The organism is Streptomyces sp. RLB3-17 (assembly GCF_007113425.2).
Taxonomy (GTDB): Bacteria; Actinomycetota; Actinomycetes; order Streptomycetales; family Streptomycetaceae; genus Streptomyces; species Streptomyces mirabilis_D.
The window spans coordinates 11,826,214-12,022,941 of sequence record NZ_CP041610.2 but is presented as its reverse complement, the minus strand read 5'-3'; the positions used below and the strand labels follow the sequence as shown (position 1 = coordinate 12,022,941).

General features: G+C 68.8%; 167 protein-coding genes, 14 pseudogenes and 1 riboswitch (1 of these 182 only partly in view). Of the genes and pseudogenes, 104 read left to right on the top strand and 77 right to left on the bottom strand.

Annotated features, from left to right (window positions below):
• Positions 1-911 precede the first annotated feature (911 nt).
• The 10 genes from FNV62_RS54385 (at position 912) to FNV62_RS54995 (ending at position 6,111) form a co-directional block, all read left to right on the top strand.
• On the top strand, positions 912-1,259 hold the full coding sequence (locus tag FNV62_RS54385) for a hypothetical protein (protein WP_060897833.1): 348 nt from the start codon (positions 912-914) through the stop codon (positions 1,257-1,259).
• 78 nt (positions 1,260-1,337) lie between these two features.
• A complete protein-coding gene (locus tag FNV62_RS54380) occupies positions 1,338-1,835 on the top strand; it encodes a hypothetical protein (protein ID WP_144316374.1) in 498 nt (165 codons plus the stop codon).
• Between the two features lie 61 nt (positions 1,836-1,896).
• On the top strand, positions 1,897-2,049 hold the full coding sequence (locus FNV62_RS54375; RefSeq protein WP_164657690.1) for a hypothetical protein: 153 nt from the start codon (positions 1,897-1,899) through the stop codon (positions 2,047-2,049).
• 171 nt (positions 2,050-2,220) lie between these two features.
• Complete coding sequence (locus FNV62_RS54370) at positions 2,221-3,225, top strand: DUF932 domain-containing protein (protein WP_144316373.1); 1,005 nt, start codon at positions 2,221-2,223, stop codon at positions 3,223-3,225.
• Between the two features lie 261 nt (positions 3,226-3,486).
• A complete protein-coding gene (locus FNV62_RS54365) occupies positions 3,487-3,735 on the top strand; it encodes a hypothetical protein (protein WP_144316372.1) in 249 nt (82 codons plus the stop codon).
• A gap of 67 nt (positions 3,736-3,802) precedes the next feature.
• Positions 3,803-4,276 carry a hypothetical protein gene (locus tag FNV62_RS54360; protein ID WP_225900778.1) on the top strand — a complete coding sequence of 158 codons (474 nt, stop codon included), beginning with the start codon at positions 3,803-3,805 and terminating at the stop codon, positions 4,274-4,276.
• The gene (locus FNV62_RS54355; RefSeq protein ID WP_144316371.1) at positions 4,273-4,479 is read left to right on the top strand and encodes a hypothetical protein; all 207 of its coding nucleotides are present in this window, start codon (positions 4,273-4,275) and stop codon (positions 4,477-4,479) included. Before FNV62_RS54360 ends, FNV62_RS54355 begins: the two co-directional genes overlap by 4 nt.
• A 98-nt stretch (positions 4,480-4,577) precedes the next feature.
• Complete coding sequence (locus FNV62_RS54350) at positions 4,578-5,411, top strand: hypothetical protein (protein ID WP_144316370.1); 834 nt, start codon at positions 4,578-4,580, stop codon at positions 5,409-5,411.
• 233 nt (positions 5,412-5,644) lie between these two features.
• A complete protein-coding gene (locus FNV62_RS54345; protein ID WP_144316369.1) occupies positions 5,645-5,938 on the top strand; it encodes a hypothetical protein in 294 nt (97 codons plus the stop codon).
• Positions 5,935-6,111 (top strand): hypothetical protein, encoded by a 177-nt coding sequence (locus tag FNV62_RS54995; RefSeq protein ID WP_205523222.1) that lies wholly within the window; start codon positions 5,935-5,937, stop codon positions 6,109-6,111. The genes FNV62_RS54345 and FNV62_RS54995 overlap by 4 nt, the downstream gene beginning before the upstream one ends.
• Before the next feature lie 776 nt (positions 6,112-6,887).
• Here FNV62_RS54995 and FNV62_RS54340 read toward each other — a convergent pair.
• The 4 genes from FNV62_RS54340 to FNV62_RS54325 form a co-directional block, all read right to left on the bottom strand.
• Complete coding sequence (locus FNV62_RS54340; RefSeq protein WP_144316368.1) at positions 6,888-9,110, bottom strand: caspase, EACC1-associated type; 2,223 nt, start codon at positions 9,108-9,110, stop codon at positions 6,888-6,890.
• Between the two features lies 1 nt (position 9,111).
• The gene (locus tag FNV62_RS54335) at positions 9,112-9,525 is read right to left on the bottom strand and encodes a hypothetical protein (protein ID WP_144316367.1); all 414 of its coding nucleotides are present in this window, start codon (positions 9,523-9,525) and stop codon (positions 9,112-9,114) included.
• A 376-nt stretch (positions 9,526-9,901) separates the two neighbouring features.
• On the bottom strand, positions 9,902-10,900 hold the full coding sequence (locus FNV62_RS54330; protein ID WP_144316366.1) for a peptidoglycan-binding protein: 999 nt from the start codon (positions 10,898-10,900) through the stop codon (positions 9,902-9,904).
• 1 nt (position 10,901) lies between these two features.
• Complete coding sequence (locus FNV62_RS54325) at positions 10,902-11,048, bottom strand: hypothetical protein (RefSeq protein WP_164657689.1); 147 nt, start codon at positions 11,046-11,048, stop codon at positions 10,902-10,904.
• Positions 11,049-11,402: 354 nt separating this feature from the next.
• On the opposite strand from FNV62_RS54325, the gene FNV62_RS54320 reads away from it, so the two are divergent.
• Positions 11,403-15,119 (top strand): eIF2A-related protein, encoded by a 3,717-nt coding sequence (locus FNV62_RS54320; protein WP_225900777.1) that lies wholly within the window; start codon positions 11,403-11,405, stop codon positions 15,117-15,119.
• Positions 15,120-15,339: 220 nt separating this feature from the next.
• On the opposite strand, the gene FNV62_RS54315 is transcribed toward FNV62_RS54320, so the two are convergent.
• The gene (locus FNV62_RS54315; RefSeq protein ID WP_144316365.1) at positions 15,340-15,612 is read right to left on the bottom strand and encodes a glutaredoxin domain-containing protein; all 273 of its coding nucleotides are present in this window, start codon (positions 15,610-15,612) and stop codon (positions 15,340-15,342) included.
• A gap of 221 nt (positions 15,613-15,833) precedes the next feature.
• Entirely contained in the window at positions 15,834-16,250 is a 417-nt protein-coding gene (locus FNV62_RS54310) for a hypothetical protein (protein ID WP_164657688.1), read from the bottom strand.
• Between FNV62_RS54310 and FNV62_RS54305 the strand changes: the two genes are divergently transcribed.
• The 3 genes from FNV62_RS54305 to FNV62_RS54295 all read left to right on the top strand — a co-directional run bounded on the left by FNV62_RS54305 (position 16,216) and on the right by FNV62_RS54295 (position 18,496).
• Positions 16,216-16,737: a DNA-processing protein DprA gene (locus FNV62_RS54305; protein ID WP_164657687.1), complete on the top strand. Its 522-nt coding sequence runs from the start codon at positions 16,216-16,218 to the stop codon at positions 16,735-16,737. The genes FNV62_RS54310 and FNV62_RS54305 overlap by 35 nt on opposite strands.
• A 73-nt stretch (positions 16,738-16,810) precedes the next feature.
• Positions 16,811-17,311: a hypothetical protein gene (locus FNV62_RS54300; RefSeq protein ID WP_225900776.1), complete on the top strand. Its 501-nt coding sequence runs from the start codon at positions 16,811-16,813 to the stop codon at positions 17,309-17,311.
• Complete coding sequence (locus tag FNV62_RS54295; RefSeq protein WP_144316362.1) at positions 17,312-18,496, top strand: hypothetical protein; 1,185 nt, start codon at positions 17,312-17,314, stop codon at positions 18,494-18,496.
• A 144-nt stretch (positions 18,497-18,640) separates the two neighbouring features.
• Here the strand turns inward: FNV62_RS54295 and FNV62_RS54290 are convergent, their stop codons facing one another.
• The 3 genes from FNV62_RS54290 to FNV62_RS54280 form a co-directional block, all read right to left on the bottom strand.
• A complete protein-coding gene (locus FNV62_RS54290) occupies positions 18,641-19,696 on the bottom strand; it encodes an IS630 family transposase (RefSeq protein WP_205523221.1) in 1,056 nt (351 codons plus the stop codon).
• 907 nt (positions 19,697-20,603) lie between these two features.
• Positions 20,604-21,842, bottom strand: a complete 1,239-nt coding sequence (locus tag FNV62_RS54285; RefSeq protein WP_375336837.1) for an IS701 family transposase — start codon at positions 21,840-21,842, stop codon at positions 20,604-20,606.
• 183 nt (positions 21,843-22,025) lie between these two features.
• Complete coding sequence (locus tag FNV62_RS54280) at positions 22,026-23,264, bottom strand: IS701 family transposase (protein WP_144316376.1); 1,239 nt, start codon at positions 23,262-23,264, stop codon at positions 22,026-22,028.
• Positions 23,265-23,474: 210 nt separating this feature from the next.
• On the opposite strand from FNV62_RS54280, the gene FNV62_RS54275 reads away from it, so the two are divergent.
• Together FNV62_RS54275 and FNV62_RS54270 are read left to right on the top strand one after the other, a co-directional pair.
• Positions 23,475-23,807: a type II toxin-antitoxin system PemK/MazF family toxin gene (locus FNV62_RS54275; RefSeq protein WP_144314455.1), complete on the top strand. Its 333-nt coding sequence runs from the start codon at positions 23,475-23,477 to the stop codon at positions 23,805-23,807.
• 357 nt (positions 23,808-24,164) lie between these two features.
• Positions 24,165-24,281, bottom strand: a riboswitch (SAM riboswitch).
• 435 nt (positions 24,282-24,716) lie between these two features.
• Positions 24,717-25,321: pseudogene (locus FNV62_RS54270) on the top strand (cadmium resistance transporter).
• Between the two features lie 630 nt (positions 25,322-25,951).
• Here the strand turns inward: FNV62_RS54270 and FNV62_RS54265 are convergent.
• From FNV62_RS54265 to FNV62_RS56835, 4 genes are all read right to left on the bottom strand, one after another.
• Positions 25,952-27,262, bottom strand: a complete 1,311-nt coding sequence (locus tag FNV62_RS54265) for a discoidin domain-containing protein (RefSeq protein WP_144316361.1) — start codon at positions 27,260-27,262, stop codon at positions 25,952-25,954.
• A gap of 25 nt (positions 27,263-27,287) precedes the next feature.
• Positions 27,288-30,740 (bottom strand): hypothetical protein, encoded by a 3,453-nt coding sequence (locus FNV62_RS56840; RefSeq protein WP_225900774.1) that lies wholly within the window; start codon positions 30,738-30,740, stop codon positions 27,288-27,290.
• A gap of 36 nt (positions 30,741-30,776) precedes the next feature.
• A complete protein-coding gene (locus FNV62_RS54255) occupies positions 30,777-32,987 on the bottom strand; it encodes a hypothetical protein (protein WP_205523220.1) in 2,211 nt (736 codons plus the stop codon).
• A gap of 84 nt (positions 32,988-33,071) precedes the next feature.
• Positions 33,072-36,005: a DUF6603 domain-containing protein gene (locus FNV62_RS56835; protein ID WP_144316360.1), complete on the bottom strand. Its 2,934-nt coding sequence runs from the start codon at positions 36,003-36,005 to the stop codon at positions 33,072-33,074.
• 392 nt (positions 36,006-36,397) lie between these two features.
• Here FNV62_RS56835 and FNV62_RS54245 point away from each other — a divergent pair.
• Positions 36,398-37,043, top strand: a pseudogene (locus FNV62_RS54245) (Tn3 family transposase); the annotation flags it as partial.
• 139 nt (positions 37,044-37,182) lie between these two features.
• Here FNV62_RS54245 and FNV62_RS54240 read toward each other — a convergent pair.
• From FNV62_RS54240 to FNV62_RS54220, 5 genes are all read right to left on the bottom strand, one after another.
• Complete coding sequence (locus FNV62_RS54240; RefSeq protein WP_144316358.1) at positions 37,183-37,395, bottom strand: cold-shock protein; 213 nt, start codon at positions 37,393-37,395, stop codon at positions 37,183-37,185.
• Positions 37,396-37,998: 603 nt separating this feature from the next.
• Positions 37,999-38,529 carry a hypothetical protein gene (locus FNV62_RS54980; protein WP_205523217.1) on the bottom strand — a complete coding sequence of 177 codons (531 nt, stop codon included), beginning with the start codon at positions 38,527-38,529 and terminating at the stop codon, positions 37,999-38,001.
• Positions 38,526-40,694: a hypothetical protein gene (locus FNV62_RS54230; RefSeq protein WP_144316357.1), complete on the bottom strand. Its 2,169-nt coding sequence runs from the start codon at positions 40,692-40,694 to the stop codon at positions 38,526-38,528. The genes FNV62_RS54980 and FNV62_RS54230 overlap by 4 nt, the downstream gene beginning before the upstream one ends.
• Entirely contained in the window at positions 40,691-42,490 is a 1,800-nt protein-coding gene (locus FNV62_RS54225; RefSeq protein WP_144316356.1) for a hypothetical protein, read from the bottom strand. The genes FNV62_RS54230 and FNV62_RS54225 overlap by 4 nt, the downstream gene beginning before the upstream one ends.
• Complete coding sequence (locus tag FNV62_RS54220) at positions 42,487-43,899, bottom strand: site-specific integrase (RefSeq protein ID WP_144316355.1); 1,413 nt, start codon at positions 43,897-43,899, stop codon at positions 42,487-42,489. Before FNV62_RS54220 ends, FNV62_RS54225 begins: the two co-directional genes overlap by 4 nt.
• A 42-nt stretch (positions 43,900-43,941) precedes the next feature.
• Here FNV62_RS54220 and FNV62_RS57425 point away from each other — a divergent pair, with 42 nt between their 5' ends.
• The 3 genes from FNV62_RS57425 (at position 43,942) to FNV62_RS54215 (ending at position 44,739) form a co-directional block, all read left to right on the top strand.
• Positions 43,942-44,070 (top strand): hypothetical protein, encoded by a 129-nt coding sequence (locus FNV62_RS57425; protein WP_263986816.1) that lies wholly within the window; start codon positions 43,942-43,944, stop codon positions 44,068-44,070.
• An 84-nt stretch (positions 44,071-44,154) separates the two neighbouring features.
• Positions 44,155-44,340, top strand: a complete 186-nt coding sequence (locus FNV62_RS54975) for a hypothetical protein (protein WP_205523215.1) — start codon at positions 44,155-44,157, stop codon at positions 44,338-44,340.
• A 9-nt stretch (positions 44,341-44,349) separates the two neighbouring features.
• Complete coding sequence (locus FNV62_RS54215; protein WP_205523213.1) at positions 44,350-44,739, top strand: hypothetical protein; 390 nt, start codon at positions 44,350-44,352, stop codon at positions 44,737-44,739.
• A gap of 13 nt (positions 44,740-44,752) precedes the next feature.
• On the opposite strand, the gene FNV62_RS54210 is transcribed toward FNV62_RS54215, so the two are convergent.
• Complete coding sequence (locus FNV62_RS54210) at positions 44,753-45,331, bottom strand: hypothetical protein (protein ID WP_144316354.1); 579 nt, start codon at positions 45,329-45,331, stop codon at positions 44,753-44,755.
• A gap of 395 nt (positions 45,332-45,726) precedes the next feature.
• On the opposite strand from FNV62_RS54210, the gene FNV62_RS54205 reads away from it, so the two are divergent.
• From FNV62_RS54205 to FNV62_RS54195, 3 genes are all read left to right on the top strand, one after another.
• Entirely contained in the window at positions 45,727-46,134 is a 408-nt protein-coding gene (locus FNV62_RS54205; protein WP_205523211.1) for a hypothetical protein, read from the top strand.
• Between the two features lie 77 nt (positions 46,135-46,211).
• Positions 46,212-46,565 carry a hypothetical protein gene (locus tag FNV62_RS54200; RefSeq protein WP_144316353.1) on the top strand — a complete coding sequence of 118 codons (354 nt, stop codon included), beginning with the start codon at positions 46,212-46,214 and terminating at the stop codon, positions 46,563-46,565.
• A gap of 109 nt (positions 46,566-46,674) precedes the next feature.
• Complete coding sequence (locus tag FNV62_RS54195; protein WP_144316352.1) at positions 46,675-47,580, top strand: hypothetical protein; 906 nt, start codon at positions 46,675-46,677, stop codon at positions 47,578-47,580.
• A gap of 491 nt (positions 47,581-48,071) precedes the next feature.
• On the opposite strand, the gene FNV62_RS56830 is transcribed toward FNV62_RS54195, so the two are convergent.
• Both FNV62_RS56830 and FNV62_RS54185 read right to left on the bottom strand, forming a co-directional pair.
• Positions 48,072-49,526, bottom strand: coding sequence for a hypothetical protein (locus tag FNV62_RS56830; protein WP_225900773.1), 1,455 nt, complete (start codon positions 49,524-49,526; stop codon positions 48,072-48,074).
• Positions 49,527-49,555: 29 nt separating this feature from the next.
• Positions 49,556-50,980, bottom strand: a complete 1,425-nt coding sequence (locus tag FNV62_RS54185; RefSeq protein ID WP_144316351.1) for a hypothetical protein — start codon at positions 50,978-50,980, stop codon at positions 49,556-49,558.
• Between the two features lie 708 nt (positions 50,981-51,688).
• Here FNV62_RS54185 and FNV62_RS54180 point away from each other — a divergent pair.
• The 20 genes from FNV62_RS54180 (at position 51,689) to FNV62_RS54090 (ending at position 72,610) form a co-directional block, all read left to right on the top strand.
• The gene (locus FNV62_RS54180) at positions 51,689-52,624 is read left to right on the top strand and encodes a conjugal transfer protein (protein WP_144316350.1); all 936 of its coding nucleotides are present in this window, start codon (positions 51,689-51,691) and stop codon (positions 52,622-52,624) included.
• The gene (locus FNV62_RS54175; protein ID WP_144316349.1) at positions 52,621-52,962 is read left to right on the top strand and encodes a hypothetical protein; all 342 of its coding nucleotides are present in this window, start codon (positions 52,621-52,623) and stop codon (positions 52,960-52,962) included. Before FNV62_RS54180 ends, FNV62_RS54175 begins: the two co-directional genes overlap by 4 nt.
• Positions 52,963-52,982: 20 nt before the next feature.
• Positions 52,983-53,522, top strand: a complete 540-nt coding sequence (locus FNV62_RS54170) for a hypothetical protein (protein ID WP_144316348.1) — start codon at positions 52,983-52,985, stop codon at positions 53,520-53,522.
• The gene (locus FNV62_RS54165) at positions 53,519-56,203 is read left to right on the top strand and encodes an ATP-binding protein (protein WP_144316347.1); all 2,685 of its coding nucleotides are present in this window, start codon (positions 53,519-53,521) and stop codon (positions 56,201-56,203) included. The genes FNV62_RS54170 and FNV62_RS54165 overlap by 4 nt, the downstream gene beginning before the upstream one ends.
• Positions 56,200-56,556, top strand: a complete 357-nt coding sequence (locus FNV62_RS54160) for a hypothetical protein (RefSeq protein ID WP_144316346.1) — start codon at positions 56,200-56,202, stop codon at positions 56,554-56,556. Before FNV62_RS54165 ends, FNV62_RS54160 begins: the two co-directional genes overlap by 4 nt.
• 3 nt (positions 56,557-56,559) lie before the next feature.
• Positions 56,560-59,376 (top strand): hypothetical protein, encoded by a 2,817-nt coding sequence (locus FNV62_RS54155; protein WP_225900772.1) that lies wholly within the window; start codon positions 56,560-56,562, stop codon positions 59,374-59,376.
• Positions 59,373-60,524, top strand: coding sequence for an NlpC/P60 family protein (locus tag FNV62_RS54150; RefSeq protein ID WP_225900771.1), 1,152 nt, complete (start codon positions 59,373-59,375; stop codon positions 60,522-60,524). The genes FNV62_RS54155 and FNV62_RS54150 overlap by 4 nt, the downstream gene beginning before the upstream one ends.
• Positions 60,521-61,168: a hypothetical protein gene (locus FNV62_RS54970; protein WP_205523209.1), complete on the top strand. Its 648-nt coding sequence runs from the start codon at positions 60,521-60,523 to the stop codon at positions 61,166-61,168. The genes FNV62_RS54150 and FNV62_RS54970 overlap by 4 nt, the downstream gene beginning before the upstream one ends.
• Positions 61,144-63,768 carry an ATP/GTP-binding protein gene (locus FNV62_RS54140; RefSeq protein WP_144316344.1) on the top strand — a complete coding sequence of 875 codons (2,625 nt, stop codon included), beginning with the start codon at positions 61,144-61,146 and terminating at the stop codon, positions 63,766-63,768. The genes FNV62_RS54970 and FNV62_RS54140 overlap by 25 nt, the downstream gene beginning before the upstream one ends.
• Positions 63,765-64,679, top strand: a complete 915-nt coding sequence (locus tag FNV62_RS54135) for a replication-relaxation family protein (RefSeq protein WP_144316343.1) — start codon at positions 63,765-63,767, stop codon at positions 64,677-64,679. Before FNV62_RS54140 ends, FNV62_RS54135 begins: the two co-directional genes overlap by 4 nt.
• Before the next feature lie 249 nt (positions 64,680-64,928).
• The gene (locus tag FNV62_RS57420) at positions 64,929-65,057 is read left to right on the top strand and encodes a hypothetical protein (RefSeq protein WP_263986815.1); all 129 of its coding nucleotides are present in this window, start codon (positions 64,929-64,931) and stop codon (positions 65,055-65,057) included.
• 369 nt (positions 65,058-65,426) lie between these two features.
• Complete coding sequence (locus FNV62_RS54130; protein WP_144316342.1) at positions 65,427-66,017, top strand: hypothetical protein; 591 nt, start codon at positions 65,427-65,429, stop codon at positions 66,015-66,017.
• Positions 66,018-66,262: 245 nt separating this feature from the next.
• A complete protein-coding gene (locus FNV62_RS56825) occupies positions 66,263-66,943 on the top strand; it encodes an ATP/GTP-binding protein (protein WP_225900770.1) in 681 nt (226 codons plus the stop codon).
• 172 nt (positions 66,944-67,115) lie between these two features.
• A complete protein-coding gene (locus tag FNV62_RS54120) occupies positions 67,116-67,682 on the top strand; it encodes an SAF domain-containing protein (protein ID WP_225900769.1) in 567 nt (188 codons plus the stop codon).
• 2 nt (positions 67,683-67,684) lie between these two features.
• Complete coding sequence (locus FNV62_RS54115) at positions 67,685-68,557, top strand: hypothetical protein (RefSeq protein WP_144316340.1); 873 nt, start codon at positions 67,685-67,687, stop codon at positions 68,555-68,557.
• Complete coding sequence (locus tag FNV62_RS54110; RefSeq protein ID WP_144316339.1) at positions 68,550-70,115, top strand: CpaF family protein; 1,566 nt, start codon at positions 68,550-68,552, stop codon at positions 70,113-70,115. The genes FNV62_RS54115 and FNV62_RS54110 overlap by 8 nt, the downstream gene beginning before the upstream one ends.
• Positions 70,112-71,029, top strand: a complete 918-nt coding sequence (locus FNV62_RS54105) for a type II secretion system F family protein (protein ID WP_144316338.1) — start codon at positions 70,112-70,114, stop codon at positions 71,027-71,029. The genes FNV62_RS54110 and FNV62_RS54105 overlap by 4 nt, the downstream gene beginning before the upstream one ends.
• Positions 71,026-71,919, top strand: a complete 894-nt coding sequence (locus FNV62_RS54100) for a type II secretion system F family protein (RefSeq protein ID WP_144316337.1) — start codon at positions 71,026-71,028, stop codon at positions 71,917-71,919. Before FNV62_RS54105 ends, FNV62_RS54100 begins: the two co-directional genes overlap by 4 nt.
• A 27-nt stretch (positions 71,920-71,946) precedes the next feature.
• Positions 71,947-72,135 carry a hypothetical protein gene (locus FNV62_RS54095; RefSeq protein WP_060898280.1) on the top strand — a complete coding sequence of 63 codons (189 nt, stop codon included), beginning with the start codon at positions 71,947-71,949 and terminating at the stop codon, positions 72,133-72,135.
• A gap of 52 nt (positions 72,136-72,187) precedes the next feature.
• On the top strand, positions 72,188-72,610 hold the full coding sequence (locus FNV62_RS54090; protein WP_225900768.1) for a TadE family protein: 423 nt from the start codon (positions 72,188-72,190) through the stop codon (positions 72,608-72,610).
• Positions 72,611-72,677: 67 nt separating this feature from the next.
• Here the strand turns inward: FNV62_RS54090 and FNV62_RS54085 are convergent, their stop codons facing one another.
• Genes FNV62_RS54085 through FNV62_RS54075 form a run of 3 tightly spaced genes read right to left on the bottom strand, consistent with a single transcriptional unit; the run spans position 72,678 to position 75,827 of the window.
• Positions 72,678-74,426 carry a hypothetical protein gene (locus tag FNV62_RS54085; protein ID WP_143612429.1) on the bottom strand — a complete coding sequence of 583 codons (1,749 nt, stop codon included), beginning with the start codon at positions 74,424-74,426 and terminating at the stop codon, positions 72,678-72,680.
• Positions 74,423-74,737: a helix-turn-helix domain-containing protein gene (locus tag FNV62_RS54080; protein ID WP_143612431.1), complete on the bottom strand. Its 315-nt coding sequence runs from the start codon at positions 74,735-74,737 to the stop codon at positions 74,423-74,425. The genes FNV62_RS54085 and FNV62_RS54080 overlap by 4 nt, the downstream gene beginning before the upstream one ends.
• Before the next feature lie 4 nt (positions 74,738-74,741).
• Positions 74,742-75,827, bottom strand: a complete 1,086-nt coding sequence (locus tag FNV62_RS54075) for a tyrosine-type recombinase/integrase (protein ID WP_144316336.1) — start codon at positions 75,825-75,827, stop codon at positions 74,742-74,744.
• A 170-nt stretch (positions 75,828-75,997) separates the two neighbouring features.
• Between FNV62_RS54075 and FNV62_RS54070 the strand changes: the two genes are divergently transcribed.
• The 5 genes from FNV62_RS54070 (at position 75,998) to FNV62_RS54050 (ending at position 83,105) form a co-directional block, all read left to right on the top strand.
• Positions 75,998-76,441, top strand: a complete 444-nt coding sequence (locus FNV62_RS54070) for a TadE/TadG family type IV pilus assembly protein (RefSeq protein ID WP_225900767.1) — start codon at positions 75,998-76,000, stop codon at positions 76,439-76,441.
• The gene (locus tag FNV62_RS54065) at positions 76,441-76,893 is read left to right on the top strand and encodes a TadE/TadG family type IV pilus assembly protein (RefSeq protein WP_144316335.1); all 453 of its coding nucleotides are present in this window, start codon (positions 76,441-76,443) and stop codon (positions 76,891-76,893) included. The genes FNV62_RS54070 and FNV62_RS54065 overlap by 1 nt, the downstream gene beginning before the upstream one ends.
• Before the next feature lie 8 nt (positions 76,894-76,901).
• On the top strand, positions 76,902-80,309 hold the full coding sequence (locus FNV62_RS54060; protein WP_144316334.1) for a LysM peptidoglycan-binding domain-containing protein: 3,408 nt from the start codon (positions 76,902-76,904) through the stop codon (positions 80,307-80,309).
• Between the two features lie 133 nt (positions 80,310-80,442).
• Entirely contained in the window at positions 80,443-82,329 is a 1,887-nt protein-coding gene (locus FNV62_RS58360) for a DUF2637 domain-containing protein (RefSeq protein ID WP_225900766.1), read from the top strand.
• Between the two features lie 113 nt (positions 82,330-82,442).
• A complete protein-coding gene (locus FNV62_RS54050; protein ID WP_144316333.1) occupies positions 82,443-83,105 on the top strand; it encodes an HAD family hydrolase in 663 nt (220 codons plus the stop codon).
• On the opposite strand, the gene FNV62_RS54045 is transcribed toward FNV62_RS54050, so the two are convergent.
• Positions 83,086-84,315, bottom strand: a complete 1,230-nt coding sequence (locus FNV62_RS54045; RefSeq protein WP_144316332.1) for a helix-turn-helix transcriptional regulator — start codon at positions 84,313-84,315, stop codon at positions 83,086-83,088. The two genes, FNV62_RS54050 and FNV62_RS54045, sit on opposite strands and share 20 nt — an antisense overlap.
• Positions 84,316-84,635: 320 nt before the next feature.
• On the opposite strand from FNV62_RS54045, the gene FNV62_RS58355 reads away from it, so the two are divergent.
• From FNV62_RS58355 to FNV62_RS54000, 10 genes are all read left to right on the top strand, one after another.
• Positions 84,636-85,130: an ATP-binding protein gene (locus FNV62_RS58355; protein ID WP_413083908.1), complete on the top strand. Its 495-nt coding sequence runs from the start codon at positions 84,636-84,638 to the stop codon at positions 85,128-85,130.
• Between the two features lie 147 nt (positions 85,131-85,277).
• Positions 85,278-85,901, top strand: a complete 624-nt coding sequence (locus FNV62_RS54040) for a DUF6302 family protein (RefSeq protein WP_144316331.1) — start codon at positions 85,278-85,280, stop codon at positions 85,899-85,901.
• A gap of 431 nt (positions 85,902-86,332) precedes the next feature.
• Entirely contained in the window at positions 86,333-87,319 is a 987-nt protein-coding gene (locus tag FNV62_RS54035) for a hypothetical protein (protein ID WP_144316330.1), read from the top strand.
• Between the two features lie 26 nt (positions 87,320-87,345).
• Positions 87,346-88,911 (top strand): amino acid permease, encoded by a 1,566-nt coding sequence (locus tag FNV62_RS54030; RefSeq protein WP_144316329.1) that lies wholly within the window; start codon positions 87,346-87,348, stop codon positions 88,909-88,911.
• The gene (locus FNV62_RS54025) at positions 88,908-90,305 is read left to right on the top strand and encodes a glutamine synthetase family protein (protein ID WP_225900765.1); all 1,398 of its coding nucleotides are present in this window, start codon (positions 88,908-88,910) and stop codon (positions 90,303-90,305) included. The genes FNV62_RS54030 and FNV62_RS54025 overlap by 4 nt, the downstream gene beginning before the upstream one ends.
• A 575-nt stretch (positions 90,306-90,880) precedes the next feature.
• On the top strand, positions 90,881-91,174 hold the full coding sequence (gene tgmA / locus FNV62_RS54020; protein WP_144316328.1) for a putative ATP-grasp-modified RiPP: 294 nt from the start codon (positions 90,881-90,883) through the stop codon (positions 91,172-91,174).
• Positions 91,171-92,118 (top strand): ATP-grasp ribosomal peptide maturase, encoded by a 948-nt coding sequence (gene tgmB / locus FNV62_RS54015; protein WP_144316327.1) that lies wholly within the window; start codon positions 91,171-91,173, stop codon positions 92,116-92,118. Before tgmA ends, tgmB begins: the two co-directional genes overlap by 4 nt.
• A gap of 38 nt (positions 92,119-92,156) precedes the next feature.
• Positions 92,157-93,233, top strand: a complete 1,077-nt coding sequence (gene tgmC / locus FNV62_RS54010; protein ID WP_144316326.1) for an ATP-grasp peptide maturase system methyltransferase — start codon at positions 92,157-92,159, stop codon at positions 93,231-93,233.
• Positions 93,234-93,689: 456 nt separating this feature from the next.
• Positions 93,690-95,726, top strand: coding sequence for an ABC transporter ATP-binding protein (locus tag FNV62_RS54005; RefSeq protein ID WP_144316325.1), 2,037 nt, complete (start codon positions 93,690-93,692; stop codon positions 95,724-95,726).
• 211 nt (positions 95,727-95,937) lie between these two features.
• The gene (locus FNV62_RS54000; RefSeq protein ID WP_413083907.1) at positions 95,938-96,696 is read left to right on the top strand and encodes an IS6 family transposase; all 759 of its coding nucleotides are present in this window, start codon (positions 95,938-95,940) and stop codon (positions 96,694-96,696) included.
• Between the two features lie 149 nt (positions 96,697-96,845).
• Here the strand turns inward: FNV62_RS54000 and FNV62_RS53995 are convergent, their stop codons facing one another.
• Together FNV62_RS53995 and FNV62_RS53990 are read right to left on the bottom strand one after the other, a co-directional pair.
• A complete protein-coding gene (locus tag FNV62_RS53995; protein ID WP_144316324.1) occupies positions 96,846-98,057 on the bottom strand; it encodes an McrC family protein in 1,212 nt (403 codons plus the stop codon).
• Positions 98,054-99,859, bottom strand: a complete 1,806-nt coding sequence (locus tag FNV62_RS53990) for an AAA family ATPase (protein WP_144316323.1) — start codon at positions 99,857-99,859, stop codon at positions 98,054-98,056. The genes FNV62_RS53995 and FNV62_RS53990 overlap by 4 nt, the downstream gene beginning before the upstream one ends.
• A 216-nt stretch (positions 99,860-100,075) precedes the next feature.
• Here FNV62_RS53990 and FNV62_RS53985 point away from each other — a divergent pair.
• Positions 100,076-100,543: pseudogene (locus FNV62_RS53985) on the top strand (IS30 family transposase); the annotation flags it as partial.
• Between the two features lie 98 nt (positions 100,544-100,641).
• Complete coding sequence (locus FNV62_RS53980) at positions 100,642-100,908, top strand: IS3 family transposase (RefSeq protein WP_164657685.1); 267 nt, start codon at positions 100,642-100,644, stop codon at positions 100,906-100,908.
• 190 nt (positions 100,909-101,098) lie between these two features.
• Here the strand turns inward: FNV62_RS53980 and FNV62_RS53975 are convergent, their stop codons facing one another.
• From FNV62_RS53975 to FNV62_RS53960, 4 genes are read right to left on the bottom strand one after another with little or no spacing between them, the layout of a single operon-like run.
• Positions 101,099-103,231, bottom strand: coding sequence for a DEAD/DEAH box helicase (locus FNV62_RS53975; RefSeq protein ID WP_144316321.1), 2,133 nt, complete (start codon positions 103,229-103,231; stop codon positions 101,099-101,101).
• Entirely contained in the window at positions 103,228-104,559 is a 1,332-nt protein-coding gene (gene brxD / locus FNV62_RS53970; RefSeq protein ID WP_143606188.1) for a BREX system ATP-binding protein BrxD, read from the bottom strand. The genes FNV62_RS53975 and brxD overlap by 4 nt, the downstream gene beginning before the upstream one ends.
• Positions 104,556-107,321: a BREX-2 system phosphatase PglZ gene (gene pglZ, locus FNV62_RS53965; protein WP_144316320.1), complete on the bottom strand. Its 2,766-nt coding sequence runs from the start codon at positions 107,319-107,321 to the stop codon at positions 104,556-104,558. Before pglZ ends, brxD begins: the two co-directional genes overlap by 4 nt.
• Complete coding sequence (locus FNV62_RS53960) at positions 107,321-111,223, bottom strand: PglY protein (protein WP_144316319.1); 3,903 nt, start codon at positions 111,221-111,223, stop codon at positions 107,321-107,323. The genes pglZ and FNV62_RS53960 overlap by 1 nt, the downstream gene beginning before the upstream one ends.
• A gap of 324 nt (positions 111,224-111,547) precedes the next feature.
• On the opposite strand from FNV62_RS53960, the gene FNV62_RS53955 reads away from it, so the two are divergent.
• Positions 111,548-112,654, top strand: a complete 1,107-nt coding sequence (locus FNV62_RS53955) for a hypothetical protein (protein ID WP_144316318.1) — start codon at positions 111,548-111,550, stop codon at positions 112,652-112,654.
• 16 nt (positions 112,655-112,670) lie between these two features.
• On the opposite strand, the gene FNV62_RS53950 is transcribed toward FNV62_RS53955, so the two are convergent.
• Positions 112,671-113,105: an ATP-binding protein gene (locus FNV62_RS53950; RefSeq protein ID WP_225900764.1), complete on the bottom strand. Its 435-nt coding sequence runs from the start codon at positions 113,103-113,105 to the stop codon at positions 112,671-112,673.
• Between the two features lie 126 nt (positions 113,106-113,231).
• On the opposite strand from FNV62_RS53950, the gene FNV62_RS53945 reads away from it, so the two are divergent.
• Both FNV62_RS53945 and FNV62_RS53940 read left to right on the top strand, forming a co-directional pair.
• Complete coding sequence (locus FNV62_RS53945; RefSeq protein ID WP_144316317.1) at positions 113,232-114,029, top strand: helix-turn-helix domain-containing protein; 798 nt, start codon at positions 113,232-113,234, stop codon at positions 114,027-114,029.
• Positions 114,026-114,217, top strand: a complete 192-nt coding sequence (locus FNV62_RS53940; RefSeq protein ID WP_144316316.1) for a DUF397 domain-containing protein — start codon at positions 114,026-114,028, stop codon at positions 114,215-114,217. Before FNV62_RS53945 ends, FNV62_RS53940 begins: the two co-directional genes overlap by 4 nt.
• Positions 114,218-114,283: 66 nt before the next feature.
• Here FNV62_RS53940 and pglX read toward each other — a convergent pair whose 3' ends face one another.
• Positions 114,284-118,024: a BREX-2 system adenine-specific DNA-methyltransferase PglX gene (gene pglX, locus FNV62_RS53935; RefSeq protein ID WP_144316588.1), complete on the bottom strand. Its 3,741-nt coding sequence runs from the start codon at positions 118,022-118,024 to the stop codon at positions 114,284-114,286.
• A 303-nt stretch (positions 118,025-118,327) separates the two neighbouring features.
• On the opposite strand from pglX, the gene FNV62_RS53930 reads away from it, so the two are divergent.
• From FNV62_RS53930 to FNV62_RS53920, 3 genes are read left to right on the top strand one after another with little or no spacing between them, the layout of a single operon-like run.
• Positions 118,328-118,789 carry a hypothetical protein gene (locus FNV62_RS53930; RefSeq protein WP_144316587.1) on the top strand — a complete coding sequence of 154 codons (462 nt, stop codon included), beginning with the start codon at positions 118,328-118,330 and terminating at the stop codon, positions 118,787-118,789.
• A 52-nt stretch (positions 118,790-118,841) separates the two neighbouring features.
• Positions 118,842-120,194, top strand: coding sequence for a ParA family protein (locus FNV62_RS53925; RefSeq protein WP_144316315.1), 1,353 nt, complete (start codon positions 118,842-118,844; stop codon positions 120,192-120,194).
• Positions 120,191-121,663 carry a hypothetical protein gene (locus tag FNV62_RS53920; RefSeq protein WP_144316314.1) on the top strand — a complete coding sequence of 491 codons (1,473 nt, stop codon included), beginning with the start codon at positions 120,191-120,193 and terminating at the stop codon, positions 121,661-121,663. The genes FNV62_RS53925 and FNV62_RS53920 overlap by 4 nt, the downstream gene beginning before the upstream one ends.
• Positions 121,664-121,706: 43 nt before the next feature.
• Here FNV62_RS53920 and pglW read toward each other — a convergent pair whose 3' ends face one another.
• A complete protein-coding gene (pglW, locus tag FNV62_RS53915) occupies positions 121,707-126,092 on the bottom strand; it encodes a BREX system serine/threonine kinase PglW (protein ID WP_144316313.1) in 4,386 nt (1,461 codons plus the stop codon).
• Between the two features lie 543 nt (positions 126,093-126,635).
• Positions 126,636-128,411 (bottom strand): P-loop NTPase fold protein, encoded by a 1,776-nt coding sequence (locus tag FNV62_RS53910; RefSeq protein ID WP_143606197.1) that lies wholly within the window; start codon positions 128,409-128,411, stop codon positions 126,636-126,638.
• 1,339 nt (positions 128,412-129,750) lie between these two features.
• Here FNV62_RS53910 and FNV62_RS53905 point away from each other — a divergent pair.
• A complete protein-coding gene (locus FNV62_RS53905) occupies positions 129,751-130,878 on the top strand; it encodes a hypothetical protein (RefSeq protein ID WP_144316312.1) in 1,128 nt (375 codons plus the stop codon).
• A gap of 310 nt (positions 130,879-131,188) precedes the next feature.
• Here the strand turns inward: FNV62_RS53905 and FNV62_RS53900 are convergent, their stop codons facing one another.
• The 4 genes from FNV62_RS53900 to FNV62_RS57415 form a co-directional block, all read right to left on the bottom strand.
• Entirely contained in the window at positions 131,189-131,500 is a 312-nt protein-coding gene (locus tag FNV62_RS53900) for a calcium-binding protein (protein WP_144316311.1), read from the bottom strand.
• Between the two features lie 154 nt (positions 131,501-131,654).
• On the bottom strand, positions 131,655-131,891 hold the full coding sequence (locus FNV62_RS53895) for a trypco2 family protein (RefSeq protein WP_263986814.1): 237 nt from the start codon (positions 131,889-131,891) through the stop codon (positions 131,655-131,657).
• 295 nt (positions 131,892-132,186) lie between these two features.
• Positions 132,187-134,187 carry a DUF2075 domain-containing protein gene (locus FNV62_RS53890; protein ID WP_225900762.1) on the bottom strand — a complete coding sequence of 667 codons (2,001 nt, stop codon included), beginning with the start codon at positions 134,185-134,187 and terminating at the stop codon, positions 132,187-132,189.
• Positions 134,188-134,425: 238 nt separating this feature from the next.
• Positions 134,426-134,548 (bottom strand): hypothetical protein, encoded by a 123-nt coding sequence (locus FNV62_RS57415; RefSeq protein WP_257040156.1) that lies wholly within the window; start codon positions 134,546-134,548, stop codon positions 134,426-134,428.
• A 351-nt stretch (positions 134,549-134,899) separates the two neighbouring features.
• Here FNV62_RS57415 and FNV62_RS53885 point away from each other — a divergent pair, with 351 nt between their 5' ends.
• Positions 134,900-135,394, top strand: a complete 495-nt coding sequence (locus tag FNV62_RS53885) for an effector-associated domain 2-containing protein (protein ID WP_144316310.1) — start codon at positions 134,900-134,902, stop codon at positions 135,392-135,394.
• Here the strand turns inward: FNV62_RS53885 and FNV62_RS53880 are convergent.
• Positions 135,315-136,100 (bottom strand): hypothetical protein, encoded by a 786-nt coding sequence (locus FNV62_RS53880; RefSeq protein WP_144316309.1) that lies wholly within the window; start codon positions 136,098-136,100, stop codon positions 135,315-135,317. The two genes, FNV62_RS53885 and FNV62_RS53880, sit on opposite strands and share 80 nt — an antisense overlap.
• A 408-nt stretch (positions 136,101-136,508) precedes the next feature.
• Here FNV62_RS53880 and FNV62_RS53875 point away from each other — a divergent pair, with 408 nt between their 5' ends.
• Positions 136,509-136,904, top strand: coding sequence for a hypothetical protein (locus tag FNV62_RS53875; RefSeq protein ID WP_097282962.1), 396 nt, complete (start codon positions 136,509-136,511; stop codon positions 136,902-136,904).
• A 105-nt stretch (positions 136,905-137,009) separates the two neighbouring features.
• Here FNV62_RS53875 and FNV62_RS53870 read toward each other — a convergent pair whose 3' ends face one another.
• Both FNV62_RS53870 and FNV62_RS53865 read right to left on the bottom strand, forming a co-directional pair.
• On the bottom strand, positions 137,010-137,198 hold the full coding sequence (locus tag FNV62_RS53870) for a hypothetical protein (RefSeq protein ID WP_144316308.1): 189 nt from the start codon (positions 137,196-137,198) through the stop codon (positions 137,010-137,012).
• Positions 137,191-137,403 (bottom strand): hypothetical protein, encoded by a 213-nt coding sequence (locus tag FNV62_RS53865; protein WP_225900761.1) that lies wholly within the window; start codon positions 137,401-137,403, stop codon positions 137,191-137,193. The genes FNV62_RS53870 and FNV62_RS53865 overlap by 8 nt, the downstream gene beginning before the upstream one ends.
• Before the next feature lie 19 nt (positions 137,404-137,422).
• Here FNV62_RS53865 and FNV62_RS53860 point away from each other — a divergent pair.
• A pseudogene (locus tag FNV62_RS53860) lies at positions 137,423-137,824 on the top strand (VOC family protein); the annotation flags it as partial.
• Between the two features lie 121 nt (positions 137,825-137,945).
• Here FNV62_RS53860 and FNV62_RS53855 read toward each other — a convergent pair.
• From FNV62_RS53855 to FNV62_RS53845, 3 genes are all read right to left on the bottom strand, one after another.
• A complete protein-coding gene (locus FNV62_RS53855) occupies positions 137,946-138,371 on the bottom strand; it encodes a hypothetical protein (protein WP_205523203.1) in 426 nt (141 codons plus the stop codon).
• Between the two features lie 205 nt (positions 138,372-138,576).
• Positions 138,577-139,803, bottom strand: a complete 1,227-nt coding sequence (locus tag FNV62_RS53850) for a hypothetical protein (RefSeq protein ID WP_144316307.1) — start codon at positions 139,801-139,803, stop codon at positions 138,577-138,579.
• Positions 139,804-139,853: 50 nt separating this feature from the next.
• The gene (locus tag FNV62_RS53845) at positions 139,854-140,165 is read right to left on the bottom strand and encodes a calcium-binding protein (protein WP_144316306.1); all 312 of its coding nucleotides are present in this window, start codon (positions 140,163-140,165) and stop codon (positions 139,854-139,856) included.
• Positions 140,166-140,262: 97 nt separating this feature from the next.
• Here FNV62_RS53845 and FNV62_RS56810 point away from each other — a divergent pair.
• Positions 140,263-140,829 (top strand): annotated as a pseudogene (locus FNV62_RS56810) (integrase); the annotation flags it as partial.
• 1 nt (position 140,830) lies between these two features.
• Here FNV62_RS56810 and FNV62_RS53840 read toward each other — a convergent pair.
• Positions 140,831-141,151, bottom strand: coding sequence for a DUF6417 family protein (locus FNV62_RS53840; RefSeq protein WP_144316305.1), 321 nt, complete (start codon positions 141,149-141,151; stop codon positions 140,831-140,833).
• 219 nt (positions 141,152-141,370) lie between these two features.
• Between FNV62_RS53840 and FNV62_RS53835 the strand changes: the two genes are divergently transcribed.
• Positions 141,371-141,841 (top strand): hypothetical protein, encoded by a 471-nt coding sequence (locus FNV62_RS53835; RefSeq protein WP_144316304.1) that lies wholly within the window; start codon positions 141,371-141,373, stop codon positions 141,839-141,841.
• A 31-nt stretch (positions 141,842-141,872) separates the two neighbouring features.
• On the opposite strand, the pseudogene FNV62_RS53830 reads toward FNV62_RS53835, so the two are convergent.
• Positions 141,873-142,553: pseudogene (locus tag FNV62_RS53830) on the bottom strand (transcriptional regulator); the annotation flags it as partial.
• A gap of 362 nt (positions 142,554-142,915) precedes the next feature.
• On the opposite strand from FNV62_RS53830, the gene FNV62_RS53825 reads away from it, so the two are divergent.
• Positions 142,916-143,074 carry a hypothetical protein gene (locus tag FNV62_RS53825; RefSeq protein WP_225900175.1) on the top strand — a complete coding sequence of 53 codons (159 nt, stop codon included), beginning with the start codon at positions 142,916-142,918 and terminating at the stop codon, positions 143,072-143,074.
• Positions 143,075-143,413: 339 nt separating this feature from the next.
• Here the strand turns inward: FNV62_RS53825 and FNV62_RS53820 are convergent, their stop codons facing one another.
• Together FNV62_RS53820 and FNV62_RS53815 are read right to left on the bottom strand one after the other, a co-directional pair.
• The gene (locus tag FNV62_RS53820) at positions 143,414-144,412 is read right to left on the bottom strand and encodes a YdcF family protein (RefSeq protein WP_144316303.1); all 999 of its coding nucleotides are present in this window, start codon (positions 144,410-144,412) and stop codon (positions 143,414-143,416) included.
• Positions 144,413-144,653: 241 nt separating this feature from the next.
• Positions 144,654-145,478 (bottom strand): annotated as a pseudogene (locus tag FNV62_RS53815) (IS481 family transposase); the annotation flags it as partial.
• Between FNV62_RS53815 and FNV62_RS56805 the strand changes: the two are divergent.
• Positions 145,411-145,740, top strand: coding sequence for a DUF6083 domain-containing protein (locus FNV62_RS56805; protein WP_144316302.1), 330 nt, complete (start codon positions 145,411-145,413; stop codon positions 145,738-145,740). The pseudogene FNV62_RS53815 and the gene FNV62_RS56805 sit on opposite strands and share 68 nt — an antisense overlap.
• Before the next feature lie 181 nt (positions 145,741-145,921).
• Here the strand turns inward: FNV62_RS56805 and FNV62_RS53810 are convergent, their stop codons facing one another.
• Both FNV62_RS53810 and FNV62_RS53805 read right to left on the bottom strand, forming a co-directional pair.
• The gene (locus FNV62_RS53810; RefSeq protein ID WP_225900760.1) at positions 145,922-146,668 is read right to left on the bottom strand and encodes a hypothetical protein; all 747 of its coding nucleotides are present in this window, start codon (positions 146,666-146,668) and stop codon (positions 145,922-145,924) included.
• Positions 146,669-146,846: 178 nt separating this feature from the next.
• A complete protein-coding gene (locus tag FNV62_RS53805; protein WP_164657684.1) occupies positions 146,847-150,098 on the bottom strand; it encodes a hypothetical protein in 3,252 nt (1,083 codons plus the stop codon).
• Positions 150,099-150,105: 7 nt separating this feature from the next.
• On the opposite strand from FNV62_RS53805, the pseudogene FNV62_RS53800 reads away from it, so the two are divergent.
• Positions 150,106-150,429, top strand: a pseudogene (locus FNV62_RS53800) (transposase); the annotation flags it as partial.
• Between the two features lie 48 nt (positions 150,430-150,477).
• Here the strand turns inward: FNV62_RS53800 and FNV62_RS53795 are convergent.
• Positions 150,478-151,554, bottom strand: a pseudogene (locus FNV62_RS53795) (replication-relaxation family protein); the annotation flags it as partial.
• A 1,673-nt stretch (positions 151,555-153,227) separates the two neighbouring features.
• Positions 153,228-154,196 (bottom strand): hypothetical protein, encoded by a 969-nt coding sequence (locus FNV62_RS53790; RefSeq protein WP_143605174.1) that lies wholly within the window; start codon positions 154,194-154,196, stop codon positions 153,228-153,230.
• Between the two features lie 130 nt (positions 154,197-154,326).
• On the opposite strand from FNV62_RS53790, the gene FNV62_RS56800 reads away from it, so the two are divergent.
• On the top strand, positions 154,327-154,485 hold the full coding sequence (locus FNV62_RS56800; protein ID WP_225900759.1) for a hypothetical protein: 159 nt from the start codon (positions 154,327-154,329) through the stop codon (positions 154,483-154,485).
• Positions 154,486-154,665 carry a DUF6233 domain-containing protein gene (locus tag FNV62_RS56795; protein WP_225900951.1) on the top strand — a complete coding sequence of 60 codons (180 nt, stop codon included), beginning with the start codon at positions 154,486-154,488 and terminating at the stop codon, positions 154,663-154,665.
• Positions 154,666-154,873: 208 nt separating this feature from the next.
• Here the strand turns inward: FNV62_RS56795 and FNV62_RS53780 are convergent, their stop codons facing one another.
• On the bottom strand, positions 154,874-155,302 hold the full coding sequence (locus tag FNV62_RS53780) for a helix-turn-helix transcriptional regulator (RefSeq protein WP_143600123.1): 429 nt from the start codon (positions 155,300-155,302) through the stop codon (positions 154,874-154,876).
• Between the two features lie 134 nt (positions 155,303-155,436).
• Between FNV62_RS53780 and FNV62_RS53775 the strand changes: the two genes are divergently transcribed.
• From FNV62_RS53775 to FNV62_RS53765, 4 genes are all read left to right on the top strand, one after another.
• The gene (locus tag FNV62_RS53775; RefSeq protein ID WP_143600124.1) at positions 155,437-156,300 is read left to right on the top strand and encodes an ANTAR domain-containing protein; all 864 of its coding nucleotides are present in this window, start codon (positions 155,437-155,439) and stop codon (positions 156,298-156,300) included.
• A gap of 95 nt (positions 156,301-156,395) precedes the next feature.
• A complete protein-coding gene (locus tag FNV62_RS53770) occupies positions 156,396-156,719 on the top strand; it encodes a plasmid stabilization protein (RefSeq protein ID WP_143614868.1) in 324 nt (107 codons plus the stop codon).
• Positions 156,720-156,728: 9 nt separating this feature from the next.
• Complete coding sequence (locus FNV62_RS58350) at positions 156,729-156,881, top strand: DUF6233 domain-containing protein (protein ID WP_392709269.1); 153 nt, start codon at positions 156,729-156,731, stop codon at positions 156,879-156,881.
• Positions 156,882-157,026: 145 nt separating this feature from the next.
• Positions 157,027-158,160, top strand: a complete 1,134-nt coding sequence (locus tag FNV62_RS53765) for an IS630 family transposase (RefSeq protein WP_143611949.1) — start codon at positions 157,027-157,029, stop codon at positions 158,158-158,160.
• A 412-nt stretch (positions 158,161-158,572) separates the two neighbouring features.
• On the opposite strand, the gene FNV62_RS53760 is transcribed toward FNV62_RS53765, so the two are convergent.
• The 5 genes from FNV62_RS53760 to FNV62_RS53740 form a co-directional block, all read right to left on the bottom strand.
• Entirely contained in the window at positions 158,573-159,358 is a 786-nt protein-coding gene (locus tag FNV62_RS53760; protein ID WP_143651841.1) for an enoyl-CoA hydratase-related protein, read from the bottom strand.
• Positions 159,355-160,533 carry a CaiB/BaiF CoA transferase family protein gene (locus tag FNV62_RS53755; protein WP_143651840.1) on the bottom strand — a complete coding sequence of 393 codons (1,179 nt, stop codon included), beginning with the start codon at positions 160,531-160,533 and terminating at the stop codon, positions 159,355-159,357. The genes FNV62_RS53760 and FNV62_RS53755 overlap by 4 nt, the downstream gene beginning before the upstream one ends.
• Positions 160,530-161,894, bottom strand: coding sequence for an FAD-dependent oxidoreductase (locus FNV62_RS53750; protein WP_275902511.1), 1,365 nt, complete (start codon positions 161,892-161,894; stop codon positions 160,530-160,532). Before FNV62_RS53750 ends, FNV62_RS53755 begins: the two co-directional genes overlap by 4 nt.
• Complete coding sequence (locus FNV62_RS53745) at positions 161,887-163,218, bottom strand: MFS transporter (protein ID WP_143614998.1); 1,332 nt, start codon at positions 163,216-163,218, stop codon at positions 161,887-161,889. The genes FNV62_RS53750 and FNV62_RS53745 overlap by 8 nt, the downstream gene beginning before the upstream one ends.
• A 70-nt stretch (positions 163,219-163,288) precedes the next feature.
• Positions 163,289-163,846: a helix-turn-helix domain-containing protein gene (locus FNV62_RS53740; protein WP_164331933.1), complete on the bottom strand. Its 558-nt coding sequence runs from the start codon at positions 163,844-163,846 to the stop codon at positions 163,289-163,291.
• A 119-nt stretch (positions 163,847-163,965) separates the two neighbouring features.
• Here FNV62_RS53740 and FNV62_RS53735 point away from each other — a divergent pair, with 119 nt between their 5' ends.
• The 5 genes from FNV62_RS53735 (at position 163,966) to add (ending at position 168,502) form a co-directional block, all read left to right on the top strand.
• On the top strand, positions 163,966-164,136 hold the full coding sequence (locus FNV62_RS53735) for a hypothetical protein (RefSeq protein ID WP_164331932.1): 171 nt from the start codon (positions 163,966-163,968) through the stop codon (positions 164,134-164,136).
• 12 nt (positions 164,137-164,148) lie between these two features.
• On the top strand, positions 164,149-165,582 hold the full coding sequence (locus FNV62_RS53730) for an aldehyde dehydrogenase (NADP(+)) (protein ID WP_221939465.1): 1,434 nt from the start codon (positions 164,149-164,151) through the stop codon (positions 165,580-165,582).
• Positions 165,583-165,693: 111 nt separating this feature from the next.
• Positions 165,694-166,596 carry a dihydrodipicolinate synthase family protein gene (locus FNV62_RS53725; protein WP_143651837.1) on the top strand — a complete coding sequence of 301 codons (903 nt, stop codon included), beginning with the start codon at positions 165,694-165,696 and terminating at the stop codon, positions 166,594-166,596.
• Positions 166,596-167,369: an SDR family oxidoreductase gene (locus tag FNV62_RS53720; RefSeq protein WP_143651836.1), complete on the top strand. Its 774-nt coding sequence runs from the start codon at positions 166,596-166,598 to the stop codon at positions 167,367-167,369. Before FNV62_RS53725 ends, FNV62_RS53720 begins: the two co-directional genes overlap by 1 nt.
• 98 nt (positions 167,370-167,467) lie before the next feature.
• The gene (gene add, locus FNV62_RS53715; RefSeq protein ID WP_164331931.1) at positions 167,468-168,502 is read left to right on the top strand and encodes an adenosine deaminase; all 1,035 of its coding nucleotides are present in this window, start codon (positions 167,468-167,470) and stop codon (positions 168,500-168,502) included.
• A 237-nt stretch (positions 168,503-168,739) separates the two neighbouring features.
• On the opposite strand, the gene FNV62_RS53710 is transcribed toward add, so the two are convergent.
• Positions 168,740-169,468 (bottom strand): SDR family NAD(P)-dependent oxidoreductase, encoded by a 729-nt coding sequence (locus FNV62_RS53710; protein WP_143651835.1) that lies wholly within the window; start codon positions 169,466-169,468, stop codon positions 168,740-168,742.
• Positions 169,469-169,629: 161 nt separating this feature from the next.
• Here FNV62_RS53710 and FNV62_RS53705 point away from each other — a divergent pair, with 161 nt between their 5' ends.
• The 4 genes and pseudogenes from FNV62_RS53705 to FNV62_RS53690 all read left to right on the top strand — a co-directional run.
• Positions 169,630-170,256: a hypothetical protein gene (locus FNV62_RS53705; RefSeq protein ID WP_143651834.1), complete on the top strand. Its 627-nt coding sequence runs from the start codon at positions 169,630-169,632 to the stop codon at positions 170,254-170,256.
• Between the two features lie 57 nt (positions 170,257-170,313).
• Positions 170,314-170,556: a hypothetical protein gene (locus FNV62_RS53700; protein ID WP_143614993.1), complete on the top strand. Its 243-nt coding sequence runs from the start codon at positions 170,314-170,316 to the stop codon at positions 170,554-170,556.
• Positions 170,532-170,871 (top strand): annotated as a pseudogene (locus tag FNV62_RS53695) (transposase); the annotation flags it as partial. The gene FNV62_RS53700 and the pseudogene FNV62_RS53695, both read left to right, overlap by 25 nt.
• 238 nt (positions 170,872-171,109) lie before the next feature.
• A pseudogene (locus FNV62_RS53690) lies at positions 171,110-171,466 on the top strand (transposase); the annotation flags it as partial.
• 63 nt (positions 171,467-171,529) lie between these two features.
• Here the strand turns inward: FNV62_RS53690 and FNV62_RS53685 are convergent.
• The gene (locus FNV62_RS53685; protein ID WP_164331930.1) at positions 171,530-175,453 is read right to left on the bottom strand and encodes a S8 family serine peptidase; all 3,924 of its coding nucleotides are present in this window, start codon (positions 175,451-175,453) and stop codon (positions 171,530-171,532) included.
• A 458-nt stretch (positions 175,454-175,911) separates the two neighbouring features.
• On the opposite strand from FNV62_RS53685, the gene FNV62_RS53680 reads away from it, so the two are divergent.
• On the top strand, positions 175,912-176,910 hold the full coding sequence (locus tag FNV62_RS53680) for a TrmB family transcriptional regulator (RefSeq protein ID WP_143605879.1): 999 nt from the start codon (positions 175,912-175,914) through the stop codon (positions 176,908-176,910).
• Positions 176,911-176,974: 64 nt separating this feature from the next.
• Here the strand turns inward: FNV62_RS53680 and FNV62_RS56785 are convergent, their stop codons facing one another.
• The 4 genes and pseudogenes from FNV62_RS56785 to FNV62_RS53665 form a co-directional block, all read right to left on the bottom strand.
• Complete coding sequence (locus FNV62_RS56785) at positions 176,975-177,898, bottom strand: IS3 family transposase (protein ID WP_346014297.1); 924 nt, start codon at positions 177,896-177,898, stop codon at positions 176,975-176,977.
• A gap of 5 nt (positions 177,899-177,903) precedes the next feature.
• Positions 177,904-178,125: a transposase gene (locus FNV62_RS58345; protein WP_375336857.1), complete on the bottom strand. Its 222-nt coding sequence runs from the start codon at positions 178,123-178,125 to the stop codon at positions 177,904-177,906.
• Positions 178,126-178,128: 3 nt separating this feature from the next.
• Positions 178,129-179,073 (bottom strand): annotated as a pseudogene (locus FNV62_RS53670) (ISKra4 family transposase); the annotation flags it as partial.
• 71 nt (positions 179,074-179,144) lie between these two features.
• On the bottom strand, positions 179,145-179,684 hold the full coding sequence (locus FNV62_RS53665) for a hypothetical protein (RefSeq protein ID WP_143605041.1): 540 nt from the start codon (positions 179,682-179,684) through the stop codon (positions 179,145-179,147).
• A 92-nt stretch (positions 179,685-179,776) separates the two neighbouring features.
• On the opposite strand from FNV62_RS53665, the gene FNV62_RS53660 reads away from it, so the two are divergent.
• Complete coding sequence (locus FNV62_RS53660) at positions 179,777-180,478, top strand: SMI1/KNR4 family protein (protein WP_164331929.1); 702 nt, start codon at positions 179,777-179,779, stop codon at positions 180,476-180,478.
• A 72-nt stretch (positions 180,479-180,550) separates the two neighbouring features.
• A pseudogene (locus tag FNV62_RS53655) lies at positions 180,551-180,634 on the top strand (transposase); the annotation flags it as partial.
• A 131-nt stretch (positions 180,635-180,765) separates the two neighbouring features.
• Here FNV62_RS53655 and FNV62_RS53650 read toward each other — a convergent pair.
• The 3 genes from FNV62_RS53650 to FNV62_RS53640 form a co-directional block, all read right to left on the bottom strand.
• On the bottom strand, positions 180,766-181,557 hold the full coding sequence (locus tag FNV62_RS53650) for an alpha/beta hydrolase family protein (RefSeq protein WP_143605039.1): 792 nt from the start codon (positions 181,555-181,557) through the stop codon (positions 180,766-180,768).
• A gap of 7 nt (positions 181,558-181,564) precedes the next feature.
• Entirely contained in the window at positions 181,565-183,109 is a 1,545-nt protein-coding gene (locus tag FNV62_RS53645; RefSeq protein ID WP_143605038.1) for an FMN-binding glutamate synthase family protein, read from the bottom strand.
• Positions 183,110-183,519: 410 nt separating this feature from the next.
• The gene (locus tag FNV62_RS53640) at positions 183,520-185,034 is read right to left on the bottom strand and encodes an ISL3 family transposase (protein ID WP_143651897.1); all 1,515 of its coding nucleotides are present in this window, start codon (positions 185,032-185,034) and stop codon (positions 183,520-183,522) included.
• A 134-nt stretch (positions 185,035-185,168) separates the two neighbouring features.
• On the opposite strand from FNV62_RS53640, the gene FNV62_RS57410 reads away from it, so the two are divergent.
• Together FNV62_RS57410 and FNV62_RS57405 are read left to right on the top strand one after the other, a co-directional pair.
• Positions 185,169-185,687 carry a transposase gene (locus tag FNV62_RS57410; RefSeq protein WP_143605037.1) on the top strand — a complete coding sequence of 173 codons (519 nt, stop codon included), beginning with the start codon at positions 185,169-185,171 and terminating at the stop codon, positions 185,685-185,687.
• 9 nt (positions 185,688-185,696) lie between these two features.
• Positions 185,697-185,849: a transposase gene (locus tag FNV62_RS57405; protein WP_143605036.1), complete on the top strand. Its 153-nt coding sequence runs from the start codon at positions 185,697-185,699 to the stop codon at positions 185,847-185,849.
• Positions 185,850-186,053: 204 nt separating this feature from the next.
• Here the strand turns inward: FNV62_RS57405 and FNV62_RS53625 are convergent, their stop codons facing one another.
• The gene (locus tag FNV62_RS53625; RefSeq protein ID WP_143605035.1) at positions 186,054-187,211 is read right to left on the bottom strand and encodes an RNA-guided endonuclease InsQ/TnpB family protein; all 1,158 of its coding nucleotides are present in this window, start codon (positions 187,209-187,211) and stop codon (positions 186,054-186,056) included.
• A gap of 23 nt (positions 187,212-187,234) precedes the next feature.
• On the opposite strand from FNV62_RS53625, the gene tnpA reads away from it, so the two are divergent.
• Positions 187,235-187,663 carry an IS200/IS605 family transposase gene (gene tnpA / locus FNV62_RS53620; RefSeq protein WP_143605034.1) on the top strand — a complete coding sequence of 143 codons (429 nt, stop codon included), beginning with the start codon at positions 187,235-187,237 and terminating at the stop codon, positions 187,661-187,663.
• A 93-nt stretch (positions 187,664-187,756) separates the two neighbouring features.
• On the opposite strand, the gene FNV62_RS53615 is transcribed toward tnpA, so the two are convergent.
• The 3 genes from FNV62_RS53615 to FNV62_RS53605 form a co-directional block, all read right to left on the bottom strand.
• A complete protein-coding gene (locus FNV62_RS53615; protein ID WP_205522505.1) occupies positions 187,757-188,020 on the bottom strand; it encodes a hypothetical protein in 264 nt (87 codons plus the stop codon).
• Positions 188,021-188,655: 635 nt separating this feature from the next.
• Positions 188,656-189,072 carry an SsgA family sporulation/cell division regulator gene (locus FNV62_RS53610; protein WP_143605033.1) on the bottom strand — a complete coding sequence of 139 codons (417 nt, stop codon included), beginning with the start codon at positions 189,070-189,072 and terminating at the stop codon, positions 188,656-188,658.
• A 118-nt stretch (positions 189,073-189,190) separates the two neighbouring features.
• Positions 189,191-189,643 carry a hypothetical protein gene (locus FNV62_RS53605; RefSeq protein ID WP_143605032.1) on the bottom strand — a complete coding sequence of 151 codons (453 nt, stop codon included), beginning with the start codon at positions 189,641-189,643 and terminating at the stop codon, positions 189,191-189,193.
• 443 nt (positions 189,644-190,086) lie between these two features.
• On the opposite strand from FNV62_RS53605, the gene FNV62_RS53600 reads away from it, so the two are divergent.
• Positions 190,087-190,530, top strand: coding sequence for a MarR family winged helix-turn-helix transcriptional regulator (locus FNV62_RS53600; RefSeq protein WP_225900757.1), 444 nt, complete (start codon positions 190,087-190,089; stop codon positions 190,528-190,530).
• A 129-nt stretch (positions 190,531-190,659) separates the two neighbouring features.
• Here the strand turns inward: FNV62_RS53600 and FNV62_RS53595 are convergent, their stop codons facing one another.
• Complete coding sequence (locus tag FNV62_RS53595; protein ID WP_143652508.1) at positions 190,660-191,379, bottom strand: IS6 family transposase; 720 nt, start codon at positions 191,377-191,379, stop codon at positions 190,660-190,662.
• A 432-nt stretch (positions 191,380-191,811) separates the two neighbouring features.
• Between FNV62_RS53595 and FNV62_RS53585 the strand changes: the two genes are divergently transcribed.
• The 3 genes from FNV62_RS53585 to FNV62_RS53575 all read left to right on the top strand — a co-directional run bounded on the left by FNV62_RS53585 (position 191,812) and on the right by FNV62_RS53575 (position 193,230).
• The gene (locus FNV62_RS53585) at positions 191,812-191,964 is read left to right on the top strand and encodes a hypothetical protein (RefSeq protein ID WP_164331928.1); all 153 of its coding nucleotides are present in this window, start codon (positions 191,812-191,814) and stop codon (positions 191,962-191,964) included.
• Positions 191,965-192,137: 173 nt separating this feature from the next.
• Positions 192,138-192,527, top strand: coding sequence for a hypothetical protein (locus FNV62_RS53580; protein ID WP_144316298.1), 390 nt, complete (start codon positions 192,138-192,140; stop codon positions 192,525-192,527).
• Between the two features lie 328 nt (positions 192,528-192,855).
• On the top strand, positions 192,856-193,230 hold the full coding sequence (locus FNV62_RS53575) for an SsgA family sporulation/cell division regulator (RefSeq protein ID WP_375336824.1): 375 nt from the start codon (positions 192,856-192,858) through the stop codon (positions 193,228-193,230).
• A gap of 119 nt (positions 193,231-193,349) precedes the next feature.
• Here the strand turns inward: FNV62_RS53575 and FNV62_RS53570 are convergent, their stop codons facing one another.
• Positions 193,350-194,054 (bottom strand): TetR/AcrR family transcriptional regulator, encoded by a 705-nt coding sequence (locus tag FNV62_RS53570; protein ID WP_143605028.1) that lies wholly within the window; start codon positions 194,052-194,054, stop codon positions 193,350-193,352.
• A 119-nt stretch (positions 194,055-194,173) separates the two neighbouring features.
• Here FNV62_RS53570 and FNV62_RS53565 point away from each other — a divergent pair, with 119 nt between their 5' ends.
• From FNV62_RS53565 to FNV62_RS53550, 4 genes and pseudogenes are all read left to right on the top strand, one after another.
• Entirely contained in the window at positions 194,174-194,362 is a 189-nt protein-coding gene (locus tag FNV62_RS53565) for a hypothetical protein (protein ID WP_164331424.1), read from the top strand.
• A pseudogene (locus FNV62_RS53560) lies at positions 194,338-194,550 on the top strand (helix-turn-helix domain-containing protein); the annotation flags it as partial. The gene FNV62_RS53565 and the pseudogene FNV62_RS53560, both read left to right, overlap by 25 nt.
• Positions 194,547-195,095 carry a transposase gene (locus tag FNV62_RS53555; RefSeq protein WP_240361553.1) on the top strand — a complete coding sequence of 183 codons (549 nt, stop codon included), beginning with the start codon at positions 194,547-194,549 and terminating at the stop codon, positions 195,093-195,095. The pseudogene FNV62_RS53560 and the gene FNV62_RS53555, both read left to right, overlap by 4 nt.
• A 43-nt stretch (positions 195,096-195,138) precedes the next feature.
• Entirely contained in the window at positions 195,139-195,558 is a 420-nt protein-coding gene (locus FNV62_RS53550) for a hypothetical protein (RefSeq protein WP_143605026.1), read from the top strand.
• 287 nt (positions 195,559-195,845) lie between these two features.
• On the opposite strand, the gene FNV62_RS53545 is transcribed toward FNV62_RS53550, so the two are convergent.
• The 3 genes in view from FNV62_RS53545 to FNV62_RS53535 are tightly spaced (at most 17 nt apart) and all read right to left on the bottom strand, a layout consistent with a single transcriptional unit that may run on beyond the window.
• Entirely contained in the window at positions 195,846-196,352 is a 507-nt protein-coding gene (locus FNV62_RS53545; protein ID WP_143605025.1) for an ester cyclase, read from the bottom strand.
• Positions 196,349-196,669, bottom strand: coding sequence for a Dabb family protein (locus tag FNV62_RS53540; protein WP_143605024.1), 321 nt, complete (start codon positions 196,667-196,669; stop codon positions 196,349-196,351). The genes FNV62_RS53545 and FNV62_RS53540 overlap by 4 nt, the downstream gene beginning before the upstream one ends.
• Before the next feature lie 17 nt (positions 196,670-196,686).
• A protein-coding gene (locus tag FNV62_RS53535; RefSeq protein ID WP_143605023.1) for an SDR family NAD(P)-dependent oxidoreductase crosses the window boundary here: on the bottom strand, positions 196,687-196,728 show its final stretch. 765 nt of this gene lie beyond the right edge of the window; 42 of the gene's 807 nt are visible here — the last part of the coding sequence; its start codon lies beyond the right edge, outside the window; the stop codon is at positions 196,687-196,689.

The following is a 196,728-nucleotide window of genomic DNA, read 5'->3' as shown; positions in this document are numbered from 1 at the left end:
CTCTGCCTCCGGCAGCCGAATACTCGCTCCGCTCGTTTCGCGCGTCCCCGCGCGAATTGCCCACCTCCGGTGGGGCGTTATGGAATTGGCCTCCGGCCATTCCATAACGTGCGTTCCTCCGGAACGAAAAGCGGGTGTGCCTCCGGCACGGAAAAGCGTAAAGCGCTGGTTTTGTTTTGTGGGTGGGGGGTTGAGGTTTGAGTTGGGGGATGAGTTGAGGGGTTGTCATGTGTGTTGTCCAGGAAGAGATTTGGGGGAATCTCCGATTCCCTTAAAAGCGGAGGGAATTGGATTGGTATTCCGTGTGAGATAAGTAAATCACGGAATACCCAGGAAAGGAAAGGGCCCCTCCGGGGCCCAACTCCTTTCGGGGCAAGGGATGTTGGGTCAGTTCCTGGGGGGTGTGCCTGCCTCCGGCAGGACCGACACCTTCCAGGAGACAGACAGACCGAGGAGAAGACAGGAGCAGACACACCCCCGGAAGACCGACCAACCAGGAACCGGCCCAACAACAGACAGGCTGGACCACCAGACCACTCACACCGTCCCAGTGCCCGCCAGGGCCCCACGACAGCGCGCGGAGGCCCCGCCGACGCGCAACACAACCACCCGCCCCGATCCCCGACGCCGCCGCGCCACCCACGCCCGCACCCACCCTTTTTCTCTCATTCGGGCAGGGAGAGCGGCAGCAGAGGGGATGTCAGCTCCCCGACCACGGCGGAAAGGCCGGCTGACCAGGTATGCCCGGAGGCCGGCCGCCAGTCAGGGTCAGGAGATGGCGCAAGAGATAGCGCAGGAGTTTTGCGCGTGAGGTGGTGCAACAGATCAAGACTGCTGTATTATGGAACATGTCGGAAGGGGTGGCCCCCTAACCGGCACCGCCGAACGTTCGTCAACAGAAAGGCGTCAGCGTGGAAATCGTCATCAGCGGAGGCAAGGTCGCTCCCAGCACGGACGAGATCACGACCCCTCAGGCCGCGAAGGCCCGCCGGATCGCCAATTATCTCCCGCGCCCGGAACTCCTCCGAGACGCCGTCATCGAGCACAACCAGGACGACAACACCACGTCTATCCGGTTCGAGACAACAGCCGGTCCCATCCGAATTCTTCTGCCGGTCGCTCAGGGATTCGAGTTCCACATCATCCACGACAGCGACACCGGGCCCCGCATTCTCGGAACCTTCCGGGGTGCATCCCTTTCGGTGCGCGCCGTCGCATTCCGCATCAGTGAATTTCTGCGGACGCGCGGCCTGAAGTAGGAGGAAATTCCGGGGGGTCCGGTCCACCGGGCCCCCCGGGCATCCCCACCACCTACACCAACCGGAGGGAAAGTCACTGTGAGCCTGACGAGCATTGAGCCCGCACACCGCGCCATTCCGGCGACCGAGGGCGAGCGCGAGCAGATGGAGGCCGCATTCCGGGCCGCCCTGGAGCAGCTCCCCGCGAACACGGGTTTCGCGCACGCCGTGCGCGAGTTGGCCCGGCCCCTGTTCGAGTCGGGTTGGATCTCTGGCGTACGGACCGGGCACACCGGGCCCGCGCTGGCCGACGTGCCGTTGCCGCCCTACACGTTCGGTACGGCCCTGGCCAACCTGTCCGCCGCCCTGCACGCGGACAGCGGCCCCAGCATCGGGCAGTTGGTCAGCTACCACGGGTCGCAGGAGTGCTGCCACGGCCGCTATTGGGTGACGCGCATTGAGCGCGAACTGGACCGCCGAGGACGAGAGTCTGTTCTCTACCGCCTCAGCGAGTACAGGAACGGCGCGTTCGTCACCGCACTGACCGGAGTCCACGCGGAGAGCGTCACCGCATTGCCGCAGCACTGGCAGATGTAGGCCTGGCCGTTCGCGCCCAGGAGCCCAAACCACAACACCTCAGACGGGAACAGGAGCCCCCATGGCCTGTGTAAACGCCTGCTCATGCGACCGGGGTTACATCCGTGACGCTGTCTACGACGAGGACACCGACAAGTCGGTCCCCCGTGACTACGTCTGCGGGAACTGCGGCGGCAACCAGTGCATGGACTGCACTTACGGCGACGGCTGCTGACATCAAGTTCGCCACGCTGTAGCCGCAGGTCAGAGCGTCGCTCCAGGGGTGGGGCGTGCCGGAGATTTAATCGGTTGCCCCACCCCCGGAGTTAGGTATTATGGAACCAGTTCGGAAGGGTTGGCCCCCTACCGGACACGCCGAAAGTTCGTCACCAGAAGGGAAGCCCCAGTGGCTCACGAAATCGAGCAGTTCACCGACGGCACCGCCGCTTTCGCCTCCGCCAACACGAGCGCCTGGCACAAGCTCGGCACCGTCACCGACGGCGCGATGACCGCCGAGGAGGCCATGCGCATCGCGTCTCTGTCCGGCTGGAACGTGCGACTTCTCCCCCTGACCGCGACCGAGATCACGCCCGACGGGGTCGCGCCGCTGGAGGTCGCGCAGCACTTCGCGACCGCGCGCACGCACCCGAAGACCGGCCGCACGCAGACGCTCGGAGTGGTCGGCAGCGACTACCACCCCGTGCAGAACGAGGAGCACGCCGAGTTCCTCAACCTGCTGGCCGACGAGTCCGGAGCGCACTTCGAGACCGCCGGATCGCTCAGGGACGGCCGTCAGGTGTTCCTGACCATGAAGATGCCGCAGTCCCTCACGATCGGCGGGAACGACGACGTGGATCTGTACATCGCGGCGTTCAACAGCCACGACGGAGGCAGCGCGTTCCGCATCGTGGTGACGCCGGTCCGGGTCGTGTGCGCGAACACCATGCGCGCGGCCATCCACGGGGCCCGTTCCTCGTTCGTGGTGCGGCACACCGCCGGAGCCAAGGCCCGTATCGCGCAGGCCCGTTCCGCCCTCGGTCTGACGTTCAAGTACGCCGAGGAGTTCGAGCAGGCCGCCCAGCGCATGATCGAAGCCGAGATGACGCTCAGTGAGCTCAAGTCGGTGGTGGACGAGCTGTGGCCGGTCAAGGACAGCGACCACGCCCGCACCAAGACCAACCAGCGCCAGCGGTGGGGGGCGATCTCGAACCTGTTCGAGCACGCCGACACCCAGGCCGGTATCCGGGGCACGCGGTGGGCCGGATACAACGCGCTCACCGAGTACGCCAACCACGTCGCCCCGACCCGGGGCAAGACCGACGCAGAGAAGGCCGAGGCCCGCGCCGAGCGGGTCATCAGCGGCGCAGCGAACGACCTGATGGAGAAGGCATTCGCCCTCACCACGGTCTGACCCCCTGAACGCCGGGCGGGCGCCCCAACTCCCCCACGGGTGCCCGCCCGGCCCCCACAGGCCCGCAGAGGCCGCCCCGCCCGAGCGCGGAGCGCTCACCCCGCCTCAGGAGCGCGGAGCGCTCCCCGGCCCGCCCCTGCCGCGTAGCGGCAGCGCGTCGCGTCTGCGGAGCAGACCGCGCGCCAAGAAGACCCTGCCGCGCCACAGCACGCGCGCGCCGGCCCCCGGTACTCACCGCCCGTCACGCACGGAGGAAAACCCATGCCCCAGTTCGCGGAAGGCCAGTACGTCTCCTGGGACCACCACCGGGACGGTGCGACAACCGTGCAGATCACGGCCGTTGACCGGTTCCACATCACCTACCGGAGTGCGGACGACCACCGGGAACACGTCGAGTCGACCGTGTTCCGCTCCCTCGCGGAGCAGACGGCCGACTGGCGCCCCGCCACCGAGGAGGAGGCCGCGGCCTTCAAGGCCCGGTGCCGCCCCGCCCCCGAGAACTGGAACTGATCACCACCGCTGCGCTGCGCCCCGGTCGGGGCGCAACCCCACGTCACGCCAGCCGCAGGGAGCCCTCATGCCCGCACGCCCGGAGCTGATCCGTCCCGATGACGCCGCCACGGCGGCCGCCATGAGCCGCGCCATGAACGCGCTCACCGCCCTACTCGTCGCACTCGGCGAGGGCAGCCACCAGTTCAACATCGTGGCCGAGCGCACCAACGACACGGTCGTCACCGCCGACCTGTCTCTGTCCGCCGGGGCGTCGCCGCTGCGGGTAGAGCACACCGAGGAGGGCTACCTCCGGTTCTTCGCGCTGCTGACGTTCGCCCTGGAGTACAGCACCATCCGGCGCGCCGTCCTGGTGGCCACGACCGCCGACGAGCCGTTCCCGCGCGCCTGCGGCTGGACCGTACGGGACGGATGGCTGCACCCCATGGACCGCCGTGAACTGCAGGAAGCGCTCACGCCCTGCCCCGACGTCACCGCGCCTGGCCTACCCCGCGCCCGCCCTGTACCACCCCGACGAGCCCACCGAGGAGAACGCCCATGAGTGACAAGCCCGCCAAGACACCGGACGGCTACTGCACGAACAAGGAGCCGGTCCCCGGCACCGTCCGCACCATCAACGCCAGCGCGACGGGCCCGAAGTTCTCCCATCTGCACGGCCGCCGCATGGCCCAGTGCGCGTGCGGCAAGGAGACCTCCCTCACCGACCCGGGCAACCTCCGCCGTCACAAGCAGCCGCAGGAGTGACCCGCCGACGCCGTCCGCTCCACGGGGCGGACGGCCGATCCGGCCACCACCGCGACTTCCCGCACTTGCCGTCCGCCCTACCGCGAGAGGAACCGCCCATGTCCAGCACCGACGCCCTCACCATCGAGACGCCCACCGGCATCGTGCGCGCCACCGCCGGCCCCCGGCGCACGGACGCCGTCGTGTTCGAGCTGCACGGGGCGATGCGCGGCAGCGTGCACGTCACCGGAACCCACCACCCCCGCCACTGGGACCAGTTCACCGCCGTCCGCGCCTGTCTCGGCCCGGTCAACGCCTACGCGACGACCGCCCCCGACGACGCCCTGCCGCGGCTCGCCCACGGCCACAGCGGCTACCACGGCAGCCTGACCCGCTACCCCGGTGACTACGGCGACTACCCCGAAGTATCCGTGTATCCGCTGTCGACCGCCGCCGGGAACGAGCCGTCACCGAAGACGGCCGCCACGCTCACCGCCGTTCTGCGCGCGTGCGCCGAAGACGTCGCCCAGCGCGACGACCTACCCCTGATCCTGGATGCGTCCAGGCTGCGCGAGACGCCCGGACTGCTGCGGTTCCTCAACTGGGCCGCCGCCCACGCCGACGCCGAAGCGGTCCGCTGCGCGGCAGAGTCGCAGTCCGCCCACCCCGCGCGCAAAGCGGCCGTGGCCGCCTGGTGGACCGCGCTGCGCTGGTTCATCGCCCAACCGCACCCTGTACTGCCGCTGATGCTGGCCGACTACCCGGGTTCGCAGGCCCGCGACATCCACGTGCTGGAGTGGAAGGCCCCTTACTACTTCGAGCGCGCCGCCGAGGAGAGGGTCCGCGCAGACAAGTACCGGGCCGAGGTCACGTCTCTGCGCACCCAGCAGCAGCGCGGCCGCACCGGCCGCAGGGGAACCCAGGCGCACCCAGAGACCAAGGAGATGGTGTGATCGTGCGCTGGCTGATGACCCCGGGCGAGCGCACACGCCCCGACGTTCCCACCTTCACCGCCGGCTCGCGCTAGGCCCGCACGGTCGCCCTGCCGCCCAGGAACAACATGCTCACGCGCCCCTAGTGGCACCGGTGCCGGAGGGGTGGGGCAGCCCCGGGAAACCAGTTGCCCCACCCGCCGTAAACGGTATTATGGAACGCGTCAGTTCGAGTGTGAGCGAGGAGACATCCCGTGGCATCGTTCGAGCACGCCACCCCGGAACGCTGCGCCCAGCTCGGCCGCGCCCTCACCGCCGCTGGCCTTGACTGGAGCGACAACGGCCGCCAGGACGACCCGCAGTTCCTCACCTACGCCGTGACCGACCCGCACGGCCGCATGTGGCAGGTCAGCCCGGCCACCAACTTCCAGATATCCCCGTCCAGTCCGGGGCAGATCTGGCAGGCCAGCTGCGCGGCACTGATGACGAGGGCCCCGGTCCTGTCCGCCCGCCTGGTGGCGGAGCACATCAAGGACGTCCCGGCATGAGCAGCCCACCGCCGTTTAGGCCCGAGGACTTCGAAGAACGGTGCGAGACCTGCAACGCCCCGCCCGGACAGCTCTGCCACGCCTGGTGCGACACCGGATACACCGCCGGGGACGCCCGCGCCGACGCCGAGCGCCACGACGCCCAGCGCGACGCCAAGCCCCCTGCGCCGTAGGCGCACCACCCCGAGTCCCCTGTCCACTTCCTCGAAGGAGACCCCCTCATGGAACTGTCCACCCCCGCCGGCCTTGAGTCCCTCACGCGCTCGGTTGCCGAGCAGCTCGGCGTCGACCGCACCGAGAAGGACGGCGACACCGGCCGGGTGCGTGTCGTCTACGCCGACGGCCGCGCCCTGGAACTCACCCCCAACCGCCCCCGGACCCGGATCACCGTCACCGCGGTTCTGCCCGAGCAGGCCGCCGCGCACGGTATCGAGGTCAAGGCGATCACGGTCACGGCCCTGCGCCGCCCGCGCCCCAGCGAGAGCCAGGCCAAGGCCACCGCCCGGCACACGGCCGACCACATCCGTCAGCGGCTGCTGCCCGCGCACACCGCCGCCCTGGCCGAGCTGCGCGAGCGCATCGCCCCCCCAGGTGGCCACGCTCCAGCGTGCCGACGCCGCCCTGGCCGGATTCCTCGACCGCCCCCGGGGCGGGGTGGCGATCTCCGAGCAGCCGGTACGCCGCACGCTCGGGTGGACCGCCCGGTGCGCCGTCGCCTGGTGGCACGTCCCACCTCGTCGCCGACGTATGCAAGCGGGCCGGAGCGGGCCTGTCGCGGGCCGACTGGAAGACATACCTGCCCAGCGTCCCGTACCGGAAGACCTGTTGAGACCGGGCCCCACCCGGAGAGCGTGCTGGAGCCGCTGCCACCGTCGTACGTTGGTGCCGTGCCGCTGACGGCGCTTGGCTACGCCACAGCGCGGCAGCAGGGGCAGTGGTCGCCGCGTCCCTACTCGCGGCTTCGTGCGCGGAGAGAGATCTGCAGGGCGAGGAGGACGCCGATCGCGACTGTGATCAGCAGAATGTGGAAACCGTCGCCGAGCAGGGTTGCTACCCAGGGGGGTGCACTTGCGTCGGAGGGTTCGGGACCATCCGTCAATTTCTCGGTTTTCCAGATATTGGCGTTATCTGTCCAGGCGGAGGTGATGACGCAGAGCGTCCAGAGGAACGAAACGAGTGCGCCGGCGACCCCTGTGCCTTCAGCCGTCGTGCTGCCTGCCAGCGACTGCAGCAGCGCGACGAGCAGCAGCCCGAAACCGAAACTGCTGAGTGCCGCGCGCCATCCCAGATCGGCCACTGTGACAGATGCGGCAGCGGTGGACAGCAGGAGCAGTCCGGCGCAGCAGACTGCGAAGCCGCCCAGTATGACGGCGGTGTGCGAGAGCCTGGCCAGCAGTCCACGTGCCAGCACTGGGGCGACGGCCAGCCCGGTCAGTGCGGCGGCGAAGACGGTGCCGCCATGACCGTGGGCGGGGTCTAAAGTGTACTGAGGACCGATTGATCCAGCGGTAGTCCCACGGATATACGACCCGAACCAGGACTCCAGTGCCGCTGCTCCGGATGTGGTGGCCGTCGCCGCCATTGCCACAAGTAGCGCGCCCGCTGACCGGATGGAGATGAAGCTCTGCCGGCCGCGCAGCGTGAGTACGACCGCCAGAGCGACAGCCAGCAGTACTGTGCAGGGAACCAGGGCATAGGTGCTGCCGAGCTTGACAGTACGGCTGGCCATTGCCACACCCGTGAACGCTGCCCCGAAGAACACCGCCCCGATGGCCGCCAAGTGCGGGCGGGGCGTGCGGACAGCGGAGCGTGCAGCTGCCGGTGCGGGTGCGGGTGATAAGAACCCCAGGAACCAACTGCCGGCGAGGGGCAGTGTGCCGAGCAGCGCGGTGAGTAGGTAAGGCCAGCGCCCGTCCAGCAGGTTCGGCAAGGCGTCGACCTCCGGCGTCATCGGGGCGAGTGCACCGACCGGGCCGAGGATGGCGACCCAGGGCAGTGTGTATCGGCGTTCTCCCGTTTGTGCCAGTGCGATCGCACTGGCGACGGAGAATGCCGCCATCACGCCTCCCGCCGTGCCCTGTACGGCTCGTGCGGTGGGTAGCACGGCCGTGCCCGGTATGAGGCCGGCGATCAGTCCGGCCGCCACAAAACAGGCGGATGCTGCGAGAATCACTCTGCGGCGGGCGACGCGCCCGGCCCACCATGCGACGCTGAGCGAAGCGAGCAGCATCGGAACGAGGTACCACCAGAGTGCTGGCGGGGAACCAAGAGGGATGAGATATCCCCCGTAGCCGTCGTCGGCCAGCAGCGGGGCGGTAGCGGCCGAAGTCGCTGTGAGGGCGGCGACGCCGAGGGCGGCGGACTCAACTGCGGGGACCCATGGCCGTTCGCGTGCACGTTTGCCAGGGACATCGTTCCAGTCGAGATCGCTTCTCGGCGCCCGGGCAAGCCGGATCTCGCCCTGGACTCCGTGGGCGAAGTAGGTGGGAGTCTGCTGGGTACGGGCCCGCACAGTGGAGTACACGTGCGCGTGGAGGTCACTCACCGATATCCATCCGTCGCCGTCCCGGTCGGTTTCGGGGCTGGTGAGAGCTGATACGACTGCGCCGCTGAAGACCGACGGGCGCGGTGAGTCCAGGGAGAGTACTTCGCCTTCGAAGGCGTACTCCAGAGCGCTGGAGGCGGTGAGTACCACGTAGCCACGTGCCGCGAACTGGCCTGACAGCACATCGGTTCCTCCTGCGCGGGGACGGAGGCCTGCCGCGAAGGAGCCGCTGTAGCAGCAATCCAGTAGCAGGACTTTGGCGTGCGCCCGGGAGTGCTCGAGTAGGCGGTTGAGGTCATCGGCTGCCAACGAGGATGCTGTCAGCCGACCTCGCCGGGTGTCCGTTGTGGCGAGGTGGAGTCGGCCCCAAGGATCCTGCACACCATGACAGGAGAAGTGCAGCAGGACGAGATCGCCGGGCTGCCGGTCGGCCAGGACCGCTTCTACCGCGTCGGCCACATCCTGACGACAGGCATCTTCCAACACGGTGACCTGGTCGAAGCCACCGACCTCAGGATGTTCCAGCACGGCCTTCAGTTCGCGGACGTCCTGGGCCGGCGAGCGGAGTCGGCTCAGTTCTGGGTCGTCGTATCTGCCCGTTGCCACCAGCAGCGCATAGCGGCCCATCTCAGCCACCGTCCTGGCTTGGATCGCGGCCGGTGCCGTTCATCGCGTCGCGCACCCACGCCTCACTCAATGCGTGCAAGTCGTCCCGGGAGAGTCCGTGGAGAGTGAGTCTGCTGTCGCCGTGCTCCAGTTCGGCAGACCGTTCGCAGTCGCGGCGGATCCACGCGATCACTGTGCGCGCCATGGCGCTCATGGCGGCTGCCGACGTCACCCCGCTGATCACCAGCGTGCCCATGGTCTCGGCGCACGGACCTCGACTGCCCTCCGGACGTTCGGCCGCGGCCGGCCGGTCCACGCTGGGGACGTCAACAGACCGCAGTTCCTCCCAGAGATTCCGGGTCAAAGCGTCCAGTTCATTCGCGTCCGCGGCGTGCGACTGAATTTTGATCACTAGTTGAGCCTGCATAACCAGCATCTCTCTCGTTATTTCGCGTGCGCTATGCGGAAAATTCCATTCGACGTTTGCCGCTGAAGTAGGTCTTATTGCCCCTGTACGCGGTGACCGGTGAACCACCGCCGGAACGGTGGGCGCAACTGATGGGCTGATGGATGTGACTCACCTGGTTTACCTTTTTGTAAAAAATCTCTGGTGTCGGAGAGGACGGCCACGCCGCCGGAAGTGGGTGGCGGGACCTTGGGGTTTGAGTGCTGCGGTCCTTGTCCGTCCCGTCACAGACGGACAAGGACCGCAGCGCCCTGTTCAGTTAGGGTTCGGCGGTTGGGTTGAGGGGGGCCGGTGCGGTGTGTCAGGATCCGTCCGGCCCCTGTGGGTGGTGCCTGTCGTGGGTTGGTCAGAACGTGTCGGCGTTGAGGGCCTTTTGCAGGTGGCGGGTGGTATCCGCGTCCCATACGCCGTTGGCGGTCGCACCGAGGTGGTGCTGCAGTGCCTTGACGGTGACCGGGCCGACGACGCCGTCCTGGGCGACCTTGAGGTAGTGCTGGAGAGCCTTGGTTGTCAGCGGTCCGAAGGCACCGTCGACCACGAGCTTGGCCGCGCCGCGGGCGTTCAGTGCTCGCTGCAGGGCAGCGCAGGTGGCGGGCCCGAACTCGCCGTCGACGGTCAGCTTTCCGGTCGGCGGCTTCGGTACGGGCTTGCTGGGCGTGCTGCGTCCGGCCAGGGCGGCTTTCATCACCGCTGCCGCCTGCGGGCCGTAGGCGCCGTCCACCGCCAGGTGGTACTTGGACTGGAAGGCGCGCACGGCTGCTTCGGTGCCAGCACCGAACTGGCCGTCGACGGTGAGCTTCGTGTGCAGGACGGTGTTGAGGTTCTTCTGCAGTGTCTTGACCGCATTGCCGGTCGAGCCGCGGCGCAGGATGCCGTCGTGGCCGGGCATGGGCGCGGCGTTGCCGTAGGCCGGGCGGCCGTATCCGACGATGCAGGCACTGTTGCGGAGCCTGCGGCGGAAGGCGTCGGAAGTGTTGCCTTCCAGAGTGGTGATGGTGGCGTTGGAGTGGACGGCCTCGACGAGTCCGACGTGGTCGATGTTGCCTATGGAGCGGGTGCCGGACCAGTCGAAGAAGACGATGTCCCCGGGGCGGATGCCGCCGATGCCGTAGTGCCAGCGGCCGTGATTCTGGAAGGCCCGTGCGTGGGCGGTGGTGAGGGCGTACTTGCCCATCACGGCGCTGAGGTTGTCCGAGTGCGCCGCCTCGTAGCTGATGGACATGTCGCACCACGGGCCGGTGAATCCGTACCAGGCGGTGACGGCGTTGTGGTTGGAGCCCGGCGGGTGTTCGCCGGTGCCCAGGAGCTTGCGGGCGGCGGAGATCATTCCTTGTACGGTTCCCATGTCACGGCTCCAAGTCTTCGGGAAGGGCGTCGACGTCTCCGGTCACTGCCTGTGCGGGGTCCTGGCTGATGCCGTCCTGGGCGGGATCGACGTCGAAGATTCCCGCGCCGCCCGCCGGGTACGGCGGTGCCTGATTGCTGTCGGTCATGCTCGGTTCTCCTGTTCCGCTTGGTTTCCTGGCCGATCGGTGATCGCCCGCAGAGCGCCCGCCGTCTGCGGGCGCCCGGTGTCGAGGTATGTCATTGCGCTTGCAGATCGAGCCCCGTGTCCGGGGGCCGCTCTGCTAGCTCGTCCGCCTCGTCTTTCACCGAGTTTTCGCGGTCTGGTGGTTGTTGCGCAGCCCCCTCCTGCCGTACGCAACAAAGGCCACGCTGCTGGTCACGGGGTGGGCGCGGAGGAAGACCGGCGGATGAGGCAGCATTGCGGCCACCTGTCGGGATGCGTAGGTTGACGCGGGCCGACCGCGCAATCGACTCGGCGCTGAGGCGGAGGAGGGTGCTGGGTGGGACGCCAGGAGGGAGAGTTGGATCCGGGTGCCGGGCCGGTGCAGCGGTTCGCGTTCGAGCTGCGCAAGCTGCGCCAGGAGGCGGGCGGGATCACCTACCGAGCCATGGCCCGCGGTACCGGCTACTCCCTCACGACGCTGTCGCGGGCGGCCGCCGGTGAGCAACTGCCGTCGTTACCGGTCACCTTGGCCTATGTAGCCGCGTGCGGCGGCGACGGCGAGGAGTGGGAGCGGCGCTGGCTGGCGGCGGACGCGGAGACAACCGCCGCGGCAGTGGCTGCCGACGACAGTGATCCGCCCTACCAGGGGTTGGCCCGATTCGAGCCGGGGGACCGCGAACGGTACTTCGGCCGGGAGCGGCTGGTCGGCGAGGTCCTGATGCTGGTGCGGGGGCGCCGGTTCAGCGCGGTGTTCGGGCCCTCCGGCAGCGGGAAGTCCTCCCTCCTCCGTGCCGGGCTGATCCCCGCCCTGCAGACCGAACCCTCCCCTCAGCTGCGTCCGGCCGCCATCCGCATCCTCACCCCCGGCCCGCACCCGGCACGCGCCCACACCGCCCTGTTCACGCCGAAGGACGGTCCGGGTGAGACGGTGGTCGTGATCGACCAGTTCGAGGAAGTCTTCACCCTGTGCACCGACCCCGCCGAACGAAAAGCGTTCATCGACCTCGCGCTCACCGCCCTCCAACCCGGCAGCCGGTTACGGGTGGTCCTGGCGGTACGGGCCGACTTCTACGGGCGCTGCGCCGAACACGACGCCCTGGCCCAGGCCCTGGGCACCACCAGCCTGCTCGTCGGCCCGATGAACCCTGCGGAACTACGCGAAGCGATCGTGAAACCGGCCATGGCGAGCGGCCTGATCGTCGAGCAGGCACTGACCGCCAGAATCGTGGAGGAGGTCACCGGCGAGCCCGGAGGACTGCCGCTGATGTCCCACGCACTGCTGGAGACCTGGCACCGCCGCAAGGGCCGGACCCTGGGCAAAGCCGCCTACGACGCCGTCGGCGGCATCCACGGCGCCATCGCTCGCACCGCCGAAGACGTCCACACCCAGCTCACCCCGGCCCAGGCTGACCTCGTGCGCCGCATCATGCTGCGCCTGATCACCCCGGGCGAGGGAACTCCCGACACCCGACGGCCCGCTCCTCGCACGGAGCTCGACTTCGGTGACCCCAACGGCACGGCCAAGGTCCTCGAACACCTCGCCCTCGCCCGCCTGCTTACCCTGGAGCAGGACACCGTCGACCTGGCCCACGAAGCTCTGATCGCCGCGTGGCCCCGGCTACAGGCATGGATCAACGAGGCACGCGACCGCCTGCGTCTTCACCGTCAGCTCACCGAAGCCGCACGGACGTGGGACAACCTCGACCGTGACCCGGGCGCGTTGTATCGCGGTACCCGGCTCACCGCAGCCGAAGACACCTTCCTCCGCACAGACGTCGAGAGCGACCTCACGGCTCTGGAACGGGAGTTCCTCGTCTTCAGCACCACGGCCCGCCGCCGCGAAGAAGAAGCAGCCGGCCGCACTACCCGGCGCCTGCGCCAGTTCACTCTGGCCTTGTCGATCCTGCTCGTGCTCGCCCTCACCGCGGGACTGATCGCGTGGCAGCAATACCGGGTCAGCGAGCAGCAGCGGCACCAGGCGCTCACCGCACAGCGGATGGCCGTTTCCCGCCAACTCGCCGCAGAGTCCGACGGTCTCATCGGGGCCAACCCTGACCTGGCGTCTCTCCTGGCGGTCCAGGCGTACCGGACCAGTCCGACGAAGGAGGCCATCGCCAGCCTCTTCGCTGCCGCGGCTCTCCCACTCCAGCACCGCCTGACCGTGCACACCGATGGTGTGACGTCGGTGGCGTTCAGCCCGGACGGCCACACCCTGGCCACCGGCGGAGACGACGAGGTCCGGCTGTGGGATGTGGCGACGGGCAAGCTGCGTACCACCATGAAGACCCTCGGCAGCGTGGAGTCGGTGGCGTTCAGCCCGGACGGCCACACCCTGGCCAGCAGCGAGTCCGAGGGAAAGGACCAGCCGTTCGATGGGGAGGTCCGGCTGTGGGATGCGGCGACGGGCAAGCTGCGCACCACCATGAAGACCCTCAGCAGCGTGGAGTCGGTGGCGTTCAGCCCGGACGGCCACACCCTGGCCAGCGGCAGGGTCGATGGGAAGATCCTGCTGTGGGATGTGGCGACGGGCAAGCTGCGCACCACCCTGAACGGACAGACCGACGGCGTCGCGTCGGTGGCGTTCAGCCCGGACGGCCACACCCTGGCCAGCAGCGAGTCCGGTGGAAAGGACCAGATGTCCGATGGGAAGATCCTGCTGTGGGATGCGGCGACGGGCAAGCTGCGCACCACCCTGAAGACCCTCAGCAGCGTGGAGTCGGTGGCGTTCAGCCCGGACGGCCACACCCTGGCCAGCGGCAGGGTCGATGGGAAGATCCTGCTGTGGGATGTGGCGACGGGCAAGCTGCGCACCACCCTGAACGGACAGACCGACGGCGTCGCGTCGGTGGCGTTCAGCCCGGACGGCCACACCCTGGCCAGCGCCGGAGCCGATGAAAAGGTCCGGCTGTGGGATGCGGCGACGGGCAAGCTGCACAGCACCCTGAACGGACACACCGGCATCGTCGCGTCGGTGGCGTTCAGCCCGGACGGCCACACCCTGGCCAGCGCCGGAGCCGACAACACGGTGCGACTGTGGGACACGGCAGCTGGTAGTCCGCAAGCCACCTTGAACGCCCCCGGTGGCGTGGCGCAGGTGGCGTTCAGCCCGGACGGCCGCACCCTGGCCGGCGGCGGAGTCGATGAAAAGGTCCGGCTGTGGGATGCGGCGACGGGCAAGCTGCGCGCCACCCTGAACGCCACCGACGGCGTCGCGTCGGTGGCGTTCAGTCCGGACGGCCGCATCCTGGCGGCCAGCGGCGTAGCCGACTACGACGGTGCGGTCTGGCTGTGGGATACGGCGACGGGCAAGCTGCGCACCACCCTGAACGCCACCGACACCGCGGAGGACACTGTGGAGTCGGTGGCGTTCAGTCCGGATGGCCGCACCCTGGCCAGCAGCGGAGATGATGGCTCGGTCCTGCTGTGGGATGTGGTGACGGGCAAGCTGCGCAGCACCCTGAGCGGGCACAGGGACAACTGGTTCACCAAGTCGGTGGCGTTCAGCCCGGACAGTCACACCCTGGCCGGCGCCGGGGACGATGGGAAGTTCCGGCTGTGGGACACCACGACCGGCAAACTGCGCGCCAGCTTCAAAGCGCACGTTGGCGGCGCGGAGTCGGTGGCGTTCAGCCCGGGCGGCCGCACCCTGGCCAGCGGCGGAGTCGATGAAAAGGTCCGGCTGTGGGATGTGGCGACGGGCAAGCTGCGCGCCACCCTGAACGGACACACCGACGGCGTCGCGTCGGTGGCGTTCAGCCCGGACGGCCGCACCCTGGCCAGCGGCGGGGACGACAGAACAGTCCGGCTGTGGAACATAGCCACCAGCGGGCTGCTCAACACCCTGAACGGACACACCGACACCGTCGACTCGGTGGCGTTCAGCCCGGACGGCCGCACCCTGGCCAGCGGCGGAGTCGATGAAAAGGTCCGGCTGTGGGATGTCTCTCTGTCTGATCCTCTCTCTGCCATGAGGAAGATCGACCAGGCAGTCCACAGGTCCCTGACTCAGAGTGAGCGCTCGGCGTACCTGGCTGACCAGCCTGAGATTGCCTGATACAGCGCCTCGATCAGAGCCCGACGGGCTGGTCAGGCCTGTCTCGGTCGCGCCGCCCCCGCCCGGGTTCGACCCCGCAGCCGCTGCGGACGCCTTCGGTACGAACAACGACGCGGATGCCGGTTTCGTCGAGACCGAGGAGTACTGGAGGCTGCGCTGCGCGCATGGCTCCGGGCCGTCCAGAGGCCGTCGGCCCCGGCCCTCTGCTCGCAGTACCAGGTCAGGACGCCAGCAAGTGCGGCGCGTACGCGCGGACCGCGTCCAGCAGTTGTCGCTTCGACGGGTTGACCATGGCGTGCCCGGCAATGGTGACGGTGGGCACCGTCTCGTTCCCGTCCGCGACGGAGCGGACGAACGCCGCTGCGTCCTCGTCCCGCCAGATGTTCCGCTTGGTGTAGCGCAGGCGTGTGAAGAGCAGGTTCAGCCGCAAGTTCATACAGAACACGCAGCCGGGACGCCAGTACATCACGACGCCGTCGCTTTCCTCGGTCATGGCCTTCCCCCGTACGGTGTTGCTGTCCCTGGCGGCCGGAACTTCCAGGCTACTGGACGCCGGGTCCCGTGCCTCGGGGCGTGGCCAGGATCTCGCGGCCGCGGTCCGATGTGATCAGCTGGGCCAGGACCGGGTCGGTGAACAGAGATATCGGGGCAATATGGTCCTCGCACACCGGGCGCCACAGCCGCAGCGCCGCACGGAGTTCGGGCCAGGCTTCGTCACACAGGCCCGCGCGGGCCGTGCGGACCTTGGCGGGGTCGGACAGCGGGTCGGGTTCGGGGCCGCGGGCCGCCGCCCGCGTACAGGGTGACGACGATCGGCCCTGTACGGATCGGCGGCTCGTCGGGAGCCTGGAAGGCCGGCTGCCCGGCGAGGCGGTCGGCGACGGCGTGCACGGCCGCGTCGTATTCGGGTCCGCCGAAGGTGAGCCGGAAGCCCGGCTCGGCCGTCCGGGCCTCGTAGTCGGCGACGAGCGCCCGCACAGGTGCGGGCGCGTACTCCTTGAGCCGCGGCAGGGGTCGTAGGTCGTGGGGGTGTGCGAGTTGGTCCTGCCGGACCAGGAGCGACCGACTGCCGCAGCTCACCGCCAGCGCCGTCGCGGTGACCGGCAACCGCAACGCGACCGAGCTGGCCATCACCCGTGCGCGGGCCTTCGCTACCGCCGTCGCCGAGGCCGGTCACACGGTCACCGCGACACTCGCGTACGGCGTCGACTCGGCCGCCCACCGGGCCGCCGCCCTGGCCGGACGGGCGACGCTCGCCGTCCTGCCGCGCGGCCTGGACCACGCCCACCCGCACGACCACGCCCAGCTGCTGAGCTCCGTCCCCGCGACCGGCGGCGCGGTGGTCAGCCTCTACCGGCCCGGCACCGAGGCCAGCGGAGCGACGCTCAGGGCCAGTGCCAGCCTGCTCGCCGCGCTCGTGCGCGCGGTGATCCTCATCGAGGCCCTGGACCACGCCGAGGCGGCGATGCACACCGCCGAGGTCGCCGCCGACCTGAGCCGGCCCCTGCTCGCACCGCCCGCCACCGAGGACGTGCGCGCGGACGGCAGCGCCAGGCTGCTCGCCGAGCAGCGCGCCCTCCTGGTCCCGGACCCCGCGCAAACTCTCGCCCTGCTCTGACATCCCCAACCGCCCCGTGCCCGGCCGTTCACCGCCGGGCACGGGCCAGTCCCAGAAGGAGTGACGGGCCGCCATGCCCCGTACCACGTATACGCCGTCGCTGCCCGGCCTCAGCACCACCGACGATCTGGACACCGTCATCAACTGGGGTCTCGGCGCCGACTCCACCGCCTACCTCGCGCGGATGCTCACCGACCCCGCCACGCACGGGATCGACCTGGAGCGCACCGCCGTCCTCTACATGGCCACCGGCAGCGAGTGGCCCGAGACCCGGCTGCTGGTCGAGGAGTTCATGCTGCCGCTGCTGCGCGAGCACGGCGTGCGCTTCGTCCAGCTGGCTCGCAACGGGCAGCTGAAGGCCGACGGCTTCACGGTCCTGGACGACTCGCGCCACCCCGAGCGTCTCTTCGCCCGCGGGCCGTGGACGCTGTGGGACGACCTGGAGTCCGTCGGCACGGTGCCCCAGCAGGCCAGCACCCGCAAATGGTCTGTTAACTGCACCAACTTGGGGACCCGCTCGATCCGGGGGCCGCGATTCCTATTGATCAGAAACTCAAAGAGTTCTTGTGACTGAGTGCCTCAGTTAGCCATTGAATGCTTCAGCTTGCCGCTCCGTGCTCAGCCCCGAACCCAGGACGTGCCTGCCGGGCCGTGCGGCATGATTGCGACCATGCGTAGAGGGGTGGGCGGGGGGCTCCGCCGATTGTGGCCATGGCGCGGACGCGACGAGTCGGCGCTCTCCGAGATCGAGGCCGAGATCACAGCCTTCGGTGAGGCTCTGGACGTCCATTCCTTCAGCCCCGGCCAGTCCGGCGCCACCGATGAGATGCGGGCCGAGCTGGCGCGTGCTCTCGACGCATACGACCAGGCAAAGCGGGACATCGCCAGCGATCGGATGCGGGCGGACACACTCGATGTCCTGCGCACGCTGGACGAGGGCAGGCACGCGCTGGCTTGTCTGGATGCCCTGATCGCCGGCCGACCTCTGCCGGATCACATGCCGCTGTGCTTTTTCGACGCCCGGCACGGTCGGGCCGCCCGGAAGGTCAGTTGGGCGCCTCCCGAGGGTGCCGCCCGCCACATTGCCGTATGCGCAGCGGACGCGGTCCGCCTGGCCAAGAACCCGAGCCCCAGTACTCCGAGACAGCCGGGACCAGGCAGCAGAGTCCGCACACAGCCACGCGAGGCCAAGCCTCGCCCAACGACGCCGACGCGTGTCCCCCAGCCGCAGGTCAGCGGGAAGGGAAGCAGCGGCGAGCAGACCCATCAGCTGAAAATGCCGTCGTACCGCCCGGCCGTGATGGTCTTCTCGACCAATGGGCATGCACGGGTCCACCTACGGTTCGAGGGCGGCAGGAAGGGGCGTTCCTCACGCCTGTACCGGCTGTCCGGCGACGGCACTCCCATCACCGCCCGGATTCCGCTGCCGGAAGGGAACAAGGCAATCGCCTTCCGCGTGTTTGCCGCCGGCGAGCGGGAGGCGTGGACGGCAACTGCGGCCCCGCTGCGAGAAGTCCCGCGCTTCCACGACGAGATCAACGGGACCGGATCGGATGTCGTGCACTACCGCGGGGAACCGGGCCCGGGCGTCCTGCACTACGCGGGGCCGAGCCTGATCCAGTTGGAGGCGCTGGACGACCGCCTCGCCTACTGGGTGACGGTGACCGAGGGTCGCGCCGGGGAGCATACGTTCAAGTGGCCGGGCCGCGGCTACTACCAGGTGCGCTCGGCCGGAGCATGGAGCCTGTCCGCTACGTGACGAAGCGCAGACCGCTGGGGTTGAACCGGGACCGGTCAGGCTCCCGAGCCCTGCGGCAGACCGAATCGAACCACCATCAGCTACCCGAATCGGTCGCTGTTCCCCCCGGCCAACTGTGACGCTCACAGTGGCCAACTGAAGCGCTCAGTCACAGTTCTCTTCGAGGATGTAGCGGACGTGCGGGCCGCCGAAGTAGCCGCGGACGATGTGTGGCTGGCGTTGGCGGCGGTGGAAGAACCTGCGGGTCTCGGCGGCGAGTTGGGCCTGGTCGCGGGCCCGGCTGTGCATCGGAAGGCTCCGTTTGAGGTCGGCGTTGACCAGCTCGTCAGGGTTCAGCTCCGGCGAGTACGACGGCAGGAGGTGCAGTTCGATGCGGTCCGGGTGATCGGCCAGCCAGGCGCGGACCTTGCGGGAACGGTGCGCGGAGTGGCCGTCCACGACGAGGTGCACCTTACGGTCAAAGTGGCCCGCGATCCGGTCCAGGAAGCGGCACATAACATCGGCGTCGAAGGTCTCGGGGAACACCATGAAGTGCATCCGGCCCTTCGTGCTGATCGCGGACATCGCATTGACTGAGAACCGGTTGCCCGTGCGGCGGACGAACGGGGTGCACCCTTTGGCACCCCAGGTGCGGCCGGTGACCTGGCCAGAGCGGATGCCGACCTGGTCGGCGAAGAGCACCTCACCTCCCTCGGCCTTCGCTCTGGCCCGGATCGCCGGCCAGGTCTCCTCTTGCCAGACGCCGACCGCTTCCTCGTCCTGCTCCACGGCCCGCTTATCCGGACGCCGGAACGACAGCCCCCACCGGCGCAGGTAATTGCCCACGCCCTGCTCGGTCAGCCGCACCCGGTACAGCTTCGCGATCAGATTCCCAACCCCGGCGCGGGTCCACAGCTGCCCAGCCAGCCCCAGATCGCAGGGACGATGATCCAGCACGGCCTGCCGGATCGCCTGCTGCTCGACCGCATCGAGAACCTGATGTTCGCCGACCCGGCGTCCGCGCGGCCGGGCCACCAACGCCTCGCGCCCGCCCGCCAGCCACTTCCCCCACCAGTTGTCCACCGCCTTGAGCGAGACCTGGAACACCACTGCGACGTCCTCGCGGGTTCGGCCCGCCACCAAGGCGGCCACCGCCCGCAGCCGAAGGGCCTCCTGCGCCGACGGCGACAACTGCCGTGCATCCTCCACCAGTTCACTCACGCAGGGGTCAACGCCCCGGAACCCCTACCGTTTCGGATCAATAGTCATGCGAGCATGCAGGATTCTCCTTCCCTTCATCGAGATTTGATCGACGGACAGGTACGGCTGCCAGGGATCGGGACGGTGGTCACGGAGACCGCACCGTCGTTGCCATGGCTGGTGCTGGACGCGGCCGGCCGGCTTGACCCTGACCTTCCTCCGCAGCAAACGGGAGCCGACCCGCCGCTTCCGGCGGGCCGGCACCGTTAACCTGGGACTTCCTCATCCACGGTCCCCACTCACGCCACAGTGATCAGCAGAGCGGAGACCAGCGACGTGGTCCAACGAAGGAGCCCTGGACCACGTCGACCAGTTGCCAAACTGGAGAACCCGATGGCGTCTATCGCCCCGCTTCCGATGCGGCAGGCCGCGGGACTTCGTCAGTTGACTTCGATCCGTCCCCCATCCCAAAGAGAAAGCTCAGAATCAGGACGGTGACCGCCACAGCTGCGATTGCTGTTGCCAAATCACCCTTGGGTGACCCGCCGGCATGACTATCACGGCTATGCCGGTACACGAGGATCCCAGCAAGGCAGCTGAGAAGGACAACGACAGCATTTTCGGCAGAGAAGTGCAGGTAAATCACTTAAGGAGGCCCTTTTGGGGTCAGGGCCCGCCCCACCACAAGAGTGCCGGGCTTCGTCCTACTACACGTGTGATGCAGGAGAAGGGTGCCGGGTCTGCCTGCATCTAGTACTCCAGCAGCACTTTGACGTTTTCCCTGTTCAGGGTCGGTCTGGGTGAGTGTAGAGGGCTGATGGCCGGCCTGTGTTCTCTTTCCCGGGCCGCCCCTCGATCGTGTGCAGCCGCCGCTGATAGTGACAGCGGCGGGCGACGGCTTGGCGTCGTCTGCGCCAGTGTGACCACCTCAACGCGCGTGCGCTGATGAGGGGCTGGTGAACGGCGATGGATGAGTGGCCAGTTGCCAGGAGCCGCCGAATTTCTGCCACGGTGAGGGGCGCGAGGCAGGAACCGTTTCTGCTGCCCCTTTTGCCGCGGCGTCGACGGCCATGACGGCCAGGAAGGCATGCGCCAGCATGGCCAGGGTGATGTGCCGCATCCAGCCGGTGTAGCGGCGGACTTCGTACTGGTCGAGGCCGCATTCGTTCTTCGCGGCCTGGAAGGCTTCCTCGATGGCCCAGCGCGTCCCGGCGACGCGGACCAAGTGCTCGATGGTGGTGCCGAGCGGTGCGTAGGCGAGGTAGTAGGCGATCTCTTCGGGCTTGTTGATGCTGCGGCGGGCCAGTGCCCACCGCTGGTGGGTGGGCATCTCGTCGTCGAAGTCCTCGATGGGCGTGATCTGCAGGGCGGCCCAGTGGTAGACGCGCGGGCCCTTGGCCCCGTCACCGCACGAACGTCTCTCCCACGCTTCGTCGGGTGCTTGGGAGAAGAGGTGGTCGATGCGTCCGAAGTGGGGCACCTGCTGGGACTTGGGAACCGCGAGTACATACCCCAGGCTGGTCTCCTCCAGCATGTGGCGCAGCCGCCATTCCTGGCCGTAGGCGGCGTCCGCGGTCACCCAGGCGATCGGCAGCGGTGAGGCGATCGCCCGCAGCACCATGGCCTTGGCCAGGTCGGGTTTGGTGGCGAAAGTCCGCTCGTTGGGGATGTGAGCGGCGCGGCAGCGGTCGCGGTCGTCGGTCCAGGTCTTGGGCAGGTACAACTCCCGGTCCACCAGGGCGCGTCCGTGTGTGGTGGCGTAGGCGGCGAACACGCCGATCTGGCAGTTTTCGGTGCGGCCGGCGGTGCCGGAGTACTGGCGCTGGACGCCGGCCGAGGTGGTGCCTTTCTTGAGGAAGCCGGTGTCGTCGAGGATGAGGATCCCGTCGGGCTCGCCGAGCCGCTCGGCTACGTAGTGCTGGAGGTCGTCGCGGAGCTCATCGGCGTCCCAGCGGGCGCCGTTGAGGAGCCGCTGGAGGCGGTCGGGTGTGCGGTGTCCGGCGTATTCGGCCAGCTGCCAGCCGTTTTTGCGGCCGACCGGGCCCAGTAGTCCACGGATGTAGTCACGCATCCGGCGACGCGGCTCGACACGCCTGAAGCGGTGGCCGGTACGCAGGAACAGTTCCTCGAGTTCGTCGTTCCAGATCTCAACTGCACGCTCGTCGATCACGCCGGGAGGCTGCCCGGACCGCTGTCACTATCAGCGGCGGCTGCACACGATCGAGGGGCGGCCCGGGAAAGAGAACACAGGCCGGCCATCAGCCCTCTACACTCACCCAGACCGACCCTGAACAGGGAAAACGTCAAAGTGCTGCTGGAGTACTAGTACTCCAGCCGTAGATCGTGATCTTCATGTCTGATTCGCGGCTTGTCGGCGGTAATGGCTGACCTGGGCTCGGGCCTGGTGGCGGCGGCGCCAGGCGGACCAGCGGAGCCGGTGGGCTGCATCGTGCACGAGCCGGACGATCAGCGTCGTGAACAGTCGCTGGATCTCGTTGCAGGTGAGCGGGATCAGCTCGTCCGGGGCGGGATGGCGGGCGTGTTCGTCGGCGCGGACGACGGCGAGGAAGGCGTGAGCGAGCATGGCGAGGGTGACCCAGCGGGACCAGGAGGTATAGCGGCGAACCTGGTGCTCGTCGAGTGCGGCCAGGCCCTTTCCGGATTGGAAGAACTCCTCCACCCGCCATCTTGATCCAGCGACTCTGACCAGCACGGCCAACGGCACGGACGCGGGCGAGTAGCAGCGGTAGTAGGCGAGTTCACCGGTGCTGCGGTTACGGCGGATCAGCAGCTGACGACTCCCGGGGCGGGGGTCGGCGAGGTCGATGACTGCCCAGTTGTAGAAGCGGTGCCCCTTGGCCCCGGCCCCTGCCGATAGCTTCTGCCAGGCCCGCTTGGGCACCTTCTTGGACAAGATGTCCGCACGGAACTTCCCCGCACCGGTGGTGACTTCGTGCGAGCAGGCCACCGCAAGGACGTAGCCGGTGCCGCGTTCCTCCAGTGCGGTTCGCAGCTTCGGGTTGCCGCCGTAGACCTCGTCCCCCGCCACCCAGGCAGCCTGATGGCCGGCGTCCAGGAACCGGGCGACCATACGAGTGGCCAGCTCCGGCTTGGTCGCGAAGACGATGTCCTCGTCCAGGCCCGCAGCCCGGCAGCGGTCGGGGTCCAAGGTCCAGGAGCGCGGAACGTAGAGTTCCCGGTCCACGGCGGTGTGGCCGCGCTGACCTGCGTAGACCAGATAGACAGCGACTTGGGAGTTCTCAATCCTGCCAGCGGTGCCGGTGTACTGGCGCTGTACCCCGACCGTGCTGGTGCCCTTCTTCACGTCCCCGGTCTCGTCGACCACCAGTACCGCCCGGTCGTCGTGCAGATGCTCCACCACGTACTCCCGTACGTCATCGCGTACCGCATCGGCATCCCACTTGGCCCGGCCCAACAGGTGCTGCATACCGTCCGGAGTGGTCTCGCCGGCCCACTCCGCGATTGTCCAGCAGTTCTTGCGTGGCAGGTCGGCCAATAGACCGAGCACCAACCGCGCCGCCCTGCGCCGGGGTTCGACCCGCGCGAAGCGCCCCGCGATCCGGCCCATCAGACCCTCGAACGCGTCCCGCCAACGGGCGGGTTCTATGCTGTGACCTGCGGCCACCGTCTCTTCGTCAGTCCACACAACTCACGATGATCAACGGTGGCCGCAGCCGTCTTATCGTCGGCCCTGACCAGCCAACATTACGATCTGTGCCTGGAGTAGGCGGCGGTCGAAGGGGCGACGCAGGCGCACCGTCCCGTATCAGGAGGACATATGCGACGTGGCGAAGTCTGGTGGGCAGATTTCAACGAGCAGCGGGCAGTCGTACTGCTGTCGGGAGAAGAGGCGTCCGGTTTCTTGGCGATGCAGGTCGTCGCTCCCGCGGGCACCGATCTCAGCGGCGTGGCCGTTGAGGTGGCAGTAGGTGCCCCCGAAGGACTGCCTCTCGAAGGCGTCCTGAGAGTCGCACTTCCACGTCCCGACCTCATCCCTTGCACTTGGCTGGTCACCCTGGCCAGGGAAGACCTGACCGGGCAGGCGGGCGTCCTGCCGTCCGCGAAGCTCAGCGAGATCGAGGATGCCCTTCGTCTCGGTGGACTCAAGTAGGCAGAGAGGGATGGACGCCGCCGATGGCGCGGCCGGTCTCGTCGAGATGGTCAATGGTGGCCGCGCCATATCAGCGGCGCCCCCACTCACAAGATCACGATCTACGGCTGGAGTACTAGGCTTGAGACGCCGCGCACTCCCGTTGCTTCAGCCTGTGATGGGCCCTGCTTCGGTCTGGACGGCGACAGCGGTCGAGACAGGCATGGAGAACTCTCGTGACAGGCAGGCGAGATCATGCGCGCGCCGCAGCAAGGCGGAACCGCGCCTGACAGCGTGAAAGGGTGCGCTTGGCGCCCTATCGCGCTCGCTTGCTTACGAGAAACACTCCTTGAAAGACCAGGACCCCAGACTGGCAGGGGCCCGCGCTTGCCACAGACCTCGCTGCCTGCGGCCTGGTCTTCACCCGGGGCACCCCGCCACGGACGGAGGGTTGCCGGACAGCGGGCCGGGGCCGATTCGCTGTCGCTCGTGACCTGTTGCGAACTATGCCAGACGATCGCAGAGTTGCGACACCTGTCCGCATGCCGGACATTCCCGTCACCGCGCCCACGCGTCGTCCAACCCCCACCTCCTAGTCAGCCAGAAGAGCGCGGTCGACCCCGACCACCCGGCCGTCAGCATCGGCACCCTGAGCGGAGCCCTTCCCCGCGGGCTGACACTGAGCGGCCTGAGACAAGACCGCATCCTCAACGCAGCAGCCGAAAGCGCCGACCCGCTCAGACTGATGCGCCTGTTCGGCATCACCGAGCAGACCGCCATGCGCTACGTCACCGCCGCCCACCCCGAACGAACCGCCAAACTGCCCCGGTGACATGACCGGGCGATCACTGAGCCTCGCCCCCGTGGAGGGCCGCTGCGGACTACCAGTAGCGTCACGGGGACACCCACTCTGGAGGAGAGCGCCCACTCGTGAACCTGGGCATCATCGGGCAGGCAGCCGGGCTGTTCGCCGTCACCAACATCGACGACATCCTGATCCTGGCACTGTTCTTCTCCCAGGGCGCCGGCCACCGCGGCTCCACCCGCCGCATCGTGCTCGGCCAGTACCTGGGCTTCGCCGCGATCCTCGCCGTGGCCGTGGCCGCCGCATTCGGCGCCACCTTCCTGCCCGATCCGCCATCCCCTACCTCGGTCTGCTGCCGCTCGCGCTGGGCCTCAAGGCCGCCTGGCAGGCGTGGAAGAACCACCGGAACGGCGACGGGGACGAGGAGGAGACACAGGCCAAGGAGGGCGGACCGAGCCCGCTGGAGGTCGCCGCGGTCACCTTCGCCAACGGCGGCGACAACATCGGCGTCTATGTGCCCGTCTTCGCCACCGCCGGCATCGGCGGGATGAGCGTGTACGCCGTGGTGTTCCTCGTCCTGGTGGCCGTGTGGTGCTTCGCAGGCCGGTTCTTCGCCACCCGCCCGGTCATCGCGAAGGTGCTCGCCCGCTGGGGCCACGTCCTGCTCCCCCTGGTCCTGATCGCGATCGGCCTGCTCATCCTCATCGAGGGCGGCGCCTTCGGTCTGTAGTAGTCAACTGCGTTCGAGCGGCGGCACCGGCGGGTGCCGCCGCTCAGCGTTTCGATCGCGCAACTCCCAATCGGGCCATGGCCGAGCCGGGAACCCGCACACGTACCCGGCGCCGAAACGACGACTGCGATCCGGTTCACGGCCCCGGGTGTCTCAGATTCTGCGGACTCGCGCGCTTCCGACCGGACGGCGCAGAAGATCCGCCGCCAGGAGCAGGGCTGTGAATACGCCGCAGCCCAGCTCATCGCGCTCGGCGCTCCGCGGCCGCGGCCCGGCTCTCTGGCTGCGCGAGGCCCTGGCCGCGGTCGGAGCCCGCAACATCCGGCACCGCGGCGCGCATCGGTTCTGCGGACGGTTGGCCCGTGTTGCCGCTTGGCCGACGACGTTAGCAGAGCGAGTATGTTCGGCGCCGTTGAATCCCGTCCAAGGCGTCTTGCTGTTCGTCGACTCAGCCGACCTGGCGTGGCTGGACCTCGCCCCAATGAGTCAACTGCGCCACTGCCGTCGGGCGTCCGTTCAATGCATCCGGCCCTGTGCTCCGCCTTCGCGGTCTGGTTGGAGCACGGTTTCTGTTTCTCCTCTTCCACCGCGGGCGGGCTCAATCCCGAAGGACCTGCTCAAGATCTACTGCTACACGCCGGTGATTTGATCCCATGGGACGGTGCTCGCGGTGACACCACCGTTCGTGGTCAGGGGTACGTTGATGACGGCGGATGCGGGGGTGATCCGCATGGCCTCCGGTTTGGGCCGGACCTCGAAGGACCGGATGGCGACACGCTCCAAACTTACAGAGTAGAAACGGAGTTGAAGATAGCGTGCGCGCAGCGGCATGGTCGGATGGCGTGTGTAGTGCACTTCCGCTCCGGCGTGACTGAACGGTGTTACGGAATCCCACCGTTCGCCGTCCAGGGAAGAGTTCAGATGAGTGGTTCCGGGAGTGGAGTGGTCACCGTCGGGCGTGCCGAAGTAGATGTCCACTTCTTCGATCGGTTGTTCGGCACCGAGATCGAAAACTACAGATTTCAAGTTATCGGGGCGTGCCGCGCTGAGGTAGTAGGTCTCGAGGTTTCCGTCGAGCATGAGGTCCGGGGTGTGGTCGTCGGCGACGCCGAAATCCGTGCTGGCGGTTCGCAGAATGCGGGGCATCACGAGTTCGCCGTGCACGGCGAGGTTCCGGATTTCCAGGTCGGGGCGGTTGACGGTGACGTAGGTGTTGATGGTGCGTTCGGCGGTTGCGGTTCCTTGTTGGACGCGACCGCGGAGGTAGAACATGGTGTTGCGGCGGATGTCGTGGACGGGGAAGGTGCTGTAGTCGGTGACGTCGATTTCGATGTTTTCATACAGCAGGTGGTAGGTGGCTCCTTCGGAGGCGTCCCATTCGAGGGTGACGGAGTCACCGTTTTCGATGTAGGCGGAGTCGGGTTTGAGCTTGCGCAGGTAGAACCCGGCGGGGAATTTACCGATGGACAGGGTTTGTGTTTCGGTTTCCCAGTTACTGGTTCCGGGCTCACGCCATTTGAGTTCGATGTTGATGGGGGCGGTGCCGACCTGGTGGTTAATGCGGAGTTTGTTGAGTTGGAGCGTGAGGCCCTGTTCAGTGATGGTGGCGTGGCCGGTGTTGGGTTTGAACAGGATGCGTTCGCCTCCGGGGTCGACGGTGGCATCCCATTTGGTGAGGTTGGTGGTGGGTTGCAGGCCGGTGAGGTCGAGGGCGAGTTGCCAGGCTTCGGTGCCGATGGGCACGTAGACGGAGATTTCGTTGGTCTCGATGGGCTTCGGTGAGATCCGGCTGCCGACGATGATCAGGTTGCGGGTTTCGACGGAGTCGGCCGGACTGACGGTCAGGGGGTCGGGGACGCTGGTGAGGGAGTACTGGAGCTGGCTGCCGAAGTCGGCGTCCGTCCCTGGATGCGCGGCGATGGTCTGGGTGACGATGCCCATGGTGCGGGGCCCTTTCTGGTGGGGGTCAGCGGGTGTTGTCGGCGGCGTCGTGCAGGACGAGGTAGCCGGAGCGGATTTCCGGGGCGCCGAGCGGCAGGTCGGCGGGGTCAGGGACGGTGACGGGCAGGGTGCGCCAGTTCCCGGTGGTGTTGGTGGGTTCGGTCCAGCTCCAGGTGCCGGTGGCGGTGGCGGGCCGGGGCATGACCGCGGCGTACGGGGCGGCGGTGACGGGGGCGAGGAGGGGGCCGGTGCGGAAGCAGACGGCCATGCGGGCGAGCGCGTCGGCGGTGTAGCGGGCGGGGACGTGCACGGAGGAGACGGGGAGGATGTCGGTGGTGGCGTGCACCGGGGCTCGGGGGTCGAGCAGGAGGGTGACGGTGGCGGTGCTGGTGCCCTCGAAGGCCAGCTTGAGGCGTTCGCCGTTGCCGATGGGCCGCAGGTAGCCGCCGTGGTCGCCGGCGGGGTCGGTGATGGTTTCCAGGTGGGTGTAGTCGCCGTTGTGGACGTAGGCGACGAGGCCGTCCTGGGTGTTGGCGGGCTGGCCGAGTTTGATGATCCATTCCCAGGGTGGGAGTTGTGCGGGGTGCTCGTGGGGGTCGAGGACTTCGTTCCAGCCGAGGGAGGTGCGGGCCGGGCCGCACAGTTGGAGGTCGAGGCGGGCGCGGACGAGGGCGAGGGGGCGGCCGAGGAGGAAGCCGAGGTTTTGGTCGTCGGGGCCGTCGGGGTCGATGGTGGCGAGCGCGTCGTCGATGGTGGCGCGGACCGCGTCGAAGACCGCGGGGCTGTGGTCGGGGTCAGCGATGGCGGCCAGCAGGTGGTGGGTGTGCGGGGAGGCTTGGGCGAGTTCGGCCAGGGTGGTGATGGGGGATCCGGGCAGGGGTTCGAAGTGGACGGCTTTGGTGTTGTCGGGGCGCATGATGGTGCGTAGTTCGCCCCAGGGGTGGCCGGCCGGGTCGTAGACGGCGAGGGTTTTGTCGAGGCGGTTGGGCAGGATCCACGCGCACACCGGGTTGGTGCCGGGGGTCAGCTCGGTTTCCTCGTCCGCGGTGGCGTCGAGGAAGTCGAAGCTGAGGCGCGCGGGTTGCAGCAGGCGGGGGGAGAGTTCGACGAACCGGTGGGTGTCGGAGGATTCGACCGGATGCTCGGGCACCATCGTCAGCGGACGCTGGTACTGGAAGTGGCGGGGGTTGTCGAAGAGGTTGACGGCGCGGCCGAACCGGTCGACGAGCATGAGCTGGGTGAAGGCGAGCTGGCCGGTGCGCAGTTCGAAGAAGGGGGAGGAGGTGACCTCCGGGGGGCGGCCGGGCCAGGCGGCTTTGACGGTGCCGGGGTGGGGTGCGTACTGGTCGTGGTTGCCGATGAGGCCGGCGATAGCCCCGGTGGGGGTGAAAGCGGCGCGAGGGTCGCGTTGGTCGAGGTAGGCGGAGAAGCCGTCGAGGCGCTGGGAGAGCATGTCGAGGGTGCGGACTTCTTCGCGCAGGCCGGCCAGGTCGGGCAGGTCGGTGCGGCCGGCGGCGTGGGCGGCGAGTTTGCCGTCCAGGTCGTGTCCGGCGGTGGGGGCCAGGATCTGGCGTCCGGCGATGACGAAGGCGTCCGAGGTCTGTCCGGTGCCGTTCCAGTGGTAGCGGTTGTTCTTGAACGTCCAGTGGGTGCCGGACTGGTCGCGGTAGGGGATGGCGGTGTAGTCGACGGCCCACTGCAGGAACAGCGGCTGCCAGGGCTGGTTCCACGGCTCGGTGCCGTACTCCGGCAGCGCACCCTCGGCGGTGGACAGATCCAGCCCCGTATCGAGGGCGTGGTCGAGGAGGAAGAACTCCGACAGCAGCGCGCTGGTTTCGCCGGGCAGATTGGCGGTGTTGACCTGGGCGACCTGGGTGGTGACCGAGGCCGCGGTCAGGGAGCCGATCTTGGTGATGAGCCGGTCGGGAGTGCGGCACGGCAGGAACGTGCCGCGGGTCATGGGTGCGTGCAGGTGCGCGCCCTGCAGGAGCAGGACGGGATCGGCGGGGTGCTCGTAGGGTGCTTTGGGGGCGCGCTTGAGGATGCGGGAGGTGCGCAGGCCCTTGTCGGCGGCGAACTCGGCTGCGGCGGTTTCCAGTTTGTCCGGCGTGGTGCCCCAGGGGATGAGCTCGCGCAGGTCGGCCACGCGCCGGATCAAGGCGGTCACGCGGCCGGCCGCGCCGTCGGGGCGGGCGGGGTCGAGTTCGTTGCCAATGCGGTCTTCGAAGTCCGGGGGGAGTTTCTCCGCGCGTGAGAGAGCCCAGAGTACGTACAGGCGCTGCTGGGCGGTGGCCAGTTCCTGCTCGGCGGCATCGTGGTCGGCCTGGGCCTGGTTGAGGTCGGCGACGACCTGCTCTTCGGCCGCCCGCACCGTGGCTCGTTCCGTTGCCGGTAGTGAGGCGGTGTTGTCGGGGGTGTCGGTGCGGTCGGCCAGGTGCCAGGTGTAGCCGGCCGGTGCCGGGCCGAAGCCGGAGCGGTGGGCGGCCTGCTCGGTCAGCTCGTCGCCGTCGGTGCGGTCGAGCTGGTCGAGCGTGCCCAGCGCGAACGCCCGTACCAGGCGGGACTCGTCCGCCGTCAGGGAGCTGGGGCCGTCGGCTTCGTCGACGAGCCCGGACATGGCCTCGGCGGTGGAGTTGCCGATGGCCACCGCCACCTCGGCCGGGTCGGGCATGTCGGACGGGGGGAGGGGGCCGTCGGGCTGCCAGTCGATGCCCAGCGCACTGCCCGCGTACAGGGTGCGGGCGGCGCTGCTGGGCGCGGCGGGAGCCAGCCACTCCAGTTCGTCGAGGAGGTCCGCCAGGCTCTGGCCGTCGCGGCGGGCGAGGATGTCGCTGCCTTCGTCGGTGTACCAGCCGATCACTCGGTAGCTGATCCGGTCGGATCCGGTGACGTCGTCGAGGGTGTCGTGGAGGGAGAAGACGTTCTCGTTGTAGGGCTGGTAGACCGAGAAGGTCAGCAGGCCGGGCCCGAGGGCGGTCAGGTACGGATCCGGCGCGTCGCCGGGTTCGCGCCACGGGGTGCTGGTGGTCAGGGTGTGGCGGCGGCCGATCTTCGTGGCGGTGGGCACGTCGGCGTGCGGGTCCAGGTAGGAGATGGTGCCGGTGGCCATGCCCAGGTGGTCGCTTTCGACGATCCAGGCCCGCACCGTCTTCGAGGCGCTCTGGTGGCGCACGACGAGCCACCGGTTGGGGACCAGAGGGAAGTCCTCCACCCCGCGCTCGGTGTCGTGCCGTCCTTGGGTGAGGGCTTCGGGGAGCTGCCAGTGCACATACACCCCGCGGCGCTCTTCCTGGCCGGGCCAGGGGACGTCGGGGAACGGTGCCGGCTCGGGCGGCATGTTGTGGTCGGTGAGCAGGGTGAAGTTGGGCTGCCAGCGCTGGTAGATGAAGGTGCCGTCGCTGTGTGGGGGGTTGCCGTTCACCACCAAGGCGGCCACCTCGACCGGGACCACCAGGGCGTTGCTGCTGCGCGAGGACATCAGGTCTGCTTTCCTTCGGGACGGGCCGGGGAGGGGTCAGGGGCGGGCGAAGGTCTGCAGCTGGGGTGCTTTGACCATTTGCAGGGCGAACTGCGCCGACGACAGCGCCGCGACGTCGTGCGCCTGGGCGAGGGCAGGCAGCAGTGGGTCCCCGGTGCCGGCGATGTTGAGGACGTCGTGGTCGCCGGGGCGCAGGAAACGGCTGAAGCGGTCGTCCCCGGGGGCGTCGGGGAAGTCGCGCATACTTGCGCCGATGTCCGGCCTGGTGATCTTGCGCAGTTCGATGGTGCCCAGGTCACCGAAGCCGAAGTGGATCCCTTGCGGGGGCTCGGCGGCGGTGAAGGTGTCGATCACCTTCGGGTACAGCATCATCATCACGTGGCTGCCGACCTGCGCGGTGCGTGCCGGCGTGACCGGGCGGTTGTCGCGGAAGGCGGTGTAGATGGTGTCGGGCCATCCCTCGACCAGGTCGGAGTGGAGCAGCACGCCGCAGGCGGGGGCCGGCCGCACCCCGCGCGCGAGTTCGTTGAGGTCGGCGTCGAGAGTGTGGCCGACCCCGACGCTCAACGCGCCGTCGGTTGTCGCCTGCACCCAGCCCGGGTCGACGTAGAAGAAGCGGATGCTCTCGACCGGCAACATCCGCTCGTCGGGGACCAGATGCTCGAAGGGGATCATCTCCAGCAGCGCGAGGCGGTCCAGCCAGGCGGTGACCGGATCCAGCTCGGTCGCGGTCGCGGTCGCGATGACCTGCCGGACCTCGGTACGGGCCAGTGCGGTGTGCAGCGAGCCGGCGGTCAGCACGCCCGCCGAAGAGGTACGCGGGGCGGGGGCACGGCGGCGGCCCGCGGCCACATCCGCGCCCGCCCCGGCCAGCGCGCGGGCCAGCTTGCACCCCCCACCCCGCGAGCCGTCGCCGTCGCCTGTCAGGAGCTTGTCGAAGGCGTCGCGGGCCAGATCACGGGTGAGCAAGGACGCGGTATCCGCGGTGACGGCGCGGCCGGAGAGTTCCGGGTGCGTCAGCAGCCGGCGGGCGGCACCGCGGGCGGCTTTGCGCCAGGCCAGTAGGTGAGTGCGGAATTCGGGATCGGCCAGGGCCAGCGCGCGCCCCAGAGCGAAAGCGGAGGCGTATCCGGTGTCGTAGACGCCGTACTTCTCCAGGTAGACCAGGGCCTCGTCCACCGTCTCCCGCCGCACCCTACCCACCGGATCCGGCAGCTCCTGGGCGGGAGCGGCGGTCAGCGGCCCCCGGTAGAACGCGGCGGTGCGCTCCCCGGAAGTCAGCCGCTGCGGCAGCGCGGTCGCGCCGGTGGCGATCCGCTCCACCGCCTCGCGCTGTGCCGGTGTCGGGTCCACAGGGGCGTCAACCGGCAGACGCAGCAGCGGATCGAGGTCGGCGGCCAGGTTCTGGACCAGGTCACCGAAGCCGATCCCGCTGTCATACTCGGACTCGAAGACCCACGACCGCAGCGACACCAGCCGCACCCCCTCATCCGGCACCGAGGCTCCCTCCGCGAGGAGGTCTTCGTGGCCGTCGAAGGAGACCAGGTGGGCCACGTGCATCCCACCCCTCACGTCGGGGAAGCGGTTGGCGACCACCACCGCTTTGAGCTCCTCCTCGTCCGGGGGCGGGGTGTCGCCGCGCTTGGCGTCCGGCGGACCGCCTTCCCGGACGTGCGCCAGCGCCGCCATCTCTTCGGGCAGCGGAGCGACGGCGGTGAACAGCTCAGGGCAAACGAGGATGGTCGAACACACCAGATCGACCTCGTCCGCGAAGACCCACTCAGGGGCGATCTCGGGCCCGCGGCCCGGCAGCGTCTGCCCGCTGTCCAGGCGCCCGGCGAGCAGTTCGCGGACCATGCACGCGTCCACCTGCCCGATCGCCTGCGGATCACCGTCCAGTTCGCCCTCGCGGAAGACCAGCAGGGCCAGCCACGGTACCGACGGCTCCTGCCCCGCCAGCGGGCGCAGCCACGGCACGCCCGGGGTGGTCAGAGTGACGTGGGGCAGCACCTGGCTGTACCGGCCGGTCGAGCCCGGCAGCGGATAACAGGCGTGCACGGCATCGCCGGCGATCGCGAACCTGGGGCCGCGCACGTCGAACCGCTGGACGCGGGCCGGCAGCGCGTCACCGGTATTCACACCGCCGATCGACTGCTCTGTGGTGATCGTGTACTTCCCGGCATACAGCGAGGGGATGCGCTGGTCGAAGAACCGGGTCCGGTGCTTCACCGGTGGCGTGGACGGCACAGTCACTCCAGGTTTGGGCGGGCGGCGGCAGTTGACGGGGCGCGGTGGCGCAGGGCGATGCGCCACCGCTGCGGTGCCGGGAGGTCAGGCGGGGATGAGCATCGGGTCGGCGGTGAAGGCCGTCTCGGCCGCCGTCTGGTGCGCGGACAGATCTGCGTCCACCGGGCCGAGATCCACACCGAGGCTGGCCAGGGCCTGGACCAGTTCTGCCCGGTCGGCGGTCTGCTCCCGTGCGGCCACGGTCCGCAGGATCGTGGCGATCACCCCGCCCGGCCGTTGCGGGGCCGGGCCCACGGGTCGGGCGTCCGGGTCGAGGGGCTGGGTTCCGTCCTGGTCGATCGGGTCGAACTTGAATGCTTCCTCGGTGATGTAGCCGGTGTCGTTGCCGTAGTTGGGCCCGGGTGAGGTGAGGGTCGCCCCGGTGAGCTGGGCGGGGATGACCTGCTTGCCCGGGTCGGGCAGCGTGTCGCCCTTGCCGGTGCCCCACAGGGCTTGCGGAACGGCGGCGGTGCTGCGCGTACGGTCCCAGGCGGCCAAGTCCACCTGCTGGGTCTCGCGGGCCAGCGAGACCCGCTGGGTGCTGGTGAGGTCGGTGCGTCCCATGGGGCGGATGTTGAGCTTGCCGCCCGTCTCTGCCGGGTTGCCGCCGGATGGGGTCAGGTACAGCTCGCTGACCGGGACGGCGGAGTCGGTGGAGAAGGTGAATCCCGCGGTGGAGACCTGCCACGCCTGCTCGTCGCCGCTGCTGCGGGTTTCCCCGTCCGGTGCCTGGGGACGGTCGGTGAGCAGGCCGGCGCCCGGCAGGACGCGCACCGCGGTCTCGGGCGGCGGCAGCATCGTGCGGAAGTCGGACCATGCCAGCTCGTTGTCGTCGAGGTCGCGGCTCTTGCCGAAGCCGATGGTGAAGGAGATGAACCACAGGTGGATCTTGGCCTTGCCGCCGGTGGGCGGTCCCCACAGGCTCAGCGAGACCCCGACCTCCACCGTGATGGTGATCCGGACGAACAAGATCTTGATGCTGGCCTGCACCCCCACCGAGATCCGCATGCCGACATCGAAGTAGAACGGCCGCCACTGGATCAGCGCGTCGACCTTCGCGGTCAGCCATGCGCGCAACGCCCCGGAATGGAAGCGCACATCCAGCATGCCGCCGGCCATCACCGCCGCCGGCGTCAGCGCCAGATACGCCTCCCCCGACACCGTGACCGCACCGGAGAGGTCCCAGTCGAAGCCGAGCCGGGGCACGAGCGGGTAATGGTCCGGACGACGGTAGTTGTGGTGGTAACCGCCGACCGTGACGACGAAGTCACCCTTGTTCGGGTTGGCGCCGAACCAGGTCTTGAACGCCACCCCGCCCCGGAGCCTGCAGTTCGGGTCGAGTACGAAGGAGTTGGGGGTCAGGGCGGCGGACAGGCTCAGCTCGCCCGCCTTCGGTTTGAGCAGCGCCTCCAGCCCGATCTCGATGTTGGCGTAGCGGCGCTTGCCCGGCTCTTTGGGGAAGCTCATCCCTGCCACTCCGAGCAGCGCGAACGTCAGGTCCGCGCCCGTTTGCAGGGCCAGCATCGCCCGTCCGTCCAGCCGCTCGGCGATGGTGAATGCCATCCCCGCCGCGATCCACAGCGGATCGTCGCTGCCCTGGGCCGGGGTGATCCACGGCCTCTCGCCACCGGTGAGGGTGTCCAGCACCTGTAGTGGATCCGCGGTGCCGTCCGGCGTCGCCCCGATCGAGCGGGGATCGTCGAGGGCCTGGATGAACGGGAAATCCGGTACGTTCTCCGGCCCGTCTGGCAGGCGCAGGTTGCTGCGCCATCCCATGCCGCCCGCGATGCCGCGTACCTGGAACGGCGGCGGGCCGATCCCCTTGTCCGCCGTCAGGGCGCCGAACGCGAAGAACGACGGCCGCGCGTTCGCACTGGGCGCGTAGGCGGCGGCGATCGCGCTGCCGGTCAGTGTGCCGGTGTCCACCAGTAGCACCCCGCCCACCGCGAGTGCGTAGGGAGGTTCGGCCTTGCGGGCCGTGAGACCACCGCTGATCAACAGCGGCGGCTTGTCGTACGTCACCGCCTTCGACTTGCCGTCCGCCAGATTCCCGAAGTCGATGAACCCCCGCAGCGCCACCTCGTCCGCCAGGCCACCGAGAGAGAAACCGGCATGGCGGCGTCGGCCGGCTAGCGCCCCGGGAGCGAGGACGACGAACCCGTCGGCGGTGGCCACCGCATGCGTCACCCGGCGGATCCCTACCCGCCGGACCCCCGCCGGCTCACCGGCAGCGCGCGGGACGGGCAGCGGACGGCCCAGCCCGTCCCGGCGCGACGGATCTACCTCACGACGGGCCCGCTCAGGCCGCACCGGCACCAGCACCGGCCCGCCTCCCGGCCCCACCCCGGACACGACCAGCCAGGTACCTGCCGGCAATCCGCCCTCAGGCGGCGCGGGCAGTTCAAGCTCCCTGTCACCAGCCGCGTCCAGCAGGGCACTGAACTGTTCGGCCGTCAGGTCCTCATCGGTGCACAGGGTGTGCCAAGCCCCCGAAGAGGCAGCCAGCATCCTGCCGGTGCCCGGGCAGGAGAGCACTGTCACCCGCCCGTGCTCGCCCTGGCCGGTGACAACCGTGACACCGTCCCGCTGCCGCAGCACCAGATGACGGACGGCAGCCGCCTGCGGCAGGCACGGCACCTCAAGGCCCACACCCCGTCCCAGCAGCTCACCCGCCACCCCCGGTGCCGGCAATTCCACAGCCAGCCGCGCACCGGTGACCACCTGACCGCCGTCAAGCTCGAAGGCCACCCGCACCGGCACCTCGACATCCGCCAGCGCGGTCCGGGCCGCCCCGGTGAACGACAGCGCCTCCGCGTCCCCCTCCCGCCATACCGCCCGCAGCACCCCGTCGGCGAACAGCGGACGGAACCCCAGACCGTCCCCGAACAGATCGCCGGGCACCTCCACCACGCGCCCCGCACCAGAGCCGTCCGCGCCGCCGCATAGCCGCTCCCGCAGTTGGTTCACTTGGACCGTCACTGCAACCACGCCTCCTCAATACGCACCCCCACGAGCAGACCCGCCTCGCCGGAGCGACCACAACCGATCAGCGGCAGCCCGCGTCAAACAGCTAGAGCCACGCGTCATGCCCACGCGCCGAACAGAAGCGGCACACCGGCGATTGCGGCTCCTCGTTTTACGACGAAAGGTCCTATCGCCGTCTCGAATCTCAGGGCGACAAGAAGATCGTAACCATTGGTGTCCATGCAAACACGTTTAGTGATCGATTCGTGAGGGGGGGGTGACTACGCACTCATGATCTGGGGCCGCACCCCCGCACGCCCGAACCACATCGATATCCGGCTATATGGGTGTGACCCGCCTTCCAGACGTCGGCGGTCCGGCCGCACTCGGCCAATGCCCGCCCCAGCGGGGCGGCGGGCGGATACGGGCCGCTGGAGTTGCTGGCCCGCAACAAGGTAGACGTGAAGAAGGTGCTCACCGCCTGGCCGGACATGCTGCGAGTGGCCGGCTCCCTGGTCACCAACCAGGTGAGGGCGTACGACCTGCTGCGGATGTTCGGCCGCGAGGGGCATCCCACGCCCTGGGTCAGGCGTTTGCCGAGTACGGGCGGATCGCCAAGACCCTCCACCTCCTGGCGGTGGTAGACCCTGTGGACGACACCTACCGGCGGCAGATGCACAAGCAGCTCACCGTCCAGGAGTCCCGCCACAAGTTCGCCCGCGACATCTGCCACGGCAAGAAGGGCACCATCCACCAGGCGTACCGGGACGGGATGGAGGACCAGCTCGGCTCGCTCGGCCTGGTCCTGAACGCCGTGGTGCTCTGGACGACGCGGTACATCGACGCCGCTGTCGCCCAGCTCCGCGCCGAGAGCCACGAGTTCCGCATGCGGACGTGGCCCGGCTCTCCCCGCTGAAGCACCGCAACCTCAACGTGCTGGGCCGTTACAGCTTCGCCGCCACCCAGCCGGCGGGCGGCACCTTGCGCCCGCTGCGGGACCCGGACGCGGCCGGGCTCGATGACGACGAAGACGGCGACGACCAGATCGGTTGAGGCGTCGGGCCGGGTGGAATCTCAGGCGATCTGGCCCGCGCCGCGTTCCAGCTACGCCGGGGCATAGGCGCGCCCACGACCCCGGTACGCGATTGGGTCGTCCCCGGCCTGTCGGCTGTACGGCAGCGCGGTGGCGGAATCAGCCCTCCGCGACGACCTCGTCCGCCTGGTCCCCCTTCGGCCCTTGCACCACGACGAACGTCACCTTCTGGCCTACCTTGAGGCTCTTGAAGGCGCTTCCCTGGATCGCTCTGAAGTGCACGAAGAGGTCAGGACCGCTCATGGGGGTGATGAAACCGAACCCCTTCTCGTCGTCGAACTGCTTCACGGTGCCGGACTGGCGCTGAGACATATCCACTTCCTTAGTTCGCAATATTCCGACGGGTGCGTAAAGTCCTCTTGCAAGTGGATCATCCCTGCTAGCAGGACGGCGGTTACGGCAGGCCGAGAGTTTGGCTGGTAACCGTCGAACCGACCGTGTGCAGCGTGCCGCGACTTCAACATGCACCGCGGTCACGAGATGACCGCCCGTCCCCAGCCTGGTCCAAGTGGCCAGGTCGAGTGAGACGGAACATGGGGGCACCGGAGTGAAAACCCGTGCTCCGGGAGCCGTTCGGCGAGCTTGGGCCACGGGCGTCACGCACGGTCATTCTCATAAATGTTCCTCTGTGAGAGTTCTGCGAGACCCCCGGAGTGGGTCACGTTTCCGCAGGTCGCTGTTCGCAAAAGTCCTCTCGAAACCCGCACGTTATGCGAGGCACTTCTGAGGGACTTCCCGCATGGATCTCACGCCCGATCAGGCTGCATTGGCGGTAGAGCGTCACAACTGCCCGAACTGTGACGCGCCCGCCGGCCGCGCCTGCCGCACCCGGGGCGGGAATATCGCCGCGAAGCACCACACCCCGCGCTTCGTCCTCGTCCCCACTCGCTGTTCCCCTGGTCCCCACGGCCGGATCTAGGGCTGCGGCGGGCGCCGGCTGGCGAGGTCCGGGACGCCCGTGCGTGCGGCCAGCAACTGTTCCAGGGCCGCGTTGGTCTCCTTGAGCCGGTGGTTCTCGATCTCCAGCACCTGGACGATCCGTGCCAGGAGCTGGGCCTGGGAGCGCAGGTCGTTGCGTTCGGCGCGGACACGCACCAGGTCCTCCTGGTGCTTGCGGCCGCGGGCCTGCGCGGCCTCGGAGACCGGTTCGGGGGCGTGGCCGCGGGCCTTGACCAGGGCGTAGAACAAGTCCTTGAGGCCGGTGTGCTTGTGGGTGAGCTTGTTGCGCCGCAGCCCGGCCTCGATGGCAAGGGACACGATGGTCAGCTTGCCGTCGGAGTGCAGCGGGGCGCCGATCAGCAGGCGCACCATGGCGTCGGTGATGGCCCGGATCTCTGCGGCGGCCTCGGGCCCGCTGTCGGCTGAGGCGTGGGCTAGGGCCTCGCCGACCATCCGGGCTAGGTCCGCCGCGCGGGGCGTGCCGGCGTTGGGGGCGGGGGCGGTCATCGCGGTTCCTGGGTGTCGGCGCCGGACGGGGGCTGTGCTTCGTGGCGGCGGATGATGTTGGTGAGGTGGGCCTTGCGCTGCTGTTCGCGGGTCGCGATGGGGTAGGGGTCGAGACTGGCTTCGGCGTCGGCGTCGATCCGGGCGAGCTCGCTGCGCAGGGCGTCGATCTGGCTGTCGGTGCGGCTGATGTTCGTGCACGTGGGCTGGCAGCGGGAGTGGTCGGGGGTTGCCCGGCTGCCGTCGCGTGCGCGGTGGCGGTCCGGGTTGCACAGCGCGGTGAACGCGTCGTGGTTGCAGGTCAGGAAGGCTTTCGGATCTTCGTAGACCTGGAGGCGGGGGTTGGCGACCAGCGCCCGCAGTTCGCGCTTGCCGAGGTAGGTCCCGGCGTAGCGGGTGGAGAACTCGGCGGCCGCGGCGCGGTAGCGGTCGGCGGCCGGTCCGGTGACCTTCTCGCCGGCCTCGGTGAGTGTCTCGGCCAGGGCCAGGCCCTTCTCCTGGTCCAGGACTTCGAGCATGTCGGCCTTGGAGCGGCCGGCGTACGACTCGGACATGGCGGTGGCCGCGTGGCCGTACTGCACTGCGAGGGCGATCCGGCCGCCGGGCTGGCGGTAGATGAACCAGGCGATGGTGCGGTGGAAGCGGCGTAGCGCCACGGCGCCGTCGGGGTCGGCGGGGATGAGCTCGTGGGTGCGGCCGTGGGCGGCGGCGAGCTGGTTGGCCCAGGCAGTGAAGGCGCGGATGCGTTCCACCGCGGCGTCGGAGGACAGCTGGGTGCGTTTCTCGATCAGGCGCCGGGCGCCGCGGAAGAGGGTGCGGGTGAACAGCAGCTCACCGTCTTCGAGTTGTTCGGCGACGGTGATGGCCCGGGCGACGGGTTCCAGCACGATCCAGGGGTCCGTGCGCAGTTCGCCCTCGGGGATCGCGTTGCCGTCCTCGTCGAGGACGCCTTTGAAGTGCTGGCCTCTCACCTGGTAGCGCACGGTGCCCTCGGCGAGGTCCTTTCGGGTGCAGCAGCCGCGGCGCAGGGCCAGGACCTCTTCGGGTCGCATGCCGGAGAGGTAGGCGCAGCAGATCAGCGCGGCGGTGGACAAGTGCAGCACCAGGGTGTCGACCTCGTCGAAGCCGATCGCCGTCTTCCAGAGCGCGTCGCCGATCCGGCCGCGGATCGGTATGTCGAGGACGGGACCGGGCCCGAAGTGCTCGGGCCGCAACTCGCCCACGATAGAGCTGCGGGCTTGGGCGACCTGGCCCGGGGTAACGCCGAGGACCGCGGCCAGGAAGCTGTTGGCCATCGGCGGTAGCGCGCCGTCGTAGCGGGTGGCCAGGGCGGTGGCCGCCGGGCCGGTGCTGGCGGGCAACTGCCGGCCGGCTGCGATCAGGCCGCGCAGGTGGTTGCGGACAACGTCCACGCCGCCGGGTGTGGCCCGGGCGGGGATGGCGGCGAGCAGCCGACGGTGCTCGTGGGCGGCGGCCAGGATGTCGGCGCCGAAGTCCAGCACCGTGCGCAGCGCCCACACCAGCAGCGGGGACATCACGGCCGGGTGCACGATCGGGATCGCGTTCTCCCCGTCGGGAGCGTCGTCGTTGGTGCCGAGGAAGTCGGACATGACCGCGGCCGGGTCCTCCCACGGCGGCATGACCAGGCGATCGCTGGCGGGCAGGTACGGCGCGTAGGCCCACAGGCGCGAGAGGACGCCCAGGGCTCTCTGGTCGGTGCGCCAGCGACGCCCGGCCGCCCGGCGGTACTCGGCGTACGCCTCCAGGTCCTCGGTGGTGACCTGGGACAGCTCGGTGATGCCGCGGGGAGCGAGCCACACCGCGAAGCGGACCCACTGCTGGAAGTAGTTGCGCAGACTGGACGGCTGAGTCAGAGAGCGCGAGGCCCGCTGCTGGAGCAGTACGGCCGGTGTCGGCACGTGGAGCTCAGCGAAGGCGGCGCGCATCAGGGCGGGACGCAGCACGGCGGGGCACCGGCTCCAGTCGATGACCAGGGGCCGGACCGACTCCTTGCGGTTCATCAGCGACAACCGCCAGACGAGGTCACCGAAGCGCGGCAGCTGCGCGGGGTCAACACCGGGCCGCAGGCGCGCGAAGGGCAGGACGAACGTGTCCGGGCCAGGGTCGATAAGGCCGGGCCCGGCCGGGTCGGTGGATGTGGTGGTCACGGGTCCAGCCTCCGCTCCAGCATGCGGTGGATCAGCTCCCGGTCCCGCTCGATGACGGCGGCGACCAGGCGAGGCCTGCTGTCGGTCGTGGTGTAGGTGGACAGGAAGTCGCCGATGCGGGCGTGATGGTGGGCCCAGTCCGCCGTCCACACCGCGGGCGTCACCGCGGAGCGCAGCGACTCCAGCGCCTGGAGGAGGTAGGCAATGCGAGGCAGGTCCCGGCCGGTGGCCACCGCGTTACGGCAGGCGAAGCACAGCAGGAACGACACCGCGCACGGCGTCCCGGAGACTCCGTGGTCGGAGTGCAGATAGTCGCTGCACGAGGCCACCGGGGTGCGCAGCCGGCCGGCCACGATCCGGCGCGCCACTTCGATGTCGACCTCGGCCGACTTCGCCACCAGCTCCGCGTCCACCTCGTCGTCGCCGTCGACCTGGTCGACCATGCGCATGGCCACCGTCTGCCGGGCGGAGGCGACCGCCTGCGCGAGTCCGGCCTCGACCGCGCCGCGGGAGGCGTCGCGGACATCCTCGTCAAGGAGCTGATAGTCCCGCTCGTGGGTGTCCTGGGTGTTGTTCCGCGCCCGGCCGTGATGCGCCTGGGCGCTGTGCCGCAGGGCCTGGCCGTTCACCCGCGCCGGCAGCACTACACCGTCCTCCCGGGCACCCTGCTGCCACCGCCGGATCGCGTCCGTCAGGACGTTGCCGGTGGCGAAGTCGCGCAGCGCCTCGCCGCCGCCCAGGCCGCGGTGGCCGACCAGCAGCTTGCTGGTCGGGCGGCCGAGCAGCTCCAAGGTCGTCCGCGCGGGCCCGGTCATCTCCAGGACGTGCCGCAGCGCCCGGCCGCTGGAGCCTTCGCCCGCGTCGACGAGGGTGTTGCTGGCATACCGGCGCCGGCCGCGCCGGGCCTTGTCCGTCTCCACCTGGTGCACCGCCGGGTCCTCACGGTCCGCATTCGGCCACCACGCGGGCACGTCCATCTTCTTGAGCACCGACAGATTCCACGCCTCGTGCACGATCAGCAGCACGGCCGCGGCCCCGACCTCACGCACCGTCGGGAACAGTCGGGTCAGCGAGGCCGCGTTGCCCTCGAAGCCGAACGTGCGCTCCACGTGCGCCGTCACCGACCGGTCGTTGCTGCTGTGGTAGCGCGGCAGGTCCCCGGTGCGGGCCAGCACATCCAGCAGCTCGCCGACCCCCCACTCGCCGTCGCCGCAATCGATACGGCCCGCCCGCCACCGCTGAAGCACCGCGGTGTTCGCCGCGATCCGCAGCCGTCCGGCGCGTACCGTCGCGGCGGCCGCGTCCCGGATCGTCTTCAACTCCTGGCGGGTGTGCGCCTGTTTCCGGCGCCGCCCGCGCCGTGCGGGCGGTCGGCGCCGCGGCGTCTCCAGGAACGCCCGGGTCGCCCCGGGCACGCCGGGCGCCCGCCGCACGACGGCGGCCAGGACCCGCCGGACGTGGATGCCGCCGGTCCACTGCTTCCACCACTCCACCGTGACCTGCGAGGTCGAGGTGATGGGCGGCTCGGCCGCCGCCGCGTCCTTGAAGAACAGCTTCAGCGTCCCGACGTTCGAGCCGTAGGTGGCCGCGCTGTCCCAGCCCCGGCCCTGCGCCGCCAGTGCGGCCACCAGCGCCCGACGGAAGTCCACCGGCCCCGGGCTGCCGCGGAAATCCCAGACCCCCAGCGGCGCCCCGGCGCCGCTGACCGGCCGCACCACCAGCCCGTCGGCGTCCAGCACCGGCGCCTTGCGGTAGTCGGCCGACGGCAGCGCCGCCCGCCGCCCCCGGCCGCTCACGCCGCGTCCAGGATCAGACCGGTGCGCGCCGACAGCTCCGCGATCCTCCCCGCGTCGACCGGGTTCTCCTCGTCGCCCAGCAGCGACTCCAACTGCAGTCCGCGCACCGGCTCCAGGTACACATCCCTCGTCACCTGCTCACTGCGGTGCCCGAGCAGGTCCTTGACCATCAGCCAGACCTGCCCGTACACCTCCTCGTAGTGCAGGCGCTGGGCCGGCGTCAGCCCGAGCCGACGGTCCAGCGCGTTGTGCAGCGAGATCAGCATCCGCAGGGCCATGGAGTGCCGGAGCATCTTCGGCGTGGCGAACACCTCAAAACCCAGGGCGGCGCACCGGTCGCTGGCCCGCTCGAACACCTTCGTCCAGCTCGTGTACTGAAGCGGCAGCCCGGTCTCCGACAGCCACAGCATCGCCGGCTCCAGGCCGTCCTCGCCATCGACGAACAGCCGCATCCGCTCCGCGGCTGTCAGCCTCCCCAGCGCGCTCTCGCCCGCCCGGCCACCCCGGTCCGTCCAGCGCACCCGTCCGGCGCGGGTGACCTCCCGCACGACCCGCAGGCCGGGCAGCCGTTCATAGACGCCGCGCGCCTGAGCGCGGGCCACCGCCAGGGCACGCGTGCTCACCCGGTAGCCCTCGATGCGCTGGAGCGCCGGGTGACCGACGTAGAAGGTGTAGCCGGCGCGCTTGGCCACGGCCTGGCCGACCTTGCCCGCGTAGTAGTTCCGCTGGCCCAACACCGGGAGTTCGAAGGTCAGCAGGGTTCCGCCTTCGCGGCGCCGCAGGCCGCTGGAGTACAGCAGGTCGGCGTACGCCGTGTCCCGGCCGGCGCACCGGCCGCGCCACCTGTCGTCCTCCAGACGGCTGGGCAGCATCCCGCCGAGCCCGACGTTCCGCCACAGCCGGAAGGCCCGCGGGGAGAGCCATTTCACGTCCGAGGTCTTCACGTCCGACGGAGGCGGCAGCGTCACCGGGTTCGCCGGTACGAAGCCGCGCTTGGCCGCGATGTCGTACAGCAGCTTCAGCGCAGCCAGCTCCTTGGCCCAGGTCCCGCCGCCGACCGGCACCGGGTTCTCCGCTCGCCGCCGACGCCAGTCCTCCCAGTCCTCGACGTCGTCCTCCGTCGCCTGGTCCCAGTTCAGCCCGCGCTGCCACAGGAAGGTGAAGAACAGCCGGTACAGCGGGGCGTACGTGACCTGAGTCCCCTGCGCCTTCGCCGAGAACGCCGACCGCCGGAAGCACTCGCTCAGCCGGGGATCAACCCGGCCCTCCGGCGAGACGAGGATCGGCTGCCGCTCGCGCAACCCGAGCGCGCGTTCCCGCTCTGTCAGGTCTGCCCACCCCGCCGCCCGACCATCGTCGGACGGTGTATCCCCGTCACCGACCCAGAACAGCCGCCACTCGTCCGCCACTTCGCCCCCTCAGCCGCAACACGACATGAGGCAACACAGCGTATGTCCACAGAACGCCGCTTCGTATTCCGGCTCGGCCGAACCCGCCGTGAGCGGGAGGAGATCGAGCTCGGCATCCCCGCCTCTCGGCCCTACCCCAAGCAGCCCGACCCCGAGCCGACAGCGACCTGAGCGAAAACCCCGTCGTCACCGCCCGCCTCGGACTGCATGCCGTCCTGCGCACCCAGCCCCACTCCCCGACTCACTGGAGCTGACATGCCTTCGCGTACCGCCAACCGCCCGCCCAGCACACCCGATCTGACCTCTTACGATCTCCTCGCACCTCAGCTGTCCGGCGGAAAGGACAGCGCGGTCATGATGGCCGTGTTCATGGAAGCCGCCCAGGCCGCCGACGTGGACGACCGGGTCATCTCGTACCACGCCAGCCTCGGTGTGCTGTAGTGGCCGCCCGTGGTCTTCGACGGCATCCGCTACCCGGGGGTGTCCGAGCTCGCCGCGCTGCAGAGCACCGCCTTCGGTGTACCGGCCGACCGGCACGCCGAGGTCACCCGCACGATGCCAGGCCCGGACGGCACCCGGATGCCGCACAGCCTGCTGACCGAGATAGCGGCATACGGGCGTTTCCCCCGCATTGGCAGCCCGTACTGCCGCAAGGCTGCGAAGGAGAGCGTGGTCTCCAGCGCCTGGACGCCGATGGTCAGCCGCCTGAAGCGCGAGCTCGGCCGGCCGGTGCGGATCCTGAAGGTCATGGGCATACGCAGCGACGAGGGACCCGACCGCAAGAAGCGCTCCGAGCAATTGGTTGAGCTATCCGACCGCCCGCCAGGACGCTCCTGCTGAAGGTGAGTTCCAACTATCCTTCCGGTGGGCGCCTCGCCTGGTTAACGTAACGCGCGGTCTGCCTCGCTAGACCTCTCTTTAGTCGTCGACGCCGCTTCCGGTGGCGGGACAAGAGGGCGTTGACTGTCTCGGGGGCCATATCCCTGGCGTCAGCGGCAAATTCTTCGAGCACTCGCATGAAATAGATTTCCGTGGTGCCCATCAACTCTCGTTCCCGTTCAACGAAAGGCGCCAGGGCCTCCCACACCTTGATGACACGTTGATGGACAAACGCGACCGCTTCTTCGTCCAGGATGCCAGCGAGCCGCAGCAGGGCGAAATTCTGATAGAAGTACGCGATGTCGTAGACTGCTTCTCGGGCTTCGCCAGGAAGACCCGATATTCCGCGTTGAGGGTCAAATTCTCTTAGCAGACTCTCAGTCACGAAAGCGTGGTGGTCGTGAAATGCGGCAGATCGGAACACTGCTATGGAATCGACATACGCCGGAAGGTAGTTCGCCCGACGCATTAAAGTAGCCTGAACGAACGCCAGGTACGTCGAGCTGGCGAACGCGAGAACGGAAAGCCCGATGGCGAAGATGTTGAGAAGCATCGTGCAGCATCCAATCTCACGCGCCGTCAAAAGTCCGCAGTATCGCCAACTAGCCGGCCTCCCTTTCACGTTCTGGCTGGTAATCCTTGACGCCCTGACCACATCCATCGTGCTGGAGAACGTCGAACTGCGCCAGGATGCGTGAGCTCCATGAGCGAGAGCCAACAGCCCGTGTGGTTCCGAGACCTGATTGGTTCGGTGATCCATCCGCTGACCAAGGGCTGGCGTCGGGCCATAGCCACGATCACGGCGAGTCATCGCGATCAGGAGGATTCGACGCGGTTGAGTATTGCTCGCCGCCAGCAGCCCGCCTTCCGCACCGTCCAGAGCAACAGTGCCCGCGTCGTGGACGAGTGGCTGCCCGTCAAGGAATGGTCCACCGCCGCCGTCAAGGAATGGCACCTCACCGCACCGGTGCCGTACAGCTGGACGTACGACTCCGTGCCCGGCGCCGTCGACTGGTCCGGGACCTCCCGGTGCTCCTACTCACTGTGTGTCTTCGCCTCCCGCACGACGTGCTGCTCTCGGTTGGCCGGCGGCCGCGGCTGGCCGACCTGTACGCCGAGGTCGAGCAGCTGCGTGGCGACAGCTTCCGCGCGGACTGGCGCATCACCGACCTGATCCGCCACGCCAACACCTGCGGGGCACCCGACCCCGGCGTCGTCTGCCCGGACGATGGGCCGGACTTCACCGCCCTGCAGGAGCAGGTCCGGGAGAGGCTGAAGAAGGACCCCCGCAAGGAACCCGAGATGGCCCGGCGCAGCGGGCGCGCACTGTGCGACGGCTGCACCGACCACAACTGATACCCGCGTGTGCCGGGCCGGGTCCGGACGGACCCGGCCCGGCACACGTCCCCTTACAGTGGATGAAGGAGATGACCATGGACACCAATCCCACCGCCCTGCTTCTCGACCTCGCCGCCAGTGCCCAGGACCTGAGTGACCGGGACGCACTGCAGGACCTTCTCGCCAGGGGCCACCGCGCCTGGTGCGAGGGCGTCGCCGACGTTCAGTCCGGCATCCGCCAGGAGGCCGCGAACCTGTCCGACGTCCAGCTCGCCGAGCGGTGCGCTGCCGTGGGTACGCCGTGGGAGCAGGGGATGACACGCGGCGAGGCGGTCTCCGCGCTCGCGTTCACGACCTGGGAGGCCGCGCCGGCCGCCATCGCCTACACGGAGCTGGAAGAACGCGCCGCGCTCTTCGGTGTCTGCCTTCTTGGCGAGGAACATCTGTAGCCGGTCTCGTGCTGGGCTGGACACGAACCCACCAACTTTGGCATTATCGAACCTGTCGCGCTCGACCGGGCGCCGGCACCGCCTTACCGATCCTTCCAAAGGGGTTTCGATGTCTCCCGCCGAGCGGCTCGTGGACACCGCGCAGATCGTGTCCGAGTTCGGCACGAGCAAGCCCCGGATCAGCGAGTGGAGCAACGACCCGGACAGCGGTTTCCCTGCGGTCGCGCACACGGAGGGCCGCAAGCGGTTCTGGCGCCACGACGAGGTCGCGGCGTTCTTCGCCAAGCGCGCCCCGAAGAAGCGCACGCTGCCGGCCGCGGTACTCGAGGCCGACCAGGACGAGCTGCTGACCAAGCGGGAAGTGGCCAAGCTTCTCGGCTACACCCGCACCTCCACCATCGACGCCTACTTCCGCGACCGGCCCGGGTACTTCCCCGAGCCCGACGAGGACGTCGACGGCCCGATGTGGCGCCGCGGCACGATCGTCGCCTGGGCCAGCAACCGGCCCGGCAAGGGCCGGCGCAGCTCCGCCCCGGCTACCGCGCTGCCCGCAGTGCCCGTCGACGGGGACCCCGACGAGCTGCTCGGTACGGCCGAGGTCGCGAGTCTGTTCGGCTACGGAAGCGTCGCTTCGTTCTCCAGCGCCCTCTACCAGGGGCGCATCCCCGAACTGCCCGAGCCGGAGACCCTGGAGAGGGAGGAAGGCAGCCGCGGCGGAGCCCGCAAGAAGTGGCGCCGGGCCACCGTTGTCGCCGCCGCGCGCAAGCGCGGTGTGCTGCCGGCCGCCGACCAGGACGAGAACGAGGACCTGGTCGGTGCCGCCGAAGCGGCCCAGATCCTCGGATACGGCAACGCCGACAGCTTCATCAGCGCACTCGGGCACGGGCTCCTGCCCGATCTCGAGCAGCCCGACGGGTTCGAATACCGCCGCGGCAGCGCCGGCCGACCGCGCCAGCAGCGCTGGAGACGCTCCCGCCTCGAGGAGCTGGCCGCCCGCCGGTCCTCGACGCCCTGACTGCAACACCGAACCGCGTCACACGCGGGATACCGTAAGACCGCGGCCTCTGGTTGAAGGGATCGACGAACTCCCGGCGGGCCAGACGCCGCACGATGGCCGGTATGGAGAGGCCAGCCACCTCTCCGCCGCGAAGCCGCACGGCTTCGCGGCACCGGCCATCGCCGTTTCCTGAACGCTCCCGCGGAGGCCACCTCGAGCTCCTCTCCAGGTTCCGTAGCCCCTCTTTCCGTTCCAAGGCGCTGGCCGGAGAGACAACGCAGGAAGGCTCGCGGCCGGGCTTCCCAGGTACCCCGGCTATCTGGGGCGGCGCGACGGCCTGTGTCCCGCCTCAGCTGCCGGGCTGGGGGCCTTACCCCCGTGGTTCCCGGACGCGGTGACGGACCCGGTGCTGTCTCCTTCTGCCCGCCCTGCCCGAACGGCGGCGCGCGTACCCCGGGTCAGCAGTCTGCGGAAGTCCGCCCAGACTTCGTACGCTGTGTAGCCGAACATCACTTGGCGCCTCCGGGGTTGGCGGGAACCAGCAGGCCGTCGCCCGGCCACAGGGCGCACCCGGCTTCCGCCCAGGCCAGTTGCCTGCCGACCTCGACCAGGACCTTGATGCGTTCGGCGGGCCCGTACGCCTGATGCCGCCCGGCCGCCGGGTCGTAGACCCGTACCTCGCTGTACGGGCCGGAGCACACCAGGGCACGGGCGATGTCCGGCAGGCCCAGGCTGAGGGCATCGCATTCACCGTCCTGGATGAGCTGGAGCAAATCCGCGGTGACCGCCTCCCAGTCACCGACCTCCGGCCAGCGCGTACCGCCGTCCAGTTCGTGGGTGAGCGTGGCAAGCGGCACGATCTCGCCTGGCCGGCGGCCGCGGGTGAGGAGGTCGTAGATGCGGGCGCCGTCGGGCTGCCGGACACGGGGGTGCAGCAGGGAGGCTGCGGCTACGAGTGAGGTGTTGATCTCCTGGGCTGCGGCCGGGTAGTAGGCCTCGTGCGCGAAGAGCAGGTACACCTCGCCGGTGGGCTGCTCGGAACCGTCCTGGGGCATGTTCGTTTCCTCCTTCGTCGGCGGGACGGGGGTCGTGTGCTCGGCTGAGGGCTGGGGCCGCCGGCGGGGCCCGGGCGGATAGGGACCCAGCGGAGGCTGCCCGCCGAACCGGTCATGCCGGGCAGCCGCCGCGTCGCCCTGCGTGGGCGTGACGATCTGGCGGGTCTGGACGGCGAGTTGCAGCATGAGGCGCTCCCGGGCGATGAGCTCGCTGGAGGCCGAGCGGGTGTCGTGGCGCTGGAGCAGGTCTGCGGCGTCGAACAGCTGGTGGTGGCCGATCTCGACGGCGCGCCGCACCTCGTAGCGGTCGCTGCTGACGGCGGCGGCCTGGACGAGGCCGGTGTGCAGAGCGGTGAGGCGCTGCAGGTAGCGGCAGGCGGCTTCGTCCTCGACGATCCGGGCGTTCTCGCCGGCGCGGGTATCGAGCCGGTCAGGCAGGTGCTCCACGAGCAGCGGGGCTAGGGCGGCCGCCGGCAGCACGATACTGAAGGGGACGCCGTGCATGGGCGCAAGGACGGCGACCACCAGGGTGAGGGCCGTGACGACGGCCGTGGCCGGCCGTACGGTCACTTTGCCGAGGCGGATCCGGTGTGCCGGTCGTCTGGCCAGCCAGCGCAGGCTGATGCGCTGGGACCGGGTCGCGATCGGGGTGAACACGGCGATCCGGTGTGGCTGTTCGGGCAGGCTGCCGTCGGCCGGGACCGTCCAGTCGATCCACCCCCATCCCGTCCGTTCACGGATCAGGACGGGCTCGCAGCCGGCCGCGCAATTGGAGCCGCAGCAGACGTGCCCGCCGCGCACGGCGCGTGAGCGTTCGGCCTCCCACCGGTCCGGGGCGAGGGTGAAGGGGCGCCGGTGCTGCGCGGCCGCGGTCGGCGTTGGTGGTGGTGTGCGGAGCGTGTCCGTCACGGGCTGCTTCCTTTCTTCCAGTGGGTCGGTCAGGCGGAGGCGCACGTCCTGCAGCGGCCGTCGCCGTCGGGGTGGGCCCGCCGGGGAGTCGGGCCCGGGCAGGTGCGGCACAGCGGCCAGCCCAGGCAGGCCGGGCAGAGGTCTTCACCGGGGGCGGTTGCGGGCACCCCGCAGCCGGCGCACTCGACGAGGGCCCGGTAGGTCAGGGCCTCGGGCACGCTGCGGGCTGCGGCCCCCATCGATGACCGTTCCGTTGTCGCCGACGCGTACGGCTCGTCCCACGCGGGCGCATCGTGGTGGTCTGCTGCGGTGGCGGGCGGCGGGTAGGCCTGGGCGGCGCGGAGCCGGGCGGCGATGATCGCGCCGACCGAGGTGCGCACCGGGTGCGGCAGGGGTCGGTCGGTGATGACGTGGCGCAGCTGCGCAGCACTCCAGCCGGCGTCCATCATCACGGTTGCCACGCGGCCCTGATCGGTCAGCGGCTTCCCGGTCAGCAGGAGTTCAGGACGGCTCGCCCCGATCTCGAGCAGCAGCCGGATCCCCGGGTGCATCTCGTCTGCCGGGGGCGGCGGCGCCGGGGACGCTGTCGCGTCCAGGGGGTCCGTCCTTCCGTTCGTGTGCGCGGCGTCGCCGCGGTCACACGGACGGAGGGGGTTGGTCTTCTGCTTGTTGGTCTTCTTAACGATGGTGTTCTTAGTGCCGGGATCAGCCAACACTGGCTCAGCCAATCCTGGATAACCCGACTCTGGTTGTGAGCTGGGGTTTTGCAGGGCGGGCAGGTCGGTGATGAAGTACAGCGCCTGCCCGAGCGTGCCGTCGGCGTTGCGGGCGCGGTCGCGCAGCAGGAATCCGTGCTTGTCCAGCTCCTCCAGGCCAGTTGTCACCGCGTCTACGCGTTCGCGGCCGTGTCGGGCCAGGTTGGCGACGGTGATCTGCCAGCCGTCCCGGTGGGTGCTGATGTGGCCGAAGAGCCCCTTCGCCTTGAAGGAGATCCGGGTGTCGCGGAACAGCGCGTTGGCGATCTGTGTGAACTGATCTCCCGCCATCACGCCGCGGCGGATCCCCGCGCCGAACCCGGCGTCGCTGCCAGGCTCGAGGAAGGCGGGTGCCGATGCCGGGTCGATCAGCGGAACGTCCGGGGCGGCGGGGTGGTCGGTGATGCTGTAGACGATCTCTCCGAGGGTGCCGTTCGGGCGGCGCGCGCGATCGCGGACGAGGTAGCCGCACTTCTCCAGCTCGTTCAGCCCTGCCCGCACCGCGTCTCGTCCATCGGGGCCCAAGGCAACCAGGGCAGCAATGGTCACCAGCCAGCCGTTTCTGTGCGTGCTGATGTAGCCGAAGATTCCCTTCGCCCGGTACGAGATCCGGCTGTCGCGGAACAACCCGTTGGCGACCTGGGTGAACTGATCAGCCGCCATCACGCCCCGGCGGACCCCGGCCCCGAAGCCGCTCATCGCGCTGCCCCTGACGCAGGCAGTGCGCGGTGGCCACGGCAGCGCACCGTGCCCACCAGCCTGAGGCGGCCGACGGGCACTGGGGCGGGGGCGTGCGTGTGTTCCATGCCGTCAGCTCATCCGCCGACCCCGACCAGGCTGACGGCCACGAGCCCCGACCATCGGTCACGATCCGGCAACACAGCCGTCTAGCTGCCGTGGTCGGGCACATGGTCGGGCCGACCACGCCACCTTCACCCCCCGGTGCACAGCGGTTGCGCAGCCCGACTGCGCAGCCCGGGAGGGACGGTGCGCAATCGGGCTGCGCAACCGGCCGAAGATCCTGCGCAGTCGGGTTGCGCGGTGCGGCTGCGCAGTCGGCCCGAGGATTCCTGATCTTCACGTGCGCAGGTCCGGTGGGAGCACTGCGCAAGCGCCGCGCGGGCTCCGGGTGGCTTGCGTCTGCGCATCGGTGTGCGGGTCCGTTGGCCGGGCGTCACGTGGTCGCCCAGCGGTCGTCGGCCTGGGGACCGCGGGGCGGACGCGATGTCCTGTCCTCTGATCACGGCTTGCCCGTGGTCGGGCCTGTGGTCGGGCCGACCATGACCCCGACCACGGGCTTCGTGTCCCCATCGTGACCGTGGTCGGGGGTTTGTGGTCGGTGGTCGGGTCGGGGTCGGCCGGTTTTCTCGAGGTCAGCAACATCCGTTCTGACCTGGGAGTTTGACCATGTCCCCTGGCAAGCAGGCCTCGGAGAGCGAGGCTGCCGCTCCGATGGCGGCCGGCGCCCGGCTGGAGTCGATGCGGCGCCGCGTCCGCCTTTCACGCCTGGCGGTTCTGACCGCGATCGCGGCCGGCCCCGTCGCCCTGTGCGTCGCCGTCGCCTCCACCCCGACCACGGTCCAAGCGGCTACCCCGCCCAAGCCCACCGCCGTGCGCACCGCGGCGGCCACAGCCGACCCGGGCGGTTATGCGCAGCTGTTCGTCAGCGTCTGGCTGCGCAGCAGCGCGGACGATGCCACGAGTGCGCAGGCGCGGCTTGCGCAGTCGATGGCGCCGGACGTCGAGCTGCCCGCCCCCGCCCCGGTCGCGGGTGCGCAGCCGAAGCCGGAGTCCGTGACGGCAGTGCGCAGTGCACAGCGCGAGGGCGGCACGTGGTCGGTGACGGTGGCTGCGCAGTACGCCGACGGATCGGTGCGCTACTACGCCGTGCCGATGGCCGCCAACCCGGCGGGCGCCTCGTTCACGGTGACCGGCGCGCCCGGCGTGGTGGCCGGCCCAGCCCGGACCGAGGTGCCGAAGTCGTCGTACGGCGTGACGGTCCCGGAGGGGGATCTGTCCTCCGCCGTCGGTGAGTTCCTCGCCGCCTACCTAACCGGTGCCGGGGAGGTTGACCGCTACCTTGCGCCCGGCGTGCGGATGTCGGCCGTCTCCCCCGCGCCGTATACGACGGTCTCGGTGCAGCAGGTGTCCGCTCTCGAGGAGGCGGCGGCCGGGCAGGTGCCGGCCGACGGCACCAAGGTCCGCGTCCTCGCGCAGGTGGAAGCCCGGGACTCCGGCGGCCGGTGGCCGCTGGCGTACGAGCTCACGCTCAAGGCCCGCTCGGGCCGGTGGGAAGTCGCGGCGCTGGAGTCCGGGACCGCCCAGGACGGGGGTGCCCGGTGAACACGGTGCACAGCCTGATGCTCGCCGGGCAGCTCAACGACCTCGGCAACTCGTGGATCAACATGTTCAAGGAGTGGGCGACGAAGGGCCTGCAGGCCGGTCTGGTCTGCCTCGTGGTCGTCATCATGATCCAGAAGTTCAGCCTGAAGGCCGGGATCGGCGCCCTACTCCTGATGGTGATCGCGCTGGGCCTGTACAACGCGCGTAACGACCTGGCGAACATGTTCACCGACGAGGTGAAGAACCCGGCCAAGGGCGCACCCGCCATCCCCGGCATCGTGCGCACTACCGATCCCCTCGTGCGTGACCACTCCGCCGGCGCGGGAGGCTGGCTGTGAGCGCCGCCACCCAGGTGCGGATGGGACGCTTTTACACCTCCGCCCGCCGCCACCCCTGGGTCCTGGGCAAGGTCGCCGACTGGAAGATTCCCCTCGGCCCCTACACCCCTGCGCAGATCGCGGTCGCCGTCGGCGGCGGCTTCCTTCTGGTCAAGACCATCAGCTGGTGGTCGTGGATGGGACCCGTCCCGATCGCGGCCTGGCTGCTGGCGATCTGGGCGGTGCGCCGGGCGAAGATCAACGGCCGCGCTCCGATGCAGGCGGCCCTGGGCTGGGTGCTGCTCGGCTGGCAGCCGCGCGGCGGGCGGATCGGCGGCCGCGCCGCCCGCGACCGCACTTCCCACGCGCTGCTTGGTGGCTTCACCATCGAGGACGCGTTCGCCTCCGTCCCATTGGCCGCACCGTTCCGTGCGCGGCGGCAGCCGGCCGGCCGGACACCGACCACGCCGCGATCGTCCACGCGACGCCGCCCGGCGCCGGCTGCTCCCGCGGCGCCGGTGCGGCCGGTGTCGGGTGTGCAGCAACTGCTAGCGCTCGCCCAGCAGGGGGGTGCGCGGTGAGGGTTCCGATCCGTCACATCGCAGGGCACCTGGTCTGGTCAACGCATGGCAGCGTGTGGGGCATCTACCGGCTGCACCCGGGCCCGGACGCACAAGGTCGCCTGGAGGAGACCGTGCAGGGCACCTACGTGCCGGCCGCCGTACGGGACGAGCAGCTCGCCAAGATCACGCATCTGGTGCGCTCCCTGTCCGGGGCGCCGCGGCTGTTCGGGTTGTGCGCCCGGGTCGATCCGGGCGAGATCGCGCTGCGCATGATCGAGGGCGTCGAGCCGGGCGAACCGCTGTCGGGCCAGGAGCACCCGTGGGTGGAGAACGTCGAAGCCACGCTGGATCTGTTGGACGGTCAGGAGATGCACCTCCGCACCCTGTGGCTGGCGGTGCCGCTGCAGACCGAGACAGCCGGACTGCAGGTGTCTGCGTCGCTCGGCGCAATGTGGGCGGAACTGGCTCCGGCGCTGGGCATGCGGGCAGCGCCCGTGACGCGCCGCGAGGTGAGCGCCTACCGGGAGCAGGCCTCCCGGGTGGAGGCCGCGCTCGCCGGCGGCATCGCCTTCCGCCCGGGGCGCCCGGCGGAGATCGTGTGGATGATCCAGCACGCCCTCCACCGCGGGCTGCCGGAGCCGCTGCTAGCGGAAGCCGAAGCCAGCGCTCTGTTCGGCGGGCACATCCGGGAGGGCGTGCTGCGCTCCCCCAGCTACGCCGACCTCGGCCAGGTCCGCCTGCAGGAAGGCGGCATCGACCCCGAACTCGACGACGTCGACGAGCTCAAGAACGCAGGCCGCATCACGCGGTCGGGACGCCAGGCCTGGTGGCGGCTGAACTCGGCCTCCCCGCTGCGCCGACGGTGGCTGCAGGTGGAGTCCGACGCCGGGGTGGGCTATCAGGCGCAGCTGGCGCTGGCCGAGTGCCCGCCCGCTGTCAGCCAGGACGCAGCTGACCTGTTCGCGCAGCTGGAACTCCTGGACTTCCCCGTCGACTACACCGTCGACCTCACCCTGGTGCCCGCGGAGAAGGCCCGCGACCAGGTGCGGCGCAAGAAGAACGAGCTCATCGACCAGGCCGACCAGTACGACGCCCGCCCCACCGGCATGCCCGCCTCGCTGACCGAGGCCGCCCGGGATCTTGGCGAACTGGACACCAGGCTCTCGCGTACCTCGGTCGAGGTCGAGGTGCAGTCGGTGACCGTGCTGACCGTGTGGGGGCCGACCGCCGCGATCTGCGACGCCCGGGCCCGCGCGCTGGCGGCGCTGCTCGGCGGCGCGGACTACCGGGCGGTGCGCCCGGCCGGCCTGCAGGAGGCCCTGTTTTCGCTCGGTCTGCCCGGCACCGTGCGGCCCGGTTCCGTCCGGGAGTTCACGCAGCATCAGGTCTCCGAGGACTGGGCGCTGTCCGGTGCCTTCACCGTGGGCGAGGTCGGCGACCCGAACGGCATGTTCCTCGGCATCGACCTGGACTGCGGCACCACCCGACCCGTGATGATCAACGTCGCCGATGCGCCGAAGCAGGACGCGTCCGCGTCGATGGGGATCGTCGGGGATCTGGGCGCGGGCAAGAGCGTCCTGGAGAAGCTGATCGCGGAGGCGGTGTGGGCGCGCGGCGGCTGCGCGATCTGCATCGACCGCACCCCGGTACGCGAGTGGGCCACCTTCGCTCGCACCGCAGCCGCGGGCCGCTGCCAGATCATCGACGCCGCCCAGGCCGAGGTGTCCATCGACCCGCTGCGCATGTTCGACGGCCCCGAAGGCCGCCACTACGCCCTGTCCTACCTCACGCTCCAGCTCGGCATCGGCCCGATGAGCACCAACGGGGAGGTCCTGCACCACGCCGTCGAACGGGCCGCCGCCGGTGACGCCCCCTCCATGCACCGTGTCCTTCAGGTCCTCGACGAGATGGCCGGGGCGGAGGCGGGCAAGCGGCAGGACGCGGCCGCCACCCTCGCCGGCCTCATCCGCGTCGTGGCCGGCAACCCCCTCGCGGCGATGGTGTTCGACCCCACGCTGCCGCCCGTGCGGCTGGACGCCTCCAGCGCCTCCGACATGATCGTGATCACGACCACCGGGCTGAAACTGCCGCCGAAGGCCGCGTTCGACAAGCCCGAAGTCCTGCACCAGCAGCCGCTGGAAGCCCTGATCGGCCGCGCAGTCCTCTACCTGATCGCGGCCATCGCCCGGCAGACCGCGTTCGAGGACCCGGAGCGGTTCACCGCCGTGGTGCTGGACGAGCTGTACTGGCTGACCTCGTCCGCCGAGGGCACCGCCCTGGTCCACGAGATCCTCCACGACGGCCGCAAGCACGGCGCAGGCCTGCTCGCCGGATCGCACGACGCCGAGGAGCTCGGCCCTGACCGCGGCCTGATGGCCTACCGGGCGCTCGCCCGCACCACGGATCGCGAACGCGCCCACCGGGGCCTTGAGTTCGTCGGACTCGACCCGAACGACCCGGAACTGCTGCGGCTGGTGACCACCGGCCTCTCCCCTGTCGGCAAGAAGGGCCGTGAAGGCGAGTTCCTGCTGACCTGCCCCCGGCAGAACACCGGCCGCGTCAAGGTCGCCATCCCCGACATCCGGCGCATCAAGTCGTCCATCACCACCACCCCGGGACGCCGCACGAGCCCTGCCTCGTACCCAGGTTCAGCCTCTGAACCGCCCGCCGGTGCCCGTCCGAAGGAACACGTCAAATGACCTCTTCTTCCTGGGACCGCTCCCGGCACGTCACCGCGGCCACCAGCATCCTCATAGTGATCGCCGTCGCCGCCGGCGTGCTCGTCCTGGCCCTCGGGACGAGCGCGCCGGAGCCGTGGTGGCCACACACCGGCCAGGCCTTCGCCACCGACGCCCACTCCGCGCACCCGAACCCGTGCGACCGGATCGTGGGGCCCGCCAAGGAGTACTGCGAGCGCGGCACCACGAACTCCGCCCCCACCGGACACCCCAGTGCCGCCGGTGCGGCGTGGCGGCTGGGAACGGCCGGCGCGGGGATGGCCGCCCTCGTCGTCTGGCGGCGCCGGAGTACCGCTGGGCGAGGGCGGCGCTGACACATGTGGCGTCCAGACCGCGGCACCCTCCGCTCGGCCGGCTTCGTCCTGCTGCTCACCGGCGTGTTCGTCATGGTCAACAGCCAGGTCGTGTACGCGGCGGGCAGCAGCAGTGAGACCGGTGACCTGCTCTCGCCGCTGAACATCACCTCCTCCGAGGGGGTGCCGATCAACGGCTACGAGCTGAGCGCCGAAGGCGGGTCCATCGTCGCCTTCAAGTCCCAGGCCCTGGCGTTCGCCCTGTCCGGCCTGTTCACCCTGATCCGGCTGCTGGTGGGCTTGGCCGGGTGGGCCATCGAGCTGGCCTTCCGGTTCCCGCTGCTGAAGATCCTCATCCAGCCGGCGCAGAAGGTCGCCGACTCCTACACCCACGTGGTCGTCGACACGCTCGGGCTGAAGGGGCTGCTGCTGGCCTGGGCGTTCGTGTTCGCGTGTTTCATGATTGTGCGCGGCCGGGTCGGCCGCGGTCTGGGCGAGATCTTCCTGACCCTGCTCATCGCGGCGCTCGCCGCATCCGCGTTCGTCCGCCCCGACTACCTCCTCACCCAGGACGGCCCGCTGGGCCAGGCCCAGCAGGTGGCCGCCGAGGTGGCCCAGCAGACCGTCAACTCCTACGACTGGGGCGGCAAACTCGCCGGCAAGGGCCCGTGCGACGGCATGGCCGGCAACCAGGAACTCAAGTGCCTTCAGCAGGAGGACGAAGGCCCCGTCTCCGCGGCGGAGGTGGCCCGCCCGATCCAGGACTCGATCACCAACTCATTGATCGTCAAGCCCTACATGCTGCTTGAGTACGGGCGCATCCTCGACCCCGCCAAGGCGGCCGACCGGACGGCGTATGCAGTCCACCTGAAGTGGATCACCGGCGGATACAAAGCGAGCGCGCAGAACAAGGGCAAGGGCGCCAGGGACGATGCCTGCCGGCGGATCAAGGGTGAGGCGAAGAAGTACTGCGAGCGCTCCACCAGCGATGTCCCCAGCGGAAGCGGCACTCTTCCGGCTCTCACCCCCGGGGGCGAACTGCTGGACGCCTCCAACGCAATCGTCACCGACGAAGACCGCGAGTTTTCCTCCTTCCTGGCCGACATGAAGCGGGCCGGCCCGGTCGGCAAGGCTTGTGCCGCCTACGCCGAGAAGCCCACCTGGTGGCGGGTCGGCGGCGCCGGGCTGCTGCTGATCGCCGCCCTGTTCATCTGCGGCATGCTCCTGTCGAGCGCGATCGTCCTGCTCGGCACCCAGGGCATCTGCGCCGCCGCCGCAGCGGCGGGTGGTGTCACCTTCATCGCCGGGATGCTGCCCGGGCCTGCACGCCAGTCGGTGTGGAAGTGGCTGTCCCTGTGGGGCATCGCGATCCTCGCGCTGGTCGGGATCTGCGCGTTCGTGCCGTTCTTCGGCATCGCCGTCGACGCCACCGTCACCAACGGCCCCGACCTGGTGGTCGAGCGGATCCTGCTGATCGACGTGCTGGCCATCGCCGGTGCGGCCGGGCACCGCAGGCTGCTGACCGGCATCACCTCCTTCGGCCGGCGCATGGCCATGCGCATGCGCTACGCCAAGGTGGGTGGGACCCATCTGCCCGGCGACACCTCCGAACTCGGCGCCGCCCTCGCCATGAACTCCCCCGCCGCACTGGGCGGCCACGGCGGCGGGCTGCGCGCCTTCACCGGAGTCGGAGGCAGATTCGGGATGCTCGGCACCCGCCAGCGGCTGATGGGCGCCCTCGCCTCTCTGGTCGACGGAGCTGGCATGCCCGTCGACACCGGGGGGCTGCTGTCCGACGCCACCGCCGAAGCCGGACGCGGACTCGCACCGCTGACTGCCGCTGCGGCCGTCGGCGGGCTCGGAACACGGCTCGGAACCAAGGGCGCGCACTGGCTGCTCATCGGGCGGCGGCCCGACATGGACAAGCTCGTCAAGTGGCGCAAGCCCACGGCCGACGGCGATCCTGGCGGCTCACCCGGTGCCGGACCGGGCGGTTCAGGCAGCGGCGGGCCGCTCAGGCCCGGCGGTCCGCCCGACCGGTACCGCAACGAGGACGGCCAGGTCGTCGACCGCAACTCGGGGCAGGTGCTGCACGACCAGAACACCGACCGCACCCTGCTGTCCACCCGCGCGCACAACCGGCTCGTCCGCTTCCGCGGATACCGCATCCTGCACCGCGGCGGCCGCGCCGCCTACGGGACGACGGTCGGCCTGCCCGCCACCGTCCGCGCGGCGCGGTCGGGCGGCTCGCGCTACTCCCAGGACGCCCGCCAGCAAGTGCGGGTGTGGGGCAACACCGTCCGCGAAGACATCCGGGCCTGGGGCGACACAGGGCCCGTCCGCAACCGTCGACTGGGCGGCGGCGGGCCTGCTGGAAGCCCTCCCACTCCCCGATCCGGCCCTCCCACTCCTCCGCCCGGCCCACCGGCTCCGCCGTCCGGTCCACCTCCTCGTCCGTCCGGCCCGCCCGCCTCCGGAGCCACGGCCCGTACGGCCGGCGGTGCCGGCTCCGGTCGGGCGCGCCCTGCCGCGCCACCGGTCACAGCCTCGCAACCGCCCTCCCCTCCGAGTCCGCCGACTGCCGCGCCTGGACCCAGGCTTTCCAAGCCTCATCCCGGCAGGCCGGCCTCAGTTGTTCCCGAAGGCGTCAGCGACAGTGCGCGCGCCCAATCGGCGGCTCGGTTCCAGGAACTGCTGCGGCGTACCGCGCCCGATGCCGAAAGACTCCGCCAGCAGCAGGAGCAGGCGCAGCGGGCACGGGCCTATGAGGAGGCGCGGCGCATTGGGGCCGAGGTCGACTGGCTGGCCCCGGCAGAGCCCGAGGACGGTGACGGCCCGTGACCCGCCGCCGTGGCCGGAAGGCCAAGTGGGGCTGCCTGACCGTGATGCTGCTGGTCGTCGCCGTGTGCTGCGCCGCGCCCATATCCGGCGCGATCAGTGCGGTCGTCGCGCTGCAGAGCGCCGCGAGAGACGACGGCAGGATCGCCGAGGGCGGCACGGCCGCCGACATCCCTCCGCGCATGTTCACCGCCTACAAGAACGCCGTCCAACAGGTGGGGAAGTACGTGCCGAAGTGCCAGGGCATGCGCTGGCCGATCCTTGCCGGGATAGCCAAGGTCGAGTCCAACCACGCCATCGGCCGCACCATCGCCGGCAACGGCGACATCCGCCCGCGCATCTACGGCGTCCTGCTCAACGGCTCCGGAGCCGGCGGCAACACCACCGCCTTCCCGGACACCGACAACGGCAGGTGGGACGGCACCGCCAGCGGTGAACGCGCGGTCGGCCCCTTCCAGTTCCTCCCCTCCACCTGGGAGGGGATCGGGAAAGACGCGAACGGTGACAAGACCGCCGACCCGCACAACGCCGACGACGCCGCCCTCGGCGCCGCCGTCTACCTGTGCGGAATCGGCCGCGACCTGACGAAGCAGTCCCAGCTGGAGGCCGCGATCCTGCAGTACAACCACTCCACCGAGTACGTGGCGAACGTGCTGGGCTGGATCGACCAGTACACGGCAGCCGCCAAGGATCCGGACCTGAAGAACGTGTCCAGAACGGTCCGCACCGTCCTCGAGGCCGCGCTCTCCCAGCGGGGTGTCCCCTACTCCTGGGGCGGCGGCAGCACGAACGGGCCCAGCACAGGGATCTGCTGCTCGCCAAGCGGGAAGAGCGGCACCAACATCACCGGCTTCGACTGCTCGGGGCTGACCTTGTACGCGTACGCCAAGGCCGGCATTCAGCTGCCGCGTACCGCAGCCGCCCAGGCCGGTGCCGGAAAGCGGATCCCCCCAAGTCTCGGCACCAGCGCGCTCAAGGCGGGTGACCTGGTCTTCTATGCCGATGCCCCGGGCCGGGACGCGACGATCTATCACGTCGGGATTTACCTGGGCAGTGGACAGATGGTCAACGCCGCCCGGCCGGGCACCGTGGTCCGTCTGGACGCTGTCAACGCGATGGCGGGATATGCGGGAGGGGCCCGGCTGCTATGACAAACTCCCCGGCGCGTTCGCCGCGCCTGCTGCTGATCGTCACTGTGGTCCTGGTCGTGGCCGGGGTGATCCTGTTGACGGTGCCGCAGACGGCGGGCGCACCCGCTGTCTCGGCTCCACCGCGCGCGACCGCTCCCACGGCGCGCCCCACGGGAACCGCTCCAGGCAGCCGCACTGCGCAGGCCAGTGCGCTCGCGCAGGCCACGGCCTCCACTGCGTCGACGCATTCGGCCAGCTCGTCCGCGCTGCCGCCGCACGGTGAGGGCGTGGCCGGCGACGCCGCCATCCAGAAGTCGTTGGAAGACGCCTGGCCCGCCGACGTTGCCGCCGACGACGAGCAGAAGCTCCTCGCGGCCGGCCGTGGCCTGCTGCGGGCGGACGCCACGGGGGTCGGCCGGGCCAAGTGGCCCGCGCTCTTCGGCGACCCGGACCAGGCGATCGCACCGGCATTCGCCACCGCTCGCTTCCGTATCCAGGCGGCCGTCGCCCGCCGAGACGGCAGCCCGGACAAGGCGGTGGTGCACCTGGTGTGGGCGGGAGCCGACCGCGGCGGCACCTACACCGACCGACGCATCACCGACTGGTACTTCGCACGCACTTCGACGAAAGGAGCGTCCACGTGGACGCCTCAGCCCCGTATCTGACCGACCGGGCGGATGACACGGCGGCCGGTCAGGTCCTCGGTCTGCTGGCCGGCCTGGCCAACGCTGCTGGCTGGTTGATCACCTACTGGTACGTGCCCGTGGCGGCCGTCCTCGTCGTCTGGGCCGTGAGCGAGATGGTGGTGCGCCGTCTGGCGAGGAAGGCCTCAGCCGAGCGAATGGCGCTGGAACTCGTGCCGTCGCAGCACTTCGACCCCGGCCTGGAGGAGATCTTCCGCCGTGGGGTCCAGCTTGCCCGGGCCTCGACGAGCATGCCGTGGTGGGCGCCGCGACGGTCGAAGGCGGTGCAGATCCGGCTGCGCGCCGACGGCTCCAGCCCGTTGCGCTACCGGATCGAGGGTCCCGCGGGCGGCGAACGCCTGCTGTCGATCACGCCCTTCGGCCCGGCCGTCACCGTGAAGCGGGCCCGTCCCCTCGTCGACAAGCCGCGTGAGCATGTGGTGCGGGCGGAGTTCGTCCTGCGAGGCAAGCCCACGGCCCCGCTGCGGGACGTTCCGCTGGACCCGGATCCGCTGCAGCCGCTGATCGATGCCGTCTCCGATCTGCGGGCGGAGCTGGGTGACCTGGCCGAGATCCGGCTCGACATCCAGCGGGCTCCCAAGTGGGCCCTGCGGGCCCGCCGTCTGCAGCTGATGTCGGACGCCCGCCGCAGGGAGCGGCGCGAGGCCCAGCGGGCGGCCCGGTGGGTGCGGCAGGACGCCACCGGCATCGAGGACTCAGTGGCCTGGCAGCTCCAGCAGCTGGTCAGCGGCAAGCAGGGCGGGGGCGGGCGCCGTCTGGTCATGCCGCCCGTCCCCCGCCGGGTGGACCCCGCGGAGGCGCTGGGCAAGCTCGCCGATGATGACCACCTGGTGCGCGTGCAGCTGTTGGTGATGTGCGCGTCGAACACGGAAGGCCGCTCCCAGGCCCGGCTGGCCCAGCTCCAGGCCGCGTTCGACGTGTTCGGCGGCGGGTCACGGTGGGCGATGCGCGGATGGCGGATCGGCCCGTGGCGGTTGGGGGCGGACCGCTGGCCCAGCCGACGCGGCTTCGAGCGCCGCTGGACGTTGGGTCACTGCCAGCCGCCCCGTCCGAACTGGGTGCGCCTGGAGGAGCTGACCGGCCTGCTCAAGCCACCCACGGTGCACTGCCGCCTGCCGCTGCTCGCCGGGGATCTGCCGACCTTCGAGTTCGACAACCCCCAGTTGCTGCTGCAGGGCATCTACCGCGGCCCCGACGGCCGCCGTCGTTTGGTCGCCAGCTACGCGAAGGAGACGCTGTTCGAGGTCGGTGTGGGCAAGGCGGGCGGCGGCAAGACCGAGCGCGCCCTGGCGCAGGCGATCGGCTGGGCGCATGCCGGAGGCGGGCTGATGTTCGTCGACCCGCACCGCGACTCCTGGCCTCGCGCTCTGCCGTTCCTGGCCCACGACGCCCTGATGGACCGGATCGCGCTCATCGACCTCAACGCCAATGGGCCTGCTCCGCAGGTCAGTTCATGGAATCCGCTCGGCATGCACCAGGGCCAGGTGGCGCACGAGGTCGTCGAGGCCACTGCGGACGCCTACGCGGCCGCACTGGGCTGGGACGACGCCAGGGCACCCCGCGCGCTGACCATCCTCACCGCCTCACTGGCGGTGCTGGTGGCCGTCAACGAAGCCGCCTGCCAGGCCGGGCGCCCCGAGGACCAGGCCACGGTCTTCCACGTGCGGGCGCTGCTCGCCGACCCGGTCTTCCGCGCTGCGGCGCTCGCCGGGGTGCAGGGGCGCCTGGACGACGAGACGCGCTCCTGGTGGCAGACGGTGTTCCCTACCCTGCCGCCGGACTCCTTCGCCGTGGTCCTCAACCCGATCGCCCGCCTCGCCGCCAACCCCGTCACGCGCGCGTTCCTCGGCCAGCCCGCCGGCCGCTACAACATCCGCGCCGCGATGGACTCGAAGATGATCGTGTGGGTGTGCCCGGGCGGCAACGGACCCACCGACCGGCTGATCACCGCACTGCTCGCCCGCGACCTGCTGCGCGCCGTGCGTTCTCGCCGCGACACCCCGGAAGCCCAGCGGGTGCCGTTCCGCCCGTACTTCGACGAGCTGATCACCTTGACCGGCGCGGCTGCGGAGACGATCGCCAGCATGTTCGAGGACTTCCGCAAGTACAAGGTGCACGTCCACGGCATGACCCAGCTGCTGGCCCGCCTGCCTATCCAGGTGCGGCTCTCCCTGGTCCAGAACGCCTCCACTCTGGCGTCCACCGCCGGCTCGCAGTCCGCCATCGCTCCGATCACCGCGGAATGGGGCGATCGTCCCGGACCTGACGTCGTCGCCTCCCTGGACCGCTTTGAGCACTACATGTCGCTGACGGTCAGGGGCCGTCGCGTCGGCCCGGTCCGGATCACCGGCCCGCACCTCGACGAGGTCTTCGCCGACTACGCCCGCCCTCGGCAGGCGGCGGCGCTCGAGCGCGCCGCCCTCGCTATGGCCGGCGCCGAGCCCTTGGACCAGCTCACGACTCGCGCCACGGACCAGCTGGGCCGTGTGAACCGGTTCCTCGCCCAACTCGCCCCCACCACACCGTCAGCCGTACGGCTGCAGAAGAAGGGTTACCAGTGACCGCCACCTTCGAGACCGTGTCGTCCGGTCGTACTCCGAGTCCGGTTGAGCCGCTGCCGCATCAGCTCCTGGCCGTGCTGGGGCAGCACCGGATGGCGACCACGAATCAGCTTCACGACTTGCTGCGGGCTGGCACGGCGCGGCAGACCGTCTCCACGCCGCTGAACAAGCTGCGCCGTGATGGCCTGGTGGACTACACGGTGCTGCCGCAGTCCAACCGCTCCCGCGCCTGGTATCTGACTGGGGAGGGCGCCCGGCTGGTCCGGGACTTCCCCGCGCTGCGGGGCCGGCCGCCGTATCCGATCACCTCGGCCACCGCTGCCTCGTTGAAGACGCCGCACACCCTGACCGTGGTCCGCACTCACCTGGCGTTCGTGACCGATGCCCGCAGGCGTGGCGACGAGCACGGGCACCTGGACTGGACGCCTGAGGTCTCCCATCCGCTCAGCGACGGCGAGAAGATCATCACGGATGCGCTGATGCACTACACGGTCATCGGCGAGGATCAGCGGACGAAGCTCAGGGCGTTCGTCGAGGTTGACCGGACGACCATGAGCAGCGAGCGTCTCGCGTCGAAGTTGATCGAGTACGCGCGGCTGTGGTCGTACGAGCCGCTGCCTGTGGGGAGGCAGCGTGCGCGGCAGTCGGTCGTTCCCGGTGCCGTCTGGCTGCGCTGGTATCCCGTGTTTCCCCGGGTTCTGTTCGTGCTCACCGGAGCTTCCCGGTACGTCCTGGGCAACCGGATCAGCGACCTGCAGGCCATGGTCGCGCAGCACCCGCTCGTGGGCACGCTGGCCCGGCAGGTGCCGCTGGGCGCCGCGGTTCTGGACGACCTCGAACTCCGGGGGCCTACGGGCGATGTCTGGGTGCCTCTGGCCGGGGGCGGGCCGCGGCCGTGGACCGAGCTGTGATGCAGCGTCTTGGTGCCGACCGAGTGTCGCAGCCTTGCAACTGCTCCGGAACTCACTTGAAGTTTGCTTACGCGAACGACTAGTTTACTTCTGCACAACGGGGCCATGTCCTTCAATCAGCCCCGTGTGCTCTGAACTTGGGAGATCCAGATGCCGCAAGCTACTGGTGAAGTTCGCATACCTGAAACGACGTCCGGCGGCGCTCGGCCCGCCCGGGCACGGGCCGTCTCGTACGTCGGGAACGCGTGCGTGATCGCGGGGGCCGACGACTTCGACCTGGACGACCTGAACCTGGTGCGCCACCGATTCCCGGGCCGACGCGTCACCCTCGACGGTGACGTGATCACCGTGTGGCCGACTCCCCCGCATGAGAGGTGAGGAGGACAGCATCCGGTCGTACCCGACATCACCAGGGCAGGCGCCGGAAGGACCGAGGGCACACGGTCTCGTTCCCGCGAACAGGGGCTGAACCGGTCCGCGCGAAGCGAAGGCCGACCCAGATCATGTGCGGGCGGGACGAGCGAATACACAGAACTACAAAGCGACTTCCGGTTTCGAAAGTGACCGGATACGTCACGAGTTGTACGAGTGAACTCAACTATCACGCTGGGAAGTTGACTGGCATATGCGTAATCTTCTGGCTACGCAAACGCATCAGCGCAGCTCGACCAGGTTTCATGGGGCGGGTAATCGGGCGGCACGCCCGCGTCGGCCGTCCGCCCCAGCTGCGCTGAACGGGGAGGCATCATGAAACGCCGCGCACACCGGACTGTCCATTCCGCCGTTCGCATCCGGGATCGCCACCGGGGCGCGGCCTTGGTCATGGCACTGGTTGCACTCACCGCTGGCTGCTCTTCCTCCGGAGATCACGGCGGCGAGGCCAAGAAGACGACCAGCCCGGCGCCGACGAAGTCGACTGACCCCGACGCGTCGGAGAAAACTGCGGTCCTCGAGGCCTACCGCAACATGTGGAAGGCCCGAAACCGGACGTACGCCACGGCGAAGCTCGACTCGAAGCTCGAGGACTACGCCGGCAACAAGGCGCTGTCCAACATCAAGGCGACGCTTATCTACTACCAGGACCACGGCACCGTGCTGAAGGGCGAGCCCGTTAACTCGCCTGAGATCACCGGTATCGACACCGCAGCGAAGCCGATGAAGGCGACCATCGCTGACTGCGTGGACACCAGTCACTACGACGAAGTGAACGCCAAGACAGGCAAGAAGGTCCCGGTCGGGACGGCGCCCGTCCGGGTGGTGTACAACGCGACCGCGATCAACTCGAACGGCAAGTGGATCATCTGGACGACCGAAATCGACCGGGGGCGCACATGCTGAGGGCACGTCGTACAACCTCCTTAGGGGCGCTGGTCTTTGTCCTGCTGGGCGCTTCGGCCGGCGTCGCGGCAGCCGGAGGCCCGGGAGGCGGCGTGGACTGCCCTCCGGACCAGCTGAAATGCGACATCACCGCCCAGGACCCCGGTTTACCCGCAGGCAGCAAACCGTCCGGTTCCAGCACGCCGAGCGGCGGGAAGCGTGTCTGCGAGGTCCGCGGTCAGACGGTCCCGTGCTCGAGGCCCGGCATGGGCACCTTCAACTCGGCAGACGGCTGCTACTGGCTGCTCATGAACCCGCAGCCCGATCCGGCCAGAGCGCGGCTGGCGACTGGTGTGCCCGCCGACTGGAAGCCGGGTGACAAAGGCGCGTTCTACAACGTCACATGCCCGGGGAACCCGTTGGCGGGCGGCACGGTGTACTCGGCAACCGACCCGGCCGCCGCAGCCGTCGACCCGGCCCAGTTGGCCCAACAAGCCGTGAAACAGATGACCCTTCTGGGCCCGGAGATCGGCATAACCCCCAAACCGGGTGGCAAAGGCGTTGTCGGCATGCCGGTCTACCTATGGGACACGAAGTCAGCGGAGACGTACGGCCCACAGAGCAAGAGCGCCTCCGCGGGCCCTGTCACCGTCACCGCGACCGCCCACGTTACGAAGATCGTGTGGACGATGGGCGACGGCAACACCGTCACCTGCACCACCGCCGGGACCCCGTACAAGGCGGCATACGGAAAGCAGCCCTCCCCGGACTGCGGCCACCGCTACGAACAGCCGTCCTCCGCCCAGTCCTCGGGCAAGTACCACGTCACCGCGACCTCCACCTGGACGATCGACTGGCAGGGCGGCGGGCAGACCGGCCAGCTCACCGAGATCCGTAACAGCGCCGTGGACATCGCAGTGGCCGAGGTCCAGGTCCTCAACAACTGACTGACCACGCGTCGCATCCCTCGAACCCCTGGAAGGCCCCACTGTCATGGAATCCCCCGCCGCGCCGGCAGTGCCACGTCCGCAAGGCACGACAGCCCGTCCCGAGATCCCGATCACCACGACCCCACCGGTCAAGCGGGAGCGCCGTTGGTCGGTAGCCGCCCTGTGCATTGTGCTTGCGGTAGTCGCAGCGCTGGGCGCGGCGGCGGCCGTCAACTCGGCGAGTGACCGTACGAAGGTGCTGGCTGTCGCCCGTGACGTGCCGGCCGGACAGGTCCTGACAGCGACGGATGTGACCGTGGCCGAGGTCTCCACTGACTCCGCCCTGTCCCCGTTGCAGGCGTCCGACAAGGCATCCGTGGTCGGCAAGCGGACTGCCGTAGACCTGCGCAAGGGCGGACTGCTTCTCGCCTCGCAGCTTGCAGCGGGCACCGGTCTGGGTGACACCAGGCAGCAGGTGGGCGTACTGGTCAAACGCGGCCAGGCCCCGGCCGGAACCCTGTCCGCTGGCGACAAGGTCCTCGCCGTCACCACTCCGGCTCAGGGCGATAACACCAGCACGAAGGACGACGCGGCAGCCCCGTCCTCGATCAACGCGGTTGTCGTGTCGCTGTCCCGTCCGGACGCCACCGGCTCCGTCGTCGTGAACCTTGCCGTCGCCACCACCGACGGCCCTGTCCTGGCCACCCGCGCCTCCCAGGGGCGCATCGCGCTGGTCCGTGAACCGCGGAGCAACTGACCATGCCCGTCACCTGTATCGCCTCCGCGAAGTCCTGTGGCGTCACCACCGCCGCTCTTGCTCTCACCCTGGCCTCCAGCCGCCCGTCGCTGCTCGCCGAGTGCGACCCGGCCGGCGGCACCATCCGCGCCGGGCTGCTGCAGGGCCAGATCAGCGCCGGATACGGCCTCTACCACCTGGCGGCCGCCGACCGCGTCGGACCGGCCGAGCTGGCCAACGCCTTCGCCTCACACTTGTGGCCGCTGGACGGCACCACCGGCCACCGCAAGGTGCTGCCCGGGCTGACCGATCCGGCCCAGGCCGGATCCCTGAGCCGGACCTGGCCTGCCCTCGCCGACGTCCTGCACGTCATGGCCGAATCCGCCGGCCATGACGTGTTCATCGACGCCGGGCGCCTGGCCCTGGAATCCGGGCACCTGCACCCCACTCTCACCCCGGCGCCGCTCCTGCACCGGGCCGACCTCGTGCTGCTTGCCGTCCGTGGCACCGAGCAGGGCCTCACGCTGGCGCGCCACCTGATGCGTCCGCTGCGCGCCGAACTCGACGAGCACGGTTCCGGATCCGACGCGCTCGGCCTGCTCCTCATCGAGGACGGCCCGTTCCGCTCGCATCAGGTCGCCGAGGCCCTGGAGGCGCCGGTGCTGGCGTCGTTGCCGTGGGACGCAGAGACTGCCGCCTACCTCACCGCCGGCGGGAAGCCGCCGCGCGGGTTCGCCCGCAGCCCGCTGCTGCGCTACGCCCGCACCGCCACTGAGCAGTTCGAGGCGCTCGCCGCACGCCGCAAGATTCAGCAGCACTACCCCAGTGCCCCGGCCCACCCGCAGCTCGCGGGCCTCCTGGACCGGCTGGCCCAGCGAGGAGGCGGCCGTGGCTGACACGCACCAGCGCGCCGGCGTCAACGGGCAGATCCCCCCGCCGATGGGCCGCGACGACATCGCCCATCTGCTCACCGGCAAGCTCGGCGAACGGCGGCCCGCGCCACCCGTCGCCCCAACGGCGGCCGCGCCACCGGCGGTGCCCGGCGGCACCGTCAGTCCCACGGCCGTTCCCCGGCTGGCCGGACTGCCGACGGAACTCCTGCCGGTCGGCTGGGAGGTCATCGAAGCCCTGCAGGCGGATGTGTCCGCCGAGCTGAGCAAGAAGGACCCCGAGCGCACCATGGCCGAGCCGGACCGGCGCGCCCTGGCCCGCTCGCTCGCCAGCACTGCCGTCGCCGACTGGGCCACCAAATACGCGCAGGGCAACACCCCGCTGACCCAGGACGAGGAAGGCCGCATCGCCACCGCGGTCTACGACGCGATGTTCCGCGGCGGACGCCTGCAGTCCCTCCTCGACGAGGACGGCGTCGAGGACGTGATGGTCGACGGGCTGACTGCACACGTGGAGTACTACGACCGCCCGCGGCGCACGATCGACAAGGTCGCCGACTCCCACGACGAGCTCATCACGTGGGTCAACCGGATGGCCCGCCAGTCCGGCCAGGGTGAGCGTGCCCTGACGCAGGCGACGCCGATGGTCGGCTTCCGGATGCCCGACGGCTCCCGTGTCACCGCGAGCCTGCTCACCAGCCGCCCCTCGGTCGTCATCCGCAAGCACCGCATCCGCCAGCACGGCATCGGCGAGCTCGTGCAGTGGCAGTCGATCAACCCGCTGCTGGAGCGGTTCCTTACCGCGTGCGTCCAGGCGCGGATGAACGTCCTCGTGGTCGGCGACATGGGCGCCGGCAAGACGAGCCTGCTGCGCGCCCTGGGCCGGGAAATCCCGCCTGCTGAACGGCTGGTGACCCTCGAATCCGACCGCGAGCTCTACCTGGACGAGCCCGGCCCGAAGCCCGGCCCGGTGACTTTCGCCTTCGAAGCGCGCCAGTCCAACGGTGAACGCAGCACGGGTGACCGGCTCGCAGGGGAGGTCAGCATCGCGGACATGTTCGCGACCGCGTTGCGCTACAACGCCACCCGCGTCATCGTCGGCGAGGTCCGCTCCACCGAGATCGTCCCCATGCTGCAGGCGATGTCCGCCGGTGGCTCCGGGTCGATGTGCACCATGCACGTGCGCCGCCCGCACGCCATCGTCTCCCGCCTCGTGCAGCTGTGCACGGAGGCCAGCATGGCCACCGAGGCCGCCCACCACCTCATCGCCTCCGCCATCGACGTCGTCGTCTACCTCACCTACCTCGACGAAACCGGCGTCGGCGGCCGCAAGCACCGCTTCGTCTCCCACATCTACGAGATTCACGACGTCGTCGGCGAGGCCGGACGGCCCACCACCACCGAACTGTTCGCCCCGGGCGGTGGCGACCCGCGCGCGATCTACCAGAACATGCCGTCCTTCATCGACGAACTGGAGCGCACCGGCCTGATCGCCCGCTCGTGGCTGGCCGAGAACCCGCACGGCTGGTGGGGAGAGCCCCTGCAGACGGTGGGACGACGATGACCACGTCTCAGCTCGCCTTGGTCGCGGCCTGCTGCGCTGTGCTGGCAGTCATCGCCGCGGTCGCCACCGCCCGCGAACTCCGCGGCCGCATCCCCGACCCCGTCAAACCGCCCTCCCGCATCGCCGCCCGGATGCGCCGCGCCAAGGACGAACTGCCCGAGAGCTGGCAGCGCCGCTGGCGCCACCTCGTCATCACAGCCGCCGTCGTCACCCTGGCCGTATGGGCCTATACGGGCTGGCCCGTGCACGGCCTGCTCGCCGGCGCCGCCGTCCTGGGCCTGCCCTTCGTGCTACACCCCGGCGGCGCCGCACAGGCCCGCATCGAACGCCTCGAAGCGCTCGCCCAGTGGCTCAACCACCTCGCGGGCGTCCATACCGCGGGCATCTCGCTGACCCAGACCGTGCGGGCCTCCGCGAAGAACGCCCCCGGCCCGATCGCGGGCAACGTGCAACGCCTCGCTGACCGGCTGCGCACCGGCATGGACGCCCATCTCGCGTTCGCGATGTTCGCGGACGAGCTCGCCGACGGCGTCTCCGACCACGTCGTGCTGCTCTTCCAGAGCCACGCCGTCTACAAGGGCCCCGGCCTGGCCGACGCTCTCGAAGCGCTCGCGGTGACCATCCACCAGCAGGCCGCCGACGCCCGTGACGTCGAAGCCGACCGCGCCTCCGTCCGCAAGTCCTCCCGCCAGGTCTCGCTCGTCATCTGCATCGTCGTCATGGGCTGCATGCTGAACAACGCCTGGTCCGGCTGGTACGCCAGCCCCGTCGGACAGGTCGCGCTGATGGTCCTGGGCGGCCTGTTCGCATGGACCCTGTCGTGGCTGCGCCGCATCGCCCGCACGAAGCCCGACCCACGACTGCTCGACCCGCTGCCCTCCCACCTGGCCGTCCTGGAAGGGGACACCCGATGATCCCCATGAATGCGGTGCTGCCCGCAGCCGCAGCGGGCGTGATGATCGGCCTCGCCGTACGCGCCGCCCTGCCCACCAAGCCGGACCTGGCCAGCGTCCTGGACCGCCTCGACGCCGCCCACGTCACCAACGCCGTGCCCGTTGCCGCGCCACCCGGCGCGCGCGGCGTGCCAGAACGCGTCGGCGCCCGGCTGCTCGACGAGTTCGGCGTCCGTATCCGCCTGCCGCTCAGCGACCTCAGACTGCTGCGGATCTCCCCGGCCGAACACCTCGGCAAGCGCGTCCTGTTCGCCCTGTACGGGCTGCTCGCCCCCCAGCTGCTGCAGGCGATGCTCGCCTTCGCCGGCACGCCGTTCCCGTTCGCCATCCCGGCCGGCGTCTCGCTCCTGCTCGGTGCGCTGTTCTGGTTCAGCCCCGGGCAGGACGTCAAACGCGACGCGGCCGCCGCCCGCCTCATCGTGCGGCATGCCGCCGCCTCCTATCTCGAGCGCGTCGCGCTGGCCCGGGTCGCCAACAGCGGCGCCGGGCAGGCACTGACCCAGACCGCCGAGGTCGGCGACGGCTGGATCTTCCAGCGGATGCGCCAGGTCTTCGACCACGCCGAGCTCGCCGGCGTGACCCCGTGGGACGCCCTCAAGCAGCTCGGCGAGGAACTCGGCATTCCCGAACTGACCCGGCCCGCCGACACCCTGGCCCTGGCCGGAGACGGCGCCGCCGTCTACACCACCCTGCAGTCCCAGGCCCGCCAGCTGCGCATCGCGCTGCTGTCCGACGCCAAAGCACAGGCCAACGAGGCCTCCGCGGCAATGGTCCTCCCGGTCACCCTCGCCGTGATCCTCATGCTCGCCTTCGTCATGATCCCGATCGTCAACACGATCCTCGCCAGCTGACCTGGCGCCCGAAAGGAAACGGACCCCATGGACATCCAGCTCCTCACCGTATGGATCCGCGCCCGCGCCGAGCAGCTGCGCACCGCCCGTGACAGAGGTGCCACCAGCACCGAACTCGCCGTCCTCGCCGGCGCCCTGCTCGTCGGCGCGGGCCTGCTCGTCACGGCCATCCGCGCCAAACTCCTGGAGAAGATCGGCATCATCGACGGCGGCTGAGGACGACCACACGCGCCCAGACACCACACCGACGACGATCGAGGGGGAAACCGTGGCACGCCGATCACGGCACCTCAGGGCCATCCGCGCACGCATCCGCCGCAGGGACGACGGCGTGCTGGGCCTCGAACTGGCCACCCTGGCCCTCGTGGTGCTCGCGCTCGCCTTCACCACCATCCAGGTCGGCCTGTACTACCACGCCCGCAAGGTCGCCCAGTCCGCCGCACGACAAGGCGTGGACGCCGGACGGCAGTTCGGCGCCAGCGAAGGCGACGGTCTCGCACAAGCTCAGGAGTACCTCGCCCGCTTCGGCGGCTCCGTGAAAGACGCCCAGGTCTCGGCAAACGGCAGCACCGCCCAGCAGATCCGCATCACCGTCACCGGCAATGTCGCCACCCTGGTCCCCGGCCTCACACTGCACGTCACCCAGCACGCCGACGGACCGATCGAACGCTGGACCAACATCGCCCGTTAGTTCGCGATTTCTGAAGGGTGGATTGCGGCGAACCCACGGAAAGGAGGTGCCACTGATGGCTATTGGATCATTGAGTTCGCGAACTCGGCTGGTGCTGGGCCGTGTCGCGTTCGAAGAGTCGGCGCACTTCGGGGTTCTCGAGGGAGCTGGTGTAGCGGACCGCGCCGTAAATGCTCATGTCGAAGAGGTCGCAGACGCGTCGGAGATCTCCGTCAGTGGCGAGCACTTCGTCGAGGATCCGGTCTTCGCGCAGATGCCTCGGGGTCATACCCAAGAGGCGGTGGAACCACATCGGTCCTACTGGGTCGGTGCGTGGGGCGGTCTGCAGGTTGATGATCAGGTGCGGGTTGAGAGTGCGGGGCCAACGCCGCTGCCGGTGGTCGAGGTATGCGGTCAGCCGCTGTTGAACCGGGCGGGCCAGCGGAATGTCTCGCTCGTCGAGGTGCAGTCGGCCGTCGTGGATGTCGGCCAGGTGCAGGCGGCGGATCTGTCCCGGCATCAGCGCGTGGAAGACCAGCAGTGCGGAGACGAGGGCGGCTGTGGGGTGCGAGCTGTCCAGACGTTCGCGTACGACCACGGGTGCCAGGGGCAGCGGGTCGCGGCCCTCGGCCCTGAGGGTGCGGAGGCGGGCGGTGGGGTTGGTGAACACGACCTTGCGTGCTTTGAGGATGCGGAAGAGCGAGCGAAGTCCCTGGCTCTGATGCGAGCGGTCGGTGCCGCTGTGGGGAAGCACGTCCAGCACGTGCTCTCGGGTGATCTCCCTCAGGGTCGTGTGGCCCGTCGCGGCCCACTGCTCGAGCGCGGGCAAGGACCACAGAAGCAGAAGACGGATGGTCTTGTGGTCGCGAGGCTGGCTGCGAGGAGGGGTGCTGCTGCCGTTCAGCAGGATGTCGAACCAGGTCCGCAGTTCCTCAGCCATGGGGGCGGGCAGACCGGCGGTCTTCCGGTCGAACCACGGCACCACGGCGGAAACAAGGTCGTCCTCCAGGAGGCCGACGGCCGCCAGGACCCTGCCGATCTGAGCAGCGGGCAGTCTGATCGAGGAGAGGGCCTGGACGTCCTGGGCCCGGATCGGTGCGCCGGGCGTGTCCTGGGTGCCCAGCAGGATCCGGATGCCCTGACGGACGCGGTTGGTGGGGCTCTTCGTCCAGCCGTGCTGTGTCGCCCGCTGAAGGGTGAAGTGGTCGAGGAAGGCTGCCGCGCCGAGGTCAGGTGGCTCGGGAAAGGAACGGCGAAGGCCCGTGGCGAGGTCGCGCGGGAGATCGAACAGAACCGTCTGCCGGTGCTCCACCGGAACCGGGTGGGCGAGGGTGACAGCGGCCGTGGAGCGTGGGCCCGCCGCGCGGAGGTTGCGGGTGGGCAGGGCGAAGTACAGCTGCTGGCCGTGCCGGTTGGCTTCGGCGGCCGGGAAGTACTTCGCGTGGCGTCGGACGCGTTCAGCGACGGTCTGCCGCCAGCACAGCCGGCATGTTCCGCCCGGTTTGGTGGGGCGGCGGTGTTCACAGAACGGGCAGGTGGCGACCGGGTAGTGCTCGGGCCGTGCGCGCCACGAAGTGCAGCCCTTGCACAGCCAGTTGCCGCGCCGGGTCACGCCCCAGGCATGGCAGTCCCGGCAGGAGCCCGGCGGCTGGGGAGCGAAGTGGTGGCACAGCCGGCACAGGCCGCTGGAGTAGTAGTCGCGGTCCGATCCACAGTCCCGGCAGCGCGGCGGGACGTGCGGACCATCAGGCATGCAGTCGTAGCAGAGGTCGGACCGGCTGGTGGCGACCGGCTTGGTGCGGCATCCCGGACAGATGCGCGGGTGGTTGCGCGTCATGCCGGGGGCGCCGAGCGGTTGCGCCCGAACCGCGGCGTGATCACCGGCCCGCCCACTGCCTCGGCGGGCTGTGCCGGTTTGCGGGCCGCGACTTTGTCCGGTTCGCAGATGAGCAGGTCGGTGGGGCTGCATTCCAGGACGGCGCAGAGCACGTCGAGGTCATCGAGCCGGATGGTCGTCGGAGTACCGGTCCACAGCGCCGACATCTTGCCGGCGCTGATCTCCAGGCCGGCTTCGGAGAGCCGGCGGCGCAGTTCGGTGGACTTCCAGATGCCCTGTTCGGCTGCTCTCATGCGAAGTTGCCAGCGCATCGGGTCACCTCGCCTCTCCGCAGAACCGGGCAGTGACGCGCTCGTTGGCGTCCTCCCAGGCCCGCTCGATGTGGTCGTTATGGACGTGAATGTAACGAGTCGTGGTGGCGAGCCATTCATGGCCAAGGAGTTCCTGGATGGCCTTGAGATCGAGGCCGCGCAGGTAGAGCGAGGACGCGCAGTAGTGCCGCAGCCCGTGTGGGGTGAGTCGGTCGTTCCACTCCGGCAGCCAGGTCGCCACAGCCTGGGCCAGGCCAGAGCGGAGTGCGTCGTCACCCACTCGGGTGCAGTATCCGGTGAGGGGGTCGCGGCGCTCACTGGGCAGCAGCGGTGCGTCCGAGCGCTGCCAGTCGTCGCCGAACTGGTGACGGATGTCGGTCAGCCACCAGTTCATGAGCGAGTCGATGGAGTTGATCGCGGACACGAAGCGGGTCTTCGGTCCGCGTCCGCGGCTGCCTTTGCCGTACCGGACGTGCAGTTTGCCGTGGGATCCCAGGTCGGGACGCCAGTCCCGGATGTCGAGCATGACGGTTTCATTGATCCGCAGCCCTCCGCGGCGCCACAGGGACGCAGCGAAGTAGTTCCGCGCGGCCGGGAGGAACTTGCGGACACCGGGGAGTGTGGCGCCCCAGTTCGTGAAGAGATGCTCCACTTCCGGATCGGTCGGCGGCACTCGTACCGAATCGCCGCCGATCCGCGCCGGCCGGTTGAACTCGTCGATCGGCTGGACCAGCGCGTGCCCAGTCAGGGCGTGGATGTCGCCTTGATAGCGCAGCAGGAGGAAGTCGTAGAGTCCGGCGATGGCCAGCGCCTTCTTCTGCACCGTCGACTTGGCCAGGGCTCGATCTCTTCGCTGGTAGGCCAGGAAGCGGTCTGCGTCAGCAGGCTGGGCCGTCCATACCGAGCGTCCCAGGAACCGCAGAAACTCGAAGATCATCCCGCGCTCGCCTGCGATGGTGCTGTCGGCCCATCCCGCTCCGACCATCGCCAGCGCGTACTGATCTACCAGTTCCTGCTCGAAGTCCTCTCGCTCCTGTTCCGAGCGCAGCTCGCGTCCGGAGCCGATCGAACGGACAACCGCCAGCGCCATGGGTTCCTCAGTTCACTCGGAACGTCTGTACGCCAGGCTTTTCCACTTTCCTTCAAGAATCATGACGAAAGGTCGAGATCTTGCGGCAACGGGGTGAACCGCCTCTGGCCTGGGAAGCAGCTCCACCGGGGAACTCCTGGGCAGCAAGAACTCACGGCAGTAGCGGCACCGTGACGCGCCCCCGCCTGCTCCGACTGCTGCGCCAGGACCGGGGCAGCTACGCACTGGAGACCGCTGTCCTCGCACCCGTCCTGATCATCATCCTCGGCCTCATGATCGCCTTCGGCCGGGTCACCGACGCGAAGGGCGCGGTCGACGCCGCCGCCCACGCGGCGGCCCGCGCCGCCTCCCTCGAGCGCGACGCCGGCACCGCACAGACAGCAGCCCAGGAAGCGGTCACCCGCAGCCTCGACGGCGACGGCGTCACCTGCCAGACCTCCAGCGTCGCCATCGACACCTCCGGCTACGCCACCGACGTCGGCGAAGCCGCCACTGTCACCGCGACGATCTCGTGCACCGCGAACCTGTCCGACATCGGCGTGCCCGGCCTGCCCGGAGCCAAGACGATCACTGCGTCATGGACCAGCCCGATCGACACTTACAGGGCCCGCTAATGATCTTGATTGCCGTGCTGAGGAGCCGCCTCGCCCCGCTGCGTGCGCGCCGCGACGACGGCTCGATGTCCCTGTTCTTCGCCGTGACCACCGTGGCACTGCTGATGGTCATGGGCCTGCTCGTCGACGGCGGCGGAGCACTCAACGCCTCCAACCGCGCGGAATCCCTCGCCCAGGAGGCCGCCCGCACCGCCGGGCAGCAACTCGACCCCGCCCAGGCCATCGAGGGCACCGCCATCACCATCGACCCGGACGCTGCGCAGGCCGCCGCCCAGGACTACCTCGCAGCCGCCGGCGTACAAGGCGACGTCCAGATCACCGACGCCGGACAAACCATGACGGTCACCGTCCACGACACCTACCACACCTACTTCGCGCAGCTGATCGGCAAGGGAACCATCAACGTGACCGGCACCGCGACCGCACATCTGCAGACCCAGGCTGGAGGCTGAGCCCACCCGTGGCCCACCGAACCCCCGCACCCCTGCGCACCGTGGGCGCCCTGGTGCGCGCGCTGCTCGGCCTCGCCCTCCTCGTCGCCCTGCTCGCCGGTACCCCGTACGTGCTGCTGCTCGTCGGCACGCAGCCCACCGACCTGTCCGGCGGCATCGACGTCCTGCTCCGCCCGGACGACGGCACCCTCTTCTTCACCGCCATCACCTGCATCGGCTGGGTGGCCTGGGCCGCGTTCACCCTGTCGGTCGTCCTGGAGATCGTCGCTGTGACGCGGCGCCGTTCCGCGCCGCGCCTGCGCGGCCTGGGCGGCCTGCAGTCCATGGCCTCGTTCCTCGTCGGCGGGATCGTGCTCCTTGCGCCGACTGCCGCCTCCGCGGCGACCTCGGCGCCCGCCCACGCGGTGACCGCCACCCAGGCCACCGGCGACAGCACGCCCAGCGCCACGTTCTTTGCGTCCCCTTCGGCCGAGGGCACCAACGGCCCGACACACACCGTCAGCTCGTCCACCGAGCTGCCATGGGACCTGGCGGAGAAGTACCTCGGCAGCGGACAGCGGTGGCAGGACATCGCCGCCCTCAACCCCGACATCCCGGGCCTCGCCGCGGGCGACCAGTACCTGCCCAAGGGCGCGGTCATCGCGCTGCCTTCCGATGCCGTCCCTGCCGCACCAGCCGTCAGCCCAGCCAGCGCGCAGGCGGGAGGCGCCCGGACACAGCTGAATAGGAGTGCTCCGGATGCCGGCGGCGAGCGCGGGGCGACCGTCACGGTGCAGCCCGGCGACTATCTGTCGGAGATCGCCCAGAAGGAGCTCGGCGACGGTGCCAAGTGGCCGAAGCTGTTCGAAGCCAGCCGGGGCAAACCGCAGCCGCACGGCCTGCCAGAGATCACCAACCCGGATGTGATCTACCCGGGACAGCAGGTCACCGTGCCCGGCGCACGGGACGAGCGGCACGAGAAGCCCGCCGAGGGCGAGAGCGGCGACACGTCGAGCAGCCGACCGCACACCCCGTCGAGCACCAACGCTCCCCACAGCGGGCAGAAGCCCGGCGACGACCACGCAAACACGCAGGATCCCGCGCCACGTCAGTCCACCGCGCCTGCACCACAGACGTCCTCGCCCAGCAAACAATCCAGCCGTCCCACCCACCAGCCTGGCCAGGAGCAGGGGGCTGGACCCGCGGCGCCCCGCCCCAGTGCGAGCACCTCCGCAACGGCGTCCGCCGAGCCGTCCGCATCCGATGCCCCCTCCCCCACGGCTACGGCAACCCAGGAACCCGCCTCATCCCCGGCAAGCGGCACACTGCAGCTGCGTACCGTCCTCGGCGCCGGCGCGCTCCTGGCGGCCGCGGTCACCGGGGCGCTCGCGCTGCGCCGGCTGCTGCAGCGCAGTCGCCGCAAGCCGGGCGAGACGATCGCGATCGCGTCCGAGATCTCCCCGGCGGAGGCGCAGTTGGCGGCAGCCGCCGAGCCCGGCGGCGCCGCCCGCCTGGACGTAGCCCTGCGGACCCTGGCCCACCAGGCAGCCCAGGACGGCGACGGCGAACTGCCTCAGCTGCGGGCCGCGCGGATCGGCGCCCGCGCGCTCGAGGTGCTTCCCGAAGACCTTGCCCACGAACCACGGGCGCCCTTCGCCGCAGGGAAGAACGGTTGGTGGGTGCTGCCGCCCGACGCGCCCCTCCTGGAAGAGGAGGCTGCCCGCGAGGTGCCGGCGCCGTATCCGGCGCTGGTCACGATCGGCAGTACCGAGGCCGGTGACCTCCTGCTGCTCAACCTCGCGCAGGTGCCCGCGTTGCTGCTGGAGGGCAACCCGGCCCGCATCACCGAGGTGTGCACCTCGCTCGCCCTGGAACTCGCGATGAGTCCGTGGGCAGCCGAAGTCGAGGTCGTCACCGTCGGGTTCGGCCAGGACCTGCCGCAGCTGCTGCCCACCGCGCGGATCGCCCACATGCGGCAGGCCGCGCACGCACTGCGGGACCTGAGCGAACGGCTCCTGGAAGCACACCAGATGCCCGAAACCCAGCATCAGCCCTACCTGCTGCTGTGCGCGTCCGCTCTGGACGCGGACCTTGCGTGGAAATTTGCCGACGTCATCGACAAGGCCGGACCAGTTCCTGTCACCTTGGTGGCCCCGGCGAGTACGGCAGCCGCACACTTCCACGAAGCGGAGATCCTCAACGCCTCGCTCGGCGAACCGCAGCAACTCGACTACACCGGCACTCAGATCACCCTGCAGCGTCTGGAGCATGCCGCCTACCTGCAGATCACCACCGCACTGAAAGTGTCCGGGCAGCCGTCCCACCCGGCCGAGGGGCCCTGGGGGGAGGTCCCGGACGAGCCGGACACCGCACAACACCCCACACCACGCGGGATGGATGAACCTGCACGGCGTGACGCCGGGCAAGAGACACACCCCGTCCCGGCAATCACCGTTGACGCGGGCGAAGGCGTGTTCCCGGCGCTGCTGGCTGCGTCCGCCGATCCGACCGGACTACGTCTCCTGCCCGCCGCGCAGACACCAGGTGAACCCCACGGCGAGCCCGGAAAAGCCCCGGACACAACTGCGACGGATGCCGCGGCAGCGAAGACATCCGCCTCGCAGACGACTGCAGAGCCTGCAGCCACCAAGTACGCCGGGCACGAGAGCGAGGCCGGGGCTCAGGATCTCCACGCCCCGGAGATCCGGGTACTGGGGCAAGTGGAAGTGACCGGTGTGGCCCACACCGGCCACGGCCCGCGCCAGGCCCAGCTCGCCGCCCTGATGTACTTCCGGCCAGGCCGCAGCGCCGATGCCCTGTGCGCCGACATGGACCCGCTCGCCCCCTGGTCGGCAAGCACCCTCAACGCCAGGGTGCAGGGCCTGCGCCGCGCTCTCGGCAGCGACCCGTCCGGCAAGGCGTACGTGCCGCGCCGCCGTGCCGGCGATGACCCCTACAAACTGTCCGAGAGCGTGCGCTGCGACTGGACGCGGTTCCTCCAGCTCACCGAGCACGCCCTGCCACGGGGACCTGCTGGACTGCCGAAGCTGGAGCAAGCGCTCGGTCTCGTCCGGGGCCGGCCGTTCGGGACCCGGCCACTGCCATGGGCCCAGCCCTACCAGCAGGAGATGATCACCCGAATCATCGACGTCGCCCACAGCGTGGCCGTCTACCGCACTCCGGCGGGCCCGCACCACGACCTCAACAAGGGCAGGCAGGCGATCGCGACCGGGCTTGAGGCCGACGACAGCGCGGAGCTGTTGTACCGGGACTGGATGCGCATTGAGAGCGCAGCCGGGAACCGGCAGGGGCTGCACACCGCCATCACCCGGGTCCAGCAGATCAACCGCGCCCTCGACTGCTCCCTGGAAATCGAGACCGAACAGCTCATCCACGACCTCCTGAGCGCCACCGACCGACAGGCCCCGGCCCAGTGATCCCCCTCCCGCAGCTCAGCCACTGCAGGCCGTCCCGAGCCAGGGCGTGCGACCCGCCCCACGGCACGGTTCAGCGCGCACGTGTGACAGCCATGCAGATACGAGGTCGTTGATGGAGAAAGGCCAGCAGCGCGTGACAGCAGGGAGCACGACACCAGCGACAGAGCTTGGCCGGGCGCACCGCGTCCTGATCGGTGTGGTCGTCGCCGGTGCGCTCGTCATCGCGGGAATCGGCTTCGCGGGTTCCTACGCGGCCGTGCGCGAACTGGCCCTCAAGAAGGGCTTCGGGAACTTCGCGTACGTCTTCCCGATAGGCATCGACGCGGGTATCTGCGTCCTGCTCGCCCTGGACCTCCTGCTGACCTGGATCCGCATCCCCTTCCCACTGCTGCGCCAGACGGCGTGGCTGCTGACGGTCGCGACGATCGCCTTCAACGGCGCGGCGGCCTGGCCGGACCCGCTGGGCGTCGGCATGCACGCGGTCATCCCGGTCCTGTTCGTGGTCTCCGTCGAGGCGGCCCGGCACGCGATCGGCCGGATCGCGGACATCACCGCCGACAAGCACATGGAGGGCGTCCGCCTCACCCGCTGGCTGCTCTCGCCCATCCCGACCTTCCTCCTGTGGCGCCGTATGAAGCTGTGGGAGCTGCGCTCCTACGAGCAGGTCATCAAGCTGGAGCAGGACCGCCTCGTCTACCAGGCCCGCCTCCACTCCCGCTTCGGGCGTGCCTGGCGCCGCAAGGCCCCGGTGGAGTCGTTGATGCCGCTGCGCCTGGCCCGCTACGGCGTGCCGCTCGCCGAGACCGCCCCCTCCGGCCTGGCCGCCGCGGGCATCGAGCCGGCCCTCCTGCCCCCGCTCGCTGTCGAGCAGGATCCCGCCACGATGCAAGCGGACGCCCCGGCACTCGAAGCCCGAACACCCGGCCAGGACGAGCAGCCGGAGGCGGCGAGCGAGGACGCGCAGCATGTCATGCAGGTTCCGCGGGCGGGCGTCGGGCAGCCGCGTGAGCAGGCGTCCATCGACGACGCCGACGGACGCTTCGCCGAGGCCTACCAGTCGTGGCGCGCTCAGTTCCAGAGTGAGCCCACAGCCGCCCAGTTCGCCTCCTTCCTCCGAGACGAGTTCGGTGTCTCCACCGCGGCCGGTGGTCCGCTTTCTGATGACCAATTGCAGCCCCTGCTCAGGGCTTTCCAGCAGCGCTATACCTCACCACCCGAAGCTCATCCTGCTTCGGGCGACACGGAACCGGCCGCAGCAGACGAGTCGTGGGACGGGTTCTTCTACAGTGCCTGGCTCACGTACGCGCATCAGTACGGCGAGTACCCCGATGCAGCCGTCCTCGCGGCCTATGTGTTCCAGCGGGACGGCATCACCGGAGCCGGCGGCCAGCCCCTCACCGGCGAGGACCTGGAGGGCTTCGTCACGGTCTTCCAGGAACGCGAGTTCGGCGACGCTGAATCGCAGGCGGAAGAAACGCCCCATGAAGCCGGCGAACAGGCGGCTCCAGTACCCGCCTCGGCCGAGACTGATACCCAGCCGACACCCGCCATTGTGGGAGCACAGGCCGCAGAGGGGAAGCAAGGCCTCCGGGTGAACGCTGCTATTGCCCATGAGGAGACCGCGCCCGCGGAGGCGGACGAGGAAAACGACCTCACCACCGTCGATCGCTACTACCTCGCATGGGCGGAGCACCAGAAACAACGCGGCACCGAACCCACGGACAAGCAACTGTCTGCCTACCTCGCCGAACAGGGCGTGCAGGGCCGCGGTGGAAAGCCGATCAGCCCGTCCACGCTGCGCAGGTACCTCCTGTCCTTCCGCGTCTACGGCGTCTGGGCCGAGCACCGGATGCGCAATGAGGCCCCCCTGGCCGACGCCGTTGCGCAGGACTGCACAACGCGCGGCATCACCGCCCAGTACAACAGCCCCATCACTGCCACCGACATCACGAAACAGGCCCCCGGCTTCGAGCGCCGCTGGAAAGCTCTCGCCCGTCACCGTGCCGAGGCCCAGAGCTGATGCCCCACTCGACGCGCGCCTTGCTCATCAACTGCCCCATAGGGTGGGTAATCGCCGAGAACCCCTGATCGGCTGCTGAGATTCGTTTCTCTGCGCCCCGATACGCTGCCGCCATGATTCGTGCAGTGGTGTTCGATGTCGGTGAGTGTCTGGTGGACGAGACCCGCGAGTACAGCACCTGGGCCGACTGGCTCGGCGTTCCCCGACATACCTTTCATGCCATGTTCGGCGCGGTCATCGCGCAGGGCCGCGACTACCGAGAGGTGTTCCAGGAGTTCCGGCCCGGTTTCGACTTGTATAAGGAGCGCGAGCTTCGGGTGGCCGCCGGTCAGCCGGAGGCGTTCGATGAGCGGGACCTGTACGAGGACGTCCGGCCAACGTTCAGGCAACTACGGACGGACGGCCTGTGGCTGGGCATTGCAGGCAATCAGACCATCCGTGCCGGAAAGCTCCTACGCGAGCTGTTCTCGGAGGACGTCGACCTGATCGGCACCTCGGACGACTGGGGCGCCAGCAAGCCAGCCCCCGAGTTCTTCCAGCGCGTTGCCGAAGTTGTCCCCTTCCGTAACGACGAGATCCTTTACGTCGGTGACCGCGTGGACAACGACCTGCGGCCAGCGGTCACCGCAGGCATGCACACCGCGCTGGTGCACCGCGGCCCATGGGCAACCATTCAGTGGCGGACCACGGAAGCCGAAAAGCTTCCGGCTTTCAGGATCGAGAGTCTCCTTGAGCTGTCCGCGCTGATCCTCAACTTCAACGAGTCAGCGCACTGACGGTCGTCGACCAGCCATACAGTCGGTCGTCCAGCTCTCGCACACACCGCTCGTTCTGGTGCGGCGCCAGCACGCGCCGCACCTCTCGCACCCGGTCCATTCCCATCGCGTACCAAGTCCGTTCCAGCTGATCGAGTGCCCGTAGGGCGTACCTGCAGGCCTCCTCAGGCTGTTCGGCAGCGGCCTCTACTGCGGCCAAATCGCCAAGTACAACGGTGGTCTGCTTCTCCTCGCTCGGATCAAGTGTGCTGAGTACAGCAAGGAGGGTCTCGCGTGCTTGCGGCAGATGCCCAGCCTTCAGCTGCGTATTGCCCTTAAACGCAGCTAGTCGTACAGGACTGAACCAGTCCAGCCACGGAGGATTAGCGTGCTCAGAGCCCGCGGCTAAGACATCCTCAGCATGGCCGATCAAACGCAGCGCGGGGCGCGTGTTGCCGCACCGGGTCTCGCACTCCGCCTCGACCGCGTCCAGCCAGGCAAGCAACTCCGCCGATGCGGGCCCGCGCCGCGCGTATGTACGCGCAGCCACCATGCGCTCGACGGCCTCGTCACGACGTGCGCCCCACGCCGGAATGAATGCCGTGTGAGCAAGCGCTGCGGCGCCGAGGAGCGGGTCATCTGCCTCGCCCGCAGCCTGGAGAGCGCGCAGCAGCGTCTGCGTTGCATGGTCCGGCTCTCGAAGGTCAAAGAACTCAATCCGGCCGGCGAGTAGGTACGTCTCGGCGAGCGCCGCGGCCACTCCCCGTCTGGTCTGTCCGGCCGTCTCGGACAGCAGGACCAAGCCCAGAGCGGCGTGGGTCATGGCTGAGGGATGCAGCGCGGCGGGGGCAACCGACCAGTACAAGCGCCGGTGCGACCGCGTCACCGCCTCGAAATCGGCTACCACGCTGGCCGGTTGGAGCATGGCGGCGGCCTGTGTCGGAATCGCAGCCAAGCCGACCGCAGCCGCTGCAGTCGCCAGTGCAGACCGGCGCCCTCGCTCAGGCCTCACGCCAGTTGGCGAGATGAATCCGAGCGCCTCGAGATCCTGGCCGAGCAAGCGCGAGAGTGCCTGTCCCACCTCTGGCTGCGGCCACGGCGGTACCTCTGACTCCCAACGACGTACCTGACGTACTCCCACCCCGAGCGCATCGGCAAGCGACTGCTGAGACGGGTAACCTGCCGCCACCCGGGCGGACTTGAGCTGAATGTTGCCTGCGGGCCGTGCCACTGCACACCTCCGTCTTGCCTCAATCGACAGTGTTACAGCAGGCCCTGCTTCTTACTAGTCACCACCTACAAGGCTTATTGAAAGTCCCCTTTTCGACCGAGAAAAGACCTCTGAAAGTCCTCGGAAAGGGACATCCACAGGGCCACTCTTAACGCACCGTGATCCGCGGCTACGGCGCGTATCAATGAGTGCCGCATGCACTACCACCCTGTTGTCCCCCAGGAGGCGACGCCCGTGTTACCCCGGTGTTCGATCGACGGCGCGTCTTTGACAGCGATTGAGGCCAGTCGGCTCTCCAAAGCCGGCGGCGGTGACTGCTGATGACGCTCACAGCGACAGCCATTCGCCTCGCACCCCGTCTGCATGAGGACCGGCCTGATGCCATGGCCGTGTGGTTTGAGCGGCAACTACGGAGCCCGGGCCAGTCAATGCCGCCTCAGGATGCCCGTCGTGTTCCGCAAATGCGTCGGCTCGTGGCCGCCCGGCTGCGCCTGTGTGGACTGTTCGAGCTGGTTGAGCCGATGATGCTGGTGACGAGCGAACTGGTCACCAACGCGCTGCAGTACGGAGACGGCCCGGGGGTGTCCCTACTCCTGTCCTGCTCGGGTAAGAGCGTTCGGCTGACGGTTGATGACGGCTCGCAGCAATGTCCCCAGATGCGTAGTACGCATGCGGAGGCCGAGAGCGGCCGGGGCTTGTGCATCGTCTCAATGGTTGCGTCGGAGTACAGCGGTTCCTGGGGCGTCAGCAGCGACCACACCCAGACCTGGTGCCTCCTCACAGCGCGTGCCTCGGGGAGGGGTACGGGCGTCTGAAGTCCTCGTCGCACCGCATGACCCCGCAGAACAGGGCATGCGGCGGCCCAGAGCTCGCACTGGGGTAAAGCAGCAAGCTGGTAAGTACCCCTCCAAGCCTCACATATACACGGCCACCATGATGCCCGGATTTCGGGAGACGGACGGATGACGAACCACCGCACCAAGCGCGAGACCGCAGAAAACCGTGCAGGCTTCATCGCCCAGAAGGCGACGGTGATTCGCCGGTACACGCTGGACGGTGTGTCGCTGGCGGCGCTCTGCCGCGACTACGGCGTCAGTATCGAATGGCTGCGCTGGCAGTTCGATGTATGGGAGGTGCCTCGACGCGCCCGCGGGCGGGCCGCCCCCGGCGCGCAGCCCGCGCACGAGGCGGAGCGCGCCGTCCTTGCGCAGCGGCTGGCGGATCCTCGCCTGCTCGGCCAGAGCATCGTCGTTAACCTCAGCGCGGCCCATGCGCGTCCTCCGAGCGCCACCCGGCTTGCGGTGCCAGTTGGTGGAGCCCGGGTAGCGGGAGAGATCACGGTTGCGAACTGGGGCGAGGCTCTGATCACTATCCTTCAGCTTGATGAGCACGCACGGCAGTTTCCAAACGTGCGTCAGCGCAAACCGCTGAGCTCGCCCTGGGAACCACGAACGGTCTGCTGGGGAGTCCCCACACCCGCTGGTGACATGGGTATCCGGGGACAGATGTTCGGCTATCACTCCACCGGAGTCAGGTCCTACATCGCCGAACACGCCCCCGCCTCCGCGATCGCGCTGCCGCGCTGACCGCCTCACCGGAAGGCCGTCACGCCCTACTACACGGCTGCGGGCAGAGGCGTTGCCCCGCTCCGCAGCCGCCCCTCCCCTCACACCTGGGAAGTGCACCGTCTGGTCCACTTACGAGCTCGTCACGGATTCCCCATACGCGACACCGCTGTCCTCGACACCCCCGACGGCCACATCCGGCTCAGCCCGGCACCTGGCGCGCCGAACTGGAACGACAGCTGGCGAGTCTCGGTCGGCGAGCACCCCTGAACAGCCATCGGACCCCCCGTGCAACCCGCGGGTCAGACCCTTCCGTTGGAAGTGAGCAGTCGGCTGCTGCCGGACGGCTTCCGCCCCCACCGCCTTGAGGCTCCTCATGCCCCTCTTACCCATGTCAGACAAGGCGACCTTGTCGCCTACTGTGTCCCCTCACTTGTCACGGGGGTCCGCCGATGCCCGCCACTGACACGCCCCTGATTACGGACCCGGCCGGCCGTGACGATGCTCTGCGCGCGGCGCTGCCTGACCTCAAGCTCGACCGCTGGCTTTCCGCGCGAGAACTGCTCGCTACCACGGGCGACAACTGGGCGCTGCGCACGTCCCGTAGCCAAATCCTCGCCTTGTACGCCGCTCAGAGCCGTGCCGTCGACGCGTGGTGCAGGGAGGCGCCCGATGATCCGGATGCCCTGATGATGGGGGCCCGGGTGCTTACGCAGCGTCTACTCAACGCCCGGGCGGGCGCAGGTATTGAGCCTCGTGTGCACCGGGCGGTCGATGCCGCCCGTCAGGCGTGCTGGAGGGCGGCGCACGCCCGGCCGGGAGATCCCGTGCCTTGGGTGTGTCTGCTGGCTCTCGCGCAGTTCGATGCCGACCGGCGTGTCCAGCACCGCAGGGAGCACTGGGCGTCGCCGCCCGCGGACATGGATGCCTACCTGCCGGAGGGGCCGTGGCCGTTGCTGTGGGAAGTACGCCGGCGCGATCCGGAAAACCGCGAGGCCTACCACCGGATGCTCCAGTACTTTCACACCCGCGGAGACGGGGCACTCGTCTTCGCCCAGTGGGTGGGAGCGAAGGCGTACGAGGCCTCTGTGCTGCTGACGCTGCCCCTGTATGCGCATGTCGAGGACTACCGGCTGAAGGCCGCCTACCAGCCCATCGACTACTGGTCGGACGTCACGGTCCGGCTCTACGTGGAGCGTGCGCTGCACGGCTGGTTCCGGTACGCCGACCCTGCCAGGTGTTCCCTGCTGGATCTTAACTATCTCGCTTACGCGATGACCGCTTGCGGGCTGGAAGGCGCTGGTGAGGTGTTCGAGGCCATTGGCCCGCACGCCACGCACATGCCCTGGGAGGCCGTCAGCCAGCGACCGCACCTGTGGCAGGACGAGTTCCGCAGCGCACGCGACTATGCCCTGCGCCAGGAGGCCGTCGGCCGATGAACAGCCGGGCACCCCCTGCAACAGGGATGTCTCCTCCCCCGCTCTCCCGTCTCCCTTCCCTCCTTTCGATTCAGAGGATTTCTTCGGTGTCTGCGAGAAGAGTGTCCCGGCCGTTAGACGACGACGCGGTCCTGGCCCAGTTCGGCTACCGGCCCGAACTTGCGCGCAAGATGGGCGCGTTCGGCAACTTCGCCATCTCCTTTTCTGTCATCTGCATCCTGGCCGGCGGCATGAGCCTGTTCGGGTTCGGCCTGAACACCGGCGGCCCGGTGGTCATGCTCGGCGGCTGGGCCGTCATCGGTCTGATGACGCTGCTGCTGGGTCTGTCCCTGGCCGATGTCACCTCCGCTTACCCCACCTCCGGTGGCCTGTACTTCATGGCGGACAAGCTCGGCGGACCACGGTGGGGCTGGGTGACGGGCTGGCTCAACCTGCTCGGGCTGCTCGGTGCCATCGCCGGAATCGACTACGGCGCGGCCACGTTCACCGCGGCGTTCGCCAACCTCCAGTGGGGTGTGGAGCCCGCCGACGGCACGAAGATGATGATCTTCGCGTGCATTCTGCTGCTGCACGGCCTCCTGAACGTGCGCGGGGTGCGCTGGGTCAACGTCCTGAACTCGGTCTCGGTGTGGTGGCAGCTGACCGGCGTCGCGGTCATCGTCGGCGCGCTCGCCTTCGCTCCGGCCGCGCACCAGTCGCCACAGTTCGTCTTCACGCACTTCAACAACGACACCGGATTCGGCAGCACGCTCTACGTCTGCCTGATCGGCAGCCTCCTGGCGGGCTATACGTTCTGCGGGTACGACGCCAGCTCGCACCTGTCGGAGGAGACCCGGCAGGCTCAGATATCGGCACCGCAGGGCATCGTCCGCTCCATCGCCGTCTCCTGGGGCGCCGGCTTCGTGCTCCTGGCGGGGCTGCTGTTCGCGATCCAGGACTACGCAGGCACCCAGGCCTCGGCCACCGGTGTGGCGCCCGCGCAGATCTTCCTCGACGTCCTCGGCCCCACCGGTGCCAAGCTCCTCCTGCTGATCGTCATTGTGGCCATGCTGTTCTGCGGCAACGCGGAGGTAGCCGCATCGAGCCGGATGATCTATGCGTTCTCCCGTGACGGCGCGCTGCCCGGCTCGGGGACCTGGCGGCGCGTCAGCAGCCGCACCCGTACTCCCGTTCCGGCCGTGTGGCTGTCGGTCGGCGGCCCGTTCCTGCTGGCGCTGCCGGCCCTGTATTCGCCCGCGGCGTACGGGGCCATCACGGCAATCAACGCGGTCGGCATGATCCCCGCCTACGGGATCCCGGTCTTCCTCGCGCTGCGCGCCGGCCGCCGCTACCGGCCCGGTCCCTGGAGTCTGGGCCGCTGGCGCCGGCCGGTCGGCTGGATCGCCGTGGTCTACGTGGTGATCATCACTGGCGTGTTCTGCCTGCCGCAGGTCCGGCCGGTCACCGCCGCGTCGTTCAACTACGCGGGCGTGACCCTGGCTGCTGCCCTCACCCTGGCCGGGCTGTCGTGGATCACCCGCGGCCGCCGCGCCTACAAGATCCCTGCCCTCGGCAGTGCCCAGCAGGCCGGTCTCTCCCAGGACGTCGTGTGAGGGGCGACCAGAGTTCTCAGCTGTTCAACCACCGTGCGGCCCGCGGTTTTCTCTCCCTCGACGGCCTGCGGGCTGCGGTGGAGGTCGGGGAGGTCGCCACGGTGATGCTGGCCATCCCGGACATGCTGGGCCGGCTGAAGGGGAAGCGTCTGGACGCCCGGGTGTTCCTTGAGCGGATGCTGTCCGGGGCGGAGGCGTGTGCCTACCTCCTGGCCACCGACGTCGATATGAACCCCGTCCCCGGCTACTGCCTCACCGGCTGGGACCAGGGCTACGGCGACCTGTCCGTCATTCCCGACGAGAGCACCATCCGCGTCCTGTCCTACCTGCCCGGCACCGTCCTGGTCCACGCCGACCTCGCTCACCCCGACGGTGAACTTGTCTCCGTCGCACCGCGTCACATGCTGCGTGTGCAGCTCGAGCGTCTCCAGGCACGGGGGCTGCAAGTATGTGCCGGCTGGGAGAGCGAGTTCGTGCTGTACGAGGGCACTGCCCCGCAGGCGCGCGCGGCCCGCTACCGGCGCCTTCGGCCCGTGTCACCCCACAACCTGGACTACGCCCTCGACCATCCCCCGCAGCTCAGCGATTTCTTCCAGCACCTGGAAGACGCCCTGCACGGCGCCGGTACACCACCCGAGTCGGTCAAGACCGAGGGCGCGCCCGGCCAGGTGGAAGTGACGTTCCCCTACGGTCCGGCGCTGCCCGCCTGCGATTCCTACACCGTCTACAAGCACGCCGTACGGCACATCGCGCAGCGGCGCGGCATGACCCCCACGTTCATGGCCGCCCCGGCAGCCAGGGTCGGCAGCGGGCTCCATCTGCACCTGTCCCTCTGGTCCGGCGAGCGCAACGCCTTCGCCGCCCGCTTCGGCGAGACGGACCTGCCCGAGACGATGCGGCAGTCCCTCGCCGGACTGCTCTCCGGCCTGCCGCACATGGCCCCGCTCTACGCCCCCACCCCCAACTCCTACAAACGGTTCGCTCCGCACTCGTTCGCGCCCACCCGCTTCACCTGGGGCCACGACAACCGCACCTGCGCCGTCCGCATCACCGGCCACGCCGAGGGACGGCACCTGGAAATCCGGCTCCCCGGAGCCGACGCCAACCCCTACCTCGCGCTCGCCGCCGCTCTCGCCGCCATCCACCACGGCCTGACCACCGAGCCCGAACTGCCGCCCCACACCACCGGCGACGCCTACCAGGCGCGCGACGCGCTCCCCGTGCCACGCGACCTCGGCGAAGCCCTGGCCGACTTCGACGACAGCAAGATCGCACAGAACGCATTCGGGGCGGCCGCGGTGCGGCACTACGCGCACTCCACGCAGCACGAGATCGACGCGCATCGCAAGCGCGTCACGGATACAGAGCTGGAGCGGGGGTTCCTCCGTGCGTGATCTCCTCCCTCGTACTGCGGGGAGTCATCTGCCTAGCCCTGCCGCTGCCGAGGGCCGGCCCGCGGCCGATCTCGATCGCTCAGGACATATGAACCGCATCACGACCACCGTGCAGTCCCTGCTGTTCAAACTGGCCCAGCAAGCCGGGCGCTTCAACTCCGGCGTGAACCCCGTGGGGGCAACTCGCTGTGTACAACGACATCGACTTCGCTCTCTTCACCGCATGACTCCCGCTCGGTGCCCGCTGCATGAGGGGCTGTCGGCACCGGGCGGGCCCTCGGCGTGGAGGGCCAGGCGACCCCCGATTCCCCTCGGGCGGCATGGCAGCCCTCTGCGCCGGGACTCCACAGCTTCATCCACGGAATTAGGCCGCATAGACCCTGCCCGGTGGCCCGGATGCCGTCCGGCCGTGGCCATCGGGCAGTTCACAAGCTCCGCCCGTATGACACGAAAGTTGGCGCGGGCGGAAACGGCGCTGGGGCTACGTCCCCCCGGCGGGCCCCAGCGCCGCCCTGTTGGTACGACCTTGCCCCGCCGACCAGGCGGGTTTCATCACTGCGACACAGAGGAGAGGCATGTTCGTCCACTCCGACCGTCTGCCCACCGGCACCGCGGTCCCGCAGGGAACCATCACCCCGTCCCCGTGGGGGGCGAGCCGGATGGCGCCCTACCCCACGACGGCCCCCGAGTACGCCAGGGCCGAGTTGGACCCGGCCACCCAGACCGCTGTCTTCTACGACGCCGCCGGCCAGGTCATGGAAATGCCGGGCCACGGCACCAGCACCGGCACCAACCCGTCCACGGGGACCAGTCCCGACGGCAACGGCGGCACCCAGGACACCGACACCGGGAGCGACAACGACCAGTGAGTGACCCACGTCCGGTATTGGTCGTCACCAGCCTGCACGACCCCACCGCCGACGTGGTGATCCGCGAGCTGCACGACCGGGGCATCCCGGTCGTGCGGCTCGACTCGGGGGACTTCCCCGCATCACTGTCGGTGGAGGCCGAGATCACCTCGCAAGGCATCCAGGGACGCCTCACCACCCCGTCCCGTACCGCTGACCTGGCCACCATCCGCGCCCTGTACTACCGCCGCCCGACCGGCTTCGCCTTCCCACATCTCAGTGAGCAGGACGCGCGGTTCGCCATCACCCAGGCCAGGTATGGACTCGGAGGAGTGCTGGCGTCACTTCCCGGGTGCCTCTACGTAAACCACCCACACCGCATCGGGGACGCGGAATTCAAGCCGTCCGGACTGGCTGCGGCGGTAGAGGCCGGCTTCCTGGTGCCGCCCACACTCATCACCTCCAGCCCCGACGCTGCCAGAGCCTTCCTCAAGGGGCACGACTCGGTCATCTACAAGCCACTGCACAACCCCGTGTATCGAATCGACGGCGTCTCGTCCGTTGTCAAAATCGCTGAGGTGACCCCGGCGGACATCGACGAGAGCGTGTCCGGCACGGTGCACTTGTTCCAGAAACGCGTTGCCAAGACTGCCGACGTGCGCGTGACCGTCATCGGCTCCCGGGTGTTCTGTGTCCGCGTCGACTCCGACGTCCTGGACTGGCGCACCGACTACGACCGCCTGACGTACACCCCCGTGGGGCCACCGCCGGGGATTGAGCAGGCGCTTCACCGCTACCTGGACCACTTCGGGCTCGTTTTCGGTGCTTTCGACTTCTGCGTAGGCGAAGACGGGCAATGGTGGTTCCTTGAGTGCAACCCCTCCGGTCAGTGGTACTGGCTGGAGGCTGAGACCGGTCTGCCGATGTGCGCAGCCCTGGCAGACCTTTTGGAGAGGACGTCGTGACCGACCAAGCGCAGCTCCACCAGCAACTCATCGACTCCATGACGGCGAACGGCGGTCTGCGCACGGAGCCGTGGAAGCGTGCCGTCGAAACCGTCGCCCGACACGAGTTCCTGCGGACCGGGTTCTTCCGCCGCGTGGACGGCGCTGTGCCCTCGGCATGGGCACCCGTCCTGGAAGGCGACGCCAGTTGGCTCGAAGCCTGCTACGAGGACGAGTCCCTGGTGACTCAGATCGCCGGCACGATCATGCCTGCGGACATCCGCGGCCAGATCATGCGGGACCCGACCAGCTCCAGCACGCTGCCGTCTCTCGTCGTGCGCATGCTGGAGGACCTCCAGGTCGAGCCGGAATCGAAGGTGCTGGAGATCGGGACCGGCACCGGGTACTCCACCGCGGTGCTCTGCGCGCGGCTGGGCGAGGAGTACGTCACCTCGATCGAGTACGACGAGGAAGTGGCCGCGCGCGCACGGACAGCCCTTGGCCGACAGGGGATGTACCCCACACTCGTCAGCGGCGACGGCCTCCTCGGCTACGCCGAAGGGGCACCGTACGACAGGGTGATCGCTACCTGCGGCGTGCGCACCGTTCCTGCAGCCTGGATCGAGCAGACCCGACCCGGTGGCTTGATCCTGACAACCATCGGTGGCTGGCTCGGCTCGTCAGAACTCGCACGCCTGACCGTCCACGACGACGGCACGGCAACCGGGCCACTGCTGAGTGGTCAAGTCAGCTTCATGCTCGCGCGCCCTCACATGCCGCCCGCGCTGGGCTTGCTCCCCGATCTCAGCGAGGGCAAGGAGCGCGAGGCCATCATCGGAACCGACGCACTGAACGACTGGACGTCCCGCTTCATCGTGCAAATCGCAGCTCCCCACGCACAACGTCTGACGATGGAACGCGACGGGCGCACCGAGCACGTCCTCGTCGACGTCGAGTCCGGCTCGTGGGCTGCCCTCTATGAGGAGAACGGCCGCTGGATCGTGCGGCAGGACGGGCCCAACGCCCTCTGGGATGCTGCCGAGGAGCAGCTCGGCCGCTGGCACGCGGCCGGCACTCCAGCACTGGAGGAGTTCACCATCAGCGTCACCCCGCAGGGCCAGACCATCACCTGGTAGACCCCCCAGGCCGGCCCCGTCCCGTCCGCCCTCGTGGCGGACGGGACGGGCTCGCAATCCAGGTCAACGGGCGCCGCTTCCCAGCCATGACCTTCCACTTGCGGAGGGCATGACGAACTACCTACTCCCCTGATCTGAATCCGGCCCTTCCCTCGCGCCGCACCGTCGCCCCGGCCCCGGCCCCGGCCAACTATTCCTGTCCCGCAACCGCGCCACATCCCCTCAGTCCCAGCCCGGGGCCACAGGAGCGTCGGCCCTGCTCCCGACAGAACATCGGCGTTTCGGCCAACCAGCCCTTCCGGAGTGCTCTTGCCGGACAAGGGTCCTTGTATCTCGCACCTTCCAGCAGCCGCACAGCGCCAGGCTTCGCAGACCGACCGAAAAACACGTGTTCGAAAAGTAGGCGGCGTCGTTGAACTCGATGACACCGCCACGACCGTCAGAGGGGGAGCAACGTTGACTACGGCCGGACCACACCGTGATGCGCCGCAGGATACGAAAGCCAAGGCAGTTGAGGACGGAATCTCGGATGCGGAACGCGAACTCTACGGGGGCCGGCTCCGCTACGACCAGTCCTACGTGCGCCACGAGGGCCCGCTGACCAGGCTCACGTTCGGGCACATGGCCGCCGCGCTGCCGCGCATGGTCGGCATGGTGCTGCGCACCGGCTGGGAGACAGACCGGCGGGCAATGGCCGGGGTCGTAGCGTCGCAGCTCGGGCAGGGGGTGACGGCCGCGTGGGGGCTGGTCGCGGTGAACTCAGTGCTCACGCGGCTGTTCGCGGACGGTCCGACCGCGGACAAGCTCCGCGACGCCCTGCCGTCGCTGGTGGTGCTGGCGGTCACCGCGGTGGGGGCAGCGCTGCTGTCGGCATGGTCGACGGCGATGTCGGGCCGGCTGGAGCCGCAGGTGGAGCGGGTGGTCTCCGCGCGGTACTACGCGGCCGTCACCCGGGTCGAGGTGGAGGCGACCGAGCGGCCGGAGATCCAACGTGTGCTGGAGGCAGGCAAGTTCGGCACCGACTCCGCCCGCAGCATGCTGCGACTGTCGGTCGGCGTGGGCAACGTGCTCATCGGAATGGTGGCGGCCGCCGTCGTCCTGGCGTCGCTGCACTGGATGCTGCTGCCGATGCTGCTGGCGATCGCGTTGCCCAAGGGGTGGGGCGCAGTCCGCTCCGCGCGCCGCGACTACGTGTCGCGGCTGAACTGGGTCGATCACCGGCGCGCCATCGCGTCACTGCTGGCCTACCTGACCCGCCCGCACGCGGCGGGTGAGATCCGCGTGCACGCGGCGGGGACCAAGCTGCTGGACAGCTACGCGGAGATGTCCCGGCAGACCGAGGCCGAGCAGCGCAGGCTGGCCCGCGCGCAGGCATCCACGGACCTGGTCGCCGGGACCTTCGCCGGTCTGGCGTCGCTCGCCTGCTACGGGGTGCTGTGGTGGCTGCTGGCGAGCGGCGGTCTGCCGCTGGCCGTCGGCGGGACCGCCGTCATCGCCATCCGCACCTCAACCGCACGCCTGACTTCTCTCGTCCAGCAGGTCAACCGCCTCTACGAGGAACTGCTGTTCCTCACCGACACAGAGACCGCCATCGAACTGGCCACCGAGCACGCCATCCCATCCGCCGGCACCCCACTGCCCTCCCATGTGGACCAAGTGGACGTGGAGGACGTGTCGTTCACCTACCCCGGGGCCGACTCCCCAGCGCTGAAGGGAGTGAGCCTGTCGGTCCGCCGGGGCGAGGTGACGGCGCTGGTGGGCGCGAACGGTTCCGGCAAGACGACCCTGACCAAGCTGCTCGCCGGGCTGCTGCTGCCCACCGAGGGAAACGTGTGGTGGAAGGACGACAAGGGCGGCCAGGTCGAACTCCGAGAGGCCGACCGGGCCCAGGTCTTCGCCGTGGTGGGGCTGCTCGCCCAGGACTTCCCGCGCTGGGAGATGACCGCCGCCGCGAACGTGGCCATCGGCGCCGGCAACCGTCTCCGGGACATGGACCGCGTCAAGGACGCCGCCCGGGCTACGAACGTGCTCACGCTCATCGAAGGGCTACCGCACGGCTGGGACTCGATCGTGTTCAAGGGCTACGAGCGCGGCGTCCAGCTCTCAGGCGGGCAGTGGCAAAAGCTCGGCACCGCCCGCAGCCTGTACCGGGGCGCGCCGTTCCTCCTCGTCGACGAGCCGACCTCCGCGCTCGACCCACACGCGGAGATCACCGCGTTCGAAGGGCTGTGGGCCCTCGCCGAAGAAGGGGACGCGGTCGTGCTCGTCACCCACCGGCTCGCCGCGACCGCAAACGCGGACCGTATCTACGTCCTCGATCAAGGACGCGTGGCCGAAGAAGGCACACACGATGAGCTGATGGCTCTCCAGGACGGGCTCTATCAAGGCATGTTCACCGCCCAGGCCGCCCAGTTCGGCCTCACCGTTTCGCCGGAGGCACCGGTGCCCGCAGCCAGACTTGCGTCTCCGCCCGTCCAGGAAGACGCCTCGTGACACGGCGATCGGGCCCGCGGATCTTCCACCGCATCGGGCAGCTTGCGGCCACCATTCACCGCGGCGCCCCCGCCCCGGCCGGCCACGCACGACACCTTGCCGGGAAGTTGGAACGGCATCTCGACGGCGCGCGCCTGCCTCGCGCCCGGGGACGAGGCGTTCATCCGCGCGACCGCCGAAAGGGCACTGTCACGTTGTCTGACCGGGTGGGATGATCTTCTGGTTGGTCGTGCTGGGAGGGCTCTCCGTGGGCAGCGCGCCGCCGTCGTACAAGGGGCACCGGTACCCGGTCGAGGTCATTGCCCACTGTGTGTGGCTGTGCCACCGCTTCCCGCTGTCGTACCACGAGGTCGAGGAGCTGATGCTCGAGCGCGGTGTGATCGTCTCTTACGAGACGGTCCGGCAGTGGTGCGCCAAGTTCGGTCAGGCCTACGCCAACCCCCTACGCCGCAGGCAGCCCCGGCCCGAGGACACACGGCACCTGAACGAGGTCTTCCTCAAGATCAACGGCGAGCGGACGTACCCGTGGCGGCCCGTGGACGCCCACGGCAACGTCCCGGACATCCTCGTCCAGAACCGACGGGACACCGCCGCGGCCAGGCGCTTCTTCCGCAGGCTGATGAAGAAGACCCGCACGGCGCCCCGGGTGGTCGTCACCGACAAGCTCCGCTCCTACGGCGCCGCCCACCGAGAGGTCATGCCCTCGGTGGAGCACCGCTCCCCCAAGGGACTGAACAACCGGGCCGAGAACAGTCATCAGCCCACCCGGCAGCGTGAACGCGCGATGAAGGGCTTCCGCAGTACCGGCGGGGCCCAGCGGTTCCGGTCCGCATTCAGCGGCATCTCACCCCACTTCCGGCCCCGCCGCCACCTGATGACCGCCCCCGATCATCGAGCCGAAATGACCGTCCGCTTCACGATCTGGGAGCACATCACCGGCGCCGCGGCCAGACCGCCACGGCCTGAGTAACGGGTCGGAACCTGGCTGCACCACGCCTCGACGCACCGTCAGACATCCACACACCTGACAACGTGACAACGCCCTCCCAGAAGCTGTTCGCGAAAGCGAGCTGCGGCGCCGACGGACTCCCTGCCCCCAGAAAGATGTTCCGTGCATGATCATACGGGCGGGTCAGCCGCTATTACATGGGCGAGAGACCGGATTTCCCCCAGGAGCCCGTCCGGCGCCTGGTCGAGATCCAGGGCGTGCTGATGGATGATCGTGCCCGCGTGCCGCACCTGGTGCGCAGTGTGCGGGGCGTTCCCCTTGGCGTAGACGAGATGGCCCTCCGGCAGGCCGAGGGCGGTGCAGTACGCAAGCATCTGGTAGAGGTCGGCGTCGGGGTAGCCGTCGGGTTTCTCCTTCTTGTACTTGGCGTCCACCACGGCGTGCGGGCAGCGGTCGGGCCCGTACAGGACGAAGTCGGGTTTCATGCGGATCGTGCGCGCCTCGTCGAGGTGGTGCGGGTCTTGGAGACGGCAGCTGTGGTCCGTGCCTCGGTACGCCTCGCACAGTGCCGTCGTCACGAAGTCCTCGAAGAGTTTGTTCATGTTGAACAGGAACCCGTCGATGCGCAGTGCACCGGCGGCATGCTCGGGCGAGGAGTCCGTCAGAACCACGCGGGCGAGGTGGAGTGCTTGGTGGTAGCGGGAGTTCAGGCGCGTAGGGTGCCACTCCGGGAGTGCCTGACCGGGTACCAGCGGCGTGATGTCGGCGAGGCGGGCGCGTTGGTGCAGCAGGCGGCGGCGCACGTCACGGGCGACACCGGGCAGGCGCAGCAGCCGTTCCACGGTGGCGCGCAGGATGCGGTTCTCCGGGATGTCGGTGGTGAACTCGTCGTAGGCGATCTCGACGGGCAGCGTCGCGCCGAAGTGGCGGCGGATCTGTTCGGCTTCGCGGATCCGGCCGCGGACGACGAGGGAGGTCTCCTCGGCGTCCCGGTACCCCTGCAGGAGCCCCTGGCGCAGCGCTCGGTCGATCTGCCGTTCCGCGGCCTGGGCGAGGGCGGGCAACAGGTCGCGGTGCTCGGCGACCTCGACCTGCTCGTCACGCCAGCCTCGTGAGTCGAGGCTGTAGCCGAGCAGGAAGAAGAGGCGGGCGATGGGCACCTTCGGGACGATCCGTACGGTGACGGGGGCGCAGTCCGGGACGTTCAGGGTCACCGCGCCGACTTTGCTGCCGGCGCGCAACACCCACTGGCCGGCGGTATATGGATCAGGGGCGGCGTCGACGATCCGCGAGGCGGCGAGCGCCCGGCCGACGGCGTCCGGGAGCGGACGGCCGATTGCCGGGGCGTGCTCCACCAGCTCGATGACGGCGGTGTCCGTCACGAGAGCGCAGCTCTGAGCGCCGCGAGCCCGTACCGCTTCTCGATGTCCACGCCCTCGCCGTAGTGGTGCTCCTCGAGCAGCGGGAGGATCTTCGTGCGCCAGGTGCGCTCCAGACCGCCGTCCCGGTAGACGCCCTTCTTCATCAGGTAGGAGGGGCCGATGCGGAAGTCCGGTTCGTCGATGCGGGAGTTGAGCGCGTCCAGCAGGTCCGCCGGTTCGCCGTCCCGGTCCTGGGCGTGGAGCCACCGCCTGAGCAGACCGCTGGTGGGCTCGGTGCGCGGCGACAGCTCGACGAAGGCGAACCGGCGCCGCATTGCGGCGTCCACCAGCGCGATGGACCGGTCGGCGGTGTTCATGGTGCCGATGACGAACAGGTTCGGCGGCAGTGCGAAGTCGTCGCCCGAGTAGGTCAGCCGCACCGACTTGTTGCGGTACTCCAGGAGGAAGTACAGCTCGCCGAAGACCTTCGCCAGGTTGGCCCGGTTGATCTCGTCGATGATCAGGAAGTGCGGGATGTGCCGGTTGCCCTCGCGAGAAGCCAGATCGGCCAGCTCGCGGAGCGGGCCGGCGGTCAGCCGAAAGGCGACCTCCCGGGTCTGCGGGTCCTCCTTGGGACGGAATCCCTCGAAGAAGTCCTCGTAGGCGTAGGAGGGATGGAACTGCACCAGTTTGACCTGCTCGGGGCCACCTCCGAGGAACTCCGCCAACTTGAGCGCGAGGTACGTCTTACCCGTCCCCGGCGGCCCGTAGAGCACCAACTGCCGCTCGTCCCACAGCAGTCCGCATACCTCGCGCAGCCACGCCACGTCGTGGACGAGCAGTTCCCCGGCCAGCTCGCCGGTCGGCTGGGGCAGTTCCAGCTCGCGCCGGGCCGTGATGGCGGGGATCTCCGCGCTCGGGTCGTGCTCTATGGCCGCGGCCTCGTCGGCCAGTTCCTCATCGCTGAGCCCGAGCCCTTCGACCAGGGCCTGCACGGAGGTGAGTTCCACGACGTCGTGCTGAACCGACAGCTTCTGCTGAAGCTCCTCGGGCAGCTCGTCGTAGGCGTATCCGATGCTCTGCCACTCGACCGGTCGCCGCAGGTTCGACCGCCCGTCCTCCGAGACCGCCTGCTCGGCAGGTCCTGTCAGCTCGCCCACATAGAGACGACCTCCTGAGATGGTGCACACGGTGTCGCCGGACTTCATCCGGGAGAGGAAGGAATGAAGCTCGTCCACGAGCTCCAGCTCCTGGTTGTACGTCGCCGTGGAGTCGTAGTCCTCCTGAACGAGCGCGCGCAGCTGCTCCTTGGCGGGCCCCTGTTCGACGCCCTGACGCAGCCGGGAGGCCGCGAGGCTGACTCGCCCCTCGGGGAGCCAGAGGCGCTGGACGAGGTCGAGGCCGGAGACGTTGGAGCCGCGGACGAGCCAGGTGCGATGCGGGCCGCCCCATGTGTCGCCCATGAAGTCGGGCAGCGGCACCCCGGCCGCCGTCCTCCAGGGCTTGGGGGAGGCACCCATCAGCAGCGACGCGGCAAAAGACGGCGATCCGCAGGGAACGTCCTCGGTCAGTTCGAGCCAGCCCGGCCACCGTGTGGAGGGTCGCAGCACACCCTGGGCCTTCAACTCCTCGCGCCGCTCGAACCTGCCGGGAAAGCGGCTCGGAAACGACGGCACCACATCAGCGCGCGCGGGCGACCCGGCACGGATCACGAACACGCGGCTCCCGTTGGTCCCCGCCTCGGCCAGCAAGACGCCTCGCGCCGGTTCGAGCCCGCGTCCACCGGGCAGCCGCAACCGGAACTCCTGGTACTCCTCAGCCACCTGTGTCGACTCCCACCTCGTGCCGAATGCCTGGAGAGCAGGGTAGGGCCTAGCACTGACACCACCACACGTCACACCATGATCGGTCCCTCGAGCCGAGGGACCGGCGAACGGCCCGACGCCCATCAGGGTCCTGCTGGCAACTGGCCACAGCAGACCAATCGAAGGACTTGGTCTTCCTGCTCACCCACGCCCCGGTTCCTCCTCTGCGCCGGAAGCCGCTCCACGCTCCTCGTGCACCTGCCTCGGCTCGAGGGCTGGGGCGGGAATCCGCCCGTGAAGAACGGTCCCTCGCTCGGGGGCTATGGCGCCATCGCGATGAACACGGCGCTTGCGGCATCGATGGCGCAGTTGCCCGAGCAGCTGCGCAAAACCCTCACCTGGGACCGCGGAAAGGAACTCTCGGGCCACGCCCAGTTCGCCGTCGAAACCGGGACGAAGGTGTTCTTCGCCGATCCGCACTCGCCCTGGCAACGACCGACGAACGAGAATACGAACGGGCTGCTGCGTCAGTACTTCCCGAAGGGCACCGATCTGTCCCGGTGGTCGTCCGCAGACCTCGAAGCCGTGGCCCTGGCGATCAACAACCGGCCCCGCAAGACCCTCGGTTGGCGGACACCAGCCGAGGTCTTCGAGGAGCAACTACGCTCACTACAACAGCCCGGTGTTGCAACGACCGGTTGAACTCGCCCAGCAGTAACCGCTGTGCTGCTGTCATCAGACCGGCACCGTCCTTCCTCCCCGACGGCAATCCTGACGGCAACGGCGGCACACAGAGGCCGGTGATCACCATCGTCGGCGATCAGTGTGGAAGAGAGCACAGCGCCCTCCCAACCACCCGCCCGATCCTCCGTGGCCGCACCTTCACCACGAGGGCCGAGGCGAACCTCGCGCTCTTCGAGTACATCGACGGCTTCCATAACTCCCGCCGCATCCAGGAACGACTCGGCTTCCTCAGCCCGGTCGAGTTCGAGGAGAAGCACTACGCCGAGCAGGCGACGGCCGAACCAACGAATCTGAACACCCGTCAACCCCTGCTGACCAGCTGATCAGCGGCTCCCGCATGACGGGGGAACCTCACGACAGGGCAGCGGTTGCTTCGGCCTCCGTAAGCCGGGCCGATGTCGTTCCCACAATCCGAGCTGCGGAACGATCACACAGAGAGGCCGTGCCATACGCGTGCCAGATCGTGCGGGGAAGGACGGGTAGCAGAAGCGGCTTCTCACAGGAACCAGGTATTTATAGGGGACGCATAACAAAGCGCACCGGTTCAGAGAGCACTTGCGCTGCCGGCTGCAGATCCGCCAGCCGCCTCGCAAGCGTCGACTCGGCGAGCCTGGGTGGCAGTGCCTCGGCGAACTTCAGTCCTTTCACCGCCCGCTCGTCGACCTCCGGCAGGCACAGGTGGTCCGGTGCGGCAGCCGAAGCCTGTTTCCAATCGTCGAGAGTGAGATCCTCACGCAGCCGGATCCAGCAATCGTTGATCTGCTGAGCAGGTACGGAAACCTCGGCCAGCGTGGCCGCAAGTGTGGCGTTCGCCCGATGGCCGGCCCATGTCCACCACTTCACGTATCCGCCGGAGCCGCGGGTGATCACCGTGCCTCCGGGATGCACCTCTTCCATGAAGTGCTCGCGCGCTTCGGTCAGATACTTCTCCGCACGCGCCGTGAGGTCCACCGGTGGGTTCGCCCCCAGGAGCACTTCCCGTACCGCGCGCGTCAGTTCGAAGGAAATACCGAAGTCGAGCCCGGCACCGCTCCACTTCGCTCTGCCGCCGCCGTCGACGGGTTCGACGAAGCACCGCTTGCGCTTCCAGTCGATGTACGTGACCTGCCAGCTCCGCCCAGCCAGCAGCAACCGACGGGGTCCGTCGATCCGTTCGGTGAGCAGGCTCGGATCCGTCCGGCCGATCTCCCTGCGGCCTTGCAGCACGGTGAACTGCGGAGGCGCGGTGAACACCGCCGTGAGATTCATGAAGTGCCGGTGTCCGAAGCGCCGTTCGGCCTCCGGGCCGATGAACAGGAGTCCTCCGTCACGGTCCAGGTAGCCATTGTCGACCAGGTGCCGGACGATCGGCTCGGCGGACTGGCCGAACGGGCCGAGGCCGTTCCACCACTCCTGCCAGAGGCGGTCCCCGACCTGCGGTTCCTGAAGACACAGCGCAAGAAGCTGTTGGGCCACGATGTGCCGTGGCTCCGGCGGGGCGACGACGGGCTCCACCCAGCCGCGCGACCACTGCACGAGGAGGGCTGCAGCTCCGAGGAGTCCATCCCGGTCCAGTGCGAGGAACAGGCAGTTGCGTGACGACCCGGGTCTGCGTCCGGTGCGTCCGAGCCGTTGCAGGAAGGAAGCGACAGTGAGCGGGGCATCGATCTGGATGACCCGGTCCAGATCGCCGACGTCGATGCCGAGTTCGAGGGTGCTCGTGGAGACGATGACGCAGTCGCGGGCTTCGGCGAAGGCATGTTCCGCGCGTCTGCGTTCGTCGACGGAGAGGGAAGCATGGGAGAGGAAGGTCGTCACGCCCTTGGCGCGCAGTTTCTCGCCCAGTTCCTCGACGAGCCTGCGGGACTCGCAGAAGACGAGCCGTTTCTCGCCGCGGTGCAGAGCCGCGATCATGGTGGCGGCGTTGTCGACGGAGCCCACGTAGTCAAGCTGGATGTCCGGCGGGGGCGGCGACGCCGCTGCCGATGTCTCCGGCTTCGGATCTGCCAGGTGCGGTGCCACCACCGAGGACGGCTGCTTCCCCGCCCCGGATCCCTGCAGCCACAGCAGCAGCTCGTCCGGGTTTCCCACCGTCGCGGACAGCCCGACTCGCTGGATGGGACGTCCGACGACACGCTGTAGCCGCTCCAGGACGGCCAGCAGATGCCATCCCCGGTCGTCTCCCGCGAAGGCGTGCACCTCGTCGACCACTACGGTGCGCAGTCCGGAGAAGAAGGAGGTGTGATCGACGTTCGCGCTCACCAGCATCGCCTCCAGCGACTCCGGCGTGGTGAGCAGGATGTCGGGCCGCGCGGCCAGAATCCGCTTCCGCGCGCCGGAAGTGACGTCCCCGTGCCACAGGGCCGCCGTGCGTCCGAGCCAGGAGGTGTACGTCTCCAGCCGAGGCAGCAGGTTGTTCAGCAGCGCCTTGAGCGGACACACGTAGAGGACGGACGTCCCCGACCACTTCTGCTGCACCATCTTCGATAGCAGCGGAAACGACGCGGCCTCCGTCTTGCCTCCGGCAGTGGGCGCCAGAAGGATCGCGTCGTCACCCGCGAGCAGCGGCCCGATGGCCTCCTCCTGCAGAGGGCGCAGTCCTGGCCATCCGAGCGTGTTGACGATGTGGTGGACCAGTGCGGGTTCGAGATCATCGACGCCGCTCACGGCATCTCCAGGTCGATGTCATCTGCGCGTGAAGCTGCCGCGTTGCGTTCCGCTTCGGTCAGCTCGCCGTCCGCGATGGTGAGCGCGTAGTGCTTGCGTGGATCGAAGTCTGGGAACTCATCCACCCGGTCGAGGACATCGGCGACGAGTTTACGCAGGAAGACGCGGGGCGCGACCCCGACCTTGCCCCCGAGTCCGCCGGTGACAGCCGTGGCGAGTTCCATGAGAAACGCGTCGTCCACCTGCTGCTCGACTCGTTCCGGATGCCGGGCAGCGCCCGCATACAGGTCGCGCACGCGCCTGCCCAACTCGCCGAGCCGCTCCAAGTCGAAGCCCGCGAGCCGTAGTTGGACCGCACGCGGAGAGTCGAAGCGCGGGTCGGTGGTGAAGTCGGTCGCCAGCCGCTGCGCGAGCGGCGGAAGCCGCTGCGCGCCCTGCTGACCGTCGAAAAAAGCGGGCGTCCCCGTGATGACGAGGAACAACCCTGGGAAGCGTCCCGCGTCGATCTCGTCGAGAAGCTGCCGCAGCGCGTTGAGTCCCTTCTCCCGGACATCACCACGCACACGCTGAAGGGTCTCGATCTCGTCGAGGATGACCAGCAGACCGGGGTGGCCGCAGTCCCGCAGCACGGTGAGCAGACCCTGCAGGAAACCGAGTGCCGCGAAGTGGTCGAGGTCGCCCCGCACCCCGGCGGCCCGGCGTGCTGATGCGGCGACGGACTTCTGACCGCCGAGCCAGGCGATGAGGGCTTCCGCGGTCGCCGCGTCGTCGGCTGCGACCGCGCGCCGGTACCCGCGCAGCGCCGCGGCGAACGCCGGTGTGGTGCGGGCTACTTCGGCAAGTCGACGCTCCATCAGCACGTCGACGGCTTCGCCCAGTGCCGCTTCGTCGTCCTCGTCCACGTCCTCGTTGTCGAGGACCTCCTCCTCCAACGTGTAGAACCAGGAGTCGACGATCGCGCGCAGCGCACTGGGCTGGTGGGTCGCCGTGGACAACCGCTCGGTGAGCCGGCGGTACACCGTCTCCAGCCGGTGCAGAGGTGTCTCCGTCTCGGAGATCTGCACTTCGGCCGTGGCGAGCCCCGCGCGCTTGGCCCGCTCGGCGAGCCAGCGTGCGAAGAAGGTCTTGCCGGATCCGTACTCGCCACGGATGGCGTGGAAGGCGGCCCCGCCCCGCGCCACCGTGGCCACATCATCGTCGAGGGCGCTAGTGAACCGGTCGAGGCCGACTGCGAAGAGGTCGAGCCCGGAGTGCGGCACGGTGCCCCGGCGCAGTGCGTCGACGACTTCTCGCCGCCGGACCGCGCTCACGTCGGGCGACGACGTCACGTTTTCTCCTTCGGGAAGAACTGGTCGCGCAGCAGGGTCACATCGAGTTTCACCGTGTGCCCGGCGTCGATGAAGCCGAGGACGGGGTAGCCCTCGATGTTGAGCAGCCGCTGCACGGTGGCGATGAACCCGTCGATGTTGCGCCGCACCCGCCCGGTCGCCGAGATGGCACCGGCGAGCGCGGCCGGTGACATGGTGCCGCCCGCCCCGGCCAGCGCGTCGATGACGGCTGCCACGACCTTGCTCTCGGGAGCCTTGCGTACGTACTCCTTCTGCGCCTCGTACACCTCACTGGCGACCACGCGCTCGCCCAGGGTGGCGGGGGCGGCTCCGTCCGCGGCGGGTGCCACGAGGTCGGCAGCGGCGAAGAGGCCTTCGCTCGCGGGCTGCTCCCTCGGCTTCCCCCGCTTCGGTTTGCGCGGTGTCTCCTGCATGGCAACGGCCTCGGGCCGCCCACCCTTGTGAGGAGCCCACCACCGCGGGACGGCCTGCTCTCGAGGCAGGGCCTCCCAGCCCCTCGGCACCAGGTCCCGGTCGGGGACCAGGACGAGCAGTGGCACGGTGACCTCCGCGAGCGAGGCCCCGCCGTGATACCCGGCCCGGCGGCCGGTGTAGCGGATGTCCTCCCGCCAGGGCGCGACGATGGTGCCGCCGCCCTCCAGTACGCGGGGCCCGGACAGCTGGACCTCGCCGTCCTTCACCGTGCCCGTGCGCCATCGGGCCGAGCCGGGCCCCGAACCCTCGTCCCCCAAGGGTCCTTCACTCGCGCCTCGTTCCAGCACATGCCCGTGATCCGCCACGAGCACGACCGGGCGCCCGTACCCCTTGGCCGCCGACAGCAGTTCCCGCAGGTATGTGACGTCACCCAGACTCCACTGGGTGCGCCGTCCCTGCTGTCCCTTGTCGAGGGCGTCGTCGATGGTGTTCAGCACGACGCCGACGACCGCGTCCGAGGCGAGCGCGGCCATGATCTCCTCGGAGAGGAAACTTCCCGCTCCTCCCTCTATCCCGGCCTTGTGGAAGAGCAGGGCGTCGAGTCGCCGCTGACTCCAGAAGGCGGCGAAGCCCGCCCTCTCCTTTGTCTGCCCGCCCTTGACCGCCGTACCGGTGAGCAGGGACGCGCGGCTGACCTCCGTGACCGAGGGGAGCATGGACACCGCGGCCATCCGCTGCGGCTCTTCCTCCGAGCCCGCCTCCCTGGGCACGACCTCGGTCCAGCCCTCGCGCTCGACCTCCTCACCCAGCTGGGCCGCGACCGCGGAGCTCATGCCGTCCAGTACGAGGACGAGCGGAGCCGTGTCGCCGGCCAGCGGCCTGACCGCCTCGGCCAGTACGTTCTCGACGACCAGGCAGCCGCCGGGGTGCAGCGCGGTGGCGTTCGGTGTCCAGGACGCGAGCCGCCGGGCGAACTCCTCGTCCAACCGCTCGCGCCGCTCCCGGGCCGCCTCGTACAGAGCGCGGAGGTCCTCGCCCGTGGCGGTGTCTCCGTCGGGGTCTCCGGCCCACAGTACGGCGAGCGCCCGGTCCGCCCAGCCCCAGTCTCCTGCCTGGCCCCGTACTCCGGCCGCCACCGATGTCACCGTGGGCCGCGGAAGTGCCAGCCAGCGGGCGGTCCTTACGGCCATCTCGGCCACGCCGACGCGGTCCGTGTTCAGTCGGGCCAGCATGTGCGCGTTCAGCTCGGCCAGGGCCGCTTCCCCCGCTGCCGGGGAGGTGCGGGCCGCTGCCGTCACGTGCCGCAGCTGGGCCGTGAAGCTGGACGGCAGGAAGCGGTTGGATTCGAGAGCCGGGGTGAGTCCGGCGCCCTCGGCGAGCTGGTCGGCGCGGTCGAGGACGGCGAAGACCCGCGCCCGGGCGGCGGCGTTGTGCCGAGCCTCTCCGATCCAGCGGATGAGGGCGCCTTCGACGGCCTCGGTGAAGGACTGCAGCTCGGTCCGGCGCGGCATCACCTGCCCGAACAGGCCGCCCACGGCGAGCACCACGTCCGGGCTCGCGGCCTGGTCGCGCAGGACGGCTCCCAGCAGACCGAGCGGCATCGCGTCCTGGCCGCGTCCGGTCTCCGCCAGGGACATCAGGACCGGTGCCGCGGGGCCCGTGGTCTCACCGAGCCACTTCTTCAGCTCGTCCCGTTCGGTCGGGTCCAGTTCCGCGAAGCGCAAGGGTCCCGCGGGCGTACGGGACCACGTGAGCAGGGCGTCCAGATCGACGACAGCCCCGGACGCGGGGCCGGCCTCGTCGTCGCCGTTACCCAGCCCGAGCCGGGCCACGACCAGCGCGCGTAGTGCCGCGTCCCGTGTCAGGACGGAACCGGCGCGCTTCCAGCCCTGGGAAGGCTCGGCGTCGAGAAGCGCCTCCAGCAGCCACCCCTCGTCGTACATGCGCGGGTCGAGTCCGGCGGCTCCGAAGCGCTGCATGACGATCTCGGCGTTCTCCACGGTGAGCGTCTGCCGCCGTACCGCCTGGCCGCGCAGGTCCCAGCCGATCTGACCGTCGTCGACGCCGGTGGTGACGACGAGGAGGTCCGCACCGGCTGCCTTGTCCCGGTGCTTCGTCCACTCCTCGAGGATGCCCAGGACGGACGCCTGGTGGCTGACGCGAACGCGCCGCGTCTCCTCCCCCGTCCGCACGGTGAACTCCTCGGGCGCGCCTGCCGAGTAGCGCCCGTGCACGAGAACGAGACGCCGGTCTCCTAGCCCGGAGGCGTGCGTGGCGAGAAGGGCCTCGATGGTGCGGCGGCCCACCTGGGGCAGAGCGGCGCCCATCAGTGTCCGGCCTCCCGGCCGTCGACGGGCACGGGACGCCAGGTGACCTGGATGCGCGTGCCCGGATGGGCTGCGAGGTACGACCTGATCTCCTCCTCCACATCGGCGACCGTGGCGGCGAGGGACGCTTCGAGCCGAGTGGGCTCGACGAGATGCGGAGCCCCCGGGTGTACGTCCCGGGCGGGCACGTCCACAGCACGCTCGCCACCGTCGACCCGCCGGGGCTCGCCCTCCGTCACGACCGGCCCCGACTGGACCACCGGCTGCCCGTGTTCCGTGAAGCTGACGTCGTCCGCGGTCGGCTGCGGCTGCGGCACCACGGGGTGGGCGACCTGCGCCAGGCGTGCCACCTCGTTGACGAGGGCCAGTGCCTGGTCCTGGAGCTGTCCGAGTACGGGGACGAGCGAGCGGGCCTGCTCGTGGTCGTTGGCGGTCTCCTCGACGACGCGGACCAACCGTGCCGCCCGGTCACCCACGCTGTCGTCCCGCCCGGCGAAACCGCGCACGCTGCCCAGCAGCTTCCAGTTGGTGTCATCCAGGGCGGCCAGCACCTCGGGGGCCTGCTTGAGGGCTGCCCCGATCTCCTGGTCGGTCACGTCGTACGCCACCGCCGCGAGCTCGCGCACCACCACGGTCGCGTCGTCACTGCGGGCGAGTCGGGCGACCAGGTCCGCCGCGGCCTTCATGGACTTCATGCGCGGAGCGTCCGCGCCCTGCGGTCCACGCAGCCCCAGCTCCTCGGCCCGCTTCTGCAATACGGCCCGGGCTCCACTCACGGCGTCCCGGTACTTCGCGATCACTTCCCGTACGCCAGTGGCGAGTTTGGAGACGTTCGGCGCGAAGAGCACGGGCGGCACGGGAACGCCGAAGATCCTGCCGGCCCGTTCGCGGGCGGTCGCGAACTCCTCCTCGGTCGGCAGCTCGACGGCACGCAGACCGTAGCCGGGACCGATCTTGTCCAGCTCCGGAGCCTGCTGCAGAGGCGAGGTCTGGTACACCCAAGTCCGGTCGTCGAGGAGCGCGTACGTCGCGATGATCAGGTTGCTGACGTTCTTCTCCAGGCCGGTGAACCCGAGCTGGCCGATCCACTTACGGACGTCCTCGACGGACAGGTCCGTCCCGGCGTGGGCCTCGGCGGCCTTCTGGTTGATCCGGAGCCGCCAGTCGCGGCTGACGTTCAGCGGACCGTCGTGCACCTCGCCCAGTCCCAGCGGGTGCACGATCTTCTTCACCATGGCCAGTTGGTGGCTGTCGACGACGACCCGGCGCTCGCCACTCTCCATGGCCCGCCCGATCCATTCCAGCGCGGTCTTCAGCTCGCGCAGGGTGACCGCCTTGCGGGTGAGGGCGGGGTCGAAGTCGGGGTGCTTCGGGTAGAGCACGGCGAACATCTCGTCGGCGAGGGCGTAGAGGTTCTTCTCGAAGCCGACCCCGGGCTCGGGCTTCTTCCGCGTGAACCCGGGCCGCAGCGACCACAGGTGCTGGTCCGCGGGTACCTCGGCCCCTACGTTCGCGGCCTCCGCCTTGCTGATCCCGTACAACTGCTCGAGAACGGCGGAGAGTTGGGTGGTGAGGTTGTCGCTCTGTGCCTTGAGCTGGTGGCGGATCTGGATCCGCTCCTCGGTCGAGCGGGTGGCGGTGACGTCGTCGAGGCGGTCGCGTTCCAGCAGATAGTTGATCTTCAGGAGTCGGCCGAGCTGCCGGGCCCGCTGCTCGGAGAAGAAGTCGGGCAGCCAGACGACCGTGCTCCCGGTCCGCCCCGACCGCCTCAGGGTCTCGATCCGGTGGACGTCCTCGATGGGCGAGCGCTGAGGCTCGTCGAAGGGATAGTCCAGTACGAAACGGATGTTGCCGTCCATCTGCGGTTCGAACTGCTCGTCGGGCAGATGCGGATCGCGCACGTTACCGAAGACGAACTCGGCGGTCCGCTTGGTGCCCCGCCAGACGATCTCGCGCTCGCACACGAACGCCTGGGTGTCCCGGATACCGAAGGCCGACCACAGCTGGTCCTTGATCCACTGTCGGCGGTGGCCGTCCTTGTCCGCGACCCCCTGCACCTCTTCGAGCAGCGGTTCGACGTCCAGGTCGGACAGGTGCAGATGGAACACCGGGTCCGCGTCACCCTCGCTCCTCAGCTCCCCGAACCCCTGGGCCTGCAGGTCGCGCAGCGCCTTCACCGCGACCGATCCGGCCGACCCAACCCGGGCCCTGATGGTGCCGTGGTTGAGCGCGGCGAGCCGTCCCCCGGTCAGCCGTGCCAGCGCCGGCACATTGGGGGCCAGCGCGCCGAGCAGCAGCGTTTTGACGAGCCGGTCGTCCCGCCGGTACCGCGGGTCGTCGACGGACCCGTGCTTCTCCAGCAGATGGGCCCGCACGCGCGCGTGGAAGCGGTGCGCGATCTCGGACTCCCGGCGCAGCTTGGCGGTGAACGCCTCACCGGTGCCCGACGCTATGACATCCCACAGGTCGCCGAGCGGGATCAGCTCCCCCATCCTCAGGTCGTCGCGACGGCGCCGCAGCAGCTCCTGGACGAGCTTCAGACCGGTGCGTTCGCGCTGGAGCGCTCCGGAGAGGTCCACGAGGACGTTGAGCAGCGCGGGCGAGAGCGGGTACAGCGTGCGGAAGTCGTCCCAGCTGGCCTCGGTCCGTCCGTGGGCATCGAGGAGCACCTGCCGAACCTCGTCCTTGGACGACTCGACGAGCGTGAAGGCCTCGTCGCGCACCGGCTCCATCCCGGGCTTGGGTTCCAGCACGCGGCGCTTGATGATCTCGACGAGGTTGCTGTCCTCCAGGTTGACGACGTCGATACGCCCGGCCAGGTACTCGATCTGCTGCTCGAGGTTCTGCACCTCGGCGCCCGCCACGTCGGAGCCGATGAGCTGGGACAGGTCACGCTGACGCGAGATGAAGGACACGATCGGTACGGGCCGGTCGGCGTCCCCGGACTCGATCAGCTTGACCAGCCGCTGCACTTGGTCGCGTACGAAGTCCTGCTCGCCCATGTGTGCCTGGAGCCAGAGGATCAGTTCGTCGAGGAAGAGCACGATGCCGTCGTAGCCGAGGGACTTGGCGTGCCGGGAGATGACGGACAGCCCGTTCTCCAGCGGGACGAAGGCGTCCTTGTCGCCGCGGGCTCCCTGCGCGTACGCCGCCATGGGCCCGGAGAGCAGCGCGGACACGAGTGCCTCGCGGTAGGGGTCCCCGGCGGGCGCGTCGAAGGCACGTGTCAGGTCGGCGGAGGTCCAGCTGCCGGCGGCCGGGGCGGCATCGTCTGCGTCGAGCAGGTCAAGGTCGTCGTCATCGCTGTCCGAGGCGACACCGCCGCCGGGGGCCACCGCGGCGGCCCCATCCCCGAGCCACTGCACGAACTTCGCGTCATCGGTGAGGAACTCGCGCTGCCTGCGCGCGTCCGCGAGCGCGAAGTCGGCCCGGTAGACGGCGGGGGTCGGCTTGTCCGAGTGCAGGGAGCGCACCGCGTGCACGTACCCGCCGAGGATGGCCGAGTCCAGGTCCGTGGAGCCCACGAGGTGGTACGGCACCATGAGGAACCGGCTGTCGCGCAGCCAGTGGTCGTGCTCGGCGATGACTTCCTGCAGCCGGGGCTTGGAGCGGGCCGCCGCGTTGTTGTTCAGCACGGCGTGCAGCACGGTCAGGAAGTGGCTCTTACCGGCACCGAACGATCCGTGCAGGTAGGCGGCGTGTGAGTTCCCCGACCTGACCGCCGCCCCGACCAGCCCGAGCGCGCTCCGGAAGGCCCCTTGCAGCTGCTCGGTGACCACGTACTCCGCCACGCGAGCATCGGTTTCGGTGAACCCACCGGACAGCTCGACCTTGAAATCGCCGGCATGGACGTCTTCCTTGATGTCGATGACATCCTTCAGGAAGAGCTCACTGGTGGGCATCCGGCTCTCATTCCCTCACTCGGCGGCAACTGGGGCGCGCTGATCTCACGCGCGCCACCCAATCTTGCCAGTCTTGCCATGCCATGTGCCCAGGCCAGACGCAAGTTCCGTGACCTGAGTGTCACGTTGAGCGACTTGAGCGGACGAAGCCGTGACGGAATGCAACGGATGCGCATCTCGCTGTGACATTTTCCTGGCTGTGACCCTGTCCGCAGCCTGGCCGAGAACCGCTTACGCCCGCATACGACCGTCTTGCGCTCCTTTTTGACCGACTCCGACACTCATGACCAGCAGGGCGTGCTTCATGACCGTGAGGGGGACCCCATGGGGGGCAACGGGATCGAGGGCTTACTGCGCGACCGGTTACTGATCATGGTGAACGACAGGTCGGCGATCGGCCTCCTACCGCACATCGACGCGAGCACCGGAGGCCTGCTCCTCACAGGTGCCGATGCCGCGGTGAGGTGCCGGAACATACGCAACAGCTATCCGGACACGGTCGTGGCCGTCGACTACGGCGGCCACGAGCACCGGGTCGCGACCGTCGACTGGCCCTTCGGCTATCAGGCGGCCGACGGCTGGCACGCGCTCGACCACTCCGGCCTGGAGGAGGCCCTGAACGGCCAGCTCGCCAACAAGGCGGCGTTCACGGTGACGCCGACCTGCTTCATACCACCGGACGAGGGCGGCGACGCCAAGGTCCTGCGTGCAGTGATCGCCCAGGCCAACCGGCTGGAGCGGACGGACACGGTCGTCCTGCTGCCGTGCAGTTACCGGTGGCTGCGGGACGAGTCGCTGCTGCACCTAGTGCAGGCTGTGCGGGCCAGCCGGCATCCGGTCGCGCTGATCATGCAGCACTACAAGGACCCGTTGGAGCGGGTGGGTGTGGCCGAGGGGCTGCGCGTGCTGTGCCGGTCGTGCCCGCGTCTGCTGCTGTGGCGTACGGACCTGGCGGCTTTCGACGCGTTGGCGCACGGGGCGCTGGGCACGGCGGTGGGGGTCACCGCCATGCTCCGGCACGGCATGGACCCGCGCCGCAAGGGCCGGGGCTGGCGGCCGTATCCGGTGGTGCTCGTGCGTGATCTGCTGAAGTACCACCGGGTGGAGGTTCTCCAGGACTGGTTCGCGCGCGTCGAACCGTTGACGTGCGGGTGCCCAGTGTGCGAGGGCTCCGAGTTGTCGCGGTTCAGCGAGAGCAACGCCGATGTGCGCGAGTCGCAGTGGCACAACACGTGCGAGCTGTACGCGCTGCACGACGAGTTGATCTCGACCGACGCGGGCCGGGACCGGCTGGAGTGGTGGCGGCAGATCGTCGACGACGCGGTCGCAAGGCATCACCTGCTGACCTCGGATCTCGGGGAGGAGGTCGCGCATCCTCCGGTGCTGCACTACTGGCAGCGGGCGAGTCCGCCGGCGATTCCGATGCCGTGACGGTTTGCATGTGCTCTCAGCGGAGGTCGATCTCGGCCCAGACGACCTTGCCGGGGCCTGGGCGGTCGCTCACGCCCCAACGGGAGGCGAGGGCGTCGACGATGACGAGGCCACGGCCGTAGTCGGCGGTCGTGTCCATGGTCATCGGGGGCGCGGCGACGGGGCGGTCACCTCGGACGTCGGCGACCTCGATGCGGAGCGTGTCCGTACGGTGCTCAAGGCGGACGGCGAAGTCGCGGCCCGGTACGCGGGCGTGGAGTACGGCGTTGGAGGCCAACTCGGCGACAACGAAGGCCACGTTGTCGGAGGCGGCCGAGCCGAACGGGATGCCCCAGACGTCGAGTTGGTGCGTGGCGAGGTGGCGGGCGAGACGGGCGCCACGCCGGGTGGCGCTGAGCTGTTGGAAGAACATACGTACGGCGACGCCGGGTTGGGCCTGAGGTGCGGTCATGCGGTCCAGAGTCACGGGAGGGAGGGTGACTCGACAGGCACGGCACTGGTACAGACGCGGCTGGGTGGGTTCACCGAATGGACAGGGTGGGTGACAGCCCGTAACCCTTGGAAAGGTGAACCGGAAGTGTCCGACGGCCTCAAGAGCTTCGGCGCGGTCCTGAAGGCGTTACGTGAGGAAGCGGGCCTGACGCAGGAGGAGTTCGCCCCGCTGGTGCGCTACTCGGTGCATGCGGTGGCCAAGCTGGAGCAGGGGAAACGGTTCCCGTCGGTGAGGTTCATCGAACGGGCTGGGGCGGTGCTTGAGGCCCCGAGGGTGCTCAAAGCGGCGACACGGCATCTGACGCGGAGGCAGGGGCTGGCGTCGTGGTTCGTGCAGTGGGCGGGGATCGAGGAAGAGGCGATCTCCCTCTACACGTACGAGTGCCGGGCCATTCCGGGGTTATTGCAGCCTGAGGCGTACATCCGGGCAATCTTCGAACGCCGATTGCCGCCGCTGACGGAGGAGCAGATCGAGCGCCAGGTGGTGGCGCGGCTGGAGCGTCAGCGGCTATTGCCGGAGAGACAGAACACGGCGTTCAGCTTCGTCATCGAGCAGGCGCTCTTGGAGCGCCGAGTGGGTGGCGCAGAGGTGACCAGGACCCTCATCGACCATCTGTTGGAGGTCGGGAGCCTTCGCAACGTAGAGCTCCAGATCATGCCGTTGCGGCAGGAGGAACACGCCGGAGTTGATGGCCAGATGTACCTGGCCGAGACCTCAGAACACCAGTGGATCGGCTACACCGAGGGACAGCAGTCGAGCGTCCTGCTCACCAACTCTGATGACGTGAGCGCAATGCTTCAGCGCTATGGCAAGCTGCGGTCGCAGGCACTCGGCCGCGAAGCCACCGTGAGCCTGCTGGAGCAGATACGAGGAGCACTATGAGCAGCACCGAACTGGACTGGTTCAAGAGCAGCTACAGCGGCAGCTCTGGCGACAACTGCATCGAGGTCGCTAACTGCCGTGAAGCTGTCCGCGTCCGGGACTCCAAGGACAAGGAGGGCGGCCAGCTCGCCCTCTCCCGCACCACGTGGTCGACCTTCGTCGCGTACGCGGCAGACGCCCGAGTCTGACACCCGCCCAACGCCCGTGGGGCTGCCGGAATTCTGGATTCCGTCAGCCCCACTGCCACGTTCCGCCTACTCGACGTCGAGGGTGGGCTGCTCCGGGGCGCTCGCCTTCTTCGAGGCGGCAGCCTTACGCCCCCGCGCACGCTTCACGGGCCGCCAGGCCTTGAGGTCCGTCGCGCTGAGCCGGTGCTTGCCCATCTGCTCATCGAGGAAGGCATCGCAGTCCTCCGCCGGCACGGACTCCCACTCGGCGTCGTACTCACCGTGCCACTGCTGTACCCAGGGCATGACCTCGTGCAGCCCGGCAAGCAACGGGGTGAGCCGCTCGGTGTCCCAACCGCTCTGCTCCGTACGGTCCTCGATGAGGTTGATGAGCGCCTGAGCCTGATCCTTGTGATCCCACCCGGCCCAACCGAGCAGCACGGTCGGGTCGGCGTCGGGCCCGGCCTCCAGATAGGAGATGAACCGCTCCTTGGGAACGTCGAGCTTGCCACGGTTGGACCAGTAGGAGGACTTGAGGAAGTCGGCGGAGGAGTACTTGGGCGGTACGGGGATATCGAGCCGCTGCCCGGTCCGGTCCTCCTCCCGCTGCTGCTCCCAGACGTCTTCCCACTGCTCGTGCTTACGCAGGCCGGAGTCCTTGTAGCGCATGGCGGCGAGGTAGGGCACGTGCTCATCGGCGACGACATCAGCGAGCACTTGCCCGAGCGGAAGGTCAGGCTTGTTGAGGTGATCGGAGGCGTAGAGCGCGGCGACGGCGTTGAAGTCAGCGTCGGAACTCAGGGCATCGGCAAGCTGGTTGACGGTAAGCGTACGAGGCTGCTTAACACCCTCCCGGAGGCTGAACCACAGCGCGGGATCCCCACACCGATCGAGCAACCAGGTGCGCAGAGCCGCCTTCTCCTTCTTCTCCCAGGGCTCGACAGACCACCGCCGCTTGCACTCGGGCCGCTCGATAAGCCCAATGTCCTTGCGCCGCTCGATGATGTCGATACGGGCCTGCACGATGTCCCGGTACCACGCGGGCCAGTGCCCCGGAATCTCGGTAATGGGCGTCGACCCGTGCCGCTCGAACCAGGCGGTATCGACCTCACCAGCGGCCCGCTTCCGAGCCAGCACAATCTCGAACGCCCGCTCTCCGAGCCGCACTTCGGGGATGGTCTCGGGGGCGGGCAACGGCAAGGTGGTACGCGCCTCAGCGGCTTCGGACAGCAAGCCGTACGACCCGTAAACCTGCCAGTCGAGCTCTTCTTGGAGGGCGATCATGCGATGGCGAAGGCGAGTGTAGTCGGCATGGGCCTCATCGAGGGCAGCACGACCGTAGACGCCACGCGCGCCGCCGATGAGGGGCTCAGCCTGGGACAACTTCCGCGCCAGGGAGTCCATCACACGACCAAGGAACAGCGGAAGCTGTTTAGGCAAGGGAAACGCTTCCAACCGAGTCGCGTTGAAAGCGTACCGAGCCTCCCAAAGCTCGTCCTGCACTCCCCGGCCGATTCCGCTACCGCCCTTAACATGGCAGTTTTGCTTCAGCCAAAATGCAGCAATCGACGAATTAAGCACCCCCAGCAGTTCAAGGTGTCGGTCCTCCCCACACCCCTTCGGCAATTTAATCACCGGAGCCGTTTGCTTAAAGACGTTGCCACCCCGGTCAAGAACAAAATGGTTGTGAGTCGCTACTTCAGCAAATGCAATCGACAGCGGCGTCTGGTACGCGGAGGCGGTGTGCTGCATGTACTCCCACCACACCAAACCCGCATCCGACATATCGCCCTGGAAAGTGCGTCGGGCAGCAAGAGTCACACGCCAAGGCCAGAGCTCTTCCTTGAGTCCGCTGCCAGCAACCTCTGAATCATACGGATACCAGATCTCCACATCTGGCACTCCAGTCCAGTCTCGGACAACTTCCCCGAGCAACAGTGGCCGCAAGGCACGTCGATCTGTGCCTGCACGGAGGCCAGGCCGCAAAGGCCGCATGAACGCTTCGTCAGCCCCTGCTCGGACAGCCCGACCAATTGGTGGATCGATCTTCTGGCTCAGCTCCCCGCGATCGGCATTGACCCGATCCAGTAGAGCCCCCGCCCCGCCACCACTCACCGACCACGGGTGCGTCGCAAAAACGTCCGCCGCCGAGTCCTCAACCGACAGCCACTCAGACTCACTTCTCGGCTTCCCTACTTGCTCAACAATAGCCCGCCAAACAAGACCCTCTGCCGCCACCCCCGGTTGCGACGGCTCCCCCCGAACCCCCAACACCGCCCGAACCATCCGCTCAGGATTCGGCACCCGGTTACGCCCCACAAGAATCACCGTCGGCGTACCGTGCCCCGGAATGAACGCCCCGGACGTGTCGATCACATGCGAAAGCTCGACCCGGTTTCGGAAAACTACCTCGATCAGCTTCTTGCCGAACTCCCTCTTCATAAAGGAGTTCGCGGTGATCTGCCCGACGAAGCCACCCCCACCCATCGAACCACCGGCACCTTTCACCGCCAGCTCAAACAGGCGCTGCGCGAACGGAACCGACAAGGCATACGTGCCTGCGCAAGCGTCATACGCCGCCCGATAATTCTCGTTCTCCTGCTTGTCCTTCACCGTGATATAGGGCGGATTCCCCACCACAACGTGATACGACCCCCGCCCCAGCAAATCAACCTCCAGTGCGAACTCCCCCACATCCTCCGTAGAGTAAACAAAGACACCCCCACCCCCAGAGTCGCCCCCCTCCATCTCCGCAAACAACGTACCCAAATCCGTCTGAATACCCGCCGCACCCCGCCCATGCAGCAACGAGTCCCCCACCGCCACATTGATGGGAAACACCGGCGCATGCGCCAACCGCTCAGCCCCCGCAGCCCGCATAGCCGCAACCAGCAACCGGAACCGAGCGATACTCACCGCGAAAGGATTCTTGTCGCACCCGTGGACGGACTCCAGAGCCCTCCGCACCACCAACCACTCGTCCGCGCCGGGCTCCGCCTCCCACCACTTCTCCACGAGCCGCTCGAAGATGCCTAGCAGGAAGTGCCCGGACCCGCACGCGGGGTCGATCGTCCGCAGCCCTCGCCGCTCGACGCCCCCCGGCCCCTCCACCACGGGATCCAGCCCGAACTCCGCGATGGCCGGCTCCAGCGTCAGATCGAGGATGAACTCCTCGACGAACTCCGGCGTCTGCAACAGCGCGTACGTCTTCCGGGCATGGTCACTCAGGTCCTGGTACAGGTCACCGAGGAACCGCGTATCCCAGTCCAGGTACGAGAAGTCGTAAACGATCCGCCCGTCCGCATCCCACCGCCGCCAGAACCGCAACAACTCCGTCGCGGCCTCATAGCCCGGCATCAGCTCCCACAGCGGATTGTGCGCACGGTCGAAGAGACCGGCCACCGTCTCATGGGCCCCCGCAAGATGCTCGAACGCGGCGATCAGCCAGTCCCGGTCGTTGTGATCAGGATGCTCACGGAAGTACGCCTCGTGCCGCTCCTCCGCCTCGACCAACCGCTCCCCGGGCCCGGCGATGAACGGCGCCTCGATGAGACCGTGATCCTCACAGAACCGTACGAAGACACAGGCCAGCACCCACGCAACGGCGGCCTGAGTCACCCGCTCGTCCCGCCACGCGCCGTACGTCGCCGCCGTGCGCTGCGCCTCCCGGGCCCGCCGGTACTCGGACTCCAGCCGGACGCGGTACTCGTCCTCGGACTCACTACGAGCCCGCAGATCGTCCTCCAGGACCACGACCTGCCGCCGCAGATCCTTCAGCAGCGCCGCCTGGTCCAGCCCCGCCCGCGCTTCCTGGCCCGTGACCGTCACTCTTCGCCATCCCTCTCGCAGCACCGCGTCACCCACCGCACATCTCCATACGGTTTCGCGTCTCAATCCTGCCAGCACCGTCGGCCGGAACAGATCCCGCAGGAGTCATCGCAAAGTACTCTCATCTGCCATGATCACGCCGCTAAGGTGATCACCGTGACGGCTCAGACACCTCCTCCAATCCCGGCGGCCTCGACCACGCCCGCGGCCCCGGCACCCGCCGCACCCGCACCCGCACCCGCGTCACCCACGCCGGCACCCGCGCCGGCACCCGCGCCCACCTACCAGCACTCCCTCTTGGACGTGGGTCTCTGCCACTACGACGCGGCAACGCAACTCGCCAAGTCGCCTCAGCTCTTCGGCTCCGCCGACCATCTCGCGGGCATCGCCGCGGAGTGCGTCATCAAAGCGATGCTCCTCGACTTCTTCGGTTCCATGCAGGACTCCCCGCTCGGGATCCCGTACAGCCCGGTGATCAGGAACAGCCCGGCGGCGCCGAGCAAGACCCAGATCGAGAAGGCTCGGAAGGCCTCCGAGCACGGTCACCTGCCCCACGTGTGGGACCAGCTCTTCCTGCTCGCCAACGGCCACCAAGGCGCCACCGTGCTCGCGCAGCTTCCCCAGCAGAACCCCTTCCGGGAATCCACCGACGAGTGGGACGTGGCCCACCGCTACCGTGACAGTGGCCAGATATCCGAGCAGCGCGTGAAACGTCACCTCGCCGCAGCTCGTACCGTTATCGCCGCCTACCAACTGGCGAAGTAGCCCAAGTAGAAGCAGAAGACGCAGCCGAAGTGGAAAAGCAGGCGCCCGCCCTATGAACCCCACCCGATTCGACGCCGCGTGGAACGCCGCCCTGGGCCACGCCCACCGAGCCGCTGAAACCGGCCGGGACACCGTCCTCGTACGCGACTTGTTCGGGCGTGCGTCTCTCCTCGTGGACGACGAGGACAAGCCTCTGCCCGCCGAGGAACTGGAAGCGCTCGCGGAGGAGTTCCGACGCGACACCCAGGCCTTCGCGGGCGCCCAGCCCGTCCAGACCGCGTCCACGATGTTCGCGCCGGAGATGTTCTTCGCCTCTCCTGAACTCATCGTGCAGGACGAGGGTGAGCCGGGACACCGCGGCCGGGTCGCCGTACTCGAACGAACCGTCGTGGGCGCCGACTGGGCCCGGGATGCCATAGCGGGCGCTTCACCACAGCCCGAGGTGCGAGATCGGCGCGTCGCGCTGTACGGGTTCAAGGGAGGAGTCGGGCGCTCCACCGCCACCGCCGTCCTCGCCCGCTACTTCGCCGACCAGGGCCGGTGCGTACTCGTCGTCGACCTCGACCTGGAGTCCCCGGGGGTCTCCTCGCTCCTGCACGGCTTCGACCAGCTGCCCGAGCACGGCATCGTCGACCACCTGGTCGAGGCCGGCGTCGGCAACGCCGAAGGGCTGGAGCTCGTCACCCAGAGTTCGTTCTTCGTGCCCTCCCAGGGCAACGGCGAGATCTGGCTGGCGCCCGCCGGAGGCCGCCCCCGTGACGGCTACGACTACCTCGCGAAGCTGAACCGCATCTACAGCGACCTGCCGGCCGCGGCACCGGGCGGCGCGCCCAAGCCGTTCTGCGTGCGGCTGGAGGAAGCCATCGCCGCGTGCGAGGCCCAGGTGGCCGGGATCTCGCGGCAGCCGGACGTGGTCCTGCTCGACAGCCGGGCCGGCATTCACGACATCGCCGCCGTCACCCTGACCCAGCTCAGCGGGCTGTCCCTGCTCTTCGCCGTCGACAACCCATCCACCTGGTACGGCTACGGCATGCTGCTCTCCCAGTGGAAACAGCGCCCCGACCGGGCCGTCGACCTGCGCGAGCGCCTCCGTATCGTGGCCGCCATGTTCCGGTCCGCCGGGGACATACAGCGTCTGCACAAGCTCCGCGACAACGCCCAGAAGATGTTCGCCGACACGCTCTACGACGACGCGGAGGGCGCGGACCTGGAGGCATACCACCCTGCCCTTGAGGACAACCAGGCCCCGCACGCGCCCATCCCGATCCTCTTCAGCCACGACCTGATCGGCCTCGACCCGCTCCAGGACCGCGACTGGCCCGAACTGCCCTTCGTGGAGGCTGCGTACAAGAGGTTCCTCAGTGAGGTCGAAGAACTGGTCTTCCCGCGCGAGGAGCTGTCATGACCGACCCGCTGACCACCGACGAGTACCGGACGCTGCTCGCCACCGCCCCCGGCAGCGCCTTCGACGCCGACACCGTCAGCCCGGACGTCACACGGCTGTTCACTCCGTCGAGCCACCGGCGTGCGCTGGACCCAGACGTGACGGTGGTGCGCGGCGCACGTGGTTCCGGCAAGACCGTGTGGACCAAGGTCCTCAGCGACGACCGGATGCGCGAGATCGCGGCAGCCTCGTACATGATGCCCAGGCTGGACCGGATGACGGTCGCCACAGGTCACGCGAAGGGCGGCGAGCCCAATCTGCACCATCCCAGCAAGAGCGTCATCAGCAAGCTCGTTGAGGATCCCCGAGTCACGCCTCAGCACCTCTGGTCGGCCGTGGTCCTGACCGGACTCAGGGCCCCAGAAATCCTGCGCATCGAAGGCTGGGACAAGCGTGTCCGCTGGGTCGCCGACCACATGGAGTCGTATGAACGCGCCCTGTGGACGGTAGACCAGGAGGCCCGCAAGAGCGGCCGCACCCGCCTGCTGATCTTCGACGCCCTGGAGCACCTCCACAACGACCGGACGGTCGTCGACCGGCTGGTGTCCGGCCTCTTCGAGGTGGCGCTGGATCTCCGGATGAGCACCAGCGCGATCCGGGCGAAGATCTTCGTCCGCCCGGACATGTACGAGAGCGCCCCCAAGCACTTCCCGGACGCGTCGAAACTCGGCGCCAACGCGACCGATCTGACCTGGACGACGGAGAATCTGTACGGCCTGCTCTTCCACCAGCTGGGCAATCACCCGAGCCCCGAGGCGGAGAAGTTCCGGGCGTCGACCGGCAGTTGGCGCAGGGAGGGTGAAGGCCGGTTCATCGCCCCCGTCGACGTCATCGCCACCCCGAAACGCCAGCACGATCTGTTCGTCACGATGGCAGGCCCGTACATGGGCCCGAGCCACCGCCGCGGCTACACGTACACCTGGCTTCCCAACCACCTGCAGGACGGCCGGGGCCAGGTGAGTCCGCGCACCCTGCTCCAGGCCGTCTCCACCGCGGCGACGATCAGCCGGGACCGGCATCCCATGCACGAGCACGCCCTCCACTACGACGCCATCCGGGAATCCGTGAGTACCGCTTCCCAGATCCGCGTCGACGAGATCACGGAGGACATCCGCTGGGCCGCGGTCGCCGTCGAGCAACTGCGGGGCGGCCAGGTACCAATGCAGCCGTCCGTGGTCCTCGCCTACTGGCGGGACGCCTCCCTCTCCGTGCAGCTGCGCGAGGTCCTGGCGAACGGCTCGCAGGGCAGCGGGCCGGAGGACGTCGACAACCACCGTGAGCTGATCGACGAGTTGGAGAGGCTCGGCGTGATGACACGGCGCGCGGCGGGCGCCACCGACCTGCGCGACTACGCGGTCGACATCCCCGACGTCTACCGCCTTGCGTTCGGCATCGGCCGCAAGGGCGGCGTTTCCAGGCGCTCACAATGACGACCGGAAGGACCCTGCGCTCGCCTTTGGCGGCGGCGCGGGTCTAGGCCGCCGCCGCTGCCACCGTCGTCAGGAAGTCGCCGTCGAGGTACGCCCGTTCGCCGTCCCCGCCGATCACCTCGACCGTCCGCCCGTCCAGGTGCGGGACCTGTGTCCGGGTGTCGACCGGGCACAGCAGCCACAGCCCGTGGGGGTCGTCGGCCGGTCGGCGGGCCGCCGTCTGGAGGCGGACCAGGAGGTCGTGGCCGCCCTCGTCCCAGTACCGGGCGAGCAGCCCCGCGTCATGCAGGAACAGCACCGTGCGCGGTGCCGCGGCCCGCTCCAGCAGCACGGCCTCCAGACGCACCCACACCGCACGGACGAACGAAGCCAGACCCCGCTTGATCTGCCCCGGCGCGGAGCCCGAGTCGGCGCGCAGGACCTTCTCCCAGTCCTGCCCCTTCTCCGCCGCCAGCGCGCGGAACTCGGCGAGGAACTCCCGCCCCAGGTCGACGCGTTCGACGGGGAACGCCGCGGCCACCGCCTCAGCGGCACCGGGCAGCTTGCTGCCCTTCACGGTCAGCGCGAGGAACCCGCCACGTTGCACGCAGGAGGCGAGCCTGGCCCGGGTGGCGGCATGCGGATCCCCGTCCATCTCCGCGACCGCCGGGATGCCGTGCCCGGGCGGCAGGTAGCTGGTGCCCGTGCCGGTCGACGTCCACTGGCCGACCGCCTCCAGGGTCGGTGGGAAGAACCGCTCCAGCTTGGTGTCGTACCGGAGGTCGAAGCGCGCCTCCCTGAGCGGGTCCTCCAGCTCGACGTACGTCGGCTCCCGCTCTCCGGAGAGCGCGTCGAGCACCGGGAAGCGTGCGCGCAGCCGCGCCAGCAGCTCGGCGACCGTGATGCCACGGTCCCGTCGTACGCCCGCCCCTGCCTGCGAGATCCGCAGGGCGCGGTCCAGGCTGAGGTCACGGGGATACAGCTCAAGGCGCGGAGTGACCTCGGTACCCACGGCGACTGCGGCCGCCAGGTCCACCAGCCGGGTGTCCGCAAGTGGGGCGAAGCCTTCCGGGGCGGGCACCGCACGCAGGTCGCGGACCACCGCGGCCCGCCCCGGCAACGGCTCCTGACGCGCCAGACGCTCCGCCACTGTCCCCAACTCAGCCGTATAGTCGGCCAGTTCACGGGGGCTGGGGTCGTCGGTCCCGGGCAGCGACTCCACGGCGATCAATACGGTGTCGCCACGCCGGTGCACGGCCAGGCGCGGCTCGTGCTGCTCCGCGCCCTCGCCGTCCCACAACTCGGCCTCGGTGGCGGCCCGTACGACGGCAAGTGCCCTCGCGAGCGTGCGCTCGGGCGTGTCGTCGCCCGCGCCGCGCCGGACCCTCAGTTCGGCGGCGGCCTCCTGCGCGGTCATGACCCGTCCGGCCGCGGTCACGATCTCGACCAGCTCTTCGCGCACCCGCCCCAGCCAGTCCGCCTCGGCCCACTGCTTGATCTCGATGCGGTGATGGCGGGAGACCGGCGGCTGCTTGATCTTGAGGTGGTCGGCGATGCGGGCCTGGACCGACCAGGGGCCCAACGGCGACAGGCCGCCCTCCTCGGGCGGCAGACCGAGCGTGAGCCGGACCACGGGCGCACGGTGGGAACCCTTGCGGCCTGGCTCGGGGGTGAGCCGGGCCGCCATGTCGTCGATCGACAGGATCAGCGGTCCGTCCGATTCGGAGTCGCCGTCCGTGCGCGCAGCCGGTCCGGCCGGTCGGGCGTCGGCCCCGGGCTGCCGCAGCGCGACGGCCCACTGCTTGCGACGCCGGTTGAGTTCCTTGCGTACGAGCGCACCGGCGCCCCGCGCCTTCGAGATCGCGTACGGCTGGACGTCGAGCAGCTCCCCCACTTTGGTGGCACCCAGCCCGTGTGCCACGGACACGGCCCGGGGCGACAGGCCCGCGGCCTCCAGCAGAGTCTCCGCATCCGCCGCCTGCGCGGCGGCGTCGCGGGCCTCCTCGGCGTCCTCGGCCTGGGTGCCGACCGTGGCCGGGGTGGTGGCCGGCTTGGTCGCGTCGGCCGCCCGGAACACCTCGCGCCACTCGTCGTGCATCTGCCGCAGCGTGTCGAAGCGGTGTTCGGTGTCGCGGTGCAGCGCCCGTCGGAAGAAGGACGTGAGACCGTCACTGAGGGCCGGTTCGAACAGCTCCGTCGCGACGTACAGTTCGGCGGATTCGTTGGTGAGCGGGTCCAGCTGTCCGTCGCCCCACATAGGGCGCTCGCCGGCGGCCATCTCGTGCAGGGTGACGGCCGCCGCGTACCGCTCGGCGTGGTCGTCGTAGTACGGCCGCCGCAGGGAGCCGAGGAACGGGTCGAGGTAGCCGCGCGTGCCCGCCTTGATGTCACGCTCGGAGGCGTCGGCGAGGGAGAAGTCGAACAGTTTCAGGCGCCAGATCCGGTCCTTGCTGTGGTGGATGCCGAAGTTGTCGGGCTTCAGGTCGCGGTGGAGAACTCCGTTGGCGGCCAGCTGGTCCATCGCCCTGAACATGTCGTCGCCGAAGCGCTCCAGCTCGTGGTAGGTCAGCTTGCCCTTGCCCCGCAGCCGGGCACCCAGAGACTGCTCACCGGCGTACTCGAGCTGCAGGACGGTCCGTCCGCCGATCTCGCGCAGCCCCTCGCCCCTTAGCTGCACGACCGCGCCGCCGCCCACCTCCTTGAGAACGCCCGCCTCGGCACGCAGCCGTTCCGCCTTCTGCTCGTCCAGGGCGACCTTGAAGACCCACTCGTCGATCTGTATGCGGCCGTCCTCGTCCTCGACCGCACGTTCCACGAGAAGGGCTCGGGCGGTGGCTCCGGTGCCGAGGACGCGCCGTACGGACCATTCCGCGTCGAGCGACTGGCCGGGGAGTGCCTCCAGCGGGTCGACTCCGACGGCAGTGGGCGCCTCGGGCAGCACGCTGGCGCGCTCCGCCTTGTCCAGCAGGTCGAGGAACTCCTCGGCAGAGCCGAGGCGTTCGGTGACGTCGGAACGGGTCGCCCTGAAGACCAGCTCGTCGAGCGCGTCCGAGAAGCCGTCGGCGACGGAGTACAGATGCAGGCCCGAGTCGGTGCGCAGGCGCTCGCTCAGGGCACTTCGCTGTGTGGCGGGGGGCTGACCGGTGAGTATCAGGTACGCGACCGCACCGAGCCCGAACATGTCCAGGTCGGCCGGATCGGCGTACGGCTGGTCGGTCTCGGGGGCGAGATAGAGGCGGGCCGCGTCCTCGATCAGAGCGGCGTCGAGCGCCGAGCCGCCGATGGAGCGGAAGAAGGTGGCGTTGCTGTCGAAGTCGCGGGCCGCTGTCTGCCAGTCGGTGATACGCAGCTCGGGGCGCGTCCCGTCGGACCGGAAGGAAACGTAGACGGAGCAGGCCGCCAGTGCCCGGTGGTAGAGAGAGCGATTGTGGGCGTAGCGGACGGCCTCGGCGAGCTGCCGTACGAGATCGAGGCGGATCTCGGGAGTGAGCTTGCCACCGTAGGTCGCGAGGTACTGGTCGAGGCGCAGGTCCGTGTGCCGGTGACGGAAGAGGATCGCCGGTCCGCCCTGATGCTCGCGGATCTCGACGGCCTCGACGATGCCGCGGTGTGTGACGCCCTGCAGGACCTGGTACTCGCGGCGGGCCGCGCGATCGGTCGACTTCTTCGCCGCCTCGGTCGCCATATGGCCGACCAGGTAGATACGGACCCGGCCCTCCTCCTGGACGAGTCCGTCGTCGCGTGTGGCCAGGCGGTCCTCCCAGGACTGCCCGCGGTCCAGGGGGTGCGGCTGCAGCTTCCAGGCGTCGCCGAACCTGAGATGGGCCGTGGACTGCTGGACGCCGATGGCCTTCAGCAGACGCGGCAGGGTGTTCCGGGAGAAGTCGGGAGTGATGCGACGGTCGGGGCGGTCCGGCGGCAGACTGAGGAAGTCCTGCCAGATGCGCTTCAGGCCGGTGGGGCGGTCGTCACGACCGTAGACCTTGACCTTCTGGACGTCGTCGAGATGGCTCTCGAGGTCCGGAGCCGAGAGGAAGATCGCCGGTTCCACGCGCGGCACGGACCGCTCCGGGATGCCCAGCTTGCGCGCCGCCCACAGGAGTCTGCTCTTGAGATCCTTCGACTTGGCATCGTTGAAGTGGAGCGGGTTGTTGATCGTCCGGGTGCGGTCGGAGCCGTGGAAGTTCCAGGTGGATCCGTTGTTCTCCAGTCGCCCTGGATGGCTCTTGATCTCGACCAGGTAGAGGCCCGCGGGCACCGCGATCAGCAGGTCGCACTCGTTGATACGGCCCGACTGCGCGGTGAAGGAGAACGTGGCCCAGGCGCGATACGGCTCGGCGGCCGGCATGAGGCGTCGTACATGGTCGAGAGCGTCCTGCTCCCAGGGGTACGGAGAGGGCCGATCCTGGAACCACTGCTGCGCCGGACGCGGCGGTCCGGGCCTGGGCACCGGACGCGAGTCTCCTGCCGTCACCGTCCGACCTCCGCGTCTGCTTCCCGCCCTGCTCAGGATGAAACCCCTGGTTGACCTTACCGCGACCTACAGAGTCCGGATCTGCGTTTCTCTCACGGCTGGGTCACGACGGGCCGACCACGCGACTCTATGACGGCCATAGCACTAGCTGAGCTACTTGACCCCGGCGTCAGCAGCAGAGCTGCCTGCCCCTCTCCGCGGAGCGATGGTCACGGATGTCGTGGACTATCTGTGGACGGACCTCAGCCAACCGAGCGTACCCAGGGGCACCGACCAGCGCTTTTCTCCGAGACTAAAGCGCCCTCCGGAGCCGTGTGCACAGGTTCGAATCCTGCCCAGGATCCCGACTGCGGAGGCGACGCTAACGGGCACCACTGACATCAGTACTGCAGGCCGTCATTCGCGCAGGTCCGATCGCCACCGCCCAACGCTCAACGAGCCGGCCGTACGTGTTCCGGGGCTCAAGGCTGACATCGGGGCAGGCGGGTGGGCTCCAACCGGCCTCAACTCACGAGCTCGTCAGTCAGCCGCACGGCCATCCTGAGCCGCCTGCAAGAAGGCGTGGACCATCCGGGTCAACTCCGTGCTGGATGTGGTGATCTGCGCGCCGAGTCGGTTGCTCTGCTTGACGCGGTTTGGGGTGATCCGGCCGGTGTAGAAGACCGCTGGCCCCAGATAGCGCCCACTGTCACGCCAGTGCCGGAGCGCGACGAACCCCTCATCCCCGTCCTGGCTGCGCGCGATGTCGGAGAGCAACAGATCAACCCGAGTGCTGGCCAGAACACGCTCGGCCTCTTCTTCATCAAGGGCAAGCCACACCCGCACCCCCAGCGACTCCAGCAGCCCCACATGAAAACTGATGCCGTCTGGATTGTCGTCCACCCAGAGCACGTGAGCTCCGGTGTAGCGGGTCGAAGGGCTGGGGCTCTCCTCATCTGGGGCGAGACGCTCTTCACCGGGGTACGCCCCAGTGACCGACGCGACGCCGTGCTTGAGAAGGCGCAGCAGTTCGTCGGCGCCGTCCAGGTCCATCAGCTCCTGAAGTAGCGTCACGAACGTATGGTCCCGCTCCAGCGCCGGGAAGCCAGTGGGGAGATATTCCTCCAGCCGGGCCAGCAACGGCTTCCACTCCTCAGGCTGGTCCCGGACTGGCGCAGACAGGCCGTGCTCCGAGACGCAGGAGACCGTGATCCGCCAGTCCTCCGGATCCGGCGGCACCGACGGCCGGCTTAGCACCCTGTGGGCCCTGCGGTAGTCCAGGAACTCCCGGGCCGCGTCGGGATGATTCCGGTCGCTCGTAATCAGGGTCCGGTAGAAATCCGCGTACAGGTGCTGGAGCAGCAACGTCCTGATCACTGCTTCCGGGGCGAACCGAGCCCACACGGGGTTGAGGCTGTATTCCAACCCGAAGCCGTTGATAAGTCGTTTGATTCGGCGCGGGTTGCGGGCAGAGCGCTCGGCAATCAGCTTCACCAAGTCGTTGTCCAACAGCTCACGCAGACCAGAACGGAGCGCGCACCGGCGGACGTACACCTCGACGTCGTCATGCCCCGGGGCCGGTAGCCGGTAGCTCGTCTGGAAGATCTTCTCCATGAAGGCCGACCCAGCCGGTGACAGGTCCCGCAGCAGGCCCGACGGCCCGAGGGCCGAGCGGTCGCAGCCGACCACGAAGGCGAGGCCCGGCACGTCGAGGTAGACCTTCACTGCCTCGCACACCGCGAGCACAGTCTCTTCCGAGCAGCGATCCAGATCATCGACGAAGACGACAAGCAGCCGCCGGGGCACGTAGGTGGCCGACTCCGCCCACTCCGTGGCCAGTTCACGCAGCGCGTCCCGCATCGCATTGCGGGTCGTGGCGTCGACGGACAGTTCCTGCCATAACCGATCAACCAACCCGGCCACCCCCAGCGGGGCTGCTGCCGCGGTGATCGCCGTACGGGCCGCTGTGATCAGCGTTCGCCGCTCGGTCAGACGGTTCAACGCACGCCTCAGCACCCGTCGGTCAAAGCGCATCAGAACGGACTTGATCAGCCCCTCCAGGGCATCCGCCCCGGTCGAGGTCCACGCGTTGTACCAGACAGTCGCCGTGTCGCTCCGTCGGTGCAGCTCCGCCTCGACCAGCCGCATGAGACTACTCTTGCCCATCCCCCACCCGGCGTCGACGGCCAGCGTGAAGGGTGTCGAGTTACGGGAGTCGTGCAGCAGCCGGGCGAGCTCCCCGGCGGCCCGGCCGACGCCGAGCAGGTCGCCGTCCGGCTCAGATACCGGTTCGTCGTTCAATAGCGAGAACTCCATACCTGCCCTCTCCCTCGGCTGGTTCAAGTTACAGGTCTGCACGCCTACTTGGGCCACTTGGCGGCCCTGTCTTGCTGGCGCACCTTCCAGTTGCGGGACCACCTGCAGGGTCCGAAGGCGTCGCCGGAATGCTGCCCTCCGGTGAATGCGCGGCAAAGTCCGGCACCCTCGACATGCGGCCGTCAACAAACGTGCACGTGAGAGGCCTAGTTGAGTAGAAGTGTGCAACTCTCTTCTAAGCGCTGGCTTTCCGTTGGCCAAGAGTGGCTCAGCTGCGTGCAGCACCGGGGCCGGCGGCGAAGCCTTCAGACTGGTCCAGGTTGAAAGGTGAGCCCGGTTGCGTAGGGGACCACCCCTGACGGAGAGCCGACGCGATGGCGGTGGCGACGTCTCTGGGCAGAACCGCGACACTTGGCGCACCGAACCAGTTGCTGGCATGAGGCTGATTCGTGGTGACGACCAGGGTCGTGCCAGGGGTGTCCGCGTGCTGCACTGCGTACGTGCACGGTCGATCACAGAGAGCCTGGTCGTACGTGGGCCGGCGGCGCAGGCGCCAGCGGTAAGGCGTGCCGTCGACGACGATGCGTCGCGAACCCTTGCGGCCGATTGCCATGGCGTCCCCGTCCCTGGACTGCCAGCATGCTAGCTGGTCAGACCCTGGAGGATCCGAAGTTTCGGGCCGTCTCTGGGCCGTCCGAGGCCGCTCAACGGCGACGCATGACGACTACCAACGACAGGTGTCCCGGCTCACTGTCGCAGGTCACATGAGTTGATCTGCGAGACTGGTACAGCGATGCCTAAGCCCGGAGAACTGAGCTGAAGTGCACTAATCCCGCGTACCGAGAGCAGCGCCAGGTGAGTGTCTAACTGCGTGACAACGCCGACGAACACCGACAGACGAGCGCGGACGTCTGCGGACCATCCGCGCAGTCGAGAGCCACACCACTCCACGGCAGAGCCCCCGCCCAAGTTGCTTCGGGACGAAGAGGTCCTGACGGCAACCTCTGACGGCAACGTCATCAGACTGCACCGGCCTTGGGCGCCTCCAGGGACACTCGCCATGCTCCGTCGCGGGCTCCGCACCCAGGAAGGAGGTTCAGTTGATCGAACTCCTAAAGCGGTTGTCAGCCCATGCCACGGCCCCAACACACGAGCGCTTCCCCGGACCGTCCCTGGGTCTCGGAAGGGCACCCGCCGATGACCAAAGTCGACCACTGCCAACAGCTCAGCTGAACCAGCTCCCCTAACACTCACCGCAGACCCGGCAATCACCTCTGGGAGCGCAAGTTGATCCCTGAAGCATCTTTACAGACCGTCACATGTCCGGCACGCTTCGCCCATGAAACTTGCACGGCGTTCAGCGATCGCATCGCTGAACGCTCTCCTCGCCTGCACGCTCGCTGGTTGCGGCGGCGGTTCGCATAGGAGCAGCACCGCCCCGCACATCCCCGCCATGGGTATCACGTCGGCGCCCGCGACCGTACCCGGTTCAGTCGGCTACCTCTACACAGATGGTGGGGAAGTCGACTATCTCCAGTGGCAGTCGGATGCGAGTGGCACGTTTCAAGGCACTGGGCTGGATGCCACCGTCAAGGGCAGCGTTCCGGACGAGCAAGTATCCATCGGCAGAAGCAACTTCGACGGGCAGCTCAGTACCTCCACGGTCACGCTGTCGTATATGGGGAACACCGCCCGCGGCGTCTTGTCGGATGACACGCTGACCATAAACGTCGTCACCGGTGATGGCAGCATCCGGCCGTTCACCTATCACCGAGCCTCCGATGGCGAGTACAACGTAGCTCTGGCCAAGTTGAAGCAAGCCGTCAGCCAGGCAAATGCCCAGGAGAACCTCTCCGAGAGTCAGGCCGGCGCGGTGCAGAAGGTATCCAAGGACTACGAGGCCATCAATACCGATGAGTCCAGTCTACGCAGCGACTTGACTGGCTTGGGTGACGACGTCACCAGCACCGAGGCGGACCTCGCCAGCGAGCACGCCGATGAGCAGAACGTGCTCACGGAAGCAGGCGACGGCACGGACAACAGCAGCGTGTGCGGCGATGCTTCGGGGGTCAGCGGAGACGCCTCTGGTGTCTCCGGCGATGCCTCCAGCTTCTCGGGGGACCTTCAGGTCATGACCACCGACCTATCCACGCTGCACAACGACGCCTCCACACTCACCAGTGATCTTCAGGCGCTGCTGAAGATTGAACCGGGTTATGCGGGCGATGGAAACAACCCGTCGCCAAGCGATGTCCAACGCGCTGTCTCTGTGGCCGCGTCGGCGGCCGACGGATATGTGAAGCAGGCAAACCACAAGATCGGTCAGGAGAACGGGGACGTGGCAACCGCATACGGATATGCGGCAGATGCCTCGAAAGCCGGGAACTGCAACCTAGCAGCTGACGGCCCCACACCGATTGGACGCATCTCATCACCGTTCGTCGGACAGAGCGGAGCCTCTACCTAAGCAAAGAGCCGTGTCTACCGATCCCTGCACTAGCAACCGAGGAGGCCTTATGGGCGCTGTCTATGTACGCATCGGGGAGCACCGGTCCGCATACCACACTGACGCTGACTGTCCGTCGCTGAACGGAAAGCAGGATACCTACATGGGTCAGGAGTCAATGCCCGAGGACAAGGCCAAGAAGCAGGGGCTCACAGCCTGTCAACGCTGCAAGAGATAGCTGAGCAAGCAGCACCGCTGCAGCCGCGCGTCGCGCCAGCCATGTCCAGCCCTTCCACACAACCGGTTCCGCGTGGGTGGGAGGTGCCCGACCTCAAGCGGCCCAGTGACGGTATGCCTCGATCCACTGCGCACCCTCGGGCTCCGGGCTGGGCAAAGGCAGATCTAGGATTCCGATCGACTGCCGCATGCCGCCGCGAGAGCACAGGGCGACGATCCTCCCGTCCGGCGTGAGGTCGATGCCGCCCACGGTCGCCTCGACGCCGAGCACCACGGTGGTGAAGGGCAGGTCGAGATGCTCCTCAAGCATGGTGAACAGACCGGTCAGCTGCTCGTCCTCGTTGTAGGCGTCGACAGTCGCCTCTTCGATCATGGCCTCGAGCTCGGCCATGCCCAATGCGCTCATGGGGCAACACTAACGACCCTCGGGGTGACACCGGGCGGCCCGGCACTCCTACGCGCGGCCGGTTGGACTCACGCGGATGCGTGTACCACTCGGTAACGAAGCGCGTGTCCGCCGTCTCGGCAGCCAGGCGCGAGCGGGTCGGGTTCACGACCCGCTACCGGACGGAGGGGGGCCGTGTGAAGCCGGCGGTGCCGCCGCGATCGGCGCTGCCGATCTCCAGGGCGCGTCCCGTCGCCGCGTCCTTGGGGCTCAGCGTGAGCTTCACCCGGTGCGTGTCGGCCCGGCCTCGCGAGGCGTCGGCTCCAGCAGTGACCACCCAGGCCTTGATGCCGACCCTGCCCGCGACGTCCTTGCGCAGCTCGACCGTGAACTCGAGCTCGATGGAGTCCACCGCGAAGCGGACCGCCTGGTCGGCTCCCTGTACCGCGGCTTCCAGCAGTTTCGTCGCGCAACGACTGGACGGCCTTCGCGAGTTCGACGCCTTCAAAATCCTGGCTCATCGTTCCCCCGTGCACAGACCGCGGTGACGCGGGCGCAGCGTCACCACCCGGGGGCAGAGCGTAGCGCCTGGTTTCGAGGCTCGTCAGGTAGTGCCGCGGTTTGGGCCGGCAAAGGATCCGCACTATGGCGGAGCGTAAGTCGGTTCGGGCAACGTAGCGGCCTGCGCCACAACCGGGCCGCGTCGCCTACATTGACCGCACCAAAGAGCGCAGCATCTCTCGGGTCTCCTGATCGGTGGAGAACAGGACGGTGCCCTGCATGCCGCGGGTGAGGAGCACTTTGTAGGTGTTGCGGATCAGGTGCGCGAACTCGTGCTCGGGGGCGCGGGCGACGACGGTGTCCTTGCTGGACTTCTTGTCGGCGACCCATACGCCGTTGCGCCACACCAGGTCGGGGCCGAAGATGACGCCGCTGACGTCGTATTCGAAGCCCTGCGCCGTGTAGATGCATCCCACCTGCGTGAACCCGGCCGGGTCGGTGGCCCAGAAGTTTTTTGAGGGGTAGCCGCCGATGGCACGGTCTCCCTGTACGTTCCACGGGCGCTTGAAGTCCCACTGGGGCAGGTTGACGTCGTCGACGAGGCCGACGAAGTTCTTCGCCTCGTCGACGACCGGCTCGCTCCAGGGCCAGCAGAACCCGGCCGTCATGCGCGCCTGCAGCCCGGCTTCCTGGTGGGAGCGCAGGATGGCTTCGAGTTCCTGCGGGGTGTCGGCCACCGTGAGCGTGAAGTGGTCGTCGCCTTCGAAGGGGAGGGGGCCGCCCGGGATCAGGCCGAGCAGGCGCAGGACCCACTGTTCGTAGGCGCGGCTGCCGCCGCAGCGGAACTGTCCGTCGAGGTTCACATGCCGGACGGTCAGGCCCTTGGCCTTGGCCACCCGGTCGATCTCGTCGACGGTTCCCATTTCGCCGGGGCGCACGACTTGGTGTTCGTCGAGGAGGAAGACCGGAATGCGGGCGGCATCGAGGAGTTCTTCGATCTGGCGGCGGTTGCTGCGCTTGTCTTTGGGTGTGAAGCGGTGGTTGGAGGACTCCCGGATGCGGTGGGCCTCGTCGCACACCAGCACGTCCAGGCCGTTCTTCTCGGCGTGGGTGAAGTGGTTGAAGTAGCCGAACAGCTTCCGGATACGTGTGCTGCCTTTGCCGGCAACTTTCTGCAGGGTGGTGGTGAAGGACTTGGAGCCGGTGGCGTGGATGGCCGTCACCCCGGTGCGGTACAGCTCGCCGAGAACTTCGAGCGCGATGACGCTCTTGCCGGAGCCGGGTCCGCCGGTGACGACGATGACTTCCTTGAAGTCGGCCTGCTTCGCCTTCTTCACCGCCCGCATCACCAGCGAGTAGGCCACCTGCTGTTCGTTGAGCAAATTGAACTGCGAGCGTTCCTGAATCTCCTGGGCTGCGACGGCCATCAGCTGCTTGCTGGGCGCGATCTGCTCCGGGTGCAGCGCGTCCGCCGCGTGCGCGCCGGAGTCGGCGGCGAAGCGTTCGGTGAGGAAATCCTGGAACTTTCCCTTGCTGGAGGCGGTGAACAACTGCCCGTACGCGTCGGACTCCAGGTCGAAGAGGCCATCGACGCCGAAGTCGGTGGCGTTGTGCAGGAACGCGGCGCCGCTGATCCGATGTTCGTGGCCGTGCAAGGACTTCGTGAAGTCCGCGATGTGGTCGCAGTAGCGGCGTACTTGCGCGATGGGGTGCAGGCGGGCGGTGTTGCCCATGCCCTGCACCGTCACCAGGTCCTCGGCGTCCGGCACCAGCTCGACGGCCGTCCACTGCTTGAGCTCCACCACCACATACGACGGCTCACCCGTTACGGGGTAGGCGCCGGCCAGCAGGGCGTCGACCCGGTAGCTGGACAGCGGCACCGGATACTCGATGAGGACTTCGACGTCCCCCAGGCCCGCATCGAGCAGGGTGTGGGCGAGGGCGGGAAGGCTGTTGCCCCACGACCTCTTCTCACTCACCCCGGCCTCAAAACCATAGGTGAACTGGAACTGTGTGGCCAGGCTCTCCACCAGCGAGCCGGCACCCGCCGCCTCAGCTACAGCACGCGCAGACATCCGCAGCAACGACACGAAACAATCCCCCGGGCAGCACGAAACACCGTGTGCGGGTGGGGGCATGTCCGCAAACAGCGGAAGCCCGGCGGGCCGCGCTAAAACAGAGATCACTCTAAACCCCGGCACCGACATTCCGTCGTGGCCCCGCAGTTACAGCCATGACGGTGGCCCGGTGACACGGCCAGTCCCCCGGGCGGCGTGCTGCCCGCACAACACAGTCAGCGCGGGTGTCAGGCGGTCCGCCCATAAGGATCAGGCGGAAAGGGAGCCCGCAGCCCAGTTGAGCAACTGGATCACAGTGGCCGGCACCCGCAGCCCTCGCCGCACCCCTGTGCAGCAGGCTTGGCCGGGGGCGCCGGCAACTCCCGCGTCATCGCTGCCGGATCCACCAGAGGATCGCCCCGACCAGTGCACCGCCGGCCGCGGTGGACGCTCCTCGCACGGCCGCGAACAGCGCGGCATGACGCAGACGTCGTAGGCGCTTGCCTTCCATGGACCTCAACTCCCCTCTACGGACGGCCCTTTATCTACAGGGTGAGGGCTTTGGGAGCCCGCTTTACGGAGTCCGACAACGCCGTACGTATTGCCCGGGGAGGACTGTTTCGGGAAGTGTTGTCATACAGAATCGGACAGATTCAGACGGCAGGAGGGCCTGTTGGGAGTACTCCGCAGACCTGAGCTCCCACCTGGGCGGCTGAAAGAGCTGAACGATGCGCTCCATCATCTGCACCTGCTCGCGGGCCAGCCGTCAGTGCGTGACCTGGAGCGGGCACTTGGCCGAGGGGCGTTCAGTCACAGCCGTATCTACGATGTCTTCAGCAGGGGGCGCCTGCCGAGGTGGGGCATGGTCGACGTCCTCGTGAAGGCCTTGAGCGAGCAAGCCCCAGGTCTGTCTGCGTCCGAAGAGCGCCGGCATTTCCATGCCCTCTGGATCGCCGCCTCGCGCAATGACACTGAGCCCGTGCCACAGCGGCGTAGCCGCCCGCAGGCCGAGCGATCGGCAGTGGGCCGCTACATGGCAGAACTGAGCGACGCGTTCCTGGACTTGCCGATGATGCAAGACCCGCAAGGACGATCCATGTGCATGCAGTACATCAGCGATGCCTTCCCTGACGTACGGTTCGAAGTCCCCGACCATCTGACTCCACGCTTGTTCGCCTTGGCCATAATGGATCAGGTCCGTTGGATCGAAGGCGGCCTTGCAACGTTCACGGAGTATCTTGGAGACCTGACGGGCGAGACCCGAACGTTCCAGCGGTTCAAGGACATTGCTGCCGAGGCCCTTCGCGATGTTCGCCCTCCTCAGCCCGATTCCGATAGCGGCGATCCGGATCTTTGACCTGGGCCGGAGGCACCATTCCCTGGCCAGGGACCGCGAGAGCGGACCTACCGGGACCGGTGGTCGCGCCCGCGGGGGCGGTAGCCGGGTTTCGGGGCGTCACAATGGTGGCAGCTTCGGCCGCACCGGGCGCAGCGCCGTCCCCGTCGCGCAGCGTGACCGTACAGGCCGGGCGCCGTCCGCCCTCGAGGGGGTGCTGACGGCTGGGCAGCAGTACGGCCTGCCCGCCGACCGACTCGTCACCGAACTGCGAGCGCATTTCAGTCAGCCACCATGCCAGGAGCCGGTCCGTCCCGTCGATGGGCGGCACCAGCCGCTCGCGTGGCCCGCTGCCCCTGGCTCCTTTACCGCACCGCACGTGGAGGATCCCGTAGGTGCCCGCGTGCGGATACCAGTCCCCCGCCCGCAGTCGGACCGTCTCGTTGATCCGCAGGCCCAGGCGCCGCCACAACGATTCCGCCACGTAGTCCCGCGCCGCCGTCAGGAACGCCGTCCCCCGCAGGCTGGGCAGGTGGTAACGCCAGGCGGTGAAGAGGAACTCGACTTCCTGCGCCGAGGGCGGGATGCGGACGCCGACGCGGGCCAGGCGCCGGGGCCGGTTGAACTCGTCGACCGGGCACACCACCGGCCGGGCCACTGCCTCGCGCACCCAAGCGCCGTAGCGGGTCTCGACGAACGCGTAGAACCGGTACACCGCCTGCGCCATCTTGTCCCCGGGTCTGCGGTCCCGTCCGCCGCTTCCGCGCCGCCACCAGCCACTCGTCGACGTCGGCGGGGCTGGACCTCCCACACCGGACGGGCGGCGAAGGCCAGCAGTTGCTCGACCCACGCCCGCTGCTGGAGAATCCACCGGTCTGTGACCCCGCCTGCCGCCAAGGCCAGCACGAACTCATCCACCCACGAGGTTCCGCTCGCCTACAGATCAGCGCTCATCGCTCCAGCGTGAAACCCCACCGGCCCAGATCTTGAGGGAAGTTCGCAGATGCCGAAGAAGCGACCACTTCGTTGACCTGTGGAACCGCGGCTGACCAGCAGCGACCACACCGGAGCGAGCCGGACCAATTACGTAATTCCTTAGGATTGCCCCTGAGGTACGGCCAACGAGGAGGCATGGGTGGGCAATCTGGGGGGATACCAGACGATGACGACGCTGGCGAAGAAGGTGGGCGGCCCCGTGGCGCTAGCCGTCGTCACTGCCGTGAGCGGGTGGGCCATCGGCCGGGGTGCTGAAGCTGGGGGGAAGAACGTATTCAGGTCTGCCAAGGCTGCGGCCAAGAAGCGGAATGCCCCGTGCTCGACGAAGGGCCAGGTCTTCGACGTCGTGTCCGACGGCGAGGACGGCAAGGGCCTCGCGCTCCGGGCAGGTGACCAGTACCGAGTCATGGAGTGCGACGGGGAAGCGATCCTCATCGAGGTGCTCGGTGGCACGAACAATCCCTACTTCACGTCAGCGCAGTTCCTGGCGTCGGTGTCGGGCTTCCCCACGGCGGAGAAGACCAATGCCGAGTAGCTCGACTGCGGGTGTGGGCACTCGAGTCAGCGGCTGACCCACGCAGCGTAGAAGCCCCCGTGAGCGCTGCGCTCACGGGGGCTTCTACGCTGACGTCGATCCGGGTCACTCGGTCTCGAGTCCGCCATTCGAGTCGATCCCGAATTCGGCCGCCGACGTGAGGGCGCGGTCGACGACGCAGAACTGTGCGCTGTCCAGTTCGTGCGTCCCCAGGGCGGCCGAGCCGTCGTTGAACGTCCCGCCCAGGATGCTTTCTCCAACCCCAGGACGCCGGACCAGAAATGCGCTAGGCATCCAGGGAGGAGCTGGTCAGGTCGAAATGCAGCCGGTTCTGGGCGGCCTTCTGCGTTTGGGAGGGACGGAAGCTGAGGCGGTAGCCGGCGTCATTCCCGGACAACAGGGCGACGCCATCGTGAGAATCGTCGGCTCGCACATGGGACGCGTCCGGTCCCTGGCCGACGTCAGCGTGCTTCGCACCGAGGTCGAGCGCCCTGGCCACGGTCTCCTTCTGGTCCTGTCTCGCCGACCCTGAGGGCAACGAGTTCTGTGTCATCGAGCCGGGCAACAATTTCCTCGCCGGCTGCGGCTTCATCGGAGCGCTCGCCTGCCATGGTTCGCAGATCGTGGGCTACTTCTGGAGCGAGGCGCTGGGCTGGCCGCTGGTCTGGGACCAGGACGAGGAGACCGCCATCCAGTCACCGAACGGCGGTACGAAGATCACGTGGGGTGGTCCGCCGCTCATGCCGGACCCCGGCAAGGACCTGCACTTGGACCTCGCGCTCGACGACGACCAGCAAGCGGAGGTCGAGCGCCTACTCTCCCTCAGGGCGAAGCGTCTCGACTCCGCCCACGGCGCGGACGGCGCGGTGCTGCTGGCCGACCCCGACGGCAACGAGTTCCGCGTGCGCACGCGCCAGTGAAGCGGGAGCCGCGGTAACCGGTTGCTGCCGCGAGGAGCGCAGCAGAGAGTCGGGCAGGCCCCCGTCACCCGACGAGCAGCTCAAGGCGTCCCGCGAGGAGAGAGCCACACCCAACCCAGAATTAAGCAGCAGAGTCGTCGCCCGGCGGCAAAGTCAGCGACGCCCGCCGCATACGGACGCTCCACGTGGCCGTGTCCGGAAAGACGGACAGCCGCGGAACCAGGTCGCGCAGGACGAGCCCCTCGCGGAAGCCGGCCAGGCCGGACACCTCCAGGCGGCAGCCTTCCGTGAACGCGCGCTCCCCGAAGACGACCGGTACGTCCAGGACCCGCACGGAACTGGCAACCAAGGCCCGGCCGATGACACGTCCCAGGTCGCGCGTAGGGTTCCGGAAGCAGCCCCGCGTGGTGTAGAGGAAGACCTCGTCGCCCTCCTCCAGGGCACGGGCCGCCTTGGACCGGCCCGCCGGGAACGCCATCCGCTGCTCGGTCACCACCCAGCTCAGGGCGGCACGGTCTCCGATGATCAGCAGGTGCGTGGACGGCATGCCGATCACGACAGCTGGGGCCGCCCGGCGCGCCTGCGGCTCCACTTCCGTATCGCGCGCGGTCACCTGGTGACGCCAACCACAGCCAGGGCCCCGGGCCGGCTCGGGAGCCCGCACCGGCAGCCGTCTCACGGACCGGCCCGCCCCAGGAAGACCGGCAGCGCCTCCGGCCTCACCCTCTGCACCGCCCAGTGTTCCGCCGCAGTCACAGCCGTGGGAACGGTGACTGTCGACGGCCGGCGGCAAGCGCACTGAGGCGGTCGCCGATGACGGAGACACCAGGGCGGGGCTCGTACGCGTAGTACCAGGGCTTACGTCGGCGCAGCAGCGCCTCGCCGTGCTCGCTCCAGGTGAATCCGGGCTTCCGCAGCAGCTTTCGGAACACAGTGTCGGCTGTCTCCGGGTGAGCGGTAGCCAGTCGGCGGATCGGCAGCGGCCCGATCGACTCCTCACGCAGGTACGTGCGCAGCAGGTCCTGGTACTGCCTGCGGCCCCCGAGCGCCGGTTCCACGAAGAGGTCCCGGAGCATTCCGTAGTCCGCGTAGAAGTTGAGACCGTCGACCTGGTCGTAGATGACACCGATGGTGTCCGAGCCCGCTAGTTCCGGCGGCAACTCGAAGAAGGGCAGGTCCAGGCCGGGCAGTCGCCTGCCCCGGGCGCGGTCGGGCTGTCCGGCGACGGCGGCCTCTTGGCGGTGGCGGTAGTAGGCGTTGAGGAGATCCTCGGCTTCGGCAGGCTGAAGGGCCAGTTCGTCGCCGCCGCAGAACTCGACGAACGCGGCCCGGTCCTCCCGCATCGCCTGCCACCCCTGCTCGACCTTCTGGGGGTTGCGGAAGACCAGTTCGGGTCGGCTGGTGGCCAGCTGGAGAGCGGCCTGGGCGATCTCGGTGGCGCTGGACTTGGGGTAGCTCGACATCGCCCCGGACACCAGCCACGCCCCGTCGGCCGTGTGAACCGGTACCAGGCAGATGTGGAGGAAGTCCCCCTTGGACACTCCGCGGAACGCCGCCCGCCCGACATTCGAGTACGTGCGGTACTCCAGGTCGTCGATCAGGTTCAGCAGGACGACGGCATCCTTTTCCTTGCGCTGGATCTCGAAGATGCCCTCGACCGGGTCGCGCCAGCCGAGCAGCATCTCCCGGTCGACCGCGGTCAAGTCCTTCCGTCCGGCGACGAACCGGTCCGCCACGGTCGAACCGTCCGGCAGGCGGTACCGCAGGATGAAGTGGTCGACGATCCGGATCGCCTCGCCCTCGTCCAGCTGCCGCTCAGGCCCTGCGGCCTCCAGCAGGAGGGGCGTCAACCACCGGTCGAAGCGGGAGCTCTGCCCGAAGGCGACCAGTTGCCCTTTCAACTCGGCACTGCGCTCGATGAGGTCGGTCAGCGACCGTTCGCCGACTTCCTGATGCGTGCCCTGTTCGGCGTCAGCCATGTTCAGCCCTTCCACACAACCGGTTCCGCGTGGGTGTGAGGTGCCCGACCTCAAGCGGCCCAGTGACGGTATGCCTCGATCCACTGCGCGCCCTCGGGCGCCGGGCTGGGCAAAGGCAGATCCAGGATTCCGATCGACTGCCGCATGCCGCCGCGAGAGCACAGGGCGACGATCCTCCCGTCCGGCGTGAGGTCGATGCCGCCCACGGTCGCCTCGACGCCGAGCACCACGGTGGTGAAGGGCAGGTCGAGATGCTCCTCAAGCATGGTGAACAGACCGGTCAGCTGCTCGTCCTCGTTGTAGGCGTCGACAGTCGCCTCTTCGATCATGGCCTCGAGCTCCGCCATGCCCAATGCGCTCATGGGGCAACACTAACGACCCTCGGGGTGACACCGGGCGGCCCGGCACTCCTACCCGCGGCCGGTTGGACTCACGCTAGGCGTGACCAACGCGTTTGCCATGTTGCGCCTGCTGCCGATGAGTGACCGGGACAAGGAGGTGGAAATCCTGGCGCTGCCCCATCAGATCATGGTGCTGGAACGGCAACTGGGCGGGACCAGGCCGCGTTTCGGCGAGAGTGATCGGGCGTTCCTGGCGGCGTTACTGCATCAGCTCCCGCGGGACATGCTGCGCAGGGTGCGGCTGCTGGTGCGCCCGGACACGGTGCTGCGGTGGCACCGCGACCTGGTTGCCCGCCGTCACGCGGCCCGTTCTCGACCAAAGCGCCCAGGCTGGCCACGGACCGTGCACTCGATCAGGACCCTTGTGCTGAGCCTGGCACGCGAAAATCCCAGCTGGGGCTACAGAAGGGTGCACGGTGAGCTGCTCGTGCTGGGCGTGAAGGTAGCTGCCTCCACAGTCTGGGAGATCCTCAAGGAGGCCGGGATCGACTCTGCGCCCGAACGGAACTCCAGTACCTGGGCCGACTTCCTGCACTCCCAGGCTGACGTCCTGTTGGCCTGCGACTTCTTCGAAACGGTCACTCTGTCCGGAGTGCGGCTGTACGTGTTCGCCGTCATCGAGCACGCTAGATCAGCTCCACCAGCTGCCTCGGTCCTTCCCCGCCGGGTGAGGGCTCGGCCCGGGGTCGGGACCGGCCGTAGGTAATGGTGTCGTCCCCGTGCGGGGTCAGGCGGGCCGCCCAGCGCACGGGCCGGCCTTCCAGCGCGGAGAGTTTCGCCCGGTCTTCCCGGTCGGCCAGCTCCACCAGGCCCTGCTTCTCCAGAGCGTTGACTTGCAGCTGGTGCGGCGGGAGGAGCTCTGTGTCCAGCGTCCAGCTGTGCCCGGCTGCCTGGCCGCGCTCGCGCAGCGCCTCCAGGACGGACAGTGTCTTCTCCCAGTTCCTCATCCACTCCCCCGGCTGCGCCTCGTGTCCGTATACGTCCGTCGACCGTAGGCGTCAGCGTCGGCCCGTACGGCCCGACGGAGAGAAAGGCCAGTCCACCGAGTGATCAGACGCCGGCGCGTGGCACACTGACGGCCGGAGGTGGACTTGTGGATTCGTAGACGAAGTCGTACGGTCCTGTCATGTGGTTTCGTCCACGAAGTCGAACAGGGGAGTCCTGCCGTGGATCGTGCAACGCTGCGTGCCGCCGTCGTTTCCGCACTTGCTGACGTCGAATCCCTCAATGCCAAGCTCAACGGACTGCTTGCGGACATCGACGGAACCGACACCGCTGTCGACCTAGGGCGCCAGGGGTTGTGGACAAAGACTCAGGTCGAGCTGCTGTGGAGCAAGGTGAACCACCTTCCAGGGGTTCGTGCGCTCTTCGAGGCCACGGCTGAACGCCCTGACGAGAAGATCACGTTCACCGAAATTCTGCAGCGCTCCGGGCTGCCGGAGCGTCAACAGAGCAACGAGCACGCTGCTCTCAGTCGCATCTCTGCGCAGCTGTTCAAGGAGAAGCGTTGGCCAGTCGAGAACAGCCAAGGTGGTTCTGACAACACGACGGGCAAGGCCGAAATGCTCTACTGGATGGACAGCCGAGTCGCTGCGTGGTGGCGCGACGTCAGCAGCGATGACTCCGGTCGTGTGTGATCGGGCGTTCCTGCCGGACAGCTGTCCGTTTTGGCGACAGGTCGGCATCGACGCCGAGGTCGGCCATGGTGGCGAGGTAGGCATCACGGAGCCGGTTGTGCCAGCCGTCCAGGTAGCGGCCTTTGTCGTAGCGGACGTACGCCTCGATCGGCCGCACCTCGTAGCCCAGCTCCACCGCATAGGCAACCTTCGGCGTCGCGTACCAGGCCGGGCCCTCGGGACGCTCGCCCTTCGGCGTGAACGGGCTGGGCAGCAGACTGGCGTCCAGGTTTGCCCACTTGTCCTTGGCGACCTTCACCTTCGACAGGTCGACGTGGGACAGGTCGACCAGCCACGAGCCGGGCAGCTTCGGGTCGAACACCGGGTTCTTGACCTGCGTCGGCTCACCGAGACCGACGGTCAACCCGTTGGCTCCGGCGGCGAAGGCCATGTTCACGTCGATGCCCACCAGGTTCCGGCGAAGGCATTCGGCGTCGGTGAGCGGGCGCGCCCAGTCGTACGCCTCCTCCACCAGGACCTCGGCCGGGGTGCGGTGGTGGAAGCGCGGCAGGTCGGCGAGCAGCGGGTGCCCGTCCGGGGCCTCGCACGGCGCGCAGTCCACCGGCTCCTTCCCCAGCGAGCCGGGGTTGTGCTCGGAGTGCCGCTTGCCTGTCGCGTCCGCTTCGGAGGCCCGGGTCGGCGGGTGCAGGGCGGTCATCAGCTCCAGGCCGGAAGGAAGTCGGCAGAGCCCTGCCGGCGGACTACAAGCAGATCGTCGACGCTTACGCGCCGGTGCAGATCAACGGGCACCTCTACCTCCACCATCCGGCATCTGCATGGTTCAACCTGGCCGAGCGCATACGTTCGACGTCGGCCACCTGGGCAAAGAGTTCATGGGAGTCCTACGTCACTGAGCCGGAGGACGACCCTCGCGTCTTCTGCAACCTCCCGCAGCTCAGCTTTGGAACCGCCGAGGGCCTGATCCCCCTCGCCTCCACCGACCAGGGGGCCGTGATCTTCGGGGCTACCCAAGTTCACGGGATTTCCATGGGCGTAGTAGTCCAGGGCTCAGAAGGTGACTGGGTGGGACACGCGATGACCTTCGCAGAATGGCTGTACCGGTACCTGGTCGGCGGGGAGATGACCGGCTGGGACAGCGCGGTCTTCTACCCCGGCCCTGTTCTGCTGGAATACCTGCCCACAGGGCCGGGTCAGCGCATGTGGGAGACGTACGGACCGGAGCGCGGAATGTGAACCGCACACCAACCGAGACACCTTCTAAGACGCGCGGGGTCGTCGGTCGCCACTGGTACAGCCCAACTCCTTAAGGAATTCGGTGAGGAGGCTGTCGCCAGCAGAGCGTCGCTATCATCGGCACCTTCGACGGCCGCATCCTGGCCGGAGAAGTCATTCCCAGTCCCGATGACTTCAATGCAGAGCAGATCGTCCACGAAGCTCTCAGATACCATCCGATCGCGCTGTGACCTGCAAGCTCCGTCAGCCAGCGGCCACCCCCGCTGTTCGGCGCGGGCGCGGGTTGCTGGCGAAGCCACGCCGACCCTGCTGCCCGGGGCGGCACGCGCGACGGGTGCCTCAGCGCTGGAAGACCGCTGTCGCCACAGGCACCGCCAGCAGCAGGCTGAGCCCGATCAGGGGCAGCCGGTCCAACCACAGGACGGCGGCGAACTCACGCAGGGTCGCGGAGAGCCAGTACGCGGGAGAGGTCGGCGCCCCCACGACGTGGACAAGGACGCCGGAGCGACAGGCCAGCAGGGCCGTGCGGTAGACGTGGAAGCCGCTGGTGACCACCGTGGCACGGTGCCCGGAAGCGGTGCGGTCCATGAGAGCCGCGCTGAAGCGGAGGTTCTGCCCGGTGTTCACGGAGCGGTCCTCCCGCACGATCCGGTCGGCAGCCACCCCGCGTGCGCGCAGGTAGTCGGCCATGGCGTCCGCCTCGGAGCGCACCTCGTCGTCGCCCCGGCCGCCCGAGACGACGAACACCACACCGTCTGCGTCCGGTGCGCCGGCGTCGTCGACCGCGAGGGCCCGCTCCAGCCTGCGGCGCAGCAGCGGACCGGGCCGGTCGCCATTGAGCCCGGCGCCCAGGACGACGACATGGGTGGTCTCCGGCGGCGGGGTGCTGCGGCCCCGGACGAACACGTAGACGGTGAAGGCGAGGAAGAGCAGGCTGAGGTATCCGGCGGCCGCGTTCACCGCCACCATGAGGGCACCCGCCACCTCGCCCCCGGCAGTCTGGACGACCGCGTCGAGGCCGAGCACCGCCAGCAGGGCGCAGCCGGCGGCGCCGGTGGCCAGCAGGGACGCCTGCGGTCCGTAGCGCCGGACCAGGACGATGCTGTCGACCAGCAGGAGCAGGCCCAGCGCGAGGGTCATGAGCAGGGCGGCGACGGCGAGCACGGTCACGACGGTGGGGTGAGTCTCCGCACTGCGGGCGGCCTCGCCGAGCCCTGCCGACGTCACCGCGAGGCAGAACAGGACAGCGGTGGAGAACCGGTGCGGCGCCAGCACGGCATGGACGACGCCGCCCACGGCGAACACCGCCGCGGCAACGTACTCCGGGTACTCCGGCACGTCCCCCACCACTCCGCTCTCCCGCCCGCCGGGCCCGACCCGTCCGCCCGTCGCCGCCTGCGCATTTCCGGACCCGCGCACCGCTGCGGGGCCCGGTGCGGACGCCGCCGGACATCCTCGCAGACCCGTCGGGGCGCGCCGTACGCGGGCGGGCGCCGACGCGATCAGCCGGGACCGGCGTATGCCCGTCGCCCAGGTCAGATGCACCAGGAGCGGAGGACCTCGGCGACGGCGTAGATGCTCAGCCGGGTGTGTATTGACCCGCCGGGTTGTTGACGCGGGTGATGGGTGGCTGTCCGGCGAGTGCGGTGTGGCAGCGGTGGTGGTTGTAGGTGCGAAGGAAGTCTGCCAAGGCTTCGGCTCGTTCTTGGTTGCTGGTGTAGGGCCGTAGGTAGGCCCATTCGTCGAGCAGGGTGCGGTTGAAGCGATCGACCTTGCCGTTGGTCTGGGGCCGGTAGGCGCGAGTGAGCTTGCCGGTCGCGCCGAGGTTGGCCAGTGCGGCCGTCCAGGCAAAGCTCTTGCGGTAGGCCCAGGCGTTGTCGGTCATGACCCGCTCGATGTGGGTGATGCCGCAGGCGTGGAAGAACGCGGCGGCGGGTCAGGAAGCCCGCGCAGGTCGCGGCTTTCTCGTCGCTGTGGATCTCGCTGTAGGCGAGGCGGGAGTGGTCGTCGACGGCGGAGTGGACGTAGTCGAAGCCCATCCTGCTGCGGGTGGCCCGGCCGGCCTGGCGGCCCAGGGTCTTGTGGCCGCCACCGTCGGGGATCCGGCCGAACTTCTTCACGTCGACGTGGATGAGTTCGCCGGGGCGGTCGCGTTCGTAGCGGCGGATCACCTGGCCGGTGGGCCGGTCCATGAACGCCAGCCGGTTCAGGCCGTGGCGGACCAGGATGCGGTGCACGGTCGAGGTGGGCAGGTCCAGCAAAGGACCGAGGCGGGCGGGGCCAAGTTTGCGGTCCTGACGCAGCCGACAGACCCGAGAGCCTCCACCGCTGCCGTCGTGCGGTGGGGTGTTGTCAGGGGGCGGCTGGGCCGGTCGTGCAACCCCCGCTCACCCTCGGCCCGCCAAAGCGGGCCATCTCAGGCAGTCCGGCATAGACAGGGCCGCCACGCCCGGAAGCATGTCAGGACGGACCTAAACGACGGGGTGGCCTGGTGTCCCCGTGATGCGGAACCGGCCCCGGGTACGGCGTGCCGGATCCCACATCGGCTGGTGTGCCCCGGGGTCGACTGGTCCAAGCCGTGGTCGTGGCTGGCAGCGGCGCGGGAGGAGACCGACCCAGCAGGCGCAGCTCCTATACAACCCGCCACGGCTACACAGCTCTGGTGAAGGAGTGACCAGCGCATAAGGGTGTGCAGAGTCTCCGCCCTGCAGGCAGCCGGGTGGAGGGTGCTCTGCTACGTCACCGGTGCTCACCGCAGCCGGCGGCCCACTCGGGCCATGTTGCGCAAGCAGTGGGCCGACAACGGGCAAGCTGCTGGGAGCAGTTAGCCCTTCCGGCGATTCGGGGTCAGTCGTCTGCGTGCCTGAGGACGGCGCTGCCCGACCACGGGGTCCAGTGCTCGCTGAAGGGGGACAGGGCATCAGCGAGTGCGGGCGTTCCCACAGGCGCTGCGAACACACGCATCACCTGCTCCCAGCACGTTGACGTCAGCACGACCTCACGTTCGAACAGTTCCGCTGGGAGGCCGAGAAGGCTGTCAGTGTGCAGGGCCCGGATGTAGTTGAGGAGTTCGATCGCCATAACCATGACCGAGGCAACCAGGGGTACAGCAGCGCGGAACCGTTCGGACAGGCCAAAGGGATCGGCCTCTTCGAGGAGATCGGTGTCGTGATGAACCACGTCGCCGTAGATCCATGCTGTGGCGAGTTTGCGGTCGTCGAGTTCGGCGGTCCAGCCCGCGGCATCGTCGCCGATCATGACCTGGTAGCCGCCTTCCCGTGGGGCGTTCGAGTCCGTTCTCGTGCGCCACTCGGCCCGCGCCGCCTTCACCCACTGCGTGTCATGCGGCCGGTTCCGGCAGAAGTACCCCACTGCGGCCAGTGCCTTCAGATAGGAACAGGCGTCGCCTTCGAGCAGCAGAGGCCTGACCCGAGCGGCGGCCGACTCGACGACCTCCTCGGCCGGGTACTCCTGACGGACGTGTGCCTCACCGTTGCCACGGGCCGTCACCGTGTACGGCGCATCGGCCAGAGTGACCAGTGCGTCCCAGTCCGCCGCCAGGGAATGTGCCTCCACCCGGCGAGCGCGCACCACGAACGCCTCAAGTCTGCGCGGCACAGCGGCGCTGGGTCTGTCTGCGTTTTCCCGAGGGTCATCAGGCCTTCCAGGAGTAGGTGAGCCGCCTGGTCCAGAGCCTCGCGGTTACAGCAAGGATGACGCAGCAGCCACCCGCACGACAATCCGATTCAGGGCAGCCCGGTGTCGGGCAGGTTCAGGGCGAGGGGGTGGGCTGTGTGGGTGTCCTGCGGCGCGACCAGGTGCTGGGGGTGGGCAGGTTGCCGTTGACAACGATGGCCGCGACAAGGGACGGGGCCTCGGGGTTGGTCAGGCCGTGGAGCGCCGGCTGGAGGGTGAAGAGGTAGTTCTCCGGCACGCCGACGGGTGATGTCTTGCGACTCATGTCCAGGATGCACAGGATCGACAGACGTGCGCCGTCGGCGGCTGCGTACTGGGTAGGCTGCCCCATGTACTTGGGGGCGGTCTCTTTGGTGACCGGGGTTTTGCGTTCGACCTTCAGTTCTGCGGTGATGCCGTCGTGCCGGACGTCGAGAAAGCCGAGCGCGAGGGGGCTGCCGCGTTCGAGGCGGCCGCCGAGTTCCGGCTCTGCCTGCAGTTCTCTGTACAGGTCGTCGTGGAACTTGCGCTCGGTCACGTGGCTGCCGCGCTTGTACTGCTTGTTCCACGTCATGGTGAGCCCGGTGCGGCAGATGGCGGTGAACAGGCGGCAGAACGCCTGGAGTTGGTCCTCGTCGTAGCCGGCGTGGTGGAAACGTTCGTAGAGGGCGATCAGCCGTCCGTCGAAGACGGGGAAGCTGGTCAAAAAGTCGCGCGAGGCGTCGAAGGGCCTGCAGCGGATCTCGCGGTGTCCGGCGACGTCGAGGCCCTGGGAGACCGGTTTGCCGTCCCGGGTGCCGCGCCAGCGCAGAGTGACCGAGAACGGTGGGGCCAAGCTGCCGGCGGGGAGGCCGAAGCGGAGGATGAGCGTACCGGTGGCACTCAGCGTCATTGTGCCGTCCGGGTGCGGCGGGCGCGGCCAGAAGTAGGCGGGCGTTTCCGCCTCGTTGGGGGTGAGGTGGCTGAGGAGCTCGGCTTCGAGGGACTCGGCCCACTCCGGCCAGGGACCGGTGCGTACGTCGAGGCGGAGTTCGTAGACCGTCGAGGGGCGCAGAACCTGCGGGCCGGTGACAAGGTGGCCGTCCACGCTGGCCAAGACCACGGCTACGGCCGGCTGTTGCTCTGCGGACGGAACGTCCGGGTCCCCGTCTCGGGCTGCCGCGTGGGAGGTGAGCGGTGTGCGGCGCGGGCCGCGGGCGATCACCAGAGGCACGGACAGGGCGGCCCAGTGGGCAAGAAGGTCGGCGACGCCGCTGGCGTCGGTGAGCGACTGCACCTGCTCCAGGGCCGCCCGTACGGGTGCGGCCAGCGGGTCGGCGGCGTCGAATCGCTTGTCGAGTTCGGTGGTGGCAGCGGCTGCGCGGCGGCGGGCCGCAGTGGCCAGGGCGGTCATCTCAGCGGTGTCGGCGTCGAGTTCGGCCGCATCGAGCCTGATCAAGAAGGCGGCCACCTCGCACAGCCCGGCGAAACACCGCACGTAGGCGGCGGTCGCCGTTGCCTCCTGGGCCTGGTCTCTGAGTGTGTCTGCGGTGGTGCGTAGTTGGGTTGCGCGGGCACGAAGCGCGACGGCCGGGTCTCTGCCGGCTTGGCCGGGGTAGTCCGTGCCGGCGGCCGGCGGTGCCAGTACGCGGCCGGTGAGCAGGCTGCGGAGCGTGGTGCGGGTGCGGACCTGGTCCGCCAGAGCGTGGGCGTCGTGGTCTGTGCCGAGGGCGTGTGCGGCATGTGTCAGCGCGAGGGCGGCCGCGCTCGTGTCGCCTGCGGTGGCTGCGACGGCGTCGAATGCGGCCGCAGCCGCGATCAGCGAGGCCAGCTTCCGGTGGACGGTGAAGGCGGGCTCGTTGGGGATCGCCGCGAGGACGGTGTTCATGAGGGCGGCGGCGTCCGCCGGACGGGCGGCCCGCCAGGCGACCTCGGCGTATTCGGTCGCCCCGATCACGCGGTGTGGACCCAGCTCGAGGGCGGCCTTGCGCAGTTCCTCGGCCGTCAGGCCGGCCAGGCCCGGGCCGCAGTCCAGCAACGCGCGCAACTGCCGGTTGTCGTGGGTGTTGAACCGGTCGTTGATGTAGGGGTCGCGGACCTGGCGCAGGCGCAGCCGGGCCATGGCCGGGCTGACGGCGGTCTGGGGCAGCCAGTCACGGCGCAGGGCGTCGCGCAGGTGGTAGCGGTCGAGGTCGGCGGCGCGTTGGAGGATCTGCTGTTCGGCGTGGAGGCGGAGGGCTTCGTCGCCGCGGGTGAGGCGGGCGGCGGCCGTCATGGCCTTCGTGACGGTGTCGGGGAAGCGGTCGGTGTCGACCTGCGCGCAGACCATCAGCGCGTAGACCAGAAGACGGAGGGTGTCTTTGTCGCTCCACTGCAGGCGTATGGCGGTGTCGAGGACGCCGTTGATGACAGCGATGTAGTGGTCGTCGAGCAGGGCGGGCAGGAGATCGGAGATGCTGGATGGCACAGGGTGGACGGCGCCGATGTCCGCCCAGGCGCTCAGTGCGGCCGACCGCGAGGCGACGTCGGAGTCAACGATGTAGGTGTGCAGCAGCGGAAGGATCATCCGCAGCAGGCCGGGGTGGTCGCCGTGCCGTCGTCCGAGCGTTCCCAGCAGCGGCAGCAGCCGCGGCACGATGACCTGTTCGCGCTGGCTCTCGCGTTCGTCGGCGATGGTGTCGATGACCGCCCTGCACACGGCCACCGGGTCGAGGGTGGCGATGTGTTCCAGAGCGTCCAGGAGCCTGCCGATGCTGGACGCCAGGGACTGCTGGTAGGCCATCCGTTCGAGGAACCGTAGCTCGGGCGGCAGTGTTTCGGGGGCGGCCAGGAGCGGGGCGGGTGCGGTGTCTGCCGACTCCAGTGTGTCGATGGTGGTCAAGGCCGCGCCCAGGAGGGCAGCAAGGTGTGGTTGGGCCCAGGCCGGGTGGGTCTGGGCCAGCTGCTCGGTCAGGATCGCGGCGTGGACGCCTACGTCGTCGCCCCAGTCTCCCCCGATGCGGGTCAGGCAGGTGGAGAGGAGATACTCGAAGACGGTTGTCTGCCGGCTCTCATCGAGCTGGGGGTCACTGGCGGTCCTGAATCGGTCTTCGGGGTCGATGAGGCGGCTGGTTTGTTCCAGGACACCGAACAGGCGCTGGCGCACGGTGTCTCCGGCTGTGCTGCCGGTCCGCTCGAGCTGCGCGGGCACATCCCCGACCTCCAGGACGAGCAGGGTGGCGAGTGCTTGCTGGACCGTGCCCAGCGGTGCGGGGTCGTCGTAGGGGTCACCGTCAACGCCCAGGTTCAGCAGCATCGGCGGCACGAGCAGACCCGCCACGTCCGCGTGGGTGAACGCCAGGGCCCGCACGGCGGCTGCGCCCAACGTCAAACGGCCCCGTGAATTGCGACTACGTCGCCGCGACGAGCATGCCGCGCTCCAGACGGCCAGGGCCGAGCAGCAGACCGATGCCTGGAAGGAGCGCTACAAGGTTCGGGCGGGGGTTGAGGGCACCATGTCCCAGGCTGTCCAACGCTGCGGTCTGCGCAGATCCCGCTACGGTGGGCTGGCCAAGACCAGCCTTCAGCACCAGCTCACCGGCGCCGCGATCAACCTCGCCCGCATCGACGCCCACATCACCCAGACTCCCCGGGCCCGCACCCGCACCAGCCACTTCGCATCACTTCGCCCCGCCGAGCTCATCCTCGACAGGGCGAAGTAGACCCAGACCCCGAATAAGCCAACAGCATCACGCTCTGGCGGGGCCGGGCTACTTGCTGCGCGGACGCCGTCCGAAGACCGCTTGGCGCAGGGTCGGGTACTGCTGGCGCAGGTCGGTGCGGCAGGAGGGGCAGTGCCGGCCGTCCTCAGGCGGGGCAAATTCCAGGTCGTAGCCGAGCGGGCCGGTGACCGGCCCTTTGCACCGCTGACACGGCGCGGCCTCGGGGGCCGGCTCGGGATCCGGGTCAGGTTCCTGAGCCCAGCGATCCCTCTCCGCCGCCCGCTGCTGGTGTTGCCTCTCGCGTTCTTCGTCGCGTTGGCGGCGGCGTTGCTCGTCGCGGGCGTACCAGGCGTCGTGGTCGGCGGGGTTGGCCAGCGCGTCGGGGAGGGTTTCCCACTGGCCGTGTCCGCAACGCCACCACACCGCATCGCGGGGGCCGCTGGTCTGGAGGCGATCGAGGGTGGTGAACAGGAGGGGGATGGCGTCGGCGTAGTCGTAGTAGCCGTCCCGTTCTTCGGCGCCGTACCCACCGCCGGCGCCGTGGTAGCTGCCCGACCAGACGAGACGCGTGAGCTCCATGACGGTGTTCATACGGTTCTTCAGGGCCTGCGGGCCGGTCCGAATGCCGGGGTTGAAGACGACCACCACCGGCGGGTATCCCTCCCGCCCGGTCGACGGGTACTGGGCGCGCCACACCGGACTCTCGCTGCCGAGCGGATTCTTGGACTTCAGACGGAAGTAGCGCAAGTACTTCTCGAACTTGGCCGCCAGGGTGTCGGCGGACTCGGTGCAGTTGTCGACCTCCACGAACAACACCGGCAACCCCGCCTCCGGCGCCTGGAGCACCGCATCCGCGCGAACCCCGGCCCGGATGCCCCTACTGGTGGGGAGATTGAGCGGGACCTCGGTCAACCAGGAACCGACCCAGCCCAACCCCGGCGTCTCCAGCACGAGCCCCGGAGCCGACTCCTCTTCCGTGACTGTCGGCGTCGGAGCGGGCTGCTGGCGCGGCACCGGCCGGGTCGCCGTGGCGGGCGTGCGGGTGATGGCGATGACCGTCTCGTTGACCGCCATCGCGTGCGGGGCACCCGAGCGGGCCGCACCACGCGCCGTCCCCCCCCATCTCCCCCGCCGGCCTGCCCAGGACCTCCGCTGCCGCGTCCAATCCGAGCGGCGTCAGGTTCCAGAGCTTGTTGCCGTCCCGGGTGCTGCCCTCCGAGACCGCGAGACCATGCCGCGCCAGATCCAACGCCGCGTTCCGGAACGCCTTGTTGTCCTTATGGCCCGGCGCCATCAGCCGGTGCATCTGATCGGCCGTCGCGAGCTTCAGCACCCCCAGCGCGGCCAGCACATGTGCGCGCACCGCGCTCGTGGAGCCGTACGGATACGTCCGCGACCCACCCACCCCCACCACTCCCCCTCAGTCCTGGGTTGCTCCACGGCCTGCGCACTTGCTGCCCTTGGGCTTCAGCGGCGCCGAATATAGGTTCTGACCTGCGCAAACCAGAGGCAGGCTACTACAGGAGCCGGTAGGGGAGTTGGTAGGGGGAACGGTAGGGGACTCGGTAGGGCACTCCCGCCTCTGCTCACCGCAGACGCGCTGCGCTCCGCGGGCCGGTATGGCGATGACCGCGCAGTTGGACCGCGGTCCGCACTGGGGCACCTCCGTTGCTCTCGTGGCTGTGACCGGCTCTCACGGCGACGGATCCGGGACCAGCTGGTGAGTGCCGGCCGTGGCGCCGGACCCGCCGCCACTGAGGGATGCACGGACGGCCCCCACGAGGCGGGCGAGGACGTCCGAACGGCTTTCACCGTAGACACGACCGCCCCCACCACGGCACCCCGACCAGGCACATCACTTTCCGGCCCAACCCCCCGACCACGGCCTGCCAGACCCCGACCACAACCCCCACCACAGCAGGTCAACGCCCCGCCACACCGCTCGCGCCCAGGACCAAGAATTTTCTGTGCACCGTCCGGCTGGTGGGGGTTGCGCCTCTAACAGGCCGGGGGTGTAGCGGGGGCCGCTGTCTGCCCAGACACCCGGCAGGCAACCGACTCCCTTGTAGAAGAGGGCAGGGAGCTGCAGCTCACACGCCCGGAACAGGCCCGATCCGGGTGAGACAGCAGTGCGCGTTGAGCGCGTGCCAACGAAGGCTCTGGTCGAGCGCCTGCGCGCTGGCTCTCTCCAGTTGCCGTTGGGGCGTGCTCAGCGCTTTCTGGAAGAGCGGGTGGAACCGCCCGCTCTTCCAGGAGGAGCGCACCATGGCGCAACCGATAAGCCGGCCAACGATCAGCGCTGAACAGTTCAGCCGAGTGTGTGACGAGATTAGGAGCACGGCGGCGCCCGAGCAGGACGCTCAGTCCATCCGGGACTGTGCTCTGCGCATCGTGCAAACCCTGGGCCTGGCGCTATCCACGGATGACCTGAGCTGGCTCCTCACCGAACTCATGGCCCCGAGCGTGGCCCCACCCTCAGAGAGCCCTCAGTACACCCGAGAGGCCATCCTGGACATGCCTGACGCACAGCCAGGAGAAGATGAAGGCCCTGTCAGGTAGACCCGGCCGTCACGCCTGACTACATCCGCGGCTCACATCCCACCTCAGCCAGATGCGCATCCGCTCGTCCGGGCGGGCGCCCAGGTCGACGCGGACGATGCCCGGCGGGACACCGCGGTCGACCAGCGCCTGGTCCACCGCGGTGGTGTACGGCCAGTGCGGCAATGTGTGGGGCAACAGGCCTGGAAGTCCTGGCGGTTGGAGCAGCACGGGTCTCGCCTCCATGGCAGGGTCGGACGTCAGGAGACGCGCAGGAGTGTGGTGGCGGGGCGGATCGCGCCGGGTCCGAACTTGGCGCGGATGCGGTCGCTGACCTCTTCGGCGACCAGCCGGGCCTCGCGCGCTCCGTCGAAGCTGATCTGCTCGGCGACCTGGTCGGCGGCGACCAGGTCCTCGCCCTTCAGCGTGATCCCGGTGAGGCGGCCTCGCTGCAGTCCTGCCGCATCGATCAGCCGGTACGCCAGCGTGCGCAGGTCGTCGTCGTGTGCGGAGGCTTCCGGGAGCCGGCGGGTCTTCTCCCATGTGGTGCCTCCGGCGAAGCGCAGGGTCAGGGTCAGGCCGCGGGCCGCCTGGCCGCGGCGGCGCAGCTGGTGGGCGAGGGTGGTGACCAGGTCGAGCAGGGCCGCGCGGACGGCGGCGCCGTCCAGGGTGTGCCGGGGGAAGGTGCGGCTCACGCTCGCGGAGGCGGGCAGGGCGCGCGGAGTGACGGGGCGGGGGTCGATGCCGCGGGCCCGGTCGGCCGCCTGGCGTCCGGCCCGGCCGCCCAGGAGGCGCTGCACGGTGTCGGGCGGGATCGTGGCGAGCAGGCCGACGCAGTGCACGCCGTAGTCGCGCAGGACTTGGGCCTGGCGGGGGCCGATGCCGTGCAGGGCTTCCACGGGCAGCGGTCCGAGCCAGTCGGTGACCTGGCCGGGGTCGACGGCGAGGACGCCGCCCGGCTCGGTGATCTGGCCGGAGGCGGTGGCCGCGACCGTGATGGACGGGCCGATCCCGACCCGCACGTCGACACCCAGCCGGGAGATGGTCCGCACCCGCAGCACCTCCCCCAGCCGACGCCCATCCACGCCGTGGTAGCGCAGCGCACCCTTCAGCTCCACCAGGGCCGCCGACGGGGGCAGCGCCTGGACGACCGGGGACAGCTCCGCCAGCTGCTCGAGGACCTGCCGGTAGACGTCCTCCGGCAGCCGGTCCGGGCAGCGCACATGCATCACACTCGCCACCCGCCGTGCCTCAGTCCCTGCCTCCACAGCACCCACCTCCCCCACCCCACATTATCGAACTAGAATTCGAACACGCGAGACGGCGAACCCTATCGCCCACAGATCTAGAATCGGAAACATGTTCGATGACCTGCCGCCTGACCTGGCACAACTGCTCCCACTCCGGGTGTGGCACGCCATGTGGCTGCAGCGCATCGACACCAAGATCGCCGCCCTCCAGGAGCGGGAAGCCGAACAGGAACAGGGCCAGGAGAACCGGCCCCAGGAGCCGGACTGAATCGTCGAACTCGGCATCGGCAACGGACGCCGGCCCATCGAGGTCCATGTCGGCGGCTGCTACGCCGCGGGCAAACGACGACGCTCCGTCCCGCGCGACGAAGCACGCCGGCTCCTCACCTCGGGCGTGCGCGCCTGCACCCACTGCAAGCCCGACACCCAGCTCCGCATCCTCGACTGACAGTGCGGCAGTGGCGGCTGTTGTCCGCCTGTGCCAGTGGTGCATGGCCCCCGAACGGCGGGGTCCGACCATGCGCTACGTCAGCACACGCGCGTAGCTGCACACCCTGTCGGGAGATGCCGTTCGGACGGGAGAGCCTCCGGGGGCGTCGGCACGTCGTGCCAGGCACTCGCTGGTGAGCCGTCCCCATACGGTCGATCCTCGCGAGTCATGACTTCACTCGGTGCCGGCCGACCCGAACGGATCTCGTGGCCGTCATGGTGTCGTCGTCAGCAGGCTCTTCTGTTTCATCGCTCCCCTGATGCCCTGCCCCCTGCCCGGGCCGGGTTTCGTGGGAGTTCTCGTGCTCGCCGAGGGCGGCCAGCAGGCCCGCCACGGTGAGGCCGGCGTCGGCCGGGTGCCGGAGGATGGTTCCCTCTTCGATGCGGTAGAGATTCGAGCGGCCCTGCCGGGTGTGGGTGAGATAGCCGTTCTGCTCAAGATCGGAAATGATCTTCTGGACAGCGCGCTCGGTGAGCCGGCATCGCGCGGCGATGTCACGGATACGAGTGCCCGGATCATCGGCGATCGAGGCCAGCACTCGGGCGTGGTTGGTCAGGAAGGTCCAGCCACTGTGTCCCTCAGGTACTCCACCCATGCCTCTCAGCGTAGTGCCCGACGTTCACGTATTCAAAAGGGTGAAAACGAGTTCATGTAACTCTTGACGTGCGAGGTGAGGGAGGCCGAACCTGGAGCAAAGACCAGTGGATGGATGCCCCGGAAGCGACTCCCATGCAAGAACATCTGCTTTCTTCCCAGGCGAGCGCCGCGGACGAACCCGTCCACGAAACGCAAGCGGACGGCACGCTTGGAGCCCACACCTCGCCGTTCCTCAAGGTCGCGGCATACCCCGCCGGCGAGCGGACGGTCGTGGCGGTCGCGGGTGAACTCGACATCGACACGGAGCAGGCGCTGCGGCACGCCCTGCGTGAAGCACTGGCCCAGTCACTCCACGGCCTCGACCTCGACCTCGCCGGGGTCGACTTCTGTGACTGCTCCGGCCTCAACATCCTCCTGCACATCCGCCGCCTGGCCCTGGCGGAGGCCAAGACAGTCCGCATCCAGACCGCGGGAACCGCGGTCGAGCACCTGCTCACACTCACCCGCACCTGGCCGCTCTTCAAGCGCCCGGATGACGCCGGTCCCGGCGTGGCCGCCAACGGCCAGGGCATGCGTACCGGTACCGCCCCCAGCCCCGCGGCGGAGGACGGGTTGCCCAGGGATGCCGAGGAGGACCTGCGCACCGAAATCGGCCAGCTCAAACGGGCCATGCAAACCAGACCGGTCATCGATCTGGCCCGGGGAGTCCTGATGGCCTCCTTCGCTCTGAACGCCGAGGACGCCTGGAGCGTCCTGGTCGAGGCCTCGCAGCGCACCAACACCAAACTCCACCACCTGGCCCAGGAGCTGGTGGGAGCGGTCAATGGCGCTCCGCTGTCCGGCCGGTTGCAGCAGGGGATCTCCGCGGCGGTCACCGAAACACTCAACCCCCTCTCCCCGAACCACCGACGCCATGACGGGACCTCTCCCGCCAGCAGACCCGCGCCACCGGACGTCGGGACGCTTCGGTGGGGTACCCGACGGCTGCACAGGTAGTGCAGGCGGCCCGGACGCAGTACGTGCGTTTGCGGCTTCGCCCCGGCGGCGCACAGGGTGAGCAAGGCGCCCCGACAGCCATTCAGGGAGTGATCATGCCTCGTGGGTCGAGCCCCAAGCGGGAACGGCAGTACGAACACATCAAGGAAAGTGCCGAGCAGCACGGCGAGAGCACGAAGCGGGCCAAGGAGATCGCCTCCCGCACCGTCAACAAGGAACGCGCCCGCACCGGCGAATCGAAGACAGCCAGCAGGACGTCCACGCAGGACAAGTCGTCGTCCCAGCGGGGCGGCCAGCGCTCGCACAGCGGCTCTCAAGGCCCCACTTACGACCAGCTGTACGAGGAGGCCAAGCGTCGCAACATCGAAGGGCGCTCATCCATGAACAAGGCCCAGCTCAAGGAGAAACTCGGAAAATAGAGCGGCGACCTGCCACCCATCGAGGTGCATGTGAGCGGCTGCTACACCGCCGGCAAACGACGACACCCCGTCCCGCGCGACGAAGCACGCCGACTCCTCACCTCGGCCGTGCGCGCCTGCACCCACTGCAAACCCAACGCCCAGCTCCGCACCCCCGACTGACCCGCCACAGACGACACCGCGCCTCTACCCCCCGTCCTGCACGGCACTTCGGCCTAGTGCCGCATCAGGCAATGTTTGCCCTGTTGTGATGTGACGCGCCGTCCGGTTGCTGTGCTGGGCGGCGTGCGGCCGTCACCCTGGCTGGGTGGCGGAACGAGTACATGTACGCGAGATCGACGATGACGAGGGCAGACGGCTGTTGCGGATCATCCGCAGGGGCACGGGGTCGGTGGTGACCTGGCGGCGGGCCCAGATGGTGCTGCTGTCCGCACAGGGCATGCCGGTGGCGAAGATCGCTGAAGTGTCGTTCACCAGTGATGACCGGGTCCGGGACGTGATCCATAACTTCAACACCGACGGCTTCGACTCCCTGTATCCGAAGTACAAGGGCGGCCGCCCCAAGACGTTCACGCTGCCTGAGCGGCGCGAGATCAAGAAGATCGCCAAGTCCAAGCCCACCGAGCACGACCTGCCGTTCTCGACCTGGAGCCTGACCAAACTGGCGGACTTCCTGGTTGCCGAGGGGGTGGTCGACGACATCAGCCACGAGGGCCTGCGCATCCTGCTCCGCGAGGAAGGCGTCTCCTTTCAACGCCTGAAGACCTGGAAGACCTCCCGCGATCCGGACTACGCGGCCAAGAAGGCCCGCGTCGAACACCTCTACGCGATCGCCGACGGCGAGGTCATACCCGAGGACGGCGAGCCTGAAGTCATCTTCTGCATGGACGAGTTCGGGCCGCTCAACCTGATGCCCCACCCAGGCCGGCAATGGGCCGAGCGCGGCGGCAAGCACAAAGACCCCGACCGTGCACCCCGCCGCAGGCGGCGGGCGACCTACAACCGCTACGGCGGAGTGCGGCACCTGTTCGCCGCCCTGGACCTGGCCAGAGACAAGCTCTACGGCCACATCAAACCGGTCAAGAAGCGGACGCAGTTCCTGGAGTTCTGCCGCTACCTGCGCAGCCTGCACCCGGACAACGTCCGCATCGCGATCGTCTGCGACAACTTTTCCCCGCATCTGACCACGAAGAGGTGCCAGCGGGTCGGCACCTGGGCGGCGGCGAACAACGTCGAGATCGCCTACACCCCCACCAACAGCTCCTGGCTCAACCGCATCGAGGCCCAGTTCACCGCCCTGCGCTACTTCACCCTCGACGGCACCGACCATGCCACCCACAAGGAACAGGCCAGCATGATCCGCCGCTACATCATCTGGCGAAACCGCCACGCCGACGACCAGCGCCTACGCGCCGTCGTCGACAGGGCGAACATTGCCTGATGCGGCACTAGGTGTCTGGACGGAGGAGGCCACACCACAGCCAGTGGTGCCCTACCTCCAAGCCCGGTCGTTAACGGCGGTCGTGTCCCGCCTCGTGGTGTAAGCGACCTTGCTTGACGCGTTCCGGTAAGCCGTGCATGGGCCGCACCGTGGGGCACGGCATACGCGTGGCACGCAGCTGACCTGCCGTCAGCGCCGTGGACATCCCCGGACCGCGTCGATACGGCGATGACCTGCGCGTTCCGAGTACGTGATCGGCTACACCACGAAGCGGGACACCATCTTAACGGCCGGGTCAAGTTGACAATTCCCACCCGGTCGAAGGCCGTCCGGATCCGACGCCCGGGTCGGCCGCTCCCGCTTGCTAATCAGCGGCGCGATCGGACCCGGACTCCCTCGTCGAGCGCCGTCCTCAGCGTCCTGTCCACACGGGCGCGCGCTTCTCCTGGAAGGCCAGCACTCCCTCTTTGCTGTCCTCGCTGTCGAGGGCGGCCATCACGGCGGGCAGGCGTGCGTCCCGGGCCTCGCGGGCACTGAGCTGCGCGGTACGGGTGGCCAGTTGCTTGATCGCCCGAACCGATGACGGCGAGCAGGCCAGTACGTCGTCCACCCAGCGCTGCACTGCGTCGTCGAGTTCGGTGGCGGGGACGACCTCGTTGACCAGGCCGAGGCGGTACAGCTCGCTCGCGGGGACTCGCTTACCGGTGAGCAGCAGGCCCATGGCCGCGTTGTGCGCGATCTTGCGCTGCAGCAGCACCATGCCGCCGTCGAGCGGCAGCCGGCCGACACGCGGCTCGGTCAGTCCGAACTTGGCGGTGTCCGCGGCGATGACGATGTCACAGCCCAGGACCATCTCCATCCCACCGCCGACCGCGTAGCCGTTGGCCCTCGCGATCACCGGCACGTCCAGCGTCGTGCGCAGGCTCAGCCCGCCGAACCCGTTCGGATCGAGCTGCGACCAGTACTCGAGGCCGGTCTTGTCGATCGCTTTCTGGGACATGTCCGCGCCGACACAGAACGCGCGGTCACCGGCGCCGGTGACCACCACGCACCGCACCTCGGACGAGGCCTCGATCTCCGCCCAGATCCCGTTGAGCCGGTCGGTGGTCGGTCCGTCGACGGCGTTCAACACCGCCGGCCGGTCGATTGTCACGTAGGCGACGAAGTCTTTGATCTCGAACCGGACTTCATCGGTCATGACACTGTTCCGTTCTCGCGCAGCTGTGCGATCCGCGCCTCGTCGTACCCGTGCTCGGCCAGCAGTTCGGCGGTGTTCTCGCCGAGCTGCGGCGCACGGCGCTCCACCGTGGCCGGGGTCGCGGACAGGCTGATGGGGGAGTTGAGCACCTGCACGACGCCTTCGCCGGGGTGTTCCATCTTGATGACCAAGTTGTTGACGGCCGCCTGCTCGCCGGCCAAGGCATCGGCCATGGTCAGCACGGGGGCGGAGAGGAGGTCCTGTTCCTCGAGCCGTCGCACCCAGTAGGCGGTGGTGTTGGTGGCGAACCTGTTGCGGAAGAGTTCCTGCAGCTCCGCCTTGGCCGCCATGTGCCCCGGTGGATCCTGGAGGTCCGCACGCTGCCACAGCGCGTCGGGGAGGTCCAGCGCGGCACAGATGTCGCGCAGGGGATCCCGCTTGAAGGCGCCGACCATGCACACCGCGCCGTCGGTGGTCGCGAAGACCCCGGAGAGTGGCATGGCCGCCCAGTTGATCTCCGTCCCGCGGTTGAGGTGGGTTGCGGCCTCCTGCATCTGCATGTGGAGCATGGAGTCGAACATGCGGACGTCGACGCGCTGGCCTTCGCCGGTCCGTTCGCGCGCGATCAGTGCCAGCAGGATTCCCTGGAGGAGGTGCATCCCGGTGGTGTAGTCGCACAACGTCGTCGGGTAGATGCTCAGCGGGACGTCCTCGCTCTGCCGACGCCACATCACCCCCGAAAGGGCCTGCAGCAGCACATCCTGCCCACCCTTGTGCGCATACGGGCCGCTCTCGCCGAAGCCTGTTCCGGACGCCCAGATCAGACGCGGGTTGATCGCCTTCATCGCCTCGTACCCGAACCCGATGCGGTCCATCACCCCGGCCCGGAAGTTGCTGACCACCACGTCGGCGTCACGGATCAGGTCGAGGACGACCTGTTTGCCCTCCTCGCCGCGCGTGTCGATGCTGATGCTGCGCTTGTTCCGGTTGATGGAGTAGAAGATCGGGTTGTCCAGGCCGGACGGGTCCACGACGGACGACCGGGAGAGGTCGCCGACCTTCGGGCGCTCGATCTTGATGACGTCCGCGCCGTAGTCACCGAGCAGCTGCGTGGCCGAGGGACCCATGAACACCTGGGTGAAGTCGACGACGGTTATGCCTTCAAGCGCCTTCATACGGCTGTTCCTTCGTTCGATGCAGTGACGTCCATCGCGTTCGCGCTCGGCTGGTCGCCCGGGTCCGCCCCGAACTTGCGCATCACTGCCTGGATCTCTGGTGCGGGAACCTCCCGCACCGTGCAGCCGCCGTTGGCCGCCAAGGCCGCCGCCACGCCTGCGGCCTGGCCCATCGCCATGCACGGCGGAATCTCCCGGGACATCTTCTGCGCCTGCGGGGTCGCGGAATAGTGCCGTCCGGCCACCAGCAACTGGTCGACCTCCTTCGGTAGGAGGGCACGGTAGGGCGTGTAGTAGTCCCGTCCGCGTGCCACCGAGTCGGCGAAGTGCCTCCGCGAGTGGACATCCTCGGCGGTGACCACGTACTCGCCCTGAAGCAGTCGGGTCTGCCGCACGCCCATCTGTTCCGCCACATCCACAATGTAGGCGTTCTCGAAGCCCGGCAGTGTCTCCCGGCACAGGGCGACGGCCTCCGCGATACGGTCCCGTGCCGCGAACTCGGCCGCGGTCATCGACACCGGGTCCGTACCGTCGTAACCGGTCATGTGCGGTGCGTTGCACCACACCACGCCAGGGACCGGGGTCTTGAGCCACCACAGCTCCCAGGCTCCGCCCAGTACCCGCTTGATCTTCTTATTGATCAGGCGGGCCGCCTTCGGATCGGCCTGTTCGAACCGCTCGGCCTGCGCCGTGTCGACCCCGCCGAGGCGGAAGACGAGCGTGGTCAGATAGGAATCCTTGACGTAGGAGGCACCCGCACGGGACGCCACGTCGATGTCGCCGGTGGTGTCGATGACGACGTCGCCCAGGATCGCCTGCGGACCTTCCTTCGTCTCCACGATCACTCCGCGCATCGTCCCGTCCTCGACGATCGGCCGCGAGAACCAGCTGTGCAGCCGCAGATTCACGCCTGCTTCGCGCACCAGGTCGTTGGACACCCTCTTCCATGCGTCGGGGTCGAACGCGACCGAGTAGCAGATGGGCTTCGGGTTCTGCGACTGGTGGAAGTCGAAGACGCCGTAGCGGCCCCACTTGTTCCACATCTCCGTCGAGGCGTAACGGTCCTCCTCGGGCGGCACCACCGCCAGCTCCATCGCGGTCATCCGCTCGACGTACTCCGCCACGATTCCGGAGACGGTGATCTCCTGACCGTTGATCATGTCGTCCAGCACGAGCACCATGCCGCCCGAGGCCAGGCCGCCGAGCGCCGGGTAGCGCTCCAGCAGGGTGACCGAGGCTCCGCTGCGGGCTGCGGTCACGGCGGCGGACACACCGGCCGGGCCACCACCGACGACGACGACGTCGGACTTGGCGACGATCTCACAGTCCAGTGAGCCGGGCGCGACTCGAAGATCACTCACCGAGGGACACTCCTTCAGTCTTCTTCGCCCACACGTAGAAGGCGATGCTCAGGGCCGCGAGAACGGCCATGTAGACGGGGAACAGCCGGCTCAGCCCCGCGTCAGCGAGCCAGACCACGAGATAGGAAGCAGTGCCACCGAACGCAGCGACCCCGATGCCGTAACCGAGTCCGCCGCCGGCGGCCCGGACTCCCTTGGGCATCAACGAGGTGCTCACCAGGACGTAGAGGGTCATGTTGATCAGCAGTACCGGCGCGCCCACCAGGAGCACGACGGTGAAGGTGGTGATGCTCTTGTGCATGTAGAGCAGGATCAGGAAGACCGCGGGGATCATCAGGATCCGTCCACCGAGGAACACCCGGGACAGGGCCCATCGGTCCGCGAGCGGTCCGACGAGGAGCGAGCCGCCCATCATGATCAGCGCCAGCACGGTGGTGATGCCGAAGACGGTCGTCGGGTCCTCGTGGAATTTGGTACGCGCAAGGGTCGGCAGGCCCACGTTCCACCCGTAGTTGAACGCCTGCGCAGCGCCGACCACGAAGATGATCGCCAGCAGGCTCCGCCACCGGGTGAATACCGAGCCCCAGACCTTCGAGGTGGAGCCGACGTATTCGGGGTCGTCCTCGTGCAGGGTTTCGGGCAGGGAACGGCGCAGCCAGAACACGGCAAGGCCCATCACGGCGCCGACCCAGAACGGGATGCGCCAACCCCAGTCACCCATCAGCGCATCGCCCAGCGTTAGCCCCAACACGTAGTTGATCAGCGAGGCGAGCAAAATGCCGAAGTTGACAAAGAAGCTGATGACACCGGCGGCCGTGCCCGACCGGCCTTTCGGCATGACCTCCGCACCGTACGCCGTGGACAGCGGTGCTTCTACGCCGGTGGAAATTCCTTGCAGCAGGCGGCAGACGAGCAGGATCAGCGGTGCCGCCACACCTATGGTGCTGGCGTCGGGTATCACCCCGATGACCAAAGTCGTCAGTGCCATCATCGCCACTGACAGAAGCATCACCCTGCGGCGGCCTATGCGGTCGGCGACACCACCGAGCACAATTCCGCCGATTGGCCGCATCGCGAAACCGACGGCGAAGATCGACAAGGTGCTCAGTGTCGCGTCGACAGAGCTCTCGTTGCGGAAGAAGTGCGGGCCGATGGTGACCGCTAGGAGGCCGAAGATCTGCCAGTCGTACCACTCGAGGGTGTTGCCGAGACCCAGGCCAAGCATCGCGCGGCGCATCGTCAAAGGACGATCCCTGGATTCTCTGGCCGGTGTTTCGTTGGTGAAATCGGCGGCGCTGGGCGCCCTTTCGGGAAGTGTGGACATGGCTGCGCCTTCCGGACGGCCGCCACGAGTGCGGACCGTCGGACATAGGGGAAGGGGAGCGCCGCTGTGACTACCAGGTCGGCGGCGTGGAAACCCAGATGCAGTGCGCCGGCTCGTCGCCGGGGTTGACGTACCAGTGCGGAATCGTTGAGGAATAGCGGATGGAGTCGCCCGCTTCGAGATGGTGACGCACGCCGTCGATGAACACGTCGAGACTGCCCGAGATGACGATCCCGAACTCTTCTCCGTTGTGGGTGAACGGCGTCTTACTGGTGTCGTGGCCGGGTTGCGAAGTCACCCAGGTGGCTTCGAGGGCGCCGGACAGGTCGGGCGTGAGCAGTTCGTAGGTGGCCGCGGCGGTCGCCAGGCCGTGCCCGTCCACCCGACGGCGTTCCGCCCTGCGGACGATTGGCGACTTGTTGTCCTCGATGCGCAGCAGGAGTCGGCCCACGGGAACGTCCAGGGCGTGCGCCAGCTGAACCAGGGTTGCGAAAGCGGGGTTGCCGATTCCGCGCTCGAGCTGGCTGATCACACCCGCCGAAAGACCGCTGGCTTCAGCAAGCTGCTCCAGTGTCAGCGTGCGTTCCCGGCGTATGGACCGCACCGTCTCACCGATGGCGGCAACCATGGGGGCGATCGTTGGACCGTCGCTCGACCGAGGCTTCGCTGCTTCACTCATGGGCACAACCTAGTGAGGATTTTCATTCTGTCAACGGTTTGTTGCGACGTCGCTAGGGAGCCTGTCCCGTGAACAACCCGTCCTTGGTCAGCGCGGACGCCACCGCGGGCGAGCTTGAAGCCATCCTTTCGGCGGCGCAGGAGGCCGCCTCCGCACTGCGCGACTCCGCGGGCCTTGACTCATGGGCACAACGTAGTGAAGATTTTCATTCTGTCAACGGTTTGTTGCGACGTCGCTAGGGAGCCTGTCCCGTGAACAACCCGTCCTTGGTCAGCGCGGATACCACCGCGGGCGAGCTTGAAGCCATCCTTTCGGCGGCGCAGGAGGCCGCCTCCGCACTGCGTGACTCCACCGGCAGCGAGCGGGCGTCTTGGTTGCGTGCGGTCGGTACCGCGATCGATGAGGAAAGGGCGGAACTGCTCGACCTGGCGGCGGCGGAATCCCACCTAGCCCGGGCGGCGCTGGACGCCGAGGTGAACCGCACGGTGTTCCAGCTCGAACACCTTGCGCAGGCGGCCGAGTCCGGTGAGCTCCTCCGGGTGCTGGCCGAACCCGCCGATGCGGACTACGCCGTCGCCGCCCGCCCCTCGCTCGTACAGGCGATGACCCCGCTGGGCCCCGTACTGGTCTTCACCGCCAGCAACTTCCCCTTCGCGTTCAGTGTGGCGGGCAACGACTTCGCCTCGGCCCTGGCCGCGGGCTGCCCGGTCGTGGTGAAGGCCAACCCTGGCCACCTCGGGCTCAGCGCCAGAACAGCGGAGGTCGTGTCCGGAGCGCTGGCGAAGGCGGGCGCCCCGGAGGGCACCTTCGCCCACATCCAGGGAGTGGAGCCGGGAGTGGCCGCCTTGCGGGATCCCCGGATCAAGGCGTGCGGGTTCACCGGTTCGGTCGCCGGCGGCCGGGCCCTGTTCGACATTGCGGCGAGCCGGCCGGACCCGATCCCCTTCTACGGCGAACTCGGCTCCCTCAACCCCGTGTTCGTGACCCCTGCTGCCGCCACCGCACGAGCCGAAGAGATCGCCGCCGGATTCGCCGCCAGCATCACCTTCCGCGGGGGGCAGCTGTGCACCAAGCCGGGTGTGCTGATCGCACCGGAGGGTTCCGGCATCCTCGACTCCGCAGGCGCTGCCGTCGCCGAGATCGAGCCGGTCACACTACTGACCGACCGGATCACCGACGCCTTCGCCGAAGGCACGAAGTCCTTGTCGGGCCTGCCTGGCGCGCGGGTCGTGGCCGGCGGAACGGGGACCTCGCCCACACTGGTCGCGGTGCCCGCGGCGACCGTGCTCGCCGACGGGGGCAGTTCGCTCGAAGAGTGCTTCGGGCCGGCGGCCGTCGTGATCGAATACCGGGATCCGGCCGAGATCGGCGCGATCGCCCGCGTCCTCGGGCCGAGCCTCACCGCGACGATTCACGGTGAGCCGGCCGACGCCGTCGCCGAATCCCTGGTCGACCGGCTCGGCTCCCTGGCCGGCCGGGTCATCTGGAACGGGTGGCCGACCGGCGTCAGCGTGACCCGCGCCCTGCACCACGGCGGCCCCTACCCCGCGACGACCTCGCCGACCTACGGCTCGATCGGCGCGGGCTCCGCCCAGCGCTGGCTTCGCCCTGTCACCTACCAGAACTGGCCCGTGGAGCTTCTGCCCCGCGAGGTCCGTGCGCACGTGGATCCGTCCGCGGTGTGACCAAAGCCAGGATCGACCCGGCGTTCCCCCCGAATCGGGCGACAGAGCCCTGCGGCCTCTAAGAGGCCGCCTCTCGCGGCTGCACGAACACTGAGGAACTGAGAACCAGTCATGCCACCGATCACCTTGAAGCCCGGAGTCTGGGGCGTCCTCACGACGCCCTTCACCGGGTCCACGTTGGACGTCGACGTAACCAGCCTGGCTGCCCTCGCCGAGCACTACGAGCGTGCCGGGGCCAACGGGTTCACCGTGCTCGGCGTTTTCGGCGAGGCCGCGCAACTCGATACCGAGGAGCGTCGCACAGTCCTGCAGACCGTCGCCGAGGCCACCTCGCTCCCGCTCGTGGTCGGCGCCACCTCCCTCGGCACCGCTCCGGTGGCCGAAGAGGCGCGCCTGGCGCAGCAGGTGCTCGGCGACCGCATGGCCGCCGTGATGGTCCAGGTCAACTCGCCGAACCCGGTGATACTCACCAACCACCTGCGTGCCGTCCACGAGCGGACCGGCGCCGGCATCGTCGTCCAGGACTACCCCCTGGTCAGTGGAGTGCACATCGCGGCTCCGGCGCTTGCCCGGGCGCTGCGGGACCTCCCGTTCGTCGTCGCGGTCAAGGCCGAGGCCCCGCCGACCCCCACCGCCGTCGCGGCACTGACGAAGGAGCTGGACGTTCCGGTCTTCGGCGGGCTCGGCGGTATCGGACTGCTCGACGAGCTGGCCTGCGGAGCAGCCGGCGCGATGACCGGTTTCTCCTACCCCGAAGGCCTGATCGCCTGCGTCGAGGCCTGGCAGACCGGTGGCTACGAGCAGGCCAGGCAGGCATGGCTGCCGTACCTGCCACTGGTCAATTTCGAACAGCAGGCCAGCATCGCACTCGCCATCCGCAAGGAATGCCTGCGCAGACGCGGACTGCTTCGGGAATCCGCGGTGCGCCCACCCGCCTCCCCCCTGCCCGAAGTCCTGGTCGACCAACTCGGACGCCACCTCGGCGCCGTACCGCAGCCGGCGGGGGCACGCTGATGGACCTCGGTCTCAAGGGGCGCACCGCCCTGATCTGCGCCTCCACCCAGGGGCTCGGCGAAGCCACCGCCCGCGCGATCGCCGCGGAGGGCGCCAACGTCGTCGTCTGCGGCCGCTCCGGCGAGCAGGCCCGCGCGATCGCCGCCGAGCTACCCAACGCCGAAGGCATCGCTGTCGATCTGCTTGCCGCCGACGGTCCCGATCGGCTGATCGCCGCCACCCCCAAGGCCTTCGGCCCCATCGACGTCCTGGTCCTCAACGGGCCGGGACCCGAGCCCGGCACCGCGGCCGCCATCACCTCACAGGACGTCACCGCTGCGGTCGACGCCCTGGTCCGACCGCAGCAGCGACTGATCGCCCTCACTCTGCCCGGGATGCGCGAGCGCGGCTGGGGCCGCATCCTCGCCATCGGCTCCAGCGGCATCGCCGCCCCGCTGCCCGGCCTGGCCCTGTCCAACCTCGGGCGTGCGGCACTCGCCGGGTACCTCAAGACTCTCGCGGCGGAGGTTGCCGCGGACGGAGTCACCGTCAACCTGCTGCTGCCCGGCAGGATCGGTACCGAACGGGTGGCCCGCCTGGACGCGGCCGCCGCCAAACGCACAGGACGCTCGCCCTCCGAGGTGGCGGACGAGTCCCGCCGCACCATCCCCGCCGGCCGCTACGGACGCCCGGAGGAGTTCGGCGCAGCCGCCGCGTTCCTCTGCGGCGACCCCGCCTCGTACATCACCGGGACCGCCCTGCGGTGCGACGGCGGCCTGGTCCGGAGTCTGTGACCCGGCGCCAGGAGCCCCGACCCCTGAACCTTCCACGAACAGGACAGCGCTGTGATGGACTTCTGCACCTGGAGCAGGACCCTGCACCTGGGGCACGAGTGACGCCCGATCTGCTCGGACTACCCAAAGCCGAGCTGCACCTGCACCTGGAGGGAGCGATACGCCCTTCCACCGCCGCGGAGATGGCCGACCTGCACGGTCGGCCGGCTCCGCCGGCGGGGCCGTTCCACGGGCTCGGCGAGTTCGTTCACGCCTACGAGCGCGCCCGCGACCTCATCGGCAGCCTGGACGACCTGCACCGGATAGGCCGCGAGTTGGTCGAGGACGCGGCCGCCCAGGGAGTGGTGTGGAGCGAGGTGTATCTGATCCCGCCGAGCTACTCCGGCCGGCTCGGTCCGGCGGAGGGAGTGCTGGAGGCCGTCCTCGACGGCATGCGTGCCGGCACGACCGAGAACTCCGCCGCGAGAGTGATCGTCGGAATCAACCGCGGGCTGCCCATGGCAGCGGCAGAGGAGTCGCTCGAACTCGCCCTCGCCTACCGTGACGCGGGCGTGGTGGGACTCGGCCTGGCAGGTGACGAGGCCAACCATCCGCCCGAACACTTCACGGACCTGTTCCGAAGGGCCCGGACGGCAGGGCTGCTCGCGGTGCCGCACGGTGGCGAAGGCGCTGGCGCGGCCAGCGTCCGAGCCTGCGCGGAAACACTGGGCGCGCACCGGATCAGTCACGGTGTCCGGGCTGTGGAGGACCCCCGGCTGCTGCGCGAACTCGCCGAGAAGGGCGTCTGCCTGGACGTCTGTCCCACCTCCAACGTCGTCCTCCAGGTCAGCCCTTCCCTGGCGGAGCACCCGCTGCCCGCCATCATGGCGGAGGGGGTGCCCGTGACGCTGAGCAGTGACTGCCCGCTCTTCTGCGGCACCACCGTCGTCGAGGAGTACCAACGGGTGCACGAATGGCTCAGCCTTGACGCGCGCGCCCTCGCGGACCTGGCGGAGACCTCTCTTCGGTTCAGCGCGTGTCCCGCACCCCGGCGCACGGCCGCGCTGGCTCGTCTGGCCGACTGGCGGCAAGGTCACGGGGGTGACGCCTCGTGGCCGGGACGCGGGCCCGTGTCTGGCGTGCTGGAGCACTGAGCTTGTGCCCCAGCGGGCCGTAACTACGCCGACGTAGTGGCTGTGTCAGTTTCTGAGGGAGTCGTTTCGTTGTGACTTCGGGAGTCGTTTCTCGGGGAGCGGCGTGATCAATGTCAGTGACTTTTGGTGTCGCTCGTGTGCTGTGGGGCCGCCCGCTTGGTCACGATGAGAACCGGAACATCCCGTTGGGCGGGCAGCGCGCCGCCGAGGCCGACACGGCCTGCGCCGACCTGCGATTCACGTGCTCGGGAACAGGGGCCCGCCCGCCATGAGGCCGCCGTCGACCACGAGAATGTGCCCGGTGACGTAGCTCGCCCTGTCCGAACCCAGGTACTGGACGGCCTCGGCGATCTCCTCCGGGGTGCCTGCCCGGTGCATGGGCAGCACCGAATCGACCGCGTCACGCGCCGTGTCGTCGCCGGTGAACCGGTCGTACATGGCGGTCCGGGTGTAGCCGGGCGCGACCGCGTTGACCCGGATACCGTGCGCTGCGCCTTCCAGTGCGGCCGCCTTGGTGATGCCGACGACGGCGTGCTTGCTCCCGACGTACAAGGTCGCCCCGGGGTAACCCATCAGGCCGTAGCCGGAGCTGACGTTGACGATGCTGCCGCCGCCCTGTTCCCTCATGACCCGGAACTCGTGCTTCAGGCACAGCAGCGTTCCCTTGACGTTGGTGTCGAAGGTGGCCTGGTAACTCTCGTCGGTCACCTCGGTGACAGGGCCGGGTGTTCCCTCGGTGCCGGCGTTGTTGAAGGCGACATCGATCCGCCCGAACCGAGCGACCGCGCGGTCGACGAGGTCCTTCACATCGGCGTCGAAGCGGACGTCGGCACGCACGAACTCGGCCGGGGCACCGAGGTCGGCCAGCTCCCTGGCAAACTGCTCACCCACGTCCTCGTGGCGGCCGGAGACCCTGCCGACTGCTCGCCCTGGAGGGGAGAGTGAGATAGCACTCGACACGAACATCCTGTTCCAGTCGTGCGTACTATCTCTAAACTGCTGCACCCTGCTGCAGTTGTGTCCTGCGGTGATCCAGCCACAGCAGGCGGGACACCTACCTCCATCCGTTCGCGCACATGGCTCCTGCTTTCATCGCCGTGCCCGCGGACTACAGAAAGGCCCATGTCATGTCTGAAGCCAACTCCTCCCACGCCACAGAACTGACGTCGCAGTACATCGCCCAGGTGACAGGCGACCTTGAGCGCAACGCCAAGGAGCAGGAACGTATCGGCCAGGAGATCGAAACCCTGCAGGAGCAGTTGCATGCCCTGCAGCACGACCACACCGTGCTCGTGAACATGCAGCAGGCGCTCGGCGGTGCGAGCCCCGCCGCCGAGGCCGACACCGCAGGCGTGCCGTCCGTACCTCACCAGGCCTCCGCCGAACCCAAGCAGAACAAGCCGAAGAAGGCGTCCGCCACGAGCGCGAAGAAGACGGCATCCAAGAAGCCTGTCGCCCAGGCCTCATCCGCGAAGGCATCCACGGCAGCGGCCAAGCCGACCCTGGTCGACCTGATCCGCGGCCACCTGGAGCAGGAGAGCGAGCCGCGTTCCGCCGCCGAGATCACCACCGCGCTCACGCAGGCCCACCCCGACCGCAGCGTGAAGACCACGGTCGTACGCACCACCCTCGAAGGGCTGGTCGCCAAGAGCCACGCTCTCCGCACCAAGCAGGGCTCGTCGGTCTTCTACACCACGGCAGCCGCCTCGCAGCCCGCGCCGGCCGAGCCGCAGCAGGAGGCAGTAGCCGGCTGAGCATCCAGGAGTCCCTGGCAGCGCATCTCGTGCGGCGACGGTCCCGAGGGGGCCCGCATGTTCAACCGGGCTGCAGCCCAACTGCCGGTCACCGACTTCTTCGACGGCCCCGAGCCCGCCCGCAGCCGGTGGGTGCTTGGCCTCCGCAGCGTCAAATGGCCGGACGAGATCGCCTGTTGCCTGGTTTACACGCCGATCGGCATCGCTAACGCCGAACTGGTTCACCTCGCCGCGTCCCGCTGGGCGATCAAGAATGCTCTCCAGGACCGCCGGGCCGGCGCCCCGAACCAGGCGGGATAGTGCACGCCGATCACGGCACCCGGGTTCACCTCCTGGGTCTTCGGGGAAAGGATCCGCTCCGCCGGGCTCCTGCCATCGTTCGGCACGGTCGGAGACGGCCTGGACAACGCGATGATGGAGTCGTTCTGGTCCTCGATGCAGATCGAGCTGTTGAACCGCAAACGGTGGAAGACCCGGGTCGAGTTGGCGAACGCGATCTTCGAGTACATCGAGGTCTTCCACAACCGACAGCGGCGCCACTCAGCACTGGGCTACCGCACCCCGATCGAGTACGAACTACTCTCCGAACAAGACACCATCCCCGCCGCCAGTTAGCCACCGCAGCTGGAACCCAAACCGTGGGGCAGGTCAACCTGTCACCCAAACCTGCACCAGACCCATCCATGCTGGGCAAGCTCGGCTACGAAGAGCCGAAGGTTGCGTCCAGGGAAGTGGTGTAGCGGGTGGCTCCCCGTGACGGTGGAGTTGCTCCGTGTGCGCGTGTGTCGCGTACAAGCAAGACGGCCATCGGCTGATCCTTCAAGACGACCAAGTCACGAAGGAGAAGAGCACGATGACCGCACCGCACAGTCTGCCGTTCGCCGCGATGCTGGAGGAGAACCTCACCTCGGCGAGTCCCGACCTTCTTCGCCAGATGGTGAAGACCTTCGCCGAGGCCACGATGTCCGCCGATGTCGATGCCGCCTGCGGCGCCGAGTACGGCATGCCGAGCGAAGAGCGGGTCAACTCCCGCAACGGCTACTGCCACCGGGACTGGGACACTCGGGTCGGCACCATTGACCTGGCCATCCCCAAGGTTCGCTCCGGCTCCTACTTCCCCGGCTGGCTGCTGGAGCGCCGGCGCCGCTCGGAGCAGGCCCTCATCTCCGTGGTGGTCACCTGCTACCTGCTGGGCGTGTCTGTCCTCCGTAACGCCGCGGGTCCGCGGGCGCCGTGGCGCCCGCGGACCCGGGTGGTCGAGCAGCGGATCGGGTCAGTAGGAGAACTGCTGGATCTGGCTGCCGTCGCCTGCGTACGTCCAGCCGGTCCGGGTTGCCGGGTCGAGCTGCATGACGCGCTCGCGATGGTTGTCGAGCCGACCGTTGTAGTTGCCGAACTGCGGGTACTCGACGCCGGTCACGGTGCGCACCGTCTTGCCCGTCTTCAGGTCGACGACGACGATGCGGCCGGTGGCGTTGTTGTCGTCGAAGCCGTACTGGAGAAAGCCGCCCGTCGGCTTCAGGTCCGGGACCCGGAAGGCGAACAGCGCCAGTTGGTGCTCGCCGTCGACGGCGATCCCGACGGGTGCCTGCTGCATTCCGAGATCCACCCGGTCCCCGCTGGGCAACTGCGCGAAGTACCCGTTGCCGGGGAAGTGGGTGTTAAACGAGTGGTACCACGATTCGTAGAGGTTGCCCTTCTGGTCGGAGGCGAGATCCGTGGCACAAGGGACCCCTCCCTGGCTGTGGGTGACCGTTCCACTGTCCAGGTTGACCGCTGCCATCGTGCCGGAACCCATCGAGGCCAAGCAGTTGACGCCGATCCCGATCAACTGCGCGGAGAAGACGCCGGTCGACTCGTCCACGTCCAGCAGGCCGTACTTGGAACGGCCGTCCGGGGTGGGGTCGAGCTGGAGGGCGGTGCCTTGAGCGCCGGTCGCCGTGTCCACGGGGAGCACGAAGCCCGCACGGTCGCTCGAACGGTAGGCGAGCACCGCTGCACGGTGGCGCTTGGCGTCCACCCGCCCGCCCGTCACGACGTACTGGTCGTCGACCCGGACGGGGCTGCCGACCGCGTTGCCGGTGCTCGTGTCGTAGGTCTCGAGCCACTGCTCGCCGGTGGTGGTCTGCTTGTGCAGGACCAGCGTGTGGTGGGCGGAGTCGACGCCGAACACCTCGTAGATGGAGCCGTACGCGGGGTCGCTCGTCAGCTTGCGTCCGTAGGTTCCGGTGACGGTGTCGTAGTCGTACACCGAGCCTTCACCGGTGGGGCTCTCGACCGACACGACGGACGTGCCGCCGGGAACGATCGCGAAGTTGGTCAGGTTGGTGCCGTCGGGGGCCAGTCCGTCGTCGTATCCCAGCAGCGACGTCGGCGATGCCTGCCCGACTATCTTGCCGTGCTCGTCGACGGCGAACACCCGCAGGTTGTAGTTGGCCGATGAGGGCAGCTTGAGGGCCAGTGCGTCGAGCGTCACCGTGCCTCGCGTGCCCTTCAGCGAGCGGTCGAGCGTGGCCGGGCTGTCCACCCCGTCGTGGTCGCGGGTGGTGCCGTTCTGGTTGCTGACCATGTTGTACGAGCGGTACAAGTTCGGCCCGGGCGCGGAGAACTCCAGCAGCGCGCCGGCGGCACCCTCGACCTTCGATACGTCGTAGTGCACCGAGAACCGCGGTGCGGCCCGGTTGATCTCCAGCAGGTGACCGAGGTCGCCGGAGGCCTTCGAGGCCAGGGTCGGCGCTTCCGGGCGTTGCGAGGGGTCACTGCCGTCGACCCGGATCGAGGCGAACTCGCCGTACAGCGGGCCCCCCTGGGAGTTGCCCGTGGGGCTCTCGAGGACACCGATACCGTAGATGCCGCCACCGGCGGAGAAGGCGGAGGCCGGGACGGTGACCGTGCCGCGAAGTCCCGTCAGCGGGGTGGTGTAGGAGGCGGAGAAGATGGGCGCCATCGCGGGGCTCCAGTGGCCGACTCCCGACACGACCAACTTCGGCGAGCTGAGGTTCCGCACCCCGGTGAGGTCGTAGCTCACCTGCACGGAGTGCCCCGCCTTGACGACGGGCTGGACCACCGGGGCGAGCGACTCGACGTAGCCGCCGTCGGTGGGGCCGAAGGTCAGCTCGTGGGTGGCCGAGGCCAGCACCTGGTGGCCGCGGCGCACCTCGAAGGTGAGCGAGATCTGCCGGTCCGTCGCGGAGACGACCGGAAGTCCGGCCGCGGTCAGCATCTGCGTGGGGGTCAGCCGGATCGCCGGCACATCGGAGGTGAACTCCTTGTTCCCGATGCGCAGCACGTAACTGATGCCCTGCCGGCTGGACAGGCCGGTCACGTCGGCGCCGATGGTCACCGGCCCCACCAGGCCCTCCCCGGTGGCTTCGGAGTCCTTGCCCGGTCCGGCCAGGTCGATGCGTCCGGGATCGGTGCCCTCCAGGTACGCGCCACCGAGTCCGCCCACGGTCTGGCGATGCGCCACGGAGAGCCGGACGATGCGGGGCGCGCCCGTGTCGGCACGGCTGCCGTGCGCCTTGGCCAGGACCGCTTGCAGCGCGGCGGTGACGTCGAGTTGCGGGCCCACGTGCAGCGGCTGGTCGATCTGCGGCGGCGTGGGCACGGCCCGGCCGGTGCGCTCCAGCAGCGAACGGACGTCATCGGGCGACGGGTGCTGCCCGGTCAGCCGGGAGGCCTGCAGCACGACCGCGGCAGCGGCCGCGATCTCGGGCGCCGACGCCGAAGTGCCTCCGCTGAGGACCTCGGCCACCGACTGCGCGGTCCTTCCCTGGTGCTCGAAGGCGGGGATGCCGTCACTGGGAGCAGAGACGTCCACGCGCGTGCCGAATCCCGAGGAGAAGACCCCGGAACCGTTGAGCCTGGTGGTCGCCCAGGTCCCGTTGGCCGACCCGGCCGCACCGCTCTGCGGCGGAACGGACAGCGTGTCGTCGGTCGTGGTACCGCCCGCGGCGATCGCGCCGGAGTCCAGCACCTTGCTCGGCGTGGTCGACAACTGGTCGTCGTCGATCCGGGTGGTGTCGGCGGCCTTGCGGGTCACATTGGTCGCGGTGCTGCCGCCGTCGGGCCCGACGGCCGCGTTGGTGAACAGCCTGGTCCCGTCGTTCGACGAGACCACCACGGTGATGCCGTACTGCTGCACGATCGACGCGATCACAGCCTGCTGGACCGGGTCGTCCTCCAGGTAGCGGCCGGGGAGCCCGAAGGCGTCGGTGCCGAAACCGAGGCTGGCGGTGATCACGTCAGGTCGCGGCTGCTGCCGGGCCGCGGCAAGCAGTGCCACCGCGATCTGGCTGAACGTCGGCTGCTGCGGGACGACGAGCCGGTAGGTGGCACCCGGGGCGATGCCCAGCAGGTCGGAGTTTCCTCTGCCCTCCATGCCAGGGCGCTGCAGATCGTGCGGGAGCGGCGCCATCACGGAGAAGTCCAGCAGCACCTCGCCCAGCGCAGCGTCCTGCCCCTGGGTCGAGCCGGTCGGGTCGAGCGCGCCGGTCGCGTCCGCGGTGTAGGTGGGTATCAAGGGCATCGTGGGGATGTCCAGGTACCGCTGGCCGTTCTGGACGACGGTCGTCGGCCCCTTGGCGCTCGGGGTCGACGAGTCGACGAGGTCGCCGACCGAGACGTTGGTGATGGTCTCACCGGCGCCCGGCAGCTGGTCGAACTTCCGCTTCAGCACGCTGTAGGCGCCCGTCGCGTTCACGCCGCCGGCGTTGAGGAAGCTCTGCAGCGAGGTGCCGAGAGCCGCGTTGCCGGGCACTCCGTCGGAGCCGGTCGCACCGCTGTCCTGCGCCTTCGCCGACAAGCCGGCCTTCCCCACCGTGGCACTCGCCGCGGCGGGCAGCGGCATGGAGCCGGTGTTCATGGGGGAGACGGTCTGGTCGGGCTCGGCGTAGACGACACCGGGTGTGGTGGCCAGCGCCCGGGCAGCCGCCGAGGCGTCGCCGCCGGCGAGCTGCACGACCTGGACCTTGGACAGGTCGATCGCCCCGGAGCCCAGCTTCGCCTGGGCGGCTGAGCGCAACTGCTTCGCCTGGGCGGCCGACAGTTCCGGCATCAGGGGCCGCATGGAGACCGCGTGGGCCCGCTGGAGCGCGGTGTTGACCGCGGTGTCCGAGGTCAGCGGGGTACGGACCTGCAGATTGCGCTGCTTGCCCAGCGACTTGCCCGTCACCTGGGTGGCCGAGCCGAGTACCACAAGGACCTGGTGAGGGCTGTTCTTCGTCGACTGCGCGGGCGTGGGCTTCAGGAACGAGCGCCACGGACCGAGCGCTGAGGATCCGGGTGTGGAGGGCAGCGTGGCTCTCGCAAACGTACCTTTCGCACCGGAATCAGTGGCCGCGGAGCCGGACCCGGGGGAGCTTGAGGGGAACGCGGCCGCGGGTATCGTTACGGCCGCGGTGATGGCCACGAGCGCGACACCGACGGCACCAAGCCGTCTGCCGCGCGTGTGGGCATACGTCATGGGACACCTTTCTGAAGGAGTGAATCCGCGAGCACGGATCCACACCGAAAGGCGCTGCCCGCTCGAATGTGCTCGGGACAGCGCCAACTTCAGCGTGAAAGATGTCAACCGCGACCAACGAAACACAAGATTACGAGGCTGGCGGATCGCTGACAGGTGGCGGAAGCCGCCACAGAAATTGGCGGGACAGTATGGAATTTGACGTGCTCGGGTTTGCGGAAGAGACAGAACACGTCTACGTGGCACTGGTCCGGCAGCCTCGCTGCACCGCTTCGGAGTTGGCCGACGCTTGCGGCATGTGCGCGTCCACTGTGGGAAGACTGCTGTCCAAACTGGTCAAGCTCGGGCTCGCCGTGCAGGACGCCCGACGCCCGCCACGCTTCACCGCCACTCCCCCGGATGTCGCCGTCACCACGCTGATAGACCAGCGCGAGCACCAGCTCAAGGAAGCACGGGCCCTGGTACAGCGGTTGACCGAGACCCACCGGGAGGCGGCCCGGATCAACCAACGCGACATGGCCGTCGAACTGCTCACCAGCCGTGAGCACATCAACGCCACCGTACTCCGACTGACTGTCGACGCCCGCCACGAGGTGCGTGTGTGCGACCGGCCGCCCTATTTCGACGGCCCCGGCAGCAACCTCGACAGCCAGCTCCAGCAGCAGCGGCGCGGCGTGATCTACCGGGTGATCTACGACCGCGAAGCGGTGGCCTGGCCCGGCAGGCTGAACAACGACATCGTGCCCAGCATGAAGGCAGGCGAGCAGGCACGGGTACACCCTGAGTTGCCCCTCAAGCTCGTCATCAGCGACGACCGGGCGGCTATCCTCCCCTTCAGCCTCGCCCCTGGGGGCCAGTCAGTCGCCTACCTGGTCCACCGCTCCCCCGTGCTCGTAGCCCTGGAATCGCTCTTCGAGGCACAATGGGAGCGCGCAGTGCCGCTGTCGGACGCCCCACTGCCACCCGGCGACGCCACCACCGCGGCGGAATCCGAGGACGCAGAGCCTGATGAGGAGACTCGGTCCCTGCTTGCCCTGCTCGCCTCCGGCCTCACCGACACGGCCATCGCGCGCGCCCAAGGCTGGAGCGAGCGGACTACCCAGCGTCGCGTCCACCAACTCATGTGCCAACTCGGCGCCTCCACCCGCTTCCAGGCCGGCCTCACCGCCACCCGACGCGGCTGGCTATGAAACGAGCACCAGCAAGCCTGACCCTAGCGGGACAAACTGAACCGCCCCGGGTTCGGTAGAGATCTCAGATTGTTGTTGTGACCTGGGGTTTCGTGGATTCCATGTAGTGGTTGGCCTCGTACTCGGCGGGCGGAACGTGGCCTATCTCACCGTGGAGGCGCCGGTGGTTGTACCAGTCGATCCACTCGGCGGTGGCCAACTCGACCTGGGAGAGCGACTTCCAGGGACGCTGGGGTTTGATCAACTCGGTTTTGTACAGGCCGATCGTCGACTCCATCAGGGCGTTGTCGTACGCATCCCCGACTGATCCAATACTCGCCGCGATGCCGTCCGCGTCGAGGTGTTCGGCGAGGCGGAACGACGTGTATTGGGCGGATCCGGCATCGGAGTGGTGGATCAGCTGCCCCGGAGTGTGCCGGCGGTCCTCGCGGTCGCGCTGCCACGGCGCCATCTCCAGTGCATCCAGGACGAGTTGGGTCTCCTTGGAGGTGGAAACGGACCAGCCGACGATGCGCCGGGAGAAGGTGTCCACGACGAAAGCGACGTAGACGACACCGCTCCAGGCGGCGACATGCGTGAAGTCGGCAACCCAGCAGCGGTTCGGGGCACTGGCGACGAAGTCGCGGTCGAGAAGGTCCGGGGCCCGCCCGGCGGCCGGATCGGTGATCGTCGTGATCACCTTCTTGCCGCGGACGGCGCCGGTGATGCCGAGTTCGCGCATGAGACGCTCGACGGTGCAGCGGGCCACCGTATGTCCCTGCCGGTTCAGCTCACGCCAGATCTTGCGGGCCCCGTAGACACGGTAGTTGGACGTGTAGACCTTCTGGATCCGTTCTTTGAGTTCCTCATCGCGCACGGAACGGGCGGAGGGAGTTTCAAGGCGTTTCTTGTAGGCGTAATACGTCGAAGGGGCGATCTTGCAGTCGTGCTCGGTGAGCGTCCTGCAGATCGGCTCGACGCCGCCGAAGCGGTCCCGGTGCTCGTCGATGAACGCTACGAGCGTGTGTGCGGCCGGTCGAGCTCGGCCGCGAAGAAACTCGCCGCGGCCTTCAGGATCTCGTTGGCCCGCTTGAGTTCGGCGTTCTCCTTCTTCAATGCCTTGAGCTGGGCGGACTCCTCCGTCGTCGTCCCCGGACGCTGGCCCCCGTCGATCTCGTGCTGCTTCACCCAGTTCCCCAGCGTCTCGCGGGAGCCGATGTCGAGCTTCTCTGCCACCGTGTGCTTCGGGTCGCGGGCCTGGGCCTGGTTGAATGCCTCGGCGATGACCTGTTCGGGCGGGCGGACCAGGGAGGCGGTGCACCACTTGCTCTCGGCCTTCGGCCCGGGGCGGGCCCGGCGCTCGCCGCTTCGACCGCCGGGCGGGTGGATCACGTCGTGAGGGCGCCTCGGCGCGGGCCGGATGTCGAAGACGCAGGCCACGGTGGCCATCCGCTTCCGGTTCGGCTTCTCGCCCGGCGCGAGCCGTGCGCGATGGCCGCCTGCGGCTTTCGCGGCGGCCCGGCGGGTGGCCTCGCGCAGGGCCTCCGGGCGCATGACCACGCCCTTGCCGTCGACTTGGACCACCAGCGGCATCTGTCTGCTGCAGGGGACCGGGATCCTGGCGCGGTAGAAGTCGTCGGCGTCGACCGCGGCCGCGACCACCAGTTCTTCGAGTCGGCGTTTGCCCAGCACCTTCCCGCAGCGGCGCTCGACTGCCTGCTGGGCTTGGTCGAACGACCCGCGCACTGATTCGGTGACCGCGAGTCGGCGCAGGCCCATCGAGTGTCGGCCCGCCGGCAGCGACAGTGCCGCGTCGGTGGGGTGGATGTTGCAGACGCCGGGGCCTCGGTGGGCGACCCGGGTGACGCGGACCAGCCCGAACACGCTGGCCAGCCAGCGTGAGTGCCCCGTCTCCCGCCAGGGCCGCAGCTGTCCTTCCGGACCCATCACCACAGGTCTGCCACTGGCACGGATCTGTTCCTCTTCCCGCCGGGCGCGTAGGTCAAGGTGGTCCTGCAGCAGCTGCCGTAACAGTTCCCGCCCGCCCGCGTCGAGGTGTTCTTCCAGCTCGGCGTGGGTCCACTCGCTCGCATCGCCGCCCGACAGGGTGTGCATCAGCGATTCGAAGGCGCTTATGGAGCGGGCAAAGGGGTCAGTGGTGGCATGAGTGTCGTACGGTGTCATCTCCGGGGCTCTTCCTGATCCTGCATCCGATATGGGTCGCACCTTCGAATGTAGGCGGAAGAGTCCTGCTGTCAGCGGGAGTTGGGTGGAGCAGCCGTCGGGCGGCGGGCCGGGGTGATCAACCCGGGGGCTTCTTCGTCGAGCCAGCCTCGCTCCACCAGCCGCTTGAGCTTCGACCGGGTGCCCTCGATCTTCCGGGTCTCGGTCGGCAGCCCGATCCTCGGCACGATCTGCTTGGCGCGGATCGGCCCCGGTGCGTCGGCAACCACTTCCACGATGTCGCGATATACCGACGGCAGCACGTCTGACATCATGCCGGGTTGCCAGTTCGGCACCGTCAGCACCCCGATGACCTGCCGCTCGGCCCCCGCATACGCCGACGCCATCCGCTCACCCGATCGCGACGGTCCGACATCTGCCACCACGGGCATCTCAGTCTCCATCTCCTCGAGAACCTCGGTGACCGTTTCCCATGTGATCCGCAGGCGCTTCAGGCTCTCACGGGCCAGCTCCAGCTTCCCGGACAGCTCAGCAAGCTCGGCTTCCAGCTCTTCCACCTGAACCCGAGCCGCTGCCTCGCGGGCTTCCAACTCCTCGAACAGCGAGCCCATCTGCCACCCCTCCTTCACCACCACGGTAGAGACGAGCGGCCGCGAACACAGCCCATACGGAGGTCGGATGTCGGAGGCAGGGACTAATGTCCGTGCTCGCCGTCGATAGGAGAGCCGTGAACACGCACGCGCATTGGCCGGGAGTTCGAGAACGCGTCATCGCAGTGGAGGAGGCCGAGCGTCGAGCCCGTGGCCGTGGGCCGTCTCGATACCCGACGTTCGAACCCGTCCTGACTCCCGCCGCCATCGCCGAGGTCGAAGCACAGTTCGGTGTCGCACTCCCCGACGAGTACCGCACGTTTCTGGCGGAGGTCGGAGCTGGCGGCCCCGGACCGGCACTCCAGCTCACGTCGTTGCGCCGAATCGACGGGAAGTGGGGATGGGTCTGGGAGAACGACGAGGACCATCCCTGGCTGCTGGACCCCAGTGGGCCGTTCGTCGAGACGGAAGACTGGGCCGACCAGCAGATGGCGACCCTTCGCGCCGATGGGTACGAACCCACCACCCGTGACGAAGACGACGACTATCTGGACGACTACCGCGAGGTCTTTGGAGACGCCGGCGACGATGTCTGGTTCCTGGAACGCGGGCGGGGTGCGATCCTCATCAGCGACAACGGATGCGGGATGACCGGCTGGCTCATCGTCGTCGGCCCGCACCGCGGGGAACTCCGCGACCGGGACTGCGCGGTCAACCCGCCCTTCGAGCCGTACGTCGATGCAAACGGAAACCGTCACACCTTCCGCAGCCGGTACCTCGAGTGGCTTGAGCAACGCGAGAGGGCAGCTCGATGATCAAGGACTGGTGACCCTGGCCCGCCCCACGCACAGCGACCTACTCAACCCTTCCCTTCAAAGGAACTGCACCCTTCCTACTTCGCCGCCTCGTGCGGGGGCGCCCCGCTCGCTGTCATCAAGGAGTACATCGAGAACCAGAAACGTCCCGGCTGAGGTCAATAGTGCAGACCCGTGCGCCCGTGCGGGTCAGAGCAGTGTTAAGAAGCGCTTCCTCCCGGGCGTGAACGCCCGGGGTTCCGCGCTAGATCATGCTGAAGTGGCTCTCATCAGCTGAAAAAGACCTCTCAAACACCCAAGACGTCCTTTCCTGCGGGCCGTGAGGCGTGGATGTACTGGTCGGCCCAGGCGCTGATGATGTGGGCGGCTCGCTGCGCCTGCCCTCGTGCGGTCAGGAGGTGGTCTGCTCCTTCGAGCGAGACGAAACTTCGCGGGTGCCGCGCCTCGCGGAAGATCTCCCCGGCGTTGGCGATATCGACGGTGTCGTCGGTGGGCGAGTGCATCACGAGCAGCGGCCGGTCCAACTCACGCACCCGGTCGTGCAGACAGGCACGGCGGACGTCCTCGACGAAGGCGCGCTTGAGGACCAGGGTCCGCCCGCCGACGAACCACTCGTGCTGCCCCTCACTGAGCACGCAGTCCACGACCGCGTCGTACTGGTGCTCCACGTGGCTGGGGTCGGCGGGCGCCCCGATCGTGGCGACCGCGCGGACGCCGGTCGCCTCGGCCGCCGCGGCGATGGCGGCGGCGCCTCCCCACGAGTGCCCCACCAGCAGATCCGCCGGAGTCCCCCGCTCTGCCATCAGGTTTGCCGCGCGGACGGTGTCCTGGACCTTGACGGTGAAGGAACCGTCACCCCAGTCGCCGTCGGAGTCGCCGATCCCGAGGTTGTCGTAGCGCAGCATGCCGATCCCCTCGCGTGCCAGCTGCTTGCTGACCCGCGAGGCGGCCGGCGAGTTCTTGCCGAGCGTGAATCCGTGGACGAAGATCCCCCAGCCCCGGACCTCGCCCTCCGGCAGGTCGATCGACCCGGCCAGCTCGGGGCCGACGACGCTCTTGAATCTCACTTCTTCGGACACGTTGCGATCACTCCGGCCGGCTGTTCGTGGAGGTCGGCGTGCCGACGAGCAGCTCGGTGATCTCCTTGGCAAGGTGCGGGCCGAGCTCGCCCCAGCCGTCCTTGTAGCCGTAGACGCCGGCCAGGGTGCGGGCCTCGTAGTCGCCGTTCATGATCTCGATGTCGTCGGCGGTGATGAGTCCCGGGTGGGCGACGCCGACAGCCGACGAGACCTTTATCAGCTCCCTGCGCAGGGTGCGCAGGTAGACGGCGGCCCGGGTAGCCTTCGAGGTCGGGTCCAGGCCGCGGGCCAGCCACTGGTTCTGGGTGGCGATGCCGGTGGGGCACTTGTCGGTGTGGCACTTCTGCGACTGGATGCAGCCGATCGACAGCATCGCCTCACGGGCCACGTTGATCATGTCGGCGCCCAGGGCGAAGGCGACCGCGGCGTTCTCGGGCAGGCCGAGCTTGCCGGAGCCGATGAAGGTCAGCTCGTCGGTGAGCCCTAGCTCGGCGAAAGTGCCGTAGACCCGGGAGAAGCCCATCCGGAACGGCAACGACACCGAGTCGGCGAAGATCCGCGGCGCCGCTCCGGTGCCGCCCTCGCTGCCGTCGACGGTCACGAAGTCGACGCCACGCTCCCCACGCGCCATCAGCGCGGCCAACTCCTGCCAGAAGCCCAGCTCGCCCACCGCGCTCTTGACCCCGACCGGCAGACCGGTCTCGGTGGCGAGCAGCTCGACGAAGTCGAGCATCGAGTCGACGTCGCTGAACGCGGTGTGCCGCGACGGGGAGGCGCAGTCCTTGCCGACGGGGATGCCACGGATTTCGGCGATCTCCGGGGTCACCTTGGCGCCCGGCAGCAGCCCGCCCAGCCCCGGCTTGGCCCCCTGGGAGAGCTTGATCTCGATCGCCTTGACGGGGGCGCTCGCGACCACGTCCTTGAGCTTGTCGAGGTTGAAGCTGCCGTCCTCGTTGCGGCAGCCGAAGTACGAGGTGCCGATCTGCAGCACCACGTCGCCGCCGTTGCGGTGGTACGGCGACAGGCCGCCCTCGCCGGTGTTGTGCATCGTGCCCGCCAGCGCCGCTCCCTCGTTGAGCGCCGTGATGGCCGCGCCGGAGAGCGAGCCGAAGCTCATCGCCGAGATGTTCACGACGCTCGCCGGCCGGAAGGCCTTGGCGCGCCCGCGCGGACCGCCCAGCACCTTGGCCGAGGGCAGCGGGGCCTGCAGGTCGTGCGCGTCGGGCAGAGCGCTGGCGAAGGTGCGCTGCTTCAGGTAGGCGTGCCCCTGGACGTGCTCGACGTCGACCTCGGTGCCGAACCCGAAGTAGTTGTTCTCCTCCTTCGCCGACGCGTAGATCCAGGTGCGCTGGTCACGGCTGAATGGGCGCTCCTCCTCGTTGGAGGTCACGATGTACTGCCGCAGCTCCGGCCCGATCGTCTCCAGCAGGTACCGGGCGTGCCCGATCACCGGGAAGTTCCGCAGCAATGCGTGCCGCTTCTGGACAAGGTCGCGGGCTGCCACCAGCGCCACTGCTGTTGCGGCGACCGCGCCGATCCTCCGAGCCTGCATGAACGTTCCTCCTCGAGGCACGGCTCCATCGCCACGCGGTGGAGCCCGCTTGTGTCACGTCGGGCGCCAGACGGCGCACACGGTCAAGGGCGCGCCAGCGCCATCGAAGAAAGGCGAAACGACTCTAAAGGGCCACACGAATATGCACAGCGACGGCGATCACACCACCCAAACGACCGGGCCCAGGCCTCGCCCGCACACCAGCGCCAGACATCAGCACTCCAGAGGCGGGCACGAACCCTGTGGCCCAGTTGCCGCGAAGGCACGTGCGCACCACCAGTCGCACCAGCACGATCCCTGCCTCGCCGACGAGCGGGCCCGGTACTCGCAAACGCCCGCTTTGAGGGAGTGTCATGAATCAGGCTCTGACTTGATTTTCGTAGCGGGTGATCGTCCCGTTGACCCGAAGATCAGTTGAGCAGGATGCGCTGGCGGAGGAGGGCGAAGCCGGCTCGTCCGTAGGTCTGGCGCTTGAGGAGCTTGGTCTTGTTGTTGATGCCCTCGGTGGCTCCGTTGCTGTAGGGCAGGTCGAGACCGGCTTGAACGGCGTCTTGGTCCTTCTGAAGGCCGCGGACGAAGGCGTGCAGGGCGGGGAGGTCGTCGCCGTTCACGGCCTCGATCCATTCGGCCAGGGCCGCGTGCCCGGTGGTGGGATGTTCGTGGTGGGCCAGTAGCTTGGCGAAAGCGGTGACGTGGCTGGTCAAGGCGGTCATCTCGGGGCAGACGGCGGTGAGTTTGTCGCGGTGGGTCCCCGGCTCATCGGCCAGGTGGTCGGGGTCGGTCATGATCCAGGAGGTGAGGCGGCGGACGGACGGGTCGGCCAAAGACTCCTCGGCCCGGCCCTGTTCGAGGTAGCGGACTAGCAGGTTCGGGCTGCCGGTGTAGCCCAGTACGCGGATCTCCGCGAGGAGGGTGGTGGTGGCCACCGGACCGGCCGCGCGGCGAGTCCGCAGGTGGTCGCGGTAGGGATCGACCAGGCAGCGCCGGTACTGAGGGGGCCGGATCAGCTGCGCGGGGTCACCGACGCGGGCGTACCGTTTGACGGTGTTCAGCGCGAGGCCCAGGCGTCGGCCGGTCTCGCACAGACTCACCCCGGTCTCGAGTGAGGCGTGCACGGCGGCATGGGTCTGCAGGACACGCGCGTTGCGCGACCCGGGCGTCGCCTCGGGGGGCACCGCGCGCCAGCACGCGGCGTGCGCGGCCACCGTCTTCTCCACCGCGGCGGCGAGGTTGTGCCACAGGTGCCATCGGTCGCTGACCTGCACCGCGTCGGGGGCTCCCTGACGGATGCCCTCGGCGTAGCCGGCCGAGCCGTCCCGGCATACGACCTCCACCCCGGGGTGTGCACGCAGCCAGGCGGTCAGCGTCTCGGCGGTGCGGTCGGCCAGTACGTCGACGCGGGCGTGGGTGATCACGTCGATCAGGACGGTGGCGTAGCGGTGACCGCGCCGTAGCGCGAAATCATCGACTCCCAGCACCTGCGGAACCGGCAGGACGGGGAGCGGAAGTGCCATCAGCATGGTCAGCAACGTGCTGCAACTGACCAGTTGATGCAGGTGAGGCAGTAATCGGACGGCGGTCTTGCCGACGAGCGCCGCCGCGACAGCACTCAGCAGTTGCTGCAGGGCAGGGGTGCGTCGCTGGTAGCGCACGGTCAGTCCATCGACCTGCTCCACGAACGTGGTCTTCGAACACCCGGGGTTCTCGCAGTACAGGCGGCGGACCGAGAGGTCGACCGTGACCGGCCGGCCCCCGACCGCCTCGTCAGCGACATGCCGTTCGTACCGGCTGTGCACCCAGTCCGATAACCAGCCACAGCCCGAACACGCCACCGCGACACCGTCCCGGGTCCGGGCCATAATCTGGATCAGATCCCCGCCAGCCTGCACTTCCCGTACCTGCACCGCGGCCAGCTGCGGCAGCAGGACCTCCAACTCGAGGGCATACACCCACCAGTCTGCGCCCAGGGCAGGGAGAACCACGACGGGTTCGATCACCCGCTACGAAAATCAAGTCAGAGCCATGAATCAGGTGTGATCCTCCCCGAAGGAGTTACCTGATGAGCACGACGACCGATCACCAGATCGAGACCGTGGACGGCGTGTCGCTTGCCGGGGCCGGTGAGAGCGTCGAAGGTGCCGACGTGAAGTCGATGCCGGTGTCGCAGAACGGTCTGTCCAGCGAGCTGCTGGAGGAGCTGGCCGCGCTCGCGGCGGAGAAGGTCCAGCTGGGCGGGCTGCGGCTGATGGGCGAGGGCGGGATCCTGCCCGAGCTGGCCCAGCACCTGATGCTGGCCGCGCTGGAGGCCGAGATGGACCAGCACCTGGCCGCCGGGGCCGGGCAGCGTGGCGGGCGCGGGTCACGATCGGGCGGGAACATGCGCAACGGCTACCGGACCAAGAAGGTCATAACGGAGGTCGGCACCGTGACGGTGCAGGTCCCGAGGGACCGGCTGGGCACCTTCAGCCCCCGGCTGCTGCCCAAGTACGCCCGCCGGACCGGGGCGTTGGACGAGATGGTGCTCTCGCTGACCGCGAAGGGCCTCACCTCCGGCGAGATCGTCGCCCATCTCGCCTAGCTGTACGGGATGACCACGACGAAGGAAACCGTCTCCACGATAACCGACAAGGCCCTGGAGGCGATGGCGGACTGGCGCACCCGCCCGCTCGACGCGGTCTACCCGGTCGTCTTCATCGACGCCATCCATGTCAAGATCCGGGTTCTGTCGACGATCTTGTGATCCAGTGCGGAGGGTGTCACCGTGCGAGCAGGACGCGTTTGCGAAGGAGATCAAGGCTGGCACGGCCGAACATCTGGCGTTTCAGCATCTTCAGCCGGTTGATGTTGCCTTCAACAGCGCGTCAACTTGACCCGGCCCTAAAGGACCGGGCTTGGAGGTAGTGCCCAGCTGGCTGCTGGGGTGGACTCCTCCGTTCAGACACCCCTATGGGGTGGCAGGGACGCGTGACTCACGCCCCGCATTCCACACGCTCGCGCCACGGGTGGCGATGTTGTGGGAAGCATTCCGGTCGGCGTGGGCAACGACCCCGCACCCCCGGCAGATGAAAAGCTCCTGGGCGACACGGTTGCGCTTGTCGACGTGGCCGCACTCGGCGCACGTCTGCGACGTATACGCGGGATCAACGAAGACCAGGGGCACACCGGCCCGCTTGGCCTTGTAGACGATGAAGTCTCCCAGCTGGGCGAAGGCCCAGGAGTGGAGTGCGACCCGTTGGGGCTTGCGGAGCCGTACCCGGTTGCGGATGCCCTTGAGTTCTTCGAGGGACAGGCCGCGCCCGGTGCGTTCAGCCTCGGTCACGATCGTCTTGGAGATGATGTGGTTGGTGTTCGCGGCGTGCCGCGCCTCTTTGCGGGCACGGGCCTTGAGTCGCCGCTTGGCGCTGTTGGTGCGCTTCTTCTGGAGCTTGGCCCGCAGGGCGAGCTGTCGCTTGCGGTACCGGTTGAGCCCCCGCCCGGCGGCAAGGTAGCCGGTGGAGGCGGTGGCGATGTTCTCGATCCCGAGGTCCACGCCGATGAAGCCGTCCGGCTCGTACTGCTCGGCCTCGGGCACGTCACAGGTGGCGACGAGGTAGAACACGCCGTCGCGCTCGATCAGGTCGGATTCGCCCTGCCGGTGCGCCTGGAGCATCTTGTGCGCGTCCGGGGAGCACACGAATGAGACGTTCTTGACCCGGCCGTCCACGGTCCAGATGGACACGGTCTGCTGGTCGTACTGCCAGCTCAAACACCGGTCGTCATACGGCTGCGCGGCCTGGGGCCGGAACGTGATCGGCTTGGACTCGGCCTTGCGGCGACGCTCAGAGCCTTCCGTGCCGAGATTTCCGGCCCGGATGTTGGCCTTGAGCGTGGTGTACGAGTCGCGCACCTTCTTGATGACGTGTTGCGCGGCCTGCGCTCCCAGCCCACGGGCTTTGAGTTCGGCGTAGGTGTGATTGCGCAGCTCGTACTCACGCGGCACGCCGTGCTCGAACGCCACCTCCGACACCCAGTTCGCGGCGTCATTGACCGTGCGCAGGGTGCGCTCAAGCACGGATGCCTGCACGGCATCCGGCATGAGTTTGACCTGCGTCACGATCTTCATGGGAGTGATCGTAACATTGATCTATGTCACCACGCTGGGAGCCAAATCCCGATATCCGCAGGGGCCGTAGCGTCGTCTGCACCCTCCACGCGCACTTGGTCTTCACCCCCAGGTACCGGCGCGGACCATTCACCGACGAGATCCTTCGGCGCTGCGAAGAGGTCATGCGCGACGTGTGCACCGACTTCGGAGCGGAGCTGCGGGAGTTCAACGGCGAACGCGATCACGTCCACCTGCTCGTGCACTACCCGCCCAAGGTCGCCATCTCCCGGCTCGTAGGCTCCCTCAAGGGTGTCTCCGCCCGGCGCCTGCGGCAGGAGTTCCCCGGTCACATCCGCAAGTACCTGTGGGGTGAGCACTTCTGGTCGCCTTCCTACTTCGCCGCCTCGTGCGGGGGCGCCCCGCTCGCTGTCATCAAGGAGTACATCGAGAACCAGAAACGTCCCAGCTGAGGTCAATAGCGCAGACCCGTGCACCCGCGCGGGTCAGAGCAGCGTTAAGAAGCGCTTCCTCCCGGGCGTGAACGCCCGGGGTTCCGCGCTAGATCATGCTGAACTATGTGGCAGGGACAGACCGTTGTGGACGGCGTCGAAGTCGCGGCGGAGGTTGCGGGCGAAGCCCGCAAGCGGAGCCAGGGTGTCGTCCTCGACGCCGGCGATCCACTCCTCGAGCCGGTCGCCTTGGCGCGCAGTCATCATGACGGCGAACTTCCTGACGTGGCCAGTGAGCCGGTCCAGCTCGGGGTCGCGCTCACGCAGGCGGTGCAGCTTGTCGGCATCGCCGTCGCGGAGGTGTTCGGGATGGGTCATGATCCATGAGGTGACCTCGCGGACCGAGGGAGGCTTGGGCCCGACGACGGTCTGGCGTCAACCACCGCACCGTCTCGCCCATACAAGAAATTGTAAACGTAGTTGATGGCTCACCAAACTACACATGATCATCTTGGCATCGACGGCCGACACAATCAGCAGGCCGCCGAGGTCGATGTCATCGCCTGGTGTAGCTGGTCGTGTCACCGGTGTCCCACTCAAGCGGCTCCGGTTGTGGCTGCGCGGGCACGGCATCGTGCCGGTGGCCGGGAACGGATGGGCAGGTATAGCACGAGTTGTTGAACAGTTCCGGATGTCGTCGTTTGAGCAGGGCGTAGGCCCTCAGTCGTGCAGTACGCCGACGCTGAAAAATGTTCATGAACGCCTCCGTCGAAAGGAAGCCCGGGTTCGCGCTGCTACCAACCTGCTCGTATCAGGTCACCACGCACGTAACTCGGTCCCGTTCATACGCCAGGATGCGAGGGATTGAGGGTGCGGCCCCGTCGTCCCGAACAGCCTGACGCCCGCTCTGACAGAACTAGGACGGCGGTCGGCCGAGGAACACAGTGGTCGATCTCGAGCACCGCCAGGATGCGGCATGGAGGCACTCAGCTTGGAACGGTAGCCCAGCCCTCTCAGCGGGTGCCGTGCAGCAGCTGAGACAGTTCGGCGTCTACGTCGAAGTTGTCGGCCTCGTGGCCGGCCGGCACCAACCGAAAGGTGCGCTCCAGCCACTGCTCCACCACCGGGAACGGCGCAGTGAGCCATGCAACCCCGGACTCGGAGGACAGGGAGAGATTCAGCTCGGCACCGAGCCCGGATCCTGTCGGCCAGATCTGCACATCCCCCTGCCCACTTGGCTGGGAAAGACCCTGCACCAGTAGGTCTCGGGCCACGATCCACTGGACGGAGTGGTCAACACCTGGGTGGAAGACGATGCGCACGGCAAACGGGTCGTGCGCTTCGTACACCAGGCGGGTGGGCACCACGATTCGCTCGTCGAGCGCGCGCACGAGCCCCATGTACAGCATCTGATCTGAGTAGATTGCCATGACTCACATTGCTTCTCGGAGGCCGGGTAGGTGCACCGCTGCGCCACGAGCGGCGTGCAAATCGGGACTCGGTCCGGGCCGGCGCGCAGCACGCCCGGCCCGGACCTGCCTCGGAGGATCAGTAGAAGATGCCGTGGTCGAAATCATGGGCATCGCCGGTCCCGACGCACCAGGAACCATCCTCCCACCGGTAGAACCGGTGACCGTCGTACCGGTAGCGCTCGCCGCGGTCACTGGAGTACCAGTCGCCGTTGGTCCGGTGCCACCTGCGGTGACCGTCCCAACGGTTTTCCCCACGGTCGTAGCGGTGGGATTCATGATCGTTCCAACGGCCATAGCGGCCGGCGCCGTTGCGGTCGCTCCGACCGTCGTAGTTGGAATCGCTGCGATTGTCGGCGTGGTCGTTGCCGTATCGGGCCGCGCTCGCGGAGTGGAAGGCGACGGCCGCCGTGCGATCAACCGCCGGGCCGGATGCGGCCGAGGCGGTGCCGCCCACTGCCAGGAGGGCGCCCACCGCGACGGTGAGCGTGGCGGCCGCGGTGGCGGTCCGCCGTCCGAGGGCATGACTCATGGTCATTCTCCTTAGTCTGCTCCGGAGCCCTGGGTCGAGGCTCCGGTTTTGATGGCGTGGGTTGCCCCAGTACTCGTGGGACTGGTGGGCTCCCATACCCCGGCCGCCGACGTCCGGGGAGATGGGCTCCTTTGCCCAACCGGCTTCACAACGGGCCGGTTCGCTCTGACGGACTTCACGGTTGATGCCGCGACCGGGGATCGCAGCGGGATCTCTCGGAACCCGCAATCGTTGATGCATCAACTGAATCCTAGAAAACTTCAACTTCACGTGAAGGTCAAGTGAATGTGTGGCTCCTCACTTAACTTGACGCATCAACTACCTCTGTTAGCGTGAACCTCATGGCAGCTGACGCGAAACACCCTCGGACTGAGGCCGGGGCTCATGAACCGCGCTGGCTGACGGATGACGAACAAGACGCCTGGCTGTCACTCGCTGCAGTGGTGACCAAACTGCCAGCCGTCCTCGACGCCCAGTTGCAGCGTGACGCCGGCATCACTCTCTTTGAGTACCTCGTCCTCGCCGGACTGTCCGAGGCGCCCGACAGGGCGCGGCGAATGAGTGACCTCGCCGTCCTGGCCAACGCCTCCCTGTCCCGGCTGTCCCATGTCATCAAGCGGCTCGAGCGGCGCGGCTGGGTGCGCCGCGAACCGTGTCCCAAGGACCGACGCTGCACCAACGCCATCCTCACCGAAACCGGTTGGGCCAAGACAGTGGCCACCGCCCCCGGCCACGTCGAAGCGGTACGGCACCTCGTCATCGACGCCCTCACGGTCCCGCAGCTCAGTCACCTGACGGGCATCAGCCATCGGATCCTGCACCGGATCGACCCAGGAAATCCCAGGCCCACGGAATCGACACGCAGGACTTCGCGGGCGGACACCTAGTGTGTCGCTGCTTAGTTGTGGTGTGTCTGGTTGGGAGGTTGGTGTCTGGCAGGCGCTGTCACGTTGTTAAGTGCGTGGGTTTCTGACGTCGTGTCAGGGCGTGGCGGAGGTCGGGTCTCGGGTCGGTGCTCAGGCTTCGGCGGGCAGGCCCGCGATGCCGGTGACCTGGTCCCAGATCGCGAAGCGGATGGTCATTTCGGATCGGTAGTCGGAGGCTGTCATCAGATGGCGGCGGGGCCGGAAGTGCGGTGAGATGCCGCTGAACGCGGACAGAAACCGCTGCGCTGCGCCCACACTACGGAAGCCTTTCATCGCCTGTTCACGCTGTCTGGTGGGCTGATGACTGTTCTCCGCCCGGTTGTTCAGACCCTTGTGTGAGCGGTGTTCGACCGAGGGCATGACCTCGCGGTGGGCCGCGCCGTAGGAACGCAGCCTGTCGGTGACGATCACCCGCGGCACCGCCCGGGTCCTCTTCATCAGACGGCGGAAGAAGCGTCGAGCCGCGGCCTTGTTGCGACGGTTCTGGACAAGGATGTCGAGGACGTTGCCGTCCTGGTCGACGGCCCGCCACAGGTACTTCAGCTCCCCGTTGATCTTGATGAAGACCTCGTCCAGGTGCCACTTGTCGCCAGGCCGGGGCTGGCGGCGGCGCAGCGCGCCTGCGTAGCCCTGCCCGAACTTGACGCACCACCGCCGGACCGTCTCAGACGAGACGACGACACCGCGCTCGAGCATCAGCTCCTCGACCTTGCGGAAGCTGAGCGGGAAGCGGTGGTAGAGCCACACGCAGTGGGCGATGATTTCCGCCGGGTACCGGTGCCCCTTGTACGACGGCGGCGCGCTACCCACGGACAACCCCCCTCCACCATGATCAACCAGAAGATCATCCCATCCGGTCAGCCAAACGTGACAGTGCCCCTGTGAGGGCAGGCCGTGCAGCAACGCCGCCAGGAACGCGCGATCGCTTGGAGAGAACCGAATCCTCTCGCCACCGAGTTGGCGCTCCAGCACCGTGATCTGATGGCGCAGGGCGAGGATCTCTGTGTGCTTGTCCCGACGCTCATGGGCAGCAGGCGCAGCACGGCGAACACGTTCGCCACGGTCAGGTAAGCCAGTCGCAGCAGCACGACCGGCCATCATGCCGGGGTGATCGCAGGCCGCGCGAGAGTACCAATCCGAGCATCCGCGCTCGAGACCCCGCGCATCCCGCACACCGACTTCCACCTGAGCGGATGAGGTTTTCGGCAAGGGCAGCGTCGGCCGCGGGAGAGCCGAGCGGTGATGTTGGACGACATCCCCGATGCGCAGGTCGCGGCGCAGGCGGCGCCTGATCCCGGCGGCTCCCAGCACGAGCTTGGCGTCGGCGCCCCGGCGCCCGCCGCCTCGGCCACCGTCGCCCTGCTCGTGCCATTCGGCCCCTCCGACGTGCTGTGATGAGCCTCACCGCAAACATGAGGGCCCCCTCGAGTACGCTGGGCAGCGCCGAACGTGAGGACCCCCTCCGGATGATCCTCCCCGTTCGACACCCGGCCGATCCGGATTCCCCGGATCACGGACAGGACGGCCGCCCGGTCAACGGAATCGCGGCACATCACAAGGAGATGACCATGAACAAGTGGATCAAGCGCGTCTCGACCGCTGTCGCTTCTACGGCGCTGGCAGGCGGAGCCCTTCTCGGAGTCAGCGGCACGGCGTCAGCAGCGACGGCCTCGGCGCCCGGGGAGCACACGCAGTCCGCGATCACCGCCTTCACCGCCGGCGGCGACCGCGCGAGCGGATACCAGAGCACTCACCACGGCGCACAGGACGACGGCTGGGGCGCACCCCGCGGCTGGTACACGAACGACGACCGCCAGGGCCACTACGGGGAAGAGCGCTGGAACGGTAGCCACCTGTACGTCTGGGACGGGTACCGCTGGGGCGAGGTGACGACGTACCGCGTCAGCGCCGAGCGCTGGTACCTGGACCAGGTCGCGTGGTCTGCGGACCAGCACTGATGCAGCCGCAGGCCAGCACGGTCGGTTTGACCGGCCGCAACGACGTGGCTTTGGGGTGCGCCGTTGCGGCTCGTCAAACCGACCGCTCGCCGAGCCGACATCGAGCGCGAGCCGGTGAAATCGCCCCCTGGGCGAACAAGGACAACACGCGGGAACCGCGTGGGCTGCTGGTGTCCACCGGCGCTTCCGGTCGCGCCGGCGGTACCGCCACCCCCGCGCCTCGATGCACACACGGAGCCATCGCAGTGCCGGGCGAGCGGAGACATGGAAGTGAGGGACAGTGAGATCGGTCAGAACCGTGGCACACGAGCTGCCCGTGCGGCTCGTCTTGTCGCACGACCTGTCGGTGTCGATACCTGCAGCACTGCAGTACGACGCGGATGATCCCTATGCCGTGCGTGCCGTCTTCCACCCCCTGGACCAGAGCGGAACGGTCGAGTGGTTCCTCAGCCGCGACATGCTGGCTCAGGCTCTGAGCGAGCACACCGGGCACGCAGACGTCCGCATGTGGCCGACCAGTGACTCGGGACGCGATGTGGTGCGCACGGTCCTCAGTTCACCTGCGGGATCGGCCCTGCTCGAGTTCCCCGCGCAGGGCGTGGAATCCTTCCTGCGCGAAACGCGGTCCGCGGTGCCGCCGGGAACCGAATCCAGCCGGTTCGACCTGGACGCCGAACTGGCACAGCTGCTGGCGGAAAACTGAACACCATCCCCCTGGACGGTGACGCCCCCGCGGGACTGAGGGCCCGGATGCCGACCGCGGCACCGGGCCCGCCGCATGTCCCCCTGTATGCCCTGTTGCCCGACGTCGTCAGCCGCGGCTCATGCCTCCTCGCGGCACTCGCGGCACTCCTCTTCGGGGCACTCGAGAGTGGTGAGGGTCTGCGCGACCTGCTGAGGGGTCAGCGCGGGTTCGGGCAGCTCGTGGGCGCACTCGGCGCGGAAGGCGTCGAGCAGCAGGTGGAGATGACGGCGCCAGGCGTTGGGAGCGACGGCACGGGTGGCCTGGATGATCCCGACCTGGGACCAGATCACGAAAGCGATGTCCTCCGGAGTGACATCGTCACGCAGGACACCCTGCTCCTGGGCGTTCCGGAAGATCTGAGCGACCCGTTCCTTCGTACGCTCGAACATTCCCCTGCCGAGCACATGGACGGGCAGGCGGGCCGAGACCAGGTCGTTGAAGGCCCGGTCACAGGCCTGCAGTTCACAGAGCTTTTCCAGGTAGGAGCAGAACCCCTCCCAGGCGTCGTCCATGGCCGCGGCCTCTTCGGCCGCAGCGAGCAGATCCGTGAACTTCGCGGTGAAGAGCTCCTCGACAAGGTCGAGCCGGCGCGGGAAGTGCCGGTAGACCGTGCCGATCGCGACACCCGCCTCGCGGGCAACACCCTCCAGGGAAGCGTCCAGCCCCTGCTCGGCGAAAGCCTTGCGGGCAGCGGCCACGATCGCGTCCCTGTTGCGCTGCGCGTCGCGGCGCAGCGGTTTGGCCGGCGCCTGGGACGCGGACAGGACGTGCTGGTGACTCATGCACCCAGACTAACATGAGGGGCCCCTCAAATTAAGCTGTGATCTTGCTCATGGTACGGACGGAACGTTGTCCTTGCCGAAAAGTTCGTCCGTACAGATCACGCAGCATGTTGGTACTCGTGGAGGATGCCGCCGAGTCGGTCGCGTTTTCGTATGTCGAGGCGGGCGATCCGCCCCGGATCGGTGATCGGTGGGGGCAATGGGTGCAGTGGGCGGGCGTTGGCGATGCCCTGATGTGGTCGATGCCCGTTGTAGAACTGCTCGAACTCCCTCAGCGCGCGGCGGGCGCCGGTTCCACAAGGGCATGACGCTGTCGGCCATCGCGCAGATGCTGCACCGGCACGGCTTCAGCCACCAGGTCCCCGCCCGCCGCGCGGTGGAGCGCGACGAGGAAGCCGTCACCGGCTGGGTGAAGGAGACCTGGCCCCAGGTGGAAACGCCGTGGCGGCGCTCGGGGCCTGGCTGTGCTTCGAAGACGAGGCCGGGTTCTCGATGACGCCGCCCACCGTCCGCACCTGGGCCAGGCGCGGACACACACCTGTCATCCGGGTGCGGGGACGCTCCCAGCGCCGTTTCTCCATCGCCGCTCTGGCCTGCTACAAGCAGGGCGAACGCTCACGCCTGATCTACCGGCCCAAGCGGCACGTCGATCACAAGCGGGGCGGCAGACGCAGTTTCGCCTGGACCGACTACCGCGATCTGCTCATCGCCGCCCACCAGCAACTCGACGCACCGATCGTGCTCGTGTGGGACAACCTGAACGTGCACAAAGACCGCCGACTGCGGGAGTTCATCAACGCCCACGACTGGATCATCTGCTACTTCCTGCCGGCCTATGCACCCGACCTCAACCCCGTCGAGGGCGTCTGGTCACTGCTGCGACGCAGCAGCCAGGCCAACACCGCCTTCACCGACCCTGACCACCTCATGAGCGCGCTTCGGCACGGTCTCCGCCAGATCCAGTACCGCAGCAACCTCATCGACGGGTGCCTCGCCGAAACCGGCCTCACCTTGACGACATCACGGCAACAGCGTCAGTAGCGCGTGGGTGCGTCGGGGCGTGGTGTGCCCGAGCCTTGGACCGGTGGATCGCGAAAGCCTTCGCCCCCGACCGGCTCGCCGCCACCCTCACCGCCCTAGCCCAGGCCAGCGCGGCAGCGAAGCGGCCGAGACCCTTACGCCGGAGCAGGCCCAGGCCCGGAGGACGGTCAAGGAGTGCGAGCGGCGCCTCGCCCGCTACCAAGCCGCCCTCGAAGCCGGCACCGACCCCGCCGTCGTCACTCAATGGATCAACGAGGCACAGGCGGACGAGGAGACAGCACGCAAGGAACTCGACACGCCGCCTGCCGCCACTCGAACGAAAGAAACTCCCCTCACCGCCGACCAGATCCGGGGGATCACTGAGAGACTCGGAGATATCGCACAACGCGTGCACGCCGTCGACGCAGAGAAGAAGAGCCCGCTCTACGAAGCGGATCACGATCACTTACGAATACGCAGGTAGGGCCCCGACCGTTAAGTCGAGGCCCTCGTCCGCGTATCGCTACAGCCAGTGTCCGAGGGGGGAGTTGTCGGCTGACGATACGGCGGTGATCGCGCGCAAGGACGGCTCAGCGTGCACGAACCACCCGGGGGCTCCCCCCGGAGTCACTCTCCAGGTTGACCAGCCGGGCTCACGAGATTCCTCCCTCCCCCGAGCGTCCGGGTGTGCTGTTCCGGGGCGATCAAGGCCGACCGCGCTATCCTCGCCGGCAGCCCACGGTAGCGGGACCGGCGCGATGGAGTACGCGGCTACGGGGTCGTACCGTTGACCTGGATGTCGAGCAGCTCCGCGGTGATGGGAGCGCCGAGCTGACGGAGCAGGCCCAGCTCGTCACCGAAGAACCAGGCCTCGGCGACCAGGCCGTCCTCGATGCGCCACACGCCGCACTCCAGGACCTCCAGGCGCCGGTGGGTGGCCGGGATACCGAAGAGCTGACCGGTGTGGGTGCCGCGCAGGGTCCAGACGGCCCATACGCGGTCGTCCTTGGCGATGATGTCCGCGATCGTGTCGACGCGGTCGGAGATCGAGTGGGCGTCGTATCCACGGCCGTCCTTCATACCGGAGATGTCCGCCAAGGATGCGAATCCCCAGCGGTGGTGGCACATGCCGGGGCGCATGAACTTCCTGCGCTCGGCGAACGGCACCGACCGCAGCCGCACGATCAGATCGATGTTGGCCTGTTCCTGCGGGGTGTAGCTGCGCGGATCCACGTCCGCCAGCAACGCTGCGGCGACCAGGCTACGGACCGCGCTCATGCCGCCGCCCCCGCCGGGTCCCGTTCGACGACCCAGTCCAGGACGATCCGGCCGACGCAGGTCTCGTCCAGCCTGGACAGCAGCGCGGCGTGGACGGGGTGCTTCTGATAGCGGTCCAGCGCGTCCTCGTCCACCAGGCGTACCAACATGCCGTGCGTGACCCCGGCGTCGAGGGACCGCGTGTGGAAGTTCGGGCCGACGGTCAGTTCGATCAGGCCCGGCAGGACGGCGATGCCCGCGGCGAACTCGACGAGCGCCTCGGTCACCGCCTCCTCCGCGCCCGGTCGCGCCTTCACGACGATGATGTGTTCGATCATTATGGTTTCCTTCGGATCTACAGCGCGTTGACGGTGATCCCGCCGTCCACGATGAGCGA

Bases quoted from the DNA above. Each gene is read 5' to 3' on its own strand.
- FNV62_RS57410 (WP_143605037.1), top strand. From the start codon at position 185,169: ATGAGCACGACGACCGATCACCAGATCGAGACCGTGGACGGCGTGTCG.
- FNV62_RS53645 (WP_143605038.1), bottom strand. From the start codon at position 183,109: ATGCAGGCTCGGAGGATCGGCGCGGTCGCCGCAACAGCAGTGGCGCTG.
- FNV62_RS54200 (WP_144316353.1), top strand. From the start codon at position 46,212: ATGGACACCAATCCCACCGCCCTGCTTCTCGACCTCGCCGCCAGTGCC.
- FNV62_RS54080 (WP_143612431.1), bottom strand. From the start codon at position 74,737: ATGCGCTGGCAACTTCGCATGAGAGCAGCCGAACAGGGCATCTGGAAG.
- FNV62_RS53610 (WP_143605033.1), bottom strand. From the start codon at position 189,072: ATGGCAATCTACTCAGATCAGATGCTGTACATGGGGCTCGTGCGCGCG.
- FNV62_RS54160 (WP_144316346.1), top strand. From the start codon at position 56,200: ATGACCTCTTCTTCCTGGGACCGCTCCCGGCACGTCACCGCGGCCACC.
- FNV62_RS53700 (WP_143614993.1), top strand. From the start codon at position 170,314: ATGTTCAACCGGGCTGCAGCCCAACTGCCGGTCACCGACTTCTTCGAC.
- FNV62_RS54330 (WP_144316366.1), bottom strand. From the start codon at position 10,900: ATGGGAACCGTACAAGGAATGATCTCCGCCGCCCGCAAGCTCCTGGGC.
- FNV62_RS53845 (WP_144316306.1), bottom strand. From the start codon at position 140,165: ATGAGCGCATTGGGCATGGCGGAGCTCGAGGCCATGATCGAAGAGGCG.
- FNV62_RS53760 (WP_143651841.1), bottom strand. From the start codon at position 159,358: ATGACCGATGAAGTCCGGTTCGAGATCAAAGACTTCGTCGCCTACGTG.
- FNV62_RS53780 (WP_143600123.1), bottom strand. From the start codon at position 155,302: ATGGGTGGAGTACCTGAGGGACACAGTGGCTGGACCTTCCTGACCAAC.
- FNV62_RS54265 (WP_144316361.1), bottom strand. From the start codon at position 27,262: ATGGGCATCGTCACCCAGACCATCGCCGCGCATCCAGGGACGGACGCC.
- FNV62_RS56840 (WP_225900774.1), bottom strand. From the start codon at position 30,740: ATGTCCTCGCGCAGCAGCAACGCCCTGGTGGTCCCGGTCGAGGTGGCC.
- FNV62_RS54970 (WP_205523209.1), top strand. From the start codon at position 60,521: ATGACAAACTCCCCGGCGCGTTCGCCGCGCCTGCTGCTGATCGTCACT.
- FNV62_RS54280 (WP_144316376.1), bottom strand. From the start codon at position 23,264: ATGGGCCGGATCGCGGGGCGCTTCGCGCGGGTCGAACCCCGGCGCAGG.
- FNV62_RS54995 (WP_205523222.1), top strand. From the start codon at position 5,935: ATGAGCAGCCCACCGCCGTTTAGGCCCGAGGACTTCGAAGAACGGTGC.
- FNV62_RS53960 (WP_144316319.1), bottom strand. From the start codon at position 111,223: ATGCCCACCAGTGAGCTCTTCCTGAAGGATGTCATCGACATCAAGGAA.
- FNV62_RS54170 (WP_144316348.1), top strand. From the start codon at position 52,983: ATGGGACGCTTTTACACCTCCGCCCGCCGCCACCCCTGGGTCCTGGGC.
- FNV62_RS54240 (WP_144316358.1), bottom strand. From the start codon at position 37,395: ATGTCTCAGCGCCAGTCCGGCACCGTGAAGCAGTTCGACGACGAGAAG.
- FNV62_RS53720 (WP_143651836.1), top strand. From the start codon at position 166,596: ATGGACCTCGGTCTCAAGGGGCGCACCGCCCTGATCTGCGCCTCCACC.
- FNV62_RS54185 (WP_144316351.1), bottom strand. From the start codon at position 50,980: ATGAGCGGCTTCGGGGCCGGGGTCCGCCGGGGCGTGATGGCGGCTGAT.
- FNV62_RS54355 (WP_144316371.1), top strand. From the start codon at position 4,273: ATGAGTGACAAGCCCGCCAAGACACCGGACGGCTACTGCACGAACAAG.
- FNV62_RS53545 (WP_143605025.1), bottom strand. From the start codon at position 196,352: ATGAGCGCGGTCCGTAGCCTGGTCGCCGCAGCGTTGCTGGCGGACGTG.
- FNV62_RS54105 (WP_144316338.1), top strand. From the start codon at position 70,112: ATGACCACGTCTCAGCTCGCCTTGGTCGCGGCCTGCTGCGCTGTGCTG.
- FNV62_RS53910 (WP_143606197.1), bottom strand. From the start codon at position 128,411: ATGGAGTTCTCGCTATTGAACGACGAACCGGTATCTGAGCCGGACGGC.
- FNV62_RS53855 (WP_205523203.1), bottom strand. From the start codon at position 138,371: ATGCCGTCCACGCACCTGCTGATCATCGGAGACCGTGCCGCCCTGAGC.
- FNV62_RS56825 (WP_225900770.1), top strand. From the start codon at position 66,263: ATGGGCACCTTCAACTCGGCAGACGGCTGCTACTGGCTGCTCATGAAC.
- FNV62_RS53605 (WP_143605032.1), bottom strand. From the start codon at position 189,643: ATGAGTCATGCCCTCGGACGGCGGACCGCCACCGCGGCCGCCACGCTC.
- FNV62_RS54100 (WP_144316337.1), top strand. From the start codon at position 71,026: ATGATCCCCATGAATGCGGTGCTGCCCGCAGCCGCAGCGGGCGTGATG.
- FNV62_RS54115 (WP_144316340.1), top strand. From the start codon at position 67,685: ATGCCCGTCACCTGTATCGCCTCCGCGAAGTCCTGTGGCGTCACCACC.
- FNV62_RS53825 (WP_225900175.1), top strand. From the start codon at position 142,916: ATGACCTTCGCAGAATGGCTGTACCGGTACCTGGTCGGCGGGGAGATG.
- FNV62_RS54350 (WP_144316370.1), top strand. From the start codon at position 4,578: ATGTCCAGCACCGACGCCCTCACCATCGAGACGCCCACCGGCATCGTG.
- FNV62_RS54275 (WP_144314455.1), top strand. From the start codon at position 23,475: ATGCGACGTGGCGAAGTCTGGTGGGCAGATTTCAACGAGCAGCGGGCA.
- FNV62_RS54075 (WP_144316336.1), bottom strand. From the start codon at position 75,827: ATGGCGCTGGCGGTTGTCCGTTCGATCGGCTCCGGACGCGAGCTGCGC.
- FNV62_RS57425 (WP_263986816.1), top strand. From the start codon at position 43,942: ATGTCCACAGAACGCCGCTTCGTATTCCGGCTCGGCCGAACCCGCCGT.
- FNV62_RS53580 (WP_144316298.1), top strand. From the start codon at position 192,138: ATGAACAAGTGGATCAAGCGCGTCTCGACCGCTGTCGCTTCTACGGCG.
- FNV62_RS54195 (WP_144316352.1), top strand. From the start codon at position 46,675: ATGTCTCCCGCCGAGCGGCTCGTGGACACCGCGCAGATCGTGTCCGAG.
- FNV62_RS54155 (WP_225900772.1), top strand. From the start codon at position 56,560: ATGTGGCGTCCAGACCGCGGCACCCTCCGCTCGGCCGGCTTCGTCCTG.
- FNV62_RS53585 (WP_164331928.1), top strand. From the start codon at position 191,812: ATGTTGGACGACATCCCCGATGCGCAGGTCGCGGCGCAGGCGGCGCCT.
- FNV62_RS54375 (WP_164657690.1), top strand. From the start codon at position 1,897: ATGGCCTGTGTAAACGCCTGCTCATGCGACCGGGGTTACATCCGTGAC.
- FNV62_RS53920 (WP_144316314.1), top strand. From the start codon at position 120,191: ATGACCGACCCGCTGACCACCGACGAGTACCGGACGCTGCTCGCCACC.
- FNV62_RS54085 (WP_143612429.1), bottom strand. From the start codon at position 74,426: ATGACGCGCAACCACCCGCGCATCTGTCCGGGATGCCGCACCAAGCCG.
- FNV62_RS54325 (WP_164657689.1), bottom strand. From the start codon at position 11,048: ATGACCGACAGCAATCAGGCACCGCCGTACCCGGCGGGCGGCGCGGGA.
- FNV62_RS53740 (WP_164331933.1), bottom strand. From the start codon at position 163,846: ATGGTTGCCGCCATCGGTGAGACGGTGCGGTCCATACGCCGGGAACGC.
- FNV62_RS53955 (WP_144316318.1), top strand. From the start codon at position 111,548: ATGGGGGGCAACGGGATCGAGGGCTTACTGCGCGACCGGTTACTGATC.
- FNV62_RS53615 (WP_205522505.1), bottom strand. From the start codon at position 188,020: ATGACCCATCCCGAACACCTCCGCGACGGCGATGCCGACAAGCTGCAC.
- FNV62_RS53710 (WP_143651835.1), bottom strand. From the start codon at position 169,468: ATGTTCGTGTCGAGTGCTATCTCACTCTCCCCTCCAGGGCGAGCAGTC.
- FNV62_RS54310 (WP_164657688.1), bottom strand. From the start codon at position 16,250: ATGGCCAGCTCGGTCGCGTTGCGGTTGCCGGTCACCGCGACGGCGCTG.
- FNV62_RS53540 (WP_143605024.1), bottom strand. From the start codon at position 196,669: ATGATCGAACACATCATCGTCGTGAAGGCGCGACCGGGCGCGGAGGAG.
- FNV62_RS54000 (WP_413083907.1), top strand. From the start codon at position 95,938: ATGATCTTCTGGTTGGTCGTGCTGGGAGGGCTCTCCGTGGGCAGCGCG.
- FNV62_RS53790 (WP_143605174.1), bottom strand. From the start codon at position 154,196: ATGCATGTGCGCTGCCCGGACCGGCTGCCGGAGGACGTCTACCGGCAG.
- FNV62_RS54315 (WP_144316365.1), bottom strand. From the start codon at position 15,612: ATGACCGAGGAAAGCGACGGCGTCGTGATGTACTGGCGTCCCGGCTGC.
- FNV62_RS58355 (WP_413083908.1), top strand. From the start codon at position 84,636: ATGACGCTCACAGCGACAGCCATTCGCCTCGCACCCCGTCTGCATGAG.
- FNV62_RS54130 (WP_144316342.1), top strand. From the start codon at position 65,427: ATGAAACGCCGCGCACACCGGACTGTCCATTCCGCCGTTCGCATCCGG.
- FNV62_RS54340 (WP_144316368.1), bottom strand. From the start codon at position 9,110: ATGGGCCGCTATGCGCTGCTGGTGGCAACGGGCAGATACGACGACCCA.
- FNV62_RS53680 (WP_143605879.1), top strand. From the start codon at position 175,912: ATGGAATTTGACGTGCTCGGGTTTGCGGAAGAGACAGAACACGTCTAC.
- FNV62_RS53665 (WP_143605041.1), bottom strand. From the start codon at position 179,684: ATGGGCTCGCTGTTCGAGGAGTTGGAAGCCCGCGAGGCAGCGGCTCGG.
- FNV62_RS53725 (WP_143651837.1), top strand. From the start codon at position 165,694: ATGCCACCGATCACCTTGAAGCCCGGAGTCTGGGGCGTCCTCACGACG.
- FNV62_RS53625 (WP_143605035.1), bottom strand. From the start codon at position 187,211: ATGAAGATCGTGACGCAGGTCAAACTCATGCCGGATGCCGTGCAGGCA.
- FNV62_RS53885 (WP_144316310.1), top strand. From the start codon at position 134,900: ATGGTCGACGTCCTCGTGAAGGCCTTGAGCGAGCAAGCCCCAGGTCTG.
- FNV62_RS54035 (WP_144316330.1), top strand. From the start codon at position 86,333: ATGCCCGCCACTGACACGCCCCTGATTACGGACCCGGCCGGCCGTGAC.
- FNV62_RS53870 (WP_144316308.1), bottom strand. From the start codon at position 137,198: ATGCCTAGCGCATTTCTGGTCCGGCGTCCTGGGGTTGGAGAAAGCATC.
- FNV62_RS53880 (WP_144316309.1), bottom strand. From the start codon at position 136,100: ATGGCGCAGGCGGTGTACCGGTTCTACGCGTTCGTCGAGACCCGCTAC.
- FNV62_RS53770 (WP_143614868.1), top strand. From the start codon at position 156,396: ATGCCTCGTGGGTCGAGCCCCAAGCGGGAACGGCAGTACGAACACATC.
- pglZ (WP_144316320.1), bottom strand. From the start codon at position 107,321: ATGGGCGCCGCTCTGCCCCAGGTGGGCCGCCGCACCATCGAGGCCCTT.
- FNV62_RS54365 (WP_144316372.1), top strand. From the start codon at position 3,487: ATGCCCCAGTTCGCGGAAGGCCAGTACGTCTCCTGGGACCACCACCGG.
- FNV62_RS57405 (WP_143605036.1), top strand. From the start codon at position 185,697: ATGACCACGACGAAGGAAACCGTCTCCACGATAACCGACAAGGCCCTG.
- FNV62_RS53940 (WP_144316316.1), top strand. From the start codon at position 114,026: ATGAGCAGCACCGAACTGGACTGGTTCAAGAGCAGCTACAGCGGCAGC.
- FNV62_RS54360 (WP_225900778.1), top strand. From the start codon at position 3,803: ATGCCCGCACGCCCGGAGCTGATCCGTCCCGATGACGCCGCCACGGCG.
- FNV62_RS53840 (WP_144316305.1), bottom strand. From the start codon at position 141,151: ATGAGGAACTGGGAGAAGACACTGTCCGTCCTGGAGGCGCTGCGCGAG.
- FNV62_RS57415 (WP_257040156.1), bottom strand. From the start codon at position 134,548: ATGGAAGGCAAGCGCCTACGACGTCTGCGTCATGCCGCGCTGTTCGCG.
- tgmA (WP_144316328.1), top strand. From the start codon at position 90,881: ATGTTCGTCCACTCCGACCGTCTGCCCACCGGCACCGCGGTCCCGCAG.
- tgmC (WP_144316326.1), top strand. From the start codon at position 92,157: ATGACGGCGAACGGCGGTCTGCGCACGGAGCCGTGGAAGCGTGCCGTC.
- FNV62_RS53775 (WP_143600124.1), top strand. From the start codon at position 155,437: ATGCAAGAACATCTGCTTTCTTCCCAGGCGAGCGCCGCGGACGAACCC.
- FNV62_RS54095 (WP_060898280.1), top strand. From the start codon at position 71,947: ATGGACATCCAGCTCCTCACCGTATGGATCCGCGCCCGCGCCGAGCAG.
- FNV62_RS53850 (WP_144316307.1), bottom strand. From the start codon at position 139,803: ATGGCTGACGCCGAACAGGGCACGCATCAGGAAGTCGGCGAACGGTCG.
- FNV62_RS53705 (WP_143651834.1), top strand. From the start codon at position 169,630: ATGTCTGAAGCCAACTCCTCCCACGCCACAGAACTGACGTCGCAGTAC.
- FNV62_RS54335 (WP_144316367.1), bottom strand. From the start codon at position 9,525: ATGCTGGTTATGCAGGCTCAACTAGTGATCAAAATTCAGTCGCACGCC.
- FNV62_RS54975 (WP_205523215.1), top strand. From the start codon at position 44,155: ATGCCTTCGCGTACCGCCAACCGCCCGCCCAGCACACCCGATCTGACC.
- FNV62_RS53900 (WP_144316311.1), bottom strand. From the start codon at position 131,500: ATGAGCGCATTGGGCATGGCCGAGCTCGAGGCCATGATCGAAGAGGCG.
- FNV62_RS53555 (WP_240361553.1), top strand. From the start codon at position 194,547: ATGACGCCGCCCACCGTCCGCACCTGGGCCAGGCGCGGACACACACCT.
- FNV62_RS54180 (WP_144316350.1), top strand. From the start codon at position 51,689: ATGTCCCCTGGCAAGCAGGCCTCGGAGAGCGAGGCTGCCGCTCCGATG.
- FNV62_RS53570 (WP_143605028.1), bottom strand. From the start codon at position 194,054: ATGAGTCACCAGCACGTCCTGTCCGCGTCCCAGGCGCCGGCCAAACCG.
- FNV62_RS53950 (WP_225900764.1), bottom strand. From the start codon at position 113,105: ATGACCGCACCTCAGGCCCAACCCGGCGTCGCCGTACGTATGTTCTTC.
- FNV62_RS53905 (WP_144316312.1), top strand. From the start codon at position 129,751: ATGAAACTTGCACGGCGTTCAGCGATCGCATCGCTGAACGCTCTCCTC.
- FNV62_RS54205 (WP_205523211.1), top strand. From the start codon at position 45,727: ATGGCACCTCACCGCACCGGTGCCGTACAGCTGGACGTACGACTCCGT.
- tnpA (WP_143605034.1), top strand. From the start codon at position 187,235: ATGTCACCACGCTGGGAGCCAAATCCCGATATCCGCAGGGGCCGTAGC.
- FNV62_RS53745 (WP_143614998.1), bottom strand. From the start codon at position 163,218: ATGTCCACACTTCCCGAAAGGGCGCCCAGCGCCGCCGATTTCACCAAC.
- FNV62_RS53890 (WP_225900762.1), bottom strand. From the start codon at position 134,187: ATGTCGGTGCCGGGGTTTAGAGTGATCTCTGTTTTAGCGCGGCCCGCC.
- FNV62_RS56800 (WP_225900759.1), top strand. From the start codon at position 154,327: ATGTTCGATGACCTGCCGCCTGACCTGGCACAACTGCTCCCACTCCGG.
- FNV62_RS54210 (WP_144316354.1), bottom strand. From the start codon at position 45,331: ATGCTTCTCAACATCTTCGCCATCGGGCTTTCCGTTCTCGCGTTCGCC.
- FNV62_RS54040 (WP_144316331.1), top strand. From the start codon at position 85,278: ATGACGAACCACCGCACCAAGCGCGAGACCGCAGAAAACCGTGCAGGC.
- FNV62_RS54980 (WP_205523217.1), bottom strand. From the start codon at position 38,529: ATGACCGCCCCCGCCCCCAACGCCGGCACGCCCCGCGCGGCGGACCTA.
- FNV62_RS54050 (WP_144316333.1), top strand. From the start codon at position 82,443: ATGATTCGTGCAGTGGTGTTCGATGTCGGTGAGTGTCTGGTGGACGAG.
- FNV62_RS53925 (WP_144316315.1), top strand. From the start codon at position 118,842: ATGAACCCCACCCGATTCGACGCCGCGTGGAACGCCGCCCTGGGCCAC.
- FNV62_RS54300 (WP_225900776.1), top strand. From the start codon at position 16,811: ATGCCCCGTACCACGTATACGCCGTCGCTGCCCGGCCTCAGCACCACC.
- FNV62_RS54030 (WP_144316329.1), top strand. From the start codon at position 87,346: ATGTCTCCTCCCCCGCTCTCCCGTCTCCCTTCCCTCCTTTCGATTCAG.
- FNV62_RS54065 (WP_144316335.1), top strand. From the start codon at position 76,441: ATGATCTTGATTGCCGTGCTGAGGAGCCGCCTCGCCCCGCTGCGTGCG.
- FNV62_RS53755 (WP_143651840.1), bottom strand. From the start codon at position 160,533: ATGAAGGCGCTTGAAGGCATAACCGTCGTCGACTTCACCCAGGTGTTC.